The organism is Acidovorax sacchari (assembly GCF_042847045.1).
GTDB lineage: Bacteria > Pseudomonadota > Gammaproteobacteria > Burkholderiales > Burkholderiaceae_C > Paracidovorax > Paracidovorax sacchari.
In genome coordinates, this window is sequence record NZ_AP035783.1 from 3,974,618 (window position 1) to 4,197,519 (window position 222,902).

Consider the following 222,902-nt stretch of genomic DNA (forward strand, 5'->3'; position numbering starts at 1 on the left):
AGTATCTCTGGAACAGCGTCTTCATCACGGTGGTCGCCACGGTGCTCACGCTGCTCTTCAACTCCATGGCGGCCTTCGCCCTCTCGAAATACCGCTTCGACGGCCAGAAGACCGTGTACCTGGCGATCATCGGCACCCTCATGATCCCGCCGACCATCATCATGGTGCCGGCATTCCTGGTGGTCTCCAGCATGGGCCTGCTCAACAACCCCTGGGGCGTGATCCTGCCCGCCGTGGCCACGCCCACCGGCGTGTTCCTGCTGCGCCAGTACATGCTGACCATTCCCGACGAACTGCTGGAAGCCGCCCGCATGGACAACGCCAGCGAATGGCGCATCTACTGGAAGATCATCCTGCCGCTGTCCGCGCCGGCCCTGGCCGTGCTGGCGATCTTCTCGTTCATGTGGCGCTGGAACGACTTCCTCTGGCCGCTCATCGTGCTGTCCAAGTCCGAGAACTTCACCCTGCAGCTGGCGCTCAACTCCTTCCAGGGCGAGCTCAACACCCAGTGGAACTACCTGCTCGCCATGACCGTGATCACCCTGCTGCCGATCACCGTGGTCTTCGCCTTCCTGCAGAAATACATCACCGCCGGCATCGCCGGGGCCGGCGTCAAGTAACCCGCCGCGACCGCTCACAAGGAACCGCTTCAGTGGCCACCCTCCAACTCTCCCACATCGTCAAGACCTTCGACAAGGTCACCACCATCCATGGCGTGGACCTGCAGATCGCCAGCGGCGAATTCGTGGTGTTCGTCGGCCCCTCGGGCTGCGGCAAATCCACGCTGCTGCGCATCATCTCCGGCCTGGAAACGGCGACCAGCGGCGACATCCTGATCGACGGCCAGGTCGTCAACGACGTCTCCGCCGCGCACCGCGGCTGCTCCATGGTGTTCCAGTCGTACGCGCTCTACCCCCACATGAGCGTGTACGACAACATGGCCTTCGGCCTGGAGAACCTGAAGGTGGACAAGGCCACCATCCAGGCCAAGGTGCAGGCCGCCGCCAAAATGCTGCAGCTGGACCACCTGCTGGCGCGCAAGCCCACGCAGCTCTCGGGCGGGCAGCGCCAGCGCGTGGCCATCGGCCGCTCGATCGTGCGCGAGCCCAAGCTGTTTTTGTTCGACGAGCCGCTGTCGAACCTCGACGCGGAACTGCGCGTGTCGATGCGCGCGGAGATCAAGGACCTGCACGCCCGCCTGGGCGCCACCATGATCTACGTCACCCACGACCAGGTCGAGGCCATGACCATGGCCGACAAGATCGTCGTGCTGCGCGCGGGCCGCATCGAGCAGGTGGGCTCGCCGCTGGAGCTCTACAACCGGCCCGCCAACCGCTTCGTCGCGGGCTTCATCGGCAGCCCGCGCATGAACTTCGTGCCCGCCGCGCAGTTCCCGGGCCTGCCCGCCGGCACCCACACCGTGGGCATCCGGCCGGAGCATGCCCGGCCCGATCCCTCCGGGCCGCTGCGGCTCACCGTGACGCAGGTCGAGCAACTGGGCAGCACCAGCGTGCTGCACGGCCACGTGGTGCCGGATGCGCCGTTCGAACTGGTCCTGCCGGGCCAGACCACCTTCCAGCGCGGTGACACGGTCGGCATCGTCGCGCCGCCGGAGCACCTGCACCGCTTCGACGCACAGGGCGTTCGGCTGTGAGCGCCAGGCCGCCATCCGGCGCGGTGACGGGGGCTGCGGTGGCGCCGCTGCTGCGCCTGGCCGCGGGCGATTTGCGCGCCGAAGTCTCCGCGCAGTGGGGCGGCTCCATCGCCGCGTTCTTCACGCTGCAGGACGGGCAGGAACGCATCGACTGGCTGCGCCCGGCGCCCGCCGGCAACGAAGCCGTGCGCCTGATGGCGAGCTTTCCCATGGTGCCGTTCTGCAACCGCCTGCGGGAGGGCCGCGGCGACTACGGCCCCCGCCCCGTCGCCCTGGGGCCGGAGCACGACGGCTCCATCCACCGCCGCCACGGCCTCGCGTGGCGGCTGCCCTGGCAGGTAGAAGCGCAGTCGGACAGTGCCGTGCGCCTGGGCCTGCACCACGCGGCGGGCGAGTGGCCCTACGCCTTCGCCTGCCAGCAGGACATCGCGCTCGACGCGCGGCACGGCCTCACCCTGGTGCTCTCCGTGACCAACCACGACACCGTGCCCATGCCGCTCGGCATGGGCCACCACTGCTTCCTGCCCGACGCGGCCGGGGCGCGGATGGCGCTGGACACCGACGCCATGTGGGAAACCGACGCGGAGGTGCTGCCCACCGCCCTTGCCCGGCCGTCCTGGCTGCCGGACCTGGCCGCAGGCATCGGCGTCGCCGGCCTGCGCGTGGACAACACCTTCACGGGCTGGCGCGGCACCGCCCGGGTCACCTGGCCCGGGCGCGGCGTCGGCCTCGCCATGGCGGCATCGCAGCCCCTGGACATGGTCACCCTCTTCACGCCGCCGGGGCAGGACTTCTTCTGCATCGAGCCGGTCTCGAACGTGGCCGACTGGATGCACCTGCGCCAGCGGGGCCTGCCGCACACGGGTGGCGAACTGCTGGCACCGGGGGCGACACGGTCGGCCACGTTGCGGCTGACGCCGCTCTTGGACATGGCGCCTGCGACCCCACCCGTCCACCGCAGGGGGCAGCCCGCCGGGTGAGCGGGTAGCGCAGCGGCTGGACCACGGTGTCCGGCGCCTTGCCGTCCACCAGCGCAGTGCGTGGACTGCTGCGTGATGCACCTGCCATCCCGCGCAGTGCTATTGCTCGCTCTCGATCCATTGCGCGAATTCAGCCGCGTGGCCCGGTGCATTGAGGCGCCGGATCCAGGCGATCTCCTGCTCGGCGTCCTCGTGGTCGGTCACGCAAAACACCGCAATGCCATCGCCCATTACGCCTTCGGTCCGCAGCGCCTCCATGGCGGCCACGCACGATTCGAACAAGCCCTGTTGAAACGCCAGGAAGTGCGCGTCGTCGTGTGGCATGGCATGAAAATCCTGCAGGGCTTTGTGTACATCGACGAAACAGCCATCACCAAAGCCCTCATGCTTCCATTCAGCGGGACTCCACTTCCAGTAGGAGGCTTCATCGGGCTCTTCGCGGAGGCAGGCTTCCAGATGGCGTTGGGTATTGGCTGCGGCACAGACCGTCATGGCGCCCTCGTCCGAATACAGCGCGAAGGCACAGAAACCCTCGCCGGGATGGTCTTTCTGGATTTTCTGAAACGCCTCCCGGGCGGCGGATCGAATCAGGCTGGTGAAGTCAGCAATCATTCCATACCCTCAATCATCATTGAGGGCGACTATAAATATAAAAATCACCGTCTCTCCAGTTATCCCCGCCTCTCCAACCGCAAGGGAACCCTTGGTTCTTGTAGATTTCGAAAACCCTCTCGAAATATGGATGCGATCGCTCCAGGCAAAGCCGGGCCTCTGCGCATTTGTACAAATCCCCGCTGATGGCGTCCGCCAGCAACCTGGATTGCGCTGCATTGATTTCAAGATCTTCTGAAACCGTGGAAATTTTCCTCAGGATTATTTCATAAAAATCTTCCTGCTCATCATATTCCACCAAGCTGCGCTTCAATCCCGAGAACTCTTTAATTTCGGGGTTCGCAGGAATTTCACCAGCAGCATCCGCTGTGATGTCGAGCAAAAAATGGTCCGGGGGCTCAACATCCTGGTTGGTGTAGCGCTCCAGCGCGGTCCCCATGTCATCGAGCATGAGCGCCGGGAATCCATCCCCTGCATAAGCGGTCACCAAAAGCTCGCCACGAACGATGAAATCGAATACTTCAACAACATTTGAAGGAAAAATAGATTTATCCATCACCAAACCCCAGATTGCCCGGCCCTTTTTAAGGAAGAGGGGTCAAACCACACATCCTCGTATCCATCCCCATCCACAATAAATTTAAATCCCGGAGCCAGTGCAAGATACTTGCTTAACCCGGGAAGCTTCTGTATCAAATGAAATCCGTGAATTGGTTTGAAAAAATCCTCATCTTCAGAGTATTTTCCGCCCCATATATACCACCCCGAAGTACCAAAGGCAGGATTTATCCTGACCCCATACACAGGAATCATTCCGAGAGATTCAATATTAACCCCGACATTCAAGTTCTCCAGAAATTCATGATACTTCGATCCATATTTTTCACAAATCATCTTTCGATCAGGATTCAACATTCAAACTCCAGGAATATCCAGACAGAGACGCATTCCCGCCAGCCCTCCAGGCATGTTCGAAGGAGGCAGCTGGAGCTCGCTCAACAGCATGCCAATTTGTGATGGATGCTGAAATGGATAAAATCCTGCAGCCCCACCCCGAATGGTCAATTCATTTCTCTCCGGGCCATTCACGGTGAACGAGGCAACGCCCAAGCCCGCGATGCCCAACAAATTGGAAGCATCCCTGTTTTTTCGCGCGTCACCGAACTGAGCAAGGCAGACACTTTCCAGCTCCCCCTCTCCCGGAACGTGATCCCCACAAATGGAAATATTATCCTTCCCCTCCTTGGCGACATACTCCCATTCCTTATCCTCGGGAAGCCGGTATCCACTTTTTTTCAAAAAAACCGCCGCCTCATCCGAGGTCACATACACTGGATAGGGTCCATCTTCGCTATAAAAATCTGGTCTCTCGATGTCTTCATCGAGGTCCATGTTTTCTTCAACCACCCATTCGTACACGGGGAATCGGCTCATCAGGAAAGCAGATACCCTCACTGAACCTCCAGGCCCCCTTCTTCGAATAAGGGGAGAAATCCCTGCCCAGTCATCCTTGGAAAAGAGTCTTTCTATTTCCATGAAACGCTCATTCGTCGCACCATAGAAAAACTCACCTCCAAATACAAGGTTCAATGCAGTTTCGTATCGCTCATCATAAAAACAGGGTATCTCAATTTCCTGTCCATTGCTGGGATTGACTGACTTGTACGGCTTAACCAGCTTGAATCTTTTAGGAAGTCTTCTCAATATAACCTGGCATACCTCTTCACGCCGAGCCTGCGTGGCTTTCTGCCAGAGGTCCATGTTTCCTATATCTTCAATATCACGCATCCACTCTCCAACCACCATCTCAGAAATTACAGCCTCTCAGCCCGAATGCTGAATCAGCCCATGCTCCACGTCAATCAGATCATTATCCTTGAGTTCATTCAGATAACCCTCTACTCTCCGCATATCCACATCAGGAGGAACATCGACCGCGACGAGCCGTTTTATGTTTGTGCCCTCAGATAAACAACCGAGATTTTTTAAAGAAGCTCTTATTTCCGGAATTTTTGAATCTTCGTTAAAGAAAATTCTTATCGTGCTATGCCACCTCTGGACACGACAGATTTAAAGAATAGAGCCTCATTCACTCCTCTTGACACGCTAATGGAATCACAATTACTAACTTCTGACGAGAAAAATGGAATATTATCCACTCGCCATACATCGTCAGCGATCCGTATAGCCCATATACCCTCACGAGAAAACGGAGGATAACCGTCATCGTCTTGATTCAGCTCAAAAATCACCCTACTACGTTCCATCACATTTGCCACCTTTGGGCTTGTTAGACTTTTTCTTTTCAAGACGATTTCTCTTTTTATAGTTCGGTTCCTTCTTATACCAATCTTCTCTATTACATTTTCTACAGAGGACTTGGCCATTCACTTCTGTGGCGGGGCCTCCCGCTGACTCCGGATCGATATGGTCAATCTGCCACTCGTCTTGAGGAGGTGTAACACCTTTTTGGCTCTTCTTTGGTTGCTGCCCTCGGCATTTACATTTCTCGCATTTCTTAACACCAAAAAATTGCTCATTCTCATCCAGGATCAAGCCTTTAGTCTTCTTTGTAAACTTTACTAGTCCATATGGATCGATCCACTCTAAAGGATTGGGAGCGAAAACAAAAAGATTTACTCCACCGTCGAGCCCAATCGGATCCTGGTGCACGAACCGCCCCGTCACCGGATCGTAGTACCGATGTCGGTTGTAGTGCAGCCCCGTCTCGCCATCGAAGTACTGCCCCTGGAACCGCAGCGGTTGCTCCACGAAGCTCAGTGCCAGGATCTCCCCTTTCGCCGCCAGCGCCAAAGGCCGCTCCGCCTGGGTGAATACCGCCGCGTCGTCCGTACCCGTGCGCATTACCTGCAACGCCTGCGTCTGCCCCCACACCTGGTAGCTCGCCGCCCACACGATACGGCCCTGTTCGTCCGTCAGTTCCTGCGGCGCGCCGACCTGGTCGCATTGGTAGTAGTAGGCGGCGAAGTCCCTGGGTCGTGCCCCCTCTTTCTCTGCGGCCTCGCCCTTCCACTCCGACTCCAGCTTCGCCAGCGGCACGAAGCTGTCCGGCTCGTAGAGGTATTCCGACAGCCTGCTGCCGCGCAGTTCGCCCGCCAGCAGGTCCCCGTCGTAGAGAAAGGCCGTGCGCCCGAACGCGTCCCGCTTCTCGATGCGCCGGCCCAGCGCGTCGTAGCGGTAGTGGGTGACCTGCTCCGTGGCCGCAGGCGCAGGCTCCGCGTGCCCTTCGGCGGGGCGGTCGCGGTAGCGCACGACCCTCGCTTCGACGATCTGGTGCTCCGGGCTGTAGCGGTAGTGCTGAACCATGTGCCAGCCGATACGCCGCTCGACGACGTTGCCATGCAGGTCGTAGGCGAAGCGCAGGTCCTGGTACACCGTCAGGCGGTTGTGCGGCACCACGTCCCGCTGGCCCACGCCGCCGCTCGCCTGCGCGCCAGCGCCCCGGTTGGGGTTGAGCAAGTTGCCGGCCAGGTCGAAGCGGATCTCACTTACATTTGGGTGGTACGGCTATCGGGGAGCACATCAGTGGTTTGAGAGATTCTCGTATCCAACAGTAATCAACCTAGCTGGACATAGAAATTTCCAACCAACCCTGATTTGGAAATATCAATATTTTTCCTTATAAAAACATAACCCACGCCATCAGATATGACTCCTCTATTCTCTCCCAATGCTTCATCCATATCGGGGCCATAGATCGTTGCAACACATTCATAATTTTTTATTTCTATTGGATCCTGGACCCAATAAGGGATACCCCCTACATACGAAGCCACGTTTTCATCATCTTCTTGTGCGGCTCGGTTTGTTATTGATTTAGAAGTTTCAGATTGATATGGATGAATAATCTTTTCCTTTCCGCTCATATCATGAAGAATGACAACCGCATTTTTAGCAACGTCTTCCTCTTGAGAAATCTTTCCATAGTGAGAATAACTCTCTTTATCATACAAAATAAAAACCGACAACCAAAGTCCCGTCCCTTCTCCCTCCTTGATCCAATTCATTGGCAGGGAAAGAAGATGAAACAGGGGTTTCCCATTTTCATCCAAGGGCCAATCAACACCTTCAGACAATTTACAAGGGCCATCCAAAAAACCATAACCTACTTCATGGGGCGCGGGAAGAAAAACCAGCTCTCTCAATTTGATCTCCTTCGATAATAGCTATAAACAACAGCAAAATTTCTCACTTGCCTTCCTTAATCTGCGAGCTCTAGACGCAGGAATACCTGCCTTCCTAAGCGCGCCTTGCCAAACATCCATCTGTCTCTTGGATGGCTTACCATCCGGGCCGAAGTCGAATACATTGACAGGATTGTTTAAATGCTGCATTGCCAGTGCATTCTCGTTGGCATGCACAGCGCCATGGGTTTTACTGTCCAATGCGATAGAAGGGTTATTCTGCAATCTTCTCCTCTTGGTTGCGCAACCCGCCTGTACAAGTGCCTCGTGTCGAACCAATTCGTGAGCCGCCAGTTTATCTCCCACATGAGAGCCGCCATTCAAACTGCCGTACGTCCCTAATTGCCCAAAAACTGCCAGCCCACGTGGGTCCGCCCACACCATAGAATTTGGTGCATATTTATACAGGTTTATTCCACCTAGATACCCAATCGGATCCTGGTGCACGAACCGCCCCGTCACAGGATCGTAGTACCGATGTCGGTTGTAGTGCAGCCCCGTCTCGCCATCGAAGTACTGCCCCTGGAAACGCAGCGGTTGCTCCACGAAGCTGAGCGCCTGCACATCCCCCTTCGCCGCCAGCGCCAAAGGCCGCTCCGCCTGGGTGAACACCGCTGCGTCGTCCGTGCCCGTGCGCATCACCTGCAGCGCCTGCGTCTGCCCCCACACCCGGTAGCTCGCCGCCCAGACGATGCGGCCCTGCTCGTCCGTCAGTTCCTGCGGCGCGCCGATCTGGTCGCATTGGTAGTAGTAGGCAGCGAAGTCCTTGGGTCGTGCCGACTCCTTGTCTTCTTCCTCTTCTTTGTCTGCGGCCTCGCCCTTCCACTCCGACTCCAGCTTCGCCAGCGGCACGAAGCTGTCCGGCTCGTAGAGGTATTCCGACAGCCTGCTGCCGCGCAGTTCGCCCGCCAGCAGGTCCCCGTCGTAGAGAAAGGCCGTGCGCCCGAACGCGTCCCGCTTCTCGATGCGCCGGCCCAGCGCGTCGTAGCGGTAGTGGGTGACCTGCTCCGTGGCCGCAGGCTCCGCGTGCCCTTCGGCGGGGCGGTCGCGGTAGCGCACGACCCTCGCTTCGACAATCTGGTGCTCCGGGCTGTAGCGGTAGTGCTGAACCGTGTGCCAGCCGATACGCCGCTCGACGACGTTGCCGTGCAGGTCGTAGGCGAAGCGCAGGTCCTGGTAGACCGTCAGGCGGTTGTGCGGCACCACGTCCCGCTGGCCCACGCCGCCGCTCGCCTGCGCGCCAGCGCCCCGGTTGGGGTTGAGCAGGTTGCCGGCCGGATCGAACGCGAAGGTTTCGCGCTCGTTGGGCTGCTGTGGGTTGCCGCCGCGCTGTGCCGCCAGGATGCGGCCCAGCGGGTCGTACCGGTAGTGGCTGTCGCCGCGCAGGCCGTCGCGCGTGGCGATCAGGTTGCCCGTGGGGTCGTAGCGGTACTGCCGCGCGATGCGGTCGCCCGAAGGAAGCTGCGGCAGTGCGGGCAGGCCGTGCTCGCGATCCCGCAGGGACTGGGGGGACGGCATGCCCGGCTGGCCCTGCAGCGCCTGCCGCCGGCCCACCTTGTGCGCCACCAGCCGGCCCATCGGGTCCCAGCCGTAGCGGCTTTCCAGGGCGCCCTGGGTGCGCTCGATTTCCTGGTGCAGCGCGTCGCGCTCGATGTCCGAGAGCACGTGGCCATCCACGCGGATCTGGTGCAGGTGGCCCGAGCCGTAATAGAGCCATTGCACGTGCCGGCCGCCGGGCATGCGGCAGTCCGTGCGGTTGCCCAGCGCGTCGTAGGCATGGCGCCAGGCATAGCGGCCCAGGGTGCCCGTCCCTTGCGGCGCCAGGTGCTCCTGCACTTCCTCGACGAGGCGCGAAAGCGGGTCGTAGGCGAAATGCACCTGGGCGTCGCCATTGCCGGCCTGCAGCATGCGGCCCAGCAGGTCGTAGGCGAAGGTGGTGGCATCGCCGCTGCCGGCCCCTTCTTCCGTGCCGTCCGGGCCGAGGTGCGCCTTGGCGACGAGGCGGCCCACCGCGTCGCGGCGGAACACGGTGCGCTTCGGTAACGGCGCTGCGGGGTCGGGGTCGTACGGCGTGTCCGATGGCAGCCGCGCGTCGCGCTCGTGCAGCTCGGCCAGTTCGCCCGCGGCGTTGTAGCGGTAGCGCTGGATGCGGCCGTCGAAGCCGATTTCCTCGATGAGGTTGTCCGCCGCGTCGTAGGTGAAGCGGGTGGTGTCGCCGTTCTCGTTCTGCAGCGCCACGAGGCGGCCCACGGCGTCGTGCTGGTAGCGCAGCGTGCCGCCGAGCGCGTCCTGGCGCAGCACGGGCTGGTCGAGCCCGTTGTAGGCGTAACGCGTGGCGGCGCCCTGCGGGTCGGTGTAGCCGGTGAGGTTGCCCTGCGCATCGAAGTCGTAGCGGTGCTCCGAGCCGTCGGGCCCCACCACGTGGCGCAGGCGGCCCAGGGCGTCGTGGCGGTACCGGGTGGTCTGGCCCAGGGCGTCGGTGGATGTCAGCAGGTTGCCGAGCGTGTCCCAGGTGTAGCGCGTAGTCTGGCCGGAGCAGTCGGTGTAGGCGACGAGCTGGCCGGCGTCGTCCCACAGCAGGCGGCGGGTCTTGCCGTGCGCATCCTCGATGGCCACGGGCAGGCCGCGCGCGTCGTAGCGCCAGCGCGTGGCATGGCCTAGCGGATCCACGCGCTCGGCGAGGTTGCCTCGTTCGTCGTAGCGCTGGCGCCAGACATGGCCCAGCGCATCGATCGCTTCCACGGGCATGTCGAGGTGGTCATAGGCGAGGCGCGTGGTGGCGCCGGCCGCGTCGGTCACGGCCAGCAGGTTGCCGCGCGCATCGAAGCGCCAGCGCGTGGCCCGGCCCAGCGCGTCGCGGGCTTCCTCGGGGTTGCCGGCGGCGTCCAGGCGCGTCTCGGTGCGCACGGGGCGGCCATCGGGGCCGGGTTCGGTGATGGCGACGACTTCGTGCGCCGCGTTGTATTCGTAGCTGCTGCGCCGGCCCAGCGCGTCGGTCACGTGGGTGGTGCGCCGGCCCAGGTCGTAGTCGAAGCGCGTGTCCAGCAGACCCGGCGTGTCCGTCCAGGTGCGCACGACGCGCCCGCCCGCATCGTGGCGGCTCCATTGCTGGTGGTGCGTGAAGCCGTTGCGGGTGGCATAGGCCACCATGAGGTGGTGGCGGTAGCGGTAGCGCGCGGTGCCGCCCAGGGCGTCGGCGGCCTCGGCCAGGTTGGCGCGCAGGTCGCCAGCCTCGTTGCCCTCGGTGCCATAGGCGTAGCGCGCGAGCACACCGCCCGCGTGCTGCACGCCATCCAGTACGCGCGGCTCCAGGTGGATGGCCTGCAGCAGCCGGTCCGGCGCGCCCTCTTCGCCGCTCCATGCGAAGCGCAGTTGCCGGCCGGCGCTGTCCGTCAGGCCCAGCGGCCGCGGCGCGCAGCCATCGGCGCCGGTGGCATCGTACGCGGGGTAATGCAGCGTGACGGCGTTGCCGTTGCGGTCGGCCATGCGCGCCAGCGGCAGGCGCCACTGGCCGGGCACGGGGGCCGCGAATTCATGCCGCAGGCCGTCGGTGGCTTCGATGCTCCAGCCGCCGCCCTCGTGGTGCCGCACGGTGATCTTCTCGCGCGCATCGAAGTGGCTGGCGCCGCGCGGCAGCACGGGCAGCCGCACGAGGCGGCCGCGCGCGTCGTAGTAATGTACGGCGTCGTAGGCCAGCGTGAGCTCGATGGACAGCGGCGTGCTCCAGCCCCAGCCGAGCCAGCCCGGGCGCCGGTCGCTGGAGCGGTAGAAGCGGCGCCAGGCGAGCGGCAGCGGGCCGGGCAGCTCGAAGTCGGTCTCGGCGAGGATCTTGGCGCCCGTGGCGAAGATGACTGGGTGGCAGGTGCCCAGTTCGCAGGAAGGCTGCGGCATGTGGCCCGGGCGCGCGTCATCGAGGATGGTGCCCGGCGCATTGGGATTGACCTGGTTGTCCCCCCGGTTCGCCACGGGCTTGGGCTTGCCCTTGGCCCGCTTGACGATCTTGCCCAGCACGAAGCCGATGGTGACCGAGGCGATGCCGTTGGCGATGACGTCGGCGATCTGGTCGATCTTCTCGTCGGTGAGCGGCGGGGTGAGCAGCTCCTGCACTTCCTTGGCAAGTTCCGCCACCTGGACGGCGGATTCGGCCATGGCCGCGCCGCCCACCACGAGGTTCACCCCCGGGATGAGCTTGCCCACCAGTTTGAGCGCAGGGCCGATGAGCACGCTCGGGTCCGTGAGGCTCTCGCCGAGGGCCGCGAGCTGGTCGCCGAAGGCGCCGGGCAGCTTCTCGATGACTTTCTGGGCGAGCTGGTCGTAGGGGCCGGGCAGCGCCTTCATGGCCAGCCGCATGGCCCAGCCGGGCTGGATCACCAGCGCATTGCTCTTGGTGGTGTCGAACGAGCGCACGCTGCCGCGGCTCTCGAACTTGGTGTCGCTGCTGTAGCTGGTGGGCTCGGCGGCGCCACCCACCACCGTGGACTTGACGCCCGCGATGCCGCCCAGGCGGTCGGGCGTGGCGGGGATGGATTCGAAGCGGCTGCCGGCGATGGCGACGGGCTGGCGGTCGATCTTCAGGGTGGCGGTGCCGTTCTTGAGGCCCGGCCCGTGCGCCATGTTCAGGATCGGCACGGGCGGCCCGTTGGGCTTCGGGAACACGGGGTTCACCGGGCCCGGGATCATCGCCGGGCTGCGGCCTTCGTGGATCGCTCTGCGGTCGTTGACGAACGTGGCCATGTCTGTGCTCAGGAAGGAATCGGGAGGGCACCGCGGCCGGCGCCCGCCGCCGGCCGCGCGGGCTGCGCATGGTCCCAGGTGGCGACCCAGGCGGCGGTGCGCGTGGACAGGCCGGTGACGGTCTGCAGGCCCGCGTGGCCCGCGAGGCGCGCAGGCATGACGGGGTGGGACAGCGCCTGGCGCATTTCATGGAAGAGCGAGAGCATGAGGGGCACCCACGCGGCGCCGACCTCTCCCAGGAAGGCGGCCGGATCGCGCGCGGGGGCGAGCCCGCCGTCGGCGGCGAAGGCCGCCGACAGGCTGGCCCGTTCGGCCCCGCGCCAGGGGGAGCCGTCCATGTCCGACCAGTAGGAATGCAGCGCATCGGCGGGCATGTGCGCGGTCTGCAGCGCGGCGCGGGCGGCCTGGATCAGGGCGCGGCCGTCCAGCAGCGAGTCCTCGCCCACGCGGGGGGCGGCTTCCTCGCCGAACGCCGGCGGATAGACGGTGGCGAAGTCGCCGGCCGCGGGCATGCGGCCCAGGCGCACGAAGGCGGCGGCCTCGGAGGCGACGAAGCCTTCGCAATGGCCGGCGACCTGCACCCAGCGGCGCTGGTAGAGCACCTCCACCACGGCCGGGTCGGCGAGGCTGTCCACGCCGCCCACGAGCACTTCGGGCACGTCGGGGTGCGACTGCATGAACCGGTAGGCTCCGGACAGCGCATCGGCGCCGCCCACCGCACCGCCCGCATACAGGGTCAGGGGCAGGAATTCCGGGGCGAGGTCCAGGGCGCGCGGCAGTTCCAGCGCGAAGCGGTCGGCGTCGATGCCTCCGGGCCGTTCCGCCCAGGCCTCGGGCAGGGCCACGAACAGCGGGATCGGCCGCTGCAGGGGCCAGCCCGTGGCGGGCGCCGGCCCGGAGCGCAGGGCTTCGTGCAGCGCCGGGGCGGCCAGGCGCACGAGGCGCTCCGTGCCGGTGCAGGCCGGGTCGATGCCGGGCACGCGCGAGACGGTGGCGCGGTGGTCGGCCTGGCCGGCGATGGCCTGCCGGGTGAAGGCGGACAGGCCCGCGGAGAGGCTGGCGGCGGTCTGCCAGGCGCGGGTGCCGACGGGGGTGCAGGCGCCGGTGGCGGCGATGGAAAGAGGCGTCATGGCTGGGGCTGCGCGGCGCCGAAGGCCGCCCGTTCCAGGACCGAGGCCGTGGCCACGGCCAGGCCCTGCACGGGCATCAGGTCGTCGGCTTCGATCCAGAGCGCGCCGGCCAGGCGCGATGCGTGTTCGAGATGGAGCAGGTGGCGCAGCGGCGCGCCGGCCAAGGCGGTGGACTCCTCCAGCACGATCTGGCTGCGGGCGCGGCCCAGGCGCAGCGCCGGGCCTTCCAGCGGCAGTGCGGCCAATGCCGCATCGGCGGCGGAAGCCCGCTCCGGCGCGGGCAGGGCGAGGTCGAAAAGCCCGTCGGCCGGCGTGCCCGTGAGCAGTGCCACGGCATCGGCCAGCGTGCGGCAGGCCTCCTCCTCGTCCCACGGCGCATGGGCGGCGAGGTGGCGCAGCAGCGGCACGTCGCCGACCAGGGAGGCGCCCTGGCACTGGAGGGCCCAGGGCATGTCCGGGTGGCGCCCCTCCCGCAGGGCGACCGCGAGTTCGTAGCCTTCGCGCGCGGCCAGCAGCGCCAGCGCCGCAGGCGAACCGGGGGTGCGCGCCAGCACGGTGCGAGCCGCCGGAGTCTCTTGCGCGCTGCCCATGAGCGCCAGCGCCGCCAGCGCGGCCTCGGCATCGTCGCCCTGCTCCACGGCGGCCAGGGCCCGGGCCTCGTCGCCGCGGCCGGTGCAGCGCCACGCGCAGAGCACGGCCATGCCGCCGGACAGGGACGCGGCCCAGGGCGCGACCGCTTCCGCGAAGGCGTCCGACACCGCGGGCCGGGCGATCGCCAGCCGCAGCAGCAGGCGGCCGAGCGGAGCGCGCTCCGCGCCCTGCTGCCCGGCCAGCAGCGCCACCCGGGGAGCGAGGTAGTCACCCACCGTGCCGTCGAAGGCGAAGCGCAGGGCGTTGCAGACCGCGCCCGGCTGGGCCTGCAGGTATTCGCCGCCCAGGTGCGCCAGTTCGGCACCCGCGCGGCCGAGCTGCAGCTGCAGCACCTCCAGGCAGGAGAGCGCGAAGATGCGCGAAGGTTCGTGCAGGGTTTCGTCGCCCGCGGCGGCGATGGCCTCCCGGCAGGCGGGCAGCACCTCGGGGGCGTGCGCCAGGTGCTGCTTCAACCCGGCCAGCGCCTGCACGATGGCATCGTCGAACACGGCGATCGCGGCGGGCCGGGCGGCGGAGCGCGGCAGCAGGTGGCTGCGGCGCCAGTACTGGGTGACCAGCGACCGCGCCATGCGCGCGGGCGGATCGGTCCACACCGGCAGGTCCGTGGCCCGGGGCACGGGCAGTTCGATGACATTCATTCGGAAGGGGGCGCCGCAGGCCGCGGCGCGCGTGGGATCAAAGACAATGCCGGGCAGGAGGACCCCACCCGATGCTGGACAACCTGACGCCCTTCGCCGCGGAACTGCTGCCGGGCCACCGGCCGGACGGCAGCGCGTGCCGGACGCTGGTCATCAAGGCCACGCTGGATTTCGCGGGCAGGCCCGTCGCCCAGGGCAGCGCGCTGCCGATCTACCGCGGCGACGCGTTTTTCGGGGAGGAAGGGCTGCAGGGCACCGTGCGGCACGAGGCCGACCTGGCCCCCTTCAAGCCGCGGGTGGACGTGGTATTCAACGGCTTCGCCTACGCGCCCGGAGGCCGTCCGGCGGACCGGTTCGACGCGGGCCTGTCCATCGGCGCGGAAACCCGTACGGTGCGCATCCACGGCCGGCGGGTGTGGCGCCGGCGCATGGGGCTGTTCCCCGTGGCGGAGGCCTGCGAGCCGGCGCTGCGCGTGCCGGTGGTGTACGGCCTTGCCTTCGGCGGCCAGGACGCGGAAGACCCGATGGCCTTCCATGCCGGCAATCCGCCGGGCACCGGTTTCAGCGCCGGGGTGCCGCGGGACGGCGCGCCGCTGCACCAGATCGAGTGGGCCGATGCGCCCGTGCGCCTGCCCTCCGGCAATGACCCGCCCGCGGGCTTCGGCTGCATCGGACGCACGTGGCTGCCCCGCCGCGCCCTGTGGGGCAGCTACGCTCCGCAGGAACTGCAACAGGCGCCCGGCCTCGTGGCACGCATGCCGGCCACCTTCGACCCGGCGGCATGGAACTGTGCCCACCCGCGCATGCAGTTCGCGCCGGGACAGGTCCGGCCGGGCACGCGCATCCGGTGGAAGCACCTGTGCGCCCATGGCGAGGGGGAAACCGCCGTGCCGGACCTGCAGCCGGCCGTGTCCTGGGCGGTGCGGGGCGAGCGCGGCACCGTCCGCCCCGCGTTCGACACGCTCGTGCTGGAGCCCGAGCACGGCCACATGGCGATGGTCTGGCGGCACACGTTCGACAGGGAAGCCGCCCGTTACCTGGAAAGCCTGCAGGTGCATCTCTGACGGGCGCTCAGTTGATGCGGACCTCGGCCGCATCGATGTCCACGAGGTCGCGCGCGTCGTGCTCGATCTTCAGGGCCACGAGCCGTGCGAGGCCCTGGCCCGTCAGGCGCAGGGACGCCTCGCCGCACGACAGCACCACGGCGTCCTGCGACTGCAGGCGGATGGCACGCTGGTTCCACGGCACCGCGGGCGAGGGGGCCAGCACTGCGGTGATGACGGCCTCGCCGCCGGAGCGCACCACCAGCAGCACCTCGTCGCCGGGAACGAGTTCCGGCAGGAGCACGCCCACGGAGGCGCTGGCGGCCATGTCCGCCGCCGCACCGGGGTACTCCACGGCATAGCGGTCCGGGGCCAGCGCCCCGGTGACACGGCCGGTGCGCATCACCGGCGCCGCACCCGCATCGGCGCCTGGCGCGGCGTCGTCCGCCGGGATGGAAACAGCCTGCGCTTGTGCCATCGGAACCCTCCTCTCCTGTTTTTCCCGCTTCACGCAGGATTGACGTGGCTGTCCGGCGACGAGACCGTCACCTTGGAGCTGCCCGCGATGGAAATCGTCTGCCCGTTGATCTGCACCGTGCCGTCGCTGGTCATGCGCAGCACGGCCTTGCCGCACTGGATCTCGATCGCGTCTCCGACCTTGACGGACATCTCCTTGCCCACGCTCAGGGTGCGCACCTCGCCCACGGTGGTGGCCGAGTTCTTGCCCACGTTCTCCGTGTAGTTGTCGGAGGTCTCGTCCGTGCGGTCGGCACCGACCTTCGTGGTCTGGCTCTGCCCCACGGTGACGGACCGGTTCATGAGCACGTTGGTGGACTGGCTGAGCCCCACGTTCACCACCATGGCCGCGCCCACGTTCACGTTGTAGGCTGCGCCGATGTTCACCATCTTCGCCAGGCCCACGTTCTGCAGGTAGGCCAGGCCGATGGTCTCGGTCTTGAAGCTGCCGACCTTGATCGACCAGTTGTTGCCGATCTTGTCCTTCTCGTTGCGGCCGATGGTCTTGCTGCGGTTGTTGCCGATGGAGACCGTCTCGTCGATGCCGACGTCTTCCTTCCGGTTGTCGCCGATGCTGATCGTCTCGTCGTGGTCCACCCGCTCCGTGCGGTTGTTGTGCACCGTGATCTTCTCGTCGCGATCGACCGTCTCCGTGCGGTCCCGGTGGATGGTGTTCGTCTCGTCCCGGTCGATCGTCTTGCGCCGGTCCTGGCCCACCCAGTGGTCCTCGTCGTTCTCCACCTCGATGAGCTGGTCCTTCTGCGCATGCAGCCACACCTGCTCCGCGCCCTTCTTGTCCTCGAAGCGGATCGCGTTGGCGTCGCCCGCGCCGTTCTTCATCCCGTCGCCGAAGGCCCCGCCCTTGCTCGACTTCGTCTTGATGCCCGACTGCGTCGCATTGCCCGGCAAGGCCCACGGCGGCATGTTCGCGGCGTTGTAGACGCTGCCCGTGACGATGGGATAGTCCGGGTCGCCGTTCAGGAAGTCCACGATCACTTCCTGCCCGATGCGCGGGATCGAGATCGCCCCGAAGCCCGAGCCCGCCCAGCTCGTGGCCACCCGCACCCAGCAGCTGGAGTTCTCGTCCATCGCCCCCAGCCGGTCCCAGTGGAACTGCACCTTGATGCGGCCGTATTCGTCGGTCCAGATTTCTTCCCCGGCCGGGCCGACCACGACGGCGGTCTGCGGGCCCGTGGTTCTCGGCTTTTGCGTCTTGCGCGCGGGCGTGTACGGAAGGCTCGTGGGCTGGGCCGTGAGGCTGAACTTCTGGAAGGAGCCCTGCTCTTCGTTGTGCTTGAGCGCCTCGCCCGGCTTGGCGCTGTTGAAGGAAGAACTGCGCGGGTTCTCGTGCAGGTGGTAGGTGACGCCCGTGATGAGGTATTGCCGGTTCTGGTCGCCGCGCGGGTAGTTCTCCAGCGTGAAGGTGTAGCCCGTGGCCAGGCTCCGGTGGCGGGATTCACCCCTGACGGTGCTGTGGCCCGTCAGGCCTTCCTGCAGGCGCACGCGGGCATATTGCTCGCCGTCGCCGTGCTGCACGTAGCCGCCCGGCCATTCGTAGATCTCGTACGCGTCGTGCGCGTGCCCCGGGGGCTGCTGGCGCATGTTGGAGAGATCCGACCGGGGCTTCTTGAAGTCGTAGTCATCGTTGTAGTACCGCCCGGGCTTGATCTCCTCGCCCAATGTCCAGGCGTGGATGTTCTCGCGGTCGGCCGTGGCCGACTTCTCGGGCGGGTAGAACGGGATCACGGCCGCGCCCGGCAGGGGCTCGTGGCCGGCCACGATGTCGTCGGCGATCACCAGGGTGTGCTGGCCGCTCGCGTGCTGGAAGTAGTAGTACGCCCCTTCATGCTCCAGCAACCTGGAGACGAAATCGAAGTCGCTCTCGCCGTACTGCACGCAGTAGTCCCAGGCGCGGTACGCGCGCGTGAGCTTCAACTGCATCGGATAACCGTAACGGCTCAAAACCTCTTCCACGATCTGCGGGACGGTCTTGAACTGGAAGATGCGGAAATCCTGCCGCCGCGTGGCCACCCAGAGCCAGGGCTGCAGGCGCAGGTGGTACGAGTACAGCCGATGGTCCTGCCCCTGCATGCCGAAGCGCGTGACCAGGCCGTCCAGGTACCGCTTGCCGCCGCCTTCGGTCTCGATCTCCACCGTCGCCGTCTTGCCCAGCAGCGCCTTGGGATCGATGTCGCGCCCCTCAGAGAGCAGGTCGATGTCGAAGGAGAAAAGCTGGCTCAGCTCCTCGCTGCCCCGCAGCTGCCGGAAATGCAGCTGCTCTCCCAGGGGCGTCTGGATGGTGACGCGGCGTGTCATCTTGGTTACGAGGGACACGGCCGGACCGCGCCCGAGGGTTAGAGACGGTCGCGATGATAGGTGGGAGGCTTATCGATTGGATAGCTTTTTGGAAATGTAATTTTGTATCGAAAAGTTATATAGCGGCCTGCACCCGCGCTGGTCACTCGGGTTGTTCCGAGGCCACCGCGCCGTAGCGGATCAGGAAATCCTGGGCGGGCATGGGCCGCGCGAACAGGTAGCCCTGGTAGAGGTCGCAGCCGTGCCGGTCCAGGAAATCGCGCTGTTCCTGGGTTTCCACGCCTTCGGCGATGACCTCCAGGTCGAGGTTGCGGGCCATGCCGATGATGGTCTGCACGATCACGTCGTCCGTGGGCCGCTTGCCCAGGTTGCGCACGAAGGACTGGTCGATCTTCAGCTGGTGCAGCGGCAGGCGGGTGAGGTAGGCCAGCGACGAGTAGCCCGTGCCGAAATCGTCCACCGAGAAGCGCACGCCCTTGGTGCGCAGCAGGTGCATCTTGGCGACGGAATCGTCCACGTTGTCGAGCACCAGGGATTCCGTCAGCTCCAGCTCCAGCAGGTGGGGTTTCACGCCCGCATGCTGCAGGGCCTCGACCACGCTGGCGACGAAGTCCGGATGGCGGAACTGCCGTGCGCTGACGTTCACTGCGATGTGCAGGTTCGAGAGCCGGGGGTCGCTGCTCCAGGCCGCGAGCTGCGCGCAGGCCGTGCGCAGCACCCACTGGCCGATGGGCACGATGAGCTCGCTCTCCTCGGCCACGGCGATGAATTCGCCCGGGGCGATCAGCCCCCGCTCGGGATGCTTCCAGCGCAGCAGCCCTTCGGCCCCGATCACCTCCCCTTTGCGGGAGACCTGCGGCTGGTAATACAGCACGAATTCCTGCGCGGCGATGGCGGCCTGCAGGTCGGCTTCGAGCCGCGCGCGCTGGCTGATGACGACCTGCATCTGGGGATCGAAGAAGCACAGCGCATTGCCGCGCCGCGCCTTGACCTGGTACATGGCGATGTCCGCCTGCTTGAGCAGGTCGGCCGCGGTCTGGCGCTGGTCACCGAAGATGGCGGCGCCGACGCTGCAGGTGTTCTGGTGCACCTGCAGCTGCAGGTGGTAGGGCTGGGCCACGGCATGCAGGATCTTCTCGCCGATGCGCCGCGCGATCGACGCGGCCTCCTGACGGTCGTGCGAGAGATCGCTCATCATCACCACGAACTCGTCGCCGCCCAGGCGCGCCACGGTGTCCGCCGGGCGCGCGCAGACCCGCAGGCGCAGCGCCACCTGCTGCAGCAGCAAGTCACCCATCTCGTGGCCCTGTGTGTCGTTGAGGGTCTTGAACTGGTCCAGGTCCAGGAAGAGCAGCGCGCCGAACTGGTGCGACCGCTGCGCGGTGGCCAGGGCCTGGTGCAGCCGGTCGAGCAGCAGCCGCCGGTTGGGCAGCCCCGTGAGCGGATCGTAGAAGGCGAGGTTCTCGATCTCCGCGCTGGCCCGGCGCATGTCCGTCACGTCGTGGTAGGTGATCATGAGCCCGCCCTCGGGCGTGGCGCGCTCGGTGATCTGGATGAAATGGCCGTTGGGCAGCATCTGCTCGTGCGTGCCCCGGGTCTCGCGCTGCAGCAGCAGCCGCTGCTCGACCCACTCGCGGCGCATGGCCTCGTCGGCTTCGGGCAGGTAGTAGCGGGACGTGGCCTCCAGCACGGAGCGGAACGGCAGGCCCACTTCCATCATGGACCGCAGCCACGGGAAGATTTCCTCGTAGCGCTGGTTCCACTGCAGCACGCGGTGGCCGGAATCCAGCAGCACGAAGCCGCTGACCATGGAGCCCAGGGCCTGTTCGAGCGTGGCCTTGGAACGCGCGAGATCGTTGCGCGCACGGCTGATGCGGCGCAGATAGGCCATGGCGAAGCCGCCCGCCGCCAGCGCGGTGGCGATCAGCAGGGCCGCGACCGCCGCGATGGCATTGCGCTCGGAGCGCCAGCTCGCCAGCGCCGATGCCTCGGGCAGGCTCGCCGTGATCCAGAGGCCCGGGTAGAGGATGGGCCGGGCGACCACCAGGGCGGGCACGCCGGTCAGGCGCGCCGGCTGGTCCCAGGCGCTGGAGGCCGGAGCATCGTCGCCCAGCGGGGACACGCGCGCCCGGCTGCGCGCCTCGCCGCGGCCGGAAGTGCCGATGATCAGCTCGCCCCGGCCGCGTTCCAGGGTGACTTCCAGCCCCGGGATGTCCGCCCCCTGGGCGAGTACCGCGGCGAGCATGCTCACGGGCACCTGCAGCACCGCCAGCAGGCGCTCTCCCTGCTGGGAACGGATGGGCCGCGCCGCGTACAGGATGCGTTCGGAACTGGCGAAGCTGACCGTGGGGGCGCTCAGCAACAGGGTGGGCATGCCCTGGGACATCGCCTCGTCGAAGAACCCGGCCGGAAGCTCCTGGAGCACGCGCGAGCCCATGGCGTCCGACGCGGCCACCACGTTGCGCCGCTGGTCGATCAGCACCACCGAACGCACGAGGATGTTCTGCCGGGAGGCGCTGCGCAGCAGCTTGCCGATGAACTCGGGATCGGTGCGGGGCATGCGCTCGCTCCACAGCTCGATCATGTCGTCGGTGCTGGCCAGCAGGACGTCCAGGCCCAGCAGCGCGCGGTTCAGGGCCGCCTCGGCGCCCGCGGCGAAGCGCGCCACCTGCGTATCGCTCTCGGCCACGGCCACATGCCGCGCATTCACGATCAGCCCCGCGGCAGCCCCCGCGATACCGAGCACGAGCGCCGCGACCGCCGCGGACACGGCCCACTGCAGGCGGACCGACAGCGCCACCATCAGGGAGTCTCCGGTGCGGGAATGCCGCGCGCCCGGCCCACGGTGCGGCGCCAGACGGCGGCACAGCCATCGCCGCAGCGGCGCAGCCAGCTGGGCAGCACGGACTCGGAGAGCAGGCGCAGGCGCCGGGCGTCGTCCTCGGGCGACAGGGGCACCACGACCATGGAGCCCTTCTCGCCATGCACGCAGGCCGGTGCCCCGCTGTTGCAGGCCACGCCCTCTTCCGTCTCGGCCTCCGCATCGCGCCAGATGGCATCTTCCAGCCTGGGCAGCTCGCGCATCAGCAGCGCACGCAACTCGGGCGGCATGGCCGCCCATGCCTCGTCATTGGCCCCGAAGAAGGACAGCCCCCAGGTGATGGGCAGCGTGTGCAGGTAGTGGGTCATGCGGTGCAGCCCGAGCGTGTTGCCCGACATGGTCCCGGTGATGGCGCATTCGCTGTCGCCCGCCTGCAGGCTGGGCACGATCTGGCCGAAGCCCGTATAGACGGCCACGCCGCCCAGCGAGGCGATGAAGTCCGCCTGCGCCGCGGACGAGACGCGCACGCGGCGTCCCTTGAGGTCCGCCAGCCCGGACAGGGCGCTCTTGCAGAACAGCACCTGCGCGGGATAGACGTACACCGCCAGCATCTCGAAATGGTGGTGCCTGCGCAGTTCGTCCTGCAGGTAGGGCCGGAAGGCCTGCACGGAGGCCCGCAGGTCCGCCAGGGTGGGATTGAGCGCCGGCAGGTCGGCCGCGGTGTACTGCGGGTACTGGGCGGTGAGCGAGCTCATCAGCACCGTGCCCAGCGGCACCACGCCCAGTTCGATCAGGCGCAGCATCTCGATGCCGGGCACGCCCGCGCGGTCGAAGGGGACGATGGAGGCAGTGAAGCGCCCGCCGCTCAGGCGCGGAAGATCCCTGGTCCAGAACGGAGCCTCGCGCCGGGAATACTGCGACAGGGCCCCGAGGTTGCCGACGATCCGCAGCCGGTAAGGCGCCGCCGCGCCGGGCGCGGAGGCCGATGACGCCGGCGGGGAAGCAGGCAGGGCCGGCTCGGCAGGGGCGGCGCCCCCCGGCAGGGCGGCCAGCGCCAGCGCGCAGGACAGCGCCGCCCGCCGTGCCGAAGCGGCAGCAGGCAAGGCACGGATCAGGTGGCAACGGACGAATCCGCCGGTGCGGGGCGCGCGAAGGTTCGCTGCCAAATAGATGTCCTCCCAGTAGCACCGGTTTTTTACCATTTTGGATGCCTTTGACAAATGGCGGGAAATGCTCTCCACCCCTCCTCAGAGGGCATGCTGTGTCATGGATTCCACCTGACAGGATGGTTGGCGACGAATTCTCCCCTGTCCCGGTCGAAATCCCAGCGGGTCAGCTGCCTGCCCCCAGGGCCGGTCTCCAGGGTCAGCAGGCTGTTGGGCGCCTGCGCCCGCAGCCGCACCGACACGGCCGTGCCGGCCTGCGCGGCCCGCAGCCCTGGCAATGCCTCGACCAGGCCGGGTGCATGGGCGTGGCCGGACAGCAGCATTTCGGCACCGGCGGCCCGCCAGCGCGACAGCGCCTCGGCCGCACGGTGCGGACGGTGGTCGGCGTCGCCCGGATGCCGCGCCACCAGGGGATGGTGCGTGGCGAGGATGCGCCAGCGGCCGGGCGGAGCGCCGGCCAGCCTCTGTGCCGCCCTGTCGATCTGCTCCGGCGAGAGGCTTCCCCGGCGGTGGCGCCAGGCCCGCGTGGTATCGACCCCCACCACGAAGAACCCGCCAGCATCGCACACCGGCTCCCGGTCGCTCCCCCACCAGCGGGCATAGCGCCGGTAGGCGCCACCGATCCGCTCCCACCAGGCGAACAGGGGCAGGTCGTGGTTGCCGGGCATGACCAGCGTGTGGCGGGCGGGCAACGCAGTGATGAATGCATGGGCGGCCTCGAACTGCGGAACCGTCGCGCGCTGGGTGAGATCGCCCGACACGACCACCACGGACACCGGCAGCGCGCGCGCGAGCGCCTGCACCGCCGCACAGGCACGCGGATCGTGTGCACCGAAATGCAGATCGGACAGGTGCATCAATACGCTCATGGCCGCCTGCTCGGGTTCCGGGGCCTCAGGCAGCCGCCGTGGCCATGCCCGGCACCACGCCCGGCAAGGGCCCCGGCGCCGGTGCATCGGCGTCGCCCGGGTCCGCCACCGGTTCGGGCTCGACGGCGGCGCGCCCGCCCACGCTCTCTCCTTCTTCATCCTTGGCGGTCGCCGTGGGCGCCACGAGCCACAGCGGCCGGTCTTCCACGCGGAATCGCAGCGGCGGCGGCATCCAGGCCCGCTCCCCGTCGAACGCCACCTTGACCTGGGCGGGACGCCAGCTGGCGGGCTCCACGACCATCTCGGAACAGGCCAGGCTGATGACGGCATCGTCGCGGTCCAGGTGGCCGATGGCGGCATGCCACACCGTGCGGGCCGTGGCCCACCGGCCCTGCGGCTTGAGCAGCAAAACCGCGAGGTGGTCCCCCTCGGCGACGTCGCGCGCCTGGGGAATGCCCAGCCGCTCCAGTTGCAGCGGGTTGTTGCCCACGAACAGCGTGGAGGCGAAGAACTCTTCCTGCACCAGGGTGTCCGCGCCGCGGTGGGCGCGCAGCGACACCCGCCAGCGCCGCGCCGAGGACGGCCGCAGGAAGCTCCACACGGCGGAGACGATCGCCACCCAGCGGGACCGGCCGAAGCGCCGCGACGCCATTTCCCGCTGCTCGAGCAGGCGCGGGTACAGGCCGACCGCGGCGTTCACGAGGAACATGCTGTCGTTCACGTAACCCACGCGCACCGGCCGCTCATCGCCGCTCTGCAGCGCCCGCAGGATGTCCTCCGCGGCCTGGGCCAGGTCCAGCGACAGGCTCTGCTCGCGTGCGAAGTAATTGAAGGTGCCCGCGGGAATGACACCCATGCGGACACCGTGCCGCCAGGCCGCCGCTGCCACGGCATTGATGGTGCCGTCGCCGCCGCAGGCCACGACGATGCCGCCCGAGGCCAGCGCCGCCCGCGCTGCCTCGTCCGCCGCCTGCACGATGCCGGCCCGCACCGCCGGCACATGCCACTGCACCGCATGGCGGCGCAGCGGCTCCAGGGACTCCAGCCGATCCCGCAACTGGCCGTGGTCCGCGCCCGGCCGGTGCGGCACCACCAGGTGCACGGGCCCGGGCTCGGACGCGGAAAAGGGGGTCGGTGCGGAAGAGGGCATGGTGCTGTGGACGGGATGGCGCAGCGAGGCCGCGGGACAGGAAGGGCGCTCCGGCCGGACGGCCCCGGCACCCGTCCCGATTGTCCGGGCCGCCCGCGCCCCGCCCCATCGGATGGCAGAGGCAGCGGCTGTCGGCGCCGGCCGACACCGGATATCTCCGGCGTCCGGGAATCTCCGGCACGGCGGCAGGTCATGGCGCGAGCGCGGCCGCAGGCATGTCACCATCGATGGCTCCGATGCAACGCCACAGGCTTCTTTCCGACCGATGCACCAGCCCTCCGCCCCCTGCCCAGCCCTTCCTGCCGGCTTCCTGGCATCCACCGCCCCGCGCGCCCGGGCACATCACGCCGCCATCGGTCGCCCGCACGGTCCGGGCCTTTGCGCCGCGGGAGGCCGGCCATGAGCGCCCCCCAGGCCTGGGCCGCCTGGGCGGGAGCGCATCCACTGGCCTTCTGGGGTGCGGGACTGTCGTTCGTCCTGGTGGCCACGCTGCTGGCCCGGGGTGCCTCGCTGGCCGCCGCACCGCACTGCGCCCCCTGGGCCGGGCGCTGGTCGGCGCCCTCGCACGCCGTGGCACGCCTCTGGGCGGCGCTGGCGGCCTCCGCGCTGATGGTCTGGGGCTGCGCCGAGTTGCTGGGGTTCCTGGCGAGCGAATGGTCGGTCCCCACCGCCTGGGTGGCACGGATGGACGAGACACTGGCCGGCGCCCTGCGCGCACGGGCGGGCCTGCCCACCCTCACCCTGTTCGCACGCCTCACGCATGCGGGCGACACCGGGGTGCTGGCTGCCCTGGCCGCGGTGGTGGGCATCGCGCTCTGGTGGCGCCGCCACCGCCTGCTGGCGGCCTGCTGGGCCGCGGCCCTGGCGGGCAACGGACTGCTCACCCGCGGGTTCAAGCACGCCTTCGAACGGGTGCGGCCGGAGCATACGCACGGCGTCTCGGTGGCCGAAGGCTACAGCTTCCCGAGCGGGCACAGCAGCAGCTCGATGGTCGCCTACGGCATGCTGGCCTGTCTGGCGGTGCGCCTGCTGCCGGCGCGCTGGCACCTCCCCGCCCTGCTCACCGCCGCCGCGGTGGTGTTCACGGTCGGCTGGAGCCGGGTGGTGCTGCAGGTGCATTACGCGAGCGACGTGCTCGCGGGCTGGGTCACCGGAGGCACCTGGCTGGCCTGCTGCGTGCTGGTGACGAACGGCGTGGGCCACTGGCACCGCAGCCGCAGCGCCCCGGCAGCCTGAGTCAGGGCATCGGCGGCGTGGACGCGCTGCGCTCCGCGGCCAGCGATGCAGCGAACACGGCCAGGCCGGCGAGGGCAAGCAGGGCCCCCACCCAGCCGGTGGACGTCCACCCCAGGCCGGCCGTGATGGCTACGCCGCCGAGCCAGGCACCGAGCGCGTTCGCGCAGTTGAAGGCCGAATGGTTGAGCGCGGCGGCCAGGGTCTGCGCATCGCCGGCCACGTCCATCAGCCGGATCTGCAGCGCCGGCCCGATGGCGACGATGGTGCCGATGAGAAAGGTCGCCAGCGCCGCGGTCACCACGTGGTGGGCCGCGAACACGAAGGTGCCCAGCACCGCCAGCGACCAGACCAGCAGGCCGCCGATGGTGCGCATCAGGGAGCGGTCCGCCAGCCGGGCGCCCACGAGGTTGCCGGCCACCATGCCTGCTCCGAAAAGCGCCAGCACGAAGGGCACGGCGCCGACGGGCAGGCCCGCCACTTCGGTGAGCGTGGGCTTGATGTAGCTGAAGACCGAGAACATGCCGCCGAAACCGATGGCGCCGATGCCCAGGGTCAGCCAGACCTGCTTGCGCCGCAGTGCCCCGAGCTCGCGCCAGGGGCTCGCGGCCGCGTCGGGCGGCATGTAGGGCACGCCCCGGCGCACCATCGCCATCGCCAGCACCGCGATCGCCCCGACGAACACGAAGGCCGCACGCCAGCCGAAATGCTGGCCCAGCGCGGCCGCGATGGGCACGCCCGCGAGCGTGGCCCCCGTGAGGCCCAGCATCACCAGGCCCACCGCGCTCGCGCGCCGGCCGGGCGGTGCGAGCGATGCGGCCACCAGCGCGGCCACCCCGAAATAGGTGCCGTGCGGCAGGCCGGTGACGAAGCGCAGCACGTTGAGCGACAGGTAGCCCGGCGCCATCGCGGACGCGAAATTGCCCAGCGCATAGACAGCCATCAGCGCGATGAGCAGTGCCCGCCGGCCCCAGCCCGCCGCCAGCACGGCCAGCACGGGCGCGCCGACCACCACGCCCAGCGCATAGGCACTGATGACGTGCCCGGCCTGCGGGATGGTCACGCCGATGTCGCGCGCCACCTCGGGCAGCAGGCCCATGATGACGAACTCGCCCGTGCCGATGGAAAAGCCGCCCAGGCCCAGCGCCAGCACGGCGCGCAGCAGGGTGCGGTCGTCCCGCGGGGTGGCAGTGGATGGGGCCGCCGGGACATCGGCGTCGTCGCGGGGCAGGGAGGGCGTGGTCATGGAGAAAGCGGCGTGCGGCAGCGCCGGCCAGGAAAGCGGACCGGGCGCGAAGAGGGGCGATACAGGGTTAACCCGCAGGGCTGCAGAACATATCACGCCCTGCCCGCATCTGCAGCGGGCGGGATTTGCGGCCTTGCCGTATGCTGCCCGGCACGCCGCATCCGCCACCACGGCAGGATCCCTCCCGACCATCCTCCTCCAAGGATTGCCCCATGAACGACGCCTTCCCCGACGTGCGACTGCTGGTCTTCGACATCTTCGGCACCGTGGTGGACTGGCACGGCAGCATCGTGCGCGAAGTGCAGGCGCTGCACCCGCAGGTGGACGCCGACGCCTTCGCCCTGGCCTGGCGCGAGGGCTACCAGCCGGCCATGCAGCGCGTGCGCAGCGGCGAACTCGGCTGGACGCGCATCGACGAGCTGCACCGGATGATCCTCGACGGGCTGCTGCCCCGCTTCGGCCTGGAGCACCTGTCCGAGCCGGAGCGCCGGCACCTGAACCACGCATGGCACCGGCTCGCGCCCTGGCCCGACAGCGTGGCCGGGCTGCAGCGCCTCAAGCACCGCCGCACCATCGCCACGCTCTCCAACGGCAACATCGGCCTGCTCACGGACATGGCCAAGGCGGCCGGACTGCCCTGGGACTGCATCCTGAGCGCCGAGGTGTTCCGCGCCTACAAGCCCGATCCGGCGGTGTACCTGGGCGCCGCCCGCGTCTTCGACCTGGAGCCCGCGCAGGTGATGATGGTGGCCGCGCACCACGAGGACCTCGCGGCCGCGCGGGCCTGCGGCCTGCGGACTGCCTATGTGGAAAGGCCGCACGAATTCGGAGCGGCCCGTGCGAAGGACGTCTCGCCCCGGCCGGGCAACGACCTGCACTGCGCGGACCTGGTCGCGCTCGCGGACGTGCTCGCGGGCCCCGGCTGACGCGCGGCGCGCCGGCCGCCTCAGGCAGGCAGGGCCGCGCGCAGGCCTTCGCCGTACGGCGAACACAGCCAGCCGAGCGCCGCGGCATGGAGTGCCACGGTGGCCCGGAACACGGTGCGGAAGGACCGCTTGGCGGATTTGTGGCGCAGCACCTGCTGCGCCAGCAGGGCCCCGGGCCAGCCTCCGGCCAGCGCCAGCAGGTGCAGGGTCTTCTCGGAAGTGCGCCAGTGCCCCTGCTCCGCGGCCCGCTTGTCGCGCCAGTACATGAGGTAGGTCCAGATGCTCAGCCCCAGGCAGGCCACCGGAACCCAGCGGGGCATCGTGCCGAACACCGCCAATGCCACGCAGAACACGGCATAGGCCGGCAGCACGAGCAGGCTGGCGATGCCCCATTGCGCGGAGCCGCCGTGCGCCCCGTGGCGGCCGCAGGGCCGGGCCGGCCGTGGCGCCATGGCGGGCGCCCGGGCGGCGGAAGCGCGCGCCGCAGGCGGCAGGAGCGAGACACCGCAGGCCCGCTTGCGTCCACCGGGGCCGGCCTCCACCGCGAAGCGCACCCGCTGGCCGGCATGGGGCCGGGGCGTGCCGTCCTGAAAGGCCTTGATGTGCACGAACACCGGGTCACCGCCCTGCAGCGGCTCGATGAAGCCGAAACCCCGCGCGTCGTTCCAGGACGCGATCACACCGTCGAACTGCATGCGCCGTCAGCCGGAGGTCACCATGCCCTGCACGAAGCGCCGCACCTGGGCATCGAACTCCGCGCTGGTGGCGGTGAACTCCACCCCGGCCAGCACCTGGGGGCCCGTGGTGTTGAGGGTGACCACGCGCGCATACACGTCCCGCGCCTGGTAGCGCGCGATCGGCAGGTCGAACGCGAGCCGCAGCTCGCCGTGCAGCGGCACCGGCTCGCCCAGCTCCAGCAACGCGCCGTGGTAGCCCATGTCGCGCAGCGAGCAGGCCACCAGGTGGGGAAGCACTGCTCCGTCCTGCACGAGCTGGCAGGTGCACGGCAGGTTGGCCTCCACCCGCAGGCTGCGGCGGAACTCCTGCCGGGGCACCTTGAGCCGCCGGCCCGGCACGGCCACCAGCTCGCGCAGCGGCAGGGGCTCGGAACGGCCCTTGACGAAGACATGCGTCGGCGCCGACACCGACGCCATCGTCCAGCAGCGCTGGTACACCGCCTCGCTCACCAGCACCTGTCCGCGCAGCGCGAAGGCGCGCAGCTGGGAGGCCTCGGACACGACCGTGCCCAGCAGCACGGGTGCCTGGCGCCCGCCGCCGGACGGTGCGAAGTCGCCCACCAGCGCGGGGCCGAAGGCGATGCCCACGCCCACGTACACCGGGGGCAACCGCTCCTCGCGGAAGGCGTCGTTCAAATCCTTGAGCGCCATCTGCAGCGCCACGGCATACATGGCCGCGCGCTGGACGCTGCCATCGGCACCCTTGCCATCGCCCTCTTGCCCCGCTGCTCCCTGCGGGAACAACACCGCGGCGCCCTCGCCCGTCCAGTGGGCGAGCACGCCGCCATAGGCGGGCAGCAGGCCGTGCAGGCAGCCGATCACGCGCTCCATCCAGTCGCGGGCCTGGGCCGGCGGCATCGACGAGGCCACCTGCGCGAAATCGCGGATGCCGGCCTTGAGCAGCGTGATCTCGCGCTCCTGCAGGGAGGGTGTTCCGGTGCCCGGGGACACGGGCGCGCCGGAAGCGAAAGGAACAGCGTCGGGGCCGGAAGCGGGAGGAACAGGCATAGAGGGCAAGGGGCCGTGCGCGGGTCTCGGTGGGATCGGTCCGTCGGGATTCGTGGCCGGGTGGCCCCGAGAGCGCAGCCGGCATCCGGCAGCATAGGCGGACGGCCGCTCGGTGGTCAAGCCGCGCGGCGGCACCCTGCCCGCGCCACTGCCGCGCCGGCATGGCTCCGTCGCTTCGGCGTCACACCCGGCAGGCGCTCCCCGCGCGCGCGCAGGCCGCCCGCCCGGCCCGTCAGATCGCGACCAGCTGCCGGATGCCCCGCGCCTGCATCTCGCTGCCCGGCCCCCGCGCGATCACCTCGCCCCGCTCCATCACGAGGTACTCGTCGGCCAGCTCCTCGGCGAAGTCGTAGTACTGCTCGCACAGCAGCACGGACACCGGATGGCCGTCCAGCCCCTCGTCCGCGAGGCGGCGGATCACCCGGCCGATGTCCTTGATGATGCTGGGCTGGATGCCTTCGGTCGGCTCGTCCAGGATCAGCAGCCGCGGGCTGGGCGCGAGCGCCCGCGCGATCGCCAATTGCTGCTGCTGCCCGCCCGACAGGTCCCCGCCGCGCCGGCCCAGCATCTGCCGCAGCACCGGGAACAGCGTGTAGAGATGCTCCGGCACGGGCGTGGAACCGCTCTTGTAGGCCAGCCCCATGCGCAGGTTCTCCTCCACCGTCAGCCGGCCGAAGATCTCGCGGCCCTGCGGCACGAAACCGATGCCGGCGCGGGCGCGCTCGTAGGGCGTGCGGCCCTGGATCGGCTGGCCCTCCCAGGTGATGGTGCCGCTGCGGATGGGCACCAGGCCCATGAGGCTCTTGAGCAGCGTGGTCTTGCCGACACCGTTGCGGCCGAGGAGGACCGTGACCTTGCCGGGGGCGGCGTCGAGGCTCACGTCGCGGAGGATGTGGGAGCCGCCGTAGTATTGGTGGAGGTTGTGGACGGTGAGCATATGGGTTCTTTTAGGGGCGGGGGCCGGGTCTCGCCCCGGCGGGCGAGTTACTTTCTTTCGCTTCGCCGAAAGAAAGTAACCAAAGAAAGGGCGACCCTGCTGGATGCGACCCCGTTCGCCCGCGGGGCGAACGGGGCAACCTGGGGTGCTCGGGGGTGGGGTGTGCCGTGGAACTCGCTGCGCGCACTTCGTGCGCTCCGCTCGGACAACCACGGCAAGTCAGTTCACGAAGCGGGCGTGTCCTGCGGCACGCCCGCCACCCCACCCCCTGCGCGCCCCAGGCGCATCCAGAAGGGGTGACTCGGGCCTTCGCGTTGCTCGGCCCCAAGGCCATCGCTGCGCTCGGCAAAAGCCCCAGCGCCCCGTCCCCACAAAGCACCGTGCGCGGTGCAACGGACTCGCGCACCCCAGGCCGAGCGAAGCAATGGCCCGTGTGCTGCACCCCGCCCTCGTGGCTGCGCCGAGGAGCGCAGGAGGCAAGGCGCGCAGGCGTGCCGAAGGACACGCCTGCTTCGTGATCTGACTGGCTGCGGTTGTCCGAGCGGAGCGCGCCAGCGCGCAGCGAGTTCCGCAGCCGCGCCTTGCCTCCGAGCACCACAGGCTGCCCCCTTCGCCCAAAGGGCGAAGGGGGACGCAGACACCAGGGCTCGCCTTTTCTTTGCCTACTTTCTTTTGGCGAAGCAAAAGAAAGTAGGTGCGCCGCCGGGCGCACATCCCGGCCCCGGGAAACAAACACACAGCAAGAACAAGCAACCATCACCGCCCCAAATACACCTCGATCACCCGCTCATCCCCCTGCACCTCGTCCAGCGTCCCCTCCGCCAGCACGGCCCCGTCGCACAGCACCGTCACCTTCTCGGAGATCGCCCGGATGAACGACATGTCGTGCTCCACCACCATCAGCGAATGCCTGCCCTTGAGCGAGAGGAACAGCTCGGCCGTGCGCGCCGTCTCCTCGTCGGTCATGCCCGCCACCGGCTCGTCGAGCAGCAGCAGCTTCGGGTCCTGCATCAGCAGCATGCCGATCTCCAGCCACTGCTTCTGGCCGTGGCTCAGCTCGGCCGCGCGGCGGGCAGGCTGGTGCGCGAGGTGGATGGTGTGCAGCACCTCGGCGAGCCGGTCCTTCTGCGCCGAGTCGAGGCGGAAGAACATGGACGACGCCACGCCCTTGTGGGTCTTCAGGGCCAGTTCGAGGTTCTCGAACACCGTGAGCTGCTCGAACACCGTGGGTTTCTGGAACTTGCGGCCGATGCCCAGTTGCGCGATGCCGGGCTCGTTGTGGCGCAGCAGGTCGATGGTGGAGCCGAAGTACACCGTTCCGCGGTCGGGACGGGTCTTGCCGGTGATGATGTCCATCATCGTGGTCTTGCCCGCGCCGTTGGGGCCGATGATGCAGCGCAGCTCGCCCGGGGCGATGTCGAGGTTCAGGCCGTTGATGGCCTTGAAGCCGTCGAAGGCCACGTGCACGTCCTCCAGGTAGAGGATGCGGCCGTGGGCCACGTCCACTTCGCCGGGCACGGCCACGCGCGAGAAGCCCGCGGCGCGGCCGCCGGATTCGGTGCTGCGGCCCGCTTCCGGCGCCGCCGTGCCGCGCCCGATGCGGCGCGCGCCTTCGTCCATGAGATCGGGGGTCATCGCGCGGCGCCTCCTTCTTCCTTGCGCAGGGCCTTCGCGATGCGGCCGCGCCATCCGCCCGGCGAACGCAGCAGCCCCGCCACGCCCTGCGGCAGGAACAGCGTGACGGCGATGAACAGCGCGCCCAGGAAATACAGCCAGAACTCCGGCGCCGTCACCGTCAGCCAGCTTTTGGCGCCGTTGACGAGGAAGGCCCCCGCGATCGGGCCGGCCAGCGTCGCGCGCCCGCCCACGGCCGCCCAGACGGCGATCTCGATGGAGTTGGCGGCGCTCATCTCGCCCGGGTTGATGATGCCCACCTGCGGCACGTAGAGCGCGCCGGCCACGCCGCACATCATGGCGCTGATGGTCCAGATCGCGAGCTTGTAGGGCAGCGGCGAGTAGCCCGAGAACATCACGCGGCTTTCCGCGTCGCGGATGGCCTGCAGCACCCGGCCGAACTTGGAGCCCACCAGCCAGCGGCCCAGCAGGAAGAAGCCGAGCAGCGCCAGCCCCGTGAGCACGAACAGCAGCATGCGCATGTTCTGCGTGGCGATGGGCTGCCCCAGGATGCGCTTGAAGTCGGTGAAGCCGTTGTTGCCGCCGAAGCCCGTCTCGTTGCGGAAGAAGAGCAGCATGGCGGCATAGGTCATGGCCTGCGTGATGATGGAAAAGTACACGCCCTTGATGCGCGAGCGGAAGGCGAAGTAGCCGAACACGAAGGCCACCAGGCCCGGCACGGCCACGACCAGCACCAGCGTGGCGATGAAGCTGTCCGACAGCGCCCAGTGCCAGGGCAGTTCCTTCCAGTCCAGGAACACCATGAAGTCGGGCAGGTCGCTCTTGTAGTTGCCGTCGCGGCCGATCTGGCGCATGAGGTACATGCCCATCACGTAGCCGCCCAGCGCGAAGAAGAGGCCGTGCCCCAGGCTCAGGATGCCCGTGTAGCCCCAGATCAGGTCCATGGCCAGCGCGCAGATGGCGTAGCACATGATCTTGCCGACCAGGGCCACGGCGTAGTCCGAAAGATGGAACGCGCTGCCGGCCGGCACCCACAGGTTGAGCACGGGCGCCACCGCGCAGACCGCGATCAGCGCCACGATGAAGCCCGTCCACCCACCGCGCGTGAGCAGCGGTGCCGGGGCTGGCAGTTGAATGGGAATTGGAGTGGTCATACTTTTTCAGCGTTCGGCATCGCCAGCGGAATCAGCCACCGTCACGGCCCAGGCCAGCAGCCGCCGCGCAAGGGCCGCCCCGCCGCGCCGGCGGCGTCCCCTCTCCCGCAGGGCACAGCCATGCGAGAGAGGGGGGAAGGAGCGAAGCGACACAGGGGGGTGTCTCATACCTAGTCTGCAGTGCGGCCCTTCACCGCGAAGATGCCCTGGGGCCGCTTCTGGATGAAGACGATGATGAGGACCAGCACGGCGATCTTGGCCAGCACGGCGCCCGCCCAGCCCTCGAGGAATTTGTTGAGCACGCCCAGGCCCAGCGCGGCATAGACGGTGCCCGCGAGCTGGCCCACGCCGCCCAGCACCACCACCATGAACGCGTCCACGATGTAGCCCTGCCCCAGGTCCGGGCCCACGTTGCCGACCTGGCTCAGGGCGCAGCCCGCCAGGCCCGCGATGCCCGATCCCAGCGCGAAGGCATAGGTATCGACGCGCGCGGTGTTCACGCCCATGCACGAGGCGATGGGCCGGTTCTGCGTGACACCGCGCACGAACAGCCCCAGCCGCGTGCGCCCGATGAGGAAGGCCACGCCGCCCAGCACCGCGAACGCGAAGGCCACGATCACCAGCCGGTTCCACGGCAGCTGCAGGTTCTCCAGCACCTGCACGCCGCCACTCATCCAGGCGGGGTTTTCCACGCCCACGTTCTGCGCGCCGAACAGGCTGCGCACCAACTGCTGCAGCATCAGGCTGATGCCCCAGGTGGCAAGCAGCGTCTCCAGCGGCCGGCCGTAGAGAAAACGGATCACGCCGCGCTCCAGCACCGCGCCCATGAGCGCCGACGCGAGGAACGCCACCGGCACGGCCGCGACGAGGTACGCATCGAAGGCACCTGGCAGGTAGCGCTGGAACAGCCCCTGCACCACGTAGGTGGCATAGGCACCGATCATCATCAGTTCGCCATGGGCCATGTTGATGACGCCCATCAGCCCGTAGGTGATGGCCAGGCCCAGCGCCACGAGCAGCAGGATCGATCCCAGGCTGAGGCCCGAGAACAGCGCACCCAGGCGCTCGCCCCACTGCAGCCGCGCTTCCACGGCCTTCAGCGCGGAATCGATCGCCGCGCGCACCTTCGGGTCCTGTTCGTTGCGCAGTTGCTCCAGCAGCACCGTGCGGGTGGCCGGGTTGCCGCTGCCGGCCAGGGCCTGCGCCGCCAGCTGGCGCTGCGCCGGATCGCTCGCCGAGAGCTGGATGCGCGCGCGGATCGCCTCGAGCCGTGCCTTGAGCCCCGGCTCGCGCTCGGCCGCCAGGGCCTTGTCGATCAGCGGCAGCCGCGCCTCGTCGCTCTCGTCCTTGAGCGCATCGATCGCCGCGCGGCGCTGCGCCGCATCCGGCGACATGAGCTGCAGCGATGCCAGCGCGGTGTCGAACTCGCCGCGCATGCGGTTGTTGTTGACGATGTCCTCCGCATCGTCCGGCACGCTCACCGGCGCACCGGTGACGGGGTCGATGCCCTTGTCATCCTTGATGACGATGGCCTTCCCTCCCGCGATCTTCACCGCATCGTCCGCCATCGCCCGGATGAAAGCCACCGTGGCCTCGTCGGGCGTGGCAATGGCCTGCTGCAGCGCCGCGATCCGCTCGTCGGTATCGCCCGCGGCCATCGCCCGCGCCGCCTCCGCCGTGAGCGCGTGCGCCTGCACCGCCGCACACAGCAGCAGGCAGGCGATCAGGCGATGGAAGAAGGAAAGAAACATGGGAAAGAAACCCGCAACGGAAATGGGTAAGAAGCAGAGCATTAACCACACCCCAGCCCAGCAGACGCCGCGGAACGGGCTTCGCCCGGCCGCTGGCGTCGAGCAGCCCCGGGCCGGAGGCGCGGGGCGTTCGGGCTGTCCAGGCCCGCGCAGGCGGGCCCGGAGCCGCAGCCCTCACCCCCTCCCGCCGTGCGAAGCACGGCGAGAGCGGGGGGAAGGCCCGAAGGGCCTCAGGGGGGTGTCACTTCTTCTCGGGCTCGTCCTTCTTCTTGTCGTTGCCCTCGATGTAAGGGCTCCACGGCTTGGCCTTGACCGGACCGGGCGTCTTCCACACCACGTTGAACTGGCCGTCGGCCTTGATCTCGCCGATGAACACGCTCTTGTGCAGGTGGTGGTTCTTCTCGTCCATCTTGCTGACGATGCCCGAGGGCGCCTTGAAGGTCTGGCCGGCCATGGCGGCGATAACCTTGTCCACGTCGGTGCTCTTGGCCTTCTCCACCGCCTGCTTCCACATGTGGATGCCGATCCAGGTGGCCTCCATCGGGTCGTTGGTCAGCGGCTTGTCCTTGTGGCCCGGGATGTTGTTCTTCTTGGCGTAGTCGCTCCACTGCTTGATGAACGCGGTGTTCTCCGGGTTCTTCAGGGACATGAAGTAGTTCCACGCGGCCAGGTGGCCCACGAGCGGCTTGGTGTCCACGCCGCGCAGCTCTTCCTCGCCCACGCTGAAGGCCACCACCGGCACGTCCTTGGCCTTCAGGCCGGCGTTGCCCAGTTCCTTGTAGAAGGGCACGTTGGAATCGCCGTTGATGGTGGAGACCACGGCCGTCTTGCCGCCCTGGCTGAACTTCTTGATGTCGGCCACGATGGTCTGGTAGTCGGAGTGGCCGAAGGGGGTGTACTTCTCGTCGATGTCCGAATCCTTCACGCCCTTGGACTTCAGGTAGGCCCGCAGGATCTTGTTGGTGGTGCGGGGATAGACGTAGTCCGTGCCCAGCAGCACCCAGCGCTTGGCACCGCCGCCGTCCTTGCTCATGAGGTAGTCCACCGCGGGAATCGCCTGCTGGTTGGGCGCGGCGCCCGTGTAGAACACGTTCTTGGACAGCTCTTCGCCTTCGTACTGCACGGGGTAGAACAGCAGGCCGTTCATTTCCTCCACCACGGGCAGCACCGACTTGCGGCTCACGCTGGTCCAGCAGCCGAAGATCACCGAGACCTTGTCCTGGCCCAGCAGCTGCTTGGTCTTTTCGGCGAAGAGCGGCCAGTTGGAGGCCGGGTCCACCACCACGGGCTCGAGCTTCTTGCCCAGCACGCCGCCCTTGGCGTTGATGTCCTCGATGGCCATCAGCACGGTGTCCTTGAGCACCGTTTCCGAAATGGCCATGGTGCCCGAGAGGCTGTGCAGCACGCCGACCTTGATGGTGTCCTGGGCGTGGGCGGTAATACCGGCGCCCGCCAGCGCCACGGCGGCGGTGAGGGCCTTGAGGGTGAATCGGCGTTGCATATGCAGGTACTCCATGGTGGTTGATGGCATTCGCCGGACGCTTGCAGGTCTCGTCCGACGCATGGATGCCATCCTAGGGATGACCCGCGACTGCCGAAATACGCCGGAGGGCGTACGCCGCCCCGCCACCTCCCGCATCCCGGCGGGACGCCCGCCCGAAGCCCCAAGCCGATGCAGCCAGCCCGATAGCCGTGCACGAATGCACCACATCGGGCCCGCAGCGGCCGTCCGGCGGGGTTTTCCCGCATGGAATGGCTGGCACACGAGTTGCATGATGATCTGCATCAAGTCGTCTGTCGACAGCCGACCAATTACCCATCGCAGATCAAAGATGCCTGGAGGCCCTTTTGGAAACAGCAGAACTCCACCCCCCGCGCGCCGCTGAACACCGTTCCCCGATGTCATCTGCGGAGCGCCAGGTCCGCCGGGACCTGGCGGCGGCCTATCGCCTCGTCGCCCTCTACGGCATGGACGACAGCATCTACACCCACATCTCGGCGCGCGTGCCGGGCACCGAGGACCAGTTCCTGATCAACCCCTTCGGCATGCTGTTCCGCGACATCACGGCGTCCTCGCTCGTGAAGATCGACCTGCACGGCAACCTCGTCGAGCCCGGCGAATACGACGTGAACCCGGCCGGCTTCACGATCCACAGCGCCGTGCACGCCGCGCGCCACGATGCCGCCTGCGTGCTGCACACCCACACCGTGGCCGGCGTGGCCGTGTCGTCGCTGGCCGGCGGGCTGCAGCCCTGCAACCAGTGGGCGCTGCAGTTCCACAACCGGGTCACCTACCACGCATTCGAAGGCATCGCGCTGAACCTGGAAGAGCGCGAACGCCTGGTCGCGGACCTCGGCCCCACGTCGCGAGCGCTCATCCTGCGCAACCACGGCCTCGTGACGCTAGGCCGCAGCGTGGCGGAGGCCTTCATCCTCATGCACAACCTGGAACGCGCCTGCCGCGTGCAGGTCGCCATCCAGGGCACCGGGCAGGCCGTGAACCCCGTGCCGGAAGCGGTCTGCGAACTCACGGCGCGCCAGTACGAAAGCGGCGACACGAACCGCCTGGCCGCCCAGCCCACCGATCCCTACGCCCGCGAATGGCGCGCGCTGCTGCAGCGCCTGGAGCCGCCCGGCCCCGCTTCGTTCCGCGACTGAGTTCCCCGCGTCCGAGCCTTCCCACCCCACCCCTGCCGAAAGGTCCGCCCCGATGAAACGCCGCCACCTGATCCAAGCCGTTCCCGCAGCCCTCGGGATGACCATCGCCGGGGTTCCCCTGCACAGCCTGGCGCAGGCCCGGAAAGGCGTCGTCAACGTGCTGGTCCAGCCCGAACCGCCCGGCCTGATGATGGGCATCGTGCAGAACGGCCCGACGCAGCTGATCTCCGGCAACATCTACGAAGGCCTGCTGCGCTACGACGAGAAGCTGCAGCCTCAGCCCCAGCTGGCCACGTCCTGGACGGTGAGCCCGGACAGCAAGACCTACGTCTTCAAGCTCAAGCCGAACGTGAAGTGGCACGACGGCAAGCCCTTCACGGCCGACGACGTGGTGTTCTCGTGCGACGTGTTCCTGCGCAAGACGCATGCGCGCTTCCGCGCCAGCCTGGCCCACGTGGAATCGATCAAGGCACTGGATCCGCTCACAGTGGAGTTCAGGCTCAAGCAGCCGTTCGGCCCCTTCCTCGGCATCTTCGAGAACGGCACCATGCCCATGGTGCCCAGGCACATCTACGAAGGCACCGACTTCCTGACCAACCCGGCCAATGCCACGCCCATCGGCACCGGCCCGCTCAAGTTCAAGGAGTGGGCCAAGGGTTCCTACATCCACCTGGTGGCCAACGAGAACTACCACCAGCCCGGCGTCGTGACGGTCGAGGGCGTGTACTTCCACGTGATCCCCGACGCCGCCGCGCGCGCCGCGGCCTTCGAGTCCGGCAAGGTCGACATCGCGCCGGGCGGCACGGTGGAGTATTTCGACGTGGGGCGCCTGTCCAAGCTGCCCGGCGCGGCCGTCACCACCAAGGGCTGGGAATTCTTCGCGCCCCAGAGCTGGCTGTGGATCAACAACCGCACGAAGCCGATGGACCAGGTGAAGTTCCGCCAGGCCATCTGGACGGCCATCGACCGCGATGCCATGGCCAAGATCGCGTGGTACGGCTTCGCCAAGCCGGCGACGGGCCCGTTCAACAGCCACATCGCCTACGCCAGCGACGACGTCGCCAAGTACCCGCGCGACATAGCCAAGGCCAGGAAGCTGCTGGCCGAGGCCGGCTACAAGGGCGAGACGCTGCGACTGCTGCCCCTGCCCTACGGAGAATCCTGGCAGCGCCAGGCCGAGATCGTGCGACAGAACCTCACGCAGGCCGGCGTCAAGATCGAGATGGTCGCCACCGACGTGGCCGGCTGGAACCAGCGCTGCAACGAGTGGGATTTCGACCTGGCCTTCACCTACGTCTACCAGTACGGCGATCCGGCCCTGGGCGTGGGCCGCAACTACACCACCAGCAACATCGCCAAGGGCTCCCCGTTCAACAACGTGGCCGGCTACTCGAACCCCAAGGTCGACGAGTTGTTCGCCGCCGGCGCCATCGAGAGCGACCCGGCCAAACGCCGCGCCATCTATCTGGAAGTGCAGAAGATCCTCGTGGACGAGGTGCCCGTGGCCTGGCTGCACGAGATCAACTTCCCGACGCTCTACCGCACGAAGATCCAGAACATCGTGAGTTCCGGCATCGGCCTGAACGACACCCTCGGCCGCGTCAAGCTGGCGTGATCCGGCGGACCTGAAGCCTCCCATCCACTCCCGCATGCGGCGGGCCGGCCCGGCCGGCCTTCCGCATGCCCGAACCCGAGCCTGCGATGAAACGACTCCAGTTCATGTCCGTGCGCGTGCTGCAGGGCCTCCTGGCCCTGCTGGTGATCGCCACCGCCAACTTCATGCTGGTGCGGGCCGCACCGGGCGATCCGGTCTCCATCATGGCCGGCGAGGCCGGCGCGTCCGACCCGCAGTTCGTGGCCCAGCTGCGCGCGCAGTTCGGCCTGGACCAGCCGCTGCCCGTGCAGCTGGCGAACTACCTCGGCCACGTGGCGAAGCTGGACCTGGGCTACTCGTACCGCCAGCAGCAGCCGGTGGTCGACCTGATCCTGGAACGCCTGCCTGCGACCCTGCTGCTCACGGGCACGGCCTTCGGCCTGTCACTGCTGTTCGGCATCGTGCTGGGCGCGCTCGCCAGCCGCCACGCCGGCAAATGGCAGGACAGCGTCATCACCGTGGTGGCGCTGGTGTTCTACGCGACGCCACTCTATTGGCTCGCGATGATGGCCGTGCTGCTGTTCACCGTGCAGTTCGACCTGCTGCCGGCCTTCGGGTTCTTCACCGTGGGGGCGGACCTCTCCGGCATGGCCAAGGCCCTGGACATCGGCAAGCACCTGGTCCTGCCCGCGCTCACGCTGGCGCTGTTCTACATGGCGGTCTACGCCCGCATGACGCGCGCCTCGATGCTGGAGGTCGCGCAGATGGATTTCGTCAAGACCGCGCGCGCCAAGGGTGTGCACCCGGGCCGCATCCAGCGCCGGCACATCCTGCGCAACGCGCTGCTGCCCGTGGTCACGCTGGCGGGCATCCAGGCCGGCGGAATGATCGGCGGCGCCGTGCTGACCGAGACCGTGTTTGCCTGGCCCGGCATCGGCCGGCTCATGTTCGATGCCCTGCTGCAGCGCGACTACAACCTGCTGCTGGGCTGCTTCCTGTTCACCGCGGCCATGGCCGTGCTGTTCAACCTGATCACCGACTTCGTCTACACGCTGGTCGATCCCCGGATCGAACTGGGCTGAGGAGCCACCCCATGAAAAGCAGTTTCTGGCGGCGCTTCTGCCGCAACAAGGGCGCCGTCTTCGGGCTCCTCGTGCTCATGCTGGTGGGCCTGATCACCGCGCTGGGCCCGCTGATCGTGCACAACAACGCCTGGGACATGGTCGGCATGCCGTTCGCCCATCCGGGCGCGGAGCCGGGCCTGCCGCTGGGCACCGACACCATGGGCCGCGACATCTTCGCGGGCATCGTCGCCGGGGCCCGGGTGTCGCTGCTGATCGGCGTGGTCTCTACCGTGGTGTCGCTGCTCATCGGCGTATCGATCGGCGCCATCGCGGGCTACTTCGGCGGCTGGACCGATGCCTCGCTGATGCGCTTCACCGAGCTGTTCCAGGCAGTGCCGAGCTTCGCGCTGGCCATCGTGCTGGTGGCCATCTTCGAGCCCTCGGTCGGCTCCATCGTCGCGGCCATCGCGGTCGTCTCCTGGCCTCCGGTGGCGCGTCTGGTGCGCAGCGAGTTCCTCACGCTGCGCCAGCGCGACTTCGTGGCCGCGGCCCAGCTCGCAGGCCAGTCCACGCCCCGCATCATCCTCACGCAGATCCTGCCGAACGCGGCTTCGCCGATCGTGGTCATGGCCTCGCTCATGGTGGCCACGGCCATCCTGCTCGAATCGTCGCTGAGCTTCCTGGGCCTGGGCGACCCGAACCAGATGAGCTGGGGATACATGGTCGGCTCCGCGCGCACGGTGCTGCGCCAGGCCTGGTGGATGGCGGTCTTCCCCGGCGTGGCCATCCTGCTCACGGTGCTGGCGCTGAACCTGGTGGGCGAAGGCCTGAACGACGGCCTGAACGCGCGCGCCGACGGGAGAGGAAAATGAAGATGGACAAGATCGAACTGCCCGTGCTGGACATCCAGGGCCTGGACATCCGCCTGCCCCGGGGCGCCGACCGCCCGCTCGCCGTGCAGGGCGCCTCGCTGCAGCTGCTGCCGGGCCGGACGCTCTGCGTGGTGGGCGAATCCGGCTCGGGCAAGTCCATGATCGCCAACGCCATCATGGGCCTGCTGCCCAGGCCGCACGTGGAGCCCGTGGCGGGCCGCATCCTGTTCGACGGGCACGACCTGCTGCAGTTGGACGAAACCCAGCTGCGCGCGCTGCGCGGCCGGCGCATGGGCATGGTGTTCCAGGAGCCGATGACGGCGCTGAACCCCGTCATGCGCATCGGCGACCAGATCGCCGAGGTGTTCGACGCGCACGTGAGCCTGCCGGCGGCCGAAAAGCGCCAGCGCATCCTCGCCGCACTGGCCGACGTGGGCCTGCCCGAACCCGAGGTGCTGATCGACAGCTACCCCTTCCGCCTGTCGGGCGGACAGCGCCAGCGCGTGATGATCGCCTGCGCGCTGGTGCTGGAGCCGGCCCTGCTGATCTGCGACGAGCCCACCACCGCGCTGGACGTGACCACGCAGGCGCAGATCCTGAAGCTCATCCGCGAGCTGCAGCAGCGCAAGGGCACGGCGGTGCTGTTCATCACGCACGATTTCGGCGTGGTCTCCGAGATCGCCGACGAGGTCGTCGTGATGCAGACCGGCCAGGTGGTCGAGGCCGGCCCCGCCTCCGCCGTACTGGCCCGTCCGCAGCACGCCTACACGCGCAAGCTGATCGCTGCCATCCCCGACGGCCGGGTGCGCCAGCCGTCCGGGGAGCGCGACATCACCCATGTGCTGCAGGTGCAGGATCTGCGCAAGACCTATGTCACGGGCGGCAGCCTGTTCAGGAAGGGGCGGCGCGTGGAAGCGGCCAGGGGCCTCTCGTTCGACCTGCGGCGCGGCGAGACGCTGGGCCTGGTCGGCGAATCCGGTTCGGGCAAATCCACCGTGGGCCGCTGCATCGTGGGCCTGGCGCCGTTCGACAGCGGGCGCATCCTGTTCCGGGGCCGGACGCTGCAATCGGGCGAGCAGTTCCGCCAGCAGGCGCAGGGCAGGATCCAGATGGTGTTCCAGGACCCGTACGCCTCGCTGAACCCGCGCCACCGCATCGGCGCGGCCATCGCACAGGGCCCCATCGCCCAGGGCCTTCCCCGGGACCAGGCCATGGCCCGCGCCATGGAACTGCTGGAGCTCGTGGGATTGAAGCCCGACGCCGCCGACCGATTCCCGCACGAGTTCTCGGGCGGCCAGCGGCAACGCATCGGCATCGCGCGTGCGCTGGCCATGCAGCCCGAGCTGCTGGTGGCCGACGAGCCCGTTTCTGCGCTCGACGTGTCGGTGCAGGCCCAGGTGCTCAAGCTCTTCGCCGACGTACGCGAGCGCTTCCAGCTGGCCATGGTGTTCATCACGCACGACCTGCGCGTGGCCGGCGAGATGTGCGACCACATCGCCGTGATGCAGCGTGGCGAGATCGTCGAATACGGCGAGACGGCCCGGGTGCTGGCCGACCCGCGGCACGCGTACACGCGCACGCTGATCGAGGCGCAGCCCCGGCTGTCGGCCGCCGCGGAGGCGGCCCGGACATGCGGCTGAACAACATGCGCCTGAACATCGCCCTGGTCTCCGACCAGATTCCCATGGACTACCTGCGCCCGGCCTTCGCGGCGTGCTTCCCGGAGGCGGTGCTGCACCGCTTCGACACCGAGGTGCAGGCGCCCGAAGCACTCGACGACATCGATGTCGCGGTCTGCTGGTCTCCGCCCGCCGGCCTACTGGCGCGCATGCCGAAGCTGCGGCTGATCCAGTCCGTAGGCGCCGGCACCGACCACATCACGCGCGACGCCACGCTGCCCGGCGTGCCCGTGCGCCGCATCGTCGATGCCGAAATGGCCGCGGGCATGAATGCCTATGTGGCCTGGGCCGTGGTGCACGGACAGCGCCACATGGGGGGCTACATCGAGAGCCAGCGCCGCGCCGCCTGGCAGGAAGCGTCCGTGGTGCCGCCGGGCCGGCACCGCGTGGGCATCGCCGGGCTGGGCGTGCTGGGCCAGTCGGCCGCGCGTGCCCTGGCGGCCATCGGCTATGCGGTGCGCGGCTGGAGCCGCAGCCCCAAGAGCGGGTTGCCCGAGGGCGTGCAGGCCTTCCATGGCGAGGCAGGGCGCGAAGAGTTCCTGGCCGGCTGCGACACGCTGGTCTGCCTGCTGCCGCTGACGGAAGACACGCACGGCATCCTCGATGCGAAGCTGTTCGCCCAGCTGCCGCGCGGCGCCCACCTCGTCAACGCCGGCCGCGGCGCGCAGCTCGTGCAGGACGACCTGCTCGCCGCGCTGGAGAGCGGCCGGATCGCCTCGGCCGTGCTCGACGCCTTCGTGGAAGAGCCCCTGCCCGCCGCGCATCCGTTCTGGCACCACCCGCGCATTACCGTCACCCCGCACATCGCCACGCGCACCGGACCCGAGACCATCGCGCGGCTGACCCGCGACCACCTCGCACAACTTTCCGTGATCGCCTGAGCGCCCCACCCACGAGGAACCCCATGGCCCAAGAAACGACGAGCACCGGCGCCAAAGACGTCGCCAGCCACCTGCACTCCTACACCAACCTGGCCGCGCTGCCGCAGACGCCGCCGCTCGTGATCGTGGCCGGCGACGGCATCCACGTCGTCGACGACCAGGGCAGGCGCTACGTGGAGGCCATGTCCGGCCTGTGGTGCGCCTCGCTGGGCTTCTCCAACCAGCGCCTGGCCGCGGCCGGCGCCAGGGCGCTGGCCACCCTGCCCTACTACCACACGTTCAACCAGCGCACCAACGTGGCCGTGGCCGACCTGGCCGAGAAGCTGCTGGCGCTGGCGCCCGTTCCCATGGCGCGCGTGTTCTTCGCGAACTCGGGCTCCGAGGCCAACGACAGCGCGGTCAAGATGGTCTGGTACTACCACAACGCCATTGGCAAGCCGGACAAGAAGAAGATCATCGCGCGGCGCAATGCCTACCACGGCGTGACCGTGGCCGCGGCCAGCCTGGGCGGGCTGGAAGGGAACCACCGCGACTTCGACCTGCCCCTCCGGACGGCCCCCGAGGCGCGCTTCCTGCACGTGGACTGCCCGCACCACTACCGCTATGCGCACGAAGGCGAGAGCGAGCAGGACTTCTCCACGCGCCTGGCCCGCCAGCTCGAAGAGCGCATCCTGGCCGAAGGCCCCGACACCGTGGCCGCCTTCATCGCCGAGCCGGTGATGGGCGCGGGCGGCGTGCTGGTGCCGCCGGCCGGCTACTTCGAGAAGGTGCAGGCGGTGCTGCGCAAGTACGACGTGCTGCTGATCGCCGACGAAGTGATCTGCGGCTTCGGCCGCACCGGCAACATGTTCGGCTCCACCACCTTCGGCCTGCAGCCCGACCTCCTGTGCTGCGCCAAGGCACTGTCGTCGGGCTATGTGCCGATCTCGGCCGTCATGGTCAACGACAAGGTGCATGGCGCCATCGCGGCGCACAGCGGCAAGCTGGGCAGCTTCGGCCACGGCTACACCTACTCGGGCCATCCGGTCGCCTGCGCCGTGGCGCTGGAGACGCTGCAGGTGTACGAGGACGAGCGACTGATCGACCACGTGCAGGCTCTGGCCCCGGCTTTCCAGGCCGGCATCCGATCCTTCGCGGGCCGGCGCTGGGTGGGCAACGTGCGCGGCGTGGGCCTGATCGGCGCCGTCGAGCTCATGGCCGACAAGGCGGCGCGCACCCCGTTCGCGGCCGAGCGCAAGGCCGGCTACCGCTTCGCCGCGCTGGCGCTCGAAGAAGGCCTGATCGTGCGCGCCATGGGCGACAGCATCGGCCTGTGCCCGCCGCTCATCATCACCCCGGACGAACTCGCGGACCTGTTCGCGCGCTTCACGCGCGCCATGGACCGCTTCGACGCCGAAATGGAAGGCTGACCCCATGCAAGCGTTCTTCTCCGACGACCAGCTGCTGCACGACCCGCAGCAGTACATGCGCGTGGGCCGCATCTGCAAGCCCGCGGACCTGCCCACGCGCGCCGAGGCCCTCATGGGCACGCTGGCGACGCGCGGCATCACCGTCACCGCGCCGCCCGAGGCCGGCCGCGATGCGCTGGAGCTGGTGCACTCCACCGACTACCTCGACTACCTGGAGACGGCGTTCGAGCGCTGGCAGCAGATCGAGTCGTTCGGCCTGCAGCCCGGCATCGAGGTGCTGCCCAACATGTCGCCGCACGGCCCGCGCGAGGGTGCCTGCCCGTCGCCCGCCATGCTCGCCCAGACCGGCTGGTACGTGGGCGACCTGTCCTGCCCGATCGGCCCGCACACCTGGCGCTCGGTGTTGCGCTCGGCCCACGCCGCGCTCGCCGCCGCGGAGACGGTGCGCGCAGCGGGCGGCGTGGCCTACGCGCTGTGCCGGCCCTCGGGCCACCATGCCCAGCGCGCCCGGGCGGCCGGCTTCTGCTACGTGAACAACAGCGCGATCGCCGCCGCCACGCTGCGCGACACGCATGCCCGCGTGGCCGTGCTCGACATCGACGCGCACCACGGCGACGGCACGCAGCAGATCTTCTACGGGCGCGGCGATGTGCTCACCATCTCGACGCACGCCGACCCCGCCAACTACTACCCCTGGTACACGGGCTACGCGCACGAGCGCGGCACGGGCGAGGGCGAAGGCTGCAACCTGAACCTGCCGCTCGCGCACGGCAGCGGCAACGCCGAATTCGCGCAGGCGCTGGACCAGGCCGTGGCCGCCATCGAGCGCTTCCAGCCCCAGGCACTCGTGATGCCGCTGGGTTTCGACACCTACAAGGACGACCCGATCAGCGTGCTGAAATTCGACATGGAGGCCTTCCGCCTGGCCGGCGCGCGCGTGCGTGCACTGGGTCTGCCGACCGTCGTGGTGCAGGAAGGCGGCTACATGGTCGGCGCCATCGGCGCGGCGCTCGATGCCTTCCTCGAGGGGCTCCGGCCCTGATGCCGGCCGACGCATGAGTGCGATCTCCGCACCCGCATCCGGCGCACGCGGCGACGGCACCGCCGCGGGCATCGCACTGTTCCTGTGCGCGCTGGTGCTGTTCGCGGCGTACGACGCGTTCGCCAAGCACATGGTGGCGCACTACCCGCCGGCGGTCGTGAACCTCGGGCGGTACAGCGCCATCGCCGTGCTGGCCTTCGTGCTGCTGCTGCGCCATGGCGAACTGCGCCTGTGGCGCCAGCCGCACCAGAGGCTGCTCGCCGCGCGCAGCGTGGCGCTGGCCGTCGTGGCCACCTGCTTCATGGCGGCCCTCGTCACCATGCCGCTGGCCGAGGCCACGGCGATCTATTTCACGGCACCGCTGATCATGGTGGCGCTGTCTCCCTGGCTGCTGGGCGAACGCGTGGGCCGCGCGCAGTGGACGGCCGTGCTGCTCGGCTTCGCGGGCATGCTCTGCATCGTGCGCCCGGGCGGCAGCCTGCCGCTGGCCGGCACGCTGCTGATGGCCGTCTCGGCCGCCTGCTATGCCGTCTTCCAGGTGCTCACGCGCAAGCTCTCGGGCCTGGTGCCCGCGCCCGTGCAGTTCGCGCACACGGCCCTGGCCTGCCTGCTGATCAGCAGCCTGCCGATGCTCTTCACCGCACACACCGCGCTGCCGCCCTGGCCCGAGATGGCCGTGCTGGCGTCCGGCGGTGCGATCAGCGGCAGCGCCCAGCTGCTGCTGCTGGCCGCCTTCCGCCGCGTGGGCGCGGCCACGCTGGCGCCGCTCAACTACGTGCAGCTGCTGCTGGCCGTGCTGATCAGCACGCTGTGGTTCGAACGGCCGCCGGACGCGCCGGCACTGCTGGGCATGCTGCTCATCGCCATCGCCGGTGTGTCCCTCGCCCGTGCGCGCGGTCCGGCATGATTCCGGGCACATGCAAGACAGGAAACACCCCATGAGCACGCGCATCAGCAGCCCCGCCGTCCCGGCGCCCGCCTTCTCATCGATCCAGGTGCCCGACCTGGTCGGGGTGGTCGAGGCCCAGTTGCAGGACGCCATCCTGTCGGGCCGCATCGCGCCCGGCGAGCGCATCGTAGAGGCCGAACTCGCGCGCCAGATGGGCGTGAGCCGCGCCCCGGTGCGCGAGGCGGCGCGCCGGCTGGAGAGCCTGGGCCTGCTCGTCTCGCGCCCGCGCCACGGCTTCGCGGTGCGCACCGTGTCGGCCAAGCAGGTGAGCGACCTGTACGACGTGCGCATCCAGCTCGAACTGCTGGGCGCCGCGCTGGCCTGCCAGCACGCGAGCGATGCCGACTTGGCCGCGCTCGACGCGCGCGTGGACGACATGGTCGCGCGCGCCGAGACGCTGCCCTCGGCCGAGCGCGTGGCGCTGGACCTGGACTTCCACTTCGCGATCAGCGCGCTGTCGGGCAACCACTACCTGCACCGGCTGTTCGACAACATGCAGACCGAGGTGCGCATGTTCCTCGCCTTGAGCGAGGGCAGCTACGGCGACCTGAAGCTGCTGGCCGAGACGCACCGCCCCATCGCCCACGCACTGGCCAGGCGCGACGTCGAGGCCGTGCAGCACGCGCTGCGCTTCCACTTGGAGGATGCCAAGGCGCATGCCTCCAGCCTGTTCAAGACCTGAGAGCGATCCTTTTCACCGGACACGGGAATCCCTGCATGAAAGTCATCTACAGCGACCAGCACATCGGCCACGATCCGCAGCAATTCATCGTGCGGGGCCGCATGCAGCGCAGCAACGAGCAGCCCGAGCGCGGCACGCTGCTGCTGGACGCCGCGCGCCGGCAGGGCCACGACATCCTCGCCCCCGAAGACCACGGCCCCGGCCCGAGGGCCGCGATCCACACGCCGCAGTACCTGCGCTTCCTCGAGACGGCGTGGGAACGCTGGCAGCAGCTCGAGGGCGCGTCCGAAGAGGTGCTTCCCAATGTCCATCCCTTCCCGGGCCAGCCCTTCACCTACCCCGACAGCCTGGTCGGCCAGGCCGGCTACCACATGGGCGACATGGCGTGCTCCATCGGCCGCCACACCTGGCACGCAGCCACCTGGTCGGCCCACGTGGCCACGCACGCGGCCCAACTGGTGCTGGACGGCGAACGCGCCGCCTATGCGCTCTGCCGCCCGCCGGGCCACCATGCCTATGCCGACCGCGCCAACGGCTTCACCTACCTGAACAACGCCGCCATCGCCGCCCAGCACCTGCGCCAGCGGCACGACCGGGTGGCCATCCTGGACATCGACGTGCACCACGGCAACGGCACGCAGGGCATCTTCTGGCGCCGCAGGGACGTGCTCACCATCTCGCTGCACGCCGACCCGCACTTCTGCACGCCCTTCTTCACCGGCCATGCGCACGAGGCCGGCGAGGGCGAAGGCCTGGGCTACAACCTGAACCTGCCGCTGGCCCGCGGCACGCAGGACGAGGGCTTCCTCGCCGCTCTGGCCACGGCCACCGCCACGGTCCGCGCCTATGCGCCCGGCGCGCTCGTCGTGGCGCTGGGGCTGGACGCACATGAGAACGATCCCTACCGGATGCTGGCCGTCAGCACACCGGGCTTCGGCCGCATCCTCGGAGAGATCGCCCGGCTGGGCCTGCCCACCGTGCTCGTGCAGGAAGGCGGTTACCTCTCCGAAGACCTGGGGCCCAATCTGGCCAGCGCTCTGGCGGGCTTCGAAAAGGCGGCATGACCATGCACGACCTGGACACCGCGATTCGCGCAGCCCTGCCGGAAGCGGCCGTGCTCACGGCCCCGCCCGCACCCGTCGAAACTGGCTGGGCCGCCGCCCTGCTGCAGCGCCTCCATGGCCTGCAGGGCCGGCTGCAGCCGCTCACGGGCGAGCGCGATGCCAACTTCCTGCTGGAGCCGGACGGCGGCGGCGCGCGCTGCATGCTCAAGCTCTCGCACCCGGACGAAGACCCCATCGTCGCCGACTTCCAGACCCAGGCGCTGCTGCACATCGCCCGCACCGACCCGCAGCTGCCCGTGCAGCGCCTGCTGCCCGACCGGCACGGCGCGCCCTCGGTGCAGATCGAGGATGCCGAAGGCCGCACGCGCGTGGCCCGGGTGTTCAGCTACCTCGAAGGCCTGCCCATGCCGCAGGCGCCGCGCTCGGCCGCGCAGCGCAGCGGCGTGGCGCGCATGCTGGCGCGCCTGGACCGCGCACTGTCTGGCCTGGAGCATCCCGCCGCCGAGCGCGAGCTGCCCTGGGACATCCAGCGTGCCGACCGCGTGCGGCCGCTGCTCGCGCACGTGGCCGACCCGGCCCGCCGCGCGCTGGCCGAGGCCGCGCTCGACGGCTTCGCGCAGCGTGCCAGGCCGGCGCTGGCCGGGCTGCGACGGCAGCCGATCCACAACGACTTCAACCTCTACAACCTGCTCGTCGATCCGGCGGACCCATCCCTCGTGGCCGGCATCCTGGACTTCGGCGACATGGTGCATGCGCCGCTGGTGGACGATCTGGCCGTCGCGGCCTCCTACCACCTCGATGCACAGAGCCAGGAGGCCGGCGACGCGCTGGCGACCATCGCGCGGTTCGCGGCCGACTACCACACCGTATCGCCGCTGACCGACGCCGAGACCTCCGCGCTCCTCGACCTCGTGCGGGCGCGCCTGGCGATGGTGGTCGCGATCAGCGGCTGGCGTGCCGCGCGCCAGCCCGACAACGCACCCTACCTGCTGCGCAACAACGCGATTTCCTGGGCCCGCCTGCAGGCCTGCGCCGATCTCGCGCCCGAGCAGGTGCAGGACGCCATCCATGCCGCCTGCCGCCACCAGGAACCGATCCATGCCTGACGCCACCACCGCCGAGCTTCTGGCCCGCCGCGCACGCCTGCTGGGCCCGGCCTACCGGCTGTTCTACGAAGAGCCCTTCCACCCTGTGCGCGGCGAGGGCGTCTGGCTCTACGACGCCGCCGGCACCCCCTGGCTGGACGCCTACAACAACGTCGTGCCGCTGGGCCACGCGCGGCCCGAGGTGGTGGAAGCCATCGCGCGCCAGGCCTCGGTGCTCAACACGCACACGCGCTACCTGCACCAGGGCATCCTCGACTACGCCGAGCGGCTGCTGGCCACCATGCCGCCCGAACTCGGCCATGCCACCTTCACCTGCACGGGCAGCGAGGCCAACGACCTGGCCATGCGCATCGCCACGGCACACACGGGCGGCACCGGCCTCATCGTGACGCGCTGGGCCTACCACGGCGTGACCTCGGCGCTGGCCTGCGCCTCGCCCTCGCTGGGGCAGTACGTGCGCATCGGCGACCACGTGCGGCTGGTCGATGCCCCCGAAGGGGGCGACGCCGCGACGGGCCGGCGCTTCGCCGACGGCGTGCACGCGGCCATCGCCGACCTGCAGGCCCACGGCCTGAAGCCCGCGGCACTGCTGGTGGACACGGTGTTCTCCAGCGACGGCGTATTCACGGAGCCTGCCGGCTTCCTGCGCGAAGCCGTGGAGGCGATCCATACAGCCGGCGGCGTGTTCATCGCCGACGAGGTGCAGCCCGGCTTCGGCCGCACGGGCGAGGCGTTCTGGGGCTTCCAGCGGCACGGCGTGGTGCCCGACATCGTCACCATGGGCAAACCCATGGGCAACGGCCATCCGGTCGCGGGCCTCGCGGTGCGGCCCGGGGTCATGGAGGCCTTCGGCCGGGCGAGCCGCTACTTCAATACCTTCGGCGGCAACCCGGTCTCCATGGCCGCGGCTTCGGCCGTGCTCGACGTGATCCAGCGCAACGGCCTGCAGGCCAATGCCCTGCAGGTGGGCAACTATCTGCGGGAGCGGCTCGCCGCGCTGGGCGGGCGCCACGCCATCGTCGGCGAGGCACGCGGCGCCGGCCTGTTCGTGGGCCTGGAACTGCTGGCCGACCGCGCCACGCGCGCGCCGGCCACGGCCCAGGCCGCGCAGGTGGTCAACGCACTGCGCCGGCGCCAGGTGTTGCTGAGCGCGACCGGCCCGGACGCCCACGTGCTGAAGATACGCCCTCCGCTGGTGTTCCAGCGGGAGCACGCGGATCTGCTGGTGGAGCGTCTGGACGAGGTCCTGGGCGCGCTGTAAGGCTGCACGCGCCCCGGCAGCGCGGCATCAACGATGTGGTTTTCCACAATGTCTCGCGTGCAGCACGGCCTTACAGTGCGTCACCCGCGCGACGGCTGCCTGTGGACAGGCGCCCCGTGCCCGCTCCTTTTCAGTTGACGCCAGAGGCCTGCATGACCGCAAACGCCCGCATTCCCGCCAGAAAACTTCCCCTCTACCGCTCGCTTTACGTGCAGGTGCTGTTCGCCGTCGTCGTGGGCGTGCTGCTCGGGCACTTCTACCCCGAGATCGGCGAGAAGATGAAGCCCCTGGGCGATGGCTTCATCAAGCTCATCAAGATGATCATCGCGCCCATCATCTTCTGCACCGTGGTGGTCGGGATCGCGGGCATGGAGGACATGAAGAAGGTGGGCCGCACCGGCGGCCTCGCCCTGCTCTACTTCGAGGTGGTGAGCAGCATCGCGCTGGTCATCGGCCTGATCGTCGTCAACGTGCTCCAGCCCGGCGCGGGCATGAACGTCGATCCCGCGTCGCTCGACACCAAGTCCATCGCGGCCTACACGGCGCCCGGCAAGATGGGCACGACCACCGACTTCATCATGAACATCATCCCCACCACCGTGGTGGATGCGTTCGCCAAGGGCGAGATCCTGCAGGTGCTGCTGTTCGCCGTGATGTTCGGCTTCGCGCTGCACCGCTTCGGCGGCCGCGGCACGCTGGTGTTCGACTTCATCGAGAAGACCTCGCACGTGCTGTTCACCATCGTCGGCTACATCATGAAGGTGGCCCCGATCGGCGCGTTCGGCGCCATGGCCTTCACCATCGGCAAGTACGGCGTCGGCTCGCTGCTGTCGCTGGGCAAGCTGATGGGCTCGTTCTACCTGACCTGCGTGCTGTTCATCTTCATCGTGCTGGGCCTCATCGCCCGCTTCCACGGCTTCTCGATCTGGAAGTTCGTGAAGTACATCAAGGAAGAACTGCTCATCGTGCTGGGCACCTCCTCCAGCGAATCGGTGCTGCCGCGCATGATGGAGAAGATGGAGAACCTGGGCGCGAAGAAGACCACCGTGGGCCTCGTGATCCCCACCGGCTACTCCTTCAACCTGGACGGCACCTCCATCTACCTGACCATGGCCGCCGTGTTCATCGCCCAGGCCACGAACACGCCGCTGGACATCACGCACCAGATCACCCTGCTGCTGGTGCTGCTGCTCACCTCCAAGGGTGCGGCCGGCATCACCGGCAGCGGCTTCATCGTGCTGGCCGCCACCCTCTCGGCCGTGGGCCACGTGCCCGTGGCGGGCCTCGCGCTGATCCTGGGCATCGACCGCTTCATGTCCGAGGCACGCGCGCTCACCAACCTCGTGGGCAACGGCGTGGCCACCCTCGTCGTGGCCAAGTGGACCGGCGACCTCGACACGGAGCAGCTCAAGCAGCGCCTGGACAACCCCGACTGGGTGGCCGCGCAGGAGCCGGAAGCGATCCTGGACCACAAGACGGAGCGCATGGACGTGTCGGGTACGCGCTGAGCGCCCTGCCCCCACACCGCACCGAGGCCGGCACATGCCGGCCTTTTTCTTTCCTCGGAAGGAACGCGCCTTGCAGCAGGCGCTGCCGGTCGCTTCGCAGGATGGCGCGGCACTTCGTCCGTGAGAGGCGCTGCTCTGCGGTTTTTTCGACAGTCGATGCATTCAGACTATCGGCAAGAAAAATCAATGCCCCGTATCTCATTCCATTGTGGATTACTCAAGTCCTGCCTTCCCTCAGGGGAGCGCGACACCCCAGCCCCCACCGCCGGCAGATCCCCGCCAGCCTCCGGCTCCAGCAGCAAATGCCTGGATGCCGCACGTTTTACCGGAATGCCTGCATCACGCCGCCGCAGGGGGGGAGCCGGCCCGCAGGATGCGCCGCCGCCCGAAAGTGCCGCGGCCGGGCCCTCCAACCACTCCGGACCGATCGGCAGGGGGCGGACCGCGCTGCTGCGGCGCCAGCCCGATCCCGACACCAACCTGCGGCTCGCCTATGACACCACGCCCCCGAACCCGCCCGGGACCATGGCATTCTTCCGGTCGTCGGGCCAGGCAGCGAAGTTACCGCCCGGCTTCGACACCCGCGGACTGGAATCGCTGCAGATATCGGGAAGCGAGCGCATCACATCGGAAGCCCAGGTGCATGCCATCCGCCAAATCTACGGCGATGCCCCTCTGGTCGTAGTGGACCTGCGCCAGGAGTCGCACGCGGTGGCCGATGGCCATTCCCTGACATGGCGCGGCACCAATGACTGGGGCAATGTAGGACTGGACACGGCGGCAACCATGGCGCGGGAGGCAGATCAGCTCGAGGAACTGCGCAGGCAGGGCAACGCAGTGGCGATCCACGCAGAATATGTGAAGGGAAGAATGGACGATCCGGCCCCCCGGCCACTGGTCACCACCCTCGCCCGGTCGGAGCAGGACATCGTGGAAGCGGCGGGCGCCGAGTATCGCCGTATCGCCGTCACGGACCATGTGCGCCCGTCCCGCAGGGATGTGGACCAGTTCATCGAGCTGGTACGTGACTTGCCGGAAGGCACGGGCCTGCATGTGCATTGCAACGGCGGCCACGGAAGGACCACCACTTTCATGGTGCTCCACGACATGCTCCACAATGCGCGGGAGGTCGATGCCGACGCCATCATGGCGCGCCAGTCCAAGCTGAGCCATGACCACAACCTGACAGACACCAGCACGGTCAAGAAAAGAAAACAAACCTTCCACGCGGACCGGCTTGCGTTCTTCCATGAGTTCCACGCGTATGCACGCGAAAACCCAGGGGGAAGGCCGCTGACATGGTCGGAATGGCGCCGCAGCGACGCGGCACAGCCCACCTGAGCGGCTCGCGGCCCGCAGGCAATCAACCGACTTGCGGGCACGCCACGAACGCGGGCAGCCGCTCGGCCGCCGCGGCGAAGGCCGCCAGCGACGGATGCGACGTATCCACCACCCGTCCGGGCAGCACCAGTCCGGTGAAGCTCCATGCCACCGCCGCGGCGATGCCGCCGTGGGACAGGGCATCCACGTCCGGCATGCTGCCCGCACCGGCGATGGCTTCTTCCAGCTGCGCGTAGGCGGCATCCAGCTGCAGGCCGACGCGGTCCAGCCAGGGCCGGTGCTGCTTTTCCTCGGGGCGCAGCCGCTGCTCATAGACGATCTGCACCGTCTTCTCGCACGCGGCGAGCGCGAGGCCGGCGATGCGCAGGTCCTGCAGGCGGGCCGTCCGGTCCGCCGGGACCAGGCGGGCAGCAGCCTCCGGCCTGCAGGCATCGATCCACTGCAGGATCAGCGTCGAATCCATCAGCACCGTGCCGTCGTCCGCCACCAGCGTGGGCGCCTTCACCACCGGGTTGACCGCGCGGAATGCGTCGAAGGTGCTGAACACGGACAGGGGCCGGTGCTCGAACGGCACGCCCAGGTGGCGCAGGGTGACGGCGACGCGGCGCACGTAGGGCGAGTCGAGCATTCCGAAGAGCTGCATTGGAGGTCCTTTCCTGGAGTGTCGTGGTGCGGCCGGACGGCGGCATCGCAGGGAACGTGCCCTACGATAGGCGGGCGCGCCATGCGCACACAGGGGCGGGCATCGGATAAAGCCCCCGCCCACCGATGAACCATCGGCCGCGGCGCCCGCCCGGCCCCGACATTCCATGCGAATCGACAAGAAGGACTGGCTGATCCTGCAGGCCCTGCAGACCGACGCACGGCAGAGCCTGGCCGCGCTGGGCAAGCGCATCGGCCTGTCGCAGCCCGCGATGAGCGAGCGCGTGCGCAAGCTGGAGGACGCCGGCATCATCGAAGGCTATGGCGCCCGGGTCCACCTGGGCCGCATCGGCGTGGGCCTCACGGCCATCATCCGCATCGAGACCACGCACCGCGGCATCGCGCCCTACCTGGAGTTGTTCGAAAGCATGCCCGAGGTGCTGGAGGCCGACCGGGTGACCGGCCAGGACTGCTTCATCGTGCGCTGCGCCATCGCGGAGCCGGCCGACCTGCAGCGCGTGGTGGACGCGCTGGCGGTGCATGGCTCGGTCACCACCTCGCTCGTGCTCTCCAGCCCCGTGCGCAAGCATGCCACCGTGCAGGCAGTGCGGCCACCAGCGCGGTGAGGAGAGCCCGCCCGGGCCCAAAGAAAAAGCCGCCGTCCGCACAGAGGCGGAAGGCGGCGGCTGCGCCGGCCCGCAGGCCGGGGCGGTGCATCGCGGCAGGAATTACTGCTTGACGGCCTCGACCTGGGCCACGATGCGCACGTTCTTGGGGAAGCCGTACTGCACGCCGTAGTCCAGGCCGAACAGGGTGCGGTCGATCGTGGTCTCGAAGTCGCCGCCGCACACTTCGCGCTTGAGCATCGGGCTCTGGTAGCAGGCGAACTGGTTGGCCTTGAAGGTCGCGGGATGGGTCTGGCCCTTGAGGGTCAGGTTGCCGGCCACGGACACCAGCTTGTCGCCGTCGAAGGTGAACTTGTCGCCCACGAAGCGCGCGGTGGGGTACTTGGCCGCGTCGAAGATGTCGGGGCTCTGCAGGTGCTTGTCGAAGGGCGGCGTGCCGGTGTTGATGGAGTTGATCTGGAAGGTGATGTCCACCTTGCCGGTCTTGGCGGCCTTGTCCAGCTCGATCGTGCCTTCCTTCTTGTCGAAGCGGCCGCGGTTCACGCTGGCGCCGAAGTGGCTGATCTCGAACGTGGCGAAGGTGTGCGTCGGCTCCACCGTGTACGTGGCGGTCTCGGCCTGGGCGGCACCGGCAACGAGGGCGGCCGCGGCGGCCAGGGCGAACAGGGATTTGCGCATGTCGGGATCTCCGGTTGAAAGAAAGGGAAGGAAGGGAAAAGGGACAGGGAAAGCGCGGGCTCGGCCCCGGGGCTCAGAGCTTGCCCACGCCCGTGAGCGCGAGCTTGAACTTCACCTGCACGTCGTCGGCGACCATGGAGGTGTCGGCCCACTCGTTCTCGCCGATCTTGAAGGCCAGGCGCTTGATCGGGAAGCTGCCGGTGGCGATGGTGGTGGCGCCGTTCTGGGTGAGCGTGACGGGTGCGACCACGTCCTGCGTGGCGCCCTTGATGCTCAGCTTGCCGGCCACCTCGAACTTGCCCGGGCCGGTGGACTTGATCGCCGTGGACTGGAAGGTCGCCTGCGGGAACTTGGGCACGTTGAACCACGTGGCCTTGGGCAGTTCGGCGTCGGACTCCTTCACGCCCAGGGTGGCGCTGCCGGTGTCCACCGTGATCGTCACCTTGCTGGTGGCGAGCTTGGCGGGGTCGAAGGCGACCTGCGCGTCGAACTTCTTGAAGCGGCCCTCGACGGGCACGCCCATCTGCTTGCTCACGAAGGTGATCTCGCTCTGCTCGGGCACCAGCTTCTGCTGCGCGAAGGCGGGCGCGCCGGCCAGCAGCGCGGAGGATGCCAGCGCGAGGCCGGCGAAGAGGGAAGGGGAGAATTTCATGGATCGCTCCGTTGGTTCGGTGGATTCGGTGGCGGGTGGTCAGGCGCGCCCGGGCAGCATGCGCCCGATCAGGCCGTCGCGGTCGATGACCTGGTGCTTCAGCGCCGCGGCCACGTGCAGCACGACGAGCACGGCCAGGGCATAGGCGCTGATCTGGTGCCAGGGCTTGATGGCCTCGGCCAGTTCGGGGCTCACCGGCACGAAGCTCGGCAGCGGCACGATGCCGAGGAACACGATGGGAAAGCCCGCCGCCGAGCTGTAGGCCCAGCCGATCAGGGGCACGGCGAAGAACAGCAGGTACATCAGGTGGTGCGTGCCGTGGTGCGCGGCGCGCTGCCATGCCGGCATCGCGGACTGCACCGCCGCGGGCAGCGCCGGCGGGCGGTGCGTCAGGCGCCAGAGCAGCCGGAGGGCCGACAGCGCCAGGATGGCCACGCCGGCCCACTTGTGCCAGTTGTAGAACTTCAGCCGCTGCGGCGAGAACGGCAGCCCCGTCATGTACAGGCCCAGCAGGAACACGGCGACGATGGCCAGCCCGAGCACCCAGTGCAGCAGGATGGCGGTGGCGGTATAGCGGGCCGGACGGGACGGGGTCATGGATCGTTGGGGCGATGGTCTTTCGGGCGGCCGCGCATCGCGGCCGGGCTGGTGCGCCGCCAGTCTAGGGCCGCTGCCTCCGTAAATCTTCAATCAAATTGATGCTTTGATTCAATTTTTGTGAAGCCGAGAGGACTTGACTCGGCGGGCAAAGGCGCCTCGGCCAGCAGCGCCTGGCGGCTTGCGGCATACAAAGCGGGATTGCCGCCGAACTCCGCGGTGGCCCGCCGGGCCCGGTCCATGAGCGCGAGCAGCGCCGCCCGGATCGCCGCAGGCTCCCCGAGGCGGGAGAGTGGCCCGGACACCGTCAGGGCGCCGCGGAGCTCTCCGGGCGCCCCGAATACCGGCACGGAGGCGGCCGCCGTTTCCCGGTCACGCTCCCCGAACGAAGTGGCCCACAGCCGGGCGCGCACCGACTCGTGGGCCGGATCGCCCTCCGAGAACGCCAGCAGCACCTTTCCCGAGGCACCGAGATGCACGTCGAACGCCTCCCCCACGCGGATGGACACGCGCACGGCGCGCGACGGCTCGACGCGGCTGAGCACCAGGCGCCGGTCCCCGGAGCGCACGTAGAACGAGGCGGTTTCCCCGAGTTCGGCACTGAGTTCGCGCAGCAGCGGCTCCACGATGGAGTCGATGCGCAGGCTGCGCTGGTAGATGGCGGCCAGCTGCACCGGCGCCGGCCCGATGCCGTACAGCCCGTCGTCCCACTTCCGGATGAAGCCGCCGCTTTCCAGGGCGCCCAGCAGCCGCAGCACGGTGCTCTTGTAGAGCCCCGTGCGCCGGGACAGCTCCGTCAGCGTCAGCCGCTCGTCCTCCGGGGCGAATGCACCCAGGAGGGCGAACGCGCGGTCCAGGACGGCGACCCCGCTGGAGGCCTCGGAGGATTCTTGTGTCATCGGCGTCAGAAAGATCACGGCTATGTTCTGCTGAGTAGAACACAGCGGCCGCGAGGGTCTGGCTGCTCAAGGGTTATCCCGCATGGTTCACGCTGGCGCGCGCCATTAAAGTTCTTTCCAACAGAACACGGTTCTATTGAACAGAACAGCCAAGGAGACACCATGCTTTCTCTTTCTCGCCTGCTGGGTACCTGCGCCCTGCTCGCCGCGTCCGCAGCGGCCCTCGGCCAGCCAGCCGACTATCCGTCCCAGTCCATCAAGGTCATCGTTCCCTTCCCGCCGGGTGGCGGCACGGACATCGTCAGCCGCATGGTGCTGGACAAGATCCGCGCCTCCACCGGCTGGACGCTGGTGGTGGACAACAAGCCGGGCGCCGGCGGGAACATCGGGATGGACGCGGTCGCCAAGGCCGCCCCGGACGGCTACACCCTCGGCATGGGCCAGACGGCCAACCTGGCCATCAACCCGAGCCTGTACGCGAAGATGCCGTACGACGCGTCCAGGGCCTTCGTTCCCGTCGCCACCGTGGCAGGGCAGCCCGTCGTGCTGGTCGTCAACGCCGCATCGCGCTTCAAGACCCTGGCCGACCTGGTCGGCGCCGCGAAGGCCCGACCCGACTCCCTGTCGATGGCCTCCGCGGGCAACGGCACCGTGGGCCATCTCACCGGCGAGCTCTTCATCCGCCAGGCGGGCATCCGCACCAGCCACATCCCCTACAAGGGCGCCGGCCCGGCGGCGACCGATCTCCTGGGCGGCCAGGTCGATTACTACTTCGCGACGCCCCAGACCGTGATCCCGTTCATCAAGGCGGGCAAGCTGCGCGCGCTGGCCGTCAGCTCCGCGAAGCGCCTGCCGGTGCTTCCCGACGTGCCCACCATTGCCGAGTCGGGCTACAAGGGCTTCGATACCAGCGACTGGAAGATGCTGGTGGCACCGGCCGGCACGCCGCCGGCCGTGCTCGCCCGGTGGCAGCAGGAAGTGGCCAGGGCCCTCGCTCGGCCGGACACCATCGCCACGCTGCAGGCCGAAGGCAGCACCCCGATGGCGACCACGCCCCGGGAGGCTGCCGCCCTCATCCGCAGCGAGCAGCAGCGCTGGGGCGAGGTCATCCGCAGCAGCAACGTGAAACTCGACTGACCATGGCCCTCCCACCCCTTCACGGCGTCCGCGTGCTGGACCTCACCAATGTGCTCGCGGGCCCCTTCGCCTGCCACCAGCTCGCCCACATGGGCGCCGACGTCATCAAGGTCGAAGCCCGGCAGGGAGGCGACCTGGCCCGCCAGCTGGGCGCCGACCAGGACCTGAACCAGGCCGACATGGGCGTCTCGTTCCTGGCCCAGAACCCCGGCAAGCGCTCCATCACGCTCAACCTCAAGCACCCCGCGGGCAAGGAGGCGCTGCGCAGGCTGGTCCGCACGGCGCAGGTGCTGGTGGAGAACTACCGGCCCGGGGTCATGCAGCGCCTGGGCCTGGGCTACGAGGAACTCCTGAAGGAGAACCCGCGGCTGATCTACTGCGCCATCTCCGGGTTCGGGCAGGACGGTCCGCTGCGCGACCTGCCGGCGTACGACCAGATCATCCAGGGCATGTCCGGGATGATGAGCATCACGGGCGCCCCGGAGACGGCGCCCTACCGCGTGGGCTACCCCGTGGCGGACACGATCGGGGGCATCACCGCCGCATTCGCCGTGGCGTCCGCCCTGGCGGACCGCCATCGCACGGGCGGCGTTTTCATCGATGTCTCGATGCTCGAAGCGGCCATCGCGACCATGGGCTGGGCGGTATCCAACCACCTGATCGCAGGGCGCGAGCCCCGGCCCCTGGGCAACGACAACGTTACCGCCAGCCCGTCCGGCACCTTCCGGACCGGGGACGGCCTGCTCAACATCGCGGCCAACAAGCAGGAGCAGTTCGAGGCGGTGTGCGCGGTGCTCGGCCACCCGGAATGGACGGCGGACCCGCGGTTCGCCGACCGCCATGGGCGGCTGCGGCACCGCGCCGAACTCACGGCCCTGGTGGAAGCAGCGCTGTCCGCCGGATCGGCGGACGCGTGGTGGAAGCGCCTCAACGAGGCGGGCGTGCCCGCGGGGCCGGTGTACACGGTGCCCCAGGTGCTGGAGCATCCGCAGATCGCCGGCCGCGGCATGGTGGGCACCTTCAAGGACGTTCCCGGCGTCGGCCGCGACATCCGGGTCGTGCGCACGGGGTTCAAGTGGAACGGCGAAGCACCGGCCGTCGGCACCCCGCCGCCCCGGCTGGGCGAGCACACGGCGGACATCCTGGCCGAGCTCGGCTATTCGCCGTCGGACATCCGGGAACTGGCACAGGAGCAGGCGATATGAGCACCCAGGCCCCCCGCGTGAGCGACTGGTGGACCACGTCCATCATCGACATGAGCCCCGGCAGCATCCGCTACCGCGGATACCCCATCCAGGACCTGATCGGCCGCATCGGCTTCGCGCAGATGATCTGGCTGATGACACGTGGCGAGTTGCCCGGCGAACGCGAAAGCCGGCTGCTCGACGCCGCCCTCATGTCCGCGGTGGACCATGGGCCGCAGGCCCCCAGCATCGCCATCGCCCGGATGGCCGCGACCTGCGGCGTGGGGCTGAACAACGCCATGGCCTCGGCGGTCAACGTGCTGGGCGACGTCCATGGCGGGGCCGGCGAACAGGCCGTGGCCATGTACCTCGACATCGCGGCCCGGCAGGATGCGGGCGCCGCGCCGGACGACGCGGTGCGCGGCGGGCTGGACGCGGCCATCGAGCGGCACGGCAGGTTCGTCTCGGGCTTCGGCCATCGCTTCCACCCCGTCGATCCCCGCGCGCCGCGGCTGCTGGAACTCGTCGACGAGGCCGCGCGCGAGGGCACCGTGAGCGGGCGTTTCGCCGCCATCGGGCGCGCCGTGGAAGAGGAACTGGCGTCCCGCAAGAACGGCCGGCGCATTCCCATGAACATCGACGGCGCCACCGCCGTCATCTACGCGGAGCTCGGCTTCCCGCCGCCGCTGGCGCGCGGCCTGTTCTGCCTGTCGCGCTCCGTCGGCATCCTGGCGCATGCCTGGGAGCAGACCGGCCAGGGAGGCCGCAACAAGGGGCCGATCCCGCGGGAATACCTGTGGACGTACGACGGCCCCGCGCCGCGGGACCTGCCCTGACCACCACGGCCGGCCGGCGCCACCGGCCGCCCTACAGGCCGGCGCACGCGATCGGCGGCACTTCGGGCGCGGCGACCGTGCGGGTGCCGGGATCGACGGACATCCTGACGCGCTCGATGCACGTGTAGAGCACGGCGCCCTGCCGCTCCCGGCTGCAGTCCACGCCCTGCCCGGCCTCCACCACGCTGCAGGAAAAGCCCATGCCCGACAGGCTGGCCAGAGCCGCCCCCAGGGACGTGCCTGCCGGCACCGCGGCCGCCACGCTTTCGCCCAGCCGGGAGCGGTCGGGCGTGTAGCAACCCGCCAGGGCGAGGGACAGGGAGGCGGCGAGCAGGCCGTGCGCGAGTCTTTTCATGGGCACCACTGTCGCAGCATCGCCAATGAAATTGATGCACTGATTCAATTTCCTGCATGCGCCAGGCCGCGCAGCCGGCTCGACCGTGGCTAGCATCGGTTGGCGGCCCGCCGGGCCCCATCCATCGGAAAGCGAGGTAGTCCCTTGAAGAAAATGCTTGTGTCCCTGGTGGCCTGCTCCATGGCCACCATCGTCTCGGCCCAGGACGGCGGCGGCGCACTGGCGCCCTCGGTCGCCGTGAACTTCGGCAAGCCCACCTTCACGCAGAAACTCTTTTACGAGAAGCTGTACGAGAAGAAGCCGTTCGAGGACGCCATGCTGTACTACTACGACAACGGCGTGTACAAGATCATCTCCCCGGGCGAAGAGCACTACGGGGTGTACGTGGTCCACGGCAAGATGACCGACGACGAGTACGCGGTGAACTTCATCTCGCTGCCCTCGACCGACTGGGGCGGCAAGACGGCCATGCATGCCCTGAAGTTCAACCGCAAGACCGGCAAGTTCACCCAGCAGGCGACCTGGGAGGACGACCCGAACATCGCCCCGCAGTACGGGCGGTTCAGCCAGGAGGTGAACACCATCGCCGATCCGCGGCCCGTCAACTGGGACAACCATGCGAAGCCCGCGCAACGGGCAGCCCGGCCATCGGGCCAGTGACGGCTGACGGAACGACTCGCCGGCGCCGTCAGGCCCGGATCAAACGCGTATTACCTGTCGCATTTCCCGGGCTGGGCCAGGCCGAGCTTGGTGATGTCGGTCTTGCCGCGCTCTTCCGTGACCTGGGTCAATCCTGCGCCCGCCGTGAAGGCGCCCATGCGGATGTACTGGCGGACGTAATAGTTCTGACCGGCGTCCATGAACATCTCCAGGGTGCTGTCGGAGAACTCGGACTCCGTCTGCAGGGTGTGCTTCTTGCCGCCTTCCACCTGCGTGTAGAAGAACACGTCGGGGGCGCTTTCACCCAGGCATTTGCCATCGACCAGAATGTCTTTCTTCAAGGCCTTGCCGATGAAGCTGTCACGGTAGACATACAGGCCGGCATTGCCCGCCGCCGGCGCATCGAATTGCTTGGCCTTGTCGGACTCCTCCTTGGAAGCCATGTTGACCGAAGCGCATCCGGTGAGCAGCAGGGTGGACAGCGCGAGCAGGGTGAGAGGAAGGCGGATCTTCATATCGGCATCAATGTCAGGGCGTTGAGTTTCAGGAGCCCGCGCAGCGTGAGCCGCCCGCCTCCCGGCCCGCAACTGTCGAGTTCGCGGGCGGGGCGATTATGCATTACTGTTTCAATACGTAACCACCCTTGCCTCGACGCACCTCAATCCAGGGCGACGATCGCCAGGCACGCTCCCGCGGCCTGGTAGGCGCCCGTCGGAACCAGCCCGGTGATGCGCCCCGCGCGCGGCGCGATGACCTGCATCTCCATCTTCATCGCCTCCATCACGGCCACCACGTCGCCCTCGGCCACGGTGTCGCCCTCGGCCACCTTCCAGGCCTGCACGGTGCCGGCCACGGGCGCGGGCACGGCGCCCTCCTCCGCGGCCCCCCCGGCATCGGCGGCCTGCACCAGGGCGCCGGCAGGCTGCGCGCCCGTCCCGGCCTGCAGGCCCTGCAGCAGCAGCGCCGGCAGGCCCAGGGCCACGCGGCGGCCGTCGATCTCGATGGCGGTGCGCACGAGTGCGGTATCGGCCAGCGGCTCGGCGCGTGCCGCGGCGGCCAGGGGCTCGGCGAAGTCGGTCTCGATCCAGCGGGTGTGCACGCGCAGGGCCTCGCCGTTCGTGAAATCCGGGTGCTCCATCACCGCGCGGTGGAAGGGCAGGACCGAGGCCACGCCGCCGATGCGGAACTCGCGCAACGCGCGGCGCGCCCGGGCGATCGCCTGCTCGCGCGTGGCACCCGACACGATGAGTTTCGCCATGAGCGAATCGAAGGTGCCCGGCACGATGGAGCCGGCCTGCACGCCGGTGTCCAGACGCACGCCCGGGCCCGAGGGCGGCTCGAACTGGGTCACGCCGCCGGGCGTGGGCAGGAAGCCGCGGCCCACGTCTTCCGCGTTGATGCGGAACTCGATCGAATGGCCCAGCGGTTCGGGCGTCTGCGTGATGCGCAGCGGCAGGCCTTCGGCGATGCGGAACTGCTCCACCACGAGATCGACACCCGTGGTCTGCTCGGTGACGGGATGCTCCACCTGCAGGCGCGTGTTCACCTCCAGGAACGAGATCGCCCCCGTGCCCGAGAGCAGGAACTCCACGGTGCCGGCACTGGTGTAGCCGGCGGCAGCGCAGATGTCGCGCGCGGCGGTGTGGATGCGCTCGCGCTGCTCCGGCGTGAGGAAGGGCGCGGGCGCTTCCTCCACGAGCTTCTGGTTGCGGCGCTGCAGGGAGCAGTCGCGCGTGCCCAGCACCACCACGTTGCCGTGCGTATCGGCCAGCACCTGGGCCTCGATATGGCGCGGCCGGTCGAGGAACTGCTCCACGAAGCATTCGCCGCGGCCGAAGGCGGCCGTGGCCTCGCGCACGGCGGAAGCGTAGAGGTCTTCCACTTCGTCCATGCGCCACGCGATCTTCATGCCGCGGCCGCCGCCGCCGAAGGCCGCCTTGATGATGATCGGCAGGCCATGCTGCTCGGCGAAGGCCAGCACCTCGGAGACGTCCTTCACCGGGCCGGCCGTGCCCTGCACGAGCGGCGCGCCCACCTGCAGCGCGAGTGTGCGCGCCTCGACCTTGTCGCCCAGGCGCTCGATGGCCTCGGGCGGCGGGCCGATCCAGGTCAGGCCCGCGCCGATCACGGCCCGGGCGAAGCCCGCGTTCTCCGACAGGAAACCGTAGCCCGGGTGCACGGCATCGGCACCGCTCCTGTGGGCCGCATCCAGCAGCTTGTCGATGTGCAGGTAGGTGTCGGCCGGGCGGTCGCCGCCCAGGCCCCAGGCCTCGTCGGCCATGCGCACGTGCAGGGCGTCGATGTCGGCATCGGCATAGACGGCGACGGAATGGAGGCTGTAGTCGGCGCACGCGCGGGCAATGCGGACGGCGATCTCGCCGCGGTTGGCGATCAGGACTTTTTTCATTTCATCAACTTTCGCGGGAAGCAAGCGCGGGAGCGGCGAGATCGCCGCCTGCTGCGCAGGCCCGGCGATGTGCAGAAACGCCCGCTGCGCAGACGTTTTCGCCGCGGTTGGCGATCAGGACTTTTTTCATGGCATTCAGGAACGGATGACGGGTTCGAAAGCGCGGATGGGACGGAAGCGCACCCAGGCGTTCACGGGGATCTGGCCCGCCAGGTCCAGGTGGTGCGGCGCGACGGCGCCGATGACGGGGTAGCCGCCGGTCAGCGGATGGTCGGCCAGGAACAGCACGGGCTGGCCGCTGGGCGGCACCTGGATGGCGCCGGCCACGGTGCCCTCGCTGGGCAGCTCGCCCTGCACGGCGCGCGCCAGGGGCGTGACGCCTGCCAGGCGCAGGCCCACGCGGTTGGATTGCGGCGTGACCTGCCAGCGCTGGGAGGCCAGCAGCGCCAGGGCCTCGGGCGTGAACCAGTCGGTGCGCGGCCCGGGCACGCAATCGAGGATCACCTCATGGCCGGCCTGGGGCAGTCCGCCGGGGGACAGCTCGGCCGCTCCGACTGCCGCAAGCCCCTGCGGCGCTCGCACGGGCAGCACGTCGCCCGCGGCCACGGCCGGGGGGCCCACGCGGGCCAGGGTGTCGGTGGCGCAACTGCCCAGCACCGGCACCACGCCGAATCCACCGCGCACCGCCACATAGCAGCGCGCGCCGGCATGCGGCTCGCCGATGGAGAGTTCATCGCCGTCCGCCAGCGCCACGGGTGCGTATCGCGGCAACGGCCAGCGCCGTCCGTCCACGGCCGTGCACCACAGGGGCGCATCCGCGCCGGCCACGGCCACGACGGTCTCGCCCTGGCTGCGCAGGCGCAGGCCGCCCTGCACGGTCTCCAGGCAGGCGGTATCGGAGGGATTGCCCACCAGCCGGTTGGCGGCGCGGCAGGCGGCCCGGTCCATGGCGCCGGAGGCCGAGACGCCCTGCCCCGCATGGCCATGGCGGCCCAGGTCCTGGAACAGGGTCTGCAGGCCCGCGGACAGCACGCGCAGCGCGGGCCCTTGCGCTGCGGCGCCCGGCGCGGCGGATGCGGATCCGGGTGCGGAGGGCACCGCAGGCTTCACCGCCTCAAGGGCTTCCCGCGCCGCTGCCGGCAGCGTGGCGATGTCCACGAAGCGTACGCGCGCGCCGGGCTGCAGGAGCGCGGGCGGATCGCGGTCGATGTCCCACATCGCCACGGGCGTCGTGCCGATGATCTGCCAGCCGCCCGGGCTGGCCTGCGGATACACACCGCTGAAGGTGCCGGCCAGGCCCACGGCACCGGCCGGGATGCGGGTGCGCGGCGTGGTGCGCCGCGGCACGTCCAGGGACGGATCACCGCCGGCCAGGTAGCCGAAGCCCGGCGCGAAGCCCGTGAAGGCCACGGTGTATTCGCTGCCGGTGTGGCGTCGCACCACCTCGTCGGGGGTGATGCCCAGCCTCTGTGCCACCTCGGCCAGGTCCTCGCCGTCGTAGCGCACGGGAATCTCCACCAGGGTGTCGCTGCGCTGCGCCGCGCCGCGCACGTCGCGCCGGGCGATCGCCTCGACCAGCGCGGCGAAGCTCTGCGCCGCGGGCCGGTAGCGGACCAGCACGGTGCGCGCGGCCGGCACCAGTTCTTCGATGCCGGCGATGGGGTCGCGCTGCAGCGAGGCATGCAGCGCCAGGGTCTGCTGCAGGTCGTCCAGCTCGACCAGCAGGGCATCCAGGTTGACGGGAAGAAAGCGCAATCGGGAACTCCGTCAGACGTGGTAGGTGCTGTCGGGCACGTCGGTGATGAACATGTGGCCCGGCGCATGGGTGACGGCGAAGGGCACGCCGGAGGCCATCACGGCCGCCTGGGGCGTGACGCCGCAGGCCCAGAACACGGGCACCTCGCCGGGGCGGATCTCCACCGGATCGCCGAAGTCGGGCCGCGCCAGGTCGGCGATGCCCAGCGCCGCCGGGTCGCCCACATGCACGGGCGCGCCGTGCACCGACGGGAAGCGGCCGGAGATCGAGACCGCATCGGCCACCCGGTCGGCCGGGACCGGCCGCATCGACACCACCAGCTCGCCGTGCAGGCGGCCGGCGGGCCGGCACATGCGCTGCGTGCGGTACATGGGCACGTTGCAGCCCTGCGCGATGTGGCGCACCTCGATGCCGGCTTCCTGCAGCGGCGTCTCGAAAGTGAAGCTGCAGCCGATCAGGAAGGTGACGAGGTCGGGGTGCTCCGCCCAGAGCGCCGTGGCGTCGGCCACCTCCTCGGCCAGCCGGCCATCGCGCCAGACGCGGTAGAGGGGAATGTCGGTGCGCAGGTCGGCGCCGTCGGCCAGCACGGTGGCGTGGCTGCCGGCCTCGATCACGTCCAGCACCGGGCAGGGCTTGGGGTTGCGCTGCGCGTAGAGCAGGAAGTCCCAGGCCCACTCGCGCGGCAGGGCGATCATGTTGGCCTGGGTCATGCCCGGGGCGCGGCCGGCGGTGGGTTCCACCAGGCCGGTGCGGTAGCGGGCGCGGGCCTCGCGGGCGGCCTGGATGGCGGCGGCGCGGGCGGCTTCGAGGGGGGAATTCATCGGCGGCTCCTTTCTCCGGTCGTGCCCGTCATGCAAAGGCGCGCAGGGCGATGCCCTCGCGTTCCAGCGCCTCGCGCACGGCGCGGGCCATGGACACGGCGCCGGGGCTGTCGCCGTGCACGCAGATGGAATCCGCGCGCACGCGGGTGGTGCTGCCGTCGATGGCCTGCACCGTGCCTTCGCGCACCAGCTGCAGCATACGGCGGGCCACGGCATCGGCGTCGTGCAGCACGGCGCCGGGCTCGCGCCGCGACACCAGCGTGCCCTGGGGCGTGTAGGCGCGGTCGGCGAAGGCCTCGGCCACCACGCGCAGGCCGGCGTCCGCCGCCCAGCGCTCCAGCGGGGAGCCCGCCAGCACCACCAGCGCCAGCGATGCGTCAATGGCGCGGATGGCGGCGATCACGTCGCGCGCCTGCCGCTCATCGTGCGCGATGGTGTTGTAGAGCGCACCGTGCGGCTTCACATAGGTCACGCGCGTGCCGGCGACCGTGGCCAGGCCCTGCAGCGCGCCGATCTGGTAGATGACGTCGGCGACGAGATCGGCGCTCGCCACGTCCATGTTGCGGCGGCCGAAGCCGGCCAGATCGCGATAGGCCACGTGGGCGCCCACCGCCACGCCGCGCTCCTTCGCGCCGCGCAGCGTGGCCAGGATGCCCGCCGCATCGCCGGCATGGAAGCCGCAGGCCACGTTGGCGCTGGTGACGATGCCGAGCATGGCGTCATCGTCGCCCATGCGCCAGGCACCCAGGCTTTCGCCCAGGTCGCTGTTCAGGTCGATATGCATACGAGAGAAAAAAGAGGTCGAGGAATGGGAGACCCGAAGGGTGCGGCAGGCAGCGCCGCTCAGGCCGCCGCGTCGGTGCTGGCGGACAGTTCGCGCCCCTGCGTTTCCGGCAGCGCCAGGCAGGCGATGACGACGATCAGGTAGGCGCCGGCGGCCATGTAGCCGATGGACACGCCCAGCGGCATGCTGGCGCTCATGTGGCCGATCATCGCCGGAAACACCGAGCCCACGGCGCGGCCGAAGTTGTAGCAAAAGCCCTGGCCGGAGCCCCGGATGTGGCTGGGGAACAGTTCCGACAGGTAGGCGCCCATGCCCGAGAAGATGCCCGAGAGGAAGAAGCCCAGCGGGAAGCCCAGCACCATCATGGCCGCGTCGGTGATCGGCAGTTGCGTGTAGAAGGTGACCAGCGCACCGGCGCACACCGCGAACAGGATGAAGCAGCGGCGGCGGCCCAGGCGGTCGGAGAGCCATGCGCTGGTGAGGTAGCCGGCGAACGAGCCGAAGATCAGCACCATCAGGTAGCCGCTGGTGCCCAGCACCGACAGGTTGCGCTCCATCTTCAGGTAGGTGGGCAGCCAGGTGGTGACCGCGTAGTAGGCGCCCTGCATGCCGGTGGCCAGCAGGCTGGCGAACACGGTGGTGCGCAGCACGCCGGGGCTGAAGATCAGCCAGAAGCTGGCGCTCTGCCCCGTGCGGGCCAGCTGCGCCTTGGTTTCACGATAGACGGCAGGCTCGCTGATGTTGCGGCGGATGTAGAGGATGAACAGGGCCGGCAGCGCGCCCAGCCAGAACAGCACGCGCCAGGCGTATTGCTGGTCCAGCAGGGCATACACGGCCCAGAAGGCGACGGCCGACAGGCCCCAGCCCACCGCCCAGCTGCTCTGCACCAGGCCCACGGCCTTGCCGCGGTGGCGGGCGCGGATCATCTCGGCGATCAGAACCGAGCCCACCGACCATTCGCCGCCGAAACCCAGGCCCTGCAGCATGCGGGTGATGAAGAGCTGCTCGGCCGATTGCGTGAAGCCGCTCAGGAAGGTGAAGAAGCTGAACCACAGCACCGTCAGCTGCAGGATGCGCACGCGGCCGTACCGATCCGCGAGGATGCCCGCCAGCCAGCCGCCGATGGCCGAGCTGATCAGCGCGCCGGTGGCGATGTAGCCCGCCTCGGCCTTGGTCATGCCCCAGACCAGGATGAAGGTCGGGATCATGAACGTATAGATCATGTAGTCGAACGCATCGACGCCATAGCCGACGAAGGCGGCGAAGAGCGTCTTGCGCTCTTCCTTGCTGGTTTCCTTGAGCCACATGGTGTGTTTCCGTTTCTGCGAAGGGAAGAAGACCCATGGCACAGAGCAATTACCGCGCCAACGTCTCATCAAAGACCCATCCATTGATGAATCATCTCCAAGAATTGTTGAACAATTTGATTTTGATCGTTGATGGGGATTACCCGCATGCGGCTGGTGCGCGCTCGGCACCGGCGCGGTGCGGCAGGCGGCGCGCAGTGCGGGGCGGGCGGCCCGCCCCCGATACACTGGCGGCCCGAGCAGCCGCGCTTCCTGCCGCGGCCGCGCGCCCTTTCCCTCCCAGCCGCAGCCGATGAGTGAATCTCCCGCACAGAACCTGACGGACCGCGTCAGCGACCAGATCCGCCGCCGCATCGTGGCCGGCGAACTCGCCCCGGGCCAGCGCCTGTCCGAAGCCGCGCTGGCCGAGAGCCTGGAGATTTCACGCAACACCCTGCGCGAGGTGTTCCGGCTGCTCACCAAGGAGGGCCTGCTGCGGCACGAGCCCAACCGCGGCGTGTCGGTGGCGGTGCCGAGCATCGCGTCCATCATCGACATCTACCGCGTACGCCGGCTCATCGAATGCCAGGCGCTGGCCCAGGCCTATCCGCGCCACCCTGCCAAGAAGCACCTGCGCGAAGCGGTGGATGCCGCCGTGCGCTGCCGCGACGCGGGCGACTGGCAGGGCGTGGGCACGGCCAACATGGAATTCCACATGGCCGTGGTGGAACTGGCCGACAGCGAGCGCCTGAACGTGATGTTCTCGCACCTGCTGGCCGAGCTGCGGCTGGCCTTCGGGCTGCTCAACGATGCGGAATTCCTGCACGCGCCCTACGTGGAGATGAACGTGAAGATCGTCGAGCTCTTCGAGGCCGGCAGGCTGCAGGAATCCTCCACCGTGCTGCACGACTACCTGGTGCATTCGGAGCGCATCGTGCTGGCTGTGTACGCGCGCCGGATCTCCGAACCCGGACTGGAACGCGGCGCCCGCTGATGCGCATGCAGGCCGCCCGCAACGCGGGACGGCCCGGGGGTCCGCATGGGCCCATGCCGCGCTACACTGCATGCGGCCGGGCCTCCGCCCTGCCCCAGCCCTCCTTACGCCCGCCACGACCGCAGCACGCATCTCCATGAGCACGCCCGACAAGATCGCCCCCACCTACGGCACCGAAGACCTGCTGATCAGCCTGTGCAATTCCGTCACGCGGGTGCTGAGCGTGGCCACGCAGACGCAGCTGCACTACTCCGGCATGGTGCAGCGCATCAGCAAGACCTGCCTGCGCCCCGACATCGGCTGCTTCGTGCTGTTCGACGGCGGCTTCTCCGGCCTGGTCATCATCAACCTCACCAAGGAGGCGGCGATGGAGATCTACCAGACCTACCTCCTGAGCATGGGCATGTCGCAGGACGACCTCGCGAGCTCCTACACCTCCGACGAGGTGGCCAACGTGATGGGCGAATTGATGAACCAGGTGGTGGGCGACTTCACCGGCAAGGTGCGCCGCGAACTGCAGACGCACATCACGCAGAACCAGCCCAAGATGCTGGCGCTGAACAAGCAGGTGATGCTGAGCGTGGACGCCAACCTCGACCAGCCCGAGGCGCGCCGCGTGACCTTCTACACGGCCAAGAACCACATCTTCTACCTCGAGCTGGCCATCGACCGCACCGAGTTCATCAAGCTCTACGACTTCGAGCCGCAGGAAGCGCCGGACCCGGACGCGCTGCTGGCCCAGGCCGGCAAGGGCGACGCCCCCGCCTCCGCGCCGCCGGCCGCAGGCACCGACAGCGACACCGACGACCTGCTCAAGTCGCTGGGCATGTGAGACCCGACTAATACTTGATGAAGATCGGCCTGGTGCACTCGACGAACAGCACCGAGCACTTCGATCCCGCTTTCTTCTCGCAGGATTCCAGGGCCCGCTGGCTGGCCACGCTTTCGTCCTTGCCGGTATCGATGCTGCCGGCCTTGCCGCCGTTCGCCCCGGCGACAGCCGCGCACTGGTTGAAATAAGCCATGTCCACCACGCAGTCGCGCACGCCGGTGGCACGGCACTTGCCCAGCGCATCCTGGCGCGCGGCTTCCTCGGTGGTCTTGCCCGAAGAGGTCCAGGCTCCTCGGCCCGCGTTGGAACTCACCATGGCCCCCCAGGTTTTCACCCACTCCCCGGTGGGTCGTGGCGGCGCGGCCGCCTCGTCGTCGGGCAGGCACTGCGCTCCACCGGCCTGGACACCCGAGGGGCACCGGGTCTGGGCCGCCGCGCCGGTCGAACCCATCGAAGCAGCAAGCCACACCGCGAGAAAAACAGCCGACCTCATCACGTACCTCCTGAATGGAATTTATATACCAGGGACGTGGAGGGAGCCACACACCCCGACGCGCGTGGGGTGCGCTCAGGCGCTCAGGCCTTCACCAGCAGCTCGCCCGTGATGTCGGAGACCTTCGCGACGCTGGTGAGCGTCATCGCCACGCGCATTTCCTTTTCGAGCAGCTCCAGCACATGCTTCACGCCGGCCTCGCCCGCCGCGGCCAGTGCGTAGATGAAGGCACGGCCGATCATCGCGGCGTCGGCGCCGAGCGCGATGGCGCGCACCACGTCCAGCCCGTTGCGGATGCCCGAGTCGGCCAGGATCTTGATCTGGCCCTTCACCGCATCGGCGATGGGCGGCAGCGCGTGCGCCGAGGAGAGCACGCCGTCGAGCTGCCGCCCCCCATGGTTGGAGACGATGATGCCGTCCGCGCCGAAGCGCACGGCGTCCTTCGCGTCCTCCGGGTCCAGGATGCCCTTGATGAGCATGGGCCCCTTCCAGAACGCGCGGATCCACTCCAGGTCCTTCCACGAGATGGAAGGATCGAAATTGGAGCCCAGGTAGCCCATGTAGTCGGCCAGCCCCGTGGGCTTGCCGAGGTAGGTGGAGATGTTGCCCAGGTCGTGCGGGCGGCCCAGCGCGCCCACGTCCCAGGCCCAGCGCGGGTGCGTGGCGGCCTGCCAGTAGCGGCGCAGCGCGGCGTTGGGGCCGCTCATGCCGGAATGCGCGTCGCGGTAGCGCGCGCCGGGCACGGGCATGTCCACGGTGAACACCAGCGCCGTGCAGCCCGCCGCCTGGGCGCGCTCCAGCGCGTTCTTCATGAAGCCGCGGTCCTTGAGCACGTAGAGCTGGAACCACATCGGCCGGCCGAGCTTCGGCGCCACCTCCTCGATCGGGCAGACCGAGACGCTGGACATGGTGAACGGCACGCCGTGCCGGTCGGCCGCACGCGCGGCCTGCACTTCGCCGCGCCGCGCGTACATGCCCGTCAGGCCCACGGGTGCCAGCGCCACGGGGATGGAAAGTTTTTCGCCGAACAGCTCGATGCTGGTGTCGAGTCGGCTCATGTCCTTGAGCACCCGCTGGCGCAGCGCGATCGCGGCCAGGTCCTCGACGTTGCGGCGCAGGGTCTGCTCGGCATAGGCGCCGCCGTCGATGTAGTGGAAAAGGAAGGGAGGCAGGCGCTTGCGCGCGGCTTCGCGGTAGTCGGCGGTGGAAGAGATGATCATGGTTGTCGGGTCAATGGGGGGGCAGCAGCGGCGCGGGGCCCGCGTCCACGGGCATGCGCGTGGAACGCTCGCGGCGGGCGCGGTCCTCGTCCAGGCGCTGGATGGTGGCGCGCACATGCTCCAGGTGCTCGCCGATGCACTGGCGGGCCCGCTGCGGGTCGCTGTCGAGAATGGCCTGCATGAGGTCCTGGTGCTGCGCGGTGAGCGCCTGCATGGTGACGGGCTCGCTCAGGCGGAACATGTCGTGGCGGTTGCGCTCGACGGTGGACAGCACCATGGTGAACAGGCTGTGCATCACCTGCACCAGCACCAGGTTGTGCGAGGCTTCGGCGATCGCCAGGTGGAACTGCGCATCGGCGCGCGACGCCAGTTCGGCGTTGCCGCTCTGCTGGTGCTGCATCATCACGTCGAAGCAGCGCCGGATGCGGTCCTTGTCCTCGGCGGTGGCGCGCTGGGCGGCCAGCCAGGCGGTGCTGCTTTCCAGCGCATGGCGGGTTTCGAGCACGTCGTAGCGGTAGTGCGGATCGGACTCCATCAGCCGCGTGAGCGGCGCCACCGCGGGCTGCAGCCACTCCGCCGATCCGCCCGCCTGCACATACGTGCCGTCGCCGCGCCGGCTGGCCAGCACGCCCTGGCTCACGAGCTTCTGGATCGCCTCGCGCACGGAAGTGCGCGACACGCCCAGCTCCTCCGCCAGCTGCCGCTCGGCAGGCAGCCGCTGCCCGGCCTGCAGCCCGCGGGACTGCACCAGGGCAAGCAGTTTCTCGACGACGTGATCGGCCAGGCGCATTGTGTGGTTCCTAGAGAGTTCAGGGATGATCCCGCGGCGCCAGGCACCACGCGCGTTGCATGAACCCCGCACAGCCTTTCCGGTCCGATGGCCGCGGAGCAGGCCAGGCCAGCGGACGCCGTGGAACGGGCTTTGCCCGGCCACCGGCGGCGTCCCCCTGCCCGCCGTGCGCAGCACGGCGAGAGCGGGGGGAAGCGGCGCAGCCGCTCAGGGGGGTGTTCATCAATGCCCCGGGATCATCCACGGAAAAACGTACGCCTGCAGCGTCGTCATCACTCCGATGATGGCCGCGAAGACCAGGCTGTGCTTCACCGTGAAGCGGAACAGGTCCGACTCGCGCCCGGCCAGGCCCACCGCCGCGCAGGCGATGGCGATGGACTGCGGCGAGATCATCTTGCCCGTGACGCCGCCCGTGGTGTTGGCCGCCACGGTGAGCACCTGCGGCAGGCCCAGCTGCTGCGCGGTGGTGGCCTGCAGCGCGGCGAACAGTGCGTTGGCCGAGGTATCGGAGCCGGTCAGGAACACGCCGATCCAGCCCAGGAAGGGCGAGAAGAAGGTGAAGGCCTGGCCCGTGTGCGCCAGGGCGAGCGCCAGCGTGGCGGACAGGCCGGAGTAGTTGGCGATGAAGGCGAAGGCCAGCACCATGCCGATGGAATAGATCGGCACGGCCAGCTCCCTGAACGTCTCGCCGAGCGTCGCCACGGCCCTGGCCGGCGACAGGCGGGTGGACGCGATCGTGACCAGCGCGGCGATCAGGATGGCCGTGCCCGTGGCGGACAGCCAGTTGAAGGTGTACACCGCACCGTAGGGCGCCGCGGAGGCGACCACCGGAGGCATCTTCTCGACCAGATTGTGCAGGAACGGCACCGGGATGTTGACCACGGTGGAGGCCAGCGCGCCCTGCGCCGCGAACAGTGCCTTGAAGGGCTTGATGCTCCAGAGCGTGACCACGGCGGTGAGGATGATGAAGGGCGACCAGGCCTTGAAGACCGCGCCGGCCGTCAGCGGCACGCCGCTGGCGGCACCGGCTGCTGCAGGCCGTGCGCCGGCCGCCGCGGGCTCCTCCTCGAAGCGGAAGATGCGCCGGGGCTGCCAGACTTTCAGGAACAGCGTCAGCGCCACCAGCGAGACGATGGCCGAGGTGATGTCCGGCAGTTCGGGACCGACGTAGTTGGCCGTCAGGAACTGCATGCCCGCGAAGGTGCCGCCGCCCACCAGCACGGCGGGCCAGGTTTCCTTCACGCCACGCCATCCGTCCATGATCGCCATGATCCAGAACAGCACGATCACCGTCATGAACGGCAGCTGCCGGCCGGCCATCTGGCCGATGGCGAACGCGTCCACGCCCGACACCTGCCCGGCCACGATGATGGGAATGCCCATGGCGCCGAAGGCCACGGGGGCCGTATTGGCGATCAGGCACAGGCCGGCGGCATAGAGCGGCCTGAACCCCAGCCCCACCAGCAGCGCCGCGGTGATGGCCACCGGCGCACCGAAGCCCGCCGCGCCCTCCAGGAACGCGCCGAAGCAGAAACCCACCAGGATGAGCTGCAGCCGCTGGTCTTCCGTGACGGAGAGGATCGACGAGCGGATAACGGCGAACTGCCCCGTCGCCACCGAAATCTTGTAGAGGAACACCGCGGCCACGATGATCCAGGCGATCGGCCACAGGCCGTAGAGGAAGCCATACACGGCAGAGGCCAGCGCGGCGCTCGCCGGCATCCGGTAGAAAAGCAGCGCCACGGCCAGCGACAGCAGCACGGTGACCGTGCCTGCCTGGTAGCCCTTCAGGCGCAGGCGGGTCAGAGCGAGGAAGAAGAAGACGATGGGAATGAGCGCCACCAGCGCGGAAATCCAGATGTTTCCGGCGGGGTCGTAGTTCTGTTGCCAGAGGGTTTGCATGGCGAGTCGGTGTGGAATGGGAAGAGAAGACGCCGTTGCAATGGTCTGCTAGCCCACCAATATTGGTATGACCAATAAAACCAATCAACGCGATGGAGCGCATTCTCGAAGACACACAGCACCTCAACCAACAGGGAAAACCCGGGAGCGACCAGCAATCATACCGCATCACCTCAAATTGGTATTACCAATTTGACAGGCGCATGAGAGCCATGGCGGTGCCACGTCCTACGGCGGCAGGCCCGCGGCGCCGACATGCGCGGGGCACCGCAGGCCGTCAGATAGCGCAAGGGTCTTTCCCGTTTTCCCTTTATCGACAACGCCAAGGAGTCCGCCATGCCCCGAGCCGCCTGGAGCGACAAACGCGAACGCCAGTACGAACACATCAAGGACAGCGTCAAGCAACGCGGCCGCAGCGAAAAGACGGCCGAACAGATCGCGGCGCGCACCGTCAACAAGGAGCGCGCCCAGCACGGCGAGGCGAAGAAGGCCAACCCCAAGACCGTGCACGACACTCCCGCGCCCGTGCGCGGCGGCCAGCGCTCGCATACCGGCGCGCAGGGCCGCACGCGCGAGCAGCTCTACGAAGAGGCGCGCAAGAAGAACATTGCCGGCCGCTCGAAAATGAACAAGGCCGAGCTGGAAAAGGCCGTGGGGCGCTGAGCCCGGCAACGGCCCCCCGGCGCGGCTACCGGCCCGCCCGAACCAGACAGCCCAGGCCGTCGAGCGAGGCCTCCACCGCCACCTCGAGCGGCGTATGCGGCTCATGGCCGAGCACCTCCAGCAGGCGGGTGTTGTCCATGCGCACCGGCCGCTCCCACAGGTAGCGCATCTCCATCAATTCGCGCAGCGTGGGCACGAAAGGGGCAGCGAGGCGCAGCAGCCACCAGGGCGTGCGCGCCATGCGCGGCACGGTTCCGCAACGCCGCTGCACCACCTGCCGGATGACCTCGGCCATCTGCAGGCCCGTGGCATCCCAGTGGCCGGCCACGTGGAACCGCTCGAACGCCGCCAGCGATTCGCGCCGCTCCAGCAGGGCCACCATGGTGCGCGCCACATCGGGCAGGTAGGCCCACTGGTGTCCCACGCCCGGCCGCGCCGGGTTGGAGACCGACGCCACGGGCCGCCCCGGGCGGACCAGGCCCTGCGAGAACCAGCTGTTGCCCGGCTTCGGCCCGAAGAAATCTCCGGCCCGCACGATGATGGCGCGGCACCCCTGCCGGCTGGCTGCCTGCAGGCGTTCTTCCATCCGCACCCGGATGGCGCCCTTGCGGGTGGCAGGATGCTGGGGGGCGCCCTCGGTGATGCACGGGAACGCATCGGGCCCGAAGTTGTAGACCGTGCCCGGCAACACGATGGTCGCACCCAGTGCCGCCGCAGCGGCGATGGTGTTCTCGATCATCGGCATGACCAGGGTGTCCCAGTCGCGGTAGCCGGGAGGGTTGACGGCATGCACGATGGCCGAACACCCCTGCGCGGCCCGCGCCACGTCCTCCCGGCGCATGGCATCCCCGCGGAACCAGACGATCCCGTCGCCGCACGGTGCCGCCGGGGCCCCGCCGCGCGCCAGCGCATGCACCGTCCACCCCGCGTCGAGCAATTGCCGCGCCACCTCGCCCCCGATGCCTCCGGTAGCGCCCAGCACCAGGGCCGTCCTGCAACGATCCGCCATTCCATCTCCTTGTCGAGGCCGCCAGGGCCGATGGAGTCGATTCTGCGAAAGGCCTGGTTCAATGGGAATTGGGCAGGATGAGGCAGCGGATATACATTTATGCATGGCCAAAACGAATATCGGCTGGGAGCTCTACCGCACCTTCCTGGCCGTGCTGACCGAAGGATCGCTATCGGGCGCGGCACGCACGCTGGGCATCACCCAGCCCACGGCGGGGCGCCATGTGGAATCGCTGGAAAAGGCGCTGGGCACCCCTCTCTTCACCCGTTCGCCCACGGGGCTGATGCCCACGGAGGCGGCGCAGGCACTGCACCCGCAGGCCCGGGCGATGGCCAGCCTGGCGGCGTCCCTCGAACGCACGGCCGCCAGCCAGGGCAGCGCGGAAGGCGGTGTCAAGGGGACCGTGCGGGTGAGTTGCAGCGACGTGATCGGGGTGGAGGTGCTGCCACCCGTGATCGCCGCGCTGCGGAGCGCGCACCCGGCCCTGGCCGTCGAGCTGGTACTGACCGACCGCGTGCAGGACCTGCTGCACCGCGAGGCCGACATCGCCGTGCGCATGGCCACGCCCCGGCAGGAACAACTGGTGGCGCGGCGCCTGGGACACATCGACGTGGGCCTGCACGCGCGGCGGGACTACCTCGAACGGCACGGCACGCCGCGCAACCTGGAGCAGTTGGCCGCACACACGCTCATCGGTTACGACCAGGCCACCGCCTTCATCCGCCAGGTCGAGGGCTCGCTGAAGGGGCTGCGGCGCCACATGTTCTCGCTGCGCAGCGACAGCAACCTCGCGCAGCTGGCGCTGATCCGAGCGGGCGCCGGCATCGGGATGTGCCAGGTTCCGCTGGCGCGGCGCTCCCCCGACCTGGTACGCCTGATGCCCCGCGGCTTCACCGTGCCCATGGAGACCTGGGTCACCATGCACGAAGACCTTCGCAGCAGTCTGCGCTGCCGTGTCACGTTCGACGCCCTCGTGAACGGGATGCTGGCCCACATGGCGACGCGCTGAGGGCACGCCAGGGGCCCGCGGTGAGCCGGGGCAACGGCCCTCAGCCCTCGAACTGCGGATGCGTCTGCCGGATGCGCGCCATGGCGATGCCGGCGGCGGCGGTGCGCGTTTCCACGCCCAGCTTCACATACACGCGTTCCAGGTGCTTCTTCACCGTGGCGGGGCTCGATCCCAGGATGTCGCCGATGTCGCGGTTGGTCTTGCCCTTGAGCAGCCAGTACAGCACCTCGGCCTCGCGCGCCGTGAGCCGGAAACCCAGCGCCAGCGCCTCGATCACCGCCGCATCGGACACTTCGCGCATCACGACCAGCCAGTCGCCGCCGCCCTCGCTGTCGCCGGTCTGCTGGTGCAGGCTGAACGACAGGCGCCGCGCGCCGCGCTCCACCACCAGGCGCGGCGGTTCGATCTGCTGCGCCGCGAAGGCCGGCACCTGCGGCAGCTGGGCCCGCAGCCATTCGGCCACGGGCAATGGCACGGCCACCGGATCGGCCGTGGGCTCCCCGGCCTCCCCACCCTGCGCCCCATCGGCGCTGAAATACTCCCGCAGCAGCGTGCGCGCCAGTGCCGTCTGCCACATCAGCCGCCCGTCGCTCGCGCGCACGGTGATGCTGGCGTAGCCGAAGGCATCCAGCGCATTGCGCGCCTGGCCCGCCTGGCGCATGTCCTGCCGGGCCCGCCGCGCGCCCTGCAGGTGCACGTTCATGCGCGCCAGCACCTCGCGCGGCTTGATGGGCTTGGTCACGTAGTCCACCCCGCCCGCGGCCAGGGCCGCCTCCAGGTGCTCGGTCTCGGTGAGGCCGGTCATGAAGATGATGGGGATGTGCGCGGTGGCCGGCAGGGCCTTGAGGCGGCGCGCGACCTCGAAGCCGTCCATGCCGGGCATCATGGCGTCGAGCAGCACCACGTCGGGCATGGCCTGGGCGGCGCGGGCCAGCGCGGTCTCGCCGCTGGTGGCGACCAGCACCGTGTAGCCGGACTCGTCCAGCGCGTCGTGCAGCACGGCCAGGTTGTCGGGCACGTCGTCCACGATCAGCACCAGGCCGGCGCTGTCGCTGTCCATCAGCGGCGCGGCGCGCCCGGATGGCGGCGCATGGGAGGCGGAAGGCGAAGGCTGGTCGGTCATCGGGATCAGGAGGATGCCATGAGGCGGGCCAGCGCCTCGAACTGGAACTGCCGCGCCAGCGCGCGCGCCCGGGCCACCCAGCCGGCGCATTCGGGCTGCGCGGCCTCGATCTCCGCCAGCTGGGCCATCACGCCCCGGTAGTAGCCCAGCTCCACGGCCTCGGCCAGCGTCGCGAGCCGTGCTGCATCGGGCAGGGCTGCATCGGGGCCGGCGGCCGGGGGCGGCGGCGCTGCCGGGGGCGGAGGCGCTGCCGCGGGGGCCGCGGCCATTTCCTCCACCCACTGCAGCGCCAGGCGCCGCTCCAGCCAGTCCAGCAACTCGGTATGGCGCACGGGCTTGACGATGAAATCCTCGGGCCTGATGCCCACGTCGTTCTCCAGCCCCTTGTCGAAGGCATTGGCCGAGACCACGGCCACGTGCGCCTGCGTATGGCCGGCCGCGCGCAGGCGGCGGATGGTCTCCCAGCCGTCGATGCCGGGCATGGCCAGGTCCATGAAGACCACGTCGGGCCGGTAGCCGGCGGCCAGCAGGTCCAGCGCATCGTGCCCGCTGGCGGCCGTGCGCAGGTCGAAGCCCAGCGGCGCCAGCAGTTGCACCAGCAGCTCGCGGTCGGGCTCTTCGTTGTCCACCACCAGCAGGCGGCGGCGCGGGCCGGCATAGCCGCGCCGCGCGGGCCGCGGGCCGGCGGCGCGCAGCTCGGCCGCGCCCAGGGCGCCGGGATGCACTTCGGGCAGGAAGAGCCGGATGCGGAACAGCGCGCCGGCCCCGGGGGTGCTGGTCACCGTCATCTCGCCGCCCATCAGCTCGGTCAGCATCTTGGCGATGGTCAGCCCCAGGCCCGCGCCGGGCGCCGCGCCGTGGCTGCTGGCCGCGCCGCGTTCGAAGGGCTCGAAAATGCTCGCGCGCTCGGCCTCGGTCAGGCCCGGTCCACTGTCCTCGATCTCGATCAGGGCCAGTTCGCGCGCATGCCGCACGCCCAGGCGCACATGCCCCGTGGCGGTGAACTTGATGGCGTTGCCGATCAGGTTGATGAGGATCTGCCGCACGCGCTTGTCGTCGCCGCGCACCACCTCGGGCAGCACGCCCTGCGGATCGAAGCGGAACGCCAGCCCCTTGGCGCGGGCCTGGGGCTCGAACATCTCGACCATCTCGTGCAGGCAATCGGCGAAGCGCATGGGCCGCACCTGCAGCGTGAGCTTGCCGCTCTCGATGCGTGCGATGTCCAGCGTGCCCTCGATCAGCGTCAGCAGGTGCTCGCCGCCGCGCCGGATCACGCCCACGGCCTGCCGGCGGTGCGGCGGCACGGAGGCGTCCTCGCCCATGAGCTGCGCGTAGCCCAGGATGCTGTTGAGCGGCGTGCGCAGCTCATGGCTGATGGCGCTGATGTAGCGGCTCTTGGCCTGGTTGGCCTGGTCGGCGAGGCGGCGGGCGTGCTCGGCCTCCTCGCGCGCCTCCTCGGCCACGCCGCGCGCCTGCTCGGCGGTGCGGCGGGCCTCCTGCAGGGCCTGGTCGGTCTGCCTGTGCAGGGCGATCTCGCGCTGCAGCAGGTGGGTCTGCCGGTTCGACTCCTCCTGCGCCACCTTGCGGCTCTTGTGCGCCAGCACCAGCCACCAGGCCACGATGCCCGAGATGACCAGCAGCGCCAGGTAGGCCTTGAGCAGCCCCGAACGCAGCGGCGCCGAGCCAGTGCCCGGCACGCCCAGGAACTGCGTCTCCTGGTGGTAGAAAAGCCCGAACACCGCCGCCAGCAGCGGCGCGATCACCAGCATCAGCAGCAGGAAATGCCCCAGCCCGGAATCCAGCAGCCGCCACGCGCTGCGCGGCAGCAGCCAGCGCAGCGCCCCGGCCCACTGCACGGCCAGGTGCGCGTGGGGCTTGCACATGTCGCCGCAACGCGCATCCAGCGTGCAGCACAGCGAGCAGATGTGGCCCCGGTAGGCGGGGCAGTGCGCCATGTCCGGCGCCTCGTATTCGCGCTCGCAGACCACGCAGCGCAGCATGGCGGGCAGCGCGGCCGTGGCAGAGGCCGATCCACCGCCACCGCAGCCCTCGCAGCCCCCCGCACCGCAGGCCTGCGGCGCCGCCCCCGTGCGCGCCAGGTAGTAGCGCCCGCCCGTCGCCCAGGCAATGGCGGGCGCCGCGACGAAGGCCGTCACCATCGCGATCACCGCCGAGAACGCCTGCGCCATCGGTCCGAACAGCCCCAGGTGCGCCACGACCGAGAGCAGCGAGGCCAGCGCCATCGCCCCCACGCCCACCGGGTTGACGTCGTACAGGTGCGCGCGCTTGAACTCGATGCCCGGCGGCGACAGCCCCAGCGGCTTGTTCACCACCAGGTCGGCCACCACGGCCATCATCCAGGCGATGGCGATGTTGGAGTACAGCCCCAGCACCTGCCCCAGCGCGGTGAACACGTTCATCTCCATCAGCATGAAGGCGATGAGCGTGTTGAACACCACCCACACCACGCGCCCCGGGTGGCTGTGCGTGAGGCGCGAGAAGAAGTTGCTCCACGCGAGCGAGCCCGCATAGGCATTGGTCACGTTGATCTTGATCTGCGACACCACCACGAAAAGCGCCGTGGCCGCCACCGCCCAGCGGTAGTCCGCGAACACGTAGCCGTAGGCGGCCAGGTACATCTGGTTGGGGTCCACGGCCCGCTCGGGCGGCACGCTCAGGGTGATCGCCAGGTAGGCCAGCAGCGCGCCGCCCAGCATCTTGAACACGCCCAGCACCACCCAGCCCGGCCCGCCGGCCAGCACCCCGGCCCACCAGCGCCACCGGTTCGCGCGCGTGCGCGCCGGCATGAAGCGCAGGTAGTCGGCCTGCTCCCCCATCTGGGTGATGAGGGCGATCCCCACCGTGAGCGCTGCGCCGAAAAGGTGCAGGTCGAACGCCGCCGAGCCGCCGCGATCCCCTGAATAGTGCACGATGCCCGCGAATGCACCAGGATCGCGCGCCAGCACATAGCCGAACGGCACCAGCAGCATCACCAGCCAGACCGGCTGCGTCCACACCTGCAGCCGGCTGATGGCCGACACGCCGTGCGTCACGAGCGGAATCACCACCAGCGCGCAGAGCACGTAGCCCCAGGCGGGCGGAATGTCCAGCGCCAGTTCCAGCGCATAGGCCATCACGGCGGCCTCCAGCGCGAAGAAGACGAAGGTGAAGCTCGCGTAGATCAGCGAGGTGATGGTCGAGCCGATGTAGCCGAAGCCCGCTCCGCGCGTGAGCAGGTCCATGTCCACCCCGTAGCGCGCCGCATAGGCGCTGATGGGCATGCCGGCCAGGAAGATGATGAGCCCCGTCGCCAGGATGGCCCAGAAGGCGTTGGCGAAGCCGTACTGCACCAGCAGCGTGGCGCCCACCGCCTCCAGGATCAGGAACGAAGCCGCCCCGAAGGCCGTGTTGGCCACCCGCCAGGCAGACCACTTGCGGAAGCGCTGCGGCGTGAAGCGCAGCGCGTAGTCCTCCAGCGTCTCGCTGCCCACCCAGCTGTTGTAGTCGCGGCGCACCTTGACGATGCGCTGCGGCGCCTCGCCTTCTGCGGCGTCATGCGGTGGCAGGGAAGTGGAAACGGGGGCGGACGGCACGCCCCGCAGGTGCAGCATTCATGCCACCCGCCACGCCCGCGGCGCTGCACGCCTCAGCGCGCAGGGGGCATGCGGCCGGCATAGGCCTTGTCGGTCAGACTGCGCAGGAAGGCGACGAGATCGTCGATCTCCGCGTCGGACAGCGCCGCCGCGGTACCGGCACGCCGGTTCATCGGCGGCGAGTTGACGTTGACATTGCCGCGGCATTCCTTCGGCACGTCGTCGAAGGGCTGGCCGCCGGCATACCAGTGCGCGGGATCGGTGGAGCGCGTGTTGTAGAACGCCACCGCGTCGCGCAGGTCGCCGAACACCGCGTTGTGCATGAAACGCTGGCGTACCGCCACGTTGCGCAGCCCCGGCGTGCGCAGGTAGGCGCACCACTGCCCCGGCTCCGGCCAGCCCAGGCGCCGCGCCGTGGCATCCAGCCCGGTATCGAAATGGCGCGGATCGCGGTTGTCCGCCAGCCGCCGGTTGCGCGGCACGGCGATCGCGTCGTACCCGAAATCGGTGAACAGCGACCGCTCGGGCCGCGACGCTGTCTCCGCCATGGTGTGGCAGGACGCGCAGTTGCCCTTGTCCGGGTTGCGGAACAGTGCCAGCCCGCGTTGCTCGGCCGGCGACAGCGTGCCCTGGCCGCGCAGGTAGTCGTCGAAGCGCGAGCTGAACGGTGCCATGGCGTCGCTCTGCAGGAAGGCCTGCAAGGCAGCGCCCAGGGCACGCAGCAGCGCCTCAGGATCGCGCTGCACGGCCGCACCGAAGCGCGGTGCCAGCTCCGCCGCCAGCCCGCTGCGCTGTGCCGAGCGCAGCAGTTGCGCCGGGGTGCCGTTGTTCATCTCGCGCGAATCCAGCAAGGGGCCGCGGACCTGCTCGGCCAGCGTGTCGGCCCGCCCGTCGGCGAACAGGCCCCCGAAGGGCGAGGCGAAGGGCGCGTCGTCGTCCTGGTAGAAATGGCGGCGCGGCACGTAGCGCACGTAGAGCAGCGAGGGCGCCGTGCGCGCGCCGAAGCGACCGGGCCGGCTGCCTTCGGAGGTGCCCGGCCCGGCCAGCGCGCGGGGCGTGGCGAGGCTGGGGCCGAAGGCCCGCCCCGGGTCGTGGCATGCCGCGCACGACATGCCGCGCGGCCGCGACAGCCGCGGGTCGTTGAACAGCCTCTCTCCCAGGCGCACCAGTTCCGGATCGGGAGCGAACACGGCCCGGGTCGGGTCCACGCGCGAGGCCACCTGGGGCGTGCGCCCCACCCAGCCCACCACCGCCTGGGCCGGCACGCCCGGCAGCAGCAGGACCTGCGCCTCGGGCACGCCGGCCGCACCGGGCGCGGCGGCGGGCGCCGCCAGGGGCAGCCACGCCAGCGCGATGGCCGCGAGCCGGCTCCGCCAGCGTGTCGTCACGGCGCCAGGAAGCCCGTCTTGTCGCACGCCAGCGTGCGGCCGGACTGCTGGCACGTGGCCAGCAGCTTGCCGGTGGTCGTATAGGCCTTGAAGGTCCAGCCGGTCGCGGGCGCCGCGCGGCGCTCCATCATCGCGAAGCCGAAGCTCGCGTGATGGGTGATGCGGTCGATGGTGGTGCCCGGCGCGGGAGAGGCACTGGCCGGCAGCGGATCGGGCAGCGCCACGTCGAGGTTGTCGCCGGCGTTGCCGGTCACCAGCGTCGCCGGATGGCCCGACGCGAAATTGATGGCCTGGAAGTCGTGCACGTGGCCGTGGAGCGCGACATGCACGCCTGGCGGATAGTAGGCCTGCTGGTAGAGGCCGGCCATGGCCGACTGCAGCGCCGCATTGCCCGGCGCGGGCGTGCTGCCGGCCACCGGCGCGAAGGCCATGATGGGGTGGTGGTTGGTGAAGATGTTCGTCGCCACGCCGGCCTTGGCCGCCAGCGCGGCCACGCTCTGGAACTGCTTCTGGTAGATGCCGAACTGCAGGTCCGTGCTCTTGAGCGCCGTCTTGCCCGTCTTGGCCGAATCGAACACGATCACCTGCGTATCCCCGCCCAGGGCCACCGCATAGGGCTCGGAATAGTTGCCCACGTTGTCGTTGGCCGGCAGGTTGCAGGAACTTTGCTCGCTGTAGGCGCGCGGGTCCAGGAAGCGGAACCAGCCCTGCCCGGCGCGCGCGCACTCTTCATGGTTGCCGCGCGCCATGATCCAGGGCGCGCCGGCCAGCAGCGGGGCGGCGGGCTGGAAGAAGTCCGCCTGCCAGGTGTCCCAGCCATAGCCCCAGGGGCTGCCCTTGCAGCCCGCCACGTCGCCCGGGCAGGCGTTTTCGCGGTAGTGGTAATCGCCGATGTGCAGCACCAGGTCCGGCGCCATGGCGGCGGCCGTCGCAGCGACCGTGGCGAAAGGCCAGGCCACGGGATCGCTGCAGGGCTGCCAGGCGTTGTCCGCCTTCTTGAGGCGGCAGCCCGTGTCGGCGATCAGCAGCACGCGCTGCGGCTGCGCCTTCGGCAGCGGCAGGGTGCGGTCGGCCACGGTGACCTGGCGGGCCGAGTCGGGCAGCACCGTCTCGCAGACCGACACGGGAAACGCCGAAGGCTTGGAATCGGACGGATCGCTCGCGGTGGTCCGCTGCGCCACCGTAGCGGCGCCCACGCGCAGCGCCATGCGGCCGGGCTGGTTGTCCACCACGATGCGGGGGCAGACGCTGGCGTCCGCGGCCGAGCCGGCCGGCAGCGTGTAGCTGGTGATCACCCGGGCCGTGGCATGGCTGCCTTCGCCCACCACCACCCAGGCGGCCTGGATGTTGGCGGGTGCGCTGGCGGCATCTGCGGCGATGCCGGAGCCGCCGCCGTCGCAGCCGGAGAGGGTGAGCGCGCCGCCGATGGCCAGCGCCGCTGCGAAAGGATGAATCCAGCGGGATGCCTGCATGTGGTGTGTCTTTCTTTCAAGCGGACCGGTCGTGGGGCCGGGGCGCATCCTAGTAACAGCGGGTTACATCCACGTGACACCCTCCGCCGCTCCCCTTGGCAAGATTCCTGCTTTACGATGTCGGCCCAGTTGAGGCGACCGACGGAACCACCCATGGAACTGACCCCCCGGGAAAAAGACAAGCTGCTTCTCTTCACCGCCGCCCTGCTGGCCGAACGCCGCAAGGCGCGCGGCCTCAAGCTCAACTACCCGGAGGCGGTGGCACTGATTTCCGCGGCCGTGCTGGAAGGTGCCCGCGACGGCAAGACCGTGGCACAGCTCATGAGCGAAGGCCGCGAAGTCCTCACGCGCGACGACGTGATGGAGGGCGTGCCGGAAATGATCTCGGACATCCAGGTCGAAGCCACCTTCCCCGACGGCACCAAGCTCGTCACCGTCCACCAGCCCATCGCCTGACGGCGGACTGCGGACTGCCCCTCCCCCTGCTCCCGGAGCCTCCCCATGCGCATTGCCCGTTCCCTTTTGCCCGCACTGCTTGCCGCTGCCGCGCTGCCGGCGCTGGCCCACACCGGCGCCGATGCCGGCCACCACCACGGCTTCACCGCCGGGTTCCTGCACCCGCTGACCGGCATGGACCACCTCGCCGCGATGGTGGCCGTGGGCCTCTGGAGCGCCCTGGCCGCGCGCAGCCGCCGCGAACTGCTGGCGGCGCCCCTGGGCTTCGCCGGCATGCTGCTGGCGGGCGCGCTCGCGGGCCTGGCGGGCCTGTCGCTGCCCGCAGTGGAGCCCATGATCGCCGCCTCGCTGCTCGTGCTGGGCCTGCTGGTGGCCACGCAGCGCCGCCTGCCCGCGCCCGCCGCCGCGGCGCTGGTCGGCGTCTTCGCCGTCTTCCACGGCATCGCCCACGGCCACGAACTGGCCGGCGACGGCGCCGCCCTGCCCACGCTGGCCGGCATGCTCGCCGCCACCGTGGCCCTGCATGCCGGCGGCATCGGCCTGGGCGTGGCCCTGCGCGGTGCGAACCGCTGGCTGCCGCGCGCGGCCGGCGCCGCCGTCGGCCTCTTCGGCCTCGCCCTGCTGGGCGGCCTGGCCTGACCGCAACCCGAGGAGCGCACCATGGTCCCGGGCGAACTGCTGGTCGATGACGGCGAGCACCCACTCAACCCCTGCCGGCGCACCACCACCCTGGTGGTGCGCAACAGCGCCGACCGGCCCATCCAGGTCGGCTCGCACTACCACTTCGCCGAAACCAACGGCGCACTCGATTTCGACCGCGCGGCCGCGCGCGGCATGCGGCTGAACATCACCTCGGGCACCGCCGTGCGTTTCGAGCCCGGCCAGCAGCGCACCGTCGAACTGGTGGACTACGCCGGCAGCCGCACCGTGTACGGCTTCCGCGGCGACATCCAGGGCCCGCTGGACACCGCCCCCGATCTGCCGAAGCAGCCCTGACCCGCCCCGCCCCTTCACGCACCAAGCCACGCCCCCGGAAAGGCAAGACAGCACCATGGCCACCGTATCCCGCCGCGCCTATGCGGAAATGTTCGGCCCCACCGTGGGCGATCGCGTGCGGCTGGCCGACACCGGCCTCGTCGCCGAAGTCGAGCAGGACTTCACCCTGCGCGCCGGTGGCTACGGCGAAGAGGTCAAGTTCGGCGGCGGCAAGACCATCCGCGACGGCATGGCCCAGAGCCAGCGCACCCGTGCAGAAGGGGCGATGGACACCGTGCTCACCAACGCCCTCGTCATCGACCACTGGGGCATCGTCAAGGCCGACATCGGCCTGAAGGACGGCCGCGTCGCCGCCATCGGCAAGGCCGGCAACCCGGACACCCAGCCGGGCGTGGACATCGTCATCGGCCCCGGCACCGAGATCATCAGTTGCGAAGGCAACATCGTCACCGCGGGCGGCATCGACAGCCACATCCACTTCATCTGCCCCCAGCAGATCGAGGAGGCGCTGGCTTCGGGCGTCACCACCATGCTCGGCGGCGGCACCGGCCCGGCCACCGGCACCCTGGCCACGACCTCCACCCCCGGCCCCTGGCACATCGAGCGCATGCTGCAGGCGGCAGACGCCTTCCCGATGAACATCGGCTTCCTGGGCAAGGGCAACGCCAGCCTGCCCGCCGCGCTGCACGAGCAGATCGAAGCCGGCGTGATCGGCCTGAAACTCCACGAAGACTGGGGCACCACGCCCTCGGCCATCAGCAACTGCCTGGACGTGGCCGATGCCACCGATACGCAGGTGGCCATCCACTCCGACACCCTCAACGAGAGCGGCTTCGTCGAGAACACCATCGCCGCCGTGGGCGGGCGCGGCATCTGCGCCTTCCACACCGAGGGCGCGGGCGGCGGCCATGCGCCGGACATCCTGCGCGTGGTGGGCGAGGACAACTTCCTGCCCTCCTCCACCAACCCCACCATGCCGTACACGCGCAACACGCTGGACGAGCACGTGGACATGCTCATGGTGTGCCACCACCTGGACGCGTCCATCGCCGAAGACCTCGCCTTCGCCGAAAGCCGCATCCGCAAGGAAACCATCGCCGCCGAGGACATCCTGCACGACCTGGGCGCCATCAGCATGATGAGCAGCGACAGCCAGGCCATGGGCCGCGTGGGCGAAGTCATCCTGCGCACCTGGCAGACGGCCGACAAGATGAAGCAGCAGCGCGGCGCCCTGCCCGAGGACGGCCCCCGCAACGACAACCACCGCATCAAGCGCTACGTCGCCAAATACACCATCAACCCCGCGATCGCCCACGGCATCTCCCACGACGTGGGCAGCCTGGAGGTCGGCAAGTGGGCCGACATCGTGGTCTGGAAGCCGGCCTTCTTCGGCGTGAAGCCCGCGATGATCCTCAAGGGCGGCAGCATCGCGATGGCCGCCATGGGCGACCCCAACGCCTCCATCCCCACGCCGCAGCCCGTGCACTACCGCCCCATGTTCGGCGCCTTCGGAGGCTCCCTGGCCCGCTCCTCGCTCACCTTCGTCTCGCAGGCGGGCCTGGCGGCCGGCGTGGGCGAACGCTACGGCCTCGCCAAGCAACTGAGCGCCGTGCGGGGCGTGCGCAGCGTGCGCAAGCAGCACATGGTGCACAACAGCTATACCCCGCGCATGGAGATCGACGCGCAGACCTACACCGTGCGCGCCGACGGCCAGCTGCTCACCTGCGAGCCCGCCACCCGGCTGCCGCTGGCGCAGCGCTACTTCCTTTTCTGAGCCGGCCGATGGACGCACGCCCCGACGCGGCCGTGGCCGCCCTGCGCATCCGCCTGGACGACCTGAGCGATCCGCGCATCGCAGCCTTCCTGCAGGAGCACCTGGCCGACATGCGCCGCGTCTCGCCCCCCGAGAGCGTGCACGCGCTCGACCTGGACGGCCTGCGCCGCCCGGAGATCCGCTTCTGGAGCGCCTGGCTGGACACGCCGGACGGCGACCATCTGGTCGGCACCGTCGCGCTCAAGCGGCTGGACGCCGGCCATGCGGAACTCAAGTCGATGCGCACGGCCGCCGCCCTGCGCGGCCAGGGCATCGCCGCCCGCATGCTGGCCCACGCCCTTGCCGAAGCCCGCGCCGCCGGCCACGCGCGCATCAGCCTGGAGACGGGCAGCCAGCCCTTCTTCGCACCGGCCCGCGCGCTGTACGCACGCCACGGCTTCGAAGACTGCGCGCCGTTCGGCAGCTACGGCCCCGACCCGGCCAGCCACTTCATGACACGCGCGCTCTGACGAACACGCATCCGCCAGGCGCCCGCCGGCCGGCCCCAGGCGTCCGGACAGGGGCGCGAAGCCGCAGAATGGCGTTTTCGCCGCCCAGGACCCCGACATGCTGACCGCCAACAAACTCCTTCCCCAGGGCCACGGCCTCGCCCCCGTCCTGCTCAAGCGCGCCGCCACCGTCGAACTCGACTGGGACGTGCGCCAGAAAAGCCGCTTCGCCGCCACCGACTCCACCGGGCGCGAACTGGGCGTCTTCCTGCCCCGCGGCACCGTCGTGCGCGGCGGCGACGTGCTCGTGGCCGAGGACGGCAGCATGGTCCGCGTGCTCGCCGCGCCCCAGGCCGTGCTGCGCATCACCCACTGCACGCAGCACGGAACGCCCTTCGACCTCATCCGCGCCGCCTACCACCTCGGCAACCGCCACGTGCCGATCGAACTGCGCCCGGACCACCTGCAGATCGAACCCGACCACGTGCTCGCCGACATGCTGCGCGCCATGCACCTCATCGTCACCGAGCAGCAGGCCCCCTTCGAGCCCGAAGGCGGCGCGTATGCGGCAGGCGGGCACGGTCACGGACATGGCCATGCGCACGGACACGATCACGGCCACGACCATGGGCATGGCCACGCGCACAGCCACGGCCACGGCACGCATGCACCAGGCCATGACCACGGCCACGAAGCCGAGGGCTGCGATCACGACCATGACCACGATCACGACTGCGGCCACCACCACGATCACGGCCAGGACCATGGCCACGCCCATCCGCATTCCCTCGCCCGCTGAAGCGCGCATGGCGCCCGCGCTCGACGCTTCCGCCGGTCTTGCGGCGCACGGTCCGGCACCGGCGCCGCAAGGCCTGCCCGCCGCCAGCCTGCTGCAGCTCATCTGGCTCGCATCACCCGCCCTGCCCGTGGGCGGTTTCTCGTACTCCGAAGGCCTGGAGATCGCCGTCGAATGCGCGGGCGTCACCACCGAAGCCACGGCCGCCGCCTGGCTGCAGGAACAGCTGATGCTCACCCAGGCCCGCGGCGACCTCGCCGTCGTCCACCAGGCCCTCGCCGCCTGGCGCACGGGCGACGCGGAGCGCGTGCGCGCCCTCAACGACTGGGTGCTGCACACCCGAGAAACCAGCGAGCTGCGCCTGCAGACCGAGCAGATGGGCCGCTCCCTCGCCGACTGGCTGCGCAACCAGCACGCAGGCGATGCGGAGGCCCTGGCCGACGTCGCCCGCCTCGCCGCCCTGCCGCCCACCTACCCCGTGGCCTTTGCCCTCGCCGCCGCGCGCACCGAGGCGCGCGCCGAAGACGTGCTGCTCGCCTGCGCCTTCGGCTGGGCCGAGAACATGGTCCAGGCCGCCATCAAGGCCGTGCCCCTGGGCCAGAGCGCCGGACAGCGCATCCTCGCGCGGCTCGCCGCCGCCATCCCCGGCGCCGTGGCCCATGCCATGCAACTGGGCGACGCGCAGCGCCAGGCCTTCTCCCCCATGCTGGCCGTGCTCTCGGCACGCCACGAAACGCAGTATTCCCGCCTTTTCCGCTCATGACTGCCATGACCATGAACACGAACACGACCACCTCCTCGCCCCTGCACCACGTCCCGAACCGCACCAAGCCCCTGCCCCCGCTGCGCGTGGGCATCGGCGGTCCCGTCGGCTCCGGCAAGACCACCATCCTGGAGATGCTCTGCAAGGCCATGCGCGACCAATACGACCTGGTCGCCATCACCAACGACATCTACACCAAGGAAGACCAGCGCCTGCTCACCGTCAGCGGCGCCCTGCCCGCCGAACGCATCATGGGCGTGGAAACCGGCGGCTGCCCCCACACCGCCATCCGCGAGGACTGCTCCATCAACCTCGAGGCCATCGACCGCATGCTGGCCCAGTACCCCGATGCCGACATCGTCTTCGTCGAAAGCGGCGGCGACAACCTGGCCGCCACCTTCAGCCCCGAGCTGAGCGACCTCACCATCTACGTCATCGACGTCGCCGCCGGCGAGAAGATCCCCCGCAAGGGCGGCCCCGGCATCACCAAGAGCGACCTCTTCGTCATCAACAAGACCGACCTGGCACCGCACGTGGGCGCGAACCTGGACGTGATGGAGGCCGACACGCGCCGCATGCGCACCACCGCCCAGGGACTCAAGCCGTTCGTGATGACCAACCTCAAGACCCAGCAGGGGCTGGATCAGGTGATCGAGTTCATCGAGAAGAAGGGGTTGCTGCGGGCGGGGCGAGATTGAGGGACTGCCCCACGCGGCTAGAATGCGAACCCTGCAGCCTGCGGAGACTTGGGTGAGCGGTTTAAACCAGCAGTCTTGAAAACTGCCGACGGGCAACCGTCCGTGAGTTCGAATCTCACAGTCTCCGCCAGATCAGCAAAAACAGCGCCCTCAACGGGCGCTTTTTTTCGTCCATGCTACGGCATTGACCTTATAGATCATCGTGTTACGCTGCGTTTGCTGTTGTTATATACAGCACCCAATCAGCAGCCCATCACAAGCTGTCCATCCTTAATTCAAACTTTTTTGGCCTACTTGATGGCCTACAAATTCGGATATGCCCAAGCGCATTCTTGAAATGACCGCTCTTGAGGTGTCCCGTCTTCGGGTCGAGGGCTCGCACGCGGTAGGTGGGGCGACCGGCCTGAATCTGCGCGTTGAAGGCGGCACGCGCATGTGGGTCCTTCGGTACTGTTTCGCGGGACGCGCCGCCGCATGAGCTTGGGCAGTTACCCACGCGTGTCCCTATCGGCCGCCCGGGAAGCCGCACGCAACGCCATCGGACTTCGGGATGCTGGCACCGACCCACTGGCAGCGCACGCCGCTGCCCGTGAGGCTGCGCGGCTGGCGGATGCTCAGAAACTGGAGTTCGACAAAGCGGCCGAAGCATTTATCCAGGAGCATGAGACGACCTGGCGCAGCACTAAGCACGCGCAGCAGTGGCGCAACACGCTTGCAACCTACGTGTCGCCCAAGTTCGGAAGCATGCCTGTCTCAGAGGTTGATCAATCCATGGTGCTCCGCGCACTGTCACCGATCTGGAAGACAAAGACCGAAACAGCCACGCGCCTGCGCGGGCGCGTCGAACAGATCCTCGATTGGGCAACCGCGCACGGTCATCGCTTTGGCACGAATCCGGCACGGTGGCGTGGGCAGTTGGAACACATCCTGGCCGACCCGAATAAGGTGGCGCCGGTGAAGCACCACGCCGCGGTGCCCTTCGCCGAGCTGCCGGGGGTCTATCTCCTGCTGTCCTCGCTTGATGGGCAGAGCGCGCGCGCACTTCAATTTCTGATCCTGACAGCTGCCCGTTCTGGCGAGGTGCGCGGCATGGTGTGGGACGATGTGGACTTGGATGCGGCGCTGTGGACCGTGCCGGCCGAGCGGATGAAGGCGAAGAAGGAACACCGCGTTCCGCTCTCGCGGCAGGCAGTCGCGCTGTTGAAAGCACAGCCGCGCCATGCGCTGGTGCATCACGTCTTCCCGTCGAACCGCGCAGGTGCGCTCTCCGACATGGCGCTGACCACGCTCATGCGGCGCCACAAGCTGGACCCGTGCCGCATGGCTTCCGCTCGACTTTCAGGGACTGGGCAGGGGATACGACGAACCACCCACGCGACGCGGTGGAGCTGTGTCTTGCACACAGCATCGACACCAAAACGGAAGCGGCCTACCGGCTCGGCGACATGATGGAAAAACGGGCTGCCATCATGCAGGAGTGGGCTGCATATGCCACGTCAGTGAAGTAACGTAACGCTGTTGATTGGCCCTTCATTCAGTCCGTCCAATGCAAGTGCTGCCGAGTCAACTAGGTGCTAACTGCATTAGCCGCCCAACAGCCCTGCTCAGAGTTCCGCGTGCACGGAGCTAGCCTTTTACGGCTTTCTCTTGGGAGTAACTGATGGAGTGGCGTCGGTCTCATGAGTCAAATCTTTTACCAAGGTAGGGAAGACCTGGGCGCTATATTCAGCCAAAGTGCATGCTTGAACGATACAGCCATTACTGTTTAAACCAATTACGTTGGCGAAGTCGGAAATGATCGCCTTGCCACCGCTTCGTCCATCCCGCTTCCTTAGTGCAAGAAACTGAAGAAGATACTTGTCGAATGGGTCTTTGGGCAATCCCGTGGGTAGACAATTATCCAAATGCACAGCGTGCCGAGAGAAATATCTCGTTGCTGCAACTTTAAAACCCCGATCGTCTTTCGTTCCATACACGAAGAAGTGATGCAAATCTGAATTTGCCAAGAGCTTCTTGGCAGTTTTATAATCATCAAATTTTTCTTCTTCAGTATCCAGGCTCTTATCGTCAGCCTTGAACTCAATCAGAAGCAAATTCGAGCAATTACCAAAAATCGCGTCTCCAGCGCCTCGCTCGTGCTTCCCCGACAACGGAGAAGCGAAATCAACTAATTTCGACTGTATGCAATGACACAAGAAAAAATATTCGACAGTTTTTTCCCAATACATCGTTAATCTCCTTAAAGCGACAATCAAATTAAAACCGCAAAAATTTGCGACAGAAGCTGGGCTATGCCGGAGCATCTTTTCCACGGTGCCAAGGCCTCCCAGGGTTAAGCCCGAGCCAACGGCAACTCTTCCAGTCTAGTGGTGTATCGCGGCGTCCAGCGTTCCTGCATCACCCACTCGCGCCGCTCGTCCGCCAAGCCCGTAGCGCCCATGTGCAGCGTGCCTTTGCCATACCGCCCATTGATCGCGTCCAGCGCGCACATTAGGCGCGTTCTGTCGCGCGCTGGCTCATCCTCCATCTGCAACTCGCACTGGTGAATGGTGGCGGGCTGGAGATCCAGCAGCATCACGCCGGCCTTGATGAGCAGGTAGCCCGGCTTGTAAATACGGCGGATGCCCTCTACGGCAGCGCCAACCAACTGGCCGGTGTCGGCGGTCGGCCGGCGCAGCGGCACCATCAGCGAGCGTGAAAACCTGGGGCCTTCGCGGTGCAGCGACGTGTGCGCAAAGACCAGCAACTGCCCAGCCAAGCTGTGTTCCTCGCGCAGCTTTTCCGCGGCACGTGTGGCGTACTCGCTCACAGCCTCGATCAGTGGCGGCAGGTCGGTGATAGGTCGGCCGAATGACCGCGTGCACGCGATCTGCTGTTTCGGCGGGGGCACGTCTTCCAGCTGGATGCACGAAAAGCCTTGCAGCTCTCGCACGGTGCGCGCGAGCACCAAATTCCAGCGACGCCGGGCCAGGGCCGGGTCCATCTGGGTCAAGTCCCACACGGTGTGCACGCCGGCCTCGATCAGCTGGGCGCCTATTTTGCGGCCCACCCCCCACACCTCGGTCACCGCTGTTCCGCGCAGCACGTTTTCCAGCCCTGCCGGGGACAAGGTGGCGAGGTTGCACACCTGCGCCAGCTCGCTGGGGAGCTGCCCGGCATACGTTCGCCTTCGCACGACGTGGTTTCTCGTCTTCGGCACGCCACCGCGGATGCGACCGTGCTCGGCACAAGCTACAGCCCGGGCATCACTCCAGCTCATGCAAGCTGCGCTTCAATCGCCAACTTGTCGATGACGGACCAGACCCGCGCGATCTTGCCGTCGCGAAGTTCGTAGAACACGTTCTCCGAAAACACGACCCTCCTGCCGTTCACCGGCAGGCCCAGGAACGCGCCTCGCGGCGAGCAGTTGAATCCCAGCCGGCTCCCCACGCAGTTCTCATCGCCGACCAGCAACTCCACTGCGTAGCGAAGGTCAGGAATCGTGGCGAAGTCGTTTTCCAGCATCGCCCGATAGCCCGCCAGGCCGAGCGGGCGGTTGTTGTGGTGCACGTCGGCGTGAACGAAGTCGCCCAGCCGGGACCAGTCCTGCGCGTTGAGGCAGGCGATGTATGCGAGGTAGAAGTCTTTGATGCTGATCGCCTGCAATTGCGTTCTCCACAGCGTTCCCGTTCATCCCACCGATCCATCTTCGCACCGGATCGCATGGCGTTCCGACCGGCTCAAGTCAAGATGAGTCGGGCAAACGCCTCTACATCCTCAACTCTGCCAGCAAATCGCTGGTCGTCGCCGCCTCCAGCAGTGCGCGCGTGTAGGGCTGCTGCGGCCGGTCGAAGATGTCGGCCACGCTGCCTTCTTCGATGATGCGGCCGTTCGCCATCACGACGATGCGGTCGGCGATCTCGGACACCACGGCCAGGTTGTGCGAGATGAAAAGGCAGCCGAAGCCGCGCTCGGCCTGCAGGCGCCTGAAAAGCTCCAGCACCTGCTTCTGGATGGTCATGTCCAGGGCCGACACAGGCTCGTCGGCCACCACGAAGGCGGGCTTGCGCACCAAGGCGCGCGCGATCGCCACGCGCTGGCGCTGGCCGCCCGAGAGCGCATGCGGAAAGCGCTCGCCAAAACCCGCCAGGCCCACCTCGGCCAGCATGGCATCCACCGTGGCCTGCAGCGCGTCGCGCGTGAGCGGCGGGCCGTGGCGCAGCGGCTCGGCCACGATGTCGCGCACGCGCTGCCGTGGATCCAGCGAAGAATACGGGTCCTGGAACACCAGCTGGCAGGCCAGGCGGAATTCGCGCCGGCCCGCGGCAGGGGCCCCGCCCGGCGGCGTGCCACGAAAGTACACTTCGCCGCCCGCGATGGGCAGCAGGCCGATCATCGCGCGGCCCAGCGTGGTCTTGCCCGAGCCCGATCCGCCCACCACCGCCACCACCTCGCCCGGCTGGATGGCCAGCGACACCCCGCGCACCGCCAGCTGGGGCACGGACTTGGACAGCCAGCCCTGGCGAGTGCCCGGAAAGCTCACCTGCACATCCTTCGCCTCGATCAGCGGCGCCTGCGCCGGCCGCGCAGGGCGCGGGGCGCTGCGCTGGGGCAAAGCATCGATCAGGCTCTTCGTGTAGGCCTGGCGCGGTGCGGTGAGCACGCTGCGCACGGGGCCGGCCTCGACAAGGCGGCCCTTTTCCAGCACCACCACGGACTGCGCATAGCGGGCCACCAGCCCCAGGTCGTGCGTGATGAGCAGCACGGCCGTGCCCTCGGTGCGCGTGAGTTCGGCCATGATCTCCATGACCTCGCGCTGGCTCAGCGAATCGAGCGCCGTGGTGGGCTCGTCGGCGATCAGCAGGCGCGGCTTGAGCAGCATGACCGAGGCCAGCATGATGCGCTGGCGCATGCCACCCGAGAATTGGTGCGGGTAGGAGGCCAGGCAGCGCTCGGGATTGGCGATCTGCACGCGGCGCAGCATGGCGATGGCGCGCTCGCGTGCCTGGGCCGTGGTCACCCTCTCGTGCAGGCGCAGGCCCTCGAACAACTGCTCGGCAATGGTCATGGCCGGGTTGAGCGATACCATGGGCTCCTGGAACACCATGCCCACATCGCAGCCGCGCAGCGCACGCAGCGACCGGGCCGGCAGCGTGCCCACGTCGCGGCCCTGGAGCAGCACGCGGCCGCCGCTCTGGCGCACCTGGGGCGGCAGCAGGCCGAGCACGGCACGCCCCGCCATGGTCTTGCCGCTGCCCGATTCGCCCACCAGGGCCACCACGCCGCCGGCAGGCACATCGAAGGAGACGGCATCGAGCAGCGGGCGCTCCAGCGGGCCGTGCACGGTGAGTTCGCGCACGGACAGCAGCGGCGGCGGGTTCTTCTCGGTCGTCGTCATGTCGTTTCTTTCCGCCGCGGTAGGAATGGAGGGGCGCATCAGTGGTGCTCCATGCGCGGGTCGAGCCAGTCGCGCAGCGCATCGCCCAACAGGTTCACGCCGAGCAGGGTGATGGCGATGCAGGCGCCGGGCGCAATGCCCAGCCAGGCGGCGGTCTCGATGTAGGGCCGGCCCGAGGCCAGCATGTTGCCCCAGGTGGGCGCTGGCGGCGGAACGCCCAGGCCCAGGAAGCTGAGCGCGCTCTCGGCCAGGATGACCCAGCCGAACATCGACGTGGCCAGCACCACCAGGGGCGCCACGCAGTTGGGCAGGATGTGCGCGAACACCGTGCGCAGGCCCGAGTTGCCGATCACCTCCGAGGCCTCGATGTACTCCTTCTCGCGCAGCGAGAGTACCGAGCCGCGCACCACGCGCACCGCCGTGGGCGCATAGGCCAGGCCCAGCGCGACGATGATGCCCCACTGGTTGGCGCCCACGATGACCATCACCCCCAAGGCCAGCAAAATGCCGGGAAAGGCCAGTAGGGCATCGTTGAAGACCATCAGCACCCGGTCGAGCCAGCCGCGGAAGTAGCCGGCCACCAGGCCGATCACCACGCCCAGCACCAGGGCCAGGGCCACCGTGAGCGCGGCCACCACCAGGCTGGTGCCCGCTCCGGCCATCAGGCGCGAAAGGATGTCGCGGCCGAACTCGTCGGTACCCAGCAGGTAGGCGCCCGAGGGTGGCTGCAGACGCTGGCGCAAGGCCACCCGCATGGGGTTGTAGGGCGTCCAGACAATGGACAGCAGCGCCATGGCCCCGACCAGGCCGACCAGCAGGCCGCCGGCCAGGGCATTGGCGCGCAGGCGTTTCATCAAGCGCTGGATCATCATGATGCGGACACCCGGGGATCGAACAAGGGGTAGCACAGGTCCACCACGAGGTTGACCAGCACGTAGATGGCGGCCATGAACAGCAGGCAGCCCTGCACGACGGGGTAGTCGCGCGCGAAGATCGCATCCACCAGCAGGCGGCCCAGGCCGGGCAGCGTGAACACCGTCTCCAGCACGGCGATGCCGCCCAGCAGGTTGCCCAGCACCAGGCCGATCATGGTCCAGGTGGGAGCGAAGGCGTTGGGCAGCACATGGCGCAGCAGCACGCGGCGCTCGGCCAGACCCTTGGCACGCGCATGCGTCACGTACTCCAGGCGCAGCACCTCCACGGCGCTGGCGCGCGCCATGCGGGTGAGGATGCCCAGCTCGATCAGCGCCAGCGTGATGGTCGGCAGGATGAGGAAGCTGAGTGCCGAGCGCCAGTCCTCGCTGAAGGGCACGTAGCCCACCACCGGCACCAGCCCGAGCTTGAGCCCGACGAAGAGCAGCAGCAGCAATCCCAGCCAGAAGCTCGGCATGGACAGGAAGAAGGTGGCGGCGGCCACCACCATGGTGTCGAGCACGCTGTTCTGCTTCCACGCGGCCAGCAGGCCCGCGGGCACGGCCAGCAGCGCGGCCAGGGCCACGGCCACGAGCACGATGGCAGCGCTCACCTGGAAGCGCTCGAGCAGCAGCGGCAGCACGGCCTCCCCGCTGGTGATGGAATGGCCCAGGTCGCCCTGCAGCACCCGGCCGAGCCAGAGCGTGAACTGCACGGGGATGGGCCGGTCGAGACCGAACTGCGCATGCAGGTCGGCCAGTTGCCCGGGCGTGGCGCTGTCCCCCAGGATGAGCAGCGCCGGATCGCCCGGCACCAGGCGCATGAGCACGAAGACCATCAGGCTCACGAGGAACAGGGTGGGCAGCGTCCACAGCAGGCGCCGGCCCAGATAGGCAGGAAAGGAAGAACCCATGGCGGTTGTCATTGGATCGACGGTTCAGCTACGCCATGCCCATCACGGCGCACGCAGCGACACGCCCCATGCACGCGGCGTGCCCAGTGCCCAGCCCTTGTAGCCCTTGGCATACGAACGGGCAGCGCTGGTGTTCACGGCCGAATACATGAAGACCGCGGGCACGTCTTCGCGCATGCGGGCTTCGAGCTTGTCGAACAGCGCCTGGCGCTGGGCCGTGTCGGTGATTTCCATGCTCCTGGCGATCAGTTCATAGGCCTGCGGGTCGTCCCACACCTTGCGCGGCTGCCTGTCCTTGGGGCCCGTGACCATCTCGTACGACAGGGCGGGGTCCATCCGTGCCGAGAAGGTGAACGCCATGGCCTGGTAGTTGCCCTTGTTGTAGCGATCCAGCAGCGTGGCCCAGTCGAGCACCTCGACCTCGGCCTTGATGCCGGCTTCCTGCACCATGGCCTGGGTCAGCACGGCGATGTTGAAGACGCTGTTGTAGCGCTTGGTGGCCAGGATCTTGATGGTTTCACCCTTGTAGCCGGCCTCGGCCAGCAGCTTCCTGGACTGCGCCAGGTTGCGCGCGGGCACCGCGGCCTGCGGCTGCTTGTAGAAGGCACTGGGCGTGGGCACGATCGAGCGGCTCGGCGGCGCATTGCCCGAGGTGACGGTGGCCACCAGCTCGGGCATGTCCAACGCCAGCGCAATGGCGCGGCGGATGCGCGCGTCCTTGAGCAGCGGGTCGCGCGTCTGGAACAGCAGGCCCTGCACGTTCATGGAGGCCTGGGTTTCCATGAGGATGTCCTTGCGACCCTTGTACTCGGCCATGTCCTCGTCGTTGATGTCGTAGTTCAGGTCGATACCGCCCGAGAACAGCGCGGCCTTGGCCGCCGAGGCATCGGGGATGACGATGAAGCGCACCTTGGGCGTCTCGGCGATCCTGGCGCCGGTGTTGCCGTCGCGCGGGCCGGGCAGTGCGGCATAGGCGTCGTTGCGCAAGAGCTCGATGTACTGGCCGCGCTTCCACTCGCCCAGCTTGTAGGGACCGGTGGCCACGGGCTCGCGCCACTTGCCATCGGCGTCGAGCGAACTGCGGTGGTAGATGCCGGTGCCACCGCAGTCCACGCGCGCCAGCGTGACCAGGAACAGGGCCGAGGGCTTGTCCAGCGTATAGACCACGGTGGCCGCGTCGGGCGCCTCCACCTTGACCACCTTGGCCAGGCCGCGCCCGTCGAACTCGGCCAGGCAGCGCCAGTTGTTGGCCGGTGCCATGTAGCGGTTCCAGGCGAAGAGGACGTCGTCGGCCGTCAGCGGCGCGCCGTTGTGGAACTTGACGCCCTGGCGCAGCTTGAAGGTGTAGGTCTTGCCGTCGGCCGAGGTGCTGACCGACCGGGCCAGCAGCGGCGCCACGGAGGCATCCTCGCGGTAGGCCACCAGGCCTTCGACCACGTGCATCATCACCGCGTCGGTATTGTTGTCGCGGTTGATGCCGGGATCGGTGGAGCGGATGTCGGCGTTCAGGCGGATGCGCAGCGTGTCGGGCTGCGGCTGGGCCTGGGCGACGGAGCACAGGCCGGCCAGCAAGGCCAGCCCGCTGGACAGCCAGCGCGAGGGGGCGACAGTCATCTCGGGGTCCTTTCTTCGTGGGGCAGGCAGGTACGGGGCAGCGTCAGGCCGGCGCCAGCTCACGCTCCAGGTCCAGGCTGTAGGCCTGGAAGCTGCGGCTGAGCGCGGGCAGCATGGCCACTTCCATCTCGCCCAGGGCGGGCTCCATCACCACCATGGCCACGGTGGCCGACAGGTTGCTGCTGCTGTTGGGGCGCGGCGGGCGGCACACCGACCAGGGCGACTGGAAGTCGTCGAACAGCGCGGCCTTGATGTGCTCGCACGTCAGCGCGCCGATGTGCGGCTCCACCAGCGCGCGCACGCGCAGGTCGCGGTACAGCGAGTCGGGGGTGTTCACGACGCCCATGTCCCGGACCTTGCCCAGCGCGACAGGGCTCTGGAAGTGGTTGGCATGCACGATGACGCCACGCTCGGGGTGGATTTGGAAGGTCTCGTCGGGCGCGCACTCGAAGTCGATGGCAACGCCGGTCGCGTGCGAGACCATCACGTTGTTGGAGGCCGACTTGGGTGTGCAGTAGACGATGCGCATGGCCAGGGCCAGTTGCACCTGCTCCAGGGCCTTGCGGCGAAGCAACGCGAGGGGGACGCCGAGCTGGCGGTAGTCACGGTCGGACTCCAGGTAGTTGGCGGTGATGGAAATGCCCGCAGCATTCATGCCCGAACGGGCCAGGCCACCGGCCTCGGTGAAGGTCAGGATGTCGGGGCCGTCCTCGCGCAGCACGCGCAGCACGATGGCCGTTTCGGCGCACTCGGCCTTCCAGTCCCAGTTCTGGGCATGGATCACGCGTCCCGAGGCGGTTGCCCCGGGCATGGCGACCACGCCGGTGCAACCATCGGGATCGATCTGCGCGGGCTGGCCCTTGCGGCGGCGGTCGGCGAGCTTCAGGATCTCGGTACGGGCATTGAGCATCACCACGGCTTCATACGAGACCCCGGCGCCTTCGGCGATGCCACGCATCTCATCGAGGTAGGCCGCCTCGAAGGCCTCGATGGTGGGCTCGAAGGTCTTTACCAGCGTGCCGATCTCGGGCCAGCCGAGTTTGCTGGCTTCGAGCTGGGAGGAGTAATGTGCGATGCCCCGCAGGATGCGGGCCTTGGCCTGTTCGCCATACTGGCGGCCCCGCTCGCGCGGTGCGCCGCTGATCTCGATCAGGGGGCAGGAGGGAATGGGCTGGTCGGTGCCCCAGGGAAAGGTCTGGTCCATGGCGATGAGTGGAGTGAGCGATCGGGCGATCGATGAGCAAATTGTATTTTGTATAATAAAAAACATCAATATTTTCCAACCATGGTTTCTACCCCCCTGCATCTCGAGCTGGCAGACCGCATCAGCCGCCTCATCCACGAGGACGGCCTGACGGTGGGCGCGCGGCTCAATGAGAACCAGCTCGCCGAGCGCCTGGGCGTCTCGCGCACTCCCGTGCGCGCCGCGCTCGACCACCTGGCGCAACAGGGCTTCACCGAGCGCAAGCCGCACCGCGGCGTGGAGCTGCTGCGCGTGCCGCCCCTGCCCTCGGCCGCACGCGAGCCGGCCGAAGACAGCGACCAGTTGCTGCGCCGCATCGCCTTCGACCGCCAGCGCGGCAACCTGGGCGAGTACGTGTCGGAAAAGGAACTGATGGAGGCCTACGGCCTGGCGCGCCCCGCCATCCGCAACGCACTGGAACGCCTGGCCGACCTGGGCGCCATCGAGCCCAAGCTGGGCTACGGCTGGCGCTTCTCCACCGGGGCCTGGGACGCCAGCGTTCGCCATGAAAGCTACCGCTACCGCATGGTGATCGAGCCCGCGGCCATCCGGGAGCCCGGCTTTGCGCTGCCGCAGGCCTGGGCGGAGGACATGCGCCACCAGCACGAGGAGTTCCTGCGCCATCTGACGGAGGACTCGTCGAGCATCGCCTTCTTCGAGATGAATGCGGCCTTCCACGAAGGGGTTGCCGCCGCTTCGGGCAACCGCTTCTTCCACATGGACATCCAGCGCCAGAACCGGCTGCGCCGCCTGTCCAACTACGACTGGAAGTACGGCCGCGAGCGCATGGAGGTGAACTGCCGGGAGCACCTGGAGATGCTGGACCGCATGCAGGCCGGCGACCAGGAACTGGCTGCCTTGCTGATGCTGCGCCACCTCGACGTGGCCAGCCGCCTGAGGCCACCGGCAAAGACCTGAGGGCGGGAACCCCCATGTCGTGTGTCGCGTTGTGAATTGATTTTTGTTTTAACAAAAAACATAATAACGGGGATCGCAACTTTTACCGGAAGCCCCCATGAGCTCTGCCCCGCACTCCTGCGCACCCGACGACACCGCCTTCTGGCTTCCCTTCACCGCCCAGCGCCAGTTCCAGCAGCAGCCCATGCTGTTCACCGCTGCACACGGCATGCACTACACCGCCAGCGACGGCCGCCAGGTGCTGGACGCCATGGCGGGCCTGTGGTGCTGCAATGCGGGCCACGGGCAGCCGCGCATCACCGAGGCGATCCGCGAGGCGGCGGGCCGCATGGACTTCGTGTCGTCGTTCAAGATGAGCCACCCGGCCGCCTTCACGCTGGCCCGGCGCATTGCCGATCTGGCGCCCGAGGGCATGGACCATGTCTTCTTCACCAACTCGGGTTCGGAGGCGGTGGACACGGCGCTCAAAATCGCCCGCGCATACCACCAGGCGCGCGGCGACGCGCGCCGCACCCTGCTGGTGGGCCGCGCCAAGGGCTACCACGGCATGGGATTCGGCGGCCTCTCGGTGGCAGGCCTCGGGCGCCACAAGCGCGATTTCGGCCCGCTGCTGCCCGACACCGCCCACCTGCCCCTGCCCTACGATGCCGACGCCCGCTTCTCGCGCGGCCTGCCCGCCACGGGCGCGCACTACGCCGATGCACTGGAGCAGCTGTTCGTGGTGCACGACCCGGCCACCATCGCGGCGGTGATCGTCGAGCCCGTCACCGGCTCGGGCGGCGTGTACCCGCCGCCCGTGGGTTACCTGCAGCGCCTGCGCGAGCTGTGCACGCAGCACGGCATCCTGCTGATCTTCGACGAGGTGATCACCGGCTTCTCGCGCGTGGGCGCGCCGTTCGCGGCCCAGGCCTTCGGCGTCACGCCCGACCTGATGTCCTGCGCCAAGGGCATGACCAACGGGGCCGTGCCCATGGGCGGGGTGATCGTGGGCAACAGCGTGTACGAGGCCTTCATGCAGGGGTCGGCCAATGGAATCGAGCTGTTCCACGGCTACACCTACTCGGCCCACCCGCTGGCCTGCGCAGCCGGCCTGGCCACGCTGGACGTGCACGAAGAGCTGGGCCTGGCCGCGCGCGTGCATGCCATCGCCCCGGCATGGCAGGCCGCGTTGCATGGCCTGCGCGATGCCCCGCACGTGGTGGACGTGCGCAACATCGGCCTGCTGGGCGCCGTGGAACTGGCGCCGCGTGCGGATGCCGCAGGCGCGCGCGGCCAGGCCGTGCACCTGGCCTGCTTCGAGGCCGGCGTGCTGTTGCGCAACTCGGGCGATACGCTGGTGCTTTCGCCTCCGCTGGTGATCAGCGAGGCGCAGATCGGCGAGATGGCCGGCAGCATCCGAACGGCCCTGCAGAGCATCTCCTGAGCACCATGCAGGTACATGGCACGACATGCCGCAGACATCGCGCAGAAAGTGTCAGCGAGTGTAGGCACCCACGGACTCGCAAAGTCGTGCGCGTTGGGTCTTCAGGCCTTCGGCAGGACGCGCGATGAATCCGCCGGGCTACAGCGTGAAACAAAAACCATGCTCTGGTGGGGTGAGTGCCGCTCGGCCCTGGTGCAAATAATTTTCCTTTGTACCCAGCGTGCGGTCCGATGCGTTGCAACGAACGATGCAACAGGACGGATTGCCGCCGCCCCCTTCACTCAGCTACCCAAGGATTTCCATGAATGCTCTTGCCATGACCCGCCGCGCCGCGGCCCTTGCCCTGACCGCCTGCCTGGCCGCCTGCGGAGGCGGAGGCGGCGGGGGAGACGTCTTTGGAGGCGGCGGCGGAGGCGTGGACGGTGGCGGCGGTGGAAACGGCGGCGGGGGCGGCAATGGCGGTGGCGGCACCACGCCTCCCCCCCTGGTCACCGGCCAGTACATCGCCCAGCCCGCAGCCTCCGGCGCTGCGCTGCTGGCCGCCATGAACGACCAGGGCTCGCGCGGCTATGCCTACCTGTCGGCCATGGTGACGGGCAGCGCGCAGAACGACTTCTATGTGACCGACACCGCGCACAGCAGCTCGCGGCTGACCTATGAAACGGTGGCGCAGGCCGACTCGGGCGATGGGCTGGTGGCCCAGCTCAACCAGCAGGGCGCACGCGGCTTCGCCTTCAAGGGGCCCTACATGTCCGGCGACGGCCCGGGCATCAGCCTGCTCACGGTGCGCGACGCGGCGCGCGGCGCCACTTATTCCTACGAGCGGCAGGCCATCTCCGGCAGCCTGGGCAGCGATGCCTTCCAGGCCCAGTTGAACGCCGAGGGCGCACGGGGCTACCGGCTGGTCGGCCCGATCGGCGCGGGCCAGGACAGCTTCAACCTCTACGCCAAGGACTCCAGCGCCACCACCTATTCCTACACCGTGATCCCCGTGTCCGGCTCCGGCGGCATGGCCAGCGGCGACGCGTTGCGCCAGCGGCTGAACGAACAGGGCGCGCAGGGTGGGTTCTACCTGGGCGCGTTCTCGCTGCAGGGTGGCGCCATCGGGCAGGTCTTCGAGAAGAGCTCGGCGCAGAGCGGCGCCGTCGAATACGACCTGAGCGCGGTCAGCCTGCAGCAGACGGCGGACCAGAAGCTGGCCGCGATGAACCAGCGTGCCGCGCAAGGCTTCTTCTTCGTGAGCGACCTCTCGACCGACGACAGCAGCACCTACACGCTGTCGGCGCGCAACGCGGCCAGCCTGCGCAGTCCGCTGGTCGGCGTCGCCTTCCCGAATTGAGGCAACGCCTGCCCCGGGGGGCGACTCCCTGGCCGAAGCACATGCCGGCCGGGATTCCACCGCAGGCGCATCAGTGGCCCGCCACCGCCATGTTGGATGACCGATGCCCTGCGGGAAACCCCCGCGAGCGGGCCGACCAGGCCACCAGCCATCCGGCCGACAACAACGCCAGGACAGCCCAGGGGAGCGAAGCCACCCCTTGGGTTTCCAATAGGACGCCGCCCAGCAGGCCTCCACCGGCAATCGCGCCATTCCAGGCCACCACGTTCATCGACAGCGCCACATCGGCGCCGTCGCCGGCGGTATCGGCCAGAGCCGTCTGCAGCAACGTGGCAGCGAGACCGAACACCAGCAGGACCTTGTCCACCCGGGCTGCCAGGCCGGCGGACGCCACGAACGGTGCCACATAGGTGTAGAGGATGTTGTGGGCCAGCATCCATGCGACCACGACGCCCAGCACCGGGCGCACGCCCGGGGTGGTGAAGACCCGGCGCAGCGGCATCGGTTCGCGGCCTGACTGGCCCGGATAGTCGGGCACCTTCGCCTGCACCCATACGATCAGCGCCAACGTGAGCAGCGACATGATGCCGAATGCCGTCCGCCAGCCTGCGACAGCCCCGAGCCAGGTTCCCAGCGGGACCCCGAGCGAGAGCGCGACCGGCGTTCCCACCATGGCGATGGCCATGGCGCGTCCCTGCTGGTGCGGCTCGACCATCCGGCGCGCGTAGCCCGCCAGCAGGCTCCAGGCCAGCCCAGCCGCCGTGCCGGCGAAAAAGCGGGATACCAGCGTCAGCCAGTAGTTCGCGGACAGTGCCGTGACGGAGTTGAAGACCAGGAACCCCACGATGGTCAGCAGCAGCACGTTGCGACGCCGCCAGCCGCGTGTCGCGATGGTCAGGGGAATGGCCGCCAGCAGCGATCCCAGGGCATAGGCCGTGACCATCTGCCCCGCGAACGACTGGGACACGCCCAATCCTTCACCGATCTGCGGCAACAGGCCCGCCGGCAGGGTCTCGGTCACGATGCAGATGAAGCCGGTCATGGCCAGGGCCAGCAAGGCCGCGAGCGGCAGTCGCTCGGCATCGGCGGGGCGCGTGGCGCCCTTGCGGGGAGGAAGGGTCGTTTCGGTCATCGCATTACTTTCATATCGATTGGTATAAATGTATCGAGGCCTTGAACCGCTTGTCAACGACTTTTGTATCGACTAGTATTTATCTATTCCCTCAAGGAGTTCCCCATGGCGCAAATGGGCCGCCCCCGCAGCTTCGACCGTGACGAGGCCATCCAGCAGGCCATGCACCTCTTCTGGGAGCATGGCTACGAATCCACCTCGCTGGCCCAGCTCAAGGCCGGCATCGGCGGCGGCATCACGGCCCCCAGCTTCTATGCGGCGTTCGGCTCCAAGGAGGCGCTGTTCAAGGAGGTCGTGGCGCGCTACCTGGCCACGCACGGGCGTGTGGAGGAAAGCCTGTGGGACGACAGCGTTCCGGCACGCCAGGCCATCGAGCTGACCTTGCGCCGCTCCGCCAAGATGCAGAGCGAACGCGGCCACCCCAAGGGTTGCCTGATGGTTCTGTCAGCCGCCGTCTGTTCGCCGGAACATGCCCACGTGCAGGAACTGCTGGCCAAGGCACGCGCCCGTACCCGCAAGGGTATCGCCGCCTGCATCGAGCGCGCGGTGCAGTCGGGCGAGCTGCCGGCCGGTACCGACGTGCGCGCGCTGGCGATGGTGTTCGGGAGCTTTCTGGTCGGCCTGTCCACACTGGCGCGGGACGGCGTGGCCCCGGCAGCCCTCGACAGCGCGGTGACCGGCATCATGCAGGTCTGGGACGCGGCCGCTCAACGCGCCGAGGCCTCGTGACGGCGTTGCATCAACCCCTGCGCGTGATCCGCTCGATCGCGTCGTAGATCTCGTTCTCTGCATCCACGGGATCCACCTCCCCCGCCAGCGCCGCGAAGGACACCGCTTCGGCCACCCCCAGCATGGCGCGCATGGCGGCCGGCTTCAGGGGCTTCTTCGCGAAAGGCGCGAGCGCGCGGCGGCATTTGTCCATGAAGAGGGTTTCATGCTCCTTCTTCAGGGCCTCCAGTTCCGGTGAGCCCGTCAGCGCCGCGCTCACTCCCGGCATCTCCCGGCCCATGGTCATGACACAGCCGACGTAGCTCGCGGCGATGACCTGGGCGACCGCGGGAAGTGTCCTGGCGCAGGCCGCGAGGGCCTCGTCCAGCAGTGCGTGTTGCCTGCCGTCGTACTCCTCGTAGAGCGCGGCCAGCAAACCGTTGCGCGTCCCGAAATGGTCATAGACGACGGGCTTGGTCACGCCCGCGCGCTCGGCCAGAAAGCCCAGCGTGAGCGCATCGCTGCCTTCGCTGCGAACGATGGACCATGCGACGTCCAGCAGCTGGCGCTGCCGGGCCTCCTTGGGCAGGCGCCGCTTGATCGCACGGCCCGTGTCCGGCGTGGTCGAATGGCCTGGCATCGATAACCTACCAAAAGTAATTTAAAGCGATAACATACGAATGGTAGCTTAACCCCGACACGAGGATGCCCATGCACGCCCTCATCGTCGCCAGTCACCCCGATCCCCGTTCGCTCACCCACGCTGTCGCGCACGCGTTCGCGCAAGGCGTCGAAGAGACTGGCCAGCACACCACCGAGCTGGCAGACCTGGCGGCAGAGGGGTTCCAGCCCGCATTCAATCCGGCGGACCGGGCCGCGTTCCTGTCGAAGGCCTCCGTTCCGCCCGACGTGCAGCGCGAACAGGAGCGCATCGACCGGTCCGATGCGCTGGTGCTGGTCTACCCGGTCTACTGGTGGTCGTTCCCAGGGCAGCTCAAGGGTTGGATCGACCGGGTTTTCTCCAACGGGTGGGCCTACTCGGAAACGCCGGAAGGCGCCATCGAGAAGCGGCTCGGGCGCCTTGCCGTCCACCTGCTCGGGATCGGCGCCGCCGACGAGGGAACGTATGCGCGGCACGGCTACGACAAGGCGCTGCGCACCCAGATCGACCACGGCATCTTCGATTACTGCGGAGCCAGGGTGGTCAACTCCACGATCCTGTATGGCATCGACAGCGCGAGCACTGCATCCCACATCGCCACGGCGCGTGAACGGGGTCGCAACGCGTTCGCGCCGCAAGGCGCAGGTGGCGCATAGTGCAGCGACCGCCTACCGTCCCCCGGCAGGCGCCTTCTTCATCCGGTCTTCATTGGTCGAGCTGCGTGCGCCCTTGAGATGCATCTCGACATCGGCGCCCTTCGTGCCCACCTGGGCGACGGCATCTCTCAACTGGCTCTCGGTCGTGTCCAGTTCCCGGACCCATCGCGCGACGGAATCGGGATCATCGAGGTTCACGAGGTCGGGCTGGCCTGCGGATGACTGCATATTCACTCCTGGTCTGGTTGGCGGCATGGCGAAAACCAAGAGTAAGTGGCCCCGTGTACCCCCGCTGTAGGCCGATGCACCATCAGGCAAGGCAGACAGGGCCGTGCAACGGCTACGCCCCTGCGGGCACCGCCTGCACCTCCAGCCATTCCGCGAATGTCTCCAGGGCCGGGAATGGCGGGCCGTCACGCTTCGAGCACAGGAAGTAGCCACGCCCGCAGGACACCTCGATGTCGAACGGCATCACCAGCTCGCCGCCCGACAGTTCGCGCTCCACCAGGCACGCCGGCACGACGGCAACCCCCATCCCGGCCTTCGCCGCGATGATCAGGTGCATCGTCAGGTCGAACCCCGGCCCGAGCCGCGGCGTGCACGGCGCACCCGCCCTGGCGAACCAGCGCTCCCAATTGTCGGGAAAGTTGGTGTGGTGGAGCAAGGTGGCGGCCTGCAGGTCCTGCGGATCGCGGTACCGCTGGCGCAGGCCCGGCGCGCACACCGCGACGAACTCCCGGCCCAGCAGGTAGCGGGTCCGGACATGCGCGGGCCATCTGCGCTGGGGCCGCTTCACTTCGATCCACAGGTCCACGTCGTCCCGCGTGAAATCCTCGTCGTGCTTGAACTGGCGCAGTTCGATCTCGATACCCGGGTGGTCCGCCCTGAACGCGGGCATCCTGGGCATGAGCCACTGGATGCCCAGCGTGGGGATCACGCTCAGCCGTACGCGTTGCGGCGAAGCCGAGCGCCCCATCGTCTCCGCGGCGGACTCCAGCGCGAGCACATGCCGCTCCGTGAGCTTGCGCAGCTCCGCCCCTCTCGCCGTCAGGTTGACGCCCGTCGCGTAGCGTTCGAAAAGCCGCTCTCCCTGCAGATGTTCCTCCAGGCGCTGCACTGCGCGGCTCACGGCCGCGGGCGTCACGCACAGCGCATCGGCTGCGCGGCGAAAACTGCCGTGCCGGCAGACGGCCAGGAAGGCATGCAGCTCCACCAGCGACGGAGAATGGATCTTCATGGCAGGCGATTACACCATGTCAACACCCCGGGCGAATTTGTCGTTTGTCCGCCGTACCCGGTTTTCTTAACCTCGCGGCTTCTTCACCGAGGTACCACATGCAGATCAAGCGACGCGATTTCATGGGCATGGCAGCAGCAGCGACGGCAGCGGGGAGCATGGCGCCGCTGTCTTCCGCGCATGCGCAGTCCACCTATCCCCACAAGCCCATCACGCTCGTGGTGCCGTTCGCGCCCGGTGGATCCGTGGACAATTCGGGCCGGCTGATGGCGGACCGCCTGAGCCGCGAACTGGGCGTGCCGGTCGTCGTGGACAACAAGGGCGGCGCGGGCGGCACGATGGGCTCCGTCTATGTGGCGAGGGCAAAGCCCGACGGCTACACGCTGATCGTGACGTCGCAGAGCACGCACGTGGTCAACCCGGCCGTCAACGCCAGCCTGCCCTACGACGCGGTGAAGGACTTCGCACCCATCACGCTGATCGACCGGCTCGCCAACGTGCTGCTGGTGAACGCCGACCTGCCGGTACGCTCGTTCGCCGACCTGGTGAAGTACGCACAGGCCCACCCGGGATCGCTGAACTACGCGAGCGCCGGCACCGGCTCGGTTTCCCACCTGAGCATGGAGCTCCTGAAGAGCCAGGCGAAGATGCCGATGACGCACATCCCGTACCGCGGCGCCGGAGTCGCGGTGACCGACCTCATCGCCGGCCAGGTGCAGGTCACCTGGAACAACCTGTCGTCCAACCTGGCGAACATCCGCGCCGGCAAGCTGCGCGCCCTGGCCGTGGCTTCTCCGCAGCGGGTGCCGCAGCTTCCCGACGTGCCGACCTTCTCCGAACTGAAGCTGCCGGACCTGAACCTGACGTCCTGGACGGGGCTGGCCGCGCCCGCCAGGACTCCGGACGCGATCATCCAGAAGCTCTACCAGACCATGCGGAAGGTGCTGCAGGACCCCGCGACCCGCCGCGTATGGGAGGACAAGGGCATGATGGTGCCGGAGGACGTGAAGCCGCAGGCCTACCAGGCCGAAATCGCCGAGCGCATCCAGTTCTACCAGCGCATCGCCAAAGCCAACAACATCGTTCTCGAATGACCCGATCCCCAGACCCACGCGCCTACACGCGCATCGACCAGCTGCTGCCCTATGAACAGGAACTGGTCGCCGTGCGGCGGCACCTGCACCAGCACCCGGAGCTCGCGTTCGCGGAGCATGCGACGTCCGACTTCATCGCGGGCAAGCTCACCGAGTGGGGATACGAGGTCACCCGGGGCATCGGCGGTACGGGCCTGGTCGGCAGCCTCCGCCATGGCGAGGGCACGAAGACGCTCGGCATCCGGGCGGACATGGATGCCCTGCCGATCCAGGAGGCGACGGGCGCTCCGCATGCCAGCTGCATCCCCGGGCGGATGCACGCCTGCGGCCACGACGGCCACATGACCATGCTGCTGGGCGCGGCGAAGTACCTGGCCCGGCACCGCAACTTCTCCGGCACGCTGCACCTGATCTTCCAGCCCGCCGAGGAGCGCGGCTTCGACAGCGGCGGCAAGGCGATGGTCGAGGACGGGCTGTTCGAGCGGTTTCCCTGCGACGCGGTGTATGCCATCCACAACCATCCGGGCGCGGCGCCGGGGCGCTTCCTCGTGCGCAAGGGGCCGTTCATGGCGGCAGGCGACCGGGTGTTCATCCAGGTGATCGGCCTCGGCGGGCACGCGGCCAGGCCGCACCTGGCGGTCGATCCGGTGGTGGCGGCGTCCGCCATCGTCATGGGCCTGCAGACGGTGGTGGCACGCAATGTCGATCCGTCGGAGCCCGCGGTGGTCACCGTGGGCCGCCTGCGTGCGGGGGACGCGCTGAACGTCATCCCTGCGGAGGCGGAGATCGGCATCAGCGTGCGGTCGTTCTCGACGGAGGTGCGCGCGCTGCTCAGGGAACGCATCACCGCGCTCGTCACGGGCACGGCAGAGGCGCACGGGTGCCGGGCGGAAATCGATTATGTCGAAGGCTACCCGGTGGTCGAAAACGATGCCGGGGCCGTCGATCTCGCCGCGCAGGTGGCCACGGACCTGGTCGGGCCGGAGGCGGTGGACGCAGAGTTCCCGCGGCTCATGGGCAGCGAGGATTTCGCGTACATGCTGCAGCGCTGCCCGGGCGCGCTCGTGCGCATCGGCAACGGCCCTGCGGAGGGCGGGCGCGGCCTGCACAACCCCGGGTATGACTTCAACGACGGCATCCTGCCCTATGGGGCGGCCTTCTGGTGCCAGTTGGCGGAGCGGTTCCTGCAATGAGCCCGGGCGCCATCACGCGCCCGGAGTCCCGGCCTACTTCAGCCGCGGCTGCACGATGATCTTCACCGCCGATTCATTGTTGTGGATCAGCGTGTCGAACCCCTTCGCCACAAGATCTTCCAGCTGGATGCGCTGGGTAATGAAGGGCTCCAGGTTGATCTTCCCCTGCTCGACGAGTTTGATGGTTTCCTGGTGGTCGTTGCAGTAGGCGATGGTGCCGCGCACGTCCAGTTCCTTCATCACCACGCTGTGCACATTGATGGTGGCCGGATGGCTCCAGATGGAAACGATCACCACCACGCCCGTGGGCCTGGTCACGGCCACGAGGGTGTCGAGCACCTTGTTGACGCTGGAGCATTCGAACGCCACGTCCACGCCCTGGTCGCCGGTGAGCCGCATCACCTCGGCCACCACGTCCACCTCGGAAGGGTCGAGGATGTGGTCGGCCACGCCGGATTCGCGCGCCTTCTGTTTCCGTTTGGCACTCAGCTCGGTGACGATCACCGTGAGGCCCTTGGCCTTCAGGATGGCGGACAGCAGCAGGCCGATGGGGCCGGCCCCACCCACCAGCGCCACGTCGCCGGCCTTCGCACCGCTGCGGGTGTAGGCATGGTGGCCCACCGAGAGCGGCTCGATCAGCGCGGCCTGGTCCAACGGAATCGCGTCGGAGATGGGATGCACCCAGCGGCGCTGGACGGCGATCCGCTCGGACAGGCCGCCGCCGCGCCCGCCCAGGCCGATGAAGTTCATGTTCTTCGACAGGTGGTAGTGGTCGCCCGGGCCCGTGGGCACGTCGTTGGCCACGATGTACGGCTCCACCACGACGTGCTGGCCGACCCGGATGTCTGTCACCCCTTCGCCCACGGCATAGACCACGCCGGAGAATTCGTGGCCCATGGTGACGGGCGCCGATTCGCCCGAGATGGGATGCGGGTGGCCGCAGGGCGGGATGAAGATCGGCCCTTCCATGAACTCGTGCAGGTCGGTGCCGCAGATGCCGCACCAGGCCACCTCGATGCCGACGGTGCCGGGCTCCACCACGGGTTCGGGAATGTCTTCGATGCGGATATCGCCACGGTCGTAGAAACGTGCTGCTTTCATGATTCAACTTTCTGATAGGTCAGGTGGGGGGGCAGGACGGCACACCGCCGTCCATCTTGATCCGGTGGGCGCATGGGCCCTTGCTCTAGCTCAAGTGGTGCACTTCCTGCAGGCCATAGACCTGCACGGGCAGGCCTTCCTGGCGCGCCTTGAGCTGCAGCGCCAGGTACAGCGAGTAGTGGCGCGACTGGTGCAGGTTGCCGCCGTGGAACCACAGCGCCTCCTGCTGGGTGGGCTTCCACATGTTGCGCTGCTCGCCTTCCCACGGCCCCGGGTCCTTGGTGGTGTCGGAGCCCAGGCCCCAGACCTTGCCCACCTTGTCCGCCACTTCCTGGCTGATCAGGTCGGCCACCCAGCCGTTCATCGAGCCATAGCCGGTTGCATAGACCACCAGGTCCGCCGGCAATTCGGTGCCATCCTCCAGCACCACCGCGTTTTCCGAGAGGTGGCTGATCTCCTTGCCCGCCTGGAGCTTGATGCTGCCGTCGATCACCAGGTCGCAGGCCCCCACGTCGATGTAGTAGCCCGATGCGCGGCGCAGGTACTTCATGAACAGGCCCGAGTCGTCATCGCCGAAGTCCAGCATGAAGCCGGTCGCTTCGAGTTGGCGGTAGAACTCCGCGTCGCGCTCGCGGATGCGGTCGTACACCGGCACCTGGAAGTCGGCCATGATGCGGTAGGGCAGCGAGGCGAAGGTGAGGTCCGCCTTCCTGGTAGTCATGCCGCTGGCCACGGCGCGCTCCGAATACAGGTCGCCCAGGCCGATTTCCATCAGCGAATCGGAGCGCACGATGTGCGTGGACGAGCGCTGCACCATGGTCACGTCGGCGCCGTGCTCCCACAGGGCCGCGCAGATGTCGTGCGCGGAATTGTTGGCACCGATCACCACCACCTTCTTGCCCGCGTAGGCGTCCGGGCCGGGGTGCTGCGACGAGTGCTGCTGCTCTCCCTGGAAGACGTCCTGGCCCCGGATCCTGGGCACGTTGGCCTTGCCCGACATGCCGGTGGCGAACACCAGGTGCTTCGGGCGCAGTACCAGTGTGTCTCCATCGCGCTCCACGGTGACTTCCCACTCCTGGGTGTCTTCGTCGAAACTGGCGTTCAGGCAGGTGGTGGACGGCCAGTAGTTCACCTCCATCACCCGGGTGTACATCTCCAGCCAGTCGCCGATCTTGTCCTTGGGCGCGAACACGGGCCAGTTGTCCGGGAAGGGCAGGTACGGCAGGTGGTCGTACCAGACGGGATCGTGCAGGCACAGCGACTTGTAGCGATTGCGCCATTGGTCGCCCGGTCGCGCATGGCGGTCGATGACGATGTGCGACACCCCCAGCTGGCGCAGCCGCGCGCCCAGCGCGATGCCGCCCTGCCCCCCGCCGATGACCAGCACGAAGGGCTGCTTCTCGCGGCCCAGCTCCTCGGCCTCCTGCCGGCGGCGCTCCAGCCAGGTCTGGCGGCCGCGCCGGATGCCGTGCTCGGCCCCCATCGGGCGGCGCGTGCCCATGGGTTCCTCATGCCCCTTCAGTTCCTGGGCGGCCGTGAGCAGCGTCCAGATGCGCCCGTCGCGGATGCGCACGTGGCCGCCACCGCGCGCGTGCCGCGTGTCGATCACGATCCAGGCGGACACCACGCCATCGGCCTCCTCCACGGTCTCGCGCTCGTCCAGCGACAGGCGCACGGGCGTGGCGGCATCCAGCTGCGCGGCGAGCATGCCGGCGATCTGGCCCTGCCCTTCCAGGGTCTTGATGTTCCAGGTGAGCAGCACGAGGTCGCGCCAGTAGCACTCCCCGGCGAACAGGCGGCTCGCGGCCGCGAAGTCGCGGTCCGCCAGAGCGCGGTTGAGTCGGTCGAGCAGCGCCTGGGCGCGGGCTGCAGCCGTCGTATCGGTCATCGTTGTCTCCTTGGTGGGTGGTCATGCCCGCTGGTTTTTTGTCCGGGCGGTACGGCTCAAGGCAACCGCCATGCCAGCGGTGCCGGGCCCTGCCGGACTGCACCGGATGCCAGGCAAATCAACGGGTTGGCAGCGCACCCCTGGTACAAACCCCTTGCACCCTGTCCTGCCGGCGGTGGCTGCCGCACGCGACAGGCGGCGCACCGTGCGACACCTGTCGCACCACGCGTGCTGCGGCGCAGCAGTTGCAATGGGTAAATCTCGATGGGCGGGGCACGGCCCCGGGCACACAATCCCCACGGCACGTTCCAAGACCGCATCGACTCCACGCCATGCCTCTGCAGTCCTACGCCTCGCACGTCCAGGAAATCGAAGCCTTCGGCTCGGGCTATCCCACGGGCAGCCAGGACCGCGACCGCGCCGTGCTGCGCAGCTGGCGCCGCTGCATCGACCACCACCGGCTCGATCCGGCGCAGACCAGCGAGGCCCACATCGTTCCCGATGGCGAACTGCGCGCGCACCGCGAAGAATCCGGGCCGCTGATCCACATCGCCCGCCATGGCCTGGAGCGCCTGTACCAGCAGCTCAAGGGCCTGGACTACGTACTGCTGCTGGCGGACCGGCACGGCGTGGCGGTGGACTTCCTCGGGCACGAGGCCGACACCGGCGACCTGCGCCGCGCAGGCCTGTACCTGGGCGCGCAGTGGCGCGAGGAACACTCGGGCACTTCGGCCGTGGGCGCCTGCCTGGAAACGGGCGAGGCGCTGACCGTGCACCAGAGCGACCATTTCGATTTCACGCACACCCGCCTGTCCTGCACCGCCGCGCCCATCTACGACCTGCGCGGCGAACTGGCGGCGGTGCTCGACCTGTCGCTGCTGCGCTCCCCCGCCGAGCGCGCCAGCCAGAACCTGGCGCTCAACCTCGTCGTGGCCGCGGCGCGGCGCGTGGAGAACGCCAACCTGATGGCGCAATCCGGCCAGGACTGGGTGGTGCGGCTCGCGCAGTCGCCCGATTTCCTCGATGTCGATCCCGACGCCTCCATCAGCGTGGATGCGCGCGGCCGCATCCGCGCCATGACCCATGCGGGCGCCCGCCTGCTCACGGCCGCCGCGCAGCTGGACTGGCGCCAGCGCCGCACGCTCATCGGGCAGCCGCTGGAACGATTTTTCGACGTGGACCTGCGCCACCTGCCCGAGCTGCGCCGCCACCGCCCGGCGCAGGAACGCATCGTCCGCGCCCGGGACGGCAGCATCCTCTTCGCCCATGCCATGGAGCCGCAGCGCCGCACGCGCCACCTGAGCGCGCAGGCCACGCAGGCCGATCCGCCGCTGCCTGCAGCGCTGCAGGCGCTGGACACGGGCGATGCGGCACTGCAGGCGCTGCTGCGCAAGGCGGCCCGGCTCGCGCCGCAGACGCTGCCCATCCTGCTGCAGGGGGAAACTGGCGCAGGCAAGGAATACCTGGCCCGCGCGCTGCATGCCGCCAGCGGCCGCAGCGGCGCCTTCGTCGCCATCAACTGCGCGGCCATTCCCGAGGCACTGCTGGAAAGCGAACTGTTCGGCTACCTGCCCGGCACCTGGACCGGCGCAGCCGCCAGGGGCCGCGAGGGCCTGATTGCCGCGGCGCACGAGGGCACGCTGTTCCTCGACGAGATCGGCGACATGCCGCCGGCCCTGCAGGCCAAATTGCTGCGGGTGCTGTCCGAATCCGAAATCACCCCCCTGGGTGCCCGTGCGCCGCGGACGGTGTCCGTGCGCTGCATCTCGGCCTCCCACCGGCCACTGGCCGAACTGGTGCGGCGCGGCGGCTTCCGCGAGGACCTGCTCTACCGCCTCAACGCCGCCGAACTGCAGCTGCCTGCGCTGCGCCAGCGCAGCGACCTGCAGGTGATCGCCGACCGGATGCTGGCCGCGCTGGGCGGCCACCTGCACCTGGGCGACGCGGCCCGCGCCGCGCTGGCCGCGCACTCCTGGCCCGGCAACCTGCGCGAGCTGCACAACGCGCTGCGCTACGCCGCAGCCCTGTGCGGGGAGGATGGCGACGGCACCATCGGGCCCGAACACCTGCCCGATGCGCTGCGCGGCGCGCCGCCCGGCACCGCCCTGGCGGACGGCGCCGCCGGCGAACCCGCTGCACAGGCGCTGGAGCAACTGCTGGCGCAATGCCAGGGCAACGTCTCCGAGGCCGCGCGCCGGCTCGGCGTCAGCCGCTCCACCATCCACCGCCGCATCCAGCAACTGCAGCTGGGCGTGCGGCAAGCCCGCTGGCGCTGAGCTGCAGCGAAGCCGTTCTGGCGAGGCGTCGCATCGGGCAGTGCGCGTGGTTGTGGTCGTGCCAGGCGCGCTCAGGGCTTCCAGTCGCGGAGGTTGCAGACCGTCCTGGTGCCCGGCCCCATGTCCTTGACCGCGCCAGCGCCAGGGGCCGGTTGGCAAGCCCGGGTCGATTGCTCGTTGTCCATGGCCGTGGAGCGCGCCCACACGGCAACCAGGCCGGAGTTCTCTATGGTCTGGTTGCACCCCTCGAGTGCATGGAAGGCATGAATGGCGTTGCGCTCGAAGTAGGTCAGCCATTCGGCGTTCGGATCGGTATCGGCGAACCACTTCTTCCACCGCTCCGCCGAGCCGTCGATCTCGACGGTCCAGCCCGCGTCGCCGCGTTTCTGGTGGAACTGGTCGCTGTCCCAGTGCATCACCATGTACTTGTTCTGGTCGATGCATTGCGGCTTGGTCAGCGTCGCGTAGATCTCCTGGGGATGGTGATAGTGGTAGGGGTACGTCGTATTGAACAACTGGACCGTCATGCCGATCTCTGCACCCACGGTTTCCCCATCGATCTGTTTGATGCGCAGGTTGCCCCAGGGGCCCATGACCTCCGCGTAGAGATAGCCGCCGCGGAAGCGGTCGCTTCCCGCCGCCTTGTTGTCCGCATAGAACGGAATCCAGCCCACCGATGACCACAGGGTCGGCAGTCCCTTGATGCTGACGTCCCTGGCCCAGTGGACGGTCGTGTCCGTGCGGGACGTGATGGCGACGAAGTTCTCGTTGAGCTCCAGACCGGCCTTGCCCACTTCGCCGCCCATCTTCCTGTAGAAGTCCGTGAGCAAGGGGCGGTCGAGCCACCTGGCGGTGGCCGACAGGTTCCTCGTCTGCTCGCTGGGCGTGTACAAGGGGAATTCCTTGTAGCTCTTCTGCGTGTCGAAGCACGCCCTGGCCTTCTCCGGCTCCGCCAGCACGGCCTTCAGGTGCTTGGCCATCAGCTCCATGTCGCGGTACTTGAGCACGCACCGCGTCTGCGCTTTGCCGGTCCGCGAGTCATAGGTCTGCACGGTCGCCTGCGCGGAGTCCTTGCATTGGCCGGTCGGCGTCTCGATGGTCTTCAGGAACTGGCCCAGGTAGGTGAGCGACTCGTTCCAGAACTGGTCCACCAGCCGCTGCTCTTCGGGCGTGTACTTCAGGGGCACCACGTCGTCCTGGCACTTGAAGTCGGCCGCGAAGGCCTGGGTGGATGCGAATACGCTGCCCACGACGCAGCACACGATGCTTTTTTTGTTCATGTTGTCTCCTCGGAAACCTACAAGGAAGGCAGAAGGCGGTCACGCCTCGCCGCTGAACGGATACTCCGTCCGGAATCAGGAATCGACGTTGACGATGACCCGGCCACGCACCCTTCCGTCCAGCAGCGCGGGCGCGGTGGCGATGACCTCGGAAAGGCCGATCTCCCTGGCGATGTGCGGGATCTTGCCGAGATCCAGGTCGGTCGCCAGACGGTTCCATGCCGCGATCCGCTCTTCGCGGGGGCACATGACGCTGTCGATTCCTGCCAGCGTCACGCCGCGCAGGATGAACGGGGCGACCGATGCCGGCAGGTCCATGCCCCCGGCCAGGCCGCACGCGGTCACCACGCCGCGGTACCTGGTAGCCGCACAGACATTGGCGAGCGTGTGGGAGCCCACGACATCGACGGCCCCTGCCCAGCGCTCCTTCTGCAGCGGGCGCCCGGGTGCCGTGAATTCGGCCCGATCCAGTACGGTGCTCGCCCCGAGTTCCATGATGTACGGGGCCTCGCCCATGCGGCCGGTCACGCCGGCCACCTGGTAGCCGAGCCTGGCGAGTATGGCGACGGCGAAGCTGCCGACCCCGCCAGCCGCGCCGGTCACCACGATCTCGCCTCTGTCAGGTGTCACGCCGTGGCGTTCCAGCGCCATGACGCAGAGCATGGCCGTGTAGCCCGCCGTGCCGACGGCCATGGCGTCGCGCGCAGAGAAAGCCGTGGGCAGCGGCACGAGCCAGTCGGCATCGACGCGGGCGCGCTGCGCCAGGCCGCCCCAGTGGCGTTCGCCCACGCCCCAGCCATTCAGGAGCACGGCATCTCCGGGCTGGTACATCGGGCTCCCGGATTCCTCGACCACGCCCACCAGGTCGATGCCCGGCACCATGGGGAAGGAACGGGCGATGGGAGCACGCCCGGTGATGGCCAGCGCGTCCTTGTAGTTGAGCGTGGAATGGCTCACGCGGACAGTCACGTTTGCACGCGGTAGCTGGCTGTCGTCGAGCTGCTTCACGCTTGCGCGATCAGGACCGGGGCCGTCTTCTATGACGACAGCGGAGAAATGTGGTGGCATGGTACTGGGCCCCATCGTTGGCGAAAGGTCGGAGAAAAACCGGATGCCGATGCATCAGCGGTGACGGAACACGGGGGCGCGCTTGGCCAGGAAAGCGTTCATGCCCTCCTTCTGGCCGTCGGTGGCGAAGGCGGCCTGGAACAGGCGGCGCTCGTGGAGCATGCCTTCGGTCAGGCCGACCTCCAGCGCGCGGTTGACGGCTTCCTTGGCCATGCGAACGGCCGGTGCGTTGTAGCCGGCGATGGTGTGGGCGGCCTCCAGCGCCGTCTGCAGCAGTTCGCCGGCCGGCACGATGCGCGCGACCATGCCGGCGGCCTTCGCTTCGGGTGCCGTCAGGCTGCGCCCCGTAAGAACCAGGTCCATGGCCAGGGCCTTGCCCACCGACTTCGTGAGACGCTGGGAGCCGCCGATGCCCGGCAGGATGCCGAGCTTGATCTCGGGCTGGCCGAAGTGCGCGTCCTCGGAGGCGATGATGAAGTCGCACATCATGGCGAGCTCGCAGCCGCCCCCCAGGGCATAGCCGCTCACCGCCGCGATGATCGGCTTGGAGACGCCGAGCAGCTCGTTCCACGCCGCGAAGATGTCGCGCGCCTGGAGTTCGGCGAGCGTCTTGTCGGCCATCTCCTCGATGTCGGCGCCCGCGGCGAAGGCGCGGGGGCTTCCGGTGATGACGATGGCGCCGATGTTGTCGTCCGCGTCGAAAGCCTTCAGGGCATGGACCACTTCGCGGGACATGCGCACGTTCAGCGCGTTGAGCGACTTCGGGCGGTTCAGGGTGATCAGGCCCACCCGATCGCGGCGTTCGACGAGGATGGTCTCGTACCGTGCAGCTGGCGCTTCCTGGAGTGCTGGAACGGCATCGGCGTGGGCATTGACGGCCGCGGCGGGAGCGCTCCTGGCGGGCGCTTGGGCGGAGGCCTTGGACAGAGTGGCGGTATTGGACATGCGGAGGTTCCTTCAGCGAATGGTTCGGATGGGTCGGCTCAGGCCGTCAGGTCGAGGCTCTCGGTGCCGGCTGCGGGCGCGTAGTCTCCGGTGCCGGACATCAGTTCGGCCAGGATGCTTTCGCGGTGCTCGTCCAGGCCGGGCGCGCGCAGGGGCGTGCGCGCATCGATGTCGGCGAACGCGCTCATCTTGATGGGGTTGCCTGCGGTGCGGACGGGTTTCTTTCCGGCCCCTTCGACCTGGATGATCATGTTCCGCGCCTGCAGCTGCGGATGGTCGAACAGCTTGTCGATCGTGTTGATCGGTGCGCACGGAACACCGGCCTCGTTGAGGCGTTCGATCCAGTGCGCGATGGGTTCGTTGCGCGTAATGGCTTCGATGGCCTGGACCAGGGCGGGGCGATTCTTGCAGCGCAGGTCGTTGGTGAAGAACTGCACGTCCAGCGCCAGTTGGGGGTGGCCCAGGGCGTCCGCCATCAGCATGAAGAGCTGGTCGTTGCCCGCCGCGATGACGAATCGCCCATCCTTGGCGGCGAAGGTCTCGAACGGGGCGAGCGACGGGTGGCAGTCGCCCGTGCGCATCGGCACCTTCTTCTCCACGTCGAAGCGGGCGAGGGCTGTTTCCATGAGCGCGGCCTGGCAGTCCAGCATGCCGATGTCCACGCGGGTGCCCTGGGCATCGCGCGTCCGCTTGTACAGCGCCGAGACGATGCCGACGGCGGCGAACAGTGCGGCGCTGAGGTCGCCGAAGCTGGTGCCGACCCGCGCCGGAGGGGCGTCCGGCCAGCCGGTCAGGCTCATCACGCCGCCCATGGCCTGCACCACCATGTCGTAGCCGGGAAGGTCGCTGAACGGGCCGGTGTGCCCGAAGCCAGAAATGGAGGTGTAGACGAGATGCGGATGCGTGCGGGCCAGGCGTTCCGCGCCGTAGCCGAGGCGATCCATCACGCCCGGGCGGAAGTTCTCCACCAGCACGTCCGCCTCGGACAGCATGCGCTCGAGCAGGTCGCGGTCGCGCGGGCTCTTGATGTCCAGCGCGATGCTTTCCTTGCCGCGGTTGAAGCACATGAAGTAGGCCGACTCCTGGTCCACGAAGGGGCCGAACGCCCGGGTGTCGTCACCCGTCGCGATGCGCTCGATCTTGATGACCCGCGCTCCCAGATCCGCCAGCACCATCGTGCAATAGGGACCGGCCAGCACACGCGAGAAGTCGAGGACGGTGATGCCATCCAGTGGCCCTTTTTTGGGGGGCGAACCCGTGGTGGTATCCATGATGAACGTCTCCTTGGTTGTACTGATTCAGTTGCCCGCGAGAATCCAGCGCGCCGCCTTCTCGGCGATCATGAGCGTCGGGCTGTTGGTGTTGCCGCTGGTGATGGTGGGCATGACGCCGGCATCGACCACCCGCAGGTTCCGGACGCCATGGACCCGCAAGTGGCTGTCGACCACGGAAAGAGGATCCTGGGCAGGGCCCATGGCGGTGGTCCCGACCGGGTGGAAGATGGTCGTTCCGATGTCGCCAGCCAGCCGGGCCAGCTGCTCGTCGGTCTCGTACTGGGGGCCGGGCTTGTACTCCACGGGCTTGTATGGGGCCATGGCCGGTTGGGCGGCGATGCGCCGCGTCACGCGCAGCGAATCCGCGGCGACCTGACGGTCTTCGGAGGTGCTCAGGTAGTTCGGCGCGATGCGCGGCGCCTTGTCGAAATCGCGGCTCGCCAGCGTGACCTTGCCGCGGCTGGTCGGGTTCAGGTTGCAGACGCTCGCCGTGATGGCCGGGAAGGTGTGCAGCGGCTGGCCGAACGCTTCCAGGCTCAGGGGCTGGACGTGGTACTGGATGTTGGGGTGGACGTAAGCCGCGCTGCTGCGCGTGAAGATGCCGAGTTGGGACGGTGCCATGCTCATTGGCCCGCTGCGCTTGAGGAAATACTCCAGCCCGATGCCCGCCTTGCCCCACAGCGTCGAGGCCTGGGTGTTCAAGGTCTTGACGCCCTCCACCTTGTAGACCGAACGGATCTGCAGGTGGTCCTGGAGGTTGGCGCCGACGCCGGGCAGGTCACGCACCACGGGAATCTGCAGCTCGGCGAGGGCGTCCGCGTCACCGATGCCGGAGAGCTGCAACAGGTGCGGCGAGCCGATGGCACCGGAACTCAGGATGACTTCGCGGGTGGCGAAAGCCGTCTGGAGATGGCCGTTCATCACGAGTTCGACACCATCGCAGACCGGTTGGCCGTCCGAACCCTCCCTGAACAGGAGGCGGCTGGCTTGCGCGCCCGTCCACACGGTCAGGTTGGGGCGGCTCTTGCGCACGGGTCGCAGGAAGGCCTTCGCGGCATTCCAGCGCCATCCGTCGCGCTGGTTGACCTCGAAGTAGCTGACGCCGTCGTTGTCGCCGCGGTTGAAGTCGTCGGTGGCAGGGATGCCGGCTTGCCTGGCCGCCTCCGCGAAGGCATCCAGCACGTCCCACTTCAGGCGCTGCTTCTCGACACGCCACTCTCCACCCGAGCCGTGAAGGGCCTTGAAGTCTTCGCCGCGCCCGTTCAGCGCGCCCGCGTTCCGCGCATCCAGGCGGTAGTGGTCTTCATGGGCCTTGAAGTCCTTCAGGCAGCTTTCCCAGCGCCAGGCGTCGTCGCCGGTGAGGTCCGCCCAGTGGTCGTAGTCCCGCGCCTGCCCGCGCATGTAAATCATGCCGTTGATGCTGGAGCAGCCGCCCAGGGTCTTGCCCCGTGGGTACAGCAGCGTGCGCCCGTTCAGGCCGGGCGATGCCTCGGTGCGGAAGCGCCAGTCGGTGCGCGGGTTGTCGATGCAGTAGAGGTAGCCGACCGGAATGTGGATCCAAGGGTAGTTGTCGGGCCCGCCGGATTCCAGCAGAAGGACCTTCCTGGACGGGTCCGAGCTGAGCCGGTTGGCCAGCAGGCATCCGGCCGTGCCCGCGCCGATCACGATGTAGTCGAAGGACGGAGACGTCATGGACGGCCTCCCGTCGAAGCAGTCAGCAGGAAGGTCTTCATTAAATAGACCGATCGTTTATTAAAAGGCAAAAAAAGAGGCACCAGGCTTGCGAGAAGTGCGGCACGGCGGCGGCCCTGGCCACCCGCCGAGCGCCACACTTCTACGAGCATGCTGTGATCTCGGCAACGGATATATATTAGACCGATTGGTTTGTTAAATATCTAGGGTTTGCCCGAAGCGATGGTCATTTGGCGGTCGGCATGGCGAACTCGGCGCCGCGGCCGATGCTCTCGGGCCAGCGCTGCATGATGGACTTCTGCCTGGTGTAGAAGCGAACGCCCTCCTCGCCGTAGGCGTGCATGTCGCCGAACAGGCTCTTCTTCCAGCCGCCGAAGCCATGCCAGGCCATCGGAACCGGGATGGGCACGTTGATGCCGACCATGCCGACCTGGATGCGGCGGGCGAACTCGCGGGCTACGTTGCCGTCGCGCGTGAAGCAGGCCACGCCGTTGCCGAACTCATGGTCGTTGATGAGGCCGACGGCGGTGGCAAAGTCGGGAGCGCGCACGCAGGCGAGCACCGGGCCGAAGATTTCTTCCTTGTAGATGCGCATGTCGGGCGTCACGTGGTCGAACAGGCTGCCGCCGAGCCAGAAGCCGTCAGCACAGCCTTCGCCAGCATCAGCTCCCTTGAAGTTGCGTCCGTCGGCCAGGAGGGTCGCGCCTTCGTTGACGCCTTGTTCGATGTAGCCGCAGATGCGGGCGCGGGCCGCTGCGGTCACGATGGGGCCCATTTCAGCTTCGAGGTTGCTGCCATTCAGAACCTTTAGCGTCCTGGTGCGTTCCAGCAGCTTGGGAATGAGCCTGTCGGCCACGTCGCCCACCAGCACGGCGACGCTGATGGCCATGCAACGCTCGCCGGCCGAGCCGTAGCCCGCGCCGATCAGGGCATCCACCGCCTGGTCGATGTCCGCATCGGGCATGACGACCATGTGGTTCTTCGCGCCGCCCAGGGCTTGTACGCGCTTGCCGTGGCGGGCGCCGGTCTCGTAGATGTAGTTCGCGATCGGGGTCGAGCCCACGAAGGAAATGGCGGCCACGTCCGGGTGGACCAGCAGGGCGTCCACCACTTCCTTGTTGCCTTGGACGACGTTGAATACGCCGTCCGGCAGGCCCGCCTGCTTGAGCAGGTCCGCGATGAACAGGCTGGGGCTGGGGTCCGTGGGGCTGGGTTTCAGGATGAAGGTGTTGCCCGCGGCAATGGCCACCGGGAACATCCACATGGGCACCATGACGGGGAAATTGAACGGCGTCACGCCGGCAACGACGCCCAGGGGCTGGCGCATCGTCCAGTTGTCGATGCCGGTGGACACCTGGTCGGTGAAGTCCCCCTTGAGCAGTTGAGGAATGCCGCACGCGAATTCGACGATGTCGATGCCGCGAGCCACTTCGCCCTGGGCGTCGGTGAACACCTTGCCGTGTTCCGACGTGATGAGGCGGGCCAGATCGTCCTTGTGCTGGTTCAGCAGCTCCAGGAACTTGAACAGCACGCGGGCGCGGCGAATCGGGGGGGTGTTGGACCAGGCGGGGAAGGCGGCCTTGGCCGATGCGACTGCCGCATCGACGTCGTCTGCGGTGCCGATGCGCACCGTGCGTGCCGCAGCGCCCGTGGCGGGGTTGTAGATCGGCTGCGTCTGGGTGCCGGTGCCCTGGTTTCTGGCGCCACGGATGTACTGGGCGATTTCGGTGTCGGCGAAGGTATAGCTCATGGTGTGTCTCGCGGTGGTCGATGAAAAGGGGGGCCGGACGGGACTCTAGGCAGCCGCAGACCCGCGCGCAACGCAACGGGCTTGAAATGACTGTTCGCCACAGTGAACAATGGAGACATGGAAGCGAAAAAAGTCGAACTCCTCTGGAGCAACATCCACTGGCTCGTTGTCCTTGCGCAGCAGGGCAGCTATACGGCGGCGGCGGCGCGCCTGGGGGTCAGCAAGGCAGCGATGAGCCAGCACATCGCCGAGCTGGAGCGTGCCGTGGGCGTGCCCCTGGTGCGCCGCACCACACGGAGCGTGCGGCTGACCGAGGCGGGTCAGCACCTGGTCGACGAGACCAAGTCCTCGTTCGAACACATCGCCGACAGTTATGCCGGCATCAGGGACCTGGCTGGCGTTCCGCGGGGGCTGCTGCGGGTGACCGCTCCCGTGGCTTTGTCGCGCCAGCAACTCGTCCCCCAACTGGCCGGTTTCCTCAGGTCGCATCCTCAAGTGCGTCTCGAACTCGAGCTTTCGGACCGTTTGAACTCCCTGGCCGTGGAGGGCTTCGACCTGGCGATACGCCATTCCAGCACCGTGCCGGACACGCATGTGGCCTGGAAAATCTGCGAAACCCGGTCTGTCCTGGTGGCCAGCCGCGCTTACCTGCGGCGGCGCCCGGCGCCCGAGGCTCCGGCGGACCTGGCCGGGCACGATTGCCTCCACTACCCGCGCGTCCAGGAAACGCCGGCCTGGACATTCGAGGCGATCCGAGGCTCGAGGCGCGAGCGTCAACGCGTTACCGTGGCCGTCGCAGGCCCCTTCTCCGCCAACAACAGCGAGGCACTTCGCGATGCGGCCATGGCAGGATTGGGTATCGCGCTGGTTCCCGATTTCAGCGCCCAGGCCGCGCTGGAGTCGGGAAAGCTGGTGGAGGTGCTGCCGTCATGGAGCCCGGTCGGGTCGTTCGCCGATGCCCTGTATGCCATTCGACCCTATGCGAGCCACGTGCCGATGGCCGTCTCTGCATTTGTGGGCTTTCTCAGGCAAGCGTGGGCCAATGGCTTCGTCGCGACGGTTCGCACCGAGTCGCGGCAGCCATGAGCCGGGGGAGGCGCTTCATCTGTCCGTGCACCACGCGCAAAACCCTATGGACATATCGAGCCGATGGGTCTAATACTTGTGACATGTCACCCCACACCACGATGCCCCGCCGAAGAGGGCGACCGCCCAAGACGGCTGGTGACCACCGCCAAACCCGCGAGCAGTTGCTCCGGGCAGGTGTGGCGGCACTGACCGAGAAGGGCTTCTCATCGACCGGCATCGACGAAGTGCTGAAGGCGGTCGGTGTTCCCAAGGGCTCGTTCTATCATTTCTTTCCCAGCAAGGAAGCCTTCGGCGCGGAGCTCATCAAGCTCTACGCCGAGTACTTCGTCCGCAAGCTCGACCAGGCGCTGCTCGACACCAGCCTGACCCCGCTGCAGCGCATCGATGCATTTTGCAAGGACGCCGAGCGAGGGATGGGCCGGTTCGACTTCAAGCGAGGCTGCCTCATCGGCAACCTGGGCCAGGAAATGGGCGCCCTCCCCGAGGCGTTCCGGGGACTGCTCAGCGATGTGCTCATCGACTGGCAGGCAAGGGTCGAGCGCTGCCTCGAGGAGGCCAGGCGCCTCGGCGAGATTCCGAAGACGGCGGACTGCCCGCGGCTGTCCGTCTTTTTCTGGATCGGCTGGGAAGGCGCCGTGCTGCGTGCCAAACTGGAGCGCAAGAGCGAACCCCTGCGGATATTCGCCGAAGCCTTTCAAGCCTGCGTCAGGAACTGAGAGGCGCACCACCTGCGCTTTCGGCCACGCTGCCGGGCTCGGCCATCCGTACGGAAAAAGCCATGCGGCAAATCATTCCGACCCCCGTGAGCCTCCCGGGCTTGGGGTCGCATCGCGACCGCCGGCCTGCGGGCCCTGCGCGCATGCCGGCCCTGGCGCCGCCACGGAACCGGCGGCGCCCGGCTCCTGGTCCGCTCCGGGGGCGCGGGTGGCAGCCTGGGCCGCCGCACGGACGAGCGACGGACCGGTGCCGGTCCAGCGCTGCACGGCGCGGCGCAGGCTGCGCGCGCTGGAGTAGCCCGTCTTCACCGCCACGTCTTCCATCGATTGGCTGGAGCGGCACACCATCGTGAGCGTGCGGCGCCGGCGCTCCTCGCTCACCAGGCCGCGGTAAGTCAGTCCTTCCTCGGCCAGCCTGCGGCGCAGGGTGCGCTCTCCGAGATTCAGCGCGGCCGCGATGTCCGATAGCGGCGGCGCGAGCGTCTGGCTGCGCCGGAGCACCTGCACGACGGCGGCACCGAGGTCCGTCCACGGCCCCGGCGGCCAGGCCTCCAGCAGCATCGACCGCATCCGCGCCGCCACGCTGGGTTCGGCCGTCCTGAGCGCGACGGCCTGCGGCGGCAGGCTCAGCCGGTGGTCGCCTGTTTCGAAATCGACCCGGCAGCCGAAGGCCTGCTCGAACTCCGCAAGGTCCACCGGCTGCGGCAGCGCGAACTGCACGCGCAGGGGGTGGAATTCTGCGCCGAGCACCTGCTGCACCATGGCGTGGATCGATGCCAGCGTGTACGCCGCCAGGAAGGGCTCGACCTCCGGGTCATCGAAACGGGGCCGCAGCACGACGTGGAAATGCTGCTCGGTCCGTTCGCTGTACACGTTCAGCAGGCAGCCCCCGGCACGCTGGAACTCGATGAGGAACTGCAGCATGTCGTGGACGTTCGCGCACGCCATCATGCCCAGCCCCAGAGCCCCCAGCGCGACGATGTTCGCCTGGCCACCGAATCGCAACCCCTGCTCGATACCGGGCGCCGCATTCCAGAAGCGGCGGGCGACCTCCAGGGTCTGCCGGTACGACACCTGCAGCCCCGAGGCGTCGAGATCGTGCGGCTCCAGGCCCAGCCCGCGTGTCAGCCCCTCGGCCGTCATGCCGCGGGTCCATGCCCTGGACACCAGCAGGCGTATCAACAACGGAGAGATGTCCGCGCGATGCCCGCCCCGGGAAACGATAGGTGTTGTTGTCTTGGTTTGCATGCGTACTCAATTTTCACACTTTCCGCACATAAATAAACTTTTTCCAACCTTATCTACTAAATTTATCAAATCTACTTACAATTGGCCGAATGGGTACCGCAACTTTGTCAATTCGGTCCCCATGCTCGCGCAGCCTGAGATTTAAGGTTGTCCTATCGACAGAGCGAGGTCCATTGGCCTTGGCTGTCTTCACAGAGGGGCATCGCCATATGAACGGAGATAGGGAGAAGGCCTGGAAAAGCCTGGCCGCGCCATGCACCGGATTGCTCGGTGCGGCCGCCGCGCTCGGGTTGTCCGGCGCGAGCCTGGCGGGCGTGTCGTGTGCCGTGGCGCTCGTGGCATGCGGCGCATTGGGGGGCTGGATGGCCTGGCGGCCCCGGCGCACCGCCCCCGACGAACTCCTCGGATTGCTCGCGGAGTTCGAGGCCTTCAGCGCCGCCATGGCGCCCGTCTGGTCGGCACAGATCGAATCGTCGCGCGGCCAGATGGAAGAGGCGATCGCGCAGCTCAGCGCCCGGTTCGCCAACATCGTGCAGCAGCTGTCGCGAACGCTGGACCAGTCGGCGCGCGATGGAGCGGGCCCGGGGGATGCCGAAGCCGTGTACGCCCGCAGCCAGGCGCAACTGCAGGAACTGGTGGGATCGCTGCGCGACGCCATGCAGGGCAAGGCACAGATGCTGGCCAAGATAGAAGACCTGCAACGCTTCGTGGGAGAGCTGCAGGACATGGCCGAAGCGGTCTCCCGCATCGCGCAGCAAACCAACTTGCTCGCAATCAACGCGACGATCGAAGCAGCCCACGCAGGAGAACGCGGCCGCGGCTTCGCGCAAGTGGCGCAGGAAGTCCGCTCGCTGTCGCAGATGTCCGGGGACACCGGTCGCCGGATCATCGCGGCCATCAATGCGATCCATTCCGCGATCGACGAGACCCGTGCCGCGGCGCTGCTGTCCCGCAACCAGGAGCACCGCGTCATGTCCGATTCCGAGAGCCGCATCTCGCAGGTGCTGGAGCAGTTCCGGCACCTGACGGACCACCTCGCGCAGTCGGCGGACCTGCTGCGCCACGACAGCCGCCAGATCCAGGAAGAGGTGAACGATTCGCTCGTGCAGCTGCAGTTCCAGGACCGGGTGAGCCAGGTGCTCAGCCACGTGCGCGACAACATCGGCCGCATGCCCTCGGTCGTCCAGAACCACCACGCCCTGTGCGCCAGCGAGGGGGCCCTGCGGCCCCTGGATGCCGGCCCGCTGCTGCAGGAACTCGAGGCGACCTATGCGATGGCCAGCGAGCGCGCCGTGCACCGAGCCGGTTCGTCGAAGGCAAGCGCCCCTGCGCCCGCGCAGCACGAAGAAATCACATTTTTCTGAAGGACCTCTTTTATGGCAAAGACCATTCTGATCGTGGACGACTCCGCTTCCGTGCGGTCGGTCGTGGGCATCGCGCTCAGGGGCGCAGGCTACGACGTCATCGAAGGCTGCGACGGCAGCGACGCGCTGCGCCGGCTCACCGGCCAGAAGGTGCACCTGATCATCAGCGACGTGAACATGCCGAACATGGACGGCATCACCTTCCTCAAGACCGTGAAGGCCATGCCGGCCTACCGCTTCACCCCCGTGATCATGCTCACCACGGAGAGCCAGGAGGCGAAGAAGCGCGAGGGCCAGCTGGCCGGCGCCAAGGCCTGGGTGACCAAGCCGTTCCAGCCGCCCACCCTGCTGTTGGCCGTGGAAAAGCTGGTGCTGCCATGACATCCATCACCACGCTGGCCCTTGACGGCGAGCTCACCATCTACCGGGCCGCGGAAACGCGCACGGGCCTGCTCGCCGCCCTTTCCGACAGCCCCGAAGGCCTGGAAATCGATCTGGCGGGCGTGACCGAAATCGACAGTGCGGGCGTGCAACTGCTCATGGCCGCCCGCCGCGATGCGCAGGCCAGGAGCCAGTGGCTGCGCTTCACCGGATGCAATGCGCCGGTGTCGGATGTCTTCGCGCTGTTCGACCTGTCCGCATTCTTCGGCGAGACCCTCTCCGCCGGCACACCGTCCGAGGGAGACGCTCCATGAACATGGAACAGGCACTGCAGGCCTTCATCGCCGAGAGCGGCGAGTTGCTGGAGGATATGGAGCAGGCCCTCCTGGGGGTGCTGCAGGAGGACGATCCCTCCGACTCGGTGAACGCGATCTTCCGCGCGGCGCACACCATCAAGGGATCCGCGGGCCTGTTCGGCCTGGACTTCATCGTGGATTTCACCCATGTCGCGGAAAGCGTGCTCGACAAGGTGCGCGACGGCGCCATCGCCCTCGATGAATCGGTCGTGTCCCTGCTGCTGGCCTGCGGCGACCACACCGGCCGCCTCGTGGCGGCCGCGGCGGCCGGCCACACCCAGGCCGACGCGCAGCTGCAGGCCGATGCGCAGCCATTGCTGGAAGGCCTGAACCGGCTGCTGGAGCATGCCGGCGCCGCGCCCCGCACCGAGCAGCCCGCGCGCCCGGCCGAAGAAGGTCTGGCGACCTCGGTGCCGGCCGCGGCCGGAAGCCGCGCGCCGGACCACTGGCACATCTCCCTGCGCTTCGGCCGGGACGTGCTGCGCAACGGGATGGATCCCCTGTCGTTCCTGCGCTACCTCAACAAGCTCGGCACGATCACGGGCATCGCCACGCTGCCCGACGATCTGCCCGCGCTGGCGGACATGGATGCGGAATCCTGCTATCTCGGCTTCGAGATCGCCCTGCGCAGCAGCGCCAGCAAGGCCGACATCGAAGGTGCCTTCGAGTTCGTGCTCGATGACTGCGTGGTCCACATCCTTCCGCCGGACAGCGAGATCTCCCGCTACATCGACCTGATCGGCTCCATGGGAGCACAGGGGCAGGATGCCTCCCTGCGCCTGGGCGAGATCCTCGTGCATTGCGGCAGCCTGACGCGCCGGGAGCTCGACGAGGCCCTGCAGCTGCAGCACCACGGCGCGACCGAGCCGCTCGGCCAGCTGCTGGTGGAGCAGCGCCGCGTGCAGCAGCCGATCGTGGAAGCGGCACTGGTGCGCCAGAAGCAGATCAAGGAAAACCGCTCCGCCGAGCACCAGTCGGTGCGGGTCGATGCGGAAAAGCTCGACCGGCTGGTGGACCTGGTGGGAGAGCTCATCACCGCCACGGCCACGGCGACGCAGGCGGGCCGCCACGTGCAGAACGTGGCCCTGCACGAGGCGCATTCCACGCTCAACGGACTGGTCCAGGAGATCCGCGACAGCGCACTGCAACTGCGCATGGTCCGCATCGGCGCGACCTTCAACCGGTTCCAGCGCATGGTGCACGACGTATCGCGCGAAATCGGCAAGGACATCGTCCTGCAGGTGCGCGGCGAAGACACCGAACTGGACAAGACCGTGGTCGAGAAGATCGCCGACCCGCTGACGCACCTCGTGCGCAACAGCATGGACCACGGCATCGAACCGGTCGCCCTGCGCACGGAGCGCGGCAAGCCCGCGTGGGGAACCGTATCGCTCAATGCCTACCACGACTCCGGAAGCATCGTGATCGAGGTGGGCGACGACGGGGGCGGCCTGTCGCGCGACCGCATCCTGGCCAAGGCCGTCGAGCGCGGCCTGGTCGATGCGGGCAAGGCGCTCTCCGACGAGGACATCTACAACCTGATCTTCGAGCCCGGCTTCTCGACGGCCGACCAGGTCACGAACCTCTCGGGCCGGGGCGTCGGCATGGACGTGGTCAAGCGCAACATCTCGGCGCTGCGGGGTACGGTGTCACTCGACAGCCGCCCGGGCCTGGGCACCAAGACCACCGTGCGGCTGCCGCTGACGCTGGCCATCATCAACGGCTTCCAGGTCGCCGTGGGACGCTCCGTGTTCGTGCTGCCGCTCGAGTCCATCGAGGAATGCATCGAGTTCCGCGAGGACAGCGGCCACGACTACACCGAACTGCGCGGGCGCGTGCTGCCGTTCATCCGGCTGCGCACGCTCTTCCACGTGCCGGACCCGGCCGGTTCCCGCCAGAGCATCGTGGTGGTTCGGGAAGGCTCGCAGCGCTTCGGCCTGATCGTGGACCGCCTCCTGGGCGAGGCCCAGGCCGTGATCAAGCCGCTGGCGCAGATGTTCTCCCACCTCCAGGGCATCAGCGGCTCCAGCATCCTGGGCACCGGCGAGGTCGCGCTGATCCTGGACGTTCCTGCGCTCGCGGCGAAAGCCATGGCAGGGCAACGCACCGCATCCGACGCCGTGGGCGCCGCGCCGCAATGACGGCCATCGCACCCCTCCAGAAATCCCACCGCCCTGAAGGCTCCCCCATGTTCAAAAATCTCAAGGTCGCAACCAGGCTCTATCTGGGCTTCGGGACCATCCTCGCCATCCTGCTCATCCTCACGGGCGTGGCGTACGTCAATTTCGGGGCGCTCACGGAAGCGAACCGCTGGAACGTCCACACCTACGAGGTGATGTCCGAGATGGACAACGTGCTGGACGCCCTGGTCAACGTGGAAACCGGCGAACGGGGCTTCGCCCTCACCGGGGAGGACGCGTTCCTCGATCCGTACAAGGCAGGCCTGGCCAGCCTCAGGCAGCACCTGGACAAGGCCAGGGCCCTGACGCAGGACAACCCCAAGCAGCAGGAGCGGCTCGCGAGCATACAGGCCTCCAGCGAGGAATGGATCACGAAGGTCCTGGAGCCGGAGATCGCCCTGCGCCGCACCGTGAAGGACGGCAAGGCATCCATGGACGCCGTGGTGGCCAGCGTGACCGCCGCCAAGGGCAAGCAGCACATGGACCGCATGCGTGAACTGCTCGCCCAGGCGCGCAGCGCCGAAAGCGAACTGCTGGCCGTGCGCACCCGGAAAGCGGAATCCAGGCACGCCACGACCAATGCCGTGCTGATTTTCGGCAGCCTGCTGGCCGCGGCGCTGGCCGCCATCATCGCCATGGTGATCGTGCACGGACTGCAGAACGTGCTCGGTGGCGAGCCGGCGTATGCCGCCGAGGTGATGCGCCAGGTCGCCAAGGGCGACTTCACCGTGCAGGTCGCCACCCGGCCGGGCGACCAGAGCAGCCTGCTGAACACCGTGAAGGACATGGTGCGCATGTCGGGCGAGAGCATCGACGACGTGGTGCGTGTGATGGGGGCGGTCGCCCAGGGCGACCTGACGCAGACCATCACGGCCGAATACCAGGGTGCCTTCGGGCAGATGAAGGAATACGTCAACAAGACGGTGGCCAGCCTGTCGGACATCGTGACCGAAGTGAATGCCGGCGCGGAAGCCCTGGCGGGCGCCTCCGAAGAGGTGAGCGCCACGGCCCAGTCGCTCAGCCAGGCCGCCAGCGAGCAGGCCGCCGGCGTCGAGGAAACCAGCGCATCGCTCGAGCAGATGACCGCTTCCATCTCCCAGAACACCGAGAACGCCAAGCTCACCGACAGCATGGCCACCAAGGCCGCCTCCGAGGCCACCGAAGGCGGCGAGGCCGTCAAGGCCACCGTCGTTGCCATGAAGCAGATCGCCCAGAAGATCAACATCATCGACGACATCGCCTACCAGACCAACCTGCTCGCCCTGAACGCGGCCATCGAGGCCGCACGGGCCGGCGAGCACGGCAAGGGCTTCGCGGTCGTCGCCGCCGAGGTGCGCAAGCTCGCCGAGCGCAGCCAGGTCGCCGCCCAGGAAATCGGCGACGTGGCCAGCTCCAGCGTCGAACTGGCCGAACGCGCCGGCACCCTGCTGGGCGAGATGGTGCCCAGCATCCGCAAGACCTCCGACCTCGTGCAGGAGATCACCGCCGCGAGCGAGGAGCAGTCGTCCGGCGTCGGCCAGATCAACGCCGCCGTCGGCCAGCTGAGCCAGACCACGCAGCAGAACGCCTCCAGCTCCGAGGAGCTCGCCGCCACCGCCGAGGAAATGAGCAGCCAGGCCGAGCAGCTGCAGCAGACCATGGGCTTCTTCCAGCTGGCCGGCAGCGCGCCGGCCAAGGTCGCAGCACCCGCGGCCCGGAGCCGGCAGGTCCGCAAGCCGCTGGCGGCCCGCAAGCCCAAGCCGAACCTGGCCCTGGCCGATGCCGCCTTCGCCGAGGGTGTGGACGAATCCCAGTTCGCCCGCTACTGACCCGTCCATCCCCCCATCCATCCCACACACGAGGACATCCCCATGTTCCGCCCATTGAAACTATCGACCAAGCTCTTCGGAGCCTTCCTCATCGTGCTGGCCCTGATGGTCGGGCTGGGCGCCTACGCCATCAACCAGCTCGCCACGGTGAACCAGTCCACCGAAGACATCGCCACCAACTGGCTGCCCAGCGTCCGGACCATCATGCTGTCCAAGTCGAACATCAACCGCCTGCGGGTGCTGGAGATGCGCACGCTCATGGACACCAATCCTGCCGAAGTGCGGGAGTCCGTCAAGGAAGGGGTGGAACGCATCGCGGCCACCCGCAAGCTCTGGGCAGATTACGCCAAGCTGGTGAGCTCTCCGGAGGAGCAGCGCCTCTATGACCAGAGCAAGGAGGCCATGGAGACCATGTTCGCCGAGCACGAGAAACTGGGCGCCCTGATCCAGCAAGGCAATATGGCCGAAGCCCGTGCCGTGCTGGACGGCGAGGCACGCAAGGCCTACAACACGGTCCGTGCCCTGTCCGACAAGCTGTCCGACCTGAACGTCGCCGGCAGCGACAAGGCCGCAGCGGATGCAGCGGCCACCTATGCCCATGCGCGCACGCTCACCATCTCCATCCTGGCCGCCTGCGCGGCGCTGGCACTGGTTCTGGCCTTCCTGATCACCCGCTCGCTGGTGAAGCAACTGGGAGGCGAGCCCGCCTATGTCGCAGAGATCGCCAACGCCGTCTCCAACGGCGACCTGACGCTGCAGATCTCCACCCGCCAGGGCGACACCAGCAGCGTGCTGGCCGCGATGAAGAACATGGTGGACAAGCTCTCGCGCGTGGTGACCGACGTCAATTCGGGCGCGGAAGCCCTGGCGGGCGCCTCCGAAGAGGTGAGCGCCACGGCCCAGTCGCTCAGCCAGGCCGCCAGCGAGCAGGCCGCCGGTGTCGAGGAAACCAGCGCATCGCTCGAGCAGATGACCGCCTCCATCTCCCAGAACACCGAGAACGCCAAGCTCACCGACAGCATGGCCACCAAGGCCGCCTCCGAGGCCACCGAAGGCGGCGAGGCCGTCAAGGCCACCGTCGCCGCCATGAAGCAGATCGCCCAGAAGATCAACATCATCGACGACATCGCCTACCAGACCAACCTGCTCGCCCTGAACGCGGCCATCGAGGCCGCACGGGCCGGCGAGCACGGCAAGGGCTTCGCGGTCGTCGCCGCCGAGGTGCGCAAGCTCGCCGAGCGCAGCCAGGTCGCCGCCCAGGAAATCGGCGACGTGGCCAGCTCCAGCGTCGAACTGGCCGAACGCGCCGGCACCCTGCTGGGCGAGATGGTGCCCAGCATCCGCAAGACCTCCGACCTCGTGCAGGAGATCACCGCCGCGAGCGAGGAGCAGTCGTCCGGCGTCGGCCAGATCAACGCCGCCGTCGGCCAGCTGAGCCAGACCACGCAGCAGAACGCCTCCAGCTCCGAGGAGCTCGCCGCCACCGCCGAGGAAATGAGCAGCCAGGCCGAGCAGCTGCAGCAGGCCATGGGCTTCTTCAAGCTATCCGGAGGTACGCCGGCCCGGGCGTCTTCGGGCTCGGCCCGGATCGCTGCGGCGAGAAAACCCGCGCAGTCCCGCAAGCACGGCCCCAGCCTCGCCTTCGCGGGTGCCGCGGGCGCGGACGGGATCGACGAATCCCAATTCACCCGCTATTGAAGACTGCCGAGGACGCCCGCATGCCCAACGCCAAGCATTCCTCCGCCGCCACGGACCCGTCCGAGGCGGCCGCCGCCGAAGCGGCACAGTACCTCACGTTCCAGCTGGGGCGCGAAATGTTCGCCATCGGCATCCTTGCGATCAAGGAAATCATCGAGTATGGCGATCCGACCACGGTGCCGATGATGCCGCGCTCCGTGCGGGGGGTCATCAACCTCCGGGGGGCCGTGGTGCCCGTCATCGACCTGCAGGCGCACTTCGGCGGCGAGCCCGCGACCGTGGGCAAGCGCACCTGCATCGTGATCGTCGAAGTCGGTGCGGACCAGGAACGCCAGGTGATCGGCGTCGTGGTGGATGCCGTCAACGAGGTCATCGACATCAGCCCTGCCGACATCGAGCCCCCGCCCCCCTTCGGCGCCCGCATCCAGGCGGACTTCATCCAGGGCATGGGCAAGGTGCGCGACCGCCTCGTGGTCCTGCTGAACCTGGACCGCGCCTTTTCCACGCAGGCGCTGGCCGAGCTGGCCCGCGTGCCGGCCGATACGGCCTAGCCCGTTGAGACGCCCCCTAGCCCGCTGCGCCCGACCCCGCCTGCCAACGAATGAACGCACCTGACCCGTCCCTGCCCGGCGCGGCCGCCTGCTCGGTCCTCATCGTCGATGACAGCGCAACGCAGCGGCAACATGCCGTGCGGCTCTGCCACGACCTGGGCATCGGGCGGGTGCTGGAGGCCTGCCATGGCCGCCAGGCCCTGGAGGTGATCGCGGTGACGCACCCGCTTCCCAGCCTGGCCGTCGTGGACCTCGAGATGCCCGAAATGGACGGCATCGAACTCATCGAAGCCCTGCAGCAGCAAGGCCTGCGCATTCCGATCCTGCTGCTGTCGGCGCACGGGGACGCATTGCTGGATTCGGTCCAGTCGCTGGGCACGTCGGTCGTGCGCGGGCTGCACAAGCCGCTGGCCCGCGGCGACCTGCAGGCGGTGCTGGAGGAAGTCCTGTCGCCATCCGTGCCCGTCGCCGACCGGCGCCGCGCTCCCCGCATGCCGATCGATGCAGCGATGCTCGAACAGGCCATCCGGGAGGGAGGCATCACCCCCCACTTCCAGCCCAAGGCGGACACCCGGACCGGCATGCTCCGGGGGGTCGAGGCCCTGGCACGCTGGAACCATCCGGTCCTGGGCATGGTGCCGCCGGACGAATTCATCCCGCTGGCCGAGCACGCAGGGCTCATCCACGCACTGACGCTGTCCATGCTGGAGCGCAGCTTCCTGCAGTGCGCTGCCTGGCAATCGCGCGGCATGCGGCTCACGCTGTCCATCAATTTGTCGCCGCAGTTGCTGGCCTCGCCGGACATCGTGAACGAGATCTGCGCGCGGCAGATGCGGTACGGCCTGGTGCCTTCTCAACTGATGCTGGAGGTCACCGAAGGATCGATGGTGGAAACCTCCAGCGCCGCGCACTCGGCACTGGTGCGCCTGCGGCTCAAGGGGTTCGGCCTGTCCATCGACGACTACGGCACCGGGTTTTCCTCGCTGCAGCAGCTCTCGCACCTCCCCTTCTCCGAGCTCAAGATAGACCGCTCGTTCGTGCACGGCGCCCATCGCCGCAAGAGCCTGCGCGTGATCCTCGAATCGGCGCTCGACCTGGCGCGCCGGCTCAACCTCTCCACGGTGGCCGAAGGGGTGGAACACCTGGAGGACTGGCGCCTGCTACAGGACTTCGGCTGCACCAGTGCCCAGGGATGGCTGATCGCCAAGGCGATGCCCGGGGAAGACCTGCCCACCTGGAACCGCTCCCACCGCACGCGCCTGGACGCCCTGCGGCTTCCCTGACCACTGCCATCCCATGCCATCCAGAACCATCTCCGATCGCGATTACGGGCATTTCCAGCGCTTCATCTTCGATGCGGCCGGCATCACCCTGTCACCGGCGAAGAAAGCCCTCGTCTGCGGGCGCCTGGCCAAGCGCCTGCACGCGACCCGGGTGGCAGGGTATGCGGAATACTTCGCGCTGCTGCAAAGCGGCCAGGATCCCGCCGAAGTGCAGATGGCGATCGATCTGCTCACCACCAACGAAACCTATTTCTTCCGCGAAGCGCGGCATTTCGAGCTGCTGCGCAGCGCCGCGCAACAGCCCGGCGCCACCTCGCCGTTCCGCGTGTGGAGCGCGGCCAGCTCCAGCGGCGAAGAGGCCTACAGCATCGCCATGGTCCTGGCGGACTGCCGTGGCAGCCAGGCCTTCGAGGTGGTGGGCACCGACATCAGCACGCGCATGCTGGACAAGGCCCGCACCGGCCACTACCCCGAGCAGCGCGCCCGCCAGATCCCCCAGCCCTACCTGCGGCGCTTCTGCCTGAAGGGCCAGGGGCCCCAGGCGGGCACGCTGCTGGTGGCGCGCGAACTGCGCCAGAAGGTCCGCTTCCTCCACGCCAACCTGAACACGAGGCTTCCCGACCTGGGCAGCTTCGACGTCGTGTTTCTGCGCAACGTGATGATCTACTTCAACGGCGACACCAAGCGCGACGTGGTGGCCCGCGTGATCTCGTTCATCCGCCCGGGCGGATACCTCTATATCGGCCACTCGGAGAGCCTGCACGGCATCGACGCCGCCATGGAGCAGGTCGCACCCTCGGTCTATCGCAAGCCATGACGTCCGGAGCCGCTCGTGCCGACGTCTTTCAGGCCCATGGACGTCTTCCTCCAGCCGGGGGAATACTTCGTGGGTGACGACACCATGCGGCTGCGCACCATGCTGGGCTCCTGCGTGGCGATCACGCTGTGGCACCCCGCGCGCCGGATCGGCGCCATGTCGCATTTCCTGCTGGCCGACCGCGGCCGCCCCGCCCGGCCCGGCGAACTGGACGGTCGCTACGGCGACGAGGCGCTGGAACTGATGGTGCGCGGGCTGCGGCGCCAGCGCGTGTCCATCGCCGAATGCGAGGCCAAGATCTTCGGCGGCGGCAACATGTTTCCCACCCGCCCACGGTCCGCGATGGACTCCGTCGGCACCCGCAACGGCCACGCCGCTCGGCAGTTGCTGGCCGGACGGGGCATCGGCGTCCGCAGCGAACACCTTTTCGGCGACGGCCACCGGCAGGTGGTGTTCGATGTCGCCAGCGGCGCGGTCTGGGTCCGCCAGGTCCCGCCGGCCGCGCTGCGGCAACCGTAGCCGGCCTCCCTCTTCCAGCGCTTCACAGCAGAGCCCACCACCCCATGAAACCCATCCAAGTCATCGTCGTGGACGATTCCGCCGTCGTGCGCCAGGTACTCACCGGCCTGCTCGGGGAGGCTCCCGGCATCGAGGTGCTGTACGCGGCAGCCGACCCGCTGCTGGCCATGGAACGCATGAAGCACCAGTGGCCGGACGTGATCCTGCTGGACGTCGAGATGCCCCGCATGGACGGCATCACCTTCCTGCGCAAGATCATGGCCGAGCGCCCCACGCCCGTCGTCATCTGCTCCACCCTCACGGAAAAAGGTGCCAGGACCACCATGGAAGCGCTCGCCGCCGGCGCAGTGGCCATCGTGACCAAACCCCGGCTGGGCCTCAAGAGCTTCCTGACCGAGACCGCGGACGAACTGGTCGCCACCGTGCGCGCCGCTGCGCGCGCCAACGTACGGCGCCTGGCCCGCCGGGCCGGCGACCCGGCCGCGCCGCCGGCCCCCACCGGCAAGAACACCGCCGACGCCATCCTGCCCCCCGGCGCGGGCCGCGCGATGGCCCAGACCACGGAACGCGTGGTGGCCATCGGCACCTCTACCGGCGGCACGCAGGCGCTGGAAGAAGTGCTCACCGCCCTGCCCCGCGTATGCCCCGGCATCGTCATCGTGCAGCACATGCCGGAAAAATTCACCGCCGCCTTCGCCAGCCGCCTGGACGGGCTGTGCCGCATCGCCGTCAAGGAAGCGGAAAACAACGACCGCGTCGTCCCCGGCCGCGCGCTCATCGCCCCGGGAGGCAAGCACATGCTGCTGCGCCGCAGCGGTGCCCAGTACCACGTCGAAGTGCTCGACGGCCCCCTGGTGAACCGCCACCGCCCCTCCGTGGATGTGCTCTTCCGCTCCGTGGCCAAGTGCGCGGGGTCCAATGCCCACGGCATCATCATGACCGGCATGGGCGACGACGGCGCCGCGGGCCTGCTGGAGATGCACCAGGCCGGCGCCCGCACCACCGCCCAGGACGAAGAGAGCTGCGTGGTCTTCGGCATGCCGAAGGAGGCGATCAAGCGGGGGGGCGTGGACAAGGTCCTGCCGCTGTCGGCGATCTGGCGGGAGATCGGGGGGGCTTAGGGAGGGGCCAGCCGCCGAAAGCCGGCCCGCAGACCGTCAACTGCCGCCGCTGGCACACGCAGCATCTGTCGCGGACGTCGGCTTGCAGACGCGCACGCGGCCCGTCTTGAAGATGATGACCCGGCGCGTCTGTTCCAGCAGCGCCGCATCGGAAAGATCGTTGCGCGCGATTTCCATGGTGACGTTGCCGAAGTCCTTCACATAGCCCGAAGAGTTGAAGAAGATGGTGGGGGTACTGCCTGTCGCAGTACCGGTACCGGTCACGGAAAAATACGATGCCAGCGCCGGCTGGGTGGACAGCACGAGGTCCTTGGTCGCATCGAAGGAACCATCGCCATCGACATCCACGAATGCAGTCCACCCCCCCGCCCAGGAACTGCCGGAGGCAGGAACTACTCCTGCATTCATGTTGCGCTTCATGGCCTCCGTACGGGCCGAGTTGACGCTCGAAAGCAGCCCGTTGGCGGCAGAGGTTAGTTCGGAATTGCGCTGAAAGCTCACGAAGCTCGGAATGCCGATGCGCAGGAGCACGGCCACCAGCACCATCGTCACCATGAGTTCGATCAGGGTGAAGCCCCGGGCATGCCTGGCGGCCAGGCGGCGCTGGCGGGCCTGAAGCCCGTGGCACAGGGGCATCTTCATGGCCAGCACAGCTTGGGATTGGTGCTGCTGGCCGTTCCGGTGCATGACTTGACTCCCGTGCTGGTCATGGAGAGATCTCCTACGGCGGGGTCAGCCTTGACCGGGCTGGCTACCACCTTCACGCACTCTGACAGTGTCAAGGTGCTGCTACAGGTCGTGGCCGACAGCTGGTAGCTGGCCGAGCCGAGGCTTTCGCCTGCATACGTCTTGAAAGGCACCGTGAAGGAGGCAGCGATACCGCAGGCAGTATTCGCCGTGGCGGTCGCAGTACCTCCGCTATTGCTGAAACCGAGGTAGCAATTGCGCTGCGTGAGGAAACGCTCCTGCTGCTGCATGAGTTCCGCCAGCGCGGTGCGCGCCTGGGCCCGCCGGCCCTTGAGTACGGAATCGTTGTAGGCGGGATAGGCCACCGCCGCCAGGATACCGACGATCGCCACGACGATCATCAGCTCCAGCAGGGAAAAACCACGGATCGAACGATGGTGTGTCATGGGGTTGTCGCGTCCTTGCGCAGTTGCCGGTAATCGTAGATCTGCCGCCAGCTGAGCCGGCCGACCACCTCCTGCACTGTGGTGCTCTTGCCTTCGGTAACACCCGAGGAGCCGGTCTGCAGGCTGCGCTTCATGATCGTGCGAATCGCCTGGCCAGTGCTATCGTAATTGGTCACCGTGGAACTGGCGGTGTCCTCGATCACCACGAATGCGCTCAGCAGGCCCACCCTGGATTCGGCAGTGGAGCCATTGCCGAGGGAGACATCCAGGGTGTATTGGCGGCCGGAGCCCGGATTGGCGTCACAGGCGCCCGCAGAGGCGACATCTCCGGGAATGACCGTGCTGAATGCCACCGTCAGCCCGCCCAGATCGGTGAAACCGCTGATGGATCGCTCCCCGGAAGTCGGCAGATCGATATACCAGCCGGCACGCTGGGTAGTGTCTCCGTCGCTCTGGGGCCTTCCCCATTTGAAGCTGGGAACCGTCACCGTTTGCGCCGAGGTGCTCACCGTGCCTGCAGTCATCCGGCTGCGCCCGGATATGGCAGACGTGGGGTTGGAAGAGTCCGCCGTGGTGGATCCGTTATCGTAGAGCGCATATACGCTCTGAGCCCGGGTGGAAGTCCGGTCCGATGATTCCAGGTACTTGCCCGTGCCCACCAGTACGTAGAACGTTTCCTTGCTGTTCACGATCGGGCCGGTGAAGAGCTGGGGCGCCGACGTGATCGGCTGCACATTGCCGGAAGCATCCTTGGCGATGAAGAACGGATAAGGTGTGCCTCCAGACCCGAAACTGCTCAGGCCGGCGACCGTCCAGTTGCTGGTGGCCTTGTAGCCATAAGACGTGCAGGACGTATCGGTGGAGCTGCTTCTGGTGCAGGTGAAATCCAGCTTCCAGACCTTGCCATGCAGGTCGCCGGCATAGATCTGCGTCACGTCGCCGGCAAGGGCGTAGAGCGGCGTGAAATTCGCCATACCCGTGGCTACCGTGGCCGCCACAGCCGTATCCACGGGGAAAATCAGCTTGAAATAGTTGGTCCCTTCGACCCAGGCATCCCCCGAGGCCTTGTCCAGCGCGAGCAGGAAGAGCGCCGGACGGCCACCGCCGCCACCGTTGTCGAAGGTGCTGGAGTAATTGTCCGCGCCGCTGGCCACGACGGCAAACCAGCGGTAGGTATCTGCGCCGGTCCGGAACTTGAGGATCTGCGGACGTCCGACCACGAAACCCATGTCTGCATCATCAGCGCCAGTGAACTCCCACAGCGCATTGCCGACTGCAAAGGTTTCCGGCTTGGAGACGTCGAGCGCGAACACACCCCGGCCACCGGCGCCGGTACCGGAAACGAGCACGGTCTTCCAGTCGGTGGCACTGCCAGCACCCGACGTAAATGCCACCTGAGCCTCTCCCACGGCCGAGGGTGCGTCGACATAGGCCTGGTGGTTGTTGACGTAGGTCGGCGAAGTCAGGGCCGAGAGCTTGGGGCCCATCCAGCTGGGAATATAGGCAAACAGTTCATCGCCTGCGGTGATTCCCTTGCCAGTGTCCGTCTGCGCTGCGAAGGCGTGCAGCATGCCATCGTTCGCACCTGCGAACACGACTGGAGAACGACCGGCATTCTCAGTTTTGAACAACGCATAGCTGTTACCCGTGAAGGCTGCTGCAGGCGGGCCGGAGAATGTGACTCCGGAGTTCACGATATCCCCCAGCAGCTCCGTACGTACCCGGAATTGCGCACCGGCGCCTTCATTGGTGCGTACACCACGCAGGTAATTCAACCGGTCCGGCCCCAGCGAATCCGCCGTAGCGCTCGGCGAAGCCTTGCTCAGGGAAGTCTGCATCGCTTTGCCGTTGATTGCGCTCCAGGTGAACTCCGTCGCAGCCAGCCGGCTGCCATGGCCGGCGAAAATCTTCCGATCGGCAGCATTTTTGATTTTCAGGCGGGCAGCGGCACTCCACACCGGATTGGACGACACGGAAAGGCCGACCGACGAACCGCTCCCGGAACGCGTGATCTGCTCGGCGATCACGTCGCCCGTCCATGAAGCGACGTCGAACTTCGCGGAATACAGGAAATTGTCGGTGCTGGCCTGCACGCGAGAAGCAGAGGAGCTGCCGGCGATGCTGCGCGCACTTCCGATCGAGTTCTCGAAGATCGCCCTGAACGCGGCAAGCACGCCACGCGCATCGCTCTGAAGATAGTAGCTGGATGCCTCACCGGGAGCACTTGGCTTTTGCCAGACATTGTTGTCGTTCGTATCGGTGATCTGGTTCCTGAAAGGATTGCCGTAAGTGTTGTACGGATCCGGCGAACCGCTCGATGACGACGAGGAAGTCGAATTGAAGCCACCGTATTTGGCGGCCATGAAGAACTGGTTGCGCGTCTGCCGGGTAGCGGCGTCGTTCTGGGTTGCGTATTCGTTCACGTCGAACAGGAACGTCTTCACACGCAGGCCCGGGCGCTGCTTGGCGGTCGCCGCAGTCCACCGGGTGCCGCGGATGTCCTGGGTATGCGCCCAATAGGCGTATCCCATGATCTGGCTGGTCTGGCTGTTGGAAGGAACGTTCGGATTGGCAGTGTTCGGATTGGACGTCGTGCGGTTCACGCCCTGGCCGTCCACGTAGGCCGTGGAAATGCCTTTCTCGAACGACTGCACCACCTGGTGCCACGTCCGGAAGTTCGTGGCATTGTTGGCCGGATCATCGGAGGTGGGGATGTTGCGCCAATTGCCATCGTGGGTGTTGATGTCCCCGATCACCACGATGTTGCTGCGCACGCACGAATAGTTCTCGGAGGAGGAACGCGTCCCCCCATAAGGATCGATGTTCGTCCAGTCGGTATAGACAGGATAGCCGTCGTACAGCGCGCTGCCGGTGGAAGGAGTGCCCAGGCCGGAAATCGCATCCGCGGTGGGCGGCAGGCCCTGCATGTAGCGCAGCGACTGATAATAGAGTTCACCGACCGGATCGTATTGCTTGTAGCGCCCGGGCACGGGCCCGGTCCGCCCGAACTGGTTCAGGTAATTGATCACCCCGCTGATGCCGAAGACGGTATCCGATTCGGGATTCTTGTTGAAGATGCCGGTGTTGATATTCCACTCGGCCTTCGCATTCGTCGCGGTCTCCTCACGCCCCTGCACATCGAAGGTCTTCTGACCGACGTATTTCATGGGTGCACGCAGAACGCCACCATAGCGGCCATTGTTGTAGCTCGCCGTCTGGTCCATCAGGTAGCCAAAAGCCGCCAGCCTGAGCTGGTCGGAATACTTCTGGATCACGCCCACGGGCTTGTAGTTGCCACTCGGGTATTGGGTGCACAGGCCGTAGTCACGGATATCCTGCAGCAGGTCGCCGGTCTTGTTGCAGACCTGCACGCGTGAATAGAAGAAACCGTCGGAATTGAGGGCCGTGGTTTGGGGGGGCTGCCACGTACCTGTGTAGGGGCGCGTATAGCAACTCTTGCCTTGACCAGGTGCGGGATCACCGATTACCTGGTAGTTGCAATTGATGCCATTCGAGGCGGGGACGATGGCCCAGTTCCCTCGCGGGGTCAGTCGGGTGGGGGGAACACCGAACCACACCTCGCGCACGCCGGAGAAGTTGCACATGGAATTTTCCGCAGTGCAAAGTACGGCATCGTTCGGCAAGGCTACGTTGTTCTGGTAGGTGGTCGTGCCACGGCTCTGCGTTGTGGTGGGAGCGCCTAGCGTATATCCGCTAGTGTCGGAGCAGGATCCCGCGGCGGACGACCCCGCCCGGAAGTACACCCGGTTCAGGGTGTTGGCCACCCAGATGTCGTTGCCGTTGGCGCCGGTCACCATGGCAGTCGGCACGGCGCCCCAATAGGAGTTCGCCCCTCCCCCGTCCTTCGCCAGCCGCTTCGCCGGGAAGTTGTTCGAGTTCCACATGCAGATGGGATCGCCGTTCGGCAGCACGGCCCGCTGCAGGATGGTCAGCGTCGAGGTATCGACATAGCGGTCGCCACCGGAGAGCGCCAGGCGCAGCATGTCCACCGCCGAATTGGTGGCCCAGTTCAGGAAGTTTCCGCTGAAGGCATCGCTGCACTTGCGGTTCGTGGCTCTTCCTACGGGATCGAAGCGTTTGTAATCGGCGGCAGTCCTCCCGCTTTCAGGCGTCTCGGTCGGCGCGTCGTTGTATTGGTAGCAGCTTTCCGCGTCGTAATAGCCGAGGTATTCCTTGGTGTTGGCGTACGAATCATCGGTATTCGTATTGGGCACGTTGACATACTGGGCGCCCACGGTGGGAAACTCCACCGACAGGGCCAGGGCCATGGTGGGTTTGTCCTTCACGTTCACCGCGTACAGCGGGTCGCTGGACAGGTTGATCGGCGGCGTGGTGACGGGAGCACCCGTTCCCATCGCCAGGAACGATGTGCCAAACGCGAAAAGGCCCACGAGGACGGCCACAGCCCCCAGGAATGGCTTGTTGATGAAGCCCCGCTGACGCAGGGAGGGCCGGTGGGATGGACTCTGGGAGTTCATGGCGGGCTCAGTTTCTGTAGACGATCTGCAGGACGCCCTGGGTGGAGGCACTAGGGCCGAATCCCATGGCGGTCACGCGGTAGATGTATTTGCGGTCCTTGGGCGCCGTGGTGCGGGCGCCCTCGGGGTCTTCCACCAGTTCGATCACGTAACGCGGCGGCGCGGCCGGCTGCAAACCGGCCTGCCCCGACGGAAAAGCACGGCCGGTGAACGTGCCGAAGGCCACTGATTGGGGATTCGTGGACGAGGCCAGATCCACCGTCAACCATGCGGGCGCGACGCCGGGCAGGGTGTAGCAAAGACCCAGGTTCTTGGCGCTTTGATCTCCCCCGCAACCCGGGAGGAACTTCGTGACGTCCGTGCTGCCCCGCTTGAAGACTTCCCCACGCTTGGTAACGGTGGCGGCATCGGGTTTGCCGAGGATGTCCAGCTCCGCATCGATAAGCGCTGCCTCCGCGGACTGCCACGCCACCTGCTTGTCGCGGTCGTTGCGGGTCGAGCGTTCGCCCATCATCGAGATCTGGATTCCCGCCACGCCCAGGATGGAGACCACCACCAGTATCAGCAGGACGACGATCAGCGACATGCCAGCCTCCGAGCGGCCACAGGGCGCACCGCCTCGTGCGCGTATTTCAGGCTGATATCGGGACATCATCCAGGCTCCCGCTGGTTGTTGCGCAAATGCACGGTGAAAGTGACCACCTGCCGCAGCCGGCCGTCGGCCGCGGGAGTGAACACGGTGCCGGGATCGTTGGTGGTATCGGCGAACATGCTGCCGATGGACCCTCCGCTCGACCCTTTGGCAGTGCCCAGGGGGTAGAAGGTCTGGGAGGTGCGGTCCACGGCCGAGTTCGGTGCGGCTCGCAGCACCATGCCGATCCGGATGCTGCGCACACGGCGCCAGTTTGCGGCCGACACCAGCGAATCCGACACCGTGATCTGATCGGCGCGCAGGAAACGGTCCTGAACGCTGTCCACCGTCGACGCGGCGGGCATGGTGGCATTGTTGGCGGGAATGCCGTCCACGCCGTAGAGCACCTGGAAATCCTCGACGCCGGAGATCAGGGGAAGCGGGTCGGACCGCGAGAGATTTCCCGTCGCAGGATCGCGTGTCCAGGTCGTGCACATCAGTGCGGGCTCCCCGTCATTGCTGATCGCGACATGCAGCACGCTCGTCACCCGGTCATAGCGGTCTTTCGCACCCACCTGGGGGGTATTGCCGGAGCAGTCGATCATTCCCTTGTCCGTCTTGGTGGCATCGCTGTTGGATGTCGCCGGCTGGAACCGCAGCACGAGCACGTCGCTGCCGTATCCCAGACTGCCTGAAGTGCGGGCCGTACTGGCTTCGTACCAGTTGTCTGAAGATGCGCGCGCCTTGTTGTTGAAACCATAGACGAAGGTATTGGGCACCGCAGACGGATCAAGCCCGGTGGTGCTGGCGCTTTCATCGTAGGCTGCATGGAACAGATCGCGGTAGCCCGCCTGCACGCCCAGGCGCTGGACCATGTCTTCCACAAAACGGGCGTTGTCGCGCAGTTGCGATGCAGCGTCAACGTTGTTGAAGCCCTGCCGGGCGACCACGAGGCTCACGGCCGCGGCCAGCACGATCAGCAGGCTGATGACCATGGCGACCATCAGCTCTACGAGCGTCAGGCCGTTCTGCCGTAACCGGCGGGTCACGGGATGGGAAAAGCGAGTCATAGCGAAGGGGCCCCCATCGGGTTGCCGCTCGTGACGGGAAACACCACGTAGGGATAGCTGCCGGTGGCCGTGGCGGTTTCCACGCCATCGCTGGTAGCAGACGCGCGCAGCGTGGATTTGCGGGTCCAGCCGATCTTGATCACCGCGACCTCATCCACGCCGGCAGTTCCAGCAGTGCAGTTCCATTGCGGCATGCCATTGCTGTCGTAGGGTGCCTTGTCGAAGCAGATGACCACCCGCGCGCCGGGCAGGGCAGCATCCAGCCGAGTAAGCCAATCGGTCAATTCCGCGCGCGCAACGGCCGTGCCATCAGCACAGGCGGACGACGACGCCACGCCCAGGCAGTAACTGGCGGTTGCCGGGGCCAACGGGCTTTGGAGACTGATGAGGTACGGGTTCAAGCTGGCATCACTTTTGATGCCGATCTGGTTGTTGCCGCGCATCATCTCCGCCATTTCGCGGGCCAGGTTGGCGGCCTGGGCCTGCAGGCGAGCCTCCCGCGTCGATTGCAGCGCGAAGGCCTGCACCCCGACCAGCCCCAGGATCCCGAACGAAAGCACCACGATGGACACCAGGACCTCGATCAGGGTAAACCCTGATTTCCGACGCCGCGGCGATGCCCTTTCCGCCCGCCTGCGCGAACGTAAGGAGTACAACAAACTGTTATCGGCCATGCCGGAATCTTAGGGCGGGTGCGTGCGCCTGGCGATGCCGTTCGGCAGGCCAACCCGACCAGTCGGCGCAAAATGCCGGGATGTCCACGCCTTTCTCCCCGGCCTCTCCCCCTACCGATTTCATGCAGCTTGCGCTCCGGCTGGCGGAAGAAGGGCTCTACAGGACCTCCCCCAATCCCCGCGTGGGCTGTGTACTGGTCGATGCCCGCCAGCAGATCATCGGCCAGGGATCGACCCAGCGCGCCGGAGGGCCCCATGCGGAGGTCATGGCCCTGCGCGATGCCCAGGCCCGGGGCCACGCCACCCGGGGAGCCACGGCATATGTCACCCTGGAGCCCTGCTCCCACCACGGCCGCACAGGCCCCTGCTGCGATGCGCTGGTCGAAGCTGGCATCGCCCGCGTGGTCGCCTCGCTGGGTGACCCCAACCCGCGCGTCGCTGGCCAGGGGTTCGAGCGCTTGCGCGCTGCAGGGGTCGAAGTGGAAGTGGGCCCGGGCGCGGAGGCCTCACGGGAGTTGAACATCGGATTTCTCAGCCGCATGGTGCGGCGCATGCCCTGGGTGAGGCTGAAGTCCGCCGCGTCCCTGGACGGAATCACGGCGCTGCCGGACGGGCAAAGCCAGTGGATCACCTCCGCCGCGGCGCGCGCCGACGTGCATGCCTGGCGCGCACGCGCCTGCGTGGTCCTCACCGGCGTGGGCACCGTGCTCGCGGACGATCCGCGGCTGGATGTGCGCGAGGTGCCTACCGAACGCCAGCCCTGGGTCGCGGTGCTCGACAGCCGGCTGCGCACCCCGCCGGATGCGGCACTACTGCGAGCACAGGAGCGCAGTGTGGTGGTCTATTGCGCGATCAGGGACGAATCGAAAGAGAGCGCGCTGCGCGCCTCGGGCGCGACGGTCGTTCACTTGCCCGGCCCCGACGGCCGGGTGGCGTTGCGCGACGTCATGGCAGACCTCGCGGCACGGGAAGCCAATGAGGTGCATGTGGAAGCAGGCGCCATCGCCAGCGGAGCGCTGTGCGCGGCCGGCCTGGTGGACGAGGTGCTGCTCTACCTCGCCCCCAAGCTCCTCGGACAAGGAAGAGGCATTGCGCCGTTCGGCCCGCTTCCGGACCTGGGACAGGCGCTCGGGCTCACCATCCGCTCGGTCGCCCAGGTGGGGCCGGATCTGCGGGTTTGTGCGAGGATGAACGACCGGGTATCCATAGCCTGAACCGCATCGCTTCTACCCCGCGGATCGGCACCAGACTACGGCTTGCGGGCGGCATCCACCTTGTCGCCGCTCACCCCCACCTCACCCGCCGCCTGCTGCGCCATCTCCAGATGCTGCTTCAGCTTCGGCAGGGTCTTCTGAGCGAAAGCCTTCACCTCCGGATCACGGGCATCCCGTGCACCCTTCTCGAAAAGCTCGATCGTGTCCCGGTGCGCCTGCAGGCCCATGGTTTCCATGTAGCGCTTGTCGAAGTCCGCGCCGTCGGCGATGCCCAGCAGCTTGAGCTTGCCTTCCTGCACGAGGGACGGCCCTTCGGGCACGCGCACGTTCTTGCCGGCCGCGAGGGCGGCCAGTTCCTGGTTGGCCTGGGTGTGGTCGTCCACCATCTGCTGCGCGAAGGCGCGTACCTTGGGGTTCCGGGCCTTCTGCAGCGCCAGCTGGCTGCTCTTGACCTCGGCGTGGCCGTTATGGGCGGCGTCGTCCAGAAAGGATTTGTCGGCCCGCGTCAGGCGCGATACCAGCCCTTCCGCACCGTCCACGGCCCGGGCGGCACCGGCCCGCGGCTGCTCGTGCGTGGGGGACTGGGCAGGTGGCTGGGATTGGGCGGCGGCTCCGGCCGCGTAGGCGACGCACGCCAGGGCGACGGACGCGGAAATCATCAGGTGGCGGTGGTTCATGGAGTGCTCCTTCTTGCTGTCATGAAAGGGAAAAGGAAAGGAAAGAAAAAGGAACACCCGCGCTCACGCGGAAGGCCCGGCATCGCGCGGGCCGGGCATGCCGGTCAATGCTGGCGACCGCGGTCGCGCGTCTCGCCGATCAGGGCTGCCCCCTGGCGGGACGATGGCATGGGACCTTCGGGCTGATCACCACCGTAGTCGAGGCCCAGGCCCCGTGCCGAGCCGGAGGAATCGACCGATGCGATCGGCCCGGTCTGCAGCCGGTCCGAATGCTGGTCGCCGGGGCGCTGGCGTTCGCGGTTGCCGTAGGTGCTCTCGTCGCCGCTGGCACCGAACCGGCGCGCGCCTTCGCCGGTGGCGAGGTTCTCCGCGCCGGCGGGGGTGGCGGCGGGACGGGGATCGTCGCGCATGCCGTACTGGTCGTAGTGGCCGGTGTCGCGCCGGCGCTCCTGCCCGGAAGCCGCGATGGCTTCCCGGGATGTGTCGGGCAGGGCTGGGGTGGAGGTGTCGTCAGGCTTCATGGGTGTTCTCCGGTGCGTTGGGCTGTCATTGCGTGCGCTCGCGGTTCTGTGCGAGATAGCTGCGCACGGCCTCCGCCGAATTGCCGACGGCCTGCACGGCCCTGCGCAGTTCGTACTCGTCGCAATTGAGCACGGAGGCCCAGTCGCGCACTTCGTAGTCTTCCGAGAGGTTGATGCGCCGCCGGTCCGCGCCGCCCACCTTGGTCTTGTCGTCTGCCATGAAAATCTCCTCAGCAATGCATGTGCGATGCATCCATGCTGGGCGGCTCGCCGCAGCCTGGGCGTAGGACAAGCCCCGCCGTCCATGCTGGAACTGTCACAGCAGGTTTCCGGGCCGCACATCGCACTGGAAGGCTTCTTCCAGTTGCCGCAGTGCGCTGCGCTTGCGCGTGGGGGTTTCGGCGGCGGTGCAGTCCCCGGGCACCCAGACGTCGTAGCCGAGCATCCGTGCATCGGTGGCGCTCAGCATCACGCACATGTCCGCGGCGAGGCCAGCGACGATGACGCGCCGCGTCCCCATCTGCCGCAGCAGGTGCAGCAGCGGCGTGGACTGGAAGGCGGAATGGCAGGGCTTGAGCAGGGTCAGGTCGCGCGGCCGGGGGGCCATGAGGCGGGCGAGTTCCCCACGCGCTCCGGGCAATTGCCGGCAGGCCGCGAGCAGGTCGCTGAATTCGCTGTGCCACGTGCCGTAGTTGTCATTCGCATAGATCACCGGTACGCGGCGGCTTTCCAGGCGCTCCCGCAGCCGCAGGGTGGCACGCGCAGCACGCAGGGCGCCCGGCAGGAGGTCGTCGGCACCGGGAAAGTTCAGCGGATTGACCACGTCCACGAGGAGCAGCACGTCCTGGTTGCGGGGCAGACGGGTTCGGCGCAGGGAGGCGGCGGAAGACACGGATGGGGGGACACGGGCAGTGAAGATGTCGCCAAGGATTCCCCGCCACAGCGCGCCGGCGCCGTAGGAAAGCGCCGAATCCACCGCGCATCTGTATGTCCGCAAGGACCGAGGCCGCCGGGTTGCGCGTACCCGGCCAGTTCACTCGGCCTGCGCGCCCTGCGTCTTCTGGATGACGATGCTGCCGTCCGCCTCCAGGAAAGCCAGCCGTATCGCGGACTCGTCGCAATCTGCCTCGCGCAGCGCCTTTTCCCAGTCGCTGCGCGATACCCGGTGCCGGCGCAGCGCGTCGCGGAAAACATGGCCGTCGCGCGCCACCAGCACGGCCTCGCCTTCCAGCACGGCCTCCACCGCGCGGCTGCGTGCGCTCAGGAATCCTGCGGCCGCGTTCAGTGCCATCAGCACCGCGCACACCAGCAGGCCGCCGGGCAGGGAGTTGTCGCCCCCCGTCATGGAATTGCTGGCGGCCTCGCTCAGCAGCATGATCACCAGCAGGTCGAACGGGGTGAACTGCCCCACCGTCCGCTTGCCCGAAACCCGGAGCATGCACAGCAGTGCGAGATAGACGAGCACTCCGCGCAGCACCAGTTCCAGCCAATCCACATCGAAATCCCACATGGAACCGATCCTCCCTGGCCCCATCTTGGCAAGGAAACCGGCAGCCTTCATCCGTCGCTCGCGCCACGCCGCGTAGGACGCCGCCGCCAGCTGCGGTGGTCGGCGCCTGCGCCTACAGGCCGGCCGGACCGGGGCAAATGGGCAGGGCCGCGGTTTGTCCGTATAGTCCGCCGGATGAGCAGCGAGAAGCCCCCCATCACCGGCCAGGCGCGCCCCTTCGTCGCAGAAGGCGCCCCCTCCGAAGTCGCCGAACACAAGGACGACATCTTTTTCGCGGCCATCGAAACCACGCGGATGCCGATGCTGGTCACCGATCCGCGGCAGCCCGACAACCCCATCGTGTTCTGCAACCGCGCCTTCGTCGCGATGACGGGCTACCAGCCGCAGGACATCCTCGGGCACAACTGCCGGTTCCTCCAGGGCCCCGCCACCGACCGCAACACCGTCGCGGCCCTGCGCGAGGCCATCGAGCAGCGGCGCGAGATCTCGCTGGAGCTGCTCAACTACCGCAAGGACGGCTCCACGTTCTGGAATGCGCTGTTCATCTCGCCGGTCTACAACGCGCGCGGCGAGCTGGTCTATTTCTTCGCTTCCCAGCTCGACGTGAGCCGGCGCCGCGACGCCGAGGAAGCGCTGTCGCAGGCACAGAAGATGGAGGCGCTCGGCCAGCTGACCGGCGGCATCTCGCACGATTTCAACAACCTGCTGCAGGTCATGTCCGGCCACCTGGACGTGATGCGCGTGCGCAACCGCAGCCAGAAGCTCACCCGCGAGGACATCGACCGCTCCATCGACAGCATCCGCAGTGCCGTCGGCAAGGCGTCCACGCTCACGCAGCAGCTGCTGGCGTTCTCGCGCAAGCAGAAGCTCCAGGGCCGGGTCGTCAGCCTGAACGCGCTGGCCACGGGCATGGCCTCGCTGGCCGAACGCACCCTGGGCGAAGCCATCCAGATCGACTACGTGCTCGGCGACGACGTGCCCAATTGCGAACTGGACACCACGCAGCTGGAAGTGGCGGTGCTCAACCTGCTGCTCAACTCCCGCGACGCCATGCCCAACGGCGGCCACATCCGGGTCGAGACGCGCGGCATCGAACTGCACGCCCAGGACGGCCACGCCTTCTCCGGCCTGCCGCCGGGCCCCTATGCCACCCTGTCGGTGACCGACACCGGTGCGGGCATCCCGGCCGACATGGTGCCGCGCGTGATGGACCCGTTCTTCACCACCAAGGAAGAAGGCAAGGGCACCGGCCTGGGGCTGTCCATGGTGTACGGTTTCGCCAAGCAGTCGGGCGGAGCCGTCACGATCTATTCCGAAGTCGGCGTGGGTACCACGGTGCGCATGTACTTCCCCGCCGTGCACGGGCGCACGCACCCCGAACTGGTGGAGACGCTCGCCCCCCATGCGCGCGGCGGCACGGAAACCGTGCTGGTCGTGGACGACCGCGTCGAAGTGGCCGACCTCGCCCAGGCCATGCTGGAGGGCCTGGGGTACACGGTCCACGTGGCGCACAGCGCGCACGCGGCCCTCAAGCTCGTGCGCTCCCTGGAGCCGTCCGCGCTGCCTCACCTGCTCTTCACCGACGTGGTGATGCCCGGTGGCCTGAACGGCTACGAACTGGCCCGCGAGATGCGCAAGACGGTGGCGGGCATCCATATCCTGCTGACCACGGGATTCGACCGCGACATGGGCAGCCTCGCCAACGTCGCGCCCACCGAATTCGAGATCCTGAAGAAGCCCTACCGCCTGGCGGATCTCGCCCGGCGCGTGCGCATGGTGCTCGACGGCGCCACCGGCACCAAGACCTGAACCCGCGGTGGCAGCCGCGGGACGCCGGCGCGCCGGTGTCCTGCAATCCAAATGGGAGGCCGCCGCGTACAGCCCGGAACCAGGCGGGCCACCCGGCACGCCGCACGCCGGAGCCCCTCGCATGCTGCAGAACACCGCCACCGCCATCCGCCTCGTCGAACGGGGCCTGCTCCCCGACCGGCTCGTACGGCACGGCATCCGCCGGCTGCTGAAAGACCGGCTCGCCGAACTGCGCAGCGGCGACGGGGTATCCGCGGCGGAACAGACCCAGGCCTTCCTGGAGCGCATCCGCTCGGCGCCGCTCGCGCTGGTTCCCGAGAAAGCCAACGAGCAGCATTACGAGGTGCCTGCGGAATTCTTCGGCAAGGTGCTTGGGCCCCACCGCAAGTACAGCTGCTGCCTCTGGGCGGCCGGCACCACGACCCTGGAGCAGGCCGAGGAAGCCGCCCTCGCCGAGACTTGCGAGCATGCCGGCCTGCAGGACGGGCAGCGCATCCTCGAACTGGGCTGCGGCTGGGGCTCGCTGACGCTGTGGATGGCGGCGCGCTACCCGGCCAGCACGATCACGGCCATTTCCAATTCGCACTCCCAGCGCCAGTACATCGAGGCCGAAGCCGCGCGGCGGGGACTGAGCAATGTGCGCGTGCAGACCTGCGACTTCAACGTCTTCGACACCGCGGAGCGCTTCGACCGGATCGTGTCGGTGGAAATGTTCGAGCACCTGCGCAACTGGCCCCGCGCCTTCTCGCACGTGGCACGCTGGCTGGCCGACGACGGCCGCTTCTTCATGCACGTGTTCACCCACCGGGAGGCGCCCTACCCGTTCGTCGCCCGCGATGCCAGCGACTGGATGAGCGAGCATTTCTTCTCGGGCGGCATGATGCCCAGCGACGACCTGGCCCTGCACTGCCAGGACGACCTGCGCGTTGCGCGGCGCTGGCGATGGGACGGCACACACTACGCGAAGACATCGCGGGCGTGGCTGGACAACATGGACGCGCACCACGCGGAGCTCCAGCCGCTGTTCCTGCAGGTGTACGGCCCCGACGCTGATACCTGGTGGACGCGCTGGCGGCTCTTTTTCCTGGCCGTCGAAGAACTCTTCGCCTACGGCGACGGGCAGCAGTGGTGGGTCAGCCACTACCTGTTCGACAAGCGGCCCGCGCACGGCGCGGCCTGACGAAAACGGGAGGCCGGCATGGCGGACTTCTTTGGCACAGACGCCTCCTGGCAAGCCGCGCTGGGCGGCCTGGCATGGACCGTCGCCGTGGCGCTGGCCACCTGGGCCGTCAGCCTGGCACGCCGCGATGCGAGCCTGGTAGACCGGGTCTGGGGCCCGATGATCGCCGGGGCCGGCGTGGTGTATGCCCTGCGGCTGAACCCCGCCTCGGAGGGCGGTGCGGCGTGGTGGGTCGTCGGCGTGGCGGCCGCCTGGGCGGCCCGGCTCGCCGTCTTCATCACGCTGCGCAACTGGGGCCACGGCGAGGACCGCCGCTACCAGGCCATGCGGGAACGCCACGGCGAGCGCTTCGGGCTCAGGAGCCTGTACCTGGTCTTCGGCCTGCAGGCGGTGCTGGCATGGGTGGTATCCGCCCCGCTTTTCGCCGCGGCGGCGTTCCTCCGCCCGGGGCCTGCCTGGCAGGCCCTGCCCGGCCTGGCCGTGGCGGTTTTCGGCCTGGTGTTCGAGGCCGTGGGGGACGCACAGATGGCCCGGTTCAAGCGCCAGGGCGGGCGTGGGGATCGGGTGATGGACCAGGGCCTGTGGCGCTACACCCGGCACCCCAACTACTTCGGCGAGGCCTGCGTGTGGTGGGGCCTCTGGCTGGCGGCCCTGGGGCTGGCCGGCCTGCCGGCGTTCTGGAGCATCGTCTCCCCCCTGCTCATGACCACCCTGCTCCTGCGGGTCTCCGGGGTGGCACTGCTCGAAAAGGACATGCACTCGCGCAGGCCGGCCTACCGCGAGTACCAGCGCCGCACGAGCGCCTTCATACCGATGCCGCCGCGGTCCGGGAGGCCCTCGTGAACGGGCCCGCGCGCTCCCGGCGCCCGCGGGCCGCCGCGCTGGCCTGGAGGCTGGTGCCCGGTCTGCTGCTGGCAGCAGCCACGGCGGGCGCCCATGCGCAGGGTTCGACGGAGCAGCAATGGAACTTCACCGTGTCGCTGGACGGCAGCCCGATCGGCGAGCACCGGTTCCGGCTCGGCGCCCTGGAGGGCGGCAGCCGCCAGCTGGAAAGCTCGGCACGCTTCACGGTGAAAATGCTGGGCATCGCGGTATACCGGTACCGGCATGAAGCCCGGGAGCAGTGGCGTGGCAACTGCCTGAGGCGCATCGCGGCCGACACCGACGACGACGGAGAACGCAGCACGGTGCGCCAGGAATTCGCGCCGGACGGCCCCTGCACGCGCAGCTTCGCCTACTGGAATCCGGCCATCCTGGACTCCCGGCAACTGCTGGACCCGCAGAGCGGGAAGCTCGAGCCGGTGCAGGTATCCCGCGAGGAAGACGGCTCCATCACCGTGCGCGGCCAGCCCCGCGCGGCAACGCGCTGGCGCATCGCCGGGCCCCGCAACCCCATCGACGTCTGGTACGCCGCCGACACCGGCGAATGGGTGGGGCTGGATTCCACCGTGCGCGGCGGACGCAAGCTCAGCTACCGGCTTCCATGACGATATCCGCCCCCCGCCGCACCACCGCATTCCCCTCCATCCCCATCTTCCGAAAGCCGACCATGCCACGCACCTATGCCATCGCCTACGCCGCCACCGCCCTCGCCTTCCTCGCGCTGGATTCCGTGTGGCTCGGCACCATGGCCCAGCGCCTGTACCGCCCCAACATCGGTCACCTCATGCAGGAAGGCGTCTCCATCACCCCCGCGGTGGTGTTCTACCTGCTGTACGTGGCGGGCATGGTCTTTTTCGCCGTCGTGCCGGGCGTGGAAAAGCAGAGCTGGCAGCAGGCCCTGGGCCTGGGCGCTGCGCTCGGGCTGGTGGCCTATGCCACCTTCGGGCTGACCAACCAGGCCGTGCTGCGCGACTGGCCCTGGCAGGTCACCGCGATGGACATGGCCTGGGGCACGGTCGCCACCGGGGCCGCCAGCGCGATCGCCTGCGCGGTGGTCCTGCGGTGGTTTCCGCCCGCGTCGGCCTGACCTACATTCCCACCAGGCTGCCCGCCAGCCTCGCCAGCACTCCGTCGAAGCGCAGGCGGCCATCGACGGCCGCCAGGCAGATGCAGTCCCCCGGCCCCTGCACCACCGGCTGGTGGTGCACGTTGCCATCGGCGGCATCGAAATCCCCCGCGCCGAACAGAGCATGTCCGTCATGGAAGGCGCCGTGCAGCACCTGCGTCCATTCCAGACCGCCGTGGGTATGGGAGGGCAGGCTGCGGCCGGGGCCGATGCGCAGCAGGAACACGTTCACGTCGCCGGCCGGCGGCGAGAGGGGGCGGCTCCAGCGCATGCCCGGGGCGATCCATTTCCAGGGCGAAAACGCAACGCCGCGCAGCGCCTGCGGCCACGGTGCTCCCGCAGGCCAGTCGGGGCCGCCCGCCACGGGCGTGGTGGCCGCACCCGGCCGGCGTGCCTCGTCGCCGGGAAGGACATCGATGGCGCCCAGCACGCGGGACAGCGCGTCGGGCCTCAGCGTCTCGGGCGGCAGGGACTCCAGCAACACGCCGCCGACCGCCTCCAGGGCCCTGAGGCGCTGCCCGCACTGCGGGCACATCTCGGCATGCACCGAAGCCAGCAGCGCCGGCCCCGGCTGAAGCCGCCCCGCGGCCAGGTCAAGGAGCAGGTCATCTCCAGGGTGGTGGTGGATCGTCATGGCGCATGGGCGCCGAGCAGACGGCGCAGGTGGCGTACGGCCAGGCGCACGCGGGATTTCACGGTCCCCAGCGGGATGCCGAGATCCTCGGCGATCCGGGCGTGGGGCTGGTCCTCGAAGAAGGAGCGGCGCAGCACCTGCGCCTGTTCAGGGGCGAGCGACTCGATCGCCCGCCGCACGTCGTTTTCGCACTGGGCTGCGTAGGCCAGTTCCTCGGGGCCATCGTCGTCCATCGCGATGTCGAGCCCCTCGTCGTTGTCGGACAGTTGGTTGGACTTGCGGCGCAGATGGTCGATGCGCAGGTTCCGCGCGATGGTGAACACCCAGGTGGAGACACCCGCATGGGCCGGATCGAAGGTGCCTGCCCTGCGCCAGAGATTGACCATCGCTTCCTGCGCGAGGTCTTCCGCCACGCCCTCGGCCAGGCCAAGGCGCATCAGGTAGGCCTTCACCCGCGGGGCGAAGTGCTTGAACAGCGCCGCGAAGGCCTGCCGGTCCCCGTGCTCGGCCACGGCTCGCACCAGGGCGATCCAGGCTTCCGACGAAGGCGATGAAGGCAGTCCTTCGGTGTGATACTTCGACACAATCGACAGGTAGGGAGGCAGAGCGGAGGCGGTCCTCGCGGGAGGCTGCTCTGCCAGGGGCTTGCGGACGATGGTCATGGTGCTGCCATTACGCAGCGATGGGCGGATTAGATCACGCTCCGCGGCATCGCAATCCAAGAGCCCGGCAGATGCGTACAGCACGGCAGCATCCGAGGACTCCAATGAGAACAACACCAGACATGTCCGCCGCTGGCGGCGGCTCAGCAGGCGGAGCACCCCGCAACGGCCCGCTCGACATCGCCGTCATCGGCAGCGGTATCTCCGGCCTGGCCGCAGCCTGGCTGCTGGCCAGCCGCCACCGGGTGACCGTGTACGAGGCCGATGCGCGCCCCGGCGGCCACAGCCATACCGTGGAGGTACCGGGCCCCTCCGGCACCGTGGCCGTCGATACCGGGTTCATCGTCTACAACGAATCGGCCTACCCCAACCTGACGGCCCTGTTCGCGCACCTCGGGGTGGAAACCGTTGCCACCGACATGTCGTTCGGAGTCAGCATGGACGGCGGAGCGCTGGAATATTCCGGCTCCGGCCTGTCCGGCCTGTTCGCGCAGCGCGCCAACCTGCTGCGCCCGCGCTTCTGGTCCATGCTCCGGGATCTGGTGCGCTTCTACCGCCTCGCCCCGGGCGACGCGCAGGAGATGGGGCTGCTGCCCCTGGATGAATACCTGGACCGCCGCGGCTTCGGCCGCGCCTTCCGCGAAGACCACCTCTACCCCATGGCGGCGGCCATCTGGTCCACCCCTGCCGCACGCATCGGCGAGTACCCCACCGAGTCCTTCGTCCGGTTCTGCGAGAACCACCAGTTGCTCAACCTGGGCCACCGGCCCGCATGGCGCACGGTCCGGGGCGGCAGCCGCCGCTATGTGGAAAAGCTCGTGGCCGCCCTGGGACAGGACGGCCTGTCGCTCGAACGGGCGGCCGTGGAGGTCCGCCGCACGGAAGGCGGCATCCATGTCCGCACCGCCGATGCGCGGGAATCGCGCCGCCACGACCATGTGGTGATCGCGGCCCATGCCGACCAGGCGCTGCGCCTGCTGCCCGATGCCACGCCGGAGGAGTCGCGCTGGCTGGGCGCGTTCGGCTACAGCCGCAACCGCACCGTTCTGCACAGCGACCCGGCCCTGATGCCGCTCCGCCGCGCGGTCTGGTCCAGCTGGAACTACGCCAGCGACCGCAGCCTGGCGGACGGCCTGAGCGTGACTTACTGGATGAACCGGCTCCAGCACCTGCCCGATGACCTGCCGCTGTTCGTGACGCTGAACCCGGTCCGCGAACCCGATCCCCGCCACGTGCTGCACACGCAAACGTACGAACACCCCATCTTCGACGGCAACGCGCTGCGCGCCCAGCGGCAGTTGTGGAGCCTCCAGGGACAGCGGCGCACCTGGTTCTGCGGCGCGTATTTCGGCGCGGGCTTCCACGAGGATGGTTTGCAGGCGGGCCTCGCCGTGGCGGAGGCCCTGGGCGGTGTGCGGCGCCCCTGGACCGTGCCGAACGAATCGGGCCGGATCCACTGCGCGCCGGCGCATGCGCCCGGAGCACCGGCATGATTCCCGCGACCGTGCCCGTGCCGGGAAGCGCCCTGTGCGTCGGGGAAGTCACGCACCAGCGCCACCGCCCCGCACGCCACCGCCTGCGCTACCGCGTCCATGCGCTCTGGCTGGACGTGGACGAACTGCCGGAGCTGGCGCGCCGTCTGCGTCTCTTCTCCCTCAACCGCTTCAACCTGTTCAGCCTGCACGAGCGGGACTACGGTCCGGGCACGGGCGAGACCCTGCGCAGCCACGTGGAGCGCCAGCTCGCCGCGGCGGGCATCCTGACGGGCATCGGCCCCATCCGCATGCTGACCATGCCGCGCATCCTGGGATACGCCTTCAATCCGCTCACGGTATATGCCTGCCACCGGCCCGACGGCGGCCTGCTCGCAGTGCTCTACGAAGTGAACAACACCTTCGGCGAGCGCCACAGCTACCTGGTGGCGGTGCCCGGTGCGCAGGCGCACGAGGCACGGCAGCGCCATGGATGCGGCAAGTCCTTCCATGTCTCGCCCTTCCTGCCCCTGTCCCTGCGCTATGCATTCGACCTGCGGCGCCCGCAGGTCCCCGGCGACGGGCTGTCGCTCGGCGTGACGGCCGGCGACGCCGCCGGCCCCGTGCTCCACGCGGCATGGCGGCTGCGCATGCGCCCCCTGACGGACGGCGCGCTCGTCCGCGCCTTCTTCACGCATCCCCTGCTCACGCTGAAGGTGATGGGCGCGATCCACTGGGAGGCCCTGCAGATCTGGCTCAAGGGCGTGCAAGTCCATGCCAAGCCGCCGGCCCCCGAGCGGCACCTCACCATCATCCGCCCCGAAGAAACATGACGCCCTCCTCCACCTCGCCCACGAAGGCCGCGAGCGGCCTGTCCACGGAATCGTCCGTCCACCACCTGCCGCATGCGCGGCGCTCCGCCCGCCGGCCCTGGCTGCACCGCCCCCTGGAACGTCTGCTGCGCCGTCTGCTCTCCAGCATGGCCTGCGGGTCGCTCTCGGTGCACCTGCCGGACGGCAGGGCCCTGCATGGTGCCGGCGCAGAGCCCGGACCGCAGGCGGCCCTGGTCCTGCACGGGTGGAAGCCCGTGTGGCGGCTGCTGGCCGGCGGCGACCTCGGCCTGGCGGAGGGATACCGCCAGGGTGAATGGTCCACGCCGGACCTCACAGCCCTGCTGGAGTGCGGCAGCCGCAACGAGGCCCCCTGGAGCCGTGCCACCGGAGGCGGCTGGCCGGCACGCTGGGCGGGCCGGCTGCGCCACCTGCTGCGCTCCAACTCCCGCGGCGGAAGCCGGCGCAACATCGCCTTCCACTACGACCTGGGCAACGACTTCTACGCCCAGTGGCTGGACCCCTCGATGCTCTACTCCAGCGCGATCTATCCCACGGGAACGGAATCGCTCGAGGCGGCCCAGGCCGTGAAGCTGGAGCGCATCGCGCAGCACCTGCCCCTGCAGCCCGGCGACAACGTGCTGGAAATCGGCTGCGGCTGGGGCGCGCTGGCGCAGGACATGGCCCGGCGAGGCGCCCGGGTGACGGGCATCACGCTGTCTTCAGAGCAGTTGCGCTTCGCGCAGGAGCGCACGCGGCAGGCGGGACTGCAGGACGCCGTGGAACTGCGGCTGCAGGACTACCGGGACGTGCCCGGCACCTTCGACCACATCGTCTCCATCGAGATGCTGGAGGCCGTCGGCGAATCCTACTGGCCCACCTACTTCGCCACCCTGCGCGACCGCCTGCGGCCGGGCGGGCGCGCCGTACTCCAGGTGATCACCATCGCGGACCGCCACTTCGAGCACTACCGTTCGGGGGCGGACTTCATCCAGCGGTACATCTTCCCGGGCGGCATGCTGCCCTCGCCTTCGGTGCTGGCAAGCCAGGCAGCGGGTGCAGGCCTGCGCATCCGCTCCAGCGAGACCTTCGGCCCCGACTACGCCACCACCCTGGCCCAATGGCGCCAGCGCTTCCAGTCCGCCTGGCCATCCATCGAGCCACTGGGCTTCGACGAGCCGTTCCGCAGGCTCTGGGAGTACTACCTGTGCTATTGCGAAGCCGGGTTCCGCACGGGACACATCGACGTGGGCCTCTATACCCTCGAGCACGCCGGCAGTTGAGCAGTCCGCCCGGGGCAGCGCCCCACCGTACCGCCCTGCAGCCGCGCTAGCGGTCGGCCGTGCCGGGCTCGGCCATCTTCCGGTGCTGCGCCGCGACCAGTTGGGAGGGTGCCATCTTCGCCAGGGCCACCTGCAGCTTGTTGCCCAGCCCCACCACCACGTCCGCCTCACCGGCCTCCATCGCTGCGTAGCCCGTGCGCGCCACCTCGGCGGGATCGGACTTGCCGGACTGGGTGCCGAACTTCGTGTCCAGCATGCCCGCCCGCTCGAAGAACGCGGTGTCGGTCACACCCGGCATGAGACAGGTCACCGTCACACCGCAATCCTGCAGTTCGTCGCGCAACGCGGCAGCGAACGAATCGACGAACGCCTTGGTGCCGTTGTACACGGCCTGGAAGCTGCCGGGCAGGAAGCCGGCGATCGATCCGGTGATGAGGATGCGCCCCCGGCCGGCCGCACACATGCGCTGTGCCACGCGCTGCACCAGCCACACGGTGCCGGTCACGTTGGTATCGATCACGTGGCGCACGTCGGCAAACGGCTGGTCCAGGAAGGCCCCGCCCAGGCCGTGGCCCGCATTGGCCATGAGCGCATGCACCATGCGGTCGCCGACGACCGCCCAGAGTTTTTCCAGCCCTTCGGCCGTGGCCAGGTCCACCTGGATGAACTCGACCTCCGCGCCTTCGGCGCGCAAGGCGTCGGCGGCCCCGTTGAGGGGAGTGTCCGCCGCCAGTACCAGGTTGTAGCCGCCCCGGGCGGCGCAACGCGCCAGTTCCAGGCCGATCCCGGACGACGCTCCCGTGACCACCGCCAGGGGCCGCAGGGCGTCCCCATTACCTTCGATCGATTTCATTGCGAGACCTCTTTCCGATCAGATGCGTGAAAGGCGCGGCACCCGCACGACTGCCGCTGTCCGCGCAGGACGGGACGGGCAGCAGTGGTCCGGGCGCCTGGACATGCACCATGGTGGAATCGGCAGCGGTGTCCGACTGTCGGACACCACCCCGCACCGGCCGGCGACAAAATCGCGCTTTCCCATGCCGGGCGGCCTGCCGGGCCGCAGGCGGCCCATGCCAGAATCCGGACCATGTCCGCACCATCGGCCTACGCGGTCACGGCCGCCACCACCGCCCGACGCTCCACGGAAAACACCATGGCCGCGCTGTACCGCGCCGCCCTGGGCCCTATCGGCGCGGCGAGGTACCTGCCCGCCTTCGAGCGCTTCGACGAAGCCGGCCGCGCGTTGCCCGGGTGGAACTGGGCCGCCGCGTTGCTCACGCTCAACTGGATGGTGTTCCGGCAGCTGTGGAGCGCAGCGCTCGTCTATGTCGCCGCACTCGAGGGCCTGGCGCTCCTGGCCGTCGCGGTCGGCCGCTACACCGGCACCTGGCCGCTTCCGGTGCTCGCCGGCCTGGGCCTGGCGGTCCTGCTGGCGGCTACCGTGATTCCGGGGCTCTACGGCAACGCCATCGTCCATGGCGAAATCCGCAAGCGGATCACCAAGGCGCTCGCGGCCTCCGCCACGCTTGCCCAGGCCCAGCAGCGGCTGGAAGAAAATGCGCCGACGCAGCGCCGGCTCCTGTGGATCGGCGCGGCCAACGCCATGCTGGCCCTGCTGCTGGCCGCGTTGCTGCTGTTCCAGCCGGATCTGTCCGCCATGGGGCCTGCCACCGCCTCCCATGCGCCGCCTGCTGCCGCGGAGGGCCCACGGGCCACCGCGTCCGCCGTGCAGGCGCCTGCGTCGGACGCGCCTTCCGGCCTGTCCGGGGACGCACCGGCTTCCGCAGGTACCGCGGATCCGGCCTCCGTCCCCTACCCTCCCTCACCCCTCGCTTCAGCACCTGCCGCCCCCATCTCCGCGCCATCGGCAGCCGATCCGGCCGACGGGGCGTCCCGGCCCGTCCCTCCCGCAGCGCAGGCTCCGGCACCGGCCAGCTCCAGGGCAACATCGCCGCCCATCACCGGCCCGGCCGCGGCAACCCAAGCCATGCCAGGTCCCGCCCCGGCGGCATCCACATCCTCTCCAGCCACACCCTCTCCGGCCGTGGCGCCGGCATCCGCCACTTCATCCCCCACCGCAGCTGGCAACGCCTCTGCGCGGTCCCCGGCGGCCTCCGCCGCGGCGTCCACCGCCACCCGGCCGGCCCAGGCACCGGCCAGCGCCGCCTCCCGCCGCACGAGCCCCTCGGCGGCTTCGCGTCCAGCTGCGCCTGCCACCGCGGACCGCGCCGACTCCGCAACGGTGCCTGCACGCAAGCTCTACATTAACGTCGGCCTTTTTGCCGAGCCTGCGAATGCGCAACGCGCGCACGGCATGCTCCGGGGGGCCGGCATTCCGGCGGCCACGCAGCCGGTCACCGCGGCAGATGGCCGCGAACTGCTGCGGGTGCGCGCCGGCCCGTTCACCTCGGCGTCGCAAGCCAATGCAGCCGCCGCGCGCATCCGCGCCCTCGGGCTGGAAACCGCGGCCGCGGCGGCGCAGCGTCCGTGACGCCACCGTCCGCTGCAGCCCCGTGTTACCGCTCGTGACGATCCCGGACCGCCCGCTGCGCTAAGGTCCGGCAACAGACACCCTGCCCACCTTTTCAGATGACGGAGCTTCCATCCATGCGCACCACTGCCAGCCTTCTCGCCACCGCCGCCTTCGCACTCCTCGCCGGTGGCTGCAGCACGGCGAACATGCCGTGGGGCGGACAGCCCGCGCCGGCGCCGGTCGGCCCCACCGGCGCCCCCATGGGCGGCACCTGCAACGCCCAGCCGGCCCAGGCCCTGATCGGCCAGAACAGCACCGCGAGGGTGGTCGAGGATGCGCGCGTGCGGTCCGGGTCCCAGCTGGCACGGCTGCTGCGCCCCGGGCAGATGGTCACCAAGGAATACGACCCGCAACGCCTCAATCTCGAGGTGGACAACTCCGGCCGCATCACCGCGGCCCGCTGCGGCTGACCTGCCGCGCTGCAGCACGCACCGGAACCCGGTTCAGTCCGCCAGGAAGAGTTCCTGCAGGTCGCTGAGAAAGTCGAACCCGCGCTCCGTGGGGCGCACGCGCGCTGCATCCCGCACGATGAGGCCCTTGCGCCCGGCCTCGTCCAGCGCACCCGCGATGGCGCTCAGCGGCAGCCCCGTGCGGTCCACGAAATCCTGCAGCGCGAAGCCCTCGCGCATGCGCAGCGCATTGAGCATGAACTCGAACGGCAGATCCGCCCTGCGCACTTCGTGGTCCTGCGCCACGGCGTTGCCGGCCAGGGCCTGCTCCATGTAGCGCTGCGGATCGCGGAACCGCACCTGGCGCACCACGCGATGGGCGAAGCTGAGCTTGCCGTGCGCCCCCGCGCCGATGCCGAGATAGTCCCCGAACTGCCAGTAGTTCGTGTTGTGCACGCACTGGTGCCCTGGACGGGCATAGGCAGAAATCTCGTAGCGGCGCAGCCCCGCCGCTTCCGTCATTTCGGTGATCCGGTCCAGCATGGCATAGGCCAGGTCGTCCTCCGGCACCACCGGGGGGAACTTGGCGAAGTAGGTGTTGGGCTCGATGGTCAGGTGGTAGATGGAAAGGTGCGGCGGCTGGAGCGACAGCGCCAGCGCCACGTCCCGCTCCAGGTCCTCCAGGCGCTGCCCGGGCAGGGCGTACATGATGTCGAGGTTGAACGTATCGAACGCCTGCGCGGCCTCCTGCACCGCAGCCAGGGCCTGCGCACGGTCGTGCACCCGCCCCAGCGCCTGCAGGAAGCGGTCGTCGAAGCTCTGCACGCCGACGGACAGCCGCGTCACCCCGGCCACCCGGTAGGCACGGAAGCGGTCCTTCTCGAATGTCCCGGGATTGGCTTCGAGCGTGATCTCGGCATCCGCCTCGAGCCGCAGCCGCGCCCGCACGCCGCCGATCAACTGGTCGATGGCTTCCGGCGAGAACAGGCTGGGCGTTCCCCCGCCGATGAACACGCTGTGCACCGTACGTCCCCAGACGAGCGGCAACGCGGCTTCCAGGTCTGCCATGAGCGCATCCAGGTAGCGCTGCTCCTGCAGCGCCCCCGCGCCACCCCGCGCCTCATGCGAATTGAAGTCGCAGTACGGGCACTTCTTCAGGCACCAGGGCAGGTGCACGTACAGCGACAGCGGCGGCGGGGCGCCCAGGCTCAGGACGCCGGGCCGCATCGAATGCCGCACGTCGCGCAGCGGGGCAGGCGCCTCTTCGGCGCCCGGGGTGGCGGCAGGAACGATGGGAATGGACACGGATGGAAAACGATGGAAAACAGGAAATGCCGGAGGGGAAAAGGCGTTCGGACCAGGGCACCTGGGCGGATCAGAACCAGCGTTCCCGCATGAGTGCGAGCATCTGCTGCGCGGAACGCCCCCGGTGGCTGTGCGCGTTCTTCACCTCCACGGGCAGCTCGGCGAACGTCTTGCCGAACTCCGGGATGAACATCACCGGATCGAAGCCGAAGCCCCCGCTGCCGCGCGGCTCCGTGGCGATCTCACCGACCACCCGCCCCACGGCGATCAGGGGCTCCGGATCGTCGGGGCTGCGCACGGCAACGAGCGTGCTCACCATCGCTGCACGCCGCGAAGCGACGCCCTGCATCTGCTCCAGCAACGCACGCACATTGTTCGCGTCACCCTTCTCGTAGCCGAACCGGGTGGCGTAGTAGGCCGTCTGCACGCCCGGCTGCCCGCCGAAGGCATCCACGCACAGGCCCGCGTCGTCGGCCAGCGCCGGCAGTCCGGTGTGCTGCGCGGCGAAACGCGCCTTGGCCAGGGCATTCTCCACGAAGGTATGGAAGGGTTCGTCCGCCTCGCCCACGCCGAGGTCCGCCTGCCGCACCAGTTCCACACCCAGGGGAGAGAACATGCTCTGCAGTTCGGCCAGCTTGCCGCGGTTGTTGGATGCAAGGACGAGTTTCATGGTGGGACTGCTTTCGGGAAAAGGGCTCACAGGCCGGATGCCGTCGCCGACAGGGCCTGCCGCTGCAGGGCGATGAGGGCGTCCACGCCTTGCGCGGCCAGGTCGAGCAGCCGGTCCATCTCGCTGCGCGTGAACGCGACACCTTCCGCCGTTCCCTGCACTTCGACGAACCGGCCGCCGTCCATCATGACGACGTTCATGTCGGTGTCGCACTGCACATCCTCGGTGTACTCCAGGTCGAGCAGCGGCGTACCCTGCACGATGCCCACCGACACGGCCGCCAGCGGCGCCGTGATGGGCGACGCGGCGATCTTCCCGGCCGCCAGCAGGGCCGATACGGCGTCGTGCGCGGCGACCCAGGCACCGGTGATGGCCGCCGTGCGCGTACCGCCGTCGGCCTGCAGCACGTCGCAATCGAGCTGGATGGTGCGCTCGCCCAGCGCGCGCAGGTCGAACACCGCCCGCAGGCTGCGGCCGATTAGGCGCTGGATTTCCTGCGTGCGTCCGCTCTGCTTGCCCCGAGCGGCCTCGCGGTCGCTGCGGGTGTGGGTCGCGCGCGGCAGCATGCCGTACTCCGCCGTCACCCAGCCTTCCCCGCTGCCGCGCTTGTGCGGCGGCACCCGCTCCTCGACGGAGGCGGTGCACAGCACCTTCGTATGCCCGAACTCGACCAGCACCGAGCCTTCCGCATGCATGGTGTAGTGGCGGGTGATGCGCACGGGGCGCAGGGCATCGACGCCGCGGCCCGCGCTGCGCTCGAAGGGGACGGAAAGGGAGGAGGAAGGCATGGAATGCAACCGCGTTTGAAAGGAAGTGAATCTGCACCCGGCCGCGACCGGCATCGCCGGCGTACGGTCCGCACGGCAGGGACACCCTCAGAGGCAGCGCCTGGATGCCGCACGCCGGGCACCGCCTGCGCCGTGGGCTTTCAGGTCTTGCGCGCGGCCGAGCGGCGGATCGCCTCGTTGATCTCGGCGATGGAGCGTTCGATCGCCTCGTCGTCGAGGTCATCCAGTTCGTCGCCCGCTCCGGCCTCGAACGGCCCGGCCTGGATGGTGGAAGCGAAGCCGTCGTCGCCGATGCTGTGCGTCGATATGCCCTGGGTGGACTCGAAGGTATCCGGAGTTTCCCACTCCATGGCCACCACCGTGACGTTGTCGCTGCTATCCCCCGCCCTGCGCAGGGCATCCTCCACCAGCTCCGGCACCGCCTGGGACACTGGCAGCCTCCCGAGCTGGCGCGCGATGGAGGCATCGTCCAGCGCGCCCCACAGGCCGTCGGAGCACAGCAGCAGGCGGTCGCCCTGCTCCAGCGCGACCGGCCCGGTGATGTCGTAGATGGGCTTGGTCGGAGACCCCAGGCAGGTGAACAGCACGTTGCGGTTCATGCGGTCCATGCCGGGCAGGGAGGCATTGCGCAGCTCCATGTAGGAGTGGTCGCGGGTGCGCGTGAGCAGTTCGCCGGAGCGGACCATGTAGAGGCGGGAATCCCCGCAATGCACCCAGCTCGCGCTGCCCGACTGCACCACCGCCGCGACGAGCGTGGTGCGGGGCGTGTCCAGCATGCCCCGGTCGCTGGCGTACCGCAGGATCTGGTGGTGCGCGGCCAGCAGGGCCTCGGCCAGGAAGGCGTCCACCGAAGGCAGCACAGGCTTGGCCTGGCGCTGGAACGCGGCGGACACCGTCTGCACCGCGATCTGCGCGGCCACCTCGCCATCCGGATGTCCCCCCATACCGTCGGCCAGCACGAAGAGACTGGACTCCCGGGTGTAGCAGTAGCCCATCCGGTCCTCGTTGATCTCGCGGCCGCCACGGCGGCTCACCTGGAAGACCGAGAATTTCATTTCTGCTTCGCCCCTCCGCCGAGGCGCGTGGCCTCGCCCACCTTCTGCACGTTCTTCTTGGTATCCGACACCAGCGTGTCGAGCTGCAGCCGCATCTTCTCGCCGACGGACAGCTTGGTATAGCGGCGCTCGCCCTCGCGGCTCAGTTCCTTCTGCAGCGCGAAGACCGACTGCGGGCGCGAGAGCGGGTCGAGCGCCATGCACCACTCCACCACCTCGATGAGGTTGTCGGAATAGACGCCCCGGAGCTTGCTCAGTGCGAGCGACAGCCGGTCCTTCTCGGCGCGCTGCGGCGCCTCGTTCGGGGGAAAGCCCTGCATGCAGGCATAGATGCAGGCGCCGATGGCGTAGATGTCGGTCCACGGGCCCATGGAGGAATCGCGGCGGTACATCTCCGGCGCCGCGAAGCCGGGCGTGTACATCGGCCGGATGAAGTTGCCCTCCTTCGACAGCACCTCCCGTGCCGCGCCGAAGTCGATCATCACGGCCTTGTTGTCGTCGGTGATGAAGATGTTTGCCGGCTTGATGTCCAGGTGCAGCATCTTGTGCTGGTGCACGATGCGCAGGCCCCGCAGCACCTCGTCGAACAGCGAGCGGATCGTCGATTCGCGGAACACCTTCTGCGTCTTCAGGTCGCGCGCGGTGATGATGAAATCCTGCAGCGTGGCGCCTTCCAGGTAGTTCATCACCATGTAGACGGTCTCGTTCTCCCGGAAGAAGTTGAGCACGCTGACCACCGAGGCGTGGGATATCTGGGCGAGGGCGCGGCCTTCCTCGAAGAAGCTCTTGAGCCCGAGGCGATAGAGCGACAGCTTCTCGGGCGGCACCTTGGGCAGCAACTCGCCCGGCGAGCGCGTGGCGAGGGAGGAAGGCAGGTACTCCTTGATGGCGACCTGCTGGCCTTCGGCATCGACGGCCAGATAGACCACGCCGAAGCCGCCGGCGGAGAGCCGGCGTACCACGCGGTAGCCGCCCAGCATCGTGTCGGGCGGCAGGGGGGCCGGCTTGATTTTTGACATATTCGCGAAAAAACCTGGACGCGTCCCGATCGGGAAAAGGAACCCGGATAATCGCGGGATCGCTAGCAATCACCGAAAAAGTCCGATGGCAGTTTACAGCATGACCGGCTACGCGAGCGCCCAGCTCGAAGCCTCCGCCACCGATGCCGACAGCGGTGCCCGTCCCGCCCGCCTGGGCATCGAGATCCGCTCCGTCAACAGCCGTTTCCTGGATCTCTCCTTCCGCCTGCCCGACGAACTGCGGGCCCAGGAGCCCGGCCTGCGCGCCCTCGTCACCCAGCAGCTCAAGCGCGGCAAGGTGGAGGTGCGCGCCTCCATCGAATCGGAGGCCCAGGGCCTCATCGCCCCGCCCTCCCCCCGCATGCTGCAGCAGCTCAACTCGGCGCAGGACTCCGTGCGCGCCTGGCTGCCGTCCGCCGCGCCGCTCTCGGTGGCCGACGCGCTGCGCCTGTGCGCAGGCTCCGCGGCGTCTTCCGCATCCTGGAGCCCCGAGGACATCCAGGCCCTCGCCCAGCGGGCGCTGGAAGACCTGGTGGCGGCGCGCGAGCGCGAGGGCAAGCGGCTCTCCGCCATGCTGCAGGACCGCCTGAAGCAACTGCGCGGCCTGGCGCGCCAGGCCGCTCCCCTGGTGCCCCAGCTGGTGGACCAGCAGCGCCAGCGCTTCCTGGAGCGCTGGAAGGAGGCCATGGCGCTGACCGAAGGCGTGCCGGTGCCCGAGGCGGCGCAGGACCGCGCCCTGGCGGAAGCTACCGCCTTCGCCATCCGCATCGATGTCGCGGAAGAGATCACGCGCCTCGACTCCCACCTCGACGAGATCGAGCGCCTGCTCAAAAAGGGTGGGGAGATCGGCAAGCGGCTGGACTTCCTCATCCAGGAACTGCACCGCGAAGCCAACACCCTCGGCTCCAAGTCCGCCGCCATGGATCTGACCCGCATCAGCGTGGACATGAAAGTGCTCATCGAGCAGATGCGCGAACAGGTCCAGAACATCGAGTAAGCGATAATTCTCCTGTTTTGATAGCAGCCCGCGCACATTCCGTATGGACTACCCTGGAAATCTCTTTGTAGTGGCGGCGCCAAGCGGCGCAGGCAAGTCGAGCCTGGTCAAGGCCCTGCTCGAACTCGACTCCCACGTGCAGCCCTCCGTCTCCCATACCACGCGTCCGCCGCGCGGCCAGGAGCGCCACGGCCGCGAGTACTTCTTCACCTCCGAGCAGGAGTTCGACGCGATGGTGGCCGGCAACGGCTTCATCGAGTGGGCGCACGTGCACGGCCGCCGGTACGGCACCTCCCGCAAGAGCATCGAGGAACGCATCGGCCAGGGCGCGGACGTCATCCTGGAGATCGACTTCCAGGGGGCCATGCAGGTGAAGGAAGCCTTTTCCAACGCCGTGCTCATCTTCATCCTGCCGCCAAGCTGGGAAGAGTTGCGCTCGCGGCTGGAGCGCCGCGGCGAGGACGCTCCCGACGTGATCGAGCTGCGGCTCAAGAATGCGGCCATCGAGATGGCGCAGGCCGAGAAATTCGACTTCGTTATAATCAACGAGCTTTTCGAACGGGCGCTTTTCGACATGAAAACCGTCGTTCACGCCCAGCGGCTCAAGTACGCAGCCCAGCGCCGGGCCCGGGCCGACACCTTCGAATCCCTCAATATCGTCTAGACCGCCAGGAGAATCCGCATGGCACGCATCACCGTTGAAGACTGCCTCGAGCACATCCCGAACCGTTTCCAGCTCGTCCTGGCAGCCACGTACCGCGCGCGCATGCTGAGCCAGGGCCACGCCCCCAAGATCGAGAGCCGCAACAAGCCCGCCGTGACGGCCCTGCGCGAGATCGCCGAAGGCAAGATCGGCCTGGAGATGCTCAAGAAGGTGCCCGGCTGACCTTCCCGGCGCCTCCTCCGCGCCCGCAGCAACAGCACCGCCATGCGGTGCTTTTTTTTGCCTCCGGCCGGCATGGCGCGAGCGCGCTACATTTCAGGGTATGAATGCGGTCTTGACCAAACCCTCCGGCCCCGAACAGCGTCCTGACAAGGACGTGGCGGCAGGCGTGTCCGCCGCGGCCGCGAATGCCGCTGCGGCCAGTTTCGCCGCGCTCACCGAAAACCTCGATTACCTCGACGCGGCCAGCGTCGAACAGGTACGGCAGGCCTACAAGTTCGCCGACAAGGCCCACCTGGGACAGCTGCGCAGCAGCGGCGAACCCTACATCACCCACCCCATCGCGGTCGCCGCCCAGTGCGCGACCTGGAAACTCGACGCACAGGCCCTGATGGCCGCCCTCCTCCACGACGCCATGGAGGACTGCGGAGTGACGAAGGCCGATCTGCTGGAGCGCTTCGGACCGCAGGTGGCCGAACTCGTGGACGGCCTCACCAAGCTCGACAAGCTCCAGTTCAACACCCGCGAGGAAAACCAGGCCGAATCCTTCCGCAAGATGCTGCTGGCCATGGCGCGCGACGTGCGCGTCATCCTCATCAAGCTCGCCGACCGCACGCACAACATGCGCACGCTCTCGGACATGCCGCGCACCAAGTGGGGCCGCATCGCGTCCGAGACGCTGGAGATCTACGCCCCCATCGCCCACCGGCTGGGCCTGAACCAGACATACCGCGAACTGCAGGACCTGTCCTTCCGCCACCTGCACCCCTGGCGCTACGCCACCCTCTCCAAGGCCGTGAACAAGGCGCGCAACCGCCGGCGCGACATCATCCAGAAGGTGCAGGGCGAAGTGGATGCCGCCTTCTCCCGCATCGGCATGAAGGCCCGGCTGGCCGGCCGGGAGAAGACGCTCTACGCCATCTACCAGAAGATGGACACCAAGCACCTGAGCTTCGCCCAGGTGACGGACATCTACGGCTTCCGGGTCATCGTGTCCTCCGTGACCGACTGCTATACCGCGCTGGGCGTGCTCCACCAGCTCTACAAGCCGGTGCCCGGCAAGTTCAAGGACCACATCGCCATCGCCAAGCTCAACGGCTACCAGTCGCTGCACACCACGCTCGTGGGCCCCTCCGGCATCAACATCGAATTCCAGATGCGCACCGAAGAGATGCACGTGGTGGCCGAGGCCGGCGTCGCGGCCCACTGGCTCTACAAGGCCCAGAACGCCGAAGGCAGCACGGCCGAGCGGCTGGGCACCAAGTGGCTGCAGTCCCTGCTGGACATCCAGAACGAAACGCGCGACGCCGCCGAGTTCTGGGACCACGTGAAGGTGGACCTGTTCCCCGACGCGGTCTACGTGTTCACGCCCAAGAGCCAGATCATGGCCCTGCCCCGCGGCGCGACCGTCGTGGACTTCGCCTATGCCATCCACAGCAACGTGGGTGACCGGGCCACGGCCGCGAAGATCAACAACGAACAGGTTCCTCTGCGCACCGAGCTGAAAAACGGCGACGTGGTGGAAATCATCACCGCGCCCGTCTCCACCCCCAACCCCGCGTGGCTGGGCTTCGTGCGCACCGGCCGCGCGCGCTCCAAGATCCGCCACTACCTCAAGACCCTCGCGCACACGGAGTCCGCCGGGCTGGGCGAGAAACTGCTCACCCAGGCGCTGCGGGCCGAGGGCCTGGAGCGCCTGCCCTCGGAGGAAGAGAACCACGCCCTCTGGGACAAGCTGCTGCGCTTCACCGGCAACCGCACGCGCACCGAACTCATGACCGACATCGGCCTGGGCAAGCGCATCGCCGGCATCGTGGCCAAGCGGCTCATGGTGCTGATGGCCGAACACGGCCACCGCCCGGACGCCCTGCTGCTCACCCGGGAGCGCTACACCTCGCACGAGAACCTGTCCCAGGGCGGCGTCACGCTCGACGGCAGCGAGAACGCCTCCGTGCAGTACGCCAGCTGCTGCCGGCCGGTGCCGGGCGACCCGATCGTCGGCTACCTGGGCCGCGGCGAAGGCCTTGTCGTCCACAACGCCCAATGCGGTGTGGCCAAGAAGCTGCAGCACAAGGACAGCGAGCGCTTCATCACCGTCGATTGGGCAGACGAGCCGACCCGGATGTTCGAAACCGGCATCGTGGTGACGGTCACCAACGGCAAGGGCGTGCTGGCACGCATTGCCGCGGAACTCGCCAGCTCGGAGGCGGACATCGTGCATGTGGACATGGACGAGGAAAAGGCCATGGACACGACCGACCTGCGCCTCGTGGTAGCCGTGCGCGACCAGGCGCACGTCGAGGCCGCACTGCGCAACCTGCGGCGCACCACCGCCGTCCTGCGCGCCTTCCGCATACTGCCTTCGCCGTCGCCCTAGCCGGGCGCGCACGCGGCAGCTGCATCCCTTCGCGCCCCCAATGGGCACAGGAAGGGTTCAGGAAGGCGTCCGCGCGGGGTAATCGACCCGCAGGATCTCCAGCGTGCGCAACCCGCCGGGCGTGCCCAGCCTGACCTCGTCGCCTTCGCGCGCCTTCAGCAGCGCGCGCGCCACGGGCGACACCCAGCTCACCTGCGACTGGCTGCTATCCACCTCGTCGATCCCCAGGATGGTCACCGTCCGCTCCACGTCCAGGTCGTCCACATAGGTGACGGTGGCACCGAAGAACACCTGGTCGCTGCCATGGTGCAGGGAAGGATCGACCACCTCGGCGATGTCCAAGCGCTTGGTCAGGAAGCGAATGCGCCGGTCGATCTCGCGCAGGCGCTTCTTGCCGTAGAGGTAGTCGCCATTCTCGGAACGATCCCCGTTGCTCGCGGCCCAGTGGACGACCTCCACCACCTTGGGCCGCTCGTTGTCCATGAGGTCGAGCAGTTCGGACCGCAGGCGGGCATAGCCTGCCGGCGTCATGTAGTTCTTGCTGCCGGCAGGCAGCGGCGGCGCGGATGGGAACTCCCCATCGTCGTCGGGGGCGTTGTCCGTTTCCTTGGTGAAGGCCTTGCTCATGGGATGGGTCGGCTCCAGGCGATGACGACCACCAGCAGCAGCTGGCAGAAAATGGAAAAAGCCTCGTGACTTTGACATCACGAGGCTTACCATTTGGTGCGGCTGGCAGGAATCGAACCCACGACCCCTTGGTTCGTAGCCAAGTACTCTATCCAGCTGAGCTACAGCCGCTAAGCTTTGAATTATAGCACGTTTTCTTGCCACTCTTCAAAAACTTCTGAGAGACTTTTTTGATCCCCGGGATCAAGTCCGTCGCATCAGAAGCAGAACGCCATTGTAGTACAGAAATCTGCCCTGCTCCAAGAAACATGTGATTTTCCCCAAGCACCGGGGCGCAGCGCCAGCGATGGCACGGTTCAAGGGAACGCAACGGCCGGCATGCGGCACGCCTCCAGCGCAGCCGCCAGCCGGCCCTCGTAGCCTTCGCGGCGCTCGATCTCCGCCATGGCGGCGCGCGCGAAGTCATCGAGCGAAGCATCGGGCCGCAGCGCCTCCGTGGGCATGGAGGGACGCCCGGGAACAGGCTCCCGGCAAGCCACAGGCACCGGTATGCGGACTTGAAGGACATCGGAGTGCGTCGTGCCGGCGCATCCTGCCAGCGATGCCATGGCCAGCAGCATCACCGCCATGCGCGCGAGCCCCCCGCTCATGGTCTGCTCCTTTCCTGGAGCCAGGCTCGCACGCGGGCCTGCGCGCTGGCGCACGCGTCGCCAGGCACCGGCATGGGCCGGGCCAGGATGTCATCCGCGCGCCGGTCCCGGGCCTGCGCGCGGGCGGCAGCGGCACGGCGAGCCTCCGCCGCCGCATGCGCCCGCTGGTCGGCCTGGATGCGCAGGGCATCCACGGCTGCATTGCATGCCTGTGCAGCATCCTGCGCGCCGGCCAGTTGCCGCCCCCTGGCAGATACCTCGGCCTGCGCCGCAGCTACCGCGTCCCGCTCGCCCAGCCAGGCCCAGCCCAGCAAGCCATTGCCGGCCATGCTTCCCAGCAGCAGCCAGTGCAGCGGTGTCATGACCAGCCCTCCCTGCGCACACGGATCCGCTCACGGACGATGTATGCGCACAGCGCCACCACGGCCACCATGAGCAACGGCTGCAGCCAGTCGCCCAGGCTGTCCGCGCTGGCCTTGATGTCGCTGACCGCCCGCGCCGTCTCGGCGATGGCGGCCACCGCTGCCGTGCCACCGGCGGCCACGCCTGCGCGATTGATCGAGCTCTCGGCCAGGGTGCGCTCGGGCTCGACGGCCTGCGGCATGCTGGCAGGCGCATCGCCCAGGTACAACGCAGCCTCGGCGGCACGGCGCCGGGTAAGCCCGGGCCACGCTTTGCCTCCGGCCCTGTTCCACAGGGCAAATGCCCGCGCAGCCGCCTGGTGGTCGCCACGGTTGTGCGCCCGTACGACACTGGAGACGGCCATGCCGTCGACGCCCACGTTGAACGCGAAGGACACCAGCGCATCGAACTGCGCCTGCGTGGCCCGGCCACCCGTGGCCCGCGCCACGCCCGCCTCGTACTCGCCCAGTTCCTGGCGCAGGCGCGCGTCGGCCTCTTCGCGCGTGATCGTGTCCCCGGCACGCACGCCGCGCGTGAAACCGTAGCCGATGGTCCAGATGCCCACGGGGTCCCGGTAGGCCTGGGCGCGGAAGCCTTCGAACTCCTCGATGAGCGCGATGCCGCGCTCGGAAGCCGTCATGGTCATTTGCGTCCTCCCGGCTCCACCGTATGTCCGCGCAGGATCGCAAGCGACTCCTTGATGTCCTGGTTGCTGCGCTGCAGATCGTCCACCCGGCCCTTGATCTCGCGCAGCGATTCACGGGTGGCCTCGCGGTCCTTCTCGGCCAGCACCTCGACCTGGGCAATGCGCCCGTCCTGCCGCGTCTGGTCCTCGCGGTAGGCACCATAGGCCAGCGTCACGGAACCCACGAACACCAGGGTCTGGACGATGGTCCCGGTGTTGATGGTGGGATCGAATCTCATGAGCCTCCCGGCTGTGGTCTTGTTCATTGATGCATCCTCCGAAGTCCGCGCATAAAAAAGCCTGCGGGACGCAGGCATCGTTTGACAGCCTTTGCAGTCACAGCGGCCAGCCGGTCTCCACGTCGTACATAGCCGCTGCAGACCTGGCCTGCAGCGCAGCGATGGCCTCGTGATGCCTGCGCTCCGCGGAGAAGCAGGCCTGCACGTGCATCGCCATGGCGGAGGCGATCTTCCGTAAATCATCCAGCGTCAGTTGCAGCCAACCGCTTGCCGCCTTGAAATCCACCGAGGCCATGCCAGCGATTTCAGCATTCGCGATCACGGCGGTCAGCCGATTCTGATCGCTGATCGCTGTGCCCAGACGCGTTCCATCGGCAAGCGTCATCCCTCCGGTCTCCATGGCCCAGCGACGGGCAGTCGCGGCCGCGATCAGCCGCGCCTTGTCATCCTGCAGAGCCTGCATGATCTCCTCGGCTGGCATGGCCCTGACTTCGTAGCCGTGCGACCAGTTGCCCTCCGCATCCACCTCCGGGGCGAGCGGCACGACATATTCGACGAGCGGGTCGTGCGAAGGCACTTCGCGCCGCGCCACGACCCTGTAGGGGCCGTGCCCCCGGTATCCGTCGCCAATCACGGCGATCACACCAGCGGCCTGCTCCTCGGACACGACGTCCTGCAAAGACATCGGCCAGCGCTTGGTTTCAGTATTGATGATCTGCATTTCACACCTTCTGTGCGTTGTTTGATTGGGAAGACGGCCTGTACCGCAATGACGGCAACATGGATGAACCCATGCTGGCACCGGACGAAGCGATGCCGTGTGTGCTCGCGCGAAAGGGCAAGGGACTCCGCTGCGCTGGACTACCCAGCGCCGGCGGTTACCGGAGCATTGGCAGGGAAGGCCCTTGATCCACCCCACAGGATCCGCACTACCGCCCCGCTTCCAGTTGCCCTGTCGCGAATCCAGTAGTCCAGAGTGATCGTCAGCATTTCTCCGGGACTTACCTGCACGGCATTCCGATAACGCAGGTTGCCACCAGGCTTTGCGCCGGTAGAACCAGCCGCGCTGTCCTCTGCATGCAACGTGCCGGCGCCCGCACGCGTCGATCCGCCGTCACTTCCTGCTCTACCCTGGTCGGAGCTTTTGTAAATGGATCCCGCTGCTCCGTCGGCTCCCATCCCATAGATTCCAACGGGACCACCCTTGCCGAGACTGCTCGCGATTGAGCCACCGCCGCCGCCTCCTCCTCCGCCTTGCCCGGCAGTCCCAGCTCGCATGTAGTAGCCGCCATAGCCATCGCCGATGGCATAAGCTCCTCGCCCTCCCGAGCCGGCATAGCCGCCAGCCCCCCCGCCGGCGTTGTAGACGGTATCTCCGTTGGTGGCGTCACCGCCATCTCCGCCATACGTGTTATTCGTACCGGATACCCACGTAGTGTTGAGCAGGTCGGTATTTCCCCGGGAAATCCGGGTGGCATAGGCTCTATGGCTGGAGACCCCGAGTAGGCACACTTCATAAACGCCGGCCGGAACCACCCAGTTGAAGACGGTCTGCGAATTGGACGCTCCCGCGCTCTGGAAGACCACCTCACCGGGCACTGCCATCGGCAATGCGCCTGAAAACATCTGGGCCCGCATCATGTTGCGAATCCGGTGAGTGCCGAAACGTACCAGCCCGCATTGCCGACGAAGCACTTCTCGAAATAAAGCAGATGGCGCTTGCCCGTGACGATGGTGGGTATCGTGCCGTTGGCCCAGACGGAGCCTGCAGGCAGGGTGAAGCCACCTCCCGTCATGAAGCTGATCTCCAGGAGCACCGAAGCGCTGTCCGCCGGCACGTTGATGAACGACAGGGCGACCGTCGAGCCATTGATGCCCAGGTGGAATCGCATGCCCTTCGAAAGGTCCATGACGCCATCGGTGAGCTGCGACGGCTCGTTGAGCATGGCCACGCGGCGCCATGGCGATGTCGAGGGATTGCCCGGCAGGCCGGCCACCCCGCGTGCATGGACGAGCCCGTTGGAACCGATGGCCAGTTGCGCCAGCGTTGTGGTGCCTTCAGGACCGCGAAGCACCAGCAGTTGGCCGTTGGAAACTCCCAAAGGCACGCCGGCCGCTGGCGATCCAAAGCGGTAGAAGCCCGCATTCACCGCAGACGAAAGATCCGCGTTGCCCAGATCGGCGACTGCAGGAATGGGAATCGTGACCACGCCCTTCAAACCGTTGATGCTGGCCACGGGCCCTCCCGAGATGGAGCCGAGACCCTGCGCCACGGCTGCGGCGTCCCGGGCTGCAGCCTGGGCTGCACCCGTAGCCACACCTCGAGCCTCCTCGGCGGCCTGCCGCGCGGCGGCGGCGTTGCCAGCCTGGATGGTCGCGGTATCGCGGGCCGCCTCGGCCGCGGCCCGCGCGGTGGCGGCACTGCCGGCCTGGGCCACCGCCGTGGCGGCGGAATCTGCCGCCGCCGCCGCGCTTTCGACCACGGCCGTGGCGTTCTGGAACATGTTGGCACCCAGGGCATTGGCCTGGGGCACGAACGCGGCCTGCGCAGCCACGCTCGCGAATGCCTTCGCCTTGAAATCCGAGGGCGTGTCCGTTGGCTGCGGCGCCAGGGGCATGGCAGTGATGATGGGCGGGGAAACGATGTCGGTCATGTGAGTCCTTCCAGCTCCAGTTCGGAGTCCGAGTAGTCGTAGTAGGAAATCACGATGTCGAAGCTCTTGTAGAAGCCGTACACCGTGGTCGATTCGTATCGGGAAGAGCCGATCCAGAGGCAGGGGGTGGCGCGCACTTCCGCCAGGAAGTCGTTGAAGGCGTCCACCTCCGCGGCATCGAGCAGCAGCGAGAAGCTGGCGCGCCGGGCGAAGGCCCTCTCCACCACCACCACGTCCCCGAAATCTGTTCTTTCCTTGCGGCTGTAGTCCTGGATGCCGACGCGCGCACCAGCCTTCACGCCCAGGGCGAAAGTCCGCACCTGGCCCAGCAGCAGCACGCCCACGGCCAGGGCGGCCGTGCCATCGAGATCGATCAGCACGTCCGCGCCGGGAAAGCTCGGCAGGTCCATCCGCACCGACTGGCTGGGAGCCCGGTGTTCGCCGAAATACCACTCCCACCAGTCCGGCGCGGCCGGTACCCACGACAGGTCTTCGGTACGGTCGTACACCGTGCCGTAGACCGGATCGACCATGCGCACGCGCATGCGGATCGCTCCCGTGATGTGCAGGGCCGCCATCGACGTGACGGCCTGCCCGGGCCGCAGCCGGTACTGGATGCTGGAGGCCTGCGCGGTCTGCGAACTCACCGACCGGTCGAAGGCCTTCCAGCGGTTCGTCGCTCCCACTTCCACCCAGGCGCCGGACGGATCCGTCGCAGGGTCCTTGCCCACGTTGCCGTCCTGCGTGCTCTGGTACACCCTGTGCGTCGATGCCTGGATGGCGCGCACGCCCTTGGCATAGGTCGTGCCCGCCGACCATGGGGGATGGTCGGACTCCGGCACGTTGCTGCCCACGAGCATGGCCGGCGTGACCAACAAAGGCCGCACCACCGTCAATGTCTGCTTGCTCATGCGATTTCCTCCTGTCTTTGCTGCGGCATGCCGTCGCCGTCCCACCGCTCCAGCACCTTCGCCACGCGGGCGTTGAGGCGCGCCGTTTCTCCCGCTTGCTGGCGGCTGTCCTCGCGCAGGGCCTGCACTTCGGCGAGCAGCGCGGATGCACCGCTCTGCCCGCTGCGATCGATGGAGGCCATCAGCGCCCGGTTGTCGGCGGCCGGGATGATCCGCTCGCCCTTGTGCACGATGGCCGGGGTGTCGTGCGGGACGTAGTTCGTCCCCTGGTCGAAGGCCGGAAAACCTACCGAGGCGGCTGCCTTCACCCAGTCCGACACCCAGTAGCCGCTCAGGATCGAGAGGTCGTCCAGCGTTCCACCTGCTCCCTTGATCGCCTTGAGCAGTCCGATCAGGTCGCCCGTTCCGTCGAACGAGTGGTACAGCGGGGACAGCTTGTCGAGCCGCGCGATCAGGGCCTGATCGATGACCGGTTCGTATCCGACGCCTGCCGTACCCAGGTATAGGAGGCGCCGGTACCTGGCCTGCTCAGCTGCCGCTCCGCTGCCATCAGCGTTGCCGCCACTGGTGCCACCCCACACGGCGCCACCGCTGCCCGAGCCCGAACCGGGAGGCGGTGCAGAGGCGCCTTCGCCACCGCCCTTGCCCAGCACGGAGCGCAACTTGTCGATCGCTGCGGCAACGCTCAACGTCGCATCGAAGGTGCCGTTCGCGATGTCGATCTGCCGGCGCCAATAGTCCAGCATTTCCTGCTGGGCCTTGAGCTGCCGGTTGACCGCATCGGTCTGCGCATCGAGGGCTTCTGACTGCCCCTTCAGCGCCGCAAGCTGCTGCTCGGCAACGCTCTTCTGCCCTCCGCTGATGGCCTCCAGTTGCGACAGCGTGCCGGCCAGGCCCAGACGGTCACGGTCCAGCTCGAACTGCGTGGCGTAATTACCCGGCTCCAGGCCGCTGCGCGCCGCGCCGATGGCCTCCTGCAGCAATGCCTGTTCGGGCAGATAACCCGTGGAGCGTGCCGTCGCCAGCGACTGCTCCACGAAAGCCCATCCACGCGCCGCCTGCATGGTGGCGGTCGTGCCCACCTGCCCATACAACTCGCGAGCATTGCTGCGCACGAGCTCGAACACGCCTGTGACGAGCGACAGCGACTCCTGCGCCAGTTCGCGCTGCGTGTCGATGGCCTTGCGCTGGGCGTCGATGGACTCCAGTTGCGCATTGAGGCGTTCGCTTTCCAGCGTGGCGGCGCTTTGCAGGCGACCGTAGGCGTCCTCGCGGTTCTGCTGCGCGCGGTTGACGGCTTCGGCCGCATCCTCCAGTTCCCAGATATGCTCGGCCATCCTGGCCAACTCCGGGTTGAGTTTCCACAGCGCGTCGTACTCTTGCTTGCGGCGCATGTCCAGCGCCTCCCGGTCTCGCCCCTGTGCGGACAGGAGCCGCTGTTCGAGATCGAACCGCTTGTCCGCGATGGCTGCTGCGGCCGCCGCCGCGGTGGCCGCGTCTTCCAGTTCGTAGATGCGCGTGACCAGCTTGGCCAACTCGGGGTCCAGCTTGTAGAGCGCGTCGTACTCCTGCTTCCGTCGCATGTCCAGCACGCCCCGCTCATCGCCCTGGGCTGCCAACAGACGCTGCTCCAGATCACGGCGCGTGTCGGTCTTTCGCTGGACTTCCTCGGCAGAGACTGCGACGGCATCAAACGCGCCAGCGAGTTGCACCAGCATCGCGTAAGCCTTGCGGCCGGAGTCGGTCGTAAGGTCCTGCGCATCCACCAGAGCACGGTACTGCCTGCGGGCATCCGAAGCATCGACATCTGGCAGTTTCAGCTTCAGGGTCTCAAGTTGCTTTTCCAGCTGCTTCCTCGACGCGTTTCTCTGCTCCTCCGGGCTGTAGAACTTCTGGAAGTACGAGCTTGTCGCTGTGCTGAATCCGCTGGAGCCACCGAAAAGATCAATGAGCTTGCTGGCCATGTCGGCACCGGCAAGGCTGGACGCATACAAAGTCGTGCCCAGGCTTTCAAAGACACCATTCACAGCCACCAGACTGCCCGACAGGCGCGTCAGTGCCCCTACGGCCGTCTCTCCCGCCCGTGTGTATTCCGTCGTACCCAAAGTAGTGGAGGCCAGTGACTCCGCGACCTTATCGAACTCCTCCTTCAACTTCTTCTGGATCTCGTCAGCGCTCAGTCCGTTGAAACTGACCTTGATGGACGCTGTGAATTGATCGATGGCCGTGGTCCCCAGGCCCAGCACATTGGCCATGGCTGCGGTGCTCAAGCGCATCGCATCGAACTGGTCGGCCAAGCCTTTGCGCAGATCCTCGTCCAGGGTGCCGTACTTGGTCTTGTTGGAGCGGAAATAGCCTCCCTTGTAGAACTGGTAGGTACGCCCCGTGAACCCCGCCTCTCCGCCGAATTCGCCTTCGATGCCCTGGTCCTTGAGCTTGCGCCCGAACAGCCGGTTGACGGCTCCGCTGATCACGCCAGCGATCGGACCTATCCCCGGAATCATCGAAGCGATGCCTCCGATCATGTCCACGTACTTGTTGACCTGGTAGCCGCCCGATATGAGGCGGCTGATGCCATAGCCAGAAAAGCCGTTGATGACGGATCCTGCAATCGCACCAGCAAGCTGGGCCCCGCCCGCCTCGAAGGCACCCATGAATCCGCCCCATGAGGAGGTATTCATCATGCCCGCACCGAACTGGCCGAACATTTCCTGTACGGCCTCGCTGCCATACCGGCTCAGAAGGTCCGACGTGACGATCTTGCCGCCCGTGCTGCTGGCAACGTTGAGCCCCCCGCTCACGAGGTTGTAAAGGCCCATGCCCGCCTCAACCACGCTTCCTGCACCGGCAACACCTGCCGTACCGTTTCCGCTACCAAACAGTCCGTTGGTGACGCTCGATAGCATGCCTGAGACCGGCGCCACGATCGCGCTGATCACAGGCCTCAACACCAATGTGTCGAACATGTTCTTCAACGCATCCCTCAGGTGCCGGCCGAAATCCTTACCACTCTCGAACCCCTTGAACAGGGCATCGGTGAGCGACTGCTGGATCTGGTCCGCCGTCTTCGCCCAATCATCGCGCACGACCTTGGCCACGGCCGCCTCGGTTTCCTTGCGCCTGGCCTCTTCCAGGGTTTCGCGCACCTTCGCTTTATCCGGATCCTTGCTTCGGTCAACCTCCGCCAGTTTCTCCGCGTACTTCGCCTCGATCTGGCGCTGCGCGACGATCTTGGCCCGCTCGACTGCCGTCAACGACGCCAGGCCGGCTTCCTGCTCGGCTGCAGCGACGCTGGCTTCGGCCGAACGGAGCATGTCGTCGGCCTGCTTCTGGAGCACGTTGTGCTCGGCGATGCGGGTCTGGTTGATCTTCCGCTCCTGGGCTGCGGCCTGCTCGCGCAGCTTTTCCACGTAGGCGGGGTCATAGCTGGAGTCGCTACCAGACTCCAGTTCCGTGATCTTTGCCTTGATGAGCGAAAGCCGGTATTCCTCGATCTCGACCTTTCCCTTCCCCCACAGCGCATTGGATGCCTCCAGCTCGGATGCCTGCTGCTCGATGGCCTTGGCGGTTCTGCCTGCCTCGTCGATGAGCGCGGCATAGGCGCGGCGGGCCTTCTCGAGTTCCTCGTTGCGCTCTTTGGCGGCACTGCCGCCAGCGGTGTCTGCGCTCACGGTGAGTCCGGGGCCTGCCGGATTGCTTCCGGCAGCCATGTTCCGGCCTGCGCCCGCGGAGTTGTCGGCCGTTTTGCCGGCGCAGCAGCCGCGCTCCGTCCTGGCCACGGCCACCGGCGATGGCCCTTGCGGGGAAGAGGACGCCTTGCGCTTCTTTTCCTCGCTGGCTCGGTCGCTGGCCTCGACCGCCTCTCTCTCTGCCCTGGCGATGTCCGCCCGCGACTCGGCAGCACGCCTTTCCATGCGTTGCTGCTCCTGAAGGAAAGCCAGCTTGTCCTGCAAGTCCCTGGTCGCCTTGCCATCCTTGATGCCGATGGACTGGTTACGCTGCTGCAGTTGCTCGATCTGCGCCTGCACCCCGGCGATCTGCTCGGAAATCGAAGCGGGCCGGCCGATACCCAATATCTGGTCCCAGACACCCTTGGCGGTGGAACCAAGGCCGCGCCATGCGCGCTCCAGGTAGCCCAGGCGCTCTTGCATCGTGCCGGCCACACCTGCCATGGCCCGCTCGTATGCGCCTTGCGCCAGGGCGGCCGCCTCGGACGCACGGCCCTGCTCCTGCAATGCCTTGATCTGGTCGTACACCGCGGCAGTGAGGTAGTTGTGGCGCTCATTGAGCCTGCGCGAAGCCTCCACCGGCTTTTCGCCCAGTTCGACATAGGCCTTCACGGTATCCGCCACCGCCACGCCGACGTCGCGCTCCATGCGCAGCGCTGTTTCGGTGAAGCGCTGCAGGTCCCCCGCCGCCACCTGCCCCGACTCGCCAAGCAGCGCGATCACCCGCGCGGCCTCATGCTGGGTGCCCACGGTCTGCGAGACGGCGCCGGCGGCATCCTGCATTTGCGAAACCGTCAGGCCAGCGGCATTGCCCGACAAGGCGATCGCGCGCGCATAGGCATCCGCTTCCTGCTTGCCTTTCTGGTAGGCCACCGTCAGCACGGCTGCCGTGGCGGCGGCTGCCGTGAAGGGATTCACCATCGTCGCGATGGCTTCCCCTACGGCCGCCATTGCCGGAGCGATGCCGCCAAAGGCCTCCGTCAGTTTCACGGCCTGCTCCGACAGCAGCGCGATCGGCTCCTGCCCCGCCATCAGGCCGGCGGCAATGGCTGCCAGTTGCACCGGCAGGACCTGCATGGCCGCCGAGGCCTGCGCCACCGATGACCCATAGGTCTCCATCGCCGCGCCGCCGCCACGCAGTGCCTGCTCCGATTGAAGCAGGCGCTCGATCATCCCGCGGACCCCAGCCTCCATGCTGGCCAGGGCCTGCAGCGCCTGCGCAGCATCCTGTTGAAGTGTGCCCTGCACCGTGTTGTCGGACATAGCTATCTGCCCATGTGAAAAAGGCCGCGCGGCATGCAGCCGGGCGGCCAGGAAAATGAAAGCCCGCCAGAGGGCGGGCCCGTGCGGTACCGGGTGGCGGAGGAAAGCCGCGCAGGCGGGCGCGGCAATTCATGCCGCACCGCCAATGCGCGCCCGCTCCCTCTCAGCCCTCTCGGCGAAGACCGTGAGCGCCTCGGACTCGATCACCTGGATGTCGCGGAAGCGCTCGTCGTATGTGTCGGGATCCAGGCCGGCGCGGTCCAGCTCATGGAACAGCACGCCGTAATCCAGCGCGACGGCGCCGGCCATGCCCACGCGCCACTGGTTGCAGATGCGCGACCACAGCACATAGACGGGCCAGTTCTCCGGCCACACTTCGGTAGCCGTCTCGTCGTAATCGCTGCGCTCCAGCCCCCACGCGGCCAGTTCGGCGTCGCTGGCCTGGGGCTCGTACATGGCGCGCGCGATGCGGGTCAGTTTCCCAGCTTGCCCTCGACGCAGCCTTCGCGATAGGCGTCGAAGATCGCCGTGGCACCACCGGGAATTTCGTCGGCGAGCCGCGTGGCGTTTTCCGCGTTCACCTCCACGCCTTCCAGGTCCCAGTCCTTGACGATCTTCAGGAGGTAGTCGCCGTTCTTGCGCACGGCGTTGCCGAGGATGTCGCTGATCGTGCCGGGGCTGCCGGATACGGGCATGGCCGCGGCCTCCGCGATCTCATCGACGAGTTGGCCGAATTCGGATTTCGTGCGGTAGAAGAACTCGCAGTGGATCACTCCCGTGCTGCCATCGAGCATCGGGAAGGAAACCTTGCGCTTGAACGATTCGGGACGCTTGCCCAGGACGATTTTTGCCATGATGTTGTGCTTTCACGAGAAGGGAAAAAGGCCCTCGCCGCATACGTTCGGCGGGGCATGAAAAAGGCCCCGCAGGGCCTTGGGGGCACCGGCCCTGGATCAGGCCGTGTAGCGAACCGGGCGGCCCTGCAGGGAGATGGTGGCGCGCACCTGCATCACCTGGCCCTTGGTCAGGGTGGGGGTCTCGTTGAACGACACGTAGCCGTTGTAGAGGATCACCGAGCCGTTGGGCAGCGCGACCTTGACCGCGCGGATCGCGCGCGACTCGCCCGCGGCCTTGAGCGCCTGGTAGCCAGGCAGCGTGGGGTCGTCGCCGATGCCGATCTGGATGGACTGCGCGCCGGTGACCGTGGGCAGCTGGCGCTCGTAGTCCTCCTCGAGGAACGAGAAGTTCGCGAACTGCTGGTCACCGCCGTTGGTGGTGAACTCCAGGATCTGCGGGATCTGCGTCCAGGCCAGGATCTCGCGCAGCGAACCGGCGGACGAGCCCGCCGGGAAGCGGTTCACGTCGGCCGTGTCGGAGCCGGCGATCTCCAGCGAATTCGCAGCGACGCTGGCCGCTTTGAAGATCCGCTCGCTGATCTTCTGCCAGCCGGACTTCAGCTCGAAGAACGCACCGTTGGCCAGGCCGTGGGCCGTGCTGGTGGCCACGCCGGGCGCTGCGTTGGAGATGGCGGTGATGGCCTTGGCGGTGCCGTAGCCGGTTGCGATGGCGACGGTTGCACCGTCGGGAAGGGAGACAGCCATGTTGGGCCTTTCAATGAAAAAAGCCCGCTTGCGCGGGCTGGGTGGATGCCCTGTCGGGCGAAGATGGCCGTGAGGCCGGAAAGTGGATGGATGGCGCGACGGGAGAAACCTGACAGGCTCCACGGCCGCCCGGGAAATGCACGGGATGCCTACGCCAGGGCCGGGGCTGGCAAGTCGTACGTGATGGAGTGCCGCAACGCAGACACCTGGATGCTCGGACGCGTGAGCACGCCCAGCTTGCGGTTGCAGCGGGCGCATCCCGTTTCCTGCAGCGGAACTCCCGGTGCAAAAAAGCCCGCGACAGCAAGCGCTGCGCGGGCTTTTGTATAGCTGACGAAAAAGCCCGCAGGGCGAACACTGCGGGCTTCGAAAAAATGGACATGCGTCTTCATCAGGATCTACCGAGAACCACCCAGGCCAGGGGCCTGAAGTTGCTGCGGGCATTCGACGAAGAGGCGTCGGGCGAGAGGATAAGCATCCTCTGCAATCGACTGGTGCAATTCTAATTCAGCTCCTGATGGAATGCAAGCGGTTTCCGATGGATTGGCGTGCCCGGTGCACGCAGTCATCGATGAAGTTGGCCATGCGGCGACCTGCCTCACCATGCGGCACGCGAGACAGGCCCGTGCCGGCGCACGCCTTGCATGCCCTGGATGAGAGCCGTGCCGTACCCGGCATGGACTCGAACTTGCGGCCTTCGCATGCCGAGCACGTCGGCTGCAACCACCAGTACAGCACTGCGGCGGCCACGGAATGCGGCGCATCGATGCGCCAGCGGGTCGCCTGCGCGGCCAGTTGCTCACGCACCTGCGGCAGCGTCTTCAGCCGGGCGAACACCTGGGCATGCCGGAGTGCGAGGCATTGATCCGCGTCTTGCGGCCGCTCCTTCGGAGACGAATGAACCATGTCGGCCCGCGGCATGCGCGAATGATCGACCCCGTCGTACTCCGAATGCAGCCGCAGCAGTGCGCCCCCGACGCGGGAGCGGCTCCAGCCGGCAGCCACCAGGAGGTCCGCATCCGATCGGGAAGCGCCCTCGCGCACGCAAAGACGGAGATTGGAGGAGTTGCCGGCAGTGCTGTAGGCTTCCTGGACGGTGCGGGAATCGTTGCGGTACATGGTCTTCCTTGAAGGGTAGAGGGTGGCGCCGGGCGGAGCGAAAGCATCGGAGATGCGTCGGTGAAGGGCCTCGGCCCGGTGTCTCGATCCATGTCTCAATTAAACACCATGTTTAAACAAATGTCAAACCTTTTGTTTAACAACATTTTGTTTAAACGATGGACAATGGCTCCATGCATGAAAGCGCCCTACGCCTCTACCAGGCCGCCTCCGAGCTCAAGGACGTCACCGGCCAGTCCGCCGTGGCACGCCTGCTGGGAGAGTCCCCGCAGAACATCAAGAACTGGGAGATGCGGGGTATTTCCAAGGCCGGCGCCCTGAAGGCGGAAGAACTCATCGGCTGCTCCGCCGCTTGGCTGCTGACCGGCGACAGGCAGGCCACGCCGGCGCACCGCAAGCCGACCCAGCCTGCCGCCGTGTCCACGCCGGGCAGCGTGACCGTGCCGCAGCTGGCGAATGCAGCATCCATGGGCGCCGGCAGCGAAATGGCGCACGAGGACGTGATGGTGGGCCGTCTCACGCTTTCCCCCACATGGATCGGCAGGACGCTGCGCGGCCTCAGCACCCCCGAGAACCTCCGCTTCATCCACGCCTATGGGGACTCCATGGAACCCACGTTTCTGGACGGTGACGTGCTGCTGGTGGATGCGGGCGTGCGCACGGTGGAGGTGGACGGCGTGTATGTCCTGGGAGCCCAGAACCGCCTTTTCATCAAGCGCGTGCGCCAGCGACTGGACGGTGCCTACGAGATCAGCAGCGACAACCCCACCGTGAAGACGGTGGACGTCCTGGACGGCAAGCACACGGTGGAGATTCTGGGCAAGGTGATATGGATCTGGAACGGGCGCAAGATCTGAACGGACCGCGATTCGCCACGTTTAACGACCAGCAGGATAGCGGCATCGTTTAAACACCTTGCACGTACCGCCGCATCTTCCAAACAAAATGAATAGGCCGCGGTGCGGTGGAAAGTGAAGGCGGGATGACGGTGCCCTGCACAGGGAAACCCGGCCGGCAACCAACCAGCCAGCCAGCCACTCGCCAGAAGGGCAGCGGCGCGTGGGTCGTCGCGCCGTGCCGCGCGCTTCATCCATCTTTGTGTATGTGGTAGGCCGTGCTGGGCTCGAACCAGCGACCAAAGGATTATGCGTGCCACTTCGGCTTTCGCCGCCCGTTTCCGGTTCGTGGCCTGGACTCTGTCTTGCCTTTCGGCCTTCCCGTCGAGTCTCTACACGTTCCCTCCCTGCGGAGGGCTTCGCTCGGCGTTGGCATAGCGCGCAGGACGCGCAGTAGCGTTCACCGAATTTGAGAAGTTCTACTTCAAGGCAGAGTGAACTTACCTTGAGCAACCCATTGGGTGCCGCTCCATTCCCAGGCCATTGCCTGGGGACAGGAACCTCCCCGTCAAGTCCTCTGCTCTAACCAACTGAGCTAACGGCCCACAGCCTGCCATTGTCGCATACGCAGCTGGACCACGAGAAAACCGGCGCATGCGTTTTTGCGGAACGCGCAACCCCTCCGCTTGCCGATCGGCCCTCGAAGCCCCAGAAGATGGGACACGAAAGGGCATCCGCGTAGCCCGTTTCACTCGGACGCCTCGACAGAGGTTTTGTAACCCGCCGGCGCCCGTGTATGGATTACCCTCGAAAGTTACGGTCGAGTTGCTTTTGATGATCCGGCCTTATCGCCAGAACGTCGTATGCCCCTGTCCGCCTTTTCCCGCCTGCCGTTGGCGCATTACGCGCTTGTCGTCGATGACCACCCGCTCGTCGCACGCGGCATGGCCGAGTTCCTGAGCCTCCACCCCCGGTTGGAGGAGTGCCGCCATGCCTGCGAAATATCCGAGGCCCTGCGCATCATTGCCTCCCATGGCTCGCCCATTCTGGCCCTGGTGGATTTCTGGCTCGCGGAGGGTGCTGCCACGTCCTTCATCGACAATCTTTTCGCGATGTCCCCGGGAACACGCGTGTTGGTCGTGAGCGCGGACCACCATCCGGCCATCGTGCTCAAGACCCGGGCCAGTGGCGCCCACGGATTCATCCACAAGCGGGAACCGCCCGAGACCTTCCACGCCGCCATCAATGCCGTGCTCGATGGCTCGCCCTGGTTCGACTCCGGGGCGACGGCATGTCTTTCCAGCACGGCCATTGGAGCCGCAACTCCCCGCGAGATCCATCTCTCACCCGCCGATCTCGGCCTGACCCCGCGCCAGGGCCAGATCCTCGCGCTGGTTCTCGAGGGACTGCCCAACAAGCCCATCGCCAATGCGCTGCATCTGTCGGAGCACACGGTCAAGGAGCACCTCACGGCCATTCTGCAAAAGCTCGGCGCCAGCAATCGGGTGGAACTGATCTCCAGGCTGCGCGGTGTCCGGATCGACGAATCCTGAACCGCCCGGTGCAGCCGACACAAGGAGTTACGCAATTCCTGCCACGGCGGGGAATGGGCCGAAGGAACGGCCACGTATAAATCCGCGTACCCCTGGCAGAACCGCCCCGTTCGTGTACGGGGATCTCATCGACCCGGGACCTGAAACACATGGCTGGTCCGCACCAGGCCGGCCGGGATTGGAGAAAACATGAGGATTGCCGCCCCATTGCTTGCCCTCGGCCTGCTCGCCGCCCCTGCGGCCTGGTCCGCCAACCGCGCCTGCGTGATCGAGGGAAGCATTTCCGTCGCGGGTTCCGGGACGGCGGTGAAAGACTGCATGGAGTTCTCCTCCGACGTCTCGGCGGAGCAACTCAAGAGCAGCTGCGACGCAGTCGCCCAGGCGTCGGCCGGGCTGGGCGGCAAACCGGGCAAGGTCACACTCATGCGCCAATGTCCGCGGCCTGCCAGCGGTGCGTGCAAGGGACTGATGGGCCGGCCGCTCGATGCCTACTACTACGGGCTGTCGGCCGACGCGGTCCAGCAGAAGCGGCAGGCCTGCGAAACCTCGACCGCCGTGATCAAGGGAGGTACGTGGAGCGACGGCAAGTAGCCATCCGGGCCGGGCGCCCTAGCGGCGATGGCTCAGCGCGTTGGTCACCAGCTTGGAGGTGATGTCCACGATCTGGATCATGCGGTCGTAGGGCATGCGCGTGGGGCCGATGACGCCCAGCGTTCCCACGACCTGCCCGTCCACCTCATACGGAGCGCTGACCACCGACAGTTCCTCGAAAGGCACGACCTGGCTTTCGCCTCCGATGAAGATGCGCACGCCTTCGGCCCGGTTGGAGACGTCCAGCAGGCGCAGTATCTGGGTCTTCTGCTCGAAGAGGTCGAAGGCCTTGCGCAGGTTGCCCATGTCGTTCGAGAAATCGCTCAGGGCCAGCAGGTTGCGCTCGCCGGAGATGACCACCTCCTCCTGCGAGGCGGCCATGGCCTCGGAGCCGACGTTCACCGCGGCCTGCATGAGGGAAGCGATCTCTCCGCGCAACTGGTCCACCTCGGTCTTGAGCCGTTCGCGCACCTCGTCCATCCCCAGGCCGGAATAGTGGCTGTTGAGGAAGTTGGCGGCCTCGGCCAGCTGGGACTGGGTATGGTCCACTTCGGTGAAGATCACGCGGTTCTGCACATCGCCGTCCGGAGAGACGATGATGACCAGCAGGCGCCGCTCGGAAAGGCGCAGGAACTCGATGTGGCGGAAGACCGACGGTCGGCGCGGAGCCATGACCACGCCCACGAACTGCGACAGGCTGGACAGCAGTTGCGCCGCGTTCGCGATGACCTTCTGCGGCTGGTCGGCCGCGAGTTCGGGGGAGCACAGCTCGCCGCGCTGCACCGTCAACATGGTGTCAACGAACAACCGGTAGCCCTTGGCGGTGGGGATGCGGCCCGCGGAGGTGTGGGGGCTGGCGATCAGCCCGATGTCCTCCAGGTCGGCCATGACGTTGCGTATCGTGGCCGGAGAAAGGTCCAGGCCGGACGCCTTCGACAACGTGCGCGAGCCCACCGGCTGGCCGTCGGCGATGTAGCGCTCGATCAGCGCTTTGAGCAACAACTTGGCACGGTCATCGAGCATTGAATCATTTTAATGATCTAATTTCCGTGATGAAGCTCAGGTTCCAACGCGTGGCGCTCGTCGGCAAGTACCAGGCGCCCACTTCTGCAGGGATGTCCGACAGTTCGCGCGACGCGCTGGACGGCATCGCCAGATTCCTGGCCAACGAAGGGTGCGAGGTCGCCCTCGAGGCGGACACCGCCGCGAACACGGGGTTCGCCGACTACCCGGCGCTCTCCGTGGAGCGCATCGGGCTGGACTGCGATCTCTGCCTCGTGGTGGGCGGCGACGGCACGATGCTGGGCGTCGGCCGGCAGCTCGCGCAATACCGCACGCCGCTCATCGGCATCAACCAGGGCCGGCTCGGTTTCATCACCGACATCCCCCTGGGCGAGTACTCCACGGTCCTCAAACCCATGCTGCGCGGCGAGTACGAGGAAGACCTGCGCCCGCTCATGCGGGCCCGGGTGATGCGCCAGGGCCAGTGCGTGTTCGAGGCCCTGGCGATGAACGACGTGGTGGTCAACCGCGGGTCCACCTCCGGGATGGTCGAACTGCGCGTGGAAGTGGGTGGCCATTTCGTCTCCAACCAGCGTGCAGACGGCCTCATCATCGCGTCGCCCACGGGCTCCACTGCCTATGCCCTGTCCGCAGGCGGCCCGATGCTGCATCCGACGATTCCCGGATGGGTGCTGGCGCCGATCGCGCCGCACACGCTGTCGAACCGTCCCATCGTGCTGTCGGACAGCATGGAAGTGGCCGTGGAAGTCGTCAGCGGGCGCGATGTCAGCGCGAATTTCGACATGCAGTCGCTCGCGTCCCTGCAGCACGGCGACCGCATCCTGGTACAGCGCTCGGACTACCGGGCGCGCTTTCTCCATCCGCGCGGCTGGAACTACTTCGCCACGCTGCGCAAGAAGCTCCGCTGGAACGAAGGAGGCTACTGAGCATGGCGTTGAAGCGGATTGCGCTGCGTGATTTCGTGATCGTCGAGTCCCTCGAGCTGGACCTTCATTCCGGATTCACCGTCCTGACCGGCGAGACCGGCGCCGGCAAGTCCATCCTCATCGATGCGCTGCAGTTGCTGCTGGGTGCGCGCGCCGATCCGGGCGTGGTCCGGGAAGGCGCTGCGTCCACCGACCTGTGCGCGGAGTTCGACGGCACTCCCGCCATCGCGGCCTGGCTGGACGATGCGGGCATTCCTCCGGAAGACGGCCTGCTGCTGCGCCGCACCATCGACACCCAGGGCAAGAGCCGCGCGTGGATCAACGGAGTGCCGGTGACCGCGACGCAGATGCGCACCCTGGGCTCCCACCTCCTCGACATCCACGGCCAGCACGCCTGGCAGAGCCTCACGCGCGCGGACGCGGTGCGCGGGCTGCTGGATGCGTACGGCGGCATCCGCCCGGAAGGCCTGCAGCCCCTCTGGACGCGATGGCGCGACGACCGCAAGGCACTGGATGCCGCCATCGCCGGCCAGAACGACATCCAGCAGGAACGCGACCGGCTCCAGTGGCAGATCGCGGAGATGCAGAAGCTCGCCCCCGCCGATGGCGAATGGGAAGAGCTGAACGCGCAGCACACGCGCCTGTCGCATGCGCAGGCGCTGATCGACACGGCACAGGCGGCGCTGGGGGCGCTGGAGGACGACGAATCGGGCGCGCACGGCCCGCTGGTGCGCGCCCGCGGCCTGCTGGAAGCCAAGGCGTCGCTGGACCCACAGTTCCAGTCCATGCTGGACGTGCTGGCGTCCTGCCTGGCCCAGGCATCGGACGTGGCACATTCGCTCCAGGCCTACCTGCGCCACACCGACGTGGATCCGGACCGGCTCGAAACGCTGGATGCGCGCATGGGGCTCTGGATGTCGCTGGCTCGGCGCTTCAAGCGCCAGCCCCAGGACCTGCCCGCGCTGCTCGCCGGCTGGGAGGAAGAACTTGCCCGCCTGGACGGGGCCTCGGACGTGGAGGCCCTGGCCGAGCAGGCCCGCCGGAGCGAAGCCGCCTACATGCAGGCGGCCCGGGAGATTTCGCAGAAGCGCGCCAAGGCCGCTCCACAGCTCGCGCGCGCCATCACGCAGGCCATGCAGGGCCTGGGCATGAAGGGCGGCCGCTTCGACGTGGCGCTCGACACACAGGCCGAGCCGGGCCCGCACGGGCTGGACAGCGTGGCGTTCCTGGTGGCGGGCCACCAGGGAGTGACGCCGCGCCCGATCGGCAAGGTGGCCTCGGGCGGCGAGCTGTCGCGCATCTCGCTGGCGATCTCGGTGACCACGAGCCGCCTGGGCGAAGCGCCGACGCTGATCTTCGACGAGGTCGATTCCGGCGTCGGCGGCTCCGTTGCGGAAACCGTGGGCCAGCTGATGCAGCGGCTCGGCCGCGACCGGCAAGTGCTGGCCGTGACCCACCTGCCACAGGTGGCCGCGTGCGCGGACCACCACCTGGTCGTGTCCAAGCGCTCCCGCCAGCAGGGGACGGTCAGCACCGTCGCGGCCGCGGAAGGCGACCGCCGCATCCAGGAAATGGCGCGCATGCTCGGCGGCGAGCGCGCTTCGGCGGCCACCCTGGCGCACGCCCGCGAGATGCTGGACAACAGCCGAGCGGCAGCCAAGGGAGTCCGGGCATGACGGCCGACACCCTGGAGATCGTGCTGATCACGGGCATGTCGGGCTCCGGCAAGTCCGTGGCGCTGCACGCACTGGAAGACGCGGGCTACTACTGCGTGGATAACCTGCCCCCCGAACTGCTCGCGGCCTTCGTGGCACTGGAGCACCAGCACCACGGCAACCGGGTGGCCATCGCCATGGATGTGCGCAGCGCGACGGCGCTGCCCCTGGTGCCGCAGCAGCTGCGCCGCCTGCGCGCGGAAGGCGTGACCGTGCATTCGCTGTTCCTGGATGCCACGACGGACACGCTGGTGCGACGCTTCTCGGAAACACGCCGCCGCCATCCGCTGTCCCGCGATGAGTGGTATGGCGAGCCGCATGCGCTCCTGGAAACCATCGAACTCGAGCGCGAACTGCTTGCCGACCTGCGCGAACAGTCGCATGTCATCGACACCAGTGCCATCCGCGCCGCGCAGCTGCAGGGTTATGTGAAGAGCCTGATGCCCGCGCTGCCCGGGCAGCTGACCCTGGTGTTCCAGTCGTTCGCGTTCAAGCGGGGCGTGCCGGTGGACGCGGACTATGTCTTCGACGTGCGCATGCTGCCGAACCCGCACTACGAGCCCGGCCTGCGCCACCTCACGGGCAAGGACCAGCCGGTGGTGCACTACCTGGAACAGGCTCCGGAAGTGCTGCAGATGCGCGAGCACATCTCCGGCTTCCTGGGGCACTGGCTCGAGCCGCTGGCGCAGAACCACCGCAGCTATGTCACGGTGGCGATCGGCTGCACGGGCGGGCAGCACCGGTCCGTCTATCTCGTCGAGCAACTTGCGGCGGAATTTTCCGACCGCTGGACGACGCTGCGACGCCACCGGGAACTCGACGGACGCTAGGCGCGGGCCTTGCCCGGGCGTCCCGGCTCAGGCTTCCAGGGCTCCCGCGGCGGGCAGCCGCAATTGTTCCAGGAGCTTGCGCACGGGGGCCGGCAATCCCAGCGCCTTCCATTGCGCGGCCGTGTACCAGCCGCCCTCCTGCCCGGCTTCGGCCCGGCCGGGCGCGACAGTTTCCGGCCCGAGCACCAGCAGGGGATGCAGGTGCAGGTCCCGGTGCGTGAGGACATGGAATACGGCATCCAGTTCCCGCGGCGGGCGGACCACGCCCCGCTGCGCCAGCCAGTCCCCCGCCTCCTCCCGGCTGTCGAACATGGGCGGGCAATGCAGGCCGGCCCAGATGCCCTCGGAAGGCCTGCGCTGCAGCCAGAGGCGCCCCTCGCCGTCGTGCAGCAGCGGAAACCACCACGCCTGCGCCCGCCGCTGCAGCTTGCGCGTGCGCACAGGGTAATCCTCGGGATTGCCGGCCCGGGCCGCCACGCACTGCGGCTGCAGGGGGCAGAGAATGCAGGCGGGCTTGCGCGGCATGCAGAGGCTCGCACCCAGGTCCATCAGGCCCTGCGTGTAGCGGGGCATGGATTCCTGCAGGTCGTCGAGCGGCAGCAACTCGCTGGCGCGATCCCACAGGTCACGCTCGTTGCGGGCGACGGCCAGGTCGGCATCGAAGCCGAGCACCCGCGTGAGCACCCGCCGGACGTTGGCGTCCAGAATGGGCACGCGCTCCGCGAAGCAGAAGGAGGCGATCGCACCGGCGGTGGAACGGCCGATGCCGGGCAGGCCGGCCAGGGCCTCGGCGGAGCGCGGAAACTCCCCGCCGTACCGGTCCACGACCTCCCTGGCGCACCGGTGCAGATTGCGGGCCCGACTGTAGTAGCCCAGGCCGCTCCAGAGGGCCATGACATCGTCCTCAGGCGCCGCGGCCAGGGCGCGCACGTCGGGGAACCGGGCCAGGAACCGGGTGTAGTAGTCCAGTACCGTACTGACCTGCGTCTGCTGCAGCATGATTTCGGACAGCCAGACCCGGTAGGGGTCGCGCGTCTGCTGCCATGGCAGGTGGTTGCGGCCATGCACGGCCTGCCAACGCACCACTTCGGTGGCGATATCGGGGGACGCGCGCTTCATGCGGACAGCGGCGTCCGGGGCTGCGGCTTGCCGTTTTCCGCGGGCAGGGAGGCCAGTTGCTCCGTCAGCTCGTGCAGGCGCGCCTCCAGCTGCGCGAGTTCCTGCTCGGCCTGCTCGATCTCCGCGATGCGCTCCACGAGGCCGCTGGCGGCATGCTGGATGCGGTCCACCGCCTCGATGCGCCGGGCGAAGCTGCGCTTGCGCTCGCGCAACTGCGCGTCGAGTTGCGCCGTGGCGGACTTGCTCCACAGCTCCAGGTCGTTCGCGGCCGATTCGAACACGGTGCGCAGGCGCATTCCCAGCGCCCGCACGAGGCGGTGGGTGAAATCGGGCTGCGCCAGCCGCAGGGTGTTGCCCACGCCGATGTATTGCAGGTGGCGGCCCTCGATCTGCTGGATCTCGGCAAGGAAACCATCGAGCCGGGGCGTGGCGGGCACCTGCAGGGAGAAGCCGAAATCCGCATTGAGCTGGCGGAACGTTCCCCCCAGCATGGCGTGGATCTCGGTGGCGGAGGCCTGGGCCTTGTCCATGATGGCGCGCAGCCGCTCGAACGTCTCCGCGTACACCTTGCGGACCCCGAGCTTCAGCCCCTTTTGCTGGAGGGTCTCGACCAGCGACGTCATCTCCGCCTTCAGCGAGCGCGCGCCCAGGTCATGGAAGATGTCGCGCAGCAGCTTCAGGTGCACGGCGCGCACCGCCTGGATCTTGGCGGCGCTGGCGTCGAATTCGCGCTGCTCCTGCTCGATGCGTACGCGCATGGACTCGATCACCGATGCATTCTTGCCGCGCAGGCTGCGCAGCTCCAGCATCTGGTCGTCGAGATCGCGGCGGCGGATATTGATCGTGCGGCCCGCTTCCGAGCGCAGGGACGCCACGCCGGCCGTCACGGCCGAACGCAGGATGGCCTGGCGCTTGCCCATCACGCCCTGCCCCAGCGCATCCTCCAGCGCCGGCAATCCGCTCGATTCCAGCAGCACGTCGTCGCAGTGGATCTTGGACACCAGGCCCTTCTGGGCGGACACCAGCAACACCTGGTCAGGCGCCACGCCCAGCATGTCGGCGGAGGCCAGGCGCTGGCGATCCAGTTGCTCCTGCACCTGGGTCGGGGAATTCAGCGTGTCCCACAAGGTATCGATCTTGTTGAGCACCACCAGCTGCGCATCCGCATGGCCCACGGACGGCGCCACATGCTGGCGCCAGATCTCCAGGTCCGACCGCGTGACGCCGGTATCCGCGCCCAGGATGAACACCACGGCATGGGCCTGCGGGATGAGATTGATGGTGAGCTCGGGCTCCGCGCCCACGGCGTTGAGGCCGGGGGTGTCCAGGATGACCAGACCCTGCCGCAACAGGGGATGGGGAATGTTGATCAGCGCATGGCGCCACGCCGGCACTTCCACCAGCCCTTTCGCGTCGGGCACGGGATTTTCCTGCGGCTGGTCGTCGTGCCAGAAGCCGAGGGCGCGCGCCTCGTCCTGCGTGACCCGGCGCACTTCCGAAACCTTCTCGATGGCCTGGGCGAGCTGCTCGGCATCGCCGACATTCAGCGGGACTTCGCTCCACTGGTCCGGCCGCAGCCGCCATTCGGCCAGGCCCTGGGGCTGCATGCGTGTCTCGATGGGCAGCAGCCTCAGGCTGTTGGGCAGCGACGGGTCGTACCCGAGCTCGGTCGGGCACATGGTGGTGCGCCCTGCACTGGCCGGCATGATGCGGCGGCCATAGTCGGCGAAGAAGATCGCGTTGATGAGTTCGGACTTGCCACGCGAGAACTCCGCGACGAATGCGACCATGACCTTGTCGCTGCGCACCTGGTCTTCCAGGCGGCGCAGCTTTTCCTCGATGGCCGCATCCATGAGGGCATGGGACGACATCCATTCCCCCAGGTGCTTCAGCTGCAGCGCGAAAGCGCGCCGCCAGGCGCCATGCTGGTCGAATTGCTCGTTGAAAGAAGGTCCCACGGTGCTCCTGGAGGTGGATGCTGCGCTGCTGCCCTGCAGGCACATGCAAAATATATCAGCACCCCGGGCGGGATTGCCCGCCCAAATCAGGGCCGCTGGCAGCGGATGCAATAGTACGTGCTGCGCTGCCCCTGCCGCATGGAGCGTATCGGCGTTCCGCAGGTACGGCACGGCAGGCCCTCGCGCCCATAGACGTGGGCTTCGAGCTGGAAATGCCCGGCGTTGCCATCCACGCCGGCGAAGTCCCGCAGCGTGCTGCCGCCGCGCTCCACCGCCCGCGCCAGCACCGTGCGGATGGCCTCGTGCAGGCGCCGGGCACGCAGCGGCCCGATCGACGAGGCACGCGCCGTCGGCCGGATGCCGGCCAGGAACAGCGCCTCGGACGCATAGATATTGCCGACACCGACCACCGCCCTGCCGCCGAGCAGGAACTGCTTGACGGGCAGCCGGCTGGCCCGCAGCGCCGCCACGAAGCCCTCCAGCGTGAAGGTATCGCCGAGCGGTTCCACCCCGAGCCGGCCCAGCAGCTTCACCGCCTGCGGGCTCGTCTCGGAATCCGCCCAGACAACGGCCCCGAAGCGGCGCGGGTCCTTCAGGCGCAGCGTGCCCCGGCTGGTGGCCATGAGGAAATGGTCGTGCGCGCCGGGCGACTCGGCACTCCGGTCGAAGCGCAGGCTCCCGGACATGCCCAGATGGATCAGCAGCATGCCGCGGTCCAGGTCCACCAGCAGGTATTTGCCGCGGCGCCGCACGGCCACCACGCGCAGGCCGTGCAGGTCTTCGGGCGCGCAGCCCAGCGGCCAGCGCAGCGACTTTCCCAGGACCACGGATTCGATCACCGCACCCGCCATGGCGTCCGCGATGCCGCGGCGCGTGACTTCCACCTCGGGCAACTCAGGCATATGGTCGGGCTCCGGAAACTGTATCTGGCATGGATTATTATGGGTCGATGGAGCAATCACATCGACTTCGGAGTGCCGCATTCCTGTGCGCACTGTGTGCCGTCGCGGCGCCCTCTTTCGCGGCACCGGCTGCTCCCCCACCTCCGCCCGCGCGAGCCCCGCAGGCGGAACTGCAGGTGGAGAACATTCCCAACAGCGAAGCCCGCGCGGCCCTGGACGCAGAGTTGTTCTACGACATCCTCGTCGGTGAACTGAGCACCAGCCAGGGAGACCCCGGCACGGGCTATGCCCTCATGCTCGAGGCGGCCCGGCGCAGCGGCGACGCCCAGCTCTACCGGCGCGCGACGGAGATCGCGCTGCAATCGCGTTCCGGCGAATACGCCCTGGCGGCCGCGCGCGCCTGGAAGGAAGCCCAGCCCCAGTCGCGCGAAGCCAATCGCTACGTGCTGCAGATCCTCATCGCGCTCAACCGCATCCCCGAGACGGGCGACCTGCTGCGGCAGGAACTGGCGCAGTCCCCGGCGAAGGACCGGCTGCTGACCCTCCAGGCCATTCCGCAACTGTATGGACGCGCACCGGACAAGGCAGCCGCTGCCGCCATCGTCGAGAAGGCCCTGGCAGAGCAACTGCAGAACCCGGCGGCCGGCCCGCTCGCCTGGACGGCGCTGGGACGGATGCGGCTCGCTGCCGGCGACCGCAAGGGCGCGCTCGAGGCCGCCCGCCATGCCCTGGAACAGGAACCCACGCTGGACGCCGCGGCGCTGCTCTCGCTGCAGCTCATGGAGGCGGGAGAAGCCGAGGCCGAGCCGCTGGTGGCCCGCTACATGAGCGGCAAGCCCCAGCCGGAGATCCGCATGGCCTATGCGGGCGTCCTCCTCAACCTGCAGCGCTACTCCGAGGCAGGGACGCAGCTGGACCTGCTCACGCGGGAGGCGCCGGACATGGCCGAGGCCTGGCTGCTGAAGGCGACCCTGGCCCTGCAGTCCGACCGGCTGCAGGAAGCCGACGCGGCGCTGGAGCAGTTCGAACGCCTCCTGCAGTCCTATCCGCCCACGGATCCGCGCAAGGCCGCCATCGGCCAGGCCTACCTGCTGCGCTCGCAGATCGCCGAAAAACGCGGCGACCTCGCTCAGGCGGAAGCCTGGCTGGCCAGGATCGAGAACTCGTCCGAACTCCTCGCCGCCCAGACGCGGCGCGCTTCGCTGCTGGCACGCCAGGGCAAGCTGAACGAAGGCATTGCCCTGATACGCCGTCTTCCCGCCCGCAGTCCGCTGGAAGAACGCCAGAAGCTCGTGGCCGAGGCGCAACTGCTGCGTGACGCCAAGCAGTACCAGCAGGCGTTCGAGGTGCAGGGCAAGGCCGTCGCCATGGCGCCCGAGGACTACGACCTGGCATACGACCAGGCCATGCTGGCCGAGAAGGCCGGCGACCTGGCCGGCATGGAGCGGCTGCTGCGCCAGATCATCGAAAAGCGCCCCGACTACCACCACGCCTATAACGCGCTCGGCTATTCGCTGGCCGAGCGCGGCATCCGCCTGCAGGAGGCCCGGCAGCTGATCCAGAAGGCCCTGACCTACGCGCCCAAGGACCCGTTCATCACCGACAGCCTGGGCTGGGTGGAGTTCCGCCTGGGCAACCATGCCGAGGCGGCGCGGCTGCTGGGCGATGCCTTCCAGCGCCAGCCGGACCCCGAGATCGCGGCCCACCTGGGCGAGGTGCTGTGGACCATGGGAGAGCGTTCGAGGGCCCTGGATGTCTGGCGCACCGGGCTCCAGCTGAACAAGAACAATGAAACGCTGCAGGAAACCATCAAGCGGCTGAAGGCTACCCCGTGAGGGCGACGCCCTTGCCGGCGGTGCCGTTGCGCCGCAGCCTGGTCGGGGCCCTGGCCGGATGCGCCCTGGTGCTGGCGGGATGCGCCAGCCCGCCCCGCCCGCCCAGGACCGCGGAGCAGGCGGGTACCCGGCAATGGAACGGCCGCATGGCGCTGCAGGTGGATGACCCCGCAGTGAACCCTGTCAGCGCCGGGTTCGAGCTGAGCGGTGGACCGCAGCAGGGAGAACTCGTGCTCCTGAATCCTCTGGGCAACGTGCTCGCCACCCTGGAGTGGTCGCCTGCCGGCGCCGTGCTGCAAAAGGGCGGCGAGCGCCGAACGTCCGCATCGCTCGACGCGCTGGTGCTCGAGCTGACGGGCAGCGCCCTGCCCGTCGCCGCGCTCTTCGCCTGGCTCGATGGCGACGCCGTGGCAGTGCCCGGCTGGACGGTCGATACCAGCAGGCTGGAAGACGGCCGGCTGACCGCCCGGCGCCAGAGTCCGCTGCCGGAGGCCACGCTGCGCATCGTGCTGGACCGCTGAGCCGATCCATGCGCGCGCTCCACGACCTGCCCGCCCCGGCCAAGCTCAACCTGTTCCTGCACATCACCGGGCGCAGGCCCGATGGCTACCACCTGCTGCAGTCGGCCTTCATGCTGATCGACTGGTGCGACACCCTGCATTTCGAACTGCGCCCGGGCGGCGGGATCAGCCGGGAGGACATGGGCGCCGGGCTGCCGGCCGACGACCTCTGCACCCGCGCGGCCCGCGCGCTGCAGGAGGCCACGGGCACGCGGAAAGGCGTGCACATCATCCTGGAAAAGTCCATCCCCGCGCAGGCCGGCATGGGCGGTGGCTCGTCGGATGCGGCGACCACGCTGCTCGCCCTCAACCGGCTCTGGGACCTGGGACTGGGCCGGGCGGCGCTCGAGCGCATCGGACTGTCGCTCGGTGCCGACATTCCCTTCTTTTTGCACGGCAGGAACGCCTGGGTCGAGGGAATCGGTGAGACAATCACGCCGCTCGAGAACGTGCACGCGCTGCCGGAGAGCCGGTTCGTGGTGGTCAAGCCCGAAGCCGGACTGGATACGAGATCGATTTTTTCGTCTCCTTCGCTGGAACGCAATTCAGAGCGTGCTACAATCTCAGGCTTTGCTGCAGCACACTACCAATTTGGTAAAAACGTTCTGCAGCCGGTCGCAGAAATGCTCTGCCCCGAAGTGTCCGAAGCCATCCGCTGGCTGGAGCACAAGGGATTGCAGGCACGAATGACCGGCTCGGGAAGTGCGGTGTTTGCGCAAATGACACATGCGATCGATTTATTCGATCTGCCCACCGGATGGAGGGCAAAAGTATGTGATAATCTGAGGCTCCACCCCCTCGCAGGGTGGGCAGCAGATGAAGATTGAGGTGGATTGCCATCAGGCAGTCAACCTGTGTAGGGGAGTCGCCAAGCTGGTTAAGGCACCGGATTTTGATTCCGGCATGCGAAGGTTCGAATCCTTCTTCCCCTGCCAAAGCTTTCCGCTTCGGGCATTTACTTCAGACTGCTGGGTCTCGCATGCAAGCCAACCACCCCGACTTCATGATTTTCACCGGCAATGCCAACCCAGGCATGGCCGCTGATATCGCCCGGCATCTCGGCACGAGCCTCGGCGCCATCGATGTGGCACGCTTCTCCGACGGAGAAGTCACCGTGGAAATCAAACAGAACGTCCGTGCCCGCGACGTGTTCGTGGTGCAGTCCACCTGCGCTCCCACGAACGAGAACCTCATGGAACTGCTGATCATGGTCGATGCGCTCAAGCGCGCATCTGCCGAACGCATCAGTGCCGTGATTCCCTACTTCGGCTATGCCCGCCAGGACCGTCGCCCGCGCTCCACGCGCGTGCCGATCTCCGCCAAGGTCGTGGCCAACATGCTGCAGGCCGTCGGCGTCGCCCGCGTGCTGACCATGGACCTGCACGCCGACCAGATCCAGGGCTTCTTCGACATCCCGGTGGACAACATCTATGCGTCCCCCGTGCTGCTCGGCGACCTGCGCCAGAAGAACTACGAAGACCTCATCGTCGTGTCGCCCGATGTCGGCGGCGTGGTGCGCGCGCGTGCGCTGGCCAAGCAGCTCGGCTGCGACCTGGCCATCATCGACAAGCGCCGCCCGAAGGCCAACGTCTCCGAAGTGATGCACGTGATCGGCGAGATCGAAGGCCGCAACTGCGTGATCATGGATGACATGATCGACACGGCCGGCACCCTCGTGAAGGCGGCCGAGGTCCTCAAGGAGCGCGGTGCCAAGAAGGTGTATGCCTATTGCACGCATCCGATCTTCTCGGGCCCCGCCATCGACCGCATCTCCCAGGGCGACGCGCTCGACGAAGTGGTCGTCACCAACACCATCCCCCTGAGTGAAGCCGGGAAGGGATGCGCCAAGATTCGCCAGCTCTCCGTGGCACCGCTGATCGCCGAGACGATCCAGCGCATCGCCAAGGGTGAGTCGGTGATGAGCCTGTTCTCGGACTGAGGACTCCATCCTCCCCTGCCCCGCCTTCGAGCGTGGCAGTTGATGCCAAGCCTCCTTCGGGAGGCTTGCGCGTTCGGGAACCTTTACGGCCTGCCGCCTTGATGGCGCGGGTCTTTGTCAACGCAGGGCCCGCTGGTCGCGGCAGGCCCCCACAGGAGTGAAACATGAACTTCGTCGCTTTTGAGCGCGCAAAGCAAGGTACGGGTGCGAGCCGCCGTCTGCGCAATTCGGGCAAGACGCCCGGCATCGTCTATGGCGGTTCCGCCGAACCCCAACTCATCGAGGTGGACCACAACGCCCTGTGGCACGCCCTGAAGAAGGAAGCCTTCCACTCCAGCGTGCTGGACATGGAACTGGCCGGCAAGTCCAGCAAGGTGCTGCTGCGCGACGTGCAGTACCACCCGTACAAGCAGCTGGTCCTGCACATCGACTTCCAGCGCGTGGACGAGAAGACCAAGCTGCACATGAAGGTGCCGCTCCACTTCTCGGGCGCGGAGGAATCGCCGGCCGTGAAGATCGACAAGTGCATGGTCAACCCCGTGGCGACCGAACTGGACGTGTCCTGCATGCCGTCCGACCTGCCCGAGTTCATCAACGTGGACCTGAGCAAGCTGGAAAAGGGCCGCTCCCTGCACCTGAAGGACATCAAGCTGCCCCGCGGCGTGTCCCCCGTGGTGCGCGGTGGCCAGCAGAACCCCGTGCTGGTGTCCGTGGTGCCCCCGGTGGCCGAAGTCGAGGCTCCGGCCGAAGGCGCTGCCGCTCCGGCTCCCGCTCCCGCCAAGAAGGGCAAGAAGTAATTCCTGCCCGCTGACCGAAGGCAGCCCCCCGGCGGGCCGCCCTCGCCGGCCACACGGCCCACCGCTTCCGAGCGCGTGGGCCGTTGCTTTTTGGAGCGCCTGGGGGCGCTCCCCGGATAATCGCGCGCACCATGATCAAACTGTTTGTGGGCCTGGGCAATCCCGGGCCGGATTACGACGCCACGCGGCACAACGCGGGCTTCTGGTGGATCGACGGGCTGGCCCGCGAGCTGAAGGTGCACCTGGTGCCCGAGCGGGCCTACCACGGCCTCGCCGCCCGCGCGAGCGTGAACGGGCAGAGCGTGTGGCTGCTGCAGCCGCAGACCTTCATGAACCTCTCGGGCAAGTCGGTGGCCGCGCTGGCGCGCTTTTTCAAGATCCAGCCGGAGGAAATCCTGGTGGCGCACGATGAGCTGGACATCGTGCCGGGGCAGGTCAAGCTCAAGCGCGGCGGCAGCCATGCAGGGCATAACGGCCTGCGCGACATCCATGCCCAGTTGGGCTCGCCGGACTACTGGCGCCTGCGCATCGGGATCGGACACCCGGGGGTGAAGGCCGAGGTGGCGAACTGGGTGCTCAAGAAGCCGTCGCCCGACCACCGCACGCTGATCGAGGACAGCATCGCCCATTCGCTGAAGGCTGCGCCCGCCATGCTGGCCGGCGAGATGGACAAGGCCACGCTGCTGGTGCACACGACCAAACCGCCACGGCCGAAGCCCCCGCGGCCGGCCGCGGCGCCAGCGGCCCCCGGCAACCCGTAGGCAGGTTCGCGCCGCGGTACACAGCCCCGCGCGCTATTCGGAGAGTCCGGAGGGGCGTTCCGCAGCCCCCGCACCCGCTGCTGCCCCGGTGAGGCGCAGGTACTTCTCCATGAGCGTCTCGCGGCTTTCGACGTGCCGGGGATTCACCGGGATGCAGGCCACGGGGCAGATCTGCACGCACTGCGGCTCGTCGAAGTGCCCCACGCACTCCGTGCATTTGTCCGGATCGATCTCGTAGGTGGCCTCGCCCAGGTAGATGGCGTGGTTGGGGCATTCGGGCTCGCACACGTCGCAGTTGATGCACTCGTCGGTGATCATCAGGGCCATGGGTGCCTCCGGGCGGAGCGGAGCACGGCGGGCGTGCGGGAAACGGACGTCATGGGAGGATTATCCCAGCCCGCCATCCCCATGCCGCGCCAGGGGCCGCCGCCCCCGCCCTGGACGGAGGGCCCCGGCGTGTTTGCCGCTATGCTGCGCCTTTCCGCCCACGCCCCTCGACCGCCTCTCCATGGGACCGTTCCTGCTCAAGCGCCTGCTCACGTTCGCCGCCACCCTCGCCGGGGCGTCGGTGGTCGTGTTCCTGGTGCTGGAGATCCTGCCCGGCAATGCCGCACAGGTGATGATGGGCCCCGACGCATCGCCCGAGGCGGTGGCGGCGCTGGCAGCCCGGCTGGGGCTGGACCAGCCCGCGCCGCTGCGCTACATGCAGTGGATCGGCGGCCTGCTGTCGGGCGACATGGGCACCAGCCTGGCCTACGGCACGCCCGTGCGCGACCTGGTCCTGGAACGCCTGGCGCTGACGGTGCCGCTGGCGGTGATGGCAATGGCGATCACGGCCGTGCTCGCGCTGCTGGCGGGGGTGTACGCGGCATCCCGCCATCGCCGCTGGGGCGACGTGGGGGTGATGGGGCTGGCGCAGATCGGCATCGCCATCCCCAATTTCTGGTTCGCGATCCTGCTGATCCTGCTGTTCTCGGTGAAGCTGCGGTGGTTCTCTGCGGGAGGGTTTCCCGGCTGGACGGAAGCATCGGGCGGCGGTCCGCTCGCGGCGCTGCAGGCGCTGCTGCTGCCCGCCGTGTCGCTGGCGGTGGTGCAGGCCGCCATCCTCGCGCGCATCACGCGTTCCGCGGTACTGGAGGTGCTGCGCGAGGATTTCGTGCGCACGGCGCGGGCCAAGGGCCTCTCTCGGCGTTCGGCGCTGTGGGGCCACGTGCTGCGCAACGCGATGATTCCGGTGGTCACCGTCATGGGGCTGCAGTTCGCCAACCTGCTGGCCGGCACGATCGTGGTGGAAAACGTCTTCTACCTGCCGGGACTGGGCCGGCTGATCTTCCAGTCGATCGCGAACCGCGACCTCGTCGTGGTGCGCAACTGCGTGATGCTGCTGGCGGCCATGGTGATCCTGGTGAACTTCGCCGTGGACCTGCTCTACGCGGCGATTGATCCCCGCGTGAAAGCGGGCGGTCTCTGATGCGCGCACCGACCCACGCCCCCGGGCCTGCCGCCACCCGCCCCGCCATGGCAATGGACGGGCTGCTCCGTGCGCTGCGGCATCCCAGCTTCGCCCTCGGCGCCGCGCTGACGCTGCTGATGGCGCTGGCGGCGGGGCTGTCCTTCGTGTGGACACCCGGGTCGCCCTATGACATGGACATGGGATCGGCCCTCCTGCCGCCGGGAACCGCGCACTGGCTGGGCACGGATGCGTACGGGCGCGACGTGGCATCGCTGCTGCTCGTGGGCGCGCGCAATTCGATCCTGGTGGGCGTGATCGCGGTGGGCATCGGGCTCACGGCCGGCACGGCGCTCGGACTGCTGGCCGCGGCCCGGCGGGGCTGGGTGGAAGAGGCGGTGATGCGCCTGGCGGATTTCACGTTCGCGTTTCCCGCCATCCTCTCGGCCATCATGCTGACCGCCGTCTGGGGCCCCGGCGTGGTGAATTCGATCATCGCCATCGGCATCTTCAACATCCCGACCTTCGCGCGCGTGGCGCGCGCCTCGGCCAGGGCCGTCTGGGCGCGGGAGTACGTGATGGCGGCGCGCGCGTGCGGCAAGGGCCCGTGGCGCATCACGCTGGAGCATGTGCTGCCCAACATCGCCGCCGTGCTGACCGTGCAGGCGACGATCCAGTTCGCACTGGCGATCCTGGCCGAGGCCGCCCTGTCCTACCTGGGCCTGGGCACGCAGCCGCCACAGCCCTCCTGGGGCCGCATGCTGAGCGAGGCGCAGACGCTGATGTACCAGGCCCCCCTGCTGGCCGTGTGGCCCGGGCTGGCGATCGCGCTGGCGGTGCTGGGGCTGAACCTGCTGGGCGACGGACTGCGCGACCTGCTCGATCCACGCCTGTCGCGCCACCGCTGAACGAAGAAGGACCGCCAGTGACTTCCGGGATGCTCCTTCCCCCTCCCCCCGCCCCTGGCGCCCTGCTCGAGGTGCGCGGCCTCCAGGTGAAGCTGCCCACCCGCCATGGCATGGCGCGCGCGGTGCGCGGGGTGGATTTCACGCTCGCACGCGGCGGTACGCTCGGCCTGGTGGGCGAATCGGGCTGCGGAAAGTCGCTCACCGCGATGGCGCTGATGGGCCTGCTGCCCGAAGGCGCCCGGGCCGCGGGCCGCGTGCGCTTCGACGGCCAGGACCTGCTGGACCTGCCCGACGCCGAGCTGGCGCGCCTGCGCGGGCGGCGCATCGCGATGGTGTTCCAGGAGCCGATGACGGCGCTCAATCCCGTGCATACCATCGGCGCGCAGGTGGCCGAGCCGCTGCGGCGGCATCTCGGCCTGGGACGTGCCGACGCGCGCGCACAGGCGGTGGCATTGCTGGACCGGGTGGGCATACCGAGGGCAGCGCACCGCTTCGACGCCTATCCGCATGAATTCTCGGGCGGGCAGCGCCAGCGCATCACCATCGCGATGGCGCTGGCCTGCGGGCCGGATGTGCTGATCGCCGACGAACCGACGACTGCGCTGGATGCCACCGTGCAGCGCCAGATCCTGGAACTGATCGCGGGGCTCGTGGCCGAGCGGGGCATGGCGCTGGTGCTGATCTCGCACGATCTGGGCGTGGTCGCGCAGAACGTGGACCGGGTGCTGGTGATGTACGGCGGCAGCGTGGTCGAAGACGGCCCGACGCGCGAGGTGTTCGCGCACCGCGCCCATCCCTACACGCGCGGGCTGTTCGCCGCGCGGCCGCGCTGGACGGACGACACCGGAAGTGCAGCCGCGGCGGGCGGCGGCCGGCCACGGCTGCCGACCATTCCCGGCACGGTGCCGGAGATCGGCGCACTGCCGCCTGGCTGTCCGTTCGCGGGCCGCTGCGCCTTCACGGTGCCGGACTGCGACGCCGGCCTGCCGGAGCCGGTGGAGGTGGGGCCGGCGCACCATGCGCGCTGCATCCGGCTGGAAGCCGTCGAGGCTGCGCACGCGTCGGAGGCACGGCGGTGAGCCGGCAGGACACCCCTGGCCGCGCAGCGGCGGAGGCCGCCGGGATGCCGGCACCGCTGCTGGAAGTGCGCGGCCTGGTGCGCGACTACCCGCTGCCGCGCGAGCGCCTGTGGACTCCGGCCCCGCGCTTCCGGGCACTGGACGGCGTGGACTTCACGCTGGCGCCGGGCCGCAGCCTGGGGGTGGTGGGTGAATCGGGATCGGGCAAGTCCACGCTGGCGCGGCTCGTGATGGCGCTGGACACGCCGACCGCGGGCCAGGTGCGGCTGCGGGGACGCGATCTGCACGCGCTTGGTGCGGCGGACCTGCGCGCGGCACGGCGCGATGTGCAGATGGTGTTCCAGGACCCGTATGGCTCGCTGGATCCGCGCATGACCGTGGAGCGCATCGTGGCCGAACCGCTGGCCGCGCTGGAAGGCCTGCCCCGCCCGCAGCAGCGCGAGCGCGTGGCCGAAGTGCTGGCCCAGGTGGGCCTGCGCCCGTCCGACGCGGGCAAGTATCCGCACGAATTCTCCGGCGGCCAGCGCCAGCGCATCGCGATCGCGCGGGCCATCGTCACCCGCCCGGCCCTGGTCGTGGCCGACGAGCCGGTCAGCGCGCTCGACGTCTCCGTGCAGGCCCAGGTACTGAACCTGCTGCAGGACCTGCAGGAGCGGGCCGGGCTCTCCTTCCTGCTCATCAGCCACGATCTGGCCGTGGTCCGCCACCTGTGCGACGAGGTTGTGGTGCTCAAGGAAGGCCGCATCGTGGAGCGGGGAGCGCCGGACGTGCTGTTCCGCTCACCCGCGCATTCCTATACGCGGGAGCTGGTGGCAGCCGTTCCGAGGGTGCCAGGTGTTCGTGAGGATAACTCATCGTATTCATAGATCTCTGTAAATCGTCCTTTTCATTCTTCTATGAATCAATTTTTCATTCATAGATTTGTGGCGACACGGCGATTGAGTAATATCTAAGAATGCCTCGCCAGAACCGGACTGGGCGAGAGCTACGGAGCCCTGGCCACCGTCCTTCTGCGCCTGGGCCATCCGGACACGCAGGCAGCGCAGCGCGAGGAGCTGTTCAGGCGCATGGTGTTCAACATCCTCATGGACAACACCGACGACCACGAACGCAATCACAGCCTGCGCCTGGAGTTCGACGGCTACTACGCACTCTCGCCGGCCTACGACGTGGTGCCGACGCTGCAGAACCTGGGCTACCAGGCCATGTCGGTCGGCACGGCTGGCACCGAATCGAGCCTCGACAACGCACTCACGGAACTGAGCGAATTCGGCATCCGCGCACCGCGGGCCCTCGAGCTGGTTCGGGAGGTGGCCCGCGCGGTCGATGGCTGGAAGGCCCACTTCGCCCGCGAGGGAATATCCACCGCAGACCTGGAACGGCTGGAGGCCAGCATCGACCGGGACGCCCTGCACCGGCAAAGGCGTGCATTCCTCTGAGACGCCCGGCCCCGGGGATGCAGCCAGCATGGCGGAAGGCGCCACGTGGTGTACAAACACACCCGGACCGACCGGAGACACGAACCCCATGCCCATCGACCGCCGCACCCTCCTCGCCGCTGCCGCCGCCTCGCCGCTGGCACTGCCGCTGCCTGCCCTGGCCCAGCCCCGCAAGGACGGCGTCGTGCTCGCGATGACGCTGGAACCGCCGGGCCTGGATCCGACTTCCGGTGCGGCATCTGCCATCGGCGAGATCACGCTCTACAACGTGTTCGAGACATTGACCCGGATCAATCCCGACGGCAGTACCTCCCCGCTGCTGGCGGAGCGGTGGGACATCTCGCCGGACCTGAAGACCATCACGTTCCACCTGCGCAGGGGCGTGAAATTCCACAATGGCGCCCCCTTCAATGCCGCGGCGGTGAAGTACTCCTTCGACCGTGCGGCCGGCGAGAGAAGCACCAACAAGGACAAGCGCACCTTCGCGAACCTCGCCACGCAGGTGGTGGACGAGAACACGGTGACCGTCGTCAGCAAGGAAGTCGATCCGGACCTGCTGTTCCTGCTCGGCCAGGCCACCGCTGCGATCGTGGAGCCCACGAGTGCGGAGGGCAACGGCGTGCGGCCGGTGGGCACGGGGCCCTACCGGTTCACGGCCTGGAGCCAGGGGGCATCCGTCACGCTGTCCGCGTGGGACGGCTACCGCACGCCGGGCACGGCGAAGATACGCCGCGCGGTGTTCCGCTTCATCTCCGATCCTGCCGCCCAGGTGGCGGCCCTGATGGCGGGCGACGTGGACGCGTTCCCCCGCGTGGCGCCGCGCAGCGTGCCCCAGTTCAAGGCCAACCCGCGCTTCCAGGTGATCGTGAGCGGCTCCCGCGCCAAGACCATCCTCGCGATCAACAACCAGCGCAAGCCGCTGGACGACGTGCGCGTGCGCCGTGCCATCGCGGCGGCCATCGACCGCAAGGCCGTGATCCAGGGCGGCGCGGACGGGCTGGGCGTTCCCATCGGCAGCCATTACGTACCGGGCGCGTTCGGCTACGTGGACACCACGGGCATCAACCCCTACGACCCCGACAAGGCCCGGCGGCTGCTGGCCGAGGCCGGCGTGAAGACGCCGCTGGAACTCACGCTGACGCTGCCCCCCACACCCTATGCGCGCCAGGGCGGCGAGGTGATCGCTGCACAGCTGGCCAAGGTGGGCATCGTGGCGAAGCCGCGCAACGTGGAATGGGCGCAGTGGCTGAGCGGCACCTATGCCAACAAGAACTACGACCTCACGCTGATCTCCCACGTGGAGCCCTTCGACCTGGGCAATTTCGCCAAGCCCGACTACTACTGGGGATACCGTTCGCCGCGGTTCGACGCGCTCTACGAGCAGATCAGGAACACGGCCCAGCCCGCCGACCGGGCGCGGCTGCTGGGCGATGCGCAACGCCTGCTTGCGGAGGACTGCGTCCACGCCTTCCTCTACCAGGCGCAATGGGCCACGGTGGCGAACCGCAACCTGCGTGGCCTGTGGAAGGACATGCCCATCTTCGCCAACGACCTGTCGGCGCTGTCGTGGGCCTGACGGAAACCTCCGGCATGCCGAGCAGGCCGGCAAGACGCCGGGCGTGAGCCCGCGGCACGCCCGCTTTTTTCGCCCCCACTTCCCTGGACACTCCCACCGAATGGATACCTTGATCATGGCGGCCCTCATCGCCGCCGGCGTGCACATGCTGAACCTGCGGCAGCAGCGCCGCCGCATCGGCCTGCTGGCCCGCCACCTGGCGAACTACCAGATCGAAAAGCTCATGGAGAACCTGCTGGAGGGCTACCTGCGAGCGCTCGGCGAGAAGGAAGAAGCGCGGCGCGACCAGATCTGGCAGTTGCTGCGCACCACGGAGCAGCAACTGGCGGAGCAGTTCCAGCGCTTCGCGGCGGAGTTTTCGCAGGTGCCGCCCGAGAAGACGCGCGTGAGCCGCATTCCGGTGGCACTGCCCTTCGCGCTGCAGCTGTTTCCCGCGGCATCGTTCGACCTGCGGCAGGCGTTCGTGGTCCATGCGCAGGGCATCGCGCGCGGCGTGCGCAATGATGCCGGCCTCACGCAGCGCGACAAGGCCTTCACGCTGACGGCGGAGCTGCTGCTGATGCAGCACACCTGCCACTGGTTCTGCAAGTCGAAGACGGTGGCCTCGGCGCGCATGGTGGCCCGCCACCGCACGCCGCACCAGCAGCTGGTGGAATCGGTATCGCCGGAGACGCGGCGGGCGTACCTGGCGCTGGTGGAGGGCTGAGCGGCGATCGCCGGCCTGCGCCTGCAACGGGCTAACCCAGCCGTGCGACGCGCGCGGCGGCCGTATCCACATGGGTTTGCAGCGCGTCCACACAGGCGGAGAAGCGATCGCTGAAACCGGAAGCGCCACGCAGCGCGGCCAAGTACTGACGGGCCATCAGGACGGCATCCCCCCAGGTTCCCGAGGGCACACCGGGCAGGATGACCGGGTCAGGCACCGCGGCCGGCACGCCCCCACCGCTGCGCGGCGCGAACGCCATCGGAGTCATGTCGTAGGCCGGTGCGAGCTCATACGGCCGCCCCTGCCCGGAAATGAACGAGAGGTTGCCGGTATGCATGTCGGTATTGCCGATCAGCGTGCCGAAGGCCCAGAGCCGGCTGGTCATCTCCACCGCTTCGGGGCACACGCACCGCTGCCGAGCCAGCGCCTGAACGATCGGCGGCCAGCCGCCTGTGCCCTGGCCCAAGAATTCGGCGTCCAGCGCGGCCAGCGAGACCAGGCCGATGCGCCCTGTCGCCCCCACCCGGTCGAATCGCTCCACTTCGAGGAACCGCTGTCCCGCATGGTCGATCACGGCGGTGCGGGACGCCGGGATTCCAGCTTCCAACAGGACATTCAGAGCGAGATGCTCGGCCAGCAGCAGGTCGCGCCAGCGCTCGCTCACGGGGCTCGGCTCGGCCTCGGTGAACTTCACCAGGACATGCCGGGGGCCGGCGGGGGTTTCGGCAAAGGCCGTGAATTTCGGCTGTTCCCCGCCAGCGGAGGATCCGGGCACCTCGCCACGTGCTGCAGCATCAGCCAGCCCTGCGTACACAGCAGCCTTCTCTGGCAGGGGGATCGGTTCAGGGACGGGACCATGCACGAACTGGTGGACTGCGGTATCGCCGAGCAGCAGGTTGCCCACCGTATCACCGCCCTCTGCGATGAGGGCGCGCATGACATCCTTGTCCGACCAGTCCGGGAGCCGCTGCGGAAGTCCCAGGGCGCGACCATGGCGAAGCAGAAATGCCCGCCCCAGATAACCCTGGGGCCGCATGTCGAAGAGCCACCACGGAAGACCGTCGCTGTGCAGCACCACGCCATCGGCCTGGCGCATCACATAACCCTCTGGATGCACCGGCAGCAGATCGCCCAGCCAGTGCGCACGCCCCTGGGGATCCACGCGGTGCACGGGAACGGCGGCATGCCCGCGCGAGAGATCCCGCAACACATACTGAATAGATCGGGCCCGCCCCAGCCGCAGCACCTCATCGCCCAGCACTGCGATCGCCCGGGAGATGGTCGGCTGGCTCACGCGCAGGCGCTCAGACAGCGCACGCGCAGTGTGGGGCCCCTTCCGCAGTGCCAGGCGCAACGCGTCGGAGTACATTTTGAATGGACGTATGAATAGATAAATGAATAGATAAATGAATAGATATTCTATTCCTTCAGTCCATTTCGCGACGCAGTATCAGGGCTCCATGCCCCCCAGGCACAGGTACTTGATGACCACGTAGTCGTCGATGCCGTAGTGCGACCCTTCGCGTCCCAGGCCCGACTGCTTTACACCGCCGAACGGGCCGACCTCGTTCGAGATCAGTCCGGTGTTGATGCCCACGATGCCGTACTCGAGCGATTCGGCCACGCGCCAGACGCGCTGGATGTCGCGGCTGTAGAAGTAGCTCGCCAGGCCGAATTCGGTGTCGTTGGCCAGCCGCACGGCTTCCTCGTCGGAGTCGAAACGGAAGAGCGGCGCGACCGGGCCGAAGGTTTCCTCGCGCGAGAGCTGCATCTGCGGTGTGGCATCGGCCAGCACGGTCGGCTCGAAGAAGGTGCCGCCCAATGCATGCGGCTTGCCGCCGGTGAGGACCCGCGCGCCCTTGGCCACGGCGTCCTTCAGGTGCTCCTGCACCTTTTTCACGGCGGCTTCGTCGATGAGCGGGCCCTGCTCCACGCCCTCGTCCATGCCGTTGCCCACCTTCAGGCGCCGCACGGCCTCGGCCAGCTTGTCCGCGAAAGCGTCGTACACGCCGGCCTGCACGTAGATGCGGTTGGCGCACACGCAGGTCTGTCCGGCGTTGCGGAACTTGGAAGCGATGGCGCCCTGCACGGCAGCGTCCAGGTCGGCATCGTCGAACACGATGAAGGGTGCGTTGCCGCCCAGCTCCAGCGAGAGCTTCTTGATGGTGTCCGCACTCTGTCGCATCAGGGCGCGGCCGGTTTCGGTGGAGCCCGTGAAGGTGAGCTTGCGCACCAGCGGGTTGGAGGTCATCTCGCCGCCGATGTCGCTGGAGCCGCCGGTGAGCACGCTGAACACGCCGGGCGGCACGCCGGCTTCCTCTGCGAGCACCGCGAGGGCCAGCGCCGAGAGCGGCGTGGCACTGGCGGGCTTGAGCACCATCGGACAGCCGGCCGCGAGCGCCGGGCCGGCCTTGCGCGTGATCATCGCGGCGGGGAAGTTCCACGGCGTGATCGCCGCGCAGACGCCGATCGGCTCCTTGAGCACCACGATGCGCTTGTCGGCCGCGGGCGAGGCGAGCGTGTCGCCGTGCACGCGCTTGCCTTCTTCCGCGAACCATTCGATGAAGGACGCCGCATAGGTGATCTCGCCTTTGGCCTCGGCCAGCGGCTTGCCCTGCTCCGCGGTCATGATGGCGGCCAGATCGTCGGCGTTCGCCAGCATGAGGTCGTTCCAGCGGCGCAGGATGGCGGCGCGGTCCTTGGCCGTGCGCCGGCGCCAGGGGCCCCAGGCCCGGTTCGCGGCCTCGATGGCGCGGCGGGCTTCGGCCGCGCCCATGCGCGGCACGCAGGCCACGGATTCGCCCGTGGCGGGATTGGTCACGTCGATGGTGCCGCCGTCGTCGGCGTCCACCCACCGGCCGTCCAGAAAGGCCTGCTCGCGCAGCAGGCCGGGGTTCTTGAGCTTCAGCATGCAAGGGTCTCCTGAAAGAAACGAAGAGACCCTATCGCGCCCTGCCTGGCGCGGCTGTAGGGCATCCACCCGAACCGGCGGGCGGTGCCGCAACCCCTCAGCGGACCATGCAGGGCCGCTTGTTGTCGAAGCGCCAGCCCGGCACGAGGTACTGCATGGCGACTGCATCGTCGCGTGCGCCCAGGCCGTGCTCCAGGTAGAGCCGGTGCGCGGCCTCCACTGCGTCCATGTCCAGCTCCAGCCCCAGGCCGGGGCGCTGCGGCACCTGGATCTGCCCGCCTTCGATGCGGTAGGGCTCGCGCGTGAGGTGCTGGCCGTCCTGCCAGATCCAGTGGGTGTCGATGGCCGTGACCTTGCCGGGCGCCGCGGCCGCCACGTGCGTGAACATGGCGAGCGACACGTCGAAGTGGTTGTTGGAGTGCGAGCCCCAGGTCAGGCCGAAGGCCTCGCACACCTGTGCGACGCGCACCGACCCGGCCATGGTCCAGAAATGCGGGTCGGCCAGCGGGATGTCCACCGACTGCAGCGACAGGCTGTGAGACATCTCGCGCCAGTCGGTGGCGACCATGTTGGTGGCCGTGGGCAGGCCGGTGGCGCGGCGGAATTCGGCCATCACCTCGCGGCCGGAATAAACGCCCTCGGCGCCGCACGGGTCTTCGGCATAGGCCATCACGCCGTGCAGGTCGCGGGTGAGGCGCACGGCATCCTTCAGCAGCCAGCCGCCGTTGGGATCGAGCGTGACGCGCGCCTGCGGGAAGCGCTCGTGCAGCGCGCGGATCGCCTCGACCTCGTCCTCGCCGCGCAGCACGCCGCCCTTGAGCTTGAAGTCGGCGAAGCCGTAGCGCGCATGCGTGGCCTCCGCCAGGCGCACGATGGCCTCGGGCGTGAGCGCTTCCTCGTTGCGCAGGCGGAACCAGTCGTCCTGCGCGCCGGACTCGTCGCGGTAGGCCAGGTCGGTCCTGCGGCGATCGCCGACGTAGAAGAGGTAGCCCAGGACCTGCACGGCCTCGCGCTGCTGCCCGTCGCCGAGCAGCGCGGCCACGGGCACGCCCAGGTGCTGGCCCAGCAGGTCGAGGAAGCACGACTCCACGGCGGTGAGCGCATGGATGGTCACGCGCAGGTCGAAGGTCTGCAGGCCGCGGCCGCCACTGTCGCGGTCGGCGAAGCGCGCACGCATCGCGTTCAGCACCGCGCGGTGGTTGCCCACGCCCTGACCCACGATCAGCGCGCGCGCGTCCTCGAGCGTCTGCCGGATCTTCTCGCCGCCCGGCACCTCGCCCACGCCGGTGCGGCCGGCGCTGTCGCGCAGGATCAGCAGGTTGCGCGTGAAGAACGGGCCGTGCGCGCCGCTCAGGTTCAGCAGCATGCTGTCGTGGCCGGCCACGGGCACGACGCGCAGGTCGGTGATGACGGGCGTGGCGCCCGGGGCCTGGAGGTTGTCGGAAGGTGTCATGGTGAATGAGAAAAGGAAAGTGGGTAAGGCGGTCCGCTGGTACCGTGTCCGACGCACGCCCTGTAACCGTCCGATGGCCGCGGAGCAGGCCACGCCAGCGGACGCCGTGGAACCGGCTTTGCCGGGCCACCGGCGGCGTCCCTCTGCCCGCCGTGCGCAGCACGGCGAGAGCGGAGGGAAGCGGCGCAGCCGCTCAGGGAGGTGCTGTTCACTAGTCGGAAGTGATCTTGCGCGTTTCGATGAGCTGCTTCCAGCGGGTCCATTCGCGGGCCTGGAAGGCGGTGAATTCGGCCGGCGTGCTGGCCACGATTTCCAGGCCCTGCTCTTCCATGCGCCTGCGCACGGCCAGGTCCTTCATCGATGCGATGGCGGCAGCGGCGAGCTTGTCCTTCACGGCGGCGGGCAGGCCCCTGGGCGCGACCATGCCCTGCCAGGAATACACCTCGGCACCCGCCACCCCGGCCTCGGCCAGCGTGGGCACGTCGGGCAGCACGGGCGAACGCTTGCTGCCGGTGACGGCGATGGCATGCAGTTTGCCCGCGCGGATGTGCGGCAGCACGGCGTTCACGTTCTGGAAAGAGAAGTCCACCTGGTTGCCCAGCAGGTCGTTGATGGCCGGCGCGCCGCCCTTGTAGGGGATGTGCAGACCCTGCGTGCCGGTCTGCTGCCAGAACACCTCCGCGGCCAGGTGGTCGGAAGAGCCGTTGCCCGAACTCGCGAAGCTCACCTTGCCGGGCTGGGCCTTGAGCTGGGCGATCACCTCGGGCACCGTGCGGGCCTTCTGCGCCACGTTGGCCACGAGCACGTTCGGCGCCTGCACCGGCACGGTGATGTAGTCGAAATCCCTGGTGGCGTAGTAGGGCACGTTCTTCTGCAGGTGCGGCGTGACGACGAAGGCGCCCAGCGAGGACACCAGCAGGGTATGGCCATCGGGGGCCGAGCGTTTCACGAAGCCCGCGCCGATGGTGCCGGTCGCGCCGGGCCGGTTGTCCACCACGAAGCTCTGGCCCAGCCTGTCCCCCATGTACTGGGCCATGGCGCGCGCCACCATGTCGGTGGATCCGCCCGCGGGGAACGGGACGATGATGGTGACCGGCTTGTCCGGCCAGGCTCCCTGCGCGAACGTGGACGGCGCAGCGCAGAGCATGGCGGACAGCGAAAGGGCGGCGCAGAGGCAGCGCCGGAATCGGGTGGCGGACATGTCTTTTGTCTCCTGTTTTGCGGATGTTAACGTTAACATCCATCAAACGCAGAGGGTAAACCCTGCACGATGGATTGGCAGTTCCGGCGCCGGCGCCATCACGCGGAGCGGCACACCCTAGACTTGCCGGATGGCCCTGCCCCCCGACTCCCCTGCCCAGCCCCCCGCTCCGGCCGCCCGCCCCGGGTCGGCGCCCCGCGCCGCCGTCACCTTGCGGGAAGTGGCCGACCGTGCGGGGGTATCGATGATCACGGTCTCCCGCGCGCTGAAGACGCCGCAGCAGGTCAGCGAGGCCACCCGGGCCCGCGTGGAGGAAGCCGTGTCCGCCCTGGGCTACGTGCCCAACCTGCTGGCGGGCGGCCTGCGCTCTGCGCGCAGCCACCTCGTCATGGCCCTGGTCCCCACCATCCGCGGCCAGCTGTTCGGGGAAATGATCCAGTCGCTCACCGATGCGCTGCATGCGCGCGGATTCCAGGTGGTGTTCGGCGAAGTGGGCTACGCAGCGTCGCGCGAGGACGAACTGCTGCGCGCCATCGTCGGGCGGCGCCCAGACGGCATCGTGCTCACGGGCGTGATGCATTCCCCCGAGGGCCGGCGCCTGCTGCTCGCTTCGGGCATTCCCGTGGTGGAGACCTGGGACACCACGCCCACGCCGATCGACATGCTGGTGGGGCTGTCGCACGAGCGGCTGGGCGAGGCCGTCTGCCGCTACCTGCATGGCCGCGGCCGTCGCCGCCTGGCGCTCATCAGCGGCGACGACGAACGCGCCGCGCGACGCCAGCGGGGGTTTTCCGAAGCCGCCCGGCAGCTGGGCCTGCAGGAGCCGGTCCTGCGGCGGGTGCCCGCCCCCACGTCGCATGCCCAGGGGCGCGAAGGACTGGCTGCGCTGCGGAAGGCCGCCCCCGACATCGATGCCGTGTTCTGCAGTTCCGACATGCTGGCGCTCGGGGTGCTCACGGAGGCCCGCGAGCGCGGCATCGCGGTGCCGCTGGACCTGGCCGTGGTGGGTTTCGGCGACATCGAGTTCGCCGCCACACTGGCGCCCAGCCTGACCACCGTGCGCATCGACGGCACGCGCATCGGCCGGATCGCCGCGTCCTTCATCGCCGACCGGGCGGAGGGCCGCGCCGTGCCCGAACCGCGGGTGGACATCGGGTTCTCGATCGTGGAGCGCGAGAGCGTGTGATGCGATGCCGGCAGGCGCAGCCACGCAGGGCGTGTTGCGCTTCGCGGTACCGCAAGGCCCTGCGCTCTTCCATCCGGCCACTGGCGGCGTTCGCGCAGGATGGAAAGATGACATCCATTCCTCCATCATTCCGTCCGGGCCGCACCGAATCCGCCCGGCCCGCAAACCCGTTGCCCGGCGGCGAAAGCGGCACGGCACCGCCGTCGCCGACCCGCCGTTCATCCCGCCGCGATGCGGCAGGACCGCTGGCAGAGCTGCGCGGCATCCGGGGACCGGGCCTTGGCCGCCCACCATCCCGCCCAGGGCTGCGCGCCCCCCGGCAGGCGCCGGCGACAGCGCTCTGGCCCGCGCTGCTGTTCGCGGCGCTATGGACCCGGGCGGAAAGCTCGCGGCCAGCGCGGACGCCGGTGCCCCTGTCCGCAGCGGAAGCGGCGGTGCTCGAGCGGCTCAAACAATCCCGCCCCGCCCGGCCGCAGAACTGCATTCTGTTCAGCGACCCCAACAAGGACCCGGACGACGCGGTGTCCTTCGTCATCGGAAAACCCTTGCAGGACATGGGGCTGGCGAAGATCCACCATGTCGTGACCACACTCGGGCCCGCCGAAGTCAGGAAGGAACGCGCGCGATTCGCCAAGGGGGTATTCGATGCCCTCGGCATGCCCGAGGTCGCCGTATCGGCGGGCCGCGAGTACGACATGGGCCGGCGATCGGCAGACCACGGTGTCTTTCTGCGGCGCGGAGAGCCGCTGCGCGCGCCGGAGGGGCGCCTGGCGCCGGAAGCAGGGCAGGACATCGGCGGCAGCCTGGCACGCCTGGAGGGCAAGGCCACGCTGGTGGCGATCGCCGGAATGACCGATGCCAATGCCCTGCTGCAGCAGCACCCCGCGCTCGTCAGGGAGAAGGTGGAACGCATCGTCATCATGGGTGGCATCGAACAGGCCCCGGACGCCGAAGGGTGGGTGCAGCCCGACGAGCGCGCCTACAACAACCACACCGACCAGGCCGCCGCGCGCGCGTTCTACCGCACGGCCCAGGAATACGGCATTCCGCTGCGCATCGTCAGCAAGGAAGCCGCCTACCAGGCGGCAGTGCCACCAGAGCTCTACGAAGCGCTGGGCAAGACCGGCCACCCGGTGGGCAGCTATCTGATGGACATCCAGCGCGACGCACTCAGGCATCTGTGGCGGAGCATCATGGAAGGCCAGATTGCCCGGCTCGACAAACGCTGGTTCTATGACACGTTCGTCGCCCGACCCGGGCAGGACGCACCGGCCTTCGAGGCGTGGCGGGCGTCCGCCGAGGCATCCTTCGACGCGGTGTGGGAAAGCATCAGCCGGCTGAACCTCTACGATCCGCTCACGCTGCTCGCCGCCGCCGACGGGCCCGCAGGCATGTTGTTCCGCCCGGCCGCCGTGGAAACGCGGGGCACGGGCGGGGTGGAACTGATCGGGGCCGGGCAGGTGGCAGCCCCGGCGGACGCCAGGAACCTGATGTCCGCGCTCGCCAAGACCGCGCTGGGAAGCTGACGGGATCAACGCATCGGGATCACGAACACCTTGCGCGGCGCCGTGCATCCCGGACCTTCGTAGGGTTCGCTGTCGCGCTCCCAGCCAGGGCCGGGAGACACCTGCGCGCAGACGCGCTGGCCATCCACCTTGCTGCGCCAGTAATACCAGGCAGCCGGACCGGCGTGCGCGGCCATGCAGCACAGTGCTGCCAGTGCGGCGCAGGCCGGCAGGCGCCATGCCACCTTTCTTGCCATGGCCTTGTCGAGCATGCGGAACTCCTTCGGCCGCCGATATCCGCGGCGATCCTGGCCGCATTGTGCGGCCCCCGTGTGAAGCCGGCGCAAAGCAGGGATTTGCCGTGGGCCGTCAGCGATCGGGAAACGGCGCGGTCACGATCCAGCCTTCCAGGGGGTCCATGCCGGCAGGCAGCCCGTAGAGTGCATCGCCCCGGGCATGGCGCTGCGCGGCCCACGCGGCCTGCACGAGGCACAGCACGGCATCCAGGCTGTCGCCGCTCGCGTCACCGGCCAGCGTGTCCCGCTGCGCGTGCGTGAGCGCCAGCCGCAGGCCGAGGCGGGTCGCACCGGCCTCCAGACCCGCGACCAGGTCCTTGCGGGCGATGAAGCGCTCGGTGGTCTGCTTCGCCGCTTCGTCGCTCTTGTAGCTGCGCCGCCCGAGGATCTCGCGTGCCAGCAGGCCCGGGTAGGCCTCCAGCGCCACGCGCGCCGGATCACCGGCCTGCAGCCCCGGAATGTGCACGCCCGCATCGATCAGCAGCGGCAGCCCCGCGTGCAGCATGTAGGCCACGGGCGGGTTCACCCATTTCATCGAGGTGCTGGAGCCGGCCGGCCCGTCGGTGGCCCGGTGGGCGAACTTCGCACCCACGGGGCGCGCGGCGCAGAACGCAGCGAAGGTTTCGCGGATCTGCGGCCGGGTGAGGCCGCGGTAGTGGGCCATGCTGCCGGCCCAGTCCATGGGCCAGCCCAGCGCCTCCAGCAGGCCGCGCGGCAGGCCGAACGGCAGGTCGAAGCCGCCCACCCAGGCGCCGGGAGCTGCCAGCCAGCGGCCGAAGGACTCCAGTGTTTCGAACCGCTCCAGCCCCGACAGCGCCACCCGGCCCCCGCGTTCGCGGCCGAGCGCGAGCACGATGGGCTTGCGCCGGCCGGGGCTGCTGGAGAAGTCGCAGCCGAGCAGCATCGGCCCGGGGACAGGTGCAGCGGGGAGTTCCGTTGCCGCCATCCATCACCCCAATGCCAGCGCCACCACGCCGGCCGCGATGAGCACGGCGCCCGCCAGGCGCGCCGCGCGGTCGCCTTCGCCGAGCAGGTGGCCGCCGATGAGGGCCGCGAACAGCATCGACACCTCCCGGGCCGGCGCGACATGCGACATGGGCGCCTCCTGCATCGCATAGAGCACCAGCACGTAGGCCACCGGGCTCACCACCGCCACGGCGACAGCGAAGCGCCACTGGGCGCGCCAGAGCCGCCGCGCCGCAGGCACGTCGCGCAGCACGACCGGAGCCAGCAGCGCCACCCGCACGAAGTTGCCCATGTAGTCCACGAGGATGGGCGACATCAGCAGCACCTTCACGGCGTAGCCATCCACCACGGTG

The 222,902-nt window shown here is 68.2% G+C and carries 207 protein-coding genes, 3 tRNA genes and 2 pseudogenes (2 of these 212 running past the window's edge); 98 read left to right on the forward strand and 114 right to left on the reverse strand.

Annotation, left to right across the window (positions count from 1 at the left end; translation table 11 throughout):
* The 3 genes in view from ACGHC0_RS17585 to ACGHC0_RS17595 are tightly spaced (at most 32 nt apart) and all read left to right on the forward strand, a layout consistent with a single transcriptional unit that may run on beyond the window.
* Window positions 1-620: the 3' portion of a carbohydrate ABC transporter permease gene (locus ACGHC0_RS17585; protein WP_415266312.1), read on the forward strand. Its footprint begins 424 nt before the window's first position; 620 of the gene's 1,044 nt are visible here — the last part of the coding sequence; its start codon lies beyond the left edge, outside the window; it ends in the stop codon at window positions 618-620.
* A gap of 32 nt (window positions 621-652) precedes the next feature.
* Window positions 653-1,654 carry an ABC transporter ATP-binding protein gene (locus tag ACGHC0_RS17590; protein WP_368352198.1) on the forward strand — a complete coding sequence of 334 codons (1,002 nt, stop codon included), beginning with the start codon at window positions 653-655 and terminating at the stop codon, window positions 1,652-1,654.
* Window positions 1,651-2,634 carry an aldose 1-epimerase gene (locus ACGHC0_RS17595; protein ID WP_415266313.1) on the forward strand — a complete coding sequence of 328 codons (984 nt, stop codon included), beginning with the start codon at window positions 1,651-1,653 and terminating at the stop codon, window positions 2,632-2,634. The genes ACGHC0_RS17590 and ACGHC0_RS17595 overlap by 4 nt, the downstream gene beginning before the upstream one ends.
* Window positions 2,635-2,733: 99 nt before the next feature.
* On the opposite strand, the gene ACGHC0_RS17600 is transcribed toward ACGHC0_RS17595, so the two are convergent.
* The 11 genes and pseudogenes from ACGHC0_RS17600 to ACGHC0_RS17645 form a co-directional block, all read right to left on the reverse strand.
* Entirely contained in the window at window positions 2,734-3,246 is a 513-nt protein-coding gene (locus ACGHC0_RS17600; RefSeq protein ID WP_368352200.1) for a DUF4303 domain-containing protein, read from the reverse strand.
* 16 nt (window positions 3,247-3,262) lie between these two features.
* On the reverse strand, window positions 3,263-3,802 hold the full coding sequence (locus tag ACGHC0_RS17605) for a hypothetical protein (RefSeq protein ID WP_415266314.1): 540 nt from the start codon (window positions 3,800-3,802) through the stop codon (window positions 3,263-3,265).
* A complete protein-coding gene (locus ACGHC0_RS17610) occupies window positions 3,802-4,161 on the reverse strand; it encodes a hypothetical protein (RefSeq protein WP_368352202.1) in 360 nt (119 codons plus the stop codon). The genes ACGHC0_RS17605 and ACGHC0_RS17610 overlap by 1 nt, the downstream gene beginning before the upstream one ends.
* Window positions 4,162-5,034: a hypothetical protein gene (locus ACGHC0_RS17615; RefSeq protein ID WP_415266315.1), complete on the reverse strand. Its 873-nt coding sequence runs from the start codon at window positions 5,032-5,034 to the stop codon at window positions 4,162-4,164.
* A 36-nt stretch (window positions 5,035-5,070) separates the two neighbouring features.
* Window positions 5,071-5,513: pseudogene (locus tag ACGHC0_RS17620) on the reverse strand (DUF4265 domain-containing protein).
* Window positions 5,503-5,802 (reverse strand): HNH endonuclease signature motif containing protein, encoded by a 300-nt coding sequence (locus ACGHC0_RS24790; RefSeq protein ID WP_415926609.1) that lies wholly within the window; start codon window positions 5,800-5,802, stop codon window positions 5,503-5,505. The pseudogene ACGHC0_RS17620 and the gene ACGHC0_RS24790 overlap by 11 nt, the downstream one beginning before the upstream one ends.
* 27 nt (window positions 5,803-5,829) lie before the next feature.
* A pseudogene (locus ACGHC0_RS17625) lies at window positions 5,830-6,744 on the reverse strand (RHS repeat domain-containing protein); the annotation flags it as partial.
* An 80-nt stretch (window positions 6,745-6,824) separates the two neighbouring features.
* Entirely contained in the window at window positions 6,825-7,412 is a 588-nt protein-coding gene (locus tag ACGHC0_RS17630) for a hypothetical protein (protein ID WP_368352208.1), read from the reverse strand.
* A gap of 21 nt (window positions 7,413-7,433) precedes the next feature.
* The gene (locus tag ACGHC0_RS17635; protein ID WP_415266317.1) at window positions 7,434-12,185 is read right to left on the reverse strand and encodes a DUF6531 domain-containing protein; all 4,752 of its coding nucleotides are present in this window, start codon (window positions 12,183-12,185) and stop codon (window positions 7,434-7,436) included.
* Window positions 12,186-12,193: 8 nt separating this feature from the next.
* Window positions 12,194-13,315 carry a 3-oxoacyl-ACP synthase gene (locus ACGHC0_RS17640; protein ID WP_415266318.1) on the reverse strand — a complete coding sequence of 374 codons (1,122 nt, stop codon included), beginning with the start codon at window positions 13,313-13,315 and terminating at the stop codon, window positions 12,194-12,196.
* Window positions 13,312-14,604 (reverse strand): hypothetical protein, encoded by a 1,293-nt coding sequence (locus tag ACGHC0_RS17645; RefSeq protein WP_415266319.1) that lies wholly within the window; start codon window positions 14,602-14,604, stop codon window positions 13,312-13,314. Before ACGHC0_RS17645 ends, ACGHC0_RS17640 begins: the two co-directional genes overlap by 4 nt.
* 71 nt (window positions 14,605-14,675) lie before the next feature.
* Between ACGHC0_RS17645 and ACGHC0_RS17650 the strand changes: the two genes are divergently transcribed.
* Window positions 14,676-15,668, forward strand: a complete 993-nt coding sequence (locus tag ACGHC0_RS17650; RefSeq protein ID WP_368352212.1) for a DUF2169 family type VI secretion system accessory protein — start codon at window positions 14,676-14,678, stop codon at window positions 15,666-15,668.
* Between the two features lie 7 nt (window positions 15,669-15,675).
* Here ACGHC0_RS17650 and ACGHC0_RS17655 read toward each other — a convergent pair whose 3' ends face one another.
* The 6 genes from ACGHC0_RS17655 to ACGHC0_RS17680 all read right to left on the reverse strand — a co-directional run bounded on the left by ACGHC0_RS17655 (window position 15,676) and on the right by ACGHC0_RS17680 (window position 24,485).
* Entirely contained in the window at window positions 15,676-16,125 is a 450-nt protein-coding gene (locus ACGHC0_RS17655; protein WP_415266320.1) for a hypothetical protein, read from the reverse strand.
* Between the two features lie 29 nt (window positions 16,126-16,154).
* Window positions 16,155-18,479, reverse strand: coding sequence for a type VI secretion system Vgr family protein (locus ACGHC0_RS17660; protein WP_368355661.1), 2,325 nt, complete (start codon window positions 18,477-18,479; stop codon window positions 16,155-16,157).
* Between the two features lie 142 nt (window positions 18,480-18,621).
* Window positions 18,622-21,282, reverse strand: coding sequence for an EAL domain-containing protein (locus ACGHC0_RS17665; RefSeq protein WP_415266321.1), 2,661 nt, complete (start codon window positions 21,280-21,282; stop codon window positions 18,622-18,624).
* On the reverse strand, window positions 21,282-22,502 hold the full coding sequence (locus ACGHC0_RS17670) for a TRAP transporter substrate-binding protein (protein ID WP_415266322.1): 1,221 nt from the start codon (window positions 22,500-22,502) through the stop codon (window positions 21,282-21,284). Before ACGHC0_RS17670 ends, ACGHC0_RS17665 begins: the two co-directional genes overlap by 1 nt.
* 62 nt (window positions 22,503-22,564) lie before the next feature.
* Entirely contained in the window at window positions 22,565-23,335 is a 771-nt protein-coding gene (locus ACGHC0_RS17675; protein ID WP_368352216.1) for a metallophosphoesterase family protein, read from the reverse strand.
* A gap of 25 nt (window positions 23,336-23,360) precedes the next feature.
* Window positions 23,361-24,485, reverse strand: coding sequence for a diacylglycerol/lipid kinase family protein (locus ACGHC0_RS17680; protein ID WP_368352217.1), 1,125 nt, complete (start codon window positions 24,483-24,485; stop codon window positions 23,361-23,363).
* Window positions 24,486-24,884: 399 nt separating this feature from the next.
* Between ACGHC0_RS17680 and ACGHC0_RS17685 the strand changes: the two genes are divergently transcribed.
* The gene (locus tag ACGHC0_RS17685) at window positions 24,885-25,721 is read left to right on the forward strand and encodes a phosphatase PAP2 family protein (RefSeq protein ID WP_368352218.1); all 837 of its coding nucleotides are present in this window, start codon (window positions 24,885-24,887) and stop codon (window positions 25,719-25,721) included.
* A gap of 1 nt (window position 25,722) precedes the next feature.
* On the opposite strand, the gene ACGHC0_RS17690 is transcribed toward ACGHC0_RS17685, so the two are convergent.
* Complete coding sequence (locus tag ACGHC0_RS17690) at window positions 25,723-26,964, reverse strand: MFS transporter (protein ID WP_368352219.1); 1,242 nt, start codon at window positions 26,962-26,964, stop codon at window positions 25,723-25,725.
* Between the two features lie 212 nt (window positions 26,965-27,176).
* Here ACGHC0_RS17690 and ACGHC0_RS17695 point away from each other — a divergent pair, with 212 nt between their 5' ends.
* The gene (locus ACGHC0_RS17695) at window positions 27,177-27,890 is read left to right on the forward strand and encodes a haloacid dehalogenase type II (protein WP_368352220.1); all 714 of its coding nucleotides are present in this window, start codon (window positions 27,177-27,179) and stop codon (window positions 27,888-27,890) included.
* Between the two features lie 20 nt (window positions 27,891-27,910).
* On the opposite strand, the gene ACGHC0_RS17700 is transcribed toward ACGHC0_RS17695, so the two are convergent.
* The 7 genes from ACGHC0_RS17700 to urtA all read right to left on the reverse strand — a co-directional run bounded on the left by ACGHC0_RS17700 (window position 27,911) and on the right by urtA (window position 36,613).
* Window positions 27,911-28,585: a DUF1294 domain-containing protein gene (locus ACGHC0_RS17700; protein WP_368352221.1), complete on the reverse strand. Its 675-nt coding sequence runs from the start codon at window positions 28,583-28,585 to the stop codon at window positions 27,911-27,913.
* Window positions 28,586-28,591: 6 nt separating this feature from the next.
* Window positions 28,592-29,578, reverse strand: a complete 987-nt coding sequence (locus ACGHC0_RS17705) for a PilZ domain-containing protein (protein ID WP_368352222.1) — start codon at window positions 29,576-29,578, stop codon at window positions 28,592-28,594.
* A gap of 289 nt (window positions 29,579-29,867) precedes the next feature.
* Window positions 29,868-30,572 carry an urea ABC transporter ATP-binding subunit UrtE gene (gene urtE / locus ACGHC0_RS17710; protein WP_013595766.1) on the reverse strand — a complete coding sequence of 235 codons (705 nt, stop codon included), beginning with the start codon at window positions 30,570-30,572 and terminating at the stop codon, window positions 29,868-29,870.
* 756 nt (window positions 30,573-31,328) lie between these two features.
* Window positions 31,329-32,207, reverse strand: coding sequence for an urea ABC transporter ATP-binding protein UrtD (gene urtD, locus ACGHC0_RS17715; RefSeq protein WP_368352223.1), 879 nt, complete (start codon window positions 32,205-32,207; stop codon window positions 31,329-31,331).
* Window positions 32,204-33,361 carry an urea ABC transporter permease subunit UrtC gene (urtC, locus tag ACGHC0_RS17720; RefSeq protein ID WP_415266323.1) on the reverse strand — a complete coding sequence of 386 codons (1,158 nt, stop codon included), beginning with the start codon at window positions 33,359-33,361 and terminating at the stop codon, window positions 32,204-32,206. Before urtC ends, urtD begins: the two co-directional genes overlap by 4 nt.
* 170 nt (window positions 33,362-33,531) lie before the next feature.
* Window positions 33,532-35,112, reverse strand: coding sequence for an urea ABC transporter permease subunit UrtB (gene urtB / locus ACGHC0_RS17725; RefSeq protein ID WP_368352225.1), 1,581 nt, complete (start codon window positions 35,110-35,112; stop codon window positions 33,532-33,534).
* 241 nt (window positions 35,113-35,353) lie between these two features.
* Complete coding sequence (gene urtA, locus ACGHC0_RS17730) at window positions 35,354-36,613, reverse strand: urea ABC transporter substrate-binding protein (RefSeq protein WP_368352226.1); 1,260 nt, start codon at window positions 36,611-36,613, stop codon at window positions 35,354-35,356.
* A 347-nt stretch (window positions 36,614-36,960) separates the two neighbouring features.
* Here urtA and ACGHC0_RS17735 point away from each other — a divergent pair, with 347 nt between their 5' ends.
* From ACGHC0_RS17735 to ACGHC0_RS17805, 15 genes are all read left to right on the forward strand, one after another.
* A complete protein-coding gene (locus ACGHC0_RS17735) occupies window positions 36,961-37,770 on the forward strand; it encodes a class II aldolase/adducin family protein (RefSeq protein ID WP_415266324.1) in 810 nt (269 codons plus the stop codon).
* Window positions 37,771-37,822: 52 nt separating this feature from the next.
* Entirely contained in the window at window positions 37,823-39,385 is a 1,563-nt protein-coding gene (locus ACGHC0_RS17740) for an ABC transporter substrate-binding protein (RefSeq protein WP_415266325.1), read from the forward strand.
* A gap of 86 nt (window positions 39,386-39,471) precedes the next feature.
* Window positions 39,472-40,446 carry an ABC transporter permease gene (locus ACGHC0_RS17745; RefSeq protein WP_415266326.1) on the forward strand — a complete coding sequence of 325 codons (975 nt, stop codon included), beginning with the start codon at window positions 39,472-39,474 and terminating at the stop codon, window positions 40,444-40,446.
* An 11-nt stretch (window positions 40,447-40,457) separates the two neighbouring features.
* Complete coding sequence (locus ACGHC0_RS17750) at window positions 40,458-41,300, forward strand: ABC transporter permease (RefSeq protein ID WP_415266327.1); 843 nt, start codon at window positions 40,458-40,460, stop codon at window positions 41,298-41,300.
* 2 nt (window positions 41,301-41,302) lie between these two features.
* A complete protein-coding gene (locus ACGHC0_RS17755; protein WP_415266328.1) occupies window positions 41,303-42,940 on the forward strand; it encodes an ABC transporter ATP-binding protein in 1,638 nt (545 codons plus the stop codon).
* Entirely contained in the window at window positions 42,931-43,860 is a 930-nt protein-coding gene (locus tag ACGHC0_RS17760) for a 2-hydroxyacid dehydrogenase (RefSeq protein WP_415266329.1), read from the forward strand. The genes ACGHC0_RS17755 and ACGHC0_RS17760 overlap by 10 nt, the downstream gene beginning before the upstream one ends.
* Window positions 43,861-43,883: 23 nt before the next feature.
* Entirely contained in the window at window positions 43,884-45,269 is a 1,386-nt protein-coding gene (locus ACGHC0_RS17765; protein WP_415266330.1) for an aminotransferase, read from the forward strand.
* A 4-nt stretch (window positions 45,270-45,273) separates the two neighbouring features.
* Window positions 45,274-46,311, forward strand: a complete 1,038-nt coding sequence (locus ACGHC0_RS17770) for a histone deacetylase family protein (protein ID WP_415266331.1) — start codon at window positions 45,274-45,276, stop codon at window positions 46,309-46,311.
* 13 nt (window positions 46,312-46,324) lie between these two features.
* Window positions 46,325-47,218 (forward strand): DMT family transporter, encoded by an 894-nt coding sequence (locus ACGHC0_RS17775; protein WP_415266332.1) that lies wholly within the window; start codon window positions 46,325-46,327, stop codon window positions 47,216-47,218.
* Window positions 47,219-47,249: 31 nt separating this feature from the next.
* Window positions 47,250-47,942 carry a GntR family transcriptional regulator gene (locus ACGHC0_RS17780; protein ID WP_415266333.1) on the forward strand — a complete coding sequence of 231 codons (693 nt, stop codon included), beginning with the start codon at window positions 47,250-47,252 and terminating at the stop codon, window positions 47,940-47,942.
* A 35-nt stretch (window positions 47,943-47,977) separates the two neighbouring features.
* Window positions 47,978-49,006 (forward strand): histone deacetylase family protein, encoded by a 1,029-nt coding sequence (locus ACGHC0_RS17785; RefSeq protein WP_415266334.1) that lies wholly within the window; start codon window positions 47,978-47,980, stop codon window positions 49,004-49,006.
* On the forward strand, window positions 49,003-50,112 hold the full coding sequence (locus ACGHC0_RS17790) for a phosphotransferase (protein WP_415266335.1): 1,110 nt from the start codon (window positions 49,003-49,005) through the stop codon (window positions 50,110-50,112). Before ACGHC0_RS17785 ends, ACGHC0_RS17790 begins: the two co-directional genes overlap by 4 nt.
* Window positions 50,105-51,373: an aspartate aminotransferase family protein gene (locus ACGHC0_RS17795; RefSeq protein ID WP_415266336.1), complete on the forward strand. Its 1,269-nt coding sequence runs from the start codon at window positions 50,105-50,107 to the stop codon at window positions 51,371-51,373. The genes ACGHC0_RS17790 and ACGHC0_RS17795 overlap by 8 nt, the downstream gene beginning before the upstream one ends.
* Window positions 51,374-51,525: 152 nt before the next feature.
* Window positions 51,526-52,881 (forward strand): dicarboxylate/amino acid:cation symporter, encoded by a 1,356-nt coding sequence (locus ACGHC0_RS17800; RefSeq protein ID WP_415266337.1) that lies wholly within the window; start codon window positions 51,526-51,528, stop codon window positions 52,879-52,881.
* Window positions 52,882-53,406: 525 nt separating this feature from the next.
* Complete coding sequence (locus ACGHC0_RS17805) at window positions 53,407-54,222, forward strand: fused DSP-PTPase phosphatase/NAD kinase-like protein (RefSeq protein ID WP_415266338.1); 816 nt, start codon at window positions 53,407-53,409, stop codon at window positions 54,220-54,222.
* Between the two features lie 22 nt (window positions 54,223-54,244).
* Here ACGHC0_RS17805 and ACGHC0_RS17810 read toward each other — a convergent pair whose 3' ends face one another.
* Window positions 54,245-54,865, reverse strand: coding sequence for a glutathione S-transferase family protein (locus ACGHC0_RS17810; RefSeq protein WP_415266339.1), 621 nt, complete (start codon window positions 54,863-54,865; stop codon window positions 54,245-54,247).
* A 166-nt stretch (window positions 54,866-55,031) separates the two neighbouring features.
* On the opposite strand from ACGHC0_RS17810, the gene ACGHC0_RS17815 reads away from it, so the two are divergent.
* Window positions 55,032-55,490, forward strand: coding sequence for an Lrp/AsnC family transcriptional regulator (locus tag ACGHC0_RS17815; RefSeq protein WP_013595775.1), 459 nt, complete (start codon window positions 55,032-55,034; stop codon window positions 55,488-55,490).
* Between the two features lie 102 nt (window positions 55,491-55,592).
* Here the strand turns inward: ACGHC0_RS17815 and ACGHC0_RS17820 are convergent, their stop codons facing one another.
* The 4 genes from ACGHC0_RS17820 to ACGHC0_RS17835 form a co-directional block, all read right to left on the reverse strand.
* The gene (locus tag ACGHC0_RS17820) at window positions 55,593-56,168 is read right to left on the reverse strand and encodes a YceI family protein (protein ID WP_013595776.1); all 576 of its coding nucleotides are present in this window, start codon (window positions 56,166-56,168) and stop codon (window positions 55,593-55,595) included.
* A 73-nt stretch (window positions 56,169-56,241) separates the two neighbouring features.
* A complete protein-coding gene (locus ACGHC0_RS17825) occupies window positions 56,242-56,820 on the reverse strand; it encodes a YceI family protein (RefSeq protein ID WP_368352244.1) in 579 nt (192 codons plus the stop codon).
* Between the two features lie 39 nt (window positions 56,821-56,859).
* The gene (locus ACGHC0_RS17830) at window positions 56,860-57,417 is read right to left on the reverse strand and encodes a cytochrome b (RefSeq protein ID WP_013595778.1); all 558 of its coding nucleotides are present in this window, start codon (window positions 57,415-57,417) and stop codon (window positions 56,860-56,862) included.
* Between the two features lie 89 nt (window positions 57,418-57,506).
* Complete coding sequence (locus ACGHC0_RS17835; RefSeq protein ID WP_415266340.1) at window positions 57,507-58,316, reverse strand: IclR family transcriptional regulator; 810 nt, start codon at window positions 58,314-58,316, stop codon at window positions 57,507-57,509.
* A gap of 162 nt (window positions 58,317-58,478) precedes the next feature.
* Here ACGHC0_RS17835 and ACGHC0_RS17840 point away from each other — a divergent pair, with 162 nt between their 5' ends.
* The 3 genes from ACGHC0_RS17840 to ACGHC0_RS17850 are packed head-to-tail and all read left to right on the forward strand — an operon-like array spanning window position 58,479 to window position 61,473.
* Window positions 58,479-59,453 (forward strand): Bug family tripartite tricarboxylate transporter substrate binding protein, encoded by a 975-nt coding sequence (locus ACGHC0_RS17840; protein ID WP_415266341.1) that lies wholly within the window; start codon window positions 58,479-58,481, stop codon window positions 59,451-59,453.
* A 2-nt stretch (window positions 59,454-59,455) separates the two neighbouring features.
* The gene (locus tag ACGHC0_RS17845; RefSeq protein ID WP_415266342.1) at window positions 59,456-60,658 is read left to right on the forward strand and encodes a CaiB/BaiF CoA transferase family protein; all 1,203 of its coding nucleotides are present in this window, start codon (window positions 59,456-59,458) and stop codon (window positions 60,656-60,658) included.
* The gene (locus ACGHC0_RS17850) at window positions 60,655-61,473 is read left to right on the forward strand and encodes a citryl-CoA lyase (protein WP_415266343.1); all 819 of its coding nucleotides are present in this window, start codon (window positions 60,655-60,657) and stop codon (window positions 61,471-61,473) included. Before ACGHC0_RS17845 ends, ACGHC0_RS17850 begins: the two co-directional genes overlap by 4 nt.
* A 31-nt stretch (window positions 61,474-61,504) precedes the next feature.
* Here ACGHC0_RS17850 and ACGHC0_RS17855 read toward each other — a convergent pair whose 3' ends face one another.
* Complete coding sequence (locus tag ACGHC0_RS17855; protein WP_415266344.1) at window positions 61,505-61,828, reverse strand: hypothetical protein; 324 nt, start codon at window positions 61,826-61,828, stop codon at window positions 61,505-61,507.
* A gap of 153 nt (window positions 61,829-61,981) precedes the next feature.
* On the opposite strand from ACGHC0_RS17855, the gene ACGHC0_RS17860 reads away from it, so the two are divergent.
* The gene (locus tag ACGHC0_RS17860; RefSeq protein WP_368355662.1) at window positions 61,982-62,488 is read left to right on the forward strand and encodes a hypothetical protein; all 507 of its coding nucleotides are present in this window, start codon (window positions 61,982-61,984) and stop codon (window positions 62,486-62,488) included.
* Window positions 62,489-62,538: 50 nt separating this feature from the next.
* Here the strand turns inward: ACGHC0_RS17860 and ACGHC0_RS17865 are convergent, their stop codons facing one another.
* The 7 genes from ACGHC0_RS17865 to ACGHC0_RS17895 form a co-directional block, all read right to left on the reverse strand.
* Window positions 62,539-63,003 carry a DUF2846 domain-containing protein gene (locus ACGHC0_RS17865; protein ID WP_368352251.1) on the reverse strand — a complete coding sequence of 155 codons (465 nt, stop codon included), beginning with the start codon at window positions 63,001-63,003 and terminating at the stop codon, window positions 62,539-62,541.
* Window positions 63,004-63,146: 143 nt separating this feature from the next.
* The gene (locus ACGHC0_RS17870) at window positions 63,147-64,895 is read right to left on the reverse strand and encodes an acetyl/propionyl/methylcrotonyl-CoA carboxylase subunit alpha (RefSeq protein ID WP_415266345.1); all 1,749 of its coding nucleotides are present in this window, start codon (window positions 64,893-64,895) and stop codon (window positions 63,147-63,149) included.
* A gap of 4 nt (window positions 64,896-64,899) precedes the next feature.
* The gene (locus ACGHC0_RS17875; RefSeq protein ID WP_368352253.1) at window positions 64,900-65,025 is read right to left on the reverse strand and encodes a hypothetical protein; all 126 of its coding nucleotides are present in this window, start codon (window positions 65,023-65,025) and stop codon (window positions 64,900-64,902) included.
* Window positions 65,026-65,030: 5 nt separating this feature from the next.
* Window positions 65,031-66,650 carry a 5-oxoprolinase subunit PxpB gene (pxpB, locus tag ACGHC0_RS17880; protein ID WP_415266346.1) on the reverse strand — a complete coding sequence of 540 codons (1,620 nt, stop codon included), beginning with the start codon at window positions 66,648-66,650 and terminating at the stop codon, window positions 65,031-65,033.
* 12 nt (window positions 66,651-66,662) lie between these two features.
* Entirely contained in the window at window positions 66,663-67,472 is an 810-nt protein-coding gene (locus tag ACGHC0_RS17885) for a putative hydro-lyase (RefSeq protein WP_415266347.1), read from the reverse strand.
* A 28-nt stretch (window positions 67,473-67,500) separates the two neighbouring features.
* Complete coding sequence (locus tag ACGHC0_RS17890) at window positions 67,501-68,256, reverse strand: LamB/YcsF family protein (RefSeq protein WP_415266348.1); 756 nt, start codon at window positions 68,254-68,256, stop codon at window positions 67,501-67,503.
* A 59-nt stretch (window positions 68,257-68,315) separates the two neighbouring features.
* Window positions 68,316-69,563, reverse strand: coding sequence for an MFS transporter (locus tag ACGHC0_RS17895; protein ID WP_368352257.1), 1,248 nt, complete (start codon window positions 69,561-69,563; stop codon window positions 68,316-68,318).
* A gap of 292 nt (window positions 69,564-69,855) precedes the next feature.
* On the opposite strand from ACGHC0_RS17895, the gene ACGHC0_RS17900 reads away from it, so the two are divergent.
* Window positions 69,856-70,536 carry a GntR family transcriptional regulator gene (locus ACGHC0_RS17900; RefSeq protein ID WP_368352258.1) on the forward strand — a complete coding sequence of 227 codons (681 nt, stop codon included), beginning with the start codon at window positions 69,856-69,858 and terminating at the stop codon, window positions 70,534-70,536.
* A 136-nt stretch (window positions 70,537-70,672) separates the two neighbouring features.
* Entirely contained in the window at window positions 70,673-71,368 is a 696-nt protein-coding gene (locus tag ACGHC0_RS17905; protein ID WP_415266349.1) for a DUF3334 family protein, read from the forward strand.
* Between the two features lie 7 nt (window positions 71,369-71,375).
* On the opposite strand, the gene ACGHC0_RS17910 is transcribed toward ACGHC0_RS17905, so the two are convergent.
* The 4 genes from ACGHC0_RS17910 to lldP all read right to left on the reverse strand — a co-directional run bounded on the left by ACGHC0_RS17910 (window position 71,376) and on the right by lldP (window position 75,773).
* On the reverse strand, window positions 71,376-71,861 hold the full coding sequence (locus ACGHC0_RS17910) for a DUF4189 domain-containing protein (RefSeq protein ID WP_368352260.1): 486 nt from the start codon (window positions 71,859-71,861) through the stop codon (window positions 71,376-71,378).
* A gap of 83 nt (window positions 71,862-71,944) precedes the next feature.
* The gene (lldD, locus tag ACGHC0_RS17915; protein WP_415266350.1) at window positions 71,945-73,081 is read right to left on the reverse strand and encodes an FMN-dependent L-lactate dehydrogenase LldD; all 1,137 of its coding nucleotides are present in this window, start codon (window positions 73,079-73,081) and stop codon (window positions 71,945-71,947) included.
* A gap of 10 nt (window positions 73,082-73,091) precedes the next feature.
* Window positions 73,092-73,871 carry a transcriptional regulator LldR gene (lldR, locus tag ACGHC0_RS17920; RefSeq protein ID WP_368352262.1) on the reverse strand — a complete coding sequence of 260 codons (780 nt, stop codon included), beginning with the start codon at window positions 73,869-73,871 and terminating at the stop codon, window positions 73,092-73,094.
* A 222-nt stretch (window positions 73,872-74,093) separates the two neighbouring features.
* Window positions 74,094-75,773, reverse strand: coding sequence for an L-lactate permease (gene lldP, locus ACGHC0_RS17925; RefSeq protein ID WP_368352263.1), 1,680 nt, complete (start codon window positions 75,771-75,773; stop codon window positions 74,094-74,096).
* A gap of 336 nt (window positions 75,774-76,109) precedes the next feature.
* On the opposite strand from lldP, the gene ACGHC0_RS17930 reads away from it, so the two are divergent.
* Window positions 76,110-76,436 carry a hypothetical protein gene (locus tag ACGHC0_RS17930; RefSeq protein WP_029413385.1) on the forward strand — a complete coding sequence of 109 codons (327 nt, stop codon included), beginning with the start codon at window positions 76,110-76,112 and terminating at the stop codon, window positions 76,434-76,436.
* A gap of 25 nt (window positions 76,437-76,461) precedes the next feature.
* On the opposite strand, the gene ACGHC0_RS17935 is transcribed toward ACGHC0_RS17930, so the two are convergent.
* Window positions 76,462-77,445: an NAD-dependent epimerase/dehydratase family protein gene (locus ACGHC0_RS17935; RefSeq protein ID WP_415266351.1), complete on the reverse strand. Its 984-nt coding sequence runs from the start codon at window positions 77,443-77,445 to the stop codon at window positions 76,462-76,464.
* 103 nt (window positions 77,446-77,548) lie between these two features.
* Between ACGHC0_RS17935 and ACGHC0_RS17940 the strand changes: the two genes are divergently transcribed.
* The gene (locus ACGHC0_RS17940) at window positions 77,549-78,454 is read left to right on the forward strand and encodes a LysR family transcriptional regulator (RefSeq protein WP_415266352.1); all 906 of its coding nucleotides are present in this window, start codon (window positions 77,549-77,551) and stop codon (window positions 78,452-78,454) included.
* Between the two features lie 40 nt (window positions 78,455-78,494).
* On the opposite strand, the gene ACGHC0_RS17945 is transcribed toward ACGHC0_RS17940, so the two are convergent.
* Genes ACGHC0_RS17945 through ACGHC0_RS17960 form a run of 4 tightly spaced genes read right to left on the reverse strand, consistent with a single transcriptional unit; the run spans window position 78,495 to window position 86,030 of the window.
* Complete coding sequence (locus ACGHC0_RS17945) at window positions 78,495-79,577, reverse strand: response regulator (protein WP_415266353.1); 1,083 nt, start codon at window positions 79,575-79,577, stop codon at window positions 78,495-78,497.
* A gap of 5 nt (window positions 79,578-79,582) precedes the next feature.
* A complete protein-coding gene (locus ACGHC0_RS17950) occupies window positions 79,583-83,188 on the reverse strand; it encodes an ATP-binding protein (RefSeq protein WP_415266354.1) in 3,606 nt (1,201 codons plus the stop codon).
* A 35-nt stretch (window positions 83,189-83,223) separates the two neighbouring features.
* Window positions 83,224-84,558, reverse strand: coding sequence for a cytochrome-c peroxidase (locus ACGHC0_RS17955; protein WP_415266355.1), 1,335 nt, complete (start codon window positions 84,556-84,558; stop codon window positions 83,224-83,226).
* Window positions 84,555-86,030: a metallophosphoesterase gene (locus tag ACGHC0_RS17960; protein WP_415266356.1), complete on the reverse strand. Its 1,476-nt coding sequence runs from the start codon at window positions 86,028-86,030 to the stop codon at window positions 84,555-84,557. Before ACGHC0_RS17960 ends, ACGHC0_RS17955 begins: the two co-directional genes overlap by 4 nt.
* Before the next feature lie 153 nt (window positions 86,031-86,183).
* Between ACGHC0_RS17960 and ACGHC0_RS17965 the strand changes: the two genes are divergently transcribed.
* The 10 genes from ACGHC0_RS17965 to ACGHC0_RS18010 all read left to right on the forward strand — a co-directional run bounded on the left by ACGHC0_RS17965 (window position 86,184) and on the right by ACGHC0_RS18010 (window position 93,450).
* Entirely contained in the window at window positions 86,184-86,486 is a 303-nt protein-coding gene (locus ACGHC0_RS17965) for an urease subunit gamma (RefSeq protein WP_107130064.1), read from the forward strand.
* Window positions 86,487-86,531: 45 nt separating this feature from the next.
* On the forward strand, window positions 86,532-87,125 hold the full coding sequence (locus ACGHC0_RS17970) for a HupE/UreJ family protein (protein WP_013595809.1): 594 nt from the start codon (window positions 86,532-86,534) through the stop codon (window positions 87,123-87,125).
* Between the two features lie 21 nt (window positions 87,126-87,146).
* Window positions 87,147-87,482, forward strand: coding sequence for an urease subunit beta (locus ACGHC0_RS17975; protein ID WP_107130065.1), 336 nt, complete (start codon window positions 87,147-87,149; stop codon window positions 87,480-87,482).
* Between the two features lie 55 nt (window positions 87,483-87,537).
* Entirely contained in the window at window positions 87,538-89,256 is a 1,719-nt protein-coding gene (ureC, locus tag ACGHC0_RS17980) for an urease subunit alpha (protein WP_368352270.1), read from the forward strand.
* A gap of 8 nt (window positions 89,257-89,264) precedes the next feature.
* Window positions 89,265-89,765 (forward strand): GNAT family N-acetyltransferase, encoded by a 501-nt coding sequence (locus tag ACGHC0_RS17985; RefSeq protein ID WP_415266357.1) that lies wholly within the window; start codon window positions 89,265-89,267, stop codon window positions 89,763-89,765.
* 97 nt (window positions 89,766-89,862) lie between these two features.
* Complete coding sequence (gene ureE, locus ACGHC0_RS17990) at window positions 89,863-90,543, forward strand: urease accessory protein UreE (RefSeq protein ID WP_415266358.1); 681 nt, start codon at window positions 89,863-89,865, stop codon at window positions 90,541-90,543.
* 7 nt (window positions 90,544-90,550) lie between these two features.
* The gene (locus ACGHC0_RS17995; RefSeq protein WP_415268433.1) at window positions 90,551-91,303 is read left to right on the forward strand and encodes an urease accessory protein UreF; all 753 of its coding nucleotides are present in this window, start codon (window positions 90,551-90,553) and stop codon (window positions 91,301-91,303) included.
* Window positions 91,300-92,001, forward strand: coding sequence for an urease accessory protein UreG (ureG, locus tag ACGHC0_RS18000; RefSeq protein ID WP_415266359.1), 702 nt, complete (start codon window positions 91,300-91,302; stop codon window positions 91,999-92,001). Before ACGHC0_RS17995 ends, ureG begins: the two co-directional genes overlap by 4 nt.
* A gap of 42 nt (window positions 92,002-92,043) precedes the next feature.
* A tRNA-Ser gene (locus ACGHC0_RS18005) sits at window positions 92,044-92,131 on the forward strand.
* Between the two features lie 344 nt (window positions 92,132-92,475).
* Entirely contained in the window at window positions 92,476-93,450 is a 975-nt protein-coding gene (locus ACGHC0_RS18010; RefSeq protein ID WP_415266360.1) for a tyrosine-type recombinase/integrase, read from the forward strand.
* Between the two features lie 185 nt (window positions 93,451-93,635).
* Here ACGHC0_RS18010 and ACGHC0_RS18015 read toward each other — a convergent pair whose 3' ends face one another.
* From ACGHC0_RS18015 to ACGHC0_RS18050, 8 genes are all read right to left on the reverse strand, one after another.
* Window positions 93,636-94,313, reverse strand: a complete 678-nt coding sequence (locus ACGHC0_RS18015; RefSeq protein WP_415266361.1) for a hypothetical protein — start codon at window positions 94,311-94,313, stop codon at window positions 93,636-93,638.
* A gap of 20 nt (window positions 94,314-94,333) precedes the next feature.
* Window positions 94,334-95,260, reverse strand: coding sequence for a DUF4113 domain-containing protein (locus tag ACGHC0_RS18020; RefSeq protein WP_415266362.1), 927 nt, complete (start codon window positions 95,258-95,260; stop codon window positions 94,334-94,336).
* On the reverse strand, window positions 95,257-95,646 hold the full coding sequence (locus tag ACGHC0_RS18025) for an ester cyclase (protein WP_415266363.1): 390 nt from the start codon (window positions 95,644-95,646) through the stop codon (window positions 95,257-95,259). Before ACGHC0_RS18025 ends, ACGHC0_RS18020 begins: the two co-directional genes overlap by 4 nt.
* A gap of 103 nt (window positions 95,647-95,749) precedes the next feature.
* Window positions 95,750-97,378, reverse strand: a complete 1,629-nt coding sequence (locus tag ACGHC0_RS18030; RefSeq protein WP_415266364.1) for a dipeptide ABC transporter ATP-binding protein — start codon at window positions 97,376-97,378, stop codon at window positions 95,750-95,752.
* Window positions 97,379-97,416: 38 nt separating this feature from the next.
* A complete protein-coding gene (locus ACGHC0_RS18035) occupies window positions 97,417-98,232 on the reverse strand; it encodes an ABC transporter permease (RefSeq protein WP_368352279.1) in 816 nt (271 codons plus the stop codon).
* Between the two features lie 14 nt (window positions 98,233-98,246).
* Window positions 98,247-99,203 (reverse strand): ABC transporter permease, encoded by a 957-nt coding sequence (locus tag ACGHC0_RS18040; protein WP_368352280.1) that lies wholly within the window; start codon window positions 99,201-99,203, stop codon window positions 98,247-98,249.
* A 42-nt stretch (window positions 99,204-99,245) separates the two neighbouring features.
* Window positions 99,246-100,817, reverse strand: coding sequence for an ABC transporter substrate-binding protein (locus tag ACGHC0_RS18045; RefSeq protein ID WP_415266365.1), 1,572 nt, complete (start codon window positions 100,815-100,817; stop codon window positions 99,246-99,248).
* A 43-nt stretch (window positions 100,818-100,860) separates the two neighbouring features.
* Entirely contained in the window at window positions 100,861-102,021 is a 1,161-nt protein-coding gene (locus ACGHC0_RS18050) for a C45 family autoproteolytic acyltransferase/hydolase (RefSeq protein WP_415266366.1), read from the reverse strand.
* An 81-nt stretch (window positions 102,022-102,102) separates the two neighbouring features.
* Between ACGHC0_RS18050 and ACGHC0_RS18055 the strand changes: the two genes are divergently transcribed.
* From ACGHC0_RS18055 to ACGHC0_RS18065, 3 genes are all read left to right on the forward strand, one after another.
* Window positions 102,103-102,978, forward strand: a complete 876-nt coding sequence (locus tag ACGHC0_RS18055) for a GntR family transcriptional regulator (RefSeq protein WP_368352283.1) — start codon at window positions 102,103-102,105, stop codon at window positions 102,976-102,978.
* Between the two features lie 97 nt (window positions 102,979-103,075).
* Complete coding sequence (locus tag ACGHC0_RS18060; protein WP_415266367.1) at window positions 103,076-104,401, forward strand: aminotransferase class III-fold pyridoxal phosphate-dependent enzyme; 1,326 nt, start codon at window positions 103,076-103,078, stop codon at window positions 104,399-104,401.
* 301 nt (window positions 104,402-104,702) lie between these two features.
* Complete coding sequence (locus ACGHC0_RS18065; protein ID WP_415266368.1) at window positions 104,703-105,740, forward strand: hypothetical protein; 1,038 nt, start codon at window positions 104,703-104,705, stop codon at window positions 105,738-105,740.
* Window positions 105,741-105,810: 70 nt separating this feature from the next.
* On the opposite strand, the gene ACGHC0_RS18070 is transcribed toward ACGHC0_RS18065, so the two are convergent.
* Window positions 105,811-106,872 (reverse strand): MFS transporter, encoded by a 1,062-nt coding sequence (locus ACGHC0_RS18070; RefSeq protein WP_415266369.1) that lies wholly within the window; start codon window positions 106,870-106,872, stop codon window positions 105,811-105,813.
* A gap of 105 nt (window positions 106,873-106,977) precedes the next feature.
* Between ACGHC0_RS18070 and ACGHC0_RS18075 the strand changes: the two genes are divergently transcribed.
* Entirely contained in the window at window positions 106,978-107,601 is a 624-nt protein-coding gene (locus ACGHC0_RS18075) for a TetR/AcrR family transcriptional regulator (RefSeq protein WP_415266370.1), read from the forward strand.
* 10 nt (window positions 107,602-107,611) lie between these two features.
* Here ACGHC0_RS18075 and ACGHC0_RS18080 read toward each other — a convergent pair whose 3' ends face one another.
* Window positions 107,612-108,220, reverse strand: coding sequence for a TetR/AcrR family transcriptional regulator (locus tag ACGHC0_RS18080; protein ID WP_415266371.1), 609 nt, complete (start codon window positions 108,218-108,220; stop codon window positions 107,612-107,614).
* Between the two features lie 71 nt (window positions 108,221-108,291).
* Here ACGHC0_RS18080 and ACGHC0_RS18085 point away from each other — a divergent pair, with 71 nt between their 5' ends.
* Window positions 108,292-108,897 carry an NAD(P)H-dependent oxidoreductase gene (locus ACGHC0_RS18085; protein WP_415266372.1) on the forward strand — a complete coding sequence of 202 codons (606 nt, stop codon included), beginning with the start codon at window positions 108,292-108,294 and terminating at the stop codon, window positions 108,895-108,897.
* 12 nt (window positions 108,898-108,909) lie between these two features.
* Here ACGHC0_RS18085 and ACGHC0_RS18090 read toward each other — a convergent pair whose 3' ends face one another.
* Window positions 108,910-109,125, reverse strand: coding sequence for a DUF3606 domain-containing protein (locus ACGHC0_RS18090; RefSeq protein ID WP_415266373.1), 216 nt, complete (start codon window positions 109,123-109,125; stop codon window positions 108,910-108,912).
* Between the two features lie 112 nt (window positions 109,126-109,237).
* Window positions 109,238-110,134, reverse strand: coding sequence for a LysR substrate-binding domain-containing protein (locus ACGHC0_RS18095; RefSeq protein WP_415266374.1), 897 nt, complete (start codon window positions 110,132-110,134; stop codon window positions 109,238-109,240).
* A gap of 98 nt (window positions 110,135-110,232) precedes the next feature.
* Between ACGHC0_RS18095 and ACGHC0_RS18100 the strand changes: the two genes are divergently transcribed.
* Window positions 110,233-111,228: a Bug family tripartite tricarboxylate transporter substrate binding protein gene (locus tag ACGHC0_RS18100; RefSeq protein WP_415266375.1), complete on the forward strand. Its 996-nt coding sequence runs from the start codon at window positions 110,233-110,235 to the stop codon at window positions 111,226-111,228.
* Window positions 111,225-112,421 carry a M20 aminoacylase family protein gene (locus ACGHC0_RS18105; protein ID WP_415266376.1) on the forward strand — a complete coding sequence of 399 codons (1,197 nt, stop codon included), beginning with the start codon at window positions 111,225-111,227 and terminating at the stop codon, window positions 112,419-112,421. Before ACGHC0_RS18100 ends, ACGHC0_RS18105 begins: the two co-directional genes overlap by 4 nt.
* A 33-nt stretch (window positions 112,422-112,454) precedes the next feature.
* Here ACGHC0_RS18105 and ACGHC0_RS18110 read toward each other — a convergent pair whose 3' ends face one another.
* Entirely contained in the window at window positions 112,455-113,522 is a 1,068-nt protein-coding gene (locus tag ACGHC0_RS18110; RefSeq protein WP_415266377.1) for a 2,3-butanediol dehydrogenase, read from the reverse strand.
* Between the two features lie 85 nt (window positions 113,523-113,607).
* Complete coding sequence (locus ACGHC0_RS18115; RefSeq protein ID WP_415266378.1) at window positions 113,608-115,410, reverse strand: NAD(P)/FAD-dependent oxidoreductase; 1,803 nt, start codon at window positions 115,408-115,410, stop codon at window positions 113,608-113,610.
* 332 nt (window positions 115,411-115,742) lie between these two features.
* On the opposite strand from ACGHC0_RS18115, the gene ACGHC0_RS18120 reads away from it, so the two are divergent.
* Window positions 115,743-117,686 (forward strand): sigma-54-dependent Fis family transcriptional regulator, encoded by a 1,944-nt coding sequence (locus ACGHC0_RS18120; RefSeq protein ID WP_415266379.1) that lies wholly within the window; start codon window positions 115,743-115,745, stop codon window positions 117,684-117,686.
* A 71-nt stretch (window positions 117,687-117,757) separates the two neighbouring features.
* On the opposite strand, the gene dddY is transcribed toward ACGHC0_RS18120, so the two are convergent.
* The 6 genes from dddY to ACGHC0_RS18150 all read right to left on the reverse strand — a co-directional run bounded on the left by dddY (window position 117,758) and on the right by ACGHC0_RS18150 (window position 125,695).
* Window positions 117,758-118,966: a dimethylsulfonioproprionate lyase DddY gene (gene dddY, locus ACGHC0_RS18125; protein WP_415266380.1), complete on the reverse strand. Its 1,209-nt coding sequence runs from the start codon at window positions 118,964-118,966 to the stop codon at window positions 117,758-117,760.
* A gap of 75 nt (window positions 118,967-119,041) precedes the next feature.
* Complete coding sequence (locus ACGHC0_RS18130; RefSeq protein ID WP_368352298.1) at window positions 119,042-120,034, reverse strand: MDR family oxidoreductase; 993 nt, start codon at window positions 120,032-120,034, stop codon at window positions 119,042-119,044.
* Window positions 120,035-120,088: 54 nt separating this feature from the next.
* The gene (locus ACGHC0_RS18135; protein WP_368352299.1) at window positions 120,089-120,979 is read right to left on the reverse strand and encodes an enoyl-CoA hydratase-related protein; all 891 of its coding nucleotides are present in this window, start codon (window positions 120,977-120,979) and stop codon (window positions 120,089-120,091) included.
* 38 nt (window positions 120,980-121,017) lie between these two features.
* Entirely contained in the window at window positions 121,018-122,250 is a 1,233-nt protein-coding gene (locus ACGHC0_RS18140) for a CaiB/BaiF CoA transferase family protein (RefSeq protein WP_368352300.1), read from the reverse strand.
* A gap of 27 nt (window positions 122,251-122,277) precedes the next feature.
* Window positions 122,278-123,945: a GMC family oxidoreductase gene (locus ACGHC0_RS18145; RefSeq protein WP_368352301.1), complete on the reverse strand. Its 1,668-nt coding sequence runs from the start codon at window positions 123,943-123,945 to the stop codon at window positions 122,278-122,280.
* Between the two features lie 226 nt (window positions 123,946-124,171).
* Entirely contained in the window at window positions 124,172-125,695 is a 1,524-nt protein-coding gene (locus ACGHC0_RS18150; RefSeq protein ID WP_368352302.1) for a CoA-acylating methylmalonate-semialdehyde dehydrogenase, read from the reverse strand.
* 117 nt (window positions 125,696-125,812) lie between these two features.
* Here ACGHC0_RS18150 and ACGHC0_RS18155 point away from each other — a divergent pair, with 117 nt between their 5' ends.
* Entirely contained in the window at window positions 125,813-126,781 is a 969-nt protein-coding gene (locus tag ACGHC0_RS18155; RefSeq protein WP_415266381.1) for a LysR family transcriptional regulator, read from the forward strand.
* A gap of 83 nt (window positions 126,782-126,864) precedes the next feature.
* Window positions 126,865-127,500, forward strand: a complete 636-nt coding sequence (locus tag ACGHC0_RS18160; protein WP_415266382.1) for a TetR/AcrR family transcriptional regulator — start codon at window positions 126,865-126,867, stop codon at window positions 127,498-127,500.
* Window positions 127,501-127,572: 72 nt separating this feature from the next.
* Here ACGHC0_RS18160 and ACGHC0_RS18165 read toward each other — a convergent pair whose 3' ends face one another.
* Window positions 127,573-128,748: an AraC family transcriptional regulator ligand-binding domain-containing protein gene (locus ACGHC0_RS18165; protein ID WP_415266383.1), complete on the reverse strand. Its 1,176-nt coding sequence runs from the start codon at window positions 128,746-128,748 to the stop codon at window positions 127,573-127,575.
* Between the two features lie 209 nt (window positions 128,749-128,957).
* Here ACGHC0_RS18165 and ACGHC0_RS18170 point away from each other — a divergent pair, with 209 nt between their 5' ends.
* The 11 genes from ACGHC0_RS18170 to ACGHC0_RS18220 are packed head-to-tail and all read left to right on the forward strand — an operon-like array spanning window position 128,958 to window position 140,826.
* Window positions 128,958-130,112: a methyl-accepting chemotaxis protein gene (locus ACGHC0_RS18170; RefSeq protein WP_368352306.1), complete on the forward strand. Its 1,155-nt coding sequence runs from the start codon at window positions 128,958-128,960 to the stop codon at window positions 130,110-130,112.
* Between the two features lie 12 nt (window positions 130,113-130,124).
* Entirely contained in the window at window positions 130,125-130,493 is a 369-nt protein-coding gene (locus ACGHC0_RS18175) for a response regulator (protein WP_107130092.1), read from the forward strand.
* Entirely contained in the window at window positions 130,490-130,807 is a 318-nt protein-coding gene (locus ACGHC0_RS18180; RefSeq protein WP_415266384.1) for an STAS domain-containing protein, read from the forward strand. Before ACGHC0_RS18175 ends, ACGHC0_RS18180 begins: the two co-directional genes overlap by 4 nt.
* Complete coding sequence (locus tag ACGHC0_RS18185) at window positions 130,804-132,990, forward strand: chemotaxis protein CheA (protein ID WP_415266385.1); 2,187 nt, start codon at window positions 130,804-130,806, stop codon at window positions 132,988-132,990. Before ACGHC0_RS18180 ends, ACGHC0_RS18185 begins: the two co-directional genes overlap by 4 nt.
* 47 nt (window positions 132,991-133,037) lie before the next feature.
* On the forward strand, window positions 133,038-134,837 hold the full coding sequence (locus ACGHC0_RS18190; RefSeq protein ID WP_415266386.1) for a methyl-accepting chemotaxis protein: 1,800 nt from the start codon (window positions 133,038-133,040) through the stop codon (window positions 134,835-134,837).
* A gap of 42 nt (window positions 134,838-134,879) precedes the next feature.
* Window positions 134,880-136,535: a methyl-accepting chemotaxis protein gene (locus ACGHC0_RS18195; protein ID WP_415266387.1), complete on the forward strand. Its 1,656-nt coding sequence runs from the start codon at window positions 134,880-134,882 to the stop codon at window positions 136,533-136,535.
* Window positions 136,536-136,555: 20 nt separating this feature from the next.
* Window positions 136,556-137,086, forward strand: coding sequence for a chemotaxis protein CheW (locus ACGHC0_RS18200; RefSeq protein WP_368352311.1), 531 nt, complete (start codon window positions 136,556-136,558; stop codon window positions 137,084-137,086).
* A 50-nt stretch (window positions 137,087-137,136) separates the two neighbouring features.
* The gene (locus ACGHC0_RS18205; protein WP_415266388.1) at window positions 137,137-138,369 is read left to right on the forward strand and encodes an EAL domain-containing protein; all 1,233 of its coding nucleotides are present in this window, start codon (window positions 137,137-137,139) and stop codon (window positions 138,367-138,369) included.
* Window positions 138,370-138,382: 13 nt separating this feature from the next.
* Entirely contained in the window at window positions 138,383-139,186 is an 804-nt protein-coding gene (locus ACGHC0_RS18210) for a CheR family methyltransferase (RefSeq protein ID WP_415266389.1), read from the forward strand.
* A 36-nt stretch (window positions 139,187-139,222) separates the two neighbouring features.
* On the forward strand, window positions 139,223-139,705 hold the full coding sequence (locus tag ACGHC0_RS18215) for a chemotaxis protein CheD (protein WP_368352314.1): 483 nt from the start codon (window positions 139,223-139,225) through the stop codon (window positions 139,703-139,705).
* Between the two features lie 44 nt (window positions 139,706-139,749).
* Window positions 139,750-140,826 carry a protein-glutamate methylesterase/protein-glutamine glutaminase gene (locus tag ACGHC0_RS18220; protein ID WP_415266390.1) on the forward strand — a complete coding sequence of 359 codons (1,077 nt, stop codon included), beginning with the start codon at window positions 139,750-139,752 and terminating at the stop codon, window positions 140,824-140,826.
* Between the two features lie 36 nt (window positions 140,827-140,862).
* Here ACGHC0_RS18220 and ACGHC0_RS18225 read toward each other — a convergent pair whose 3' ends face one another.
* The 6 genes from ACGHC0_RS18225 to pilV all read right to left on the reverse strand — a co-directional run bounded on the left by ACGHC0_RS18225 (window position 140,863) and on the right by pilV (window position 148,833).
* Window positions 140,863-141,468: a GspH/FimT family pseudopilin gene (locus ACGHC0_RS18225; RefSeq protein ID WP_368352316.1), complete on the reverse strand. Its 606-nt coding sequence runs from the start codon at window positions 141,466-141,468 to the stop codon at window positions 140,863-140,865.
* On the reverse strand, window positions 141,465-141,959 hold the full coding sequence (locus ACGHC0_RS18230; RefSeq protein WP_415266391.1) for a type IV pilin protein: 495 nt from the start codon (window positions 141,957-141,959) through the stop codon (window positions 141,465-141,467). Before ACGHC0_RS18230 ends, ACGHC0_RS18225 begins: the two co-directional genes overlap by 4 nt.
* Window positions 141,956-146,458 (reverse strand): pilus assembly protein, encoded by a 4,503-nt coding sequence (locus tag ACGHC0_RS18235; RefSeq protein WP_415266392.1) that lies wholly within the window; start codon window positions 146,456-146,458, stop codon window positions 141,956-141,958. Before ACGHC0_RS18235 ends, ACGHC0_RS18230 begins: the two co-directional genes overlap by 4 nt.
* 7 nt (window positions 146,459-146,465) lie before the next feature.
* A complete protein-coding gene (locus tag ACGHC0_RS18240; RefSeq protein ID WP_013595852.1) occupies window positions 146,466-147,044 on the reverse strand; it encodes a pilus assembly PilX family protein in 579 nt (192 codons plus the stop codon).
* 65 nt (window positions 147,045-147,109) lie between these two features.
* A complete protein-coding gene (locus ACGHC0_RS18245; protein WP_013595853.1) occupies window positions 147,110-148,159 on the reverse strand; it encodes a PilW family protein in 1,050 nt (349 codons plus the stop codon).
* Entirely contained in the window at window positions 148,156-148,833 is a 678-nt protein-coding gene (gene pilV, locus ACGHC0_RS18250) for a type IV pilus modification protein PilV (RefSeq protein ID WP_368352319.1), read from the reverse strand. Before pilV ends, ACGHC0_RS18245 begins: the two co-directional genes overlap by 4 nt.
* A gap of 80 nt (window positions 148,834-148,913) precedes the next feature.
* Here pilV and ribD point away from each other — a divergent pair, with 80 nt between their 5' ends.
* On the forward strand, window positions 148,914-150,047 hold the full coding sequence (gene ribD, locus ACGHC0_RS18255; RefSeq protein ID WP_405045302.1) for a bifunctional diaminohydroxyphosphoribosylaminopyrimidine deaminase/5-amino-6-(5-phosphoribosylamino)uracil reductase RibD: 1,134 nt from the start codon (window positions 148,914-148,916) through the stop codon (window positions 150,045-150,047).
* A 35-nt stretch (window positions 150,048-150,082) separates the two neighbouring features.
* On the opposite strand, the gene ACGHC0_RS18260 is transcribed toward ribD, so the two are convergent.
* The 5 genes from ACGHC0_RS18260 to ACGHC0_RS18280 all read right to left on the reverse strand — a co-directional run bounded on the left by ACGHC0_RS18260 (window position 150,083) and on the right by ACGHC0_RS18280 (window position 152,755).
* Window positions 150,083-150,724 carry a DUF4142 domain-containing protein gene (locus ACGHC0_RS18260; RefSeq protein WP_368352321.1) on the reverse strand — a complete coding sequence of 214 codons (642 nt, stop codon included), beginning with the start codon at window positions 150,722-150,724 and terminating at the stop codon, window positions 150,083-150,085.
* A gap of 104 nt (window positions 150,725-150,828) precedes the next feature.
* On the reverse strand, window positions 150,829-151,245 hold the full coding sequence (locus ACGHC0_RS18265) for a hypothetical protein (RefSeq protein WP_368352322.1): 417 nt from the start codon (window positions 151,243-151,245) through the stop codon (window positions 150,829-150,831).
* Between the two features lie 25 nt (window positions 151,246-151,270).
* Window positions 151,271-151,465: a DUF3606 domain-containing protein gene (locus ACGHC0_RS18270; RefSeq protein WP_368352323.1), complete on the reverse strand. Its 195-nt coding sequence runs from the start codon at window positions 151,463-151,465 to the stop codon at window positions 151,271-151,273.
* Between the two features lie 96 nt (window positions 151,466-151,561).
* Window positions 151,562-152,137, reverse strand: a complete 576-nt coding sequence (locus ACGHC0_RS18275; RefSeq protein ID WP_368352324.1) for a cysteine hydrolase family protein — start codon at window positions 152,135-152,137, stop codon at window positions 151,562-151,564.
* Between the two features lie 141 nt (window positions 152,138-152,278).
* A complete protein-coding gene (locus tag ACGHC0_RS18280) occupies window positions 152,279-152,755 on the reverse strand; it encodes a DUF421 domain-containing protein (protein WP_415266393.1) in 477 nt (158 codons plus the stop codon).
* 174 nt (window positions 152,756-152,929) lie between these two features.
* Between ACGHC0_RS18280 and ACGHC0_RS18285 the strand changes: the two genes are divergently transcribed.
* The 5 genes from ACGHC0_RS18285 to ACGHC0_RS18305 all read left to right on the forward strand — a co-directional run bounded on the left by ACGHC0_RS18285 (window position 152,930) and on the right by ACGHC0_RS18305 (window position 157,713).
* Window positions 152,930-154,564 (forward strand): hybrid sensor histidine kinase/response regulator, encoded by a 1,635-nt coding sequence (locus ACGHC0_RS18285; protein ID WP_368352325.1) that lies wholly within the window; start codon window positions 152,930-152,932, stop codon window positions 154,562-154,564.
* A 121-nt stretch (window positions 154,565-154,685) separates the two neighbouring features.
* Entirely contained in the window at window positions 154,686-155,744 is a 1,059-nt protein-coding gene (locus tag ACGHC0_RS18290; RefSeq protein ID WP_368352326.1) for an SAM-dependent methyltransferase, read from the forward strand.
* An 18-nt stretch (window positions 155,745-155,762) separates the two neighbouring features.
* Window positions 155,763-156,587, forward strand: coding sequence for a DUF1295 domain-containing protein (locus tag ACGHC0_RS18295; RefSeq protein ID WP_368352327.1), 825 nt, complete (start codon window positions 155,763-155,765; stop codon window positions 156,585-156,587).
* Window positions 156,584-157,231, forward strand: a complete 648-nt coding sequence (locus ACGHC0_RS18300; RefSeq protein ID WP_368352328.1) for a DUF6134 family protein — start codon at window positions 156,584-156,586, stop codon at window positions 157,229-157,231. The genes ACGHC0_RS18295 and ACGHC0_RS18300 overlap by 4 nt, the downstream gene beginning before the upstream one ends.
* Before the next feature lie 62 nt (window positions 157,232-157,293).
* Window positions 157,294-157,713 (forward strand): DUF2177 family protein, encoded by a 420-nt coding sequence (locus ACGHC0_RS18305; RefSeq protein WP_368352329.1) that lies wholly within the window; start codon window positions 157,294-157,296, stop codon window positions 157,711-157,713.
* 1 nt (window position 157,714) lies between these two features.
* Here the strand turns inward: ACGHC0_RS18305 and ACGHC0_RS18310 are convergent, their stop codons facing one another.
* Together ACGHC0_RS18310 and ACGHC0_RS18315 are read right to left on the reverse strand one after the other, a co-directional pair.
* On the reverse strand, window positions 157,715-158,386 hold the full coding sequence (locus ACGHC0_RS18310; protein ID WP_368352330.1) for a ChrR family anti-sigma-E factor: 672 nt from the start codon (window positions 158,384-158,386) through the stop codon (window positions 157,715-157,717).
* A complete protein-coding gene (locus ACGHC0_RS18315) occupies window positions 158,383-159,048 on the reverse strand; it encodes a sigma-70 family RNA polymerase sigma factor (protein ID WP_368352331.1) in 666 nt (221 codons plus the stop codon). Before ACGHC0_RS18315 ends, ACGHC0_RS18310 begins: the two co-directional genes overlap by 4 nt.
* Window positions 159,049-159,152: 104 nt before the next feature.
* Here ACGHC0_RS18315 and ACGHC0_RS18320 point away from each other — a divergent pair, with 104 nt between their 5' ends.
* The 3 genes from ACGHC0_RS18320 to ACGHC0_RS18330 are packed head-to-tail and all read left to right on the forward strand — an operon-like array spanning window position 159,153 to window position 162,633.
* Complete coding sequence (locus tag ACGHC0_RS18320) at window positions 159,153-160,541, forward strand: NAD(P)/FAD-dependent oxidoreductase (RefSeq protein WP_368352332.1); 1,389 nt, start codon at window positions 159,153-159,155, stop codon at window positions 160,539-160,541.
* Window positions 160,538-161,353, forward strand: coding sequence for a DUF1365 domain-containing protein (locus ACGHC0_RS18325; protein WP_368352333.1), 816 nt, complete (start codon window positions 160,538-160,540; stop codon window positions 161,351-161,353). Before ACGHC0_RS18320 ends, ACGHC0_RS18325 begins: the two co-directional genes overlap by 4 nt.
* The gene (locus ACGHC0_RS18330) at window positions 161,350-162,633 is read left to right on the forward strand and encodes a class I SAM-dependent methyltransferase (protein WP_415266394.1); all 1,284 of its coding nucleotides are present in this window, start codon (window positions 161,350-161,352) and stop codon (window positions 162,631-162,633) included. The genes ACGHC0_RS18325 and ACGHC0_RS18330 overlap by 4 nt, the downstream gene beginning before the upstream one ends.
* Before the next feature lie 46 nt (window positions 162,634-162,679).
* On the opposite strand, the gene ACGHC0_RS18335 is transcribed toward ACGHC0_RS18330, so the two are convergent.
* Window positions 162,680-163,486, reverse strand: a complete 807-nt coding sequence (locus ACGHC0_RS18335) for an SDR family NAD(P)-dependent oxidoreductase (protein WP_415266395.1) — start codon at window positions 163,484-163,486, stop codon at window positions 162,680-162,682.
* A gap of 234 nt (window positions 163,487-163,720) precedes the next feature.
* Between ACGHC0_RS18335 and ACGHC0_RS18340 the strand changes: the two genes are divergently transcribed.
* A complete protein-coding gene (locus ACGHC0_RS18340) occupies window positions 163,721-165,124 on the forward strand; it encodes an SPOR domain-containing protein (protein ID WP_415266396.1) in 1,404 nt (467 codons plus the stop codon).
* Between the two features lie 116 nt (window positions 165,125-165,240).
* Window positions 165,241-165,576, forward strand: a complete 336-nt coding sequence (locus ACGHC0_RS18345) for an I78 family peptidase inhibitor (protein WP_368352337.1) — start codon at window positions 165,241-165,243, stop codon at window positions 165,574-165,576.
* Window positions 165,577-165,609: 33 nt separating this feature from the next.
* On the opposite strand, the gene hemW is transcribed toward ACGHC0_RS18345, so the two are convergent.
* The 5 genes from hemW to ACGHC0_RS18370 form a co-directional block, all read right to left on the reverse strand.
* Window positions 165,610-166,860, reverse strand: a complete 1,251-nt coding sequence (gene hemW, locus ACGHC0_RS18350; protein WP_415266397.1) for a radical SAM family heme chaperone HemW — start codon at window positions 166,858-166,860, stop codon at window positions 165,610-165,612.
* 70 nt (window positions 166,861-166,930) lie between these two features.
* Window positions 166,931-167,530, reverse strand: a complete 600-nt coding sequence (gene rdgB / locus ACGHC0_RS18355) for an RdgB/HAM1 family non-canonical purine NTP pyrophosphatase (protein WP_415266398.1) — start codon at window positions 167,528-167,530, stop codon at window positions 166,931-166,933.
* Window positions 167,531-167,556: 26 nt separating this feature from the next.
* On the reverse strand, window positions 167,557-168,318 hold the full coding sequence (rph, locus tag ACGHC0_RS18360; protein WP_415266399.1) for a ribonuclease PH: 762 nt from the start codon (window positions 168,316-168,318) through the stop codon (window positions 167,557-167,559).
* Window positions 168,319-168,458: 140 nt separating this feature from the next.
* Complete coding sequence (locus tag ACGHC0_RS18365; RefSeq protein WP_368352341.1) at window positions 168,459-169,373, reverse strand: PP2C family protein-serine/threonine phosphatase; 915 nt, start codon at window positions 169,371-169,373, stop codon at window positions 168,459-168,461.
* Entirely contained in the window at window positions 169,370-170,392 is a 1,023-nt protein-coding gene (locus ACGHC0_RS18370) for a serine/threonine protein kinase (protein ID WP_368352342.1), read from the reverse strand. Before ACGHC0_RS18370 ends, ACGHC0_RS18365 begins: the two co-directional genes overlap by 4 nt.
* An 85-nt stretch (window positions 170,393-170,477) precedes the next feature.
* Here ACGHC0_RS18370 and ACGHC0_RS18375 point away from each other — a divergent pair, with 85 nt between their 5' ends.
* The 4 genes from ACGHC0_RS18375 to ACGHC0_RS18390 all read left to right on the forward strand — a co-directional run bounded on the left by ACGHC0_RS18375 (window position 170,478) and on the right by ACGHC0_RS18390 (window position 174,649).
* Window positions 170,478-171,389 carry a YicC/YloC family endoribonuclease gene (locus ACGHC0_RS18375; protein ID WP_368352343.1) on the forward strand — a complete coding sequence of 304 codons (912 nt, stop codon included), beginning with the start codon at window positions 170,478-170,480 and terminating at the stop codon, window positions 171,387-171,389.
* A 43-nt stretch (window positions 171,390-171,432) separates the two neighbouring features.
* Window positions 171,433-172,053 carry a guanylate kinase gene (gene gmk, locus ACGHC0_RS18380; protein WP_415266400.1) on the forward strand — a complete coding sequence of 207 codons (621 nt, stop codon included), beginning with the start codon at window positions 171,433-171,435 and terminating at the stop codon, window positions 172,051-172,053.
* 18 nt (window positions 172,054-172,071) lie between these two features.
* Window positions 172,072-172,275, forward strand: coding sequence for a DNA-directed RNA polymerase subunit omega (gene rpoZ, locus ACGHC0_RS18385; protein WP_011796632.1), 204 nt, complete (start codon window positions 172,072-172,074; stop codon window positions 172,273-172,275).
* A 100-nt stretch (window positions 172,276-172,375) separates the two neighbouring features.
* Window positions 172,376-174,649: a RelA/SpoT family protein gene (locus ACGHC0_RS18390; protein ID WP_368352345.1), complete on the forward strand. Its 2,274-nt coding sequence runs from the start codon at window positions 172,376-172,378 to the stop codon at window positions 174,647-174,649.
* A gap of 57 nt (window positions 174,650-174,706) precedes the next feature.
* Here ACGHC0_RS18390 and greB read toward each other — a convergent pair whose 3' ends face one another.
* From greB to ACGHC0_RS18465, 15 genes are all read right to left on the reverse strand, one after another.
* Window positions 174,707-175,276, reverse strand: a complete 570-nt coding sequence (gene greB / locus ACGHC0_RS18395) for a transcription elongation factor GreB (RefSeq protein WP_415266401.1) — start codon at window positions 175,274-175,276, stop codon at window positions 174,707-174,709.
* A gap of 94 nt (window positions 175,277-175,370) precedes the next feature.
* A tRNA-Arg gene (locus ACGHC0_RS18400) sits at window positions 175,371-175,447 on the reverse strand.
* 185 nt (window positions 175,448-175,632) lie between these two features.
* The gene (locus tag ACGHC0_RS18405) at window positions 175,633-175,926 is read right to left on the reverse strand and encodes a hypothetical protein (RefSeq protein ID WP_368352347.1); all 294 of its coding nucleotides are present in this window, start codon (window positions 175,924-175,926) and stop codon (window positions 175,633-175,635) included.
* Window positions 175,923-176,288, reverse strand: coding sequence for a hypothetical protein (locus ACGHC0_RS18410; RefSeq protein WP_415266402.1), 366 nt, complete (start codon window positions 176,286-176,288; stop codon window positions 175,923-175,925). Before ACGHC0_RS18410 ends, ACGHC0_RS18405 begins: the two co-directional genes overlap by 4 nt.
* Entirely contained in the window at window positions 176,285-176,974 is a 690-nt protein-coding gene (locus tag ACGHC0_RS18415; protein WP_415266403.1) for a lysozyme, read from the reverse strand. The genes ACGHC0_RS18410 and ACGHC0_RS18415 overlap by 4 nt, the downstream gene beginning before the upstream one ends.
* The gene (locus ACGHC0_RS18420) at window positions 176,971-177,279 is read right to left on the reverse strand and encodes a hypothetical protein (RefSeq protein ID WP_368352350.1); all 309 of its coding nucleotides are present in this window, start codon (window positions 177,277-177,279) and stop codon (window positions 176,971-176,973) included. The genes ACGHC0_RS18415 and ACGHC0_RS18420 overlap by 4 nt, the downstream gene beginning before the upstream one ends.
* A gap of 70 nt (window positions 177,280-177,349) precedes the next feature.
* Window positions 177,350-177,973: a DUF4376 domain-containing protein gene (locus tag ACGHC0_RS18425; RefSeq protein WP_368352351.1), complete on the reverse strand. Its 624-nt coding sequence runs from the start codon at window positions 177,971-177,973 to the stop codon at window positions 177,350-177,352.
* 916 nt (window positions 177,974-178,889) lie between these two features.
* Window positions 178,890-179,906, reverse strand: coding sequence for a hypothetical protein (locus ACGHC0_RS18430; RefSeq protein ID WP_415266404.1), 1,017 nt, complete (start codon window positions 179,904-179,906; stop codon window positions 178,890-178,892).
* Window positions 179,903-180,817, reverse strand: a complete 915-nt coding sequence (locus ACGHC0_RS18435) for a carbohydrate-binding protein (protein WP_415266405.1) — start codon at window positions 180,815-180,817, stop codon at window positions 179,903-179,905. Before ACGHC0_RS18435 ends, ACGHC0_RS18430 begins: the two co-directional genes overlap by 4 nt.
* A complete protein-coding gene (locus tag ACGHC0_RS18440) occupies window positions 180,814-185,808 on the reverse strand; it encodes a phage tail length tape measure family protein (protein ID WP_415266406.1) in 4,995 nt (1,664 codons plus the stop codon). The genes ACGHC0_RS18435 and ACGHC0_RS18440 overlap by 4 nt, the downstream gene beginning before the upstream one ends.
* A 129-nt stretch (window positions 185,809-185,937) precedes the next feature.
* The gene (locus ACGHC0_RS18445; RefSeq protein ID WP_415266407.1) at window positions 185,938-186,264 is read right to left on the reverse strand and encodes a DUF1799 domain-containing protein; all 327 of its coding nucleotides are present in this window, start codon (window positions 186,262-186,264) and stop codon (window positions 185,938-185,940) included.
* A gap of 17 nt (window positions 186,265-186,281) precedes the next feature.
* Window positions 186,282-186,662 (reverse strand): phage tail assembly chaperone, encoded by a 381-nt coding sequence (locus ACGHC0_RS18450; RefSeq protein ID WP_368352356.1) that lies wholly within the window; start codon window positions 186,660-186,662, stop codon window positions 186,282-186,284.
* A gap of 99 nt (window positions 186,663-186,761) precedes the next feature.
* A complete protein-coding gene (locus tag ACGHC0_RS18455) occupies window positions 186,762-187,409 on the reverse strand; it encodes a phage tail protein (RefSeq protein WP_368352357.1) in 648 nt (215 codons plus the stop codon).
* A gap of 149 nt (window positions 187,410-187,558) precedes the next feature.
* Window positions 187,559-187,801, reverse strand: a complete 243-nt coding sequence (locus tag ACGHC0_RS18460; protein ID WP_415266408.1) for a hypothetical protein — start codon at window positions 187,799-187,801, stop codon at window positions 187,559-187,561.
* 115 nt (window positions 187,802-187,916) lie between these two features.
* Window positions 187,917-188,528, reverse strand: a complete 612-nt coding sequence (locus ACGHC0_RS18465) for a hypothetical protein (RefSeq protein WP_368352358.1) — start codon at window positions 188,526-188,528, stop codon at window positions 187,917-187,919.
* A 173-nt stretch (window positions 188,529-188,701) separates the two neighbouring features.
* On the opposite strand from ACGHC0_RS18465, the gene ACGHC0_RS18470 reads away from it, so the two are divergent.
* From ACGHC0_RS18470 to ACGHC0_RS18480, 3 genes are all read left to right on the forward strand, one after another.
* Window positions 188,702-189,385: a S24 family peptidase gene (locus ACGHC0_RS18470; protein ID WP_368352359.1), complete on the forward strand. Its 684-nt coding sequence runs from the start codon at window positions 188,702-188,704 to the stop codon at window positions 189,383-189,385.
* A gap of 842 nt (window positions 189,386-190,227) precedes the next feature.
* On the forward strand, window positions 190,228-190,917 hold the full coding sequence (locus ACGHC0_RS18475) for a LuxR C-terminal-related transcriptional regulator (RefSeq protein ID WP_368352360.1): 690 nt from the start codon (window positions 190,228-190,230) through the stop codon (window positions 190,915-190,917).
* Between the two features lie 189 nt (window positions 190,918-191,106).
* Window positions 191,107-191,508 (forward strand): hypothetical protein, encoded by a 402-nt coding sequence (locus ACGHC0_RS18480; RefSeq protein ID WP_415266409.1) that lies wholly within the window; start codon window positions 191,107-191,109, stop codon window positions 191,506-191,508.
* A gap of 18 nt (window positions 191,509-191,526) precedes the next feature.
* Here ACGHC0_RS18480 and hrcA read toward each other — a convergent pair whose 3' ends face one another.
* Window positions 191,527-192,531, reverse strand: a complete 1,005-nt coding sequence (gene hrcA, locus ACGHC0_RS18485) for a heat-inducible transcriptional repressor HrcA (RefSeq protein WP_415266410.1) — start codon at window positions 192,529-192,531, stop codon at window positions 191,527-191,529.
* A 29-nt stretch (window positions 192,532-192,560) separates the two neighbouring features.
* On the opposite strand from hrcA, the gene ACGHC0_RS18490 reads away from it, so the two are divergent.
* From ACGHC0_RS18490 to rapZ, 3 genes are read left to right on the forward strand one after another with little or no spacing between them, the layout of a single operon-like run.
* Window positions 192,561-193,457 carry an NAD kinase gene (locus ACGHC0_RS18490; protein WP_368352363.1) on the forward strand — a complete coding sequence of 299 codons (897 nt, stop codon included), beginning with the start codon at window positions 192,561-192,563 and terminating at the stop codon, window positions 193,455-193,457.
* A gap of 2 nt (window positions 193,458-193,459) precedes the next feature.
* Window positions 193,460-195,133: a DNA repair protein RecN gene (gene recN / locus ACGHC0_RS18495; RefSeq protein WP_368352364.1), complete on the forward strand. Its 1,674-nt coding sequence runs from the start codon at window positions 193,460-193,462 to the stop codon at window positions 195,131-195,133.
* Entirely contained in the window at window positions 195,130-196,002 is an 873-nt protein-coding gene (rapZ, locus tag ACGHC0_RS18500) for an RNase adapter RapZ (protein ID WP_107130145.1), read from the forward strand. Before recN ends, rapZ begins: the two co-directional genes overlap by 4 nt.
* Before the next feature lie 27 nt (window positions 196,003-196,029).
* On the opposite strand, the gene mutY is transcribed toward rapZ, so the two are convergent.
* The 3 genes from mutY to mutM form a co-directional block, all read right to left on the reverse strand.
* Window positions 196,030-197,121 (reverse strand): A/G-specific adenine glycosylase, encoded by a 1,092-nt coding sequence (gene mutY, locus ACGHC0_RS18505; RefSeq protein WP_415266411.1) that lies wholly within the window; start codon window positions 197,119-197,121, stop codon window positions 196,030-196,032.
* Window positions 197,118-199,079 carry a dynamin family protein gene (locus ACGHC0_RS18510; RefSeq protein ID WP_368352366.1) on the reverse strand — a complete coding sequence of 654 codons (1,962 nt, stop codon included), beginning with the start codon at window positions 199,077-199,079 and terminating at the stop codon, window positions 197,118-197,120. The genes mutY and ACGHC0_RS18510 overlap by 4 nt, the downstream gene beginning before the upstream one ends.
* A gap of 86 nt (window positions 199,080-199,165) precedes the next feature.
* The gene (mutM, locus tag ACGHC0_RS18515) at window positions 199,166-199,981 is read right to left on the reverse strand and encodes a bifunctional DNA-formamidopyrimidine glycosylase/DNA-(apurinic or apyrimidinic site) lyase (protein ID WP_019702263.1); all 816 of its coding nucleotides are present in this window, start codon (window positions 199,979-199,981) and stop codon (window positions 199,166-199,168) included.
* A 29-nt stretch (window positions 199,982-200,010) separates the two neighbouring features.
* Here mutM and ACGHC0_RS18520 point away from each other — a divergent pair, with 29 nt between their 5' ends.
* The 7 genes from ACGHC0_RS18520 (at window position 200,011) to pth (ending at window position 205,873) form a co-directional block, all read left to right on the forward strand.
* Complete coding sequence (locus ACGHC0_RS18520; protein ID WP_415266412.1) at window positions 200,011-201,816, forward strand: tetratricopeptide repeat protein; 1,806 nt, start codon at window positions 200,011-200,013, stop codon at window positions 201,814-201,816.
* The gene (locus ACGHC0_RS18525) at window positions 201,813-202,337 is read left to right on the forward strand and encodes a lipoprotein insertase outer membrane protein LolB (protein WP_368352368.1); all 525 of its coding nucleotides are present in this window, start codon (window positions 201,813-201,815) and stop codon (window positions 202,335-202,337) included. Before ACGHC0_RS18520 ends, ACGHC0_RS18525 begins: the two co-directional genes overlap by 4 nt.
* Window positions 202,338-202,345: 8 nt before the next feature.
* Window positions 202,346-203,203 carry a 4-(cytidine 5'-diphospho)-2-C-methyl-D-erythritol kinase gene (ispE, locus tag ACGHC0_RS18530; RefSeq protein WP_415266413.1) on the forward strand — a complete coding sequence of 286 codons (858 nt, stop codon included), beginning with the start codon at window positions 202,346-202,348 and terminating at the stop codon, window positions 203,201-203,203.
* A 31-nt stretch (window positions 203,204-203,234) separates the two neighbouring features.
* A tRNA-Gln gene (locus tag ACGHC0_RS18535) sits at window positions 203,235-203,311 on the forward strand.
* A gap of 44 nt (window positions 203,312-203,355) precedes the next feature.
* On the forward strand, window positions 203,356-204,315 hold the full coding sequence (locus tag ACGHC0_RS18540) for a ribose-phosphate pyrophosphokinase (RefSeq protein ID WP_368352370.1): 960 nt from the start codon (window positions 203,356-203,358) through the stop codon (window positions 204,313-204,315).
* Window positions 204,316-204,479: 164 nt separating this feature from the next.
* Window positions 204,480-205,112 carry a 50S ribosomal protein L25/general stress protein Ctc gene (locus ACGHC0_RS18545; RefSeq protein ID WP_368352371.1) on the forward strand — a complete coding sequence of 211 codons (633 nt, stop codon included), beginning with the start codon at window positions 204,480-204,482 and terminating at the stop codon, window positions 205,110-205,112.
* Window positions 205,113-205,243: 131 nt separating this feature from the next.
* Entirely contained in the window at window positions 205,244-205,873 is a 630-nt protein-coding gene (gene pth, locus ACGHC0_RS18550; RefSeq protein ID WP_415266414.1) for an aminoacyl-tRNA hydrolase, read from the forward strand.
* Window positions 205,874-205,906: 33 nt separating this feature from the next.
* On the opposite strand, the gene ACGHC0_RS18555 is transcribed toward pth, so the two are convergent.
* On the reverse strand, window positions 205,907-206,200 hold the full coding sequence (locus ACGHC0_RS18555; protein ID WP_415266415.1) for a YfhL family 4Fe-4S dicluster ferredoxin: 294 nt from the start codon (window positions 206,198-206,200) through the stop codon (window positions 205,907-205,909).
* Window positions 206,201-206,381: 181 nt separating this feature from the next.
* Here ACGHC0_RS18555 and ACGHC0_RS18560 point away from each other — a divergent pair, with 181 nt between their 5' ends.
* The 7 genes from ACGHC0_RS18560 (at window position 206,382) to ACGHC0_RS18590 (ending at window position 213,031) form a co-directional block, all read left to right on the forward strand.
* Window positions 206,382-207,344: an ABC transporter permease gene (locus ACGHC0_RS18560; protein WP_415266416.1), complete on the forward strand. Its 963-nt coding sequence runs from the start codon at window positions 206,382-206,384 to the stop codon at window positions 207,342-207,344.
* The gene (locus ACGHC0_RS18565) at window positions 207,344-208,231 is read left to right on the forward strand and encodes an ABC transporter permease (protein WP_415266417.1); all 888 of its coding nucleotides are present in this window, start codon (window positions 207,344-207,346) and stop codon (window positions 208,229-208,231) included. Before ACGHC0_RS18560 ends, ACGHC0_RS18565 begins: the two co-directional genes overlap by 1 nt.
* A gap of 29 nt (window positions 208,232-208,260) precedes the next feature.
* Window positions 208,261-209,310, forward strand: a complete 1,050-nt coding sequence (locus tag ACGHC0_RS18570) for an ABC transporter ATP-binding protein (protein WP_415266418.1) — start codon at window positions 208,261-208,263, stop codon at window positions 209,308-209,310.
* A gap of 44 nt (window positions 209,311-209,354) precedes the next feature.
* Window positions 209,355-210,176, forward strand: a complete 822-nt coding sequence (locus ACGHC0_RS18575; protein ID WP_415266419.1) for an ATP-binding cassette domain-containing protein — start codon at window positions 209,355-209,357, stop codon at window positions 210,174-210,176.
* A gap of 129 nt (window positions 210,177-210,305) precedes the next feature.
* Complete coding sequence (locus tag ACGHC0_RS18580; protein WP_415268434.1) at window positions 210,306-210,749, forward strand: HipA domain-containing protein; 444 nt, start codon at window positions 210,306-210,308, stop codon at window positions 210,747-210,749.
* 88 nt (window positions 210,750-210,837) lie between these two features.
* Complete coding sequence (locus ACGHC0_RS18585) at window positions 210,838-212,325, forward strand: ABC transporter substrate-binding protein (RefSeq protein WP_415266420.1); 1,488 nt, start codon at window positions 210,838-210,840, stop codon at window positions 212,323-212,325.
* Between the two features lie 100 nt (window positions 212,326-212,425).
* Entirely contained in the window at window positions 212,426-213,031 is a 606-nt protein-coding gene (locus ACGHC0_RS18590) for a hypothetical protein (RefSeq protein WP_368352378.1), read from the forward strand.
* A gap of 31 nt (window positions 213,032-213,062) precedes the next feature.
* On the opposite strand, the gene yjjJ is transcribed toward ACGHC0_RS18590, so the two are convergent.
* The 4 genes from yjjJ to ACGHC0_RS18610 all read right to left on the reverse strand — a co-directional run bounded on the left by yjjJ (window position 213,063) and on the right by ACGHC0_RS18610 (window position 218,596).
* Window positions 213,063-214,400, reverse strand: coding sequence for a type II toxin-antitoxin system HipA family toxin YjjJ (gene yjjJ, locus ACGHC0_RS18595; RefSeq protein ID WP_415266421.1), 1,338 nt, complete (start codon window positions 214,398-214,400; stop codon window positions 213,063-213,065).
* Window positions 214,401-214,481: 81 nt separating this feature from the next.
* Entirely contained in the window at window positions 214,482-215,942 is a 1,461-nt protein-coding gene (gene gabD, locus ACGHC0_RS18600; protein WP_415266422.1) for an NADP-dependent succinate-semialdehyde dehydrogenase, read from the reverse strand.
* Between the two features lie 97 nt (window positions 215,943-216,039).
* Complete coding sequence (gene gudD, locus ACGHC0_RS18605) at window positions 216,040-217,395, reverse strand: glucarate dehydratase (protein ID WP_368352381.1); 1,356 nt, start codon at window positions 217,393-217,395, stop codon at window positions 216,040-216,042.
* Between the two features lie 211 nt (window positions 217,396-217,606).
* Window positions 217,607-218,596 (reverse strand): Bug family tripartite tricarboxylate transporter substrate binding protein, encoded by a 990-nt coding sequence (locus ACGHC0_RS18610; protein WP_368352382.1) that lies wholly within the window; start codon window positions 218,594-218,596, stop codon window positions 217,607-217,609.
* A 130-nt stretch (window positions 218,597-218,726) separates the two neighbouring features.
* On the opposite strand from ACGHC0_RS18610, the gene ACGHC0_RS18615 reads away from it, so the two are divergent.
* Together ACGHC0_RS18615 and xopQ are read left to right on the forward strand one after the other, a co-directional pair.
* Complete coding sequence (locus tag ACGHC0_RS18615) at window positions 218,727-219,782, forward strand: LacI family DNA-binding transcriptional regulator (RefSeq protein WP_368352383.1); 1,056 nt, start codon at window positions 218,727-218,729, stop codon at window positions 219,780-219,782.
* Between the two features lie 305 nt (window positions 219,783-220,087).
* Complete coding sequence (gene xopQ, locus ACGHC0_RS18620; RefSeq protein ID WP_415268435.1) at window positions 220,088-221,308, forward strand: type III secretion system effector XopQ; 1,221 nt, start codon at window positions 220,088-220,090, stop codon at window positions 221,306-221,308.
* 5 nt (window positions 221,309-221,313) lie between these two features.
* Here xopQ and ACGHC0_RS18625 read toward each other — a convergent pair whose 3' ends face one another.
* The 3 genes from ACGHC0_RS18625 to ACGHC0_RS18635 form a co-directional block, all read right to left on the reverse strand.
* Complete coding sequence (locus ACGHC0_RS18625) at window positions 221,314-221,559, reverse strand: hypothetical protein (protein WP_368352384.1); 246 nt, start codon at window positions 221,557-221,559, stop codon at window positions 221,314-221,316.
* A 97-nt stretch (window positions 221,560-221,656) separates the two neighbouring features.
* Entirely contained in the window at window positions 221,657-222,529 is an 873-nt protein-coding gene (locus ACGHC0_RS18630; protein ID WP_415266423.1) for a DUF429 domain-containing protein, read from the reverse strand.
* Between the two features lie 3 nt (window positions 222,530-222,532).
* Window positions 222,533-222,902, reverse strand: the final stretch of a protein-coding gene (locus ACGHC0_RS18635; RefSeq protein WP_368352386.1) for an EamA family transporter. Its footprint extends 512 nt past the window's final position; only the last 370 of its 882 coding nucleotides appear in the window; its start codon lies beyond the right edge, outside the window — the gene reads right to left on this strand; the stop codon is at window positions 222,533-222,535.

What these genes read in the sequence shown, in the direction of transcription:
- ACGHC0_RS17910 (WP_368352260.1), bottom strand. Translation starts at nt 71,861, where the DNA reads ATGAGGTCGGCTGTTTTTCTCGCGGTGTGGCTTGCTGCTTCGATGGGT.
- ACGHC0_RS18625 (WP_368352384.1), bottom strand. Translation starts at nt 221,559, where the DNA reads ATGCTCGACAAGGCCATGGCAAGAAAGGTGGCATGGCGCCTGCCGGCC.
- ACGHC0_RS18450 (WP_368352356.1), bottom strand. Translation starts at nt 186,662, where the DNA reads ATGGCAAAAATCGTCCTGGGCAAGCGTCCCGAATCGTTCAAGCGCAAG.
- ACGHC0_RS17995 (WP_415268433.1), top strand. Translation starts at nt 90,551, where the DNA reads ATGGCGCCCGCGCTCGACGCTTCCGCCGGTCTTGCGGCGCACGGTCCG.
- ACGHC0_RS18060 (WP_415266367.1), top strand. Translation starts at nt 103,076, where the DNA reads ATGAGCTCTGCCCCGCACTCCTGCGCACCCGACGACACCGCCTTCTGG.
- ACGHC0_RS17695 (WP_368352220.1), top strand. Translation starts at nt 27,177, where the DNA reads ATGAACGACGCCTTCCCCGACGTGCGACTGCTGGTCTTCGACATCTTC.
- urtB (WP_368352225.1), bottom strand. Translation starts at nt 35,112, where the DNA reads ATGTTTCTTTCCTTCTTCCATCGCCTGATCGCCTGCCTGCTGCTGTGT.
- ACGHC0_RS17825 (WP_368352244.1), bottom strand. Translation starts at nt 56,820, where the DNA reads ATGAAATTCTCCCCTTCCCTCTTCGCCGGCCTCGCGCTGGCATCCTCC.
- rpoZ (WP_011796632.1), top strand. Translation starts at nt 172,072, where the DNA reads ATGGCACGCATCACCGTTGAAGACTGCCTCGAGCACATCCCGAACCGT.
- ACGHC0_RS18080 (WP_415266371.1), bottom strand. Translation starts at nt 108,220, where the DNA reads ATGCCAGGCCATTCGACCACGCCGGACACGGGCCGTGCGATCAAGCGG.
- gmk (WP_415266400.1), top strand. Translation starts at nt 171,433, where the DNA reads ATGGACTACCCTGGAAATCTCTTTGTAGTGGCGGCGCCAAGCGGCGCA.
- ACGHC0_RS17755 (WP_415266328.1), top strand. Translation starts at nt 41,303, where the DNA reads ATGGACAAGATCGAACTGCCCGTGCTGGACATCCAGGGCCTGGACATC.
- ACGHC0_RS18545 (WP_368352371.1), top strand. Translation starts at nt 204,480, where the DNA reads ATGAACTTCGTCGCTTTTGAGCGCGCAAAGCAAGGTACGGGTGCGAGC.
- ACGHC0_RS18465 (WP_368352358.1), bottom strand. Translation starts at nt 188,528, where the DNA reads ATGTACCGCAACGATTCCCGCACCGTCCAGGAAGCCTACAGCACTGCC.
- lldP (WP_368352263.1), bottom strand. Translation starts at nt 75,773, where the DNA reads ATGCAAACCCTCTGGCAACAGAACTACGACCCCGCCGGAAACATCTGG.
- ACGHC0_RS17600 (WP_368352200.1), bottom strand. Translation starts at nt 3,246, where the DNA reads ATGATTGCTGACTTCACCAGCCTGATTCGATCCGCCGCCCGGGAGGCG.
- ACGHC0_RS18155 (WP_415266381.1), top strand. Translation starts at nt 125,813, where the DNA reads ATGGAAGCGAAAAAAGTCGAACTCCTCTGGAGCAACATCCACTGGCTC.
- ACGHC0_RS17935 (WP_415266351.1), bottom strand. Translation starts at nt 77,445, where the DNA reads ATGGCGGATCGTTGCAGGACGGCCCTGGTGCTGGGCGCTACCGGAGGC.
- ACGHC0_RS17780 (WP_415266333.1), top strand. Translation starts at nt 47,250, where the DNA reads ATGAGCACGCGCATCAGCAGCCCCGCCGTCCCGGCGCCCGCCTTCTCA.
- ACGHC0_RS17800 (WP_415266337.1), top strand. Translation starts at nt 51,526, where the DNA reads ATGACCGCAAACGCCCGCATTCCCGCCAGAAAACTTCCCCTCTACCGC.
- ureE (WP_415266358.1), top strand. Translation starts at nt 89,863, where the DNA reads ATGCTGACCGCCAACAAACTCCTTCCCCAGGGCCACGGCCTCGCCCCC.
- urtD (WP_368352223.1), bottom strand. Translation starts at nt 32,207, where the DNA reads ATGACCCCCGATCTCATGGACGAAGGCGCGCGCCGCATCGGGCGCGGC.
- ACGHC0_RS18190 (WP_415266386.1), top strand. Translation starts at nt 133,038, where the DNA reads ATGTTCAAAAATCTCAAGGTCGCAACCAGGCTCTATCTGGGCTTCGGG.
- ACGHC0_RS17770 (WP_415266331.1), top strand. Translation starts at nt 45,274, where the DNA reads ATGCAAGCGTTCTTCTCCGACGACCAGCTGCTGCACGACCCGCAGCAG.
- ACGHC0_RS17685 (WP_368352218.1), top strand. Translation starts at nt 24,885, where the DNA reads ATGAGCGCCCCCCAGGCCTGGGCCGCCTGGGCGGGAGCGCATCCACTG.
- ACGHC0_RS18270 (WP_368352323.1), bottom strand. Translation starts at nt 151,465, where the DNA reads ATGGCAGACGACAAGACCAAGGTGGGCGGCGCGGACCGGCGGCGCATC.
- ACGHC0_RS17890 (WP_415266348.1), bottom strand. Translation starts at nt 68,256, where the DNA reads ATGCATATCGACCTGAACAGCGACCTGGGCGAAAGCCTGGGTGCCTGG.
- ACGHC0_RS18540 (WP_368352370.1), top strand. Translation starts at nt 203,356, where the DNA reads ATGCAAGCCAACCACCCCGACTTCATGATTTTCACCGGCAATGCCAAC.
- ACGHC0_RS17960 (WP_415266356.1), bottom strand. Translation starts at nt 86,030, where the DNA reads ATGCAGGCATCCCGCTGGATTCATCCTTTCGCAGCGGCGCTGGCCATC.
- ACGHC0_RS17835 (WP_415266340.1), bottom strand. Translation starts at nt 58,316, where the DNA reads ATGACACAAGAATCCTCCGAGGCCTCCAGCGGGGTCGCCGTCCTGGAC.
- ACGHC0_RS18630 (WP_415266423.1), bottom strand. Translation starts at nt 222,529, where the DNA reads ATGGCGGCAACGGAACTCCCCGCTGCACCTGTCCCCGGGCCGATGCTG.
- ACGHC0_RS17870 (WP_415266345.1), bottom strand. Translation starts at nt 64,895, where the DNA reads ATGAAAAAAGTCCTGATCGCCAACCGCGGCGAGATCGCCGTCCGCATT.
- ACGHC0_RS17740 (WP_415266325.1), top strand. Translation starts at nt 37,823, where the DNA reads ATGAAACGCCGCCACCTGATCCAAGCCGTTCCCGCAGCCCTCGGGATG.
- ACGHC0_RS17850 (WP_415266343.1), top strand. Translation starts at nt 60,655, where the DNA reads ATGAGCACCCAGGCCCCCCGCGTGAGCGACTGGTGGACCACGTCCATC.
- mutM (WP_019702263.1), bottom strand. Translation starts at nt 199,981, where the DNA reads ATGCCTGAGTTGCCCGAGGTGGAAGTCACGCGCCGCGGCATCGCGGAC.
- ureC (WP_368352270.1), top strand. Translation starts at nt 87,538, where the DNA reads ATGGCCACCGTATCCCGCCGCGCCTATGCGGAAATGTTCGGCCCCACC.
- ACGHC0_RS18135 (WP_368352299.1), bottom strand. Translation starts at nt 120,979, where the DNA reads ATGTCCAATACCGCCACTCTGTCCAAGGCCTCCGCCCAAGCGCCCGCC.
- rapZ (WP_107130145.1), top strand. Translation starts at nt 195,130, where the DNA reads ATGACGGCCGACACCCTGGAGATCGTGCTGATCACGGGCATGTCGGGC.
- ACGHC0_RS17855 (WP_415266344.1), bottom strand. Translation starts at nt 61,828, where the DNA reads ATGAAAAGACTCGCGCACGGCCTGCTCGCCGCCTCCCTGTCCCTCGCC.
- ACGHC0_RS18295 (WP_368352327.1), top strand. Translation starts at nt 155,763, where the DNA reads ATGGCGGACTTCTTTGGCACAGACGCCTCCTGGCAAGCCGCGCTGGGC.
- ACGHC0_RS17690 (WP_368352219.1), bottom strand. Translation starts at nt 26,964, where the DNA reads ATGACCACGCCCTCCCTGCCCCGCGACGACGCCGATGTCCCGGCGGCC.
- ACGHC0_RS17765 (WP_415266330.1), top strand. Translation starts at nt 43,884, where the DNA reads ATGGCCCAAGAAACGACGAGCACCGGCGCCAAAGACGTCGCCAGCCAC.
- ACGHC0_RS18200 (WP_368352311.1), top strand. Translation starts at nt 136,556, where the DNA reads ATGCCCAACGCCAAGCATTCCTCCGCCGCCACGGACCCGTCCGAGGCG.
- ACGHC0_RS18490 (WP_368352363.1), top strand. Translation starts at nt 192,561, where the DNA reads ATGAAGCTCAGGTTCCAACGCGTGGCGCTCGTCGGCAAGTACCAGGCG.
- ACGHC0_RS17615 (WP_415266315.1), bottom strand. Translation starts at nt 5,034, where the DNA reads ATGCGTGATATTGAAGATATAGGAAACATGGACCTCTGGCAGAAAGCC.
- urtE (WP_013595766.1), bottom strand. Translation starts at nt 30,572, where the DNA reads ATGCTCACCGTCCACAACCTCCACCAATACTACGGCGGCTCCCACATC.
- ACGHC0_RS18440 (WP_415266406.1), bottom strand. Translation starts at nt 185,808, where the DNA reads ATGTCCGACAACACGGTGCAGGGCACACTTCAACAGGATGCTGCGCAG.
- ACGHC0_RS18235 (WP_415266392.1), bottom strand. Translation starts at nt 146,458, where the DNA reads ATGAACTCCCAGAGTCCATCCCACCGGCCCTCCCTGCGTCAGCGGGGC.
- ACGHC0_RS17670 (WP_415266322.1), bottom strand. Translation starts at nt 22,502, where the DNA reads ATGGTAAAAAACCGGTGCTACTGGGAGGACATCTATTTGGCAGCGAAC.
- ACGHC0_RS17605 (WP_415266314.1), bottom strand. Translation starts at nt 3,802, where the DNA reads ATGGATAAATCTATTTTTCCTTCAAATGTTGTTGAAGTATTCGATTTC.
- urtC (WP_415266323.1), bottom strand. Translation starts at nt 33,361, where the DNA reads ATGACCACTCCAATTCCCATTCAACTGCCAGCCCCGGCACCGCTGCTC.
- ACGHC0_RS17875 (WP_368352253.1), bottom strand. Translation starts at nt 65,025, where the DNA reads ATGAAAAAAGTCCTGATCGCCAACCGCGGCGAAAACGTCTGCGCAGCG.
- ACGHC0_RS18100 (WP_415266375.1), top strand. Translation starts at nt 110,233, where the DNA reads ATGCAGATCAAGCGACGCGATTTCATGGGCATGGCAGCAGCAGCGACG.
- gabD (WP_415266422.1), bottom strand. Translation starts at nt 215,942, where the DNA reads ATGCTGAAGCTCAAGAACCCCGGCCTGCTGCGCGAGCAGGCCTTTCTG.
- ACGHC0_RS17860 (WP_368355662.1), top strand. Translation starts at nt 61,982, where the DNA reads ATGCTTGTGTCCCTGGTGGCCTGCTCCATGGCCACCATCGTCTCGGCC.
- ACGHC0_RS18445 (WP_415266407.1), bottom strand. Translation starts at nt 186,264, where the DNA reads ATGTACGAGCCCCAGGCCAGCGACGCCGAACTGGCCGCGTGGGGGCTG.
- ACGHC0_RS18075 (WP_415266370.1), top strand. Translation starts at nt 106,978, where the DNA reads ATGGCGCAAATGGGCCGCCCCCGCAGCTTCGACCGTGACGAGGCCATC.
- pilV (WP_368352319.1), bottom strand. Translation starts at nt 148,833, where the DNA reads ATGGCCGATAACAGTTTGTTGTACTCCTTACGTTCGCGCAGGCGGGCG.
- lldR (WP_368352262.1), bottom strand. Translation starts at nt 73,871, where the DNA reads ATGCGCCTGGCCGATCACGTCGTCGAGAAACTGCTTGCCCTGGTGCAG.
- ACGHC0_RS17885 (WP_415266347.1), bottom strand. Translation starts at nt 67,472, where the DNA reads ATGAATTCCCCCCTCGAAGCCGCCCGCGCCGCCGCCATCCAGGCCGCC.
- ACGHC0_RS18160 (WP_415266382.1), top strand. Translation starts at nt 126,865, where the DNA reads ATGTCACCCCACACCACGATGCCCCGCCGAAGAGGGCGACCGCCCAAG.
- ACGHC0_RS17930 (WP_029413385.1), top strand. Translation starts at nt 76,110, where the DNA reads ATGCCCCGAGCCGCCTGGAGCGACAAACGCGAACGCCAGTACGAACAC.
- ACGHC0_RS18585 (WP_415266420.1), top strand. Translation starts at nt 210,838, where the DNA reads ATGCCCATCGACCGCCGCACCCTCCTCGCCGCTGCCGCCGCCTCGCCG.
- ACGHC0_RS17760 (WP_415266329.1), top strand. Translation starts at nt 42,931, where the DNA reads ATGCGGCTGAACAACATGCGCCTGAACATCGCCCTGGTCTCCGACCAG.
- ACGHC0_RS18045 (WP_415266365.1), bottom strand. Translation starts at nt 100,817, where the DNA reads ATGACTGTCGCCCCCTCGCGCTGGCTGTCCAGCGGGCTGGCCTTGCTG.
- ACGHC0_RS17655 (WP_415266320.1), bottom strand. Translation starts at nt 16,125, where the DNA reads ATGGCACAAGCGCAGGCTGTTTCCATCCCGGCGGACGACGCCGCGCCA.
- ACGHC0_RS18340 (WP_415266396.1), top strand. Translation starts at nt 163,721, where the DNA reads ATGTCCGCACCATCGGCCTACGCGGTCACGGCCGCCACCACCGCCCGA.
- ACGHC0_RS18320 (WP_368352332.1), top strand. Translation starts at nt 159,153, where the DNA reads ATGAGAACAACACCAGACATGTCCGCCGCTGGCGGCGGCTCAGCAGGC.
- ACGHC0_RS18555 (WP_415266415.1), bottom strand. Translation starts at nt 206,200, where the DNA reads ATGGCCCTGATGATCACCGACGAGTGCATCAACTGCGACGTGTGCGAG.
- ACGHC0_RS18055 (WP_368352283.1), top strand. Translation starts at nt 102,103, where the DNA reads ATGGTTTCTACCCCCCTGCATCTCGAGCTGGCAGACCGCATCAGCCGC.
- ACGHC0_RS18315 (WP_368352331.1), bottom strand. Translation starts at nt 159,048, where the DNA reads ATGACCATCGTCCGCAAGCCCCTGGCAGAGCAGCCTCCCGCGAGGACC.
- rph (WP_415266399.1), bottom strand. Translation starts at nt 168,318, where the DNA reads ATGCCTTCCTCCTCCCTTTCCGTCCCCTTCGAGCGCAGCGCGGGCCGC.
- greB (WP_415266401.1), bottom strand. Translation starts at nt 175,276, where the DNA reads ATGAGCAAGGCCTTCACCAAGGAAACGGACAACGCCCCCGACGACGAT.
- ACGHC0_RS18065 (WP_415266368.1), top strand. Translation starts at nt 104,703, where the DNA reads ATGAATGCTCTTGCCATGACCCGCCGCGCCGCGGCCCTTGCCCTGACC.
- ACGHC0_RS17895 (WP_368352257.1), bottom strand. Translation starts at nt 69,563, where the DNA reads ATGTGGCTCAAGGAAACCAGCAAGGAAGAGCGCAAGACGCTCTTCGCC.
- mutY (WP_415266411.1), bottom strand. Translation starts at nt 197,121, where the DNA reads ATGAAGCGCGCGTCCCCCGATATCGCCACCGAAGTGGTGCGTTGGCAG.
- hrcA (WP_415266410.1), bottom strand. Translation starts at nt 192,531, where the DNA reads ATGCTCGATGACCGTGCCAAGTTGTTGCTCAAAGCGCTGATCGAGCGC.
- ACGHC0_RS17750 (WP_415266327.1), top strand. Translation starts at nt 40,458, where the DNA reads ATGAAAAGCAGTTTCTGGCGGCGCTTCTGCCGCAACAAGGGCGCCGTC.
- gudD (WP_368352381.1), bottom strand. Translation starts at nt 217,395, where the DNA reads ATGACACCTTCCGACAACCTCCAGGCCCCGGGCGCCACGCCCGTCATC.
- ACGHC0_RS17840 (WP_415266341.1), top strand. Translation starts at nt 58,479, where the DNA reads ATGCTTTCTCTTTCTCGCCTGCTGGGTACCTGCGCCCTGCTCGCCGCG.
- lldD (WP_415266350.1), bottom strand. Translation starts at nt 73,081, where the DNA reads ATGATCATCTCTTCCACCGCCGACTACCGCGAAGCCGCGCGCAAGCGC.
- ACGHC0_RS18230 (WP_415266391.1), bottom strand. Translation starts at nt 141,959, where the DNA reads ATGACACACCATCGTTCGATCCGTGGTTTTTCCCTGCTGGAGCTGATG.
- ACGHC0_RS17700 (WP_368352221.1), bottom strand. Translation starts at nt 28,585, where the DNA reads ATGCAGTTCGACGGTGTGATCGCGTCCTGGAACGACGCGCGGGGTTTC.
- ACGHC0_RS18415 (WP_415266403.1), bottom strand. Translation starts at nt 176,974, where the DNA reads ATGACCATGACGGCTTCCGAGCGCGGCATCGCGCTCATCGAGGAGTTC.
- ACGHC0_RS18425 (WP_368352351.1), bottom strand. Translation starts at nt 177,973, where the DNA reads ATGCAGATCATCAATACTGAAACCAAGCGCTGGCCGATGTCTTTGCAG.
- ACGHC0_RS18560 (WP_415266416.1), top strand. Translation starts at nt 206,382, where the DNA reads ATGGGACCGTTCCTGCTCAAGCGCCTGCTCACGTTCGCCGCCACCCTC.
- ACGHC0_RS18345 (WP_368352337.1), top strand. Translation starts at nt 165,241, where the DNA reads ATGCGCACCACTGCCAGCCTTCTCGCCACCGCCGCCTTCGCACTCCTC.
- recN (WP_368352364.1), top strand. Translation starts at nt 193,460, where the DNA reads ATGGCGTTGAAGCGGATTGCGCTGCGTGATTTCGTGATCGTCGAGTCC.
- ACGHC0_RS17650 (WP_368352212.1), top strand. Translation starts at nt 14,676, where the DNA reads ATGCTGGACAACCTGACGCCCTTCGCCGCGGAACTGCTGCCGGGCCAC.
- ACGHC0_RS17640 (WP_415266318.1), bottom strand. Translation starts at nt 13,315, where the DNA reads ATGACGCCTCTTTCCATCGCCGCCACCGGCGCCTGCACCCCCGTCGGC.
- ACGHC0_RS18455 (WP_368352357.1), bottom strand. Translation starts at nt 187,409, where the DNA reads ATGGCTGTCTCCCTTCCCGACGGTGCAACCGTCGCCATCGCAACCGGC.
- ACGHC0_RS18265 (WP_368352322.1), bottom strand. Translation starts at nt 151,245, where the DNA reads ATGAAGCCTGACGACACCTCCACCCCAGCCCTGCCCGACACATCCCGG.
- ACGHC0_RS17820 (WP_013595776.1), bottom strand. Translation starts at nt 56,168, where the DNA reads ATGCGCAAATCCCTGTTCGCCCTGGCCGCCGCGGCCGCCCTCGTTGCC.
- ACGHC0_RS18420 (WP_368352350.1), bottom strand. Translation starts at nt 177,279, where the DNA reads ATGAACAAGACCACAGCCGGGAGGCTCATGAGATTCGATCCCACCATC.
- ACGHC0_RS17775 (WP_415266332.1), top strand. Translation starts at nt 46,325, where the DNA reads ATGAGTGCGATCTCCGCACCCGCATCCGGCGCACGCGGCGACGGCACC.
- ACGHC0_RS17680 (WP_368352217.1), bottom strand. Translation starts at nt 24,485, where the DNA reads ATGCCCTCTTCCGCACCGACCCCCTTTTCCGCGTCCGAGCCCGGGCCC.
- ACGHC0_RS17805 (WP_415266338.1), top strand. Translation starts at nt 53,407, where the DNA reads ATGGCATTCTTCCGGTCGTCGGGCCAGGCAGCGAAGTTACCGCCCGGC.
- ACGHC0_RS18145 (WP_368352301.1), bottom strand. Translation starts at nt 123,945, where the DNA reads ATGACGTCTCCGTCCTTCGACTACATCGTGATCGGCGCGGGCACGGCC.
- ACGHC0_RS18030 (WP_415266364.1), bottom strand. Translation starts at nt 97,378, where the DNA reads ATGACGACGACCGAGAAGAACCCGCCGCCGCTGCTGTCCGTGCGCGAA.
- ACGHC0_RS18570 (WP_415266418.1), top strand. Translation starts at nt 208,261, where the DNA reads ATGCTCCTTCCCCCTCCCCCCGCCCCTGGCGCCCTGCTCGAGGTGCGC.
- urtA (WP_368352226.1), bottom strand. Translation starts at nt 36,613, where the DNA reads ATGCAACGCCGATTCACCCTCAAGGCCCTCACCGCCGCCGTGGCGCTG.
- ACGHC0_RS17790 (WP_415266335.1), top strand. Translation starts at nt 49,003, where the DNA reads ATGACCATGCACGACCTGGACACCGCGATTCGCGCAGCCCTGCCGGAA.
- ACGHC0_RS17965 (WP_107130064.1), top strand. Translation starts at nt 86,184, where the DNA reads ATGGAACTGACCCCCCGGGAAAAAGACAAGCTGCTTCTCTTCACCGCC.
- ACGHC0_RS18260 (WP_368352321.1), bottom strand. Translation starts at nt 150,724, where the DNA reads ATGAACCACCGCCACCTGATGATTTCCGCGTCCGTCGCCCTGGCGTGC.
- ACGHC0_RS18175 (WP_107130092.1), top strand. Translation starts at nt 130,125, where the DNA reads ATGGCAAAGACCATTCTGATCGTGGACGACTCCGCTTCCGTGCGGTCG.
- ACGHC0_RS18115 (WP_415266378.1), bottom strand. Translation starts at nt 115,410, where the DNA reads ATGACCGATACGACGGCTGCAGCCCGCGCCCAGGCGCTGCTCGACCGA.
- ACGHC0_RS18215 (WP_368352314.1), top strand. Translation starts at nt 139,223, where the DNA reads ATGGACGTCTTCCTCCAGCCGGGGGAATACTTCGTGGGTGACGACACC.
- ACGHC0_RS18050 (WP_415266366.1), bottom strand. Translation starts at nt 102,021, where the DNA reads ATGGACCAGACCTTTCCCTGGGGCACCGACCAGCCCATTCCCTCCTGC.
- ACGHC0_RS18040 (WP_368352280.1), bottom strand. Translation starts at nt 99,203, where the DNA reads ATGGGTTCTTCCTTTCCTGCCTATCTGGGCCGGCGCCTGCTGTGGACG.
- ACGHC0_RS18180 (WP_415266384.1), top strand. Translation starts at nt 130,490, where the DNA reads ATGACATCCATCACCACGCTGGCCCTTGACGGCGAGCTCACCATCTAC.
- ACGHC0_RS18070 (WP_415266369.1), bottom strand. Translation starts at nt 106,872, where the DNA reads ATGACCGAAACGACCCTTCCTCCCCGCAAGGGCGCCACGCGCCCCGCC.
- ureG (WP_415266359.1), top strand. Translation starts at nt 91,300, where the DNA reads ATGACTGCCATGACCATGAACACGAACACGACCACCTCCTCGCCCCTG.
- ACGHC0_RS18565 (WP_415266417.1), top strand. Translation starts at nt 207,344, where the DNA reads ATGCGCGCACCGACCCACGCCCCCGGGCCTGCCGCCACCCGCCCCGCC.
- ACGHC0_RS18280 (WP_415266393.1), bottom strand. Translation starts at nt 152,755, where the DNA reads ATGTGGGATTTCGATGTGGATTGGCTGGAACTGGTGCTGCGCGGAGTG.
- ACGHC0_RS18335 (WP_415266395.1), bottom strand. Translation starts at nt 163,486, where the DNA reads ATGAAATCGATCGAAGGTAATGGGGACGCCCTGCGGCCCCTGGCGGTG.
- ACGHC0_RS17665 (WP_415266321.1), bottom strand. Translation starts at nt 21,282, where the DNA reads ATGGTGGCGCTGTCGGTCCGCCTGCAGTGGGCCGTGTCCGCGGCGGTC.
- ACGHC0_RS18590 (WP_368352378.1), top strand. Translation starts at nt 212,426, where the DNA reads ATGGATACCTTGATCATGGCGGCCCTCATCGCCGCCGGCGTGCACATG.
- ACGHC0_RS18110 (WP_415266377.1), bottom strand. Translation starts at nt 113,522, where the DNA reads ATGAAAGCAGCACGTTTCTACGACCGTGGCGATATCCGCATCGAAGAC.
- ACGHC0_RS17830 (WP_013595778.1), bottom strand. Translation starts at nt 57,417, where the DNA reads ATGACCCCGTCCCGTCCGGCCCGCTATACCGCCACCGCCATCCTGCTG.
- ACGHC0_RS17660 (WP_368355661.1), bottom strand. Translation starts at nt 18,479, where the DNA reads ATGACACGCCGCGTCACCATCCAGACGCCCCTGGGAGAGCAGCTGCAT.
- ACGHC0_RS18610 (WP_368352382.1), bottom strand. Translation starts at nt 218,596, where the DNA reads ATGTCCGCCACCCGATTCCGGCGCTGCCTCTGCGCCGCCCTTTCGCTG.
- ACGHC0_RS17940 (WP_415266352.1), top strand. Translation starts at nt 77,549, where the DNA reads ATGGCCAAAACGAATATCGGCTGGGAGCTCTACCGCACCTTCCTGGCC.
- ACGHC0_RS18090 (WP_415266373.1), bottom strand. Translation starts at nt 109,125, where the DNA reads ATGCAGTCATCCGCAGGCCAGCCCGACCTCGTGAACCTCGATGATCCC.
- ACGHC0_RS17900 (WP_368352258.1), top strand. Translation starts at nt 69,856, where the DNA reads ATGAGTGAATCTCCCGCACAGAACCTGACGGACCGCGTCAGCGACCAG.
- ACGHC0_RS18220 (WP_415266390.1), top strand. Translation starts at nt 139,750, where the DNA reads ATGAAACCCATCCAAGTCATCGTCGTGGACGATTCCGCCGTCGTGCGC.
- ACGHC0_RS18165 (WP_415266383.1), bottom strand. Translation starts at nt 128,748, where the DNA reads ATGCAAACCAAGACAACAACACCTATCGTTTCCCGGGGCGGGCATCGC.
- ACGHC0_RS18460 (WP_415266408.1), bottom strand. Translation starts at nt 187,801, where the DNA reads ATGAAGACGCATGTCCATTTTTTCGAAGCCCGCAGTGTTCGCCCTGCG.
- ACGHC0_RS18475 (WP_368352360.1), top strand. Translation starts at nt 190,228, where the DNA reads ATGCCCCTGTCCGCCTTTTCCCGCCTGCCGTTGGCGCATTACGCGCTT.
- ACGHC0_RS18575 (WP_415266419.1), top strand. Translation starts at nt 209,355, where the DNA reads ATGCCGGCACCGCTGCTGGAAGTGCGCGGCCTGGTGCGCGACTACCCG.
- ispE (WP_415266413.1), top strand. Translation starts at nt 202,346, where the DNA reads ATGCGCGCGCTCCACGACCTGCCCGCCCCGGCCAAGCTCAACCTGTTC.
- ACGHC0_RS18035 (WP_368352279.1), bottom strand. Translation starts at nt 98,232, where the DNA reads ATGAAACGCCTGCGCGCCAATGCCCTGGCCGGCGGCCTGCTGGTCGGC.
- ACGHC0_RS17905 (WP_415266349.1), top strand. Translation starts at nt 70,673, where the DNA reads ATGAGCACGCCCGACAAGATCGCCCCCACCTACGGCACCGAAGACCTG.
- ACGHC0_RS18210 (WP_415266389.1), top strand. Translation starts at nt 138,383, where the DNA reads ATGCCATCCAGAACCATCTCCGATCGCGATTACGGGCATTTCCAGCGC.
- ACGHC0_RS18310 (WP_368352330.1), bottom strand. Translation starts at nt 158,386, where the DNA reads ATGACGATCCACCACCACCCTGGAGATGACCTGCTCCTTGACCTGGCC.
- ACGHC0_RS17645 (WP_415266319.1), bottom strand. Translation starts at nt 14,604, where the DNA reads ATGAATGTCATCGAACTGCCCGTGCCCCGGGCCACGGACCTGCCGGTG.
- ACGHC0_RS18195 (WP_415266387.1), top strand. Translation starts at nt 134,880, where the DNA reads ATGTTCCGCCCATTGAAACTATCGACCAAGCTCTTCGGAGCCTTCCTC.
- ACGHC0_RS17675 (WP_368352216.1), bottom strand. Translation starts at nt 23,335, where the DNA reads ATGAGCGTATTGATGCACCTGTCCGATCTGCATTTCGGTGCACACGAT.
- yjjJ (WP_415266421.1), bottom strand. Translation starts at nt 214,400, where the DNA reads ATGTACTCCGACGCGTTGCGCCTGGCACTGCGGAAGGGGCCCCACACT.
- ACGHC0_RS18370 (WP_368352342.1), bottom strand. Translation starts at nt 170,392, where the DNA reads ATGTCAAAAATCAAGCCGGCCCCCCTGCCGCCCGACACGATGCTGGGC.
- ribD (WP_405045302.1), top strand. Translation starts at nt 148,914, where the DNA reads ATGTCCACGCCTTTCTCCCCGGCCTCTCCCCCTACCGATTTCATGCAG.
- ACGHC0_RS18170 (WP_368352306.1), top strand. Translation starts at nt 128,958, where the DNA reads ATGAACGGAGATAGGGAGAAGGCCTGGAAAAGCCTGGCCGCGCCATGC.
- ACGHC0_RS17795 (WP_415266336.1), top strand. Translation starts at nt 50,105, where the DNA reads ATGCCTGACGCCACCACCGCCGAGCTTCTGGCCCGCCGCGCACGCCTG.
- ACGHC0_RS18480 (WP_415266409.1), top strand. Translation starts at nt 191,107, where the DNA reads ATGAGGATTGCCGCCCCATTGCTTGCCCTCGGCCTGCTCGCCGCCCCT.
- ACGHC0_RS18225 (WP_368352316.1), bottom strand. Translation starts at nt 141,468, where the DNA reads ATGAAGATGCCCCTGTGCCACGGGCTTCAGGCCCGCCAGCGCCGCCTG.
- ACGHC0_RS18365 (WP_368352341.1), bottom strand. Translation starts at nt 169,373, where the DNA reads ATGAAATTCTCGGTCTTCCAGGTGAGCCGCCGTGGCGGCCGCGAGATC.
- ACGHC0_RS18095 (WP_415266374.1), bottom strand. Translation starts at nt 110,134, where the DNA reads ATGAAGATCCATTCTCCGTCGCTGGTGGAGCTGCATGCCTTCCTGGCC.
- ACGHC0_RS18105 (WP_415266376.1), top strand. Translation starts at nt 111,225, where the DNA reads ATGACCCGATCCCCAGACCCACGCGCCTACACGCGCATCGACCAGCTG.
- ACGHC0_RS18085 (WP_415266372.1), top strand. Translation starts at nt 108,292, where the DNA reads ATGCACGCCCTCATCGTCGCCAGTCACCCCGATCCCCGTTCGCTCACC.
- ACGHC0_RS17745 (WP_415266326.1), top strand. Translation starts at nt 39,472, where the DNA reads ATGAAACGACTCCAGTTCATGTCCGTGCGCGTGCTGCAGGGCCTCCTG.
- ACGHC0_RS17845 (WP_415266342.1), top strand. Translation starts at nt 59,456, where the DNA reads ATGGCCCTCCCACCCCTTCACGGCGTCCGCGTGCTGGACCTCACCAAT.
- ACGHC0_RS18010 (WP_415266360.1), top strand. Translation starts at nt 92,476, where the DNA reads ATGAGCTTGGGCAGTTACCCACGCGTGTCCCTATCGGCCGCCCGGGAA.
- ACGHC0_RS18375 (WP_368352343.1), top strand. Translation starts at nt 170,478, where the DNA reads ATGGCAGTTTACAGCATGACCGGCTACGCGAGCGCCCAGCTCGAAGCC.
- ACGHC0_RS17975 (WP_107130065.1), top strand. Translation starts at nt 87,147, where the DNA reads ATGGTCCCGGGCGAACTGCTGGTCGATGACGGCGAGCACCCACTCAAC.
- ACGHC0_RS18130 (WP_368352298.1), bottom strand. Translation starts at nt 120,034, where the DNA reads ATGCCACCACATTTCTCCGCTGTCGTCATAGAAGACGGCCCCGGTCCT.
- ACGHC0_RS18140 (WP_368352300.1), bottom strand. Translation starts at nt 122,250, where the DNA reads ATGGATACCACCACGGGTTCGCCCCCCAAAAAAGGGCCACTGGATGGC.
- pth (WP_415266414.1), top strand. Translation starts at nt 205,244, where the DNA reads ATGATCAAACTGTTTGTGGGCCTGGGCAATCCCGGGCCGGATTACGAC.
- ACGHC0_RS17810 (WP_415266339.1), bottom strand. Translation starts at nt 54,865, where the DNA reads ATGCAGCTCTTCGGAATGCTCGACTCGCCCTACGTGCGCCGCGTCGCC.
- ACGHC0_RS17635 (WP_415266317.1), bottom strand. Translation starts at nt 12,185, where the DNA reads ATGGCCACGTTCGTCAACGACCGCAGAGCGATCCACGAAGGCCGCAGC.
- ACGHC0_RS18290 (WP_368352326.1), top strand. Translation starts at nt 154,686, where the DNA reads ATGCTGCAGAACACCGCCACCGCCATCCGCCTCGTCGAACGGGGCCTG.
- ACGHC0_RS17945 (WP_415266353.1), bottom strand. Translation starts at nt 79,577, where the DNA reads ATGACCGACCAGCCTTCGCCTTCCGCCTCCCATGCGCCGCCATCCGGG.
- rdgB (WP_415266398.1), bottom strand. Translation starts at nt 167,530, where the DNA reads ATGAAACTCGTCCTTGCATCCAACAACCGCGGCAAGCTGGCCGAACTG.
- ACGHC0_RS17970 (WP_013595809.1), top strand. Translation starts at nt 86,532, where the DNA reads ATGCGCATTGCCCGTTCCCTTTTGCCCGCACTGCTTGCCGCTGCCGCG.
- ACGHC0_RS18330 (WP_415266394.1), top strand. Translation starts at nt 161,350, where the DNA reads ATGACGCCCTCCTCCACCTCGCCCACGAAGGCCGCGAGCGGCCTGTCC.
- ACGHC0_RS18615 (WP_368352383.1), top strand. Translation starts at nt 218,727, where the DNA reads ATGGCCCTGCCCCCCGACTCCCCTGCCCAGCCCCCCGCTCCGGCCGCC.
- ACGHC0_RS17815 (WP_013595775.1), top strand. Translation starts at nt 55,032, where the DNA reads ATGCGAATCGACAAGAAGGACTGGCTGATCCTGCAGGCCCTGCAGACC.
- ACGHC0_RS18120 (WP_415266379.1), top strand. Translation starts at nt 115,743, where the DNA reads ATGCCTCTGCAGTCCTACGCCTCGCACGTCCAGGAAATCGAAGCCTTC.
- ACGHC0_RS18305 (WP_368352329.1), top strand. Translation starts at nt 157,294, where the DNA reads ATGCCACGCACCTATGCCATCGCCTACGCCGCCACCGCCCTCGCCTTC.
- ACGHC0_RS18205 (WP_415266388.1), top strand. Translation starts at nt 137,137, where the DNA reads ATGAACGCACCTGACCCGTCCCTGCCCGGCGCGGCCGCCTGCTCGGTC.
- ACGHC0_RS18325 (WP_368352333.1), top strand. Translation starts at nt 160,538, where the DNA reads ATGATTCCCGCGACCGTGCCCGTGCCGGGAAGCGCCCTGTGCGTCGGG.
- ACGHC0_RS18435 (WP_415266405.1), bottom strand. Translation starts at nt 180,817, where the DNA reads ATGAGCAAGCAGACATTGACGGTGGTGCGGCCTTTGTTGGTCACGCCG.
- ACGHC0_RS17785 (WP_415266334.1), top strand. Translation starts at nt 47,978, where the DNA reads ATGAAAGTCATCTACAGCGACCAGCACATCGGCCACGATCCGCAGCAA.
- ACGHC0_RS18430 (WP_415266404.1), bottom strand. Translation starts at nt 179,906, where the DNA reads ATGACCGACATCGTTTCCCCGCCCATCATCACTGCCATGCCCCTGGCG.
- ACGHC0_RS18405 (WP_368352347.1), bottom strand. Translation starts at nt 175,926, where the DNA reads ATGAGCGGGGGGCTCGCGCGCATGGCGGTGATGCTGCTGGCCATGGCA.
- ACGHC0_RS18245 (WP_013595853.1), bottom strand. Translation starts at nt 148,159, where the DNA reads ATGACTCGCTTTTCCCATCCCGTGACCCGCCGGTTACGGCAGAACGGC.
- ACGHC0_RS18285 (WP_368352325.1), top strand. Translation starts at nt 152,930, where the DNA reads ATGAGCAGCGAGAAGCCCCCCATCACCGGCCAGGCGCGCCCCTTCGTC.
- dddY (WP_415266380.1), bottom strand. Translation starts at nt 118,966, where the DNA reads ATGAACAAAAAAAGCATCGTGTGCTGCGTCGTGGGCAGCGTATTCGCA.
- ACGHC0_RS17950 (WP_415266354.1), bottom strand. Translation starts at nt 83,188, where the DNA reads ATGCTGCACCTGCGGGGCGTGCCGTCCGCCCCCGTTTCCACTTCCCTG.
- ACGHC0_RS18520 (WP_415266412.1), top strand. Translation starts at nt 200,011, where the DNA reads ATGGATTATTATGGGTCGATGGAGCAATCACATCGACTTCGGAGTGCC.
- ACGHC0_RS18410 (WP_415266402.1), bottom strand. Translation starts at nt 176,288, where the DNA reads ATGACACCGCTGCACTGGCTGCTGCTGGGAAGCATGGCCGGCAATGGC.
- ACGHC0_RS18185 (WP_415266385.1), top strand. Translation starts at nt 130,804, where the DNA reads ATGAACATGGAACAGGCACTGCAGGCCTTCATCGCCGAGAGCGGCGAG.
- ACGHC0_RS18150 (WP_368352302.1), bottom strand. Translation starts at nt 125,695, where the DNA reads ATGAGCTATACCTTCGCCGACACCGAAATCGCCCAGTACATCCGTGGC.
- ACGHC0_RS17985 (WP_415266357.1), top strand. Translation starts at nt 89,265, where the DNA reads ATGGACGCACGCCCCGACGCGGCCGTGGCCGCCCTGCGCATCCGCCTG.
- ACGHC0_RS18470 (WP_368352359.1), top strand. Translation starts at nt 188,702, where the DNA reads ATGCATGAAAGCGCCCTACGCCTCTACCAGGCCGCCTCCGAGCTCAAG.
- ACGHC0_RS18020 (WP_415266362.1), bottom strand. Translation starts at nt 95,260, where the DNA reads ATGAGCTGGAGTGATGCCCGGGCTGTAGCTTGTGCCGAGCACGGTCGC.
- ACGHC0_RS18390 (WP_368352345.1), top strand. Translation starts at nt 172,376, where the DNA reads ATGAATGCGGTCTTGACCAAACCCTCCGGCCCCGAACAGCGTCCTGAC.
- ACGHC0_RS17865 (WP_368352251.1), bottom strand. Translation starts at nt 63,003, where the DNA reads ATGAAGATCCGCCTTCCTCTCACCCTGCTCGCGCTGTCCACCCTGCTG.
- ACGHC0_RS17610 (WP_368352202.1), bottom strand. Translation starts at nt 4,161, where the DNA reads ATGTTGAATCCTGATCGAAAGATGATTTGTGAAAAATATGGATCGAAG.
- ACGHC0_RS18240 (WP_013595852.1), bottom strand. Translation starts at nt 147,044, where the DNA reads ATGTCGCTGATCGTCGTCCTGCTGATACTGGTGGTGGTCTCCATCCTG.